The organism is Sphingomonas sp. TREG-RG-20F-R18-01, assembly GCF_022662475.1.
GTDB lineage: Bacteria > Pseudomonadota > Alphaproteobacteria > Sphingomonadales > Sphingomonadaceae > Sphingomonas.
Genome location: NZ_JAKNQQ010000002.1, coordinates 451,426 through 674,489 on the forward strand (window position 1 = coordinate 451,426; position 223,064 = coordinate 674,489).

The following is a 223,064-nucleotide window of genomic DNA, read 5'->3' on the forward strand; positions in this document are numbered from 1 at the left end:
CTGTTCGCCAGCGCGGACAGCCCGTTGCTCGTCGCGCAGGAAGGCGCGCGGCAGCTGCCGCTGATCCTGCGCAAGGCGCTTCGCGGCGGATACCGGGGCGCGGCGGCGTGAGCGGATCCACCGTCCCGCCCGAATTCTCGCCGTCGGGCGACGCCGGGACGCTCAAGCGCCAGTCCGCGATCGGTGCCGCGATGACGATGGGCGGACAGGGCAGCAAGTTCGCGCTCCAGTTCGGCAGCCAGGTCGTGCTCGCGCGGCTCCTGCTGCCGACCGACTTCGGCTTGCTCGCGATGGTCGGCCCGCTGGTGATGGCGGCGCTGCTGCTGACCGATCTCGGGCTGTCGGCGGCGACGATCCAGCGCCCGACGATCAGCCAGAGCGAGCTGTCGAGCCTGTTCTGGCTCAACGTCGTGATCGGCGGGTGTCTGGCCGGGCTGGCGGTGGCGGCGGCACCGCTGGTCGCGGTGTTCTATGCGACACCGGCGGTGACTCCGGTGATGCGGACGATGGCAATCGCGCTGTTGTTGTCGAGCCTTGCCGCGCAGCATCTGGCATTGCTCAACCGGCGCATGCGGTTCGGCGCGATCGCGCTGATCGAGGTAGGTGCCTTGTTCGCGAGCATCGTGGTCGGGGTTGGCGGGGCGCTCGCCGGGTTCGGATATTGGTCACTCGTCGCGATGCAGGTCACGCATGGCGCGACCACCTTCACGATGGCGTTGCTGTTCTCGCGCTGGCGCCCGTCGCGCCCGGGGATCTCGCGCGATGCGCTGCATTTGCTGCGCTTCGGGGGGACGGTGACCGGCTACAATCTGCTCGGCTATCTGATCACCAACCTCGACAATATCCTGATCGGCGCGCGGTTCGGTGCCGGGCCGCTCGGTATCTACGACCGCGCGTACAAGCTGATGTTCCAGCCGCTGTGGCAGATGACCGCCCCGGCCGCGCGCGTGGCGGTGCCGCTGCTCTCGCGTCTGTCGGGCGACGCGGCGCAATATCGCGGCGCGTATCTCGCGATGCTGGGGGGCGTGCTGACGCTGACCACGCCGGGCATCCTGTGCGCGATCGTCTTCGCCAAGCCGGTGATTTTCGTCCTGCTCGGCGAGCGCTGGGTCGGCGCGGCGCCGACCTTCGCGTGGCTCGGGGTGGCGGCGCTGAGCCTGCAATTGCGGCAGGCGGCATCGTGGCTGTTCGTCAGCCAGGGGCGCGCGGCGGAGCAGCTGCGCTGGGGCGGGCTGGGGTCCGCGGCGATCATCGCGGGCTATCTGGTCGGAATCTTCTGGGGGCCGAAGGGCGTCGCGATGTCGGCGGCGATTTCGAGCGCGCTGATCCAGATCCCGATGATGTGGTGGGCGGTGACCCGGTCCGGCCCGGTGACGCGGGCGGACATGCTGCGGATGGGCGTCCCGCTGGCGGCCGCGACGGCGATCAGCGCGGGTGTCCTCGCGCTGCTGGCGCAGCAGCCGGTGTGGGGCAACGTGCCGATGCTCGCACTGGCGGGCGTGCTCGCATACGCCGCGTTCATCGGCGCGCTGGCGCTGTTCCCCGGGGAGCGGATGCAGCTGGGGAAGGGCGTGGGGCTGGTCCGCAAGCTCGTCCGGCGCCGACCTTGACGTCCCCGCGCGGTTCGGCAGCAACCGCGACGGACCGGGCTAGCCGGCGCGGACCTGTGCGATCACGCGGTCGACCGCTTGTTCCAGCTGCCCCAGCCGATCGCCGAAAGTCGTGTCGTCGCTGAGGTAACTCTGCCCCTCGGCCACCGCGCGAAGCGCGCGGCTCGCCGCCGCCAGTCGGCGCCCGTCGAATCGTGTCAGCGCCGCCTTGAGCACGGCCTTCACCGCACCCGGCGCCGCGACCGAATCGATCACCGCGGGCTCCTCGCGGAAGCGGTTCCGGAAATCCGCGATCAGCGCGGCATCGTCGACCGTGGCAGCATCGGTGTGCGCGACGCTGCGGCCGCTCGCCTCGGTCAGCCGGCGGATGCGATCATACCGGAACGCCTCGAGCCGCGCGGTCGGCGGCAGCGCGACCGGGCGATACGCGACGCCGACCGACGCCGCCCAGTCACGCCATTTGAAGATGCTGACCTCGGTCGAAATCATCACCGGAACCCACGGAATGCGCAACGTGTCCGCGACGATCGCGCCGTGCATCGCCTCGGTCACGACCAGTCTGGCGCGACCATAAGCGGCGAGGATGCGATCGGGCCGCCACTGCGGATCGACGAAGTTCATCCCCGCGCGCTCGGCGGCGGCTTGCCAGCGGCTGTTCACCAGCGTTCGGTGATGCGGCATGAACAGGATCTCGTCGGGGCGCGCGGATCGTGGAACGAGGTCGGGCAACCGCGCGAGCAACGCCGCGCTGTCGGTCGCCGCGGCGGCGGGGTGGCCGACCACCTCGGCGGTGAGCGGCCCGCGCACGGCGGCATAGGTCCAGCGCGCATGATCGTCGGGCAACTGCCCATAGGCCGCGCCCGAGCCGAGCACGAACACCTGTTTTCCGGCGGTGGCGACAGTGCGAAAGCGCGCCTGGTCCAACAGGCTGCCGATGCCGACTAGCACCGTGTCGGGCGCGGCGCGGACGTCGTCCGGCAGGACGCGCGGCCAGATCAGCTCGTTGAGGTCGTCGCCGAAATTGCCGACGGGGTCCTTGTAATAGACGATCTGCATTGAAGTTCCTGTCCCACCCGGTGGCCTGCAGCGATGCGCGCCGGAACGCGCGTCGATCGGCCCGTTAGCGACGCAGGCACCGTTCCGGCATGCACTGACGTATCGTTATACCGCAGCGCAACATGTTTCAAAGAGCAAGCAAGATCTGCTAGCCGCAGGACGTTCCGTGTGATTTTCGCGTTCGTTTCAAGATGTTTCGTATTTGTGGCGGTTCGATTTGCGGAAAGCCATTCCAGTGTTCGGAGGGACTTACACGCGACCTGTGATCGTCTATGCTGCGCCGCAATGAAACGTTTGCCGGGAATTCAATATTTGCGGGGTGCCGCCGCATGCGCCGTCGTCCTGTACCATGCGGCGGATCGCGCGCAGGTTCCGCTGCGGATCGGCGAAGCCGGGGTCGACCTGTTTTTCGTGCTCAGCGGTTTTCTGATGTGGGCGATTACCGATGCCGCCAGCCGGCCCGGCCCGTTCCTGGTGGACCGCGCCAAGCGGATCGTGCCGAGCTACTGGATCGTGACCTCGGTGATGGTGGCCGGCGCGCTGTGCGGGCTGTTTCCCGCGGTACGGCTTACCGTTGGCCATGTGGTGTCGTCTTATGCGTTCCTGCCGGCGATCTCGCCCAGCAACGGGGCGGTCTGGCCGCTGCTCGTCCCCGGCTGGACGCTGAATTACGAGGCGGGGTTCTACGCGCTGTTCGCGCTCGCGCTTATGCTGCCGCGCGGGCTCCAGCTTGGCGCAATGACCGTCGCCTTGCTGGTCCTCGCCCTGGCGCATCCGCTGGTCGATCGGGAACAGGTCGCGCTGTATTTCTATACCGACCCCCATATCCTGGAGTTTCTCGGCGGGCTGTGGCTCGCACAGATCTGGCAGGGCAGGACGTTCGGCAGACCGGCGGCCGGCCCCGCGCTGATCGCGCTGACCGTGGGGCTGGTCGCGCTTGCATCCGTGCTGCCGACGGAATGGCCCAAGGCGCTCCGCTATGGCGCGCCCGCGCTGACGTGCGTCGCGGCGATGCTGGTCCATGAACGCCGTGGCGCCGGGGTGCCGGACGTGCCGTGGCTCAGGCTGCTGGGGGATGCCAGCTATTCCATCTATCTGTGGCATACGTTGATCATCTCGGTGACCGCGAAGGTTGCCGCCCGGCTGCAGCTCGGCGCGGGGCTCGCCATCACGCTCCATTGCGTCGCCGGGATCGCGATCGGACTGCTCGCCTATCGCTGCATCGAACGGCCGATCATCGGTTTTTTCCGACGGTCCGGTGGCCGGGCCGCGGGTCTTGCACCTACCGTCGGTCGAGGAGCGTCAGCCCGGCCAGACTGAGCAGGCCGGCGACGACGAGGTACAGGCCCACCAGCGGCAGCCCGCCGCGGATCGCCAGCATTTGCGCCGCGATCGGTGCCAGCGCGCCGCCCAGGATGCCCCCGAGATTGAAGGTGATCGAAACGCCGGTGTAGCGCACCCCGGAGTCGAACAGCGACGGCAGCCAGCCGCCGAGTGGTCCATAGGCGAAACCCATCGCGAACAACGACAGGGCAAGCCAGGCGAACACGATCCACAGCGAGGCCGAGCCCAGCATCGGCCCCATCAGCAGGCCCGATGCGACGCACCCGACGAAGCCCCAGCGGAGCATCCTGGGGGCGCCCGTCCGATCGGCCAGCGTGCAGGACACGATGACGCCCAGCGCCAGGAACAGGATCGCGCCGATCTCAAGCCCTAGGAACGCCTGCCGACCATGACCGAGCGTCGTGGTGCCATAGCTGAGCGCAAAGGCCGTGGTCAGGTAGAATAAGGCAAAACACGCGACCACGCCGACCGTACCCGCCGCGGTCGCGCGCAGGTGATGGCGGAACAGCTGGGCGATCGGAACCCGGGGCAGCGCGTCGCGGGCGGCAGCCTCGCGGAACGCCGGGGTCTCGGTGAGCTTCAGCCGGACCCACAGGCCCAGCCCGACCAGGACCGAACTGGCGAGAAACGGCAGCCGCCAGCCCCATTCGCGGAATTGCTGGTCGCTCAGCACCGCGCCGAGCAGCAGGAAGAAGCCGTTCGCCGCGATGAAGCCGATCGGCGCCCCCAGCGGCGGGAACATCCCCCACCGGTTTTCCTGCCCGGCCGGCGCGTTTTCGACCGCCAGCAGCGAAGCGCCGCCCCATTCGCCACCGAGCCCCAGCCCCTGCCCGAACCGCAACAGGCACAACAGCAGCGGGGCGACCCAGCCGATCTGGGCATGGCTGGGCAGGAACGCGATCGCCACGGTCGACCCGCCCATCAGCATCAGCGACGCCACCAGCGTCGACTTGCGCCCGAGTCGGTCGCCAAAGTGCCCGAACACCACCGCTCCCAGAGGCCGTGCGAAAAAGGCGAGGCCGAAGCTCGCGTAGGACGCAAGCAACTGCAAGGCCGGATCGTCCGCGGGGAAGAACAGCGGACCGAACACCAGCGCGGCGGCCGTGGCATAGATGTAGAAGTCGTAGAATTCGACCGACGTTCCGATCAGGCTGGCCAGCAGGATGCGGCGCGTGGATGCGGGCGTGGATGCGGGGGCGGGGGCAAGCGCAGGGGTCATCCAGGCGTTCCTATCGCGCCGCGCGCGCCGTGTCGAAGGGGCAGGCACCTCGGGGGGCACGCGATCCTTCCCGATCGTCACCCGGCGCCATGCCGGGTGACGATCGGGTCGATCAGGCGTGCGGGGCCGAGGGTGGGCGATCGGCGGTGCCCGCGCCGAAGCGGGATGGCTTTGCACCCATGGTGAATTCTAGGTCGCCACCCTGGACGACGTCCGCATGTGCGATCCAGTTCCTGGTCCATGGCTTCCCGTTCCAGCGGACCGACTGGACATAGGGCCGGTCCGGCGCGTTGCCGATCGCGCGGACGCGCAGCGTCCTGCCCGCGCCGACCTTTACGTCGGCGGTGTCGAACAGGGGCGATCCGAAGACATAGATGCCCGTGGTCGGATCGACCGGGTAGAAGCCGAGCGCCGACAGGATGAACCATGCGCTCATCTGGCCGCAATCGTCGTTGCCGATCACGCCGTCGGGGTCGTCCTTGTACATTTCGGTGCACAGGCGGCGGACCATCGCCTGGGTTTTCCACGGCGCGCCGGCATAGGCGTACAAATATGCCGCGTGGTGATCGGGTTCGTTGCCGTGCGCATATTGCCCGACCAGGCCGGCGATATCAGGCGGTGCGTTGGCCGGGAGGGTGGAAGGGGCGTTGAAGAAGGAATCGATCTTGGCCTCATAGGCCGTGTCGCCACCCAGGTGCGCGATCATGCCGTAGATGTCGTGCTGGTTGAGGAAGGTCGCCTGCCAGCCATTGGCCTCGGTATAATCGCGCCAGCGGGGTTCCGGCATGTGGCCGAGCTGGATCGGATCGTACGGCGTCCACCATGTGCCGTCGGCGAAGCGCGGCCGCGCAAAACCGATCGCGGGATCGATCACGTTGCGCCAATTGCCGCTGCGCTTGCGCAGCGCGGCGGCATCTTCGCGCGCGCCGATCGCGTCGGCGAGAGCGGCCATCGCATGGTCGTCATACGCATATTCCTGCGTCCGGCTGACCGCTTCGCGGATCTTGTCGGCGGGAATATAACCGAGCTTCATATAGTGATCGCGGCCGAGCGTCGCGAGACTGTCCTGATAGCCCGGGTCGAACGCGCGCTTTCGGATGTTGGGCCAGGCGGCGGCATAATCCGCCTTGATGCCCTTGGCATGCGCCTCGGCCAGCACGACGACCGAATGCCACCCGTTCATGCATCCGGTCTCGAACCCTTGGAGCGGCCAGGTCGGCGGGCCGTAGGGGCTTTGCTGCGTCTGGCGGATCAGGTCGTGGACGAAGCGTTCCGCCATGTCGGGGCGCACCAGCGTCAGCAACGGGTGCAGCGCGCGATAGGTGTCCCACAGCGAATAGGCGCTGTAGGCGCGTTGGTCCGCCGGCAGGGTGTGGACCTGCTGGTCCAGCCCGACGTAGCGCCCGTCGCGGTCGCTGAACAGGGTCGGACCCATCAGCGTATGGTACAGGGCGCTGGCCATGATGGTCCGCTGCGCCGGCGTTCCCCCCGCAACCCGCACGAGATCGAGCTCCCCCGCCCAGATGCGACGCGCGGCGGTGCAGGCCCGGTCGAACGCCCAGCCCGGCGCCTCGGCCAGGGCCGCGCGCGCGCCCGCGACGTCCACGGCCGAAATCCCCGTCTTGACCAGGATCGGCGCAGATCCGGCGTCGTCGAAGAACAGCGCGACCTTGAGCCTGTGCCCCGTTACCCCGCGCGCCCCGGCGGCGACGGGTCGGTCGTCGTCGCCATAGAATTGGACGCGGTCGGGGTTGCGGGAGAGCTGCAGCGCGAAGTGAATACGGCGTCCTTCCGCCCAGCGAAACACCTGCCGGCTTCCGGTCAGCACCCCGTCGTCCCCAAGCGCGAGCGCCGCGTCCTCGATCCGGATCAGTTCGGCTTCGCTCTCCTGCTTGCAGTGCGCGAAGTCGACCAGGATATGACCGGGGCCCTTGGCGAAGGTGTAGCGGTGGAGCCCGGTACGTTCGGTCGTGGTGAGTTCGGCCAGGACGCCGGATGCGAGCTTTACCCGGTAATACCCCGGCTCGGCATGTTCGTCGCCATAGCGCTGGCGATAGCCCGAGTCCGGGTTCTCGCGCGGCCCGGGCACGAGCTTCAGCGGTGCGCGGGTGGGGACGACCAGCACGTCGAGCATGTCACCGATCCCGGTGCCCGACAGGTGGGTGTGGCTGAACCCCATGATGGAGCGGTCGGACTGGTGATAGCCCGAGCACGCATCCCAGCCGAAATTGTTGGTGTCCGGCGACAGCTGGACCATCCCGAACGGCAAGGTCGCGCCGGGGAAGGTATGGCCATGCCCGCCGCTGCCGACGAACAGATCGGGCGTCGTCGCCTTCGGCGACTGGGCGAGGACCGCGGCGGGAGCGGCGGCGGGAACGGCGGCGGCGAAGGCGGCGAGGGCGGTGCCCCCGAGCAGCTCGCGACGATTGGCGCGGATCAAGCGACGATCTCCTGAAACGAGGGGGGTGGGTCGCCGAACACGCCGTTGGCCCGGGCGGACCACGGCCGTGAAAAACCTGTCGGATCGTCCTTGTCGAACGGCTCGTGGCTAAAACCGGTGCCGGCGTCGGTGGTCTCGCGCCAGCGCGGGCGCGGGCGGACTTCGCCGTCCTCCGGACCCGGCGCGCCTGGACAAATCGCTGTAGCCGCCGCCACCAACTCTCTCCCCGTTTCCCGTCATCGCCCGGGACCGCTTCGCGGCCGCCCGCTGGTCCTGTCGCGAGCCGTCGTCGTCTCGCCCAGGCCGGGGATGATCTTGCACCGAGGCTAGGACGGCATATCAGCGCGATCAAGCTAATTAATAAATTTGATTTTGTTTGCGAGGACGCCCGAAGCATTTGGTGACTTCGCTTCGCCGCACCGTGTAACGATGCGTCGGAAAGGGAGTTTGATGAGTGCAGAATCCGTCCGGGAAACGCGGGGCGCGCGGCTGGCCGTCTCGCTGTCCGGGACCAACCTGGCCCGTGCGAGCGATTATAACCAGCGCGTGGTGCTCCAGGCGATCCGGACCAGCCAGGAAACGACCCGGGTCGACCTGTGCCGGACGACCGGGCTTACCGCGCCGACGATCGCCAACATCACGCGCCGGCTGATCGATGCCGGGCTGGTCAAGGAGATCGGCCGCCTGCAGGGGCCGCGCGGGCAGCCTGCGATCCGGCTGACGATCGAGCCGCTCGGCTGCCTGGCGATCGGTCTCAACATCGACCGCGACCATCTGACGCTCGTGGCGCTCGATCTCGCCGGGGAGGTGCGGGGGCGGATCGGACGCGACGTCGCCTTCGCCTTGCCCGAGGATGTGGTCGCGTTCGTCAAGGGCGCGCTCGACCCGCTGTTGGCGATGGCGGGGGTGGGGCGGGATCGCGTGATCGGGGTCGGTGTTGCGGTGCCCGACGATCTGGGATCGATCGCGCTTCCCGGCCGGCCGCCCACCTATGAGGACTGGATCGGTCTCTCGATCCCGGCCCTGCTCGCGCCGGTGCTGCCCTGGCCGGTGCTGGTCGACAATGATGCGGCGGCGGCGGCGGTCGGGGAATCGCAGTCGGGCATGGGGCGTTCGGTCTCGAGCTTCTTCTACATCCTGATCAATTCGGGACTCGGCGGCGGGTTGATGATCGATCGGCATTATGTCGAAGGCGCGAACCGCCGCAGTGCGGAACTCGGCCTGCTCCCGGACATGACCAGCGGCGTCCCCGGCGCGGTCGTGCAGGATGTCGTCTCGCTGTCCGCGCTGCTGCACTATCTCGCGACCGCTGGCTTCGGGGTGGCCAGCCCGGACGACATCGATCATTCCGATCCGGGTGTGCAGGCGGTGCTGGACCGCTGGGTCGACGTGGCCGCCCGCGCGCTGGTCGCGCCGCTCGTCAACATCAACTGCCTGATCGATCCGCATGCGATCATCATCGGCGGGCGGCTGTCGGAACGTCTCGTCGACGCGCTGATCGCGCGCCTCCACGTGCAACTGGCCGAGATGGCCCTGCCCGCGATGGCGCCCGTCATCCGTGCCGGGCTGGCGGGCGATGCGCCCGTGATCGGCGCGGCGTTGCTGCCGTTCCTCGACCAGTTGCTGCCGTCGGACGCGACGTTGATGCAGGTCCGGCAGGGCGGCTGAACCCGCCTGGGGCTGCGCGCGATGCCCGCGCGCGGCATCCGCTGCGATCGCGCAGGGGCGGGAGGATGTCGGCGGCATCCCGGGCCATGCGGTCCCAGCGTTCCGAAACGGGCCGTCCTTCCGGCACGCCGTCGCGCGGTCGCGGCGCTGCCTCTGGCATGGGCGCGCAAGGCGTGCTCAACTCGGTTGCGAAGGGGGTGATCGTATCGCTTCGCCATCGCAACGCCCGTTCGGATTCTGGACCGCGACCGCGCTGGTGGTCGGCGGCATGATCGGCTCGGGCATCTTCGTCCTGCCCGGGCAGCTTGCGCCCTATGGCTGGACGAGCGTCGCGGCGTGGATCGCCGGGATCGCGGGCGCGATGCTGATCGCCTGGGTCCTTGCTCGACTGACGGTCGCGTTCCCGGGCGCGACCGGCGTCGTCGCGATCTGCGGCGAGGGGCTCGGTCCGGTGTGCGGGGTGCTCGTCGGCTGGAGCTACTGGGTCGGGATATGGTCGGCCAATGCGGTGATCGCGCTGACCGCGGTGCGATATCTCGCGCAGTTCGTGCCCGCTCTCGCCGCGACCACGCTGTCGCTGGCGGTATCGGCGACCGGGTTGATCTGGCTGCTGACGCTGCTCAATCTCGGTGGCGCACGGCTTGCGGGGCTGTTCCAGGTGACGACGACGGTGCTCAAGCTGCTGCCGCTCGTCGCGGTGTTGCTGATCCTGGCGGGAGTCGCCCTGACCGCCGGCGATGGCGCCCCCGCCGCGGCACGGCCGGGGTTCGCCTGGGCTGAACTGACGCCGGCGCTGACGCTCGCCTTTTTCGCGATCGTCGGGTTCGAGGCTGCCAGCGTCGCGGCCGAACGCGTCCGCGATCCCGCGCGCAACGTGGTCCGCGCGACGCTGTTCGGGCTCGCCCTGACCGGCGCGCTGTACATCATCGTGTGCAGCGGGATCATCTTCGTGCTGCCGACGGCGCCGCTGGCGGCGGCGCAGGCGCCGTTCGCGCTGTTCGTCGCGACCTATTGGGGTGGCGGGGCAGGCCTCGCCACCGCCGCCTTTGCAGCCATCGCGGCGATCGGCGCCCTCAACGGCTGGACGCTGGTGCAGGGTGAAGTGCCGCTCGGCATGGCGCGCGCCGGCCTGCTTCCGCGCTGGATCGGGCGGACGAGCGCGCGCGACGTGCCGATCGCGATGCTGCTGGTGTCGAGCGCGCTGGCGAGCCTGCTGGTCCTGTCCAACGCGACCCGTTCGCTCGGCGGGCTGCTCGACTTCATGCTGCGGCTGACCGCGGCGGCGACGATCTGGCTGTATGTCGGCGCGTGCCTGACCGCGTTGATCAAGCGGATCGTGCCCGCCGCCGCCGCCGCCGGGCTCGCCTTTGCGGGCTGGGCGCTGTGGGGCGCGGGCCTGGAAGCGGTCGGCCTCAGCCTGGGGCTGATGGTGACCGCGCTGCCGCTCTACCTGCTGCGCGTCGCGCCGGACTGACCGAACAGCCGCCCGACGAGGCTGCGGTCGCGCAGGATTTCGTGCGCGGCATTGTGCCCCGGCGCGCCCGTCACGCCGCCGCCCGGATGTGTTCCCGATCCGCACATGTACAGCCCCGCGATCGGCCCGCGATAGTCGCCGTGGCCAAGCATCGGGCGCGCAGCCCATAATTGGTCGAGCCCCATCGTGCCGTGAAAGATGTCGCCCCCGATCAGCCCGAACTTGCGTTCGAGATCGAGCGGGGAATGGATCTGCCGCGCGATCACGGATTTCCTGAAGTTCGGGGCATGCGCGGTGACGGTATCGATGATGAGATCGGCCACCTCCTCGCGCGCATCGTCCCACGACCGCGCGCTGCCGTCGGGACGGGGCGGCAGCGTCGGGGCGAACTGCTGGCAGAACAGGCTGGCGATATGTTGTCCCGGCGGGGCGAGGCTGTCGTCGACCGTGGTGGGCAGCTTCATCTCGACGATCGGCTGTTTCGACCAGCCATGCTGCTGCGCATCGAGAAACGCCTGGTCCATATAGTCCATCCCCGGCGCGATGATGATCCCGGCGGTGTGGTGTTCCGCCTTGTCCTTGCCGGGCAGCACGGTGAAATCGGGAAGCTCGGACAGCGCGACGTTCATCCGGAAGGTGCCGCTGCCGGTCTTGAAGCCGTCGATCCGCCGCTTGAAGTCGGCGGGCAGATCGGCCGGGTCGACCATCTGGCGGTACAGCAGTGCGGGGCCGACATTCGCCGCGACGATCCTGGCGGCGATCTCCTCGCCGCTATCGAGCCGCACGCCCGCGACCTTGCCGCCCTCGGTCAGCAGCGTGGCGACGGGCGCCTCGAGACTGATCTCGACCCCGGCCTCGACGCAGGCCTGCGCCATCGCCTGGGTGATCGCGCCCATTCCCCCGACCGAATGGCCCCAGGCGCCATATTTGCCGTTCACCTCGCCGAAGACATGGTGGAGCAGGACATAGGCGCTCCCCGGGGTCGACACCCCGGCGTAATTGCCGACGACGGCGTCGAAGGCGAACGCCGACTTCACGTGGTCGTCCTCGAACCAGCCGTCCAGGAAATCGCGCGCGGACTTGGTGAAGACGTCGAGCAGATCGCGTTGCTGTTCGATCCCCATCTTCGCGACCGGCCAGCCCTGCGCGGCACCGGCGAGCAGCGCGCGCAGCCCGCCGCCGACATTGGGCGGCGTCTTCAGCGCAAGGTCGCGCAACACCTGCGCGACCTTTTCGAGCGCGGCGTCATAGGCGGGATAGGCGTCGGCATCCTTCCGGCTGAAGCGGGCGAACTGCGCCTGCGTTCGCGCGGTCCCGCCACCGAGCGTGAGGTAGGTGTCGGGAAAGGGGAAGAAGTTGCTGATCGTCCGTTCGATGATGCGAAAGCCGCGATCGTGCAGCTTCATGTCCGCGATCACCTTGGGGCGCAGCAGGCTGACCGTGTAGCTGGCGGTGGAATTGCGGAAGCCGGGGTGGAATTCCTCGGTCACCGCCGCGCCGCCGACGACCGCGCGCCGCTCCAGGATCCGCACCTTGAGCCCCGCGCGCGCCAGATAGAAGGCGCAGACCAGCCCGTTATGTCCCCCACCGATGATCAGCGCATCATAGCTCTTGGTCATGTGTGGCCCATCCTTCTGTCGCCCATCGGTCTGTCACCTGCGCGACCAGCCGGGCGCGGGGGGGCGGTGCAGGCGCGCTTCCGGGATGCGCTCGCGGATCTTGCGCGCGAAGCTGCGCAGGCACACTTCACTCCGGCCGATCGGCCCGGCGGTGTAGCTGTGCGAGGCCATCCCCTGCTGGACGCGTTCGATCAGCCACGTGTCCTCGGCGTTGACGACGCGGTTGATCCGCCAGTTGGCATAGCGCACCAGCGTCATCGCGCGACGATCGTCGGGCAGGGCGAACGCCATCTCGCGCAGCACGCTGGTGGTGGGACTGAGCGGCAGCCACTGCATGAAATCGATCTGGTCCGCGTACAGGTCGAACGCCATGTTCGGCCACAGCTTGAAATAGAGCCACAGCCGCTGGTTCGCCGCGGGCAGATGGTCGACCGGCGGCAAGTACGTCTGATAGAAGCGCTCCCATGGATTGTCGGACGGGCGGTCGACGATCTGTCCCGACATCTTGTCGACATAGGGATGCGCCTCGATCGCATAGCTCTTGCCAAACAGGCGGGTCAGCCCGTCATGCGCGACCGGGATGTGGAAATTGTCCGAATAATTGTCCCCGACATTCTTCCAGTTGACCGCGCGCGCGCGCAGCCGGACCGGGGCGAGCGCGTGCATCTGCTCGATGCGATACGGCGCGATCTGCGCGTCATAGGGCGCCATCATCGCCGCCACCGACGGCCCGTCGCCCTCCAGCCGAACGAACACGAAGCCGTGCCACAGCTCGATCTCGACCGGGGCGAGGCCATGCTCCTCGAGCTGGAGCGCGGGGTAATCCCGCCGCATCGGCACGCCCGACAGGCGGCCGTCGGTCTCATAGGTCCAGGCATGATAGGGACAGACGAACTTCCGCGCGCACCCCCGTGGCCCCTCGACCAGCCGCATCGCCCGATGACGGCAGACGTTGGCGAACGCGCGGATCCGTCGGTCATCGCCGCGCACGACGATGACGCTCTCGCCGAGATAGTCGATCGTGTGGAAATCGCCCGGGTCGGCGACGTCGTTCTGGTGGCAGACGATCTGCCAGGACGGCCGCAGGACGCGCGCCAGTTCCACGGCATGATATTCGGGATCGGTATAGAGCCAGCCGGGCAGGCTCCAGTCGGCATCCGGATCGGGCGCTGCGATGTCGGCGAAACGGCGCGCCATGGCGGGCTCCAATTGCTTGTTGGACGATCGTATAATAAGCCCGCGCGATGAGCAAGCCCGCGTTCCTCCGCGCCGAACCGGACGCGCGCCGCCAGTCGCTGGTCGCCGCGACTGCGCGTGTTCTCGCGCGCGATGGCGCAACGGGCGCGTCGGTCCGCGCGATTGCGCTGGAGGCGGGGGTCTCGCCCGGGCTGGTCGGGCATTATTTCGCGGGCATCGACGCGCTGGTCGCCGAAACCTATGCCGCGACCGGACAGCAGGTGCGCGCCGCGCTGGCCGAGGCGGTCGCCGCGGCCGGCGCGAACCCGCGCAAACGCGTCGAAGCCTATGTGACCGCGAGCTTCGCCGCGCCGATCGCCGACCGCGCGTTATTCGCGACCTGGATCGCGTTCTGGAGCCTGTCGTCCAAGCCCGCGATCCGGATGCAGCACGATGCGATCTATCAGGGCTATCGCGACACGCTGGTCGCGCTGCTCGCGGCGTGCGGCATGGCCGCGGCCGAGCGTCGGCTCGCCGCGATCGCGATCACCGCGCTCGTCGACGGGTTGTGGCTCGAGCTTTGCCTGTCCCCCGGCAGCTTCACGCCCGCCGAAGCGTGCGCGATCGCGGTGCGGCAGCTGGCGGGTTATTTCGACAGGTCGGCAAACAGCAGCCGGTAATAGCGGACGCCGGGGGCGATCGTCGCGACCGGCGTGCGTTCGTTCAGGCCGTGGCTGAAATCCTCCGACGGCTTGATGAAGGTCGGGCTGGCGCCATAGCTTGCGACATGGTGATAGCGGAACCACATGCTGTCGCTCGCGCCCGAGGCCATGGCGGGAAACACCGGCACACCGGGATAGACCTGCCCCATCGCGCGGTTGATCGCGCTGATGAAATCGGGGCGCATCGGCGAGGCGTCGTTCGCGACCGAGCCCTCGCTGACGTCGCGCAGCGTGACGGCGGGATCGCCGATCGCGCGTGCCAGTTCGGCCATGATGTCGGCGGGCTTGTGGCCGGGGAAGATCCGGCAATTGATGTTCGCGGTCGCGCGCTGCGGCAGCGCGTTGAGCGCGTGGCCGCCGCTCACCAGCGTGGGCACGCAGGTCGTGCCGATCTTGCCGACGGTCGCGGGGTTGGCGGTGAGCGTCGCGATCGCCGCCGGGTCGGTCGGGTCGGCGACGAACGCTTTCAGCGCCGCGCCGATCGCGGGTTCCTCGAACGGTGCCGCCTTGCCCAGCGCCTCGCGCGTCAGGGCGCTCAGTTCGGGCTTGAAATGATAGCCACCGACCCTGGCCAGCGCTTGGGACAGCTCGACGATCGCATTGACCGGCCGCGGCATCGACGAATGGCCGCCGGGGTTGGTGACGGTCAGCTCGAAGTCGGCATAGGTCTTCTCGGCGCCGTTCCAGGTCCAGTATTTGGGCTTGCCGGTCGCCTCGTCGAGCACGCCGCCGCCGCCATCGATGTTGAGCACCAGCTCGGCATTCTTGAGCCGCTCGGCGATCAGCGCCGAGGTCTTCATCGTGGTTTCCTCGTCGCCGGAAAATTCGAGGACGATCGTCCGCCGGGGTTTGTAGCCTCCGCGCCGCAGATCGGTCAGCGCGGCGATCGCGATCGTCCCGTCGAGCTTCATGTCGGTTGCCCCGCGCCCGTAGAGATAGCCGTTCTCGACCACCGGCGTGAACGGGTCGCGCTGCCAGTCGGCGGGCTTCGCCTCGACCACGTCCATATGGCCCGAGATGACCAGCGGCTTCAGCCTGGGGTCGGATCCCGGCCAGGTCGCGATCAGATAGGCGGTGTCGGCAACCGGCACGATCTCGACGTCCGCGGCGGCAAACCCGCCCGCCACCAGCGCGGTCTTGTAGAGCGCGGCGACCTGCGGCGTCTGGTTGCCCGGGCCGCTTACCGAGCGTAGCGCGATCGCCTGTTTGGCGAGGTCCAGCGCCTGGTCGGCCGCCTTGGTCGGTGCGGGCAGCGCGGCTCGTGCGGTGGTGGTCAGGCCGGTGGCGGTCATGCCGGTGGCGGCGAGGAGGACGGCGAAAATCAGGCGCATGGCGGGGTCCTCCGGACGGTAGATCGGCCAAGCCTAGCGGGCGGCGCGATCAGCGCAAGCCGGACCGGTGATCGGGGCGGATCAGTGATCCGCCGCCGTGTGGACGCCGATCCCCGTCTCCGAGCGCAACCGCTGCTCGGGATAGGCCGCCCGGTCGATCGCCGAACGCGGCGATCGGTCGAGCGTCGAGATCAGCCAGATCGCGAGGAACCCGGCCGGAACCGAGAACAACGCGGGCGAGCTGTACGGGAAGACCGCGGCCTCGAAGTGGAACACCGCGACCCAGATCACCGGCGACAACACGGTCAGCACGAACGCACTGAGCAACCCGATCGCGCCGCCCCAGGCCGCGCCCCTGGTGGTGCAGCCCTTCCACAGCAGCGACATCACCAGCACCGGGAAATTGCCCGAGGCGGCGAGCGCGAAGGCGAGGCTGACCATGAAGGCGACATTCTGCTTCTGGAACACCACGCCGAGGATGATCGCGGCGATCCCGAGCAGGATCGTCGTGATCCGCGACACGCGCAATTCCTTGACCGGATCGGCGTCGCCTTTCCGGATCACGCTCGCATAGACGTCATGCGAGATTGCCGACGCCGCCGACAGCGTCAGCCCCGCGACCACCGCGAGGATCGTCGCAAAGGCGACCGCCGAGATGAAGCCGAGGAACAGGTTGCCGCCGATGGCGTGCGCCAGATGCATCACCGCCATGTTGTTGCCGCCGCGAAGCGCGCCCGCTGCGTCGACATAATCGGGATTGAACGAGATCATCACGATCGCGCCGAAACCGAGTACGAAGGTCAGCGCGTAGAAATAGCCGATCCACACCGTCGCCCACAGGATCGACTTGCGCGCCTCGCGTGCGTCGGGGACGGTGAAGAAGCGCATCAGGATATGCGGCAGCCCGGCGGTGCCGAGCATCAGCGCAAAGCCAAACGACAGCGCCGAGATCGGATCCTTGATGAACCCGCCCGGCCTCATGATCGCGCGGCCCTTGGCGGCGGCATCGCCCGGCGACAGGCCGCTTTCCAGCGCCAGCTTCGTCTTGACTGCGACGGCGCGCGCGAACAGCGCCTCGAACGAGAAGCCGACATGCGCCATCACGCCGAGCACGAGGAAGGTCGCGCCGCACAGCAGCATCACCGCCTTGATGATCTGCACCCACGACGTCGCGCGCATCCCGCCGAACAGGACGTAGACCATCATCAACCCGCCCACGACGATGATCGCGTAGAGATACGGCAGCCCGAACAGCAGCTGGATCAACTGCCCCGCGCCGACCATCTGCGCGATCAGGTAGAAGGACACGACGAGCAGCGTGCTGACCGCCGAGAAGCTCCGCACCGGCCCCTGCATGAAGCGATAGGAGGCGACGTCCGCGAAGGTGAAGCGCCCGAGGTTGCGGAGCTTTTCCGCGACCAGGAACAGCACGATCGGCCAGCCGACGAGGAAGCCGATCGCGTAGATCAGCCCGTCATAGCCATCGTTGAAGATCTGCGACGTGATGCCAAGGAACGACGCGGCGGAGCAATAATCCCCCGCCATCGCGAGGCCGTTCTGGAAGCCGGTGATCCCGCCGCCGGTGTAGAAATCCGATACGGTCCGCGTCCGCCGCGCCGCCGCGCCGGTGATCCACAGCGTGATCCCGACGAAGCCTGCGAACATCAGGATCGCGGTCCAGTTGGTCGGCTGGCGCGCGATCGCGCCGCCGATCGCGGCGTTCGCGCCGGTCGCCCAGCCGAGCAGGACCAGCAGTCCGGCGCTACGCCACAGGCCCGGCGTCACGCGCGGGCATCCGCGAGCAGGTCGGCGACGCGCGCGTCATAGGAGCCGTTGGCACGCCACACATAGACCGCGCAGATCGCGACCGTGCCGACCAGCATCGCCGCGCCGAGCACCACCGCCAGGCTGATCGTCCCGCCGCCGACCGGCTGCGCCATCAGCGGCTTGTCGAACGCGATCAGCGAGATGAAGCTGCTGTAGACGACCACGGTGATCGCGGTGAGAATCCACGAGAAGCGCTGCCGGTCGCGCACCAGCGCGGCGTAGCGGGGGTCGGCGGCGATCCGCGCTACGAGCGCGTCGTCGGTCTGGGTCGGGCTTGGCATGCCGCATCATCGGCGAGGGCGCGGCGGATGGCAACGCCTTCGCGCCGCGGGGGCGGTGATCGGCAGGCTATCGGCTGGGTATCGGCATTGCGCGCCAAACCTCCAGCCGCCGCTTGATCACGCCGCTGCATCATGGTCTGTAGCGCAGCGATGTCCACGACCGTCTCCGCCGTCTCCACGCCGCGCTGGCACCCCCGGCTGATGGAAGCGGCGCTCGCGCTGCACGACAACCGCCTGTCGGACGCCGAGCCCCTGCTGCGCGCGCATCTCAAGGAAGATCCGTTCGATGCCCCCGCGATGCGGATGCTGGCCGAGCTCGCTGGCCGGATCGGGCGGTACAAGGACGCCGAGACGCTGCTCCGGCGCGCGCTGGAAGTGTCCCCCGCCTTTCACGCCGCGCGCGCGAACCTGGCGATCGTGCTGTATCGGCTCAATCGCCCGATGGAGGCGATCGCCGAGCTCGACACGTTGCTCGAGGAAGAACCCGATCATGCCGGCCATGCCAACCTGAAGGCGGCCGCCCTCGGCCGGGTCGGCGGGTTCGACGATGCGATCATGCTTTATGAAACCGTGCTCAAGACCGCGCCGAACCAGCCGCGCGTCTGGATGAGCTATGGCCACATGCTCAAGACCGTCGGACGCCAGGCGGACGGGATCGCCGCTTATCGTCGCGCCGTGGCGATCACGCCGACGCTGGGCGAAGCCTGGTGGAGCCTTGCCAATCTCAAGACGCTGGTCTTCGCCAAGGCGGACATCGCCGCGATGGAAGCCGCGCTCGCGCACGACGGCCTCAGCGACGAGGACCATTTCCATCTCGATTTCGCGCTGGGCAAGGCGCTGGAAGATCGTGGTGCTGCGGATGCCGCCTTCGGCCATTATGCGGCGGGCAACGCGTTGCGGCGGAAGACGCTGGTCTACGCCGCGGATGAAACCAGCGCCTTCGTCGATCGCAGCATCGCGACGGTCGATGCGCCGTTCCTCGCCGCGCGCGCCGGCCAGGGCTGTCCGGCGCCCGATCCGATCTTCATCCTGGGTATGCCGCGCGCCGGGTCGACGCTCGTCGAGCAGATCCTGTCGAGCCATCCGCTGGTCGAAGGCACGTCCGAGCTGCCCGACATTCCGGCCCTCGCGCGGCGGGTGACGGATTATCCGGCGGGGATCGCGGCGCTCGACGCGGCGACGCTGCGGCGGATGGGCGAGGACTATCTGGAACGCGCCGCGGTGCAGCGGCGGACCGACCGCCCGTTCTTCATCGACAAGCTCCCCAACAACTGGGCACACGTCCCGCTGATCCTGCTGATGCTGCCCAATGCGAAGATCATCGATGCGCGCCGTCATCCGCTCGGCTGCTGCTTCTCCAACTTCAAGCAGCATTTCGCGCGCGGCCAGGCGTTCAGCTACGCGCTCGACGACATGGGGCGCTATTACCGCGATTACGTGCGGTTGATGGCGCATGTCGATCGTATCGCGCCGGGCCGGATCCACCGCGTCCTGTACGAGCGCATGGTGTCGGACACCGAGGCGGAAGTCCGCAGCCTGCTGGATGCGTGCGCCCTGACCTTCGATCCGGCCTGCCTCGCCTTCTACGAAACGCGCCGCTCGATCCGGACCGCGAGTTCGGAACAGGTCCGCCAGCCGATCTTCCAGGAGGGAACGCGCGCATGGCAGCCGTTCGAGCGGCATCTCGGCGGGCTCCGGTCAGCCCTGGGGGCCGTGCTCGACCATTATCCGGCGGCACCGCCCGCCGCCTGACCGGCCACGTGGCAAAACTGTCACGCTGCACATGCGAACGTCCTATCGCGGAAGTGTCATATTGACCCTTCGTGTCGGGGCGTGCAGCTTCGCAACATAGTTTCGGACTGGGGGGTCTTTATGTATCGTTCAACGCGTCGGGCAAGCATTGCGGCATTGATGGTGTCGTGCGCGGCGATCGGCGCGCCGGCCTCTCCGCAGACCGCGACGGCCTCCGTCCCAGCGGCTGCTCCGGCGCCCGAGGAGCAAGGCGACATCATCGTCACCGCGCAGAAGCGCGACGAGAACATCCAGAACGTGCCGATCAGCATCCAGGCGCTCGGCACGCGCAAGCTCGACCAGCTCAACGTCACCAGCTTCGCCGATTATTCGCAGCTGCTCCCCTCGGTCGCGTTCCAGAGCTCGCAGCCGGGCGTGACGACGATCTACATGCGCGGCGTCGCGAGCGGCGGGGACGGCAACCATTCGGGGTCGCTCCCCTCGGTCGGCGTCTATCTCGACGAGCAACCGGTGACGACGATCGGCGGCACCCCCGACATCCACATCTACGACGTCGCGCGGATCGAGAGCCTCGCCGGGCCGCAGGGCACGCTGTACGGTGCGTCGTCGGAAGCGGGCACGATCCGCATCATCACCAACAAGCCCGACGTGGGGAGCTTCTACGGCCGGGTCGATGCCGAGGCGAACACCGTCAAGTCCGGCGGGCAGGGCGGTCGGCTGGAGGGGATGCTCAACATCCCGCTGTCGACGCAAGCCGCGCTGCGCGTGGTCGGCTTCTATCAGCATGACGCCGGCTATATCGACAACGTCGCCGGCACGCGCAGCTTCATCGGTGGCATCACCGCGAACAACGCTGCCTATGTCAAAAAGGACTATAACGATTCCGATATTTGGGGCGGCCGTGCCGCGCTCAAGATCGACCTCGACGACAATTGGACCGTCACGCCGACCGTGCTGTATCAGGAACAGCGCAACCACGGCAGCTTCGGCTACGATCCCAAGGTCGGCGACCTGCAGGTCCAGCACTTCTTCCCCGAATATCGCCGCGATCGCTATGTCCAGGCGGCGCTGACGATCCAGGGCAAGGTCGGCAATTGGGACGTGACCTATGCCGGCGCCTATTTCGATCGGCGCGACACCCAGTCCTCCGACTATACCGATTATGCCGAGGCGTATGACTCGCTCTATTCCTCGGTCGGCGGGATCGCGGGCTATTTCTACTTCCAGAACAACGCCGGGCAACAGATCGACTCGCGCCAGCACATCGTCGCGACCGACCATTTCAAGAAGACCAGCCAGGAACTCCGTATCGCCTCGCCGCAGGACGAACGCTTTCGTGTCGTCGCGGGCGCCTTCTACCAGCGGCAGAGCAACGCGATCCACCAAGATTACCAGGTTCCCGGACTTGCCGACACGTTGTCGGTCAACGGGCATCCGGGCACACTCTGGCTCACGCAGCAGCACCGCGTCGACAAGGATTATGCAGTGTTCGGCGAGGCGAGTTTCGACCTGCTCCCACGCCTGACGCTGACCGCTGGCGGGCGCGCCTATATCTTCGACAATTCGCTGATCGGGTTCTTCGGGTTCGGGCGTGATTTCAACGGGCCGCCGTATAACGCCGCGGGCAGTTCGAAGACGGGAGTCGCCGGTTGCTACACCACCACCGGGCAGGTGCTGCGCGATAATCCGACCGGGACGCTGCTTCCCGCGACCGTCGCCGACAGCCCGTGTACCAACCTCGCGCAATATGCGAGCGGCGCGCTCTCGCCGCGCAAGATCGACGGACAGGGCGCGACCTATCGCTTCAACGCGACGTGGAAGCCGATCGACAAGGTGATGCTGTACGGCACCGTGTCCAAGGGCTTCCGCCCGGGCGGGATCAACCGCCGCGCGACCGTCGCGCCCTATGCCGCGGATACGCTGATCAACTATGAAGTCGGCTGGAAGACGACGCTGCTCCACGGGTTGCTGCGCTTCAACGGCGCGGTCTATCAGCAGGACTGGAAGGCGTTCCAGTTCGCCTTCCTCGGGCAGAACAGCTTCACCGAAATCCAGAATGGTCCGGATGCGCGGATCCGGGGGGTGGAATCGGACGTCACGCTGTCGCGCGGGGGCTTCGCGCTGACCGCGGCGGGATCCTATACCGATGCCAAGACGCGACGGAACCTGTGCTCGGCCGCTGACCCGACCTTCAGCTGCAGCGGGGCGGGCAACTTCATCAGCGCGCCCGCGGGCACGCGCCTGCCGGTGACGCCGCGGTTCAAGATCAGCGGGAATGCGCGCTACACCAAGCCGGTCGGGACGGCGAAGGCCTATGTCCAGGCGCTGGTGACGCACCAGAGCTCGGCCTCGTCCGACATCCGCACCGCGATCGTGCAGGCGGGCACGGGTGCGATCGTCAATCCGGCCGAACTGCAGGGCCGGCTCGCGCCCTATACGACCGCCAATTTCGCGATCGGTGCGGAATTCTCGCGCTACACGTTCGAGCTGTTCGCGCAGAATGCGTTCGACGAGCGCGCGCAGCTGTCGCGGTTCCAGGAATGCGGCAGTTGCGGGCAGCGGCCGTATATCGTGACCAACACGCCGCGCACGATCGGTCTTCGCGCGGGCGCGAAATTCTGATTTAAGGCTTTGGTTTCAATTTCTTCGTGAGAGTATCCTGCATGCGTTTCCGCTCCTGCCTGCCCATCGCGGCCGCGGCCCTGATGGCGGGTGCCGTGCCTGCATCCGCCAGGACCGTGGTCGTCACCGCCGCGCACATGATCGACGTGCTCGGGGGCAAGCGCGTCGACGATGCGCAGATCGTGATCGTCGACGGGCGGATCGCGACGGTCGGCAAGCGCGGCGACGCGGTTCCGGCGGGTGCCGAGCGGATCGACCTCGGCAATCGGACGGTGCTCCCGGGGCTGATCGACATGCACGTCCACCTGACCAGCGACCCGACGCTCAGCGGCTATCGCGGGCTCGAATTCACCGACAGTTACTGGACCGTGCTTGGCGTCGCCAATGCGCGCAAGACGTTGAATGCCGGCTTCACGACGGTGCGCAACGTCGGCTCGAGCGGCTATGCCGACGTCGGGATCAAGCAGGGGATCGAGCGCGGCGAGATCCCAGGCCCGCGGATCGTTCCCGCGACCTATGCGCTCGGCGTGACCGGCGGGCATTGCGACGCGACCGAATTCCCACCGTCGATCACGGTCCCCGCCCCGCAGATCGCCAATTCGCCCGAGGGGTTCCGCGCGGCGGTCCGCACGATCCGCAAATACGGTGCGCAGGTGGTCAAGGTGTGCATGACCGGTGGCGTGCTGTCCAAGACCGACTCGGTCGGCGCGCAGCAGTTGAGCTATGACGAGATCAAGGCGATCGTCGACGAGGCGCACATGCTCGGGATGCGCGTTGCGGTCCATGCGCACGGGACCGCGGGGATCAACGACGCGCTGCGCGCCGGGGTCGATACGGTCGAGCATGCGAGCCTTGCCGACGCGACCTCGTTCAAGCTCGCCAAGGAACATGGCGCGTGGTTCGACATGGATATCTATGACGACGACTATATCCTCGGTGAAGGCGCAAAGAACGGCGTGTTCCAGGAGAGCCTCGACAAGGAGCGCGCGATCGGCCTGAAGCAGCGCCAGACCTTTCGCGCGGCGCATGCAGCGGGGGTCAAGATGCTGTTCGGGACCGATGCGGGCGTCTATCCCAACGGCAACAACGCGCTCCAGTTCGCGAAGATGGTCGAATGGGGGATGACTCCGATGGAGGCGATCCAGGCCGCCACGAGCAGCGCGGCGCAGGCGCTGGATCGCACCGGGGACGTCGGCGCGATCGCGGTCGGGCGGTACGGCGATCTGGTCGCGGTCGACGGCGATCCGCTGGCGGATATCCGGACGCTCGAGCATCCGTCGTTCGTGATGAAGGGCGGGACGGTCGTGCGTGGAGGGAGTGCTTCTAGCGACGGCTGATCATCTTAAGCCCCTCCCCTTCAGGGGAGGGGTTGGGGGTGGGGCAGTCCAGTACGCCGACCTCTCTGCGAGGCACTGCCCCACCCCAACCCCTCCCCTGAAGGGGAGGGGCTAAGATTTCCCTTTCCGCCAAACCTCTACCACATCCCCGCACGCAGAAATCAAGCGCACCCTTGCCTTCAGCGGCACACCCCCCTGGAAGCCCCTCCCCTTCAGGGGAGGGGTTGGGGGTGGGGCAGTCCAGTACGCCAACCGCTCTGCGAGGCACTTCCCCACCCCAACCCCTCCCCTGAAGGGGAGGGGCTAAGTGCCTCCGTCCGCCAAACCTCCACCACTTCCCCGCACGCAGAACCAAGCGCACCCTCGCCTTCAGCGGCGCACCCGCCTGGAAGCCCCTCCCCTTCAGGGGAGGGGTTGGGGGTAGGGCAGTCCAGTACGCCATCCTCTCTGCGAGGCACTTCCCCACCCCAACCCCTCCCCTGAAGGGGAGGGGCCAAGAAGTCCCTTTCCGCAAAACCTTCACCACATCCCCGCACGCAGAAATCAAGCGCACCCTCGCCTTCAGCGGCGCACCCGCCTGAAAGCCCCTCCCCTTCAGGGGAGGGGCTAAGTCCGCAAAACTTCCACTACCTCCCCACACGCCGGGATGAACCGCACCATCGCCTCCAGCGGTGCACCCGCCCGCCACGCCCGTACCGCCGCGATCGGGCCCCCGTGCGCGATCACCAACGTCGTCCCCGCCATCGGCAATCGCTCCCACGCGGCACAGGCGCGCTCCGAGAGATCCCGCCCCGTCTCCCCCCCACCCGGGCCGAACCCCGCCGGATCGGTCATCATCCGGTCCATCAGATCGCCAGTCTCGCGCCAGATCGCCTGCCACGTCCGCCCTTCCCACGTGCCGAAATCGCGCTCCAGCCAGCCGGCATCGACGTGCGCCGGAACCCCGCTCCGCCGCGCGATCATCGCCGCCAGGCGCGCCGTCCGCCGCGCGCCCGAATGAACGATCGCATCGATCGGCCGTGCCGCAAGATCCTCCGCCAGGTGCCGTGCCATCGCCAGACCCGCGCGGCTCCACCCCATGTCCGCGCGGCCATAGCAGCGCTGGCGCCAAGCGAGCGCGACCGGCGGATGCCGTACGAGCAGCACCGTCCCGCTCACGCCGCCGCCGCGAGCAACACGACGAGCTGCCCGACATAGGCCGCAAACCCGAGGCAGTCGCCGGTACTTCCGCCGATCCGCCGCCGCAGGAACCCGGCCAGCCAGAGCAGGAACACCGCCCCGACCAGCAGGCACGCCAGCATCGCCACCGGGCGCAGCAGCAGCAGCGGCACGGAACCCGGCACCGCCAGGGCAACCGCGAGCAGCACCCGCCCGAGCGGCACCTTCCCCGCGCGCACCGCCATCCCGTCCCCCCGCACCGGCGCGACGATCCCCGCGAGCACCACCGCGCACAGCCGTCCCATCGTTGCGGCGGCGACGATCGCCGCGACCGCGAGTCCCGCCGGGAGCACGACGATCGCCGCAAGCCGCAGCGCGACCGCCAGCCCGAGCCCGAGTGTGCCGTAGCTGCCGATCCGGCTGTCCTTCATGATCCGCAGCGCGGTCTCGCCGTGGGCGGTGCCGCCGAACGCATCGCAGAAATCGGCGACCGCATCCTCATGGAACGCGCCGGTCAGCACGCCCTCGACCATCAACGCCAGCACCGCTGCGACGACCGGCGGCCACACCGTGCCGGCGCCCGCGAACACGCCCGCCGTCGCCAGCCCGACCAGCGACCCCACCGGCGGCAGCCACGCCATCGCGCGCGCAAGGCCATCGGCGGCCTGTTCCGCCGACAGCCGCGCGAGCATCGGCACCGGCACCCGCGTCAGAAACTGCAGCGCGAGCAACGGCGGTGCCCAGGACGGCGCGCGCGCCATCTCAGTCCGCCCGATCCGCGCCGATCGCATCGAGCCGCGCGACGTCGGTCAGCAGCGCGGCGGCCGCGTCGAGCAGCGGCAACGCCACGAGCGCACCGCTCGCCTCACCCAGACGCATGTCCCACGCCAGCACCGGCTCCAGGCCGAGCGAGTCCAGCGCGGCGGCATGCCCCGGCTCGGCCGACCGATGCCCCGCGATCATGCGCCGCCGCGTGCCCGGCCGGAGCCGTTCGGCCACCAGGGCGGCGGCGGTGGCGACATAGCCATCGAGCAGGAGCGTGCAGCCGAGCGCGCCCCCTCGCGCGTAGAAGCCCGCCATCGCCGCGATCTCATAGCCGCAGACCGAGGCGATCGCGGCCACCGCGTCGGCGTCCAGCAGCACGGCCGCGCGCGTCACGGCGCGGGTCACGACCTGCGTCTTGGTCGCGAGGATCGCATCGTCCGCACCCGCGCCGCGGCCGACGGCCGCATCGGGATCGATCCCCGTCAGCAGGGCGGTCAGGCACGCGGCGGGGGTGGTGTTGCCGATCCCCATCTCGCCGGCGATCAGCACCGCCGCGCCCTCCGCGACGGCCCGGTCGGCCTCCTCCACGCCGACGTGCCATGCCCCCTCGAACTGGTCGCGGGTCAGCGCCGGACCGTGCGCCAGGCTGGCGCTTCCGTCGCCGATGCGGGCATCCCGGAAGAAAGCAGGGGGATCGATCGCGCGCGGCCCGGCCACGCCGACATCGACCAGCCGCAGCGGACACTCGTGGGTTGCCGCCAGCGCGTTGCTGGTGGCGGTGCCCGACAGGATCGTGCCGACCATCATGCCGGTCACGGCCGAGGGCCATGCCGACACGCCATCGGCGACGCAGCCATGGTCGCCGGCGAACAGCACGACCCGCCGCGGTCGTGTCCGCGGATCGCGCCGGGCCTGCGTCAGCGCCAGCGTAACCGCGAGCTGTTCCAGCCGCCCGAGGCTGCGGCGTGGCTTGGCGAGCGCGTCGAGATGCGCCCATAGTGCCTGTTCGTCGATCATTCCGCTTCCTTTGCGATGGCGAGCAATGCGTCCACGTCGAGCACGCGTTCCAGCGTGGCGGCGATTGCATCGAGCGCGGTGTCGATCGTCTCCCGCCGGTCCAGTCCGTCCGAGGTCGCGCCGAGGCTGGCGATGAGATGCGCGCGGGCGTCCGCGCGGTCGAACAGGCCGTGGACGTAGCATCCGGCGATCTGCCCGTCGCGGGCGGTTGCGCCATCGTGCGTTCCGTCGCCGAACCGCAGCATCGCGGGCGCTCCCGGATCGATGGTCGTCACGCCAACATGGATTTCATAGCCCGCAAAGGGGACGTCACCCGCAAGGAACCGCCCCGCGATCGGTCGCGTCGACTTGTCGCCGCGGATCACGGTCGTCACCGGCAGCATGCCCAGCCCCTCGACCGCGCCCGCCGGTCCTTCGATCCCGTCCGGATCCGCGATCGTGCGGCCGAGCATCTGGTAGCCGCCGCAAATGCCGAGCACGCGCCCGCCCCGGCGGACGTGCGCCGCCAGGTCTCCGTCCCAGCCCTGCGCCCGCAGGAACGCCAGATCCGCGATGGTCGCCTTGGTCCCCGGCAGGATGACGAGTGCCGCATCGCCGGGCAGCGGCTGGCCCGGGGGAACCAGCGTCAGCCGGACGCCCGGTTCGTGCGCCAGCGCGTCGAAGTCGTCGAAATTGGCGATCCGTGACAGCATCGGCACCGCGATCAGCGGACCGTCGCCATCGCCCGGGTCGCGCCCGAGCGCGACCGCATCCTCGGCGGGCAGGCGGGCCGCATCCGCCAGCCACGGCACCACCCCGATGCTGCGCCACCCGGTCCGCGTGGTGATCGCGGCCAACCCGTCGTCGAACAACGCCACGTCGCCGCGAAACTTGTTGATCAGGAACCCGCGGATCATCGCGGCATCCTGGGGAGCGATCACCGCCTGCGTGCCGACCAGCGCCGCGATCACACCGCCGCGATCGATGTCGCCGACCAACACGACCGGCACGCCGGCGGCGCGCGCGAAGCCCATGTTGGCAATGTCGCTCGCGCGCAGGTTGATCTCAGCGGGCGAGCCAGCGCCCTCGACCACCACGATGTCCGCCTCGGCCCGGAGGCGATGATAGGCGGCAAGCACGTCGGGCAGCAGCATCGGCTTCCGGCGCCAGTAATCGCCCGCGCCCATCGTCCCGCGTGCCTTGCCGCCGACGACGAGCTGCGCGGTGCGGTCGCTCTGCGGTTTGAGCAGCACGGGGTTCATGTCGACGCTGGCAGCGACCCGGGCGGCGATCGCCTGCAACGCCTGCGCCCGTCCGATCTCGCCGCCATCGGCGGTGACCGCGGCGTTGTTGGACATGTTCTGCGGCTTGAACGGGCGCACGCGGAGCCCGCGATCGGAGAGCAGGCGGCACAGTCCCGCCACCAGGACCGACTTGCCGACATCCGATCCCGTTCCCTGCAGCATTATCGCAGCCATGCGATCCCCCCGACGACCAGCCATAACGATCCGCACGCCATCCGATAGACCCGCACCGCGCGCAGCAGGTCGCGGGCATCGGGCCGCGGCCCCTCACCGAGCGTCGCGCGCGGAGCCGGCTCCCCGTCATAGCGGACCGGCCCGCCCAGCCGGCATCCGAGCGCGCCGGCCATCGCCGCCTCGGGCCAGCCACCGTTGGGGGAGGCATGGTGTCGCGCGTCGCGCACCATCGTGCGCCACCCGCCGCGTCCGGCGAGACAGATCAACCCGCCGGACAGGCGCGCGGGAATCCAGTTCACGCCATCATCGGCACGCGCCGCCGCCCAGCCGAACCAGCGATACCGCGGCGTGCGGTGGCCGATCATCGAATCGGCGGTGTTGATCGCCTTCGCCGCGAACAGGCCGGGCAGGCCGCCGAGCAGGAACCAGAAAGCGGGCGCGACGACGCCGTCGCAGAAGCTTTCGGCAAGGCTTTCGATCGCGGCGGTGGCGATCCCGGCATCGTCGAGCGTGGCGGTATCGCGCCCGACGATCCGGCCCACGGCGGTCCGCGCGGCGGGCAGGTCGCCAACGGAAAGCGGCCGCCATACCGCGACGACATGCTCGTCCAGGCTGCGCTGCGCCAGACCGGTGGTGCCCGCCGCGACGACGATCACCAGCGTCCAGCCGTCCCCGGCGATCCGCTCGATCGCGCTGCCGACGGCCGTCGATGCGAGGACCAGCACCGCGAGCAGCGCGACCCCCGCGATGCGCTGGCGGCGGGCGTCGCCCCTGTTCCATCGTTGTTCGAGCGCGGCGATGAGCGCGCCCACCGCCACCACCGGATGCGGCCAGCCGCGCGGATAGCCCAGCGCCGCCTCCGCGATCAGCATGAGGAGGAGCAGGACGGCATGGCTCATCGCGCGATCGGCAGGATGAAGCGATATCCCGCCGGGGTCAGCCCGATCTCGACATCCACGCCGTACGCCGCGGCGATCAACGGTGCGGTCAGCACGTCGGCGGCCGGGCCGGCGGCAACCACCTTTCCGTCGCGCAGCAACACCGCATCGTCGGCGATGCGGGCGGCGAGATGAAGGTCGTGCAGCACGAGCACGACCCCGCTTCCTTGGGCCGCAATCAGCCGCAACCGCGCGAGCACGTCCAGCTGGTGCCCGGGATCGAGGCTGGCGAGCGGTTCGTCGGCGAGCAGCCAGTCGGGCTCGCCCGCCAGAACGCGCGCCAGCAACGCGCGGCCGCGTTCGCCGCCGGACAGATGCTCGATGCCGCTTCTGGCAAAGCCGGTCATGTCGGTCGCGGCAAGCGCGCGCGCGACCGCCGCCCGATCCGCCGCCGTCTCGCCCCAGCGTCCGCGATGCGGCAGGCGACCGAGCCCGACCAGCGTGGCCACGTCGATATTCCAGTGCACGTCCGCCGCCTGCGGCAGCAGCCCGATCGCGCGCGCGCGGACGCGACGGTCGATCCGCTGCACGTCGGTCCCGTCGAGCGTCGCCGCACCGTCGTCGGGCGTGCGCAGGGCGGCAAGGCACGCGAGCAGCGTGCTCTTCCCCGCGCCGTTCGGGCCCAGCAAGGCGGTCACGCGCCCGCGCCGGAACGCAAGACGGACATCGTCGAGCACGCGCTTGCCATCCAGCGACAGCCCGATGCCCTCGGCCGCGAGGCGGCTCATGCGAGCCGCCGGCGCATGCGGATCAGCAGGTACAGGAAGAACGGTCCGCCGAGCATCGACATGGCGATCCCCAGCCGCAATTCGCTCACCGTGGGCGCGAGCCTGACCAGGCTGTCCGCCACCGTCAGCAGCACCGCGCCGCCCAGCGCGGCGGGCAGCAGGATCGCCGACGGCCGGTTGCCCGCGAACGGGCGGACGAGGTGCGGCACGATCAGCCCGACGAACCCGATGATCCCCGCCGACGCCACCGCCGCGCCGACGCACAAGGCGGTCCCGGCGATCACCACCAGCTGCAACCGCCCGGGATCGACCCCGACCGACCGCGCCGCCTGCTCTCCCAGCGTCAGCGCATCGAGCGACCGCGCCGTCGTGGCGAGCAGCGCGCTGCCGACCAGGATCAACGGCAGGGCGACCGTAACGTCGTCCCAGCTGCGATCGGTCAGCGCGCCCATCAGCCAGGTCACGATCTGCGATGAAACGAACGGCGTCGGCGCAAGGCTGATCGCGAGCGCGGTCAGCGAACCGGTGATGCTGGTCAGGATCATCCCCGCCAGCGTGAACAGGATCAGGCTACCCGACCGCCCGGCAATCACCGCGAGCAAGGCCATCGTCGCGCCGGCACCGATCAACGCAAACCCCGGCAGCAACCACAGCCGCGCGGCAAAACCGAAATAGAGCGATACCACCGCTCCCAGCGCCGCCCCCGACGACACGCCGAACAGCCCGGGATCGGCGAGCGGATTGCGTAGATAGCCCTGCATCACCGCCCCCGACAGCCCGAGCGCGCCGCCCACGAGCAGCGCGAGCAGCGTCCGCGGGAGGCGCAGCTCGACGATGATGATCGAGCGCGGGTCGGCGGCGGTCCATGCGTCGAGCGGCACCCACACCTTGCCCGCCGCGACCGACAGGCCCGCCGCGCAGACCAGCGCCAGCAGCAGGCCGAGATTGAGCCGGGTCATGCGGCGAACCCGCCGCGCACCTGGTTCAGGCGCGCCATCGCATCGATGATCGTCGGCCCGCCGCAATTCATCAAGCGCGCCGGATAGGTCGCGACGACGATCCGCCGGGCGAGCCGCCTGACCGCGGGATGCGAGGTGAGCCGGTCTTCGCCCACCTCGGCGGCGGCGACCGACAGCAGCACGCGCGGCGGCCGCGCGACGAGATATTCGAGCGGCAGCACGTCCCATTTCTTGAGGCCGTAAGCCGCGCTCATGTTACGGAACCCCGCGCGGCGCAGCAGTTCGTCGGGAAGCGTCCCGCTGCCGGGCACGAGCCCGCCGGATTGCCAGATCAGCGCGGGCAGCGGGGCGGCGTGCGATGGCGCCGCCGCCGCCGCGATCCGTGCCGCGAGCGCAGCGCCCCGCGCCGGATGCCCGGTCTCGGCGGAAATGTCGCGGACCTGCACGATGCTTTCGGCGACCGACTCCGGCACCGCAAATTGGACGAGCCGGATATGCAGCCGCTTGAGCGCGGCGACCGTCGCGGGTTCGGTATGCGGCCCGGTCAGCACCACGTCGGGCCGCAGCGCGACGACTTCCTCGGCGGTCCCGGAAGTCGCGCGGAAGCGGTTGGCGACGGCGAGGGGGATCGAGGTCGCGCGCGGATCCTGCGAATAATGGCTGATCCCCGCGATCTGCGCGGGGTCGGCGACCCGCACCAGTACGGCATCGATACACGGGTTGATCGACACGATCCGCGGCGGGCGCACCGGCGCGGCCGACGCCAGCACCGCCGCTGCCAGCGGCAGGGCGACCGGACGGATCAAAACTCGACGCCCTTCTGCGCCGCGAACCCGGCATTATACGGGTGCTTCACCTCGGTGAAATCGGTGATGAGGTCGGCGATCTCGAGCAGCTCGGGCTTCGCGCCGCGCCCGGTGATGCAGATGTGCTTGGTGAGCGGGCGCTCCTTGAGGAATGCGACGATCTCGGCGATCGGCAGCGTGTCGTTGCGCAGCACGATGTTGAGTTCGTCGAGGATCACGAAGTCGATCGCGGGATCGAGGATCATCGCCTTCGACCGCTCCCACGCCGCACGCGCAGCGGCGATGTCGAGTGCGCGGTCCTGCGTGTCCCAGGTGAAGCCTTCGCCCATCACCTCGAACGTCGCGAGATCGGGATGCGCCTCGAAGAAATTGCGCTCGCCCGTCTCCCACTTGCCCTTCACATATTGCAGGATCGCGACCTTCATCCCCCAGCCGATGCTGCGGATCGCCATGCCGAAGGCGGACGAGGACTTGCCCTTGCCGTTGCCGGTGTGGACGATCAGCAACCCGCGCTCGAGCGTGCGGCGCGCCTGCATCCGCTCGCGCGCGGCGGCGATGCGTTTGCTGCGCGCGTTGTGGCGGGCGAAATCTTCCGGGGTTTCGGTCGTCATCGGGAGAACTCCTCGAGCGCGGTGGCAAGACGGACGAGGCCAGCCGCACCGCGCGGCAGGCCGATGCGGAGCCGGTCGGGCTGATCGGCGAAAGGGCGGGTCAGGATCGCATGGCGTGCAAGCGTCTCGAACAGGCGAGTTGCCGCGCTGCAGGCAATCAGCCGGAACAATGGCGCATGCCCGATCAGGTCGAGCCCGGCGCCGCGCAGCACGTCATCGAGCAGCGTGCCGGTCTCCGCGATCCGCGCGGCTTGCGCCTGGCGCCAGCCGTGGTCGCGATAGGCGGCCGTGCCGATCGCGACGGCGGCGGACGAGACCGGCCAGTCGCCGAGCATGGCGCGCAGGCGTATTGCAAGATCCTGGCCGGCAACGACGAAGCCGAGCCGCACGCCGGGGAGCCCGTAGAATTTCCCGAACGAGCGCAGCACGATCAGCCGGTCGCTCGCGCGGGGGGACAGGCCGGGGGCGGGGTCGGCATAGGCTTCGTCGACGACGACGGTCATCGTGGTCGAGAGATCGCGCAGCAGGGCAGGATCGGTGACGCGGCCGTCGGGGTTGGAGGGGGAGGCGAGCACCAGCAGGTCGCTGTCGAGCGAAAGACCCGTTTCCGCAGTGCCGTTTTCCCGCGCAGGCGGGAATCCAGGGTTGCCGGCGCAGCACCTGTTACCCTGGATTCCCGCCTGCGCGGGAAAACGGTCTTGGTCGAAGGTCTGGACACCCACCGCATCCGCCGAAACCGCCACCGCGTCCGGCCACGCTGCCAGATGCCCCGCATAGCCCGGTCGCACCACGCACGCCCGCTTCGCCCCCAGCAACGACGCGAGCACCCGCATCGCCAGGTCGGTCCCCGGCACCGCAACGACCTGTGCCGGATCGGCCACCCCGAACGCGTCCGCCGCCGCTGCCTCGAGTGCGGCGATCGCCCCCGGCTCGGGCAACCGCTCCCAGCCCGGATCGACCCCCGCCACCGGCCACGGCCAGGGTGCGATCCCGGTCGACAGGTCGATCCAGTCCGCCCGCCCGAACGCGGCCCGCGCAGCCTCGACCCGTCCGCCGTGGGCGTGAAACAGGGCGAGGTCGCGGGGTGTCATCGGGCGGTCAATAGGTCAGCCGGATGCCGCCAAAGGCGGCGCGGCCGGGCTGCCCATATTGGTAGATCGTCTGGTAGTGCGTATCGAGCACGTTCTCGATCCGACCGTACACCTCGACCCTCTTGGTGACCGGAAAGGACGCGCGCAGGTCCGCGAGCACATAGCCGTCGAGCCGCCGCGCGTTCGACGCATTGTCGAAGCTGTCGCCGACGGATGTCAGCGTCGCGCCGGTCGTCAGCCCGAAGCCCCAGCGATAGTCGGCATTGACCGTGATGCTCTGGTCCGGCCGCCGCGCGAGCTTGCGGCCGAACGTCGCGGAGCCCGCCGAGCGGTCGGTCGCGTCCAGATACGTATAGCTCGTGCTGACGCTCAATGCCTCCACCGGGCGGAGCAGCAGCGTCAGTTCGACGCCCTGCGCGCGTGTCCGCGCAACGTTGTCGTACGTGCCAAACGGCCGATCCGTACAAATCCCGGTCAGCGTCGTGTCACACGAGACGAAGGTGATGAGATCGGTCGAGGTGCGATGGAACCACGTCGCGCTCGCCTCGACCGCGCCGTTGAGCGCCTTCTGCGTGATCCCGGCATCCCAGCCATGCGACCGCTCCGGGGCCAGCCGGGCATTCCCGTACTCGCTTTGCAGCTGGTACAGGGTCGGCGCCTTGAACCCTTCGGAATAGCTCGCGCGGAACGTGGTCGCGCCTTCGTTCGGGGAATAGACCCCGCTGCCCGAGAAGGTCGTCGCGCCGCCGAAGATGGAGTGATCGTCATGCCGCACGCCGCCGGTCGCGGTCAGCCCGGCGATCGGGGTTACCGACAGCTGCCCGTAGACGCTGAACAGCCGGGCCCGTCCGCGCGTGACCGGCCCCTCGTAGCTGGAAGTCGCGAAGCGCGAGACTTCGCGTTCGGCGCCAAAGGTCGTGAACACCGCGGACGTGACGTCGAGCGTGCCCTGATATTCCATCCGGTCGTTGCGGCCGACTCCCCGGAAGGTCTCGGTCGGGGTCCCGTCGGGGTCGATGTTGCGGCGGTCGGTGTCGGTATGCGCATACCCGAAGCGGTTGCGGAAATGGCCATCGAACACCGCGGCGTTGAGCCCGGCATAGCCGAGCCACTGTGCGGACTCGCCATACTCGCGGGTGTCGCCGAAGCTGTAGTCGGGGGGCGGGAAGCCATCGATGTCGGTGCGGCCGTTGCTGTAGAACCCCCGCAGGTCGATCGAGACGGTGCTGGCGAGCGCGATGCCGAGGCTGCCGTTGGCGGCGTAGGTGCGGAAACCGTCGCGCTCCGGTCCCGGGGCGTAGGCCGAGACGCCGTCGGTGGTATAATAGCCGCCGCCGACACTCGCCGACACCGGCCCGACCTTGCCGGAGACGTTGGCGAAGCCCTGGCCGGTGCCATAGCCGCCACCCTCGGCGCGCGCGTTGATCGCGACATGCTCGGTCGGCTGGCGCGTGATGAGGTTGACCACGCCACCGATCGCCTGGCTGCCCCACAGCACCGATTGCGCGCCGCGCAGCACTTCGATCCGCGCGATATTGCCGATCATCAGCCCGCCGAAGTTGAACCCCCCGCCCGGCGAGGACGGATCGTTGAGCTTGATCCCGTCGATCAGCGCGACGGTCTGGTCGCTCTCGGCGCCACGGATGCTGACCGAGGTCGTGGTCCCGATGCCGCCATTGCGCACCACCGTGACGCCCGGGGTCTGGCGCAGCAGGTCGGAGACGACCACCGCCTGCCGCTGCGTGATCGTCGCGGTGTCGAGCACGGTGACCGACTGCCCGACCGTGTCGGAAGGGCGTGCCGCGCGATTGGCGGTGACGACGATGTCCTGCGCCGCGTCGGCCGCTTTCTCCAGGCCGCCGGTCGACTGCGCGCTTTGCGCAAGCGCGGGGGCCGCCATGCCGATGCACGGCAGCCAGATCAGATAGGCACAGGTCTTCACGTGTTTCCCCCTTCGCAACAGCTCCGGGATCACGCGCGCATCGGGGCGAAAGAGCTTCCGACCACGCACGACCCCAACCATGTCGTCACGCGAGGAAACCCTCGATCGCGCGGCACACCCCGGCCGGACGAAGGACAACCGCGACAGGCAGGTCTCCTGGCTCCCGGGTCTTCGTCTTGCCCGGCCTTCCCGGATCCTGGGATCCAGTGGCACACGATCGGGGCAAGACTCGCCGGTCACAGTTGCGGGGACAGCCCCGGGTGACGCGCCCTGGACGCGCTTCCGGGTTCCCTTTTCATCCCATCTCTGGGAACCTGTCGCATCGGCGCGTCTAGAGCGCGCTTCAGACAAGGGCAAGCCGTGGCACGAACGACACTATTCCTGGGGGGCGCGCGTTCCGGCAAGAGTGGCCTTGCGCAACGCTCGATCGAGCAGTGCGCGGGGCCGCTGACCTATCTCGCGACCGCCGAGGCGGGCGATGCCGAGATGATCGACCGGATCGCCCGCCATCGTGCCGATCGCGGGCCGCGCTGGCGGACCGTCGAGTGCCCGGTGCGGTTGCCCGAGGCGATCCGCGCGGTCGGCACTGGCGCGATCCTGGTCGACTGTCTGACCTTGTGGCTCTCCAACCTGATGCTGGCTGACCTGGATATCGCCCGGTACACCCGGGAACTGCTCACCGCGCTTGCCGATACGCCGCTGCCCGTCGCGATCGTGACGAACGAGGTCGGGCTTGGGATCGTGCCCGACCATCCGCTGGGTCGCGCGTTTCGGGATGCGGCCGGGCGCCTGAACCAGGCGGTCGCGGCGCAAGTGGACGTCGCCTATTTCGTCGCGGCGGGGCTGGTCCTTCCGTTGCAATCCTTTCCGACCTAGCATGACGGTCCCACGATCGTGCGCGACGGCGTACAGTCCCTGCCAAAGCCCCGGAGTTCGCCGATGAACCGTCCCGTCTTCACGCTGCTCGCCGCCGTCGGCGCGACGCTGTCCGCCGCCGCCGCCGCCCCGGTCGTCGCGCGCGATGGCACACCGACGGTCGTGACGATCGACAGCGGGCCGATCCGCGGCGCGTCGGCGGACGGCATTCTCAGCTGGAAGGGCGTTCCGTTCGCTGCCGCACCGACGGGAGCGCTGCGCTGGCGCGCACCGCAGCCGGTTGCCGCGTGGCGCGCGGTCCGAGATGCGACCGGCTATGCCCATGACTGCATGCAGTTGCCCTTCCCCAGCGACGCCGCCCCGCTCGGGACGCAACCCGCCGAGGACTGCCTCTACGCCAATGTCTGGAGAGCCGCCGGCGCGGCGCGCAAGCTGCCGGTGCTGGTGTGGATCTACGGTGGCGGGTTCGTCAACGGCGGGGCATCGCCCCCGACCTATGCCGGCGCGAACATGGCGAAGCAGGGGGTCCTGTTCGTCAGCTTCAACTACCGCCTCGGCCGGTTCGGCAGCTTCGCCCACCCGCAACTGACGCGGCAGGATCCCGACCACGGGTTGCTCGCCAATTACGGATTCCTCGATCAGATCGCCGCGCTGCAATGGGTCAGGCGCAACGTCGCGGCGTTTGGCGGCGACCCGGCCAATGTGACGATCATCGGCGAAAGCGCGGGCGGCATGTCGGTCCATGCGATGGTCACGTCCCCGCTGGCAAAGGGCTTGTTCGGCAAGGCGATCGTGATGTCTGGCGGGGCAGGCGCGAGCGACCCCGGGGCGACCCTGGCGGCGGCCGAGCGGACCGGCGTCGCCTTCGCCGCAGCGCACGGCATCGCGGCGGATGACCCGAACGCGATCGACAAGCTGCGCGGCCTGAGTGCGGAAACCGTCGTCGACGGGCTCAACCTGGCCCATCGCGGCGGAGCGTCGGGCGGACCCGAGACCTACAGCAGCCCGGTCGTCGACGGGAAGATCGCGGTCGATCTCGGCACGGCCTATGCCTCGGGCGCGTTCGCGCACGTGCCGATGATGATCGGCGCGACCAGCAACGACATTGGCGGGAAGACCGGCTTCATGATCGCCGGCGCGCGGCAGGCCGCACAGGTCATCGCGGAGGAGGGCGTGCCCGTTTACGCCTATCGTTTCTCCTATGTCGCCGCGTCGCTCCAGCACCCCGGCGCGGACCATGCGAGCGACATCCCGTTCTTCTTCGACAATGCCGCGATCAAATATGGCGCGCAGACGACCCCGCGGGACGTGGCCATGGGCAGGACGATCAGCGGCTATATCGCCCGCTTCGCGAAGACCGGCGATCCCAACGGCGCCGGGCTGGCCGAATGGCCACGCTACCGCCGCGCGAGCGACATGCTCCTGGACTTCGCGCCCGATGGCACTGCCAGGCCCGAGAAGGATCCCTGGGGTGCCGAGATCGAGGCGGTAACCAGGGCGAAATAGGGCGTCGTGCGGGCGGCCAGATCCTCGGCCGCCCGGACGTTGCGTCGACCGGCGTCGGTCAGACGCGCATCGGCATCAGCACGTACAGCGCCGCCGACTTGTCATTCTCGCGGATCAGCGTCGGCGCGGCGGCATCGGCGAGGTGAACCTCGATCGTGTCGCCATCCAGCTGCCCGAGGATGTCGAGCAGATAGCGGCTGTTGAACCCGATCTCGAAGCCGAGCGCGGTGTAGTCACCGGGGACTTCCTCCGCCGCGGTGCCGTTTTCGGGCGAGCTCACCGACAGGATGATCTTGTCGCGGTCGAGCGCCATCTTGACCGCGCGGGTCTTCTCGGTCGCGATCGTCGAGACGCGGTCGACGCCTTCCTCGAAGCTGCGCGGGTCGATCTTGAGGATCTTGTCGTTGCCGGTCGGGATCACGCGGCTGTAGTCCGGGAAGGTCCCGTCGATCAGCTTGGAGGTCAGCAAAGCCTGCCCCAGATCGAAGCGGATCTTGGTCGGCGACATCGACACGCCGACCGAGCCGTCGATCTCGTCGAGCAGCTTGCGCAGCTCGGCGATGCACTTCCGCGGAATGATGATGTCGGGCATCGACTCAGCACCGTCGGGCCGTGGCATGGTGACGCGCGCGAGCCGGTGACCGTCGGTCGCGGCGGCCTTGAGCACGGGGAGCGGATCCTCCGACACGTGCCAGAAGATGCCGTTCAGATAATAGCGCGTTTCCTCGGTCGAGATCGCGAAGCGCGTCTTGTCGATGATCTGCTTGAGCGTCTCGGCGGGCAGCTCGAAGCTGACCGGGAGCTCGCCCTCGGCGATCACCGGGAAATCGTCGCGCGGCAGCGTGCCGAGCTGGAACTTGGCGCGTCCCGCCATGATCGTCATCTTGCCTTCGGCCGCGCTCAGCGAGACCTGGCTACCCTCGGGCAGCTTGCGCGCGATGTCGAACAGCGTGTGCGCCGACACGGTGGTCGAGCCGGGCTGGTCGACCGCGGCCGCGATCGTCTCGTTGATCTGGAGATCCAGATCGGTCGCCATCAGCTTGAGGCCACCTTCGGCGGTCGCCTCGATCAGGACGTTGGAGAGGATTGGAATGGTATTGCGCCGCTCGACCACCGACTGGACGTGGCTGAGCCCCTTCAACAAGGTTGCGCGTTCGATCGTCGCCTTCATGCCGTTCCCCCGGGCCGCCGCCCCAATTTCAGCCCGTACCGGTGCGCACCGGGGGCAATTCGCCGTGTCCCTTTCCTTAAACATAAAAGGGGCCGGGGCAAGCGCCCCGACCCCTCTTTCCCATACCTAAATCAGGCCTGGGCCGTCTCTTTTCCGGTCGGAACGAACCGAATCAGAAGCGGAAACCAACGCCGGCCAGAACCTGGTGACGGTCCGTATCGACGCTGAAGTTGTTCGTGTTCGCGCCGTTTGCGAACTCGAGACGGGCGTTGCCGTAGTTCGAATAGCGATATTCGAGCTTGGCATAGGTGCGCGGCGTGATCGCCTGCTCGACACCGGCGCCGACGCGGTAGCCGTCCAGCGTGTAATGCTGCCCGGTGGTGACCGTGCCGTTGTTGGCGGTCAGGTCGAGGCGGGCGTTGGTGTAGCCGCCCTTGACGTACAGCAGCGTGGTCGGCTGGAGCTTGTAGCCGGCACGCGCGCCGGCGTAGAAGTCACGACCGGCCTTGACGCGACCATAGCCGAGCGCGGCGGCGTCGACCGGGTTGTTGGTGACCTTGCTGGTCGACCCGGTGACCTCGCCTTCGACGCCGAACACGAAGCGGCCGCCGGTGTCGATGTCATAGCCGATGTCGCCGCCATAGGTCAGGCCGTCGGCGCCGCGATCACCGCGGATGCTCGAGCCATCGGTGCTGCCGGGCTGCAGCTTGTCGTAGCCGAGCAGGACGCCGGCACGCGGGCCGTTGAACGCGCGGTCGGAAGAGGGCGGGGGCGGGCCGTCCTGGGCCAGTGCGGGGGCTGCCATGCCGAGGCCGAGAACGGCGGTGGCGGCGGTGAGGACGATCTTGCGCATTGGGGGTACTCCATGGTGTTCGCCCGCCGGTCCTAAATCCTTCGCGGCGGGGAATGCTCAAATAGGCGGCCCGGTACGGCGTTGCATGAACCTCAGATAAACACGGAAAACCGTTGCTATTGCGCCACACGGGGTTGAAGAGACGGCCATGAATTCCAACGCCACGATGCTGTCGCACCCTGCCGCCTTAACGCCACGGCGTGGCCGTGATTACATCGCGCGGCATGGCGAAACCGTCTTCAATGCGGCCGGACGCTTGCAGGGCGAGCATCCGCACACGCCGCTCACGCGCGCCGGTTTTGCGCAGGCGGACGAAATGGGGCGGGTGTTGCGGCAGAAATTGGGCAGCAAACCGGCGCTTACCCTGTGGGCATCGCCGACCGGACGCGCGTTGCAGACGCTCGCGGTGATCGCCGAGCATCTCGAGCTCGACTGGCACGCCGCAAAAACCGATTCGCGCCTGGTCGAGATCGGCACCGGCGACTGGGCCGGGCGCTATTATGCCGATCTCGCGGCGGAAGGGCAGAAGGTCGTCGATCGCGCGACCGGGCTGCTGCATCCCGCCCCGAACGGCGAACAGTATCCCGCGATCGCCGCGCGCGTGTCGGGCTGGCTCGCGGATACCGACGGGGATCCGGGCGATCGCCTCGTCATCATGCACGGCGTGTCGAGCCGCGTGCTGCGCGGGGTGATGACCGGGGGCGCGGACCTGCCCGGCTATGGCGCGCCCGCGCTCCCCGGGTTGCCGCAAGGGTCGATCGTGTCGATCGCGCGCGGCGTGGAGACGCTGGTCCATCGCGGCGCGGGGCATGCGCTCGCGTGATCCGGCCGGGGCTGGCGGTGCTGGCGCTGGTCGCCCTTCCCGCGGCCGCGGGCGCGCGCGAGACGCTCGGCGTGTTCGACCGCTGGGGCGCGTTCAGCGATCCCGCGCCGCGCCGCTGCTACGCGATCGCCGAGCCGGTGCGCGCGGGCGGCGCGTCGCGCTGGCGACCGTTCGCGAGCATCGCGAGCTGGCCGACGCCCGGATCGGGCGGCGGCGGGGTGCGCAACCAGCTCCACGTCCGCCTGAGCCGGGATCGCAACCCGCAGGCGCGCGTCACGCTGTCGGTCGGCGACCGGCGCTTCGACCTGACCGCGACCGCCGCCGACGCCTGGGCAAGCGATGCGCGGACCGACGCCGCGATCGTGTCGGCGATCCGATCGAGCCGGAGCATGAGCGTCGAAACGCTGGGCCGCACCGGGGGCCCGTTCGCGGACGTCTATGCGCTGAAGGGCGCGGCCACCGCGATCGACGCGGCGGCGCTGGCGTGTCTGACGCGGTAGGGGGCAGTCAGGCGCGGATCGCGGCGCTGCGCTTGGCCATCGCATCGCGGCGCAGCGCGAGCCCGGCCGCCAGCCACAACGCCGCCGCGGCCCCGAACCCCGCCAGGTCGCCGCCCGCCGGCGCGCCGACCAGGACTCCCGCTACCGCAGCGGCGATCAGCGCGCCGCCGAGGCCGTAGAACGGACGAAATCCGGATGCGAAGGCGATCGGCAGGAAATGCAGTCCGACGACCAGCGCCATCGCGGGCAGGAGCAAGTCGGGCCGGTGAAGATTGATGACGATGTTGGACGCGAGAAAGAGGCCGATCCCCTCTCCGACGGTGCTCCACACGATCACCCGTTCTTCCTGCGGCGAGGGTGTTATGCCCTTGCCCGGCGTGCGGAGTCCGTACCAGGCGGCGAGGGCGATCAGGACGAACACCCCGAACGGCGCGGCCAGCGCAACACCGGCCAGATGCCCCTGCCAATAGAGCGTCAGCGACGCGAACACCGCGCCGAAAAAGCCCATGATCAGTGCCCCCCATGCCCCCACGGCAGCCCCCCTTGCGACGATGATCGCGCACGCTACGCCGGGTTGGGCGCGCGGTCGAGCTGCCTGTTTGGAGGGGCGGGCCGCCAGCGTCCGGATCGGATCGTGTTATGGGAATGGACGGGATGGGTGCCTTGCCGACCGACCGCTTTTGAGCGACCACGGGGCGTTGGCAGAACGCTCGTCGAGAATCTTCCCGTGCGGAAGCATCGTAAGGGGGCATGGTGGTGACGCGCAAAAAGGTGTTGGTCGTCGGTGCTGCGGGCAATCTCGGCAGGCGCCTGATCCGGGCGGGGCAGCGACACGGCCATGAGATGACCGCGCTGGTTCGCGACGGCGGGGCCTTCACCTCCAGGCTGACAGGCGACGAGCCTAACGACGTTCGTATCGTCGAATGCGATATCTTTGATACTGACGGGCTGCATTCGGCCATCGAGGGGCAGCATGTCGTCATCAACGCGGCTGGCAACGTGAACGATGGAAAGCCGTTCAGCGCGCTATTCGATCACGTCGTCAGTGCGGTCGAGCGTCATGCCGCCGTCGAGAAGGCGTGGTTTCTGGGCGGTGCGGCTGTACTCGACATTCCGCATACGCGGCGGATCGGGGTCGGACTCCCGTTCGTGCCCGCCATCTACGAGCCGCACCGCGTCAATTGGCAGAGGCTCGCAAGATCGACGCTTGATTGGTCATTGATGTGCCCCGGTCCGATGACGGCCGCGCAAGACGGCGAAACGCACGACGCGCTGCGTGTTTCGATCGATGCCATGCCCTATGAAATCGGAGCATGGGCACGATTTGCGCCATCCATCGCGCTGTCGCTGGTCCTGAAGTTCAAGCTGCCGGAACTGATCGTATCGTATGAAGGCGTCGCGACGGTCATCATGACCAATCTCGACCCCGGAGGATCGCTGTCACGCCACCGGGTCGGCTTGGCGCTTCCCGCGGGTCAACGGGGTGTCAAGGAAGGATGGACGTTGGGGCAGCGCGGCCCCGATGTTTAGGCTGAACCACGCTGATGTCCGTCGTTCGGCCCGCGACAAGGTCGGTTGAAGCGCCAGATCGGAGCGAACGTCGACATCGCCGTGTCCTACAGGCGCCTTCTCTGCTATCTTGCGACACGCTCCTTGACAGGTCTGGCCCCGTTCCTGCGCCATCCGCAAGACGCGCGCCGTACCGCGCAATCTCCCTAACTTTTGCCTAACCTTCCGCCTGAACTTGCCATCGCCACCGGGGCGAAACCGGGGCGAAGCCACCCGGGCGTGCACCTCGACCAACGCCACGATACCCGCCTCCCGCACAGGGAGTAGAAAATCCCGTCATTTTCCCCTATGTGCGCCACCATGCAGACAGCACCAGCCTTCTCCATGCCCATCCCGGGGCATATCGACCCCGTACCCGTGCCGCGCGCTTTGGTGCCGCGCAGCGACGGGCGGATCGATTTGCTAGGCCTGTCCAAGCCCGATCTCAGGATGGCGCTCGAGACCTCGCAGCTCGACCCCAAGCAGGCGAAGCTGCGCGCCAAGCAATTGTGGCACTGGATCTACAATCGCGGCGTCACCGACTTTTCGCTGATGACCGACATCTCGAAGACGATGCAGCCGTGGCTCGAGCAGCGCTTCACGATCAGCCGCCCGCAAGTGGTCGAGGCGCAGGTGTCGACCGACGGGACGCGCAAGTGGCTGCTGCGCACCGACGACGGCAATGATTACGAGATGGTGTTCATCCCCGATGCCGACCGCGGCACGCTGTGCGTGTCGAGCCAGGTCGGCTGCACGCTCAACTGCCGCTTCTGCCACACCGGCACGATGCGGCTGGTGCGCAACCTCAGCCCGAGCGAAATCGTCGGGCAGGTGATGCTCGCGCGCGATGCTTTGGGCGAATGGCCGAGCCAGCCCGAGGGGCGAATGCTCACCAACATCGTGATGATGGGGATGGGCGAGCCGCTCTACAATTTCGACAATGTCCGCGACGGGTTGAAGATCGTGATGGACGGCGACGGGATCGGCCTGTCGCGACGGCGGATCACGCTGTCGACCTCAGGCGTGGTGCCGCTGATGGCGCGCGCGGGCGAGGAGATTTCGGTCAACCTCGCGGTGTCGCTCCATGCCGTCACCAACGAGATCCGTGACGAGATCGTGCCGATCAACCGCAAGTACAAGCTGGAGGAAGTGCTCCAGGCGTGCGCGGACTATCCGGGCGCGAACAACGCGCGGCGGATCACGTTCGAATATGTGATGCTCAAGGACAAGAACGACAGCGACGCGGATGCGCGCGAGCTGGTGCGGTTGCTCAAGCTGTATGACCTGCCGGCGAAGGTCAACCTGATCCCGTTCAACCCGTGGCCGGGCGCGCCCTATGAGTGCTCAACGCCGGAGCGGATCAAGGCGTTCTCGAACATCGTGTTCGATGCCGGGATCAGCGCGCCGGTGCGGACCCCGCGCGGGCGCGACATCGATGCGGCGTGCGGGCAGCTCAAGACCGCGAGCGAGAAGAAGACGCGCGCCGAGCTCGACCGGCTGGCGGAGGAGAAGCAGGCGGCGTTGGGGTGAAGCGGGGCTCCAGCAGCCCGTCACCGCGGCGGAGGCGAGACCGCTGCAAAAGTCGGTTTACGGACCCTTCGTTTGGTGTTTTCCCGCGAAGGCGGGAATTCAGAGTTAAGCAAAACAACGGCTTACAGTTATCGCGACTCCTGGACTCCCGCCTTCGCGGGAGAACACGTATGGTTTTGCAGATGTCTCGCGGAGGCCGGGGCCGTCGCGTTCGTAGCACCCGGGTGCCGGTTTCCCTGCGGCCCCGGCCTTCGCCGGGGTGACGGCGGGCGGTTCGCTTCGACGCCTCACGCGTCAGTCGGCCCGCGTAGCTTGCCTCAATCCGGCCCCTGCGCCACATGCCGTCCGACGCATCATTCAGCACGGCAGGACGGAGTAACAGTGACCCTGACGACAATCGGCCTGTCCGCGGGCGCGGGCATCCTCGGCGGCGCGATGAACGCGCTGGCGGGCGGGGGCACGTTCGCGACGCTGCCCGCGCTCATCGCGCTCGGGCTGCCCGCCAATACCGCCAATGCCACCTCGAACGTTGCGCTGTTGCCGGGCGCGGCGACGAGCAGCTGGGCGTTTCGCAAGGAGCTTCAGCCGGTCGGCGGGGTCGATGTCCGGTTGCTCGGCGCGATCACCTTCGTCGGCGGGCTGGCGGGGAGTGCGCTGCTCGTCGTCACGCCGACGCGCGCGTTCGACCTGATCATCCCGTGGCTGCTGCTGTTCGCGTTCGTCGTGATCGCGTTCGGCAAGCAGGCCGCGGACGCGCTCCACAGCCGCGTCGCGATCGGGCCGCGGACGCTGATCGCGGCGCAGACGTTGCTCGGCGTGTATGGCGGCTATTTCGGCGGCGGGGTCGGGTTGATGACGACCGCGATCTACGGGTTGCTTGCGGGGGTTTCCCCGCGCGCGCTGTTCGCGCCGCGTACGCTGATGCTCGCGCTCGCCAATGCCGCCGCCGCGATCGTGTTCATCGCGGCCGGGCTGGTCGCGTGGGCGGCGGCGGTGCCGATGCTGGTCGGCGCGGTCTTCGGCGGGTGGATCGGCGCGATCGTCGGCAAGCGGCTGTCCCCCGGGCTGGTGCGCGGGTGGACGCTGCTCGTCACCGCCGCGACGACGATCGTGTTCTTCGCGCGCGCCTATTTCTGATTGGGCAAAGTAAGCAGCGCGGCGAGGATCTTCGGGTCGTCCTTCGGGTCGATCGATGCCTTGTAGGCGGTGCGCATCTTGCCGATCTCGGTCGTCCAGGTCTTGGCGTCGAGCTTCGGCTGGGTGAGCAACTGCTCGGCCGAATGGCAGGCGGTGCAGTTGGTCGTCAGGATCTCCGCGCTGGCGGGGAGCGTCGCGGTCTCGGGCGGGAGCGTGATCGACTGCGAGGTCAGCGCGATCGCTGCGGGTGCGGGGGTTGCCTCGGGCGTACGCTGGCACGCGCCGAGCAGCAGCAGCGCGACGAGCGGCGCGCGCGTCATGCCACCACCACGCGCGCGGTTTCGATGCTGCTGCGCATATAGCCTCCGGGGTTCCAGATCGGCGTGGCCTTCTGGCCAGCGCCGCGCGTATTGACGGTGCGCACCGCGATCTCGTGTGATCCGCGCGGCAGGCCCGCCAGCGGCATCGCCCAGCGGCGGAAGCTGTAGGGGCCGTGGTCTGGACCGAGCTGCGCCGCCTTCCAGCTTTGCCCGCCGTCGACCGACACCTCGACCTTCGCGACACCCGCGTCGCCGCCCAGCGCGATCCCGCGCGCCTGCTGCGGCGTGGTGCGGGTGAAGAAGGCACGCGGCGGCATCCGGCCGATCGGGACGGTCGCGAAATCCTTCGCGCCGGGCTGCACGCCCGCGTCGGCGGTCGCGGGGATGCGATACGCCTTTTCCATCCAATAGCCGGTGTCGGGCGCGGTCAGCAGCTCGATCGAATCGAGCGCCTTGATCCAGTAGGTCGAATAATAGCCCGGGACGATCAGCCGCAGCGGGAAGCCGTTGAGCAGCGGAAGCGCCGCGCCGTTCATCCCGTAGGCGACGATCACCTCGTCGGTCCGCGCGTGATCGAGCGCGAGCGATTTGGCGAAATGCGGTGCCTCGCCCGGGGCCTGATCGAGCCCGGACAGCTTCACCTGCACCACGCCCGGTGCGACACCCGCGCGGTCGAGCAGGTCGCGCAGCCGCACGCCGGTCCAGCGCGCATTGCCCATCGCGCCATTGCCCCATTGCGCGCCCGGCACGCGCGGGGCGAACAGCCCGCGCGAATTGCCCGAACACTGGTTGACCGCAGCCACCTCGACCCTCGGCATCGCCTGGATGTCAGTCAGCGAGAGCGCGGTCGCGCGCTTGACCGCGCCGCCGATCCTGAGCCGGAACGCCGCCGCATCGACCGACAGCGGAATGTCGGCATAATGCCAGCGGACGTAGAACCGGTCGTTCGGGGTGAACGGATCGTCGCCGAGCGCGCCGTCGAACGCCGCCATCGGGGTTTCGAGTAGCGGCGCGCGGCTGCGTTGCAGGACCATCCCTTTCTTGCCGGGGAAGGCATCGCTCAGCGGGCGCTGGCCGGTACCGTCCGACAGGCCGAGATCGACCATCGCCTGCGCCCACAGCGGTGCGCTCGCCAGCGCGCCGACGCCGAGGCCCCCGAGCGCGAGCGCGGCGCGGCGATCGATGCGCTCAGCCATGCTGGATCGCCACCGGCACGAACCGCGCGACCTGCTTGCCGACCAGCGAGAGCTGCTCGATCACCGCGGCATCGCTCGCGCCGCCGTCCTCGTCGAACTTGGTCAGCTGCGTATTGACCGCGGCGGCGAACGGCGTCGGCCAGCCGCGCAAGGCGTGGACGATCGAGCGCAATGCCGCGATCGTGCTGCCGGTCGCCTGCCAGCCATAGGCGGTCGCGATCAGCCCGACCGGCATGTCCGCGAGATACGGGCGATGCGGGTCGCGCGCGGTCTCCTCGAGCAGGTCGAGCGCGTTCTTGACCACGCCCGAGATGCTGCCGTGATAGCCCGGCGAGGCGATGATGACGGCGGATGCCTGGCGGATCGTGTCGACGAATTCCGTCTCGTCTGGCGTGCGCGTCGTCGCCTTCGGGTCGTAGAGCGGGAGCCGCGCCATGTCCGCGCCGCCGAACATGCGCGTGCGGAAGCCCTCGCGCCCCGCCGCGTCGAGCGCGATCCGCAGCGCGCGTTCGGTCGAGGAAATGCCACCGATCGTCCCGCCGATCCCGACGACGAGGGGCTGATCGGATACGGGTTCGGCCATCGGGGCAAGGCTTTCGGCTGGGTCCGAGCGGACCGGGAGCGCGCTCATTAGCCCGGCAAGGGGTTTGCCTCAATGCCCCTGGCTGCCGTGGTGCAGGCAGGCACGCAACATTGCTCGCGTGAAACCGCGGGGCCTGCTAAAAGCGCGCGATGCTGTTCCCCTGCTTGCGCGATCTGTCATACGCAGATAACACACTCGTTCGTCCTGTCGGGATCTGCTGAGCATGCGCCCTTATCCGTTCGACGCCGATCCGGCTTCCTCGCGCGCTGGCCCGCTCGAACTGAAGAACGGCGTCCCCCCGCCCGAACGCTATCTGCGCGAGACGCCGTTCGAGCCGGACGAGGACGATTATCCGCGCCCGCCCCGCCAGCGGCGGCGGATCAACTGGCTGCGCTGGATCATGCGCGGGCTCGGCGTGGGAATCGTGCTGTTCGTGCTCGCGGTGGCATGGCTCGCGGTAACCGCGCCGCTGTCCAAGTCGCTCCAGCCGCCGACGCCGCCGAGCGTCACGCTGCTCGCGGACGACGGCACGCCGATCGCGCGGCGCGGGGCGATCGTCGGCGCGTCGGTCGATGCCGCCGAGCTGCCGAAGAACGTCACCAACGCCTTCCTCGCGATCGAGGACCGGCGTTTCCGATCGCATTGGGGGATCGACCCGCAGGGCATCGCGCGCGCGTTCGTGCATAATCTGACCTCGCGCGGGCGTGACCAGGGCGGCAGCACGATCACGCAGCAGCTCGCCAAGAACGCCTTCCTCGATTCGGACCGGACCGCCGCGCGGAAGATCCGCGAAGTGCTGATCGCCTTCTGGCTGGAGGCGTGGCTGACCAAGGACCAGATCCTGTCGCGCTATCTGTCGACGGTCTATTTCGGCGACAATACCTACGGCCTGCGCGCCGCCGCGAAACATTATTTCGGGCGAGCCCCGGAGAATCTGTCGATTGCGCAGAGTGCGATGCTCGCGGGGCTGGTGAAGGCGCCGTCCAAGCTCGCGCCGACGGTCAATCTGGCGGGTGCGCGTGCGCGCGGCGCGCTGGTGGTTCAGGCGATGGTCCAGGCGGGGTTCCTCGACAAGGCGACCGCGGCGGGCGTCCGTCCCGCGCGGCTCGCGGCCGACCGGATCGCGCCCTTGCCCAACGGCACCTATTTCGCGGACTGGGTCCTCCCCGCCGCGCGCGACCAGGCGGGCGAACTCACCGCCGAGAGCAAGGTCCGCACCACGCTCGACCGTCGGTTGCAGCGCGCCGCCGAACGCTCGGTCAAGCGCGCCGGACTGCGGCAGGCACAGGTCGCGCTGGTCGCGATGCGGCCGGATGGCCGCGTCGTCGCGATGGTCGGCGGCAAATCCTATGCCGACAGCCCGTTCAACCGCGCGACCCAGGCGCTGCGGCAGCCAGGATCGGCGTTCAAGCTGTTCGTCTATCTCGCGGCGATGCGCCACGGAATGACCCCGGATTCGATCATCGACGACAAGCCGATCACGATCGCCAACTGGAGCCCGAAGAATGCGGACGGGCGCTATCTTGGCCCGATCACGCTGCGGCAGGCGTTCGCGCGCTCGTCCAACGTCGCGGCGGCGCGAATCACGCAGGAAGTGGGGGTCGCCAACGTCATCAAGGCGGCGCGGGATCTCGGCGTGACGACCCCGATCCCGAACGAGGCGACGATCGCGCTCGGCACCGCGAGCATGTCGTTGCTCGAACTGACGCAGGCCTATGCCGCGATCGCCGCCGAGCAATATCCGGTGCGCGCGCGCGGGCTCGAAGATGCGCCGTCGCGCGGGGTGTTCGCGACGCTGACCGATCGCCCACATGCGCTGTCGGGGACGATCCGCGACGAGATGCTCGACCTGTTGTCGGCGTCGGCGGAGACGGGAACGGGGCGCGCGGCGGCGTTGTCGGTCAAGACCTATGGCAAGACCGGGACGACGCAGGACAGCCGCGATGCGCTGTTCGTCGGTTTCGCCAACGGGCTGGTCGTCGGCGTGTGGGTCGGCAATGACGACAATACGCCCAACGCCGGGTTGTCGGGCGGCGGCGTGCCCGCGCGGGTGTGGAGCGACTTCATGCAGCAGGCGCTCGGCGTCGGGCGCGCGGTGGTGCCCGAGGCGGTGACCGAGGATGTCGATCCCGATGCCAACGGCTTTGGCGAGACGATCGAGAACTTCCTCGACCCCGAGAACATCCCGCCGGTCGAGGGGGAAATTCCTGGCGTCGGGCGGGTCCGGCTGCGCGACGGGCGGCTCGATTTCGAACCGACCCGCGACGGGCGGCGCGACGACGAGCGCGACCGCCGCCGCCGCGACGACCCCGAGGATCGCGCACCGCAGCGCGACGGCTATGAGGACGAGCAATAGCGGGTGGCTGGCGCGGGGGTGCGGTTTTGGGTACACGCACCTCAAAATCAGGAGCGCTTCCCCGGCGAAGGCCGGGGCCCAGTAGCGAAGGTGGTTGCAACGAAGCACTGCGCTCGCGACCATTCGGCGCGCTACTGGGCCCCGGCCTTCGCCGGGGAAGCGCCGTGATGCGTGCATTCATTTTATCGGCGTGACGCCGCGTTGTTCCAAGGATACCCCATGACCGATCAGAAATGCGGCCTCGTCGCCGTCCTCGGCGCCCCCAATGCGGGCAAGTCGACGCTCGTCAACGCGCTCGTCGGGCAGAAGGTCGCGATCGTCAGCCCCAAGGCACAGACCACGCGCGTCCGGCTGATGGGCGTCGCGATCGAGGGCGACACGCAGCTGCTGCTGGTCGACACCCCCGGCATCTTCGAGCCCAAGCGCCGGCTCGACCGTGCGATGGTGCAGGCGGCATGGGGCGGCGCGGAAGGCGCGGACGTGCTCGCGCTGGTGGTCGACGCCAAGGGCGGGCTGCCGAGCAAGGTGATCGAGATCGCCGAGGCGATCAAGGATCGCGGCGAACCCAAGTACCTCATCCTCAACAAGGTCGATCTTGCGGACAAGACCAAGCTGCTGCTCCACGCCGAGCGATTGAACGCGCTGGTGCCGTTCGACGAGATCTTCTTTGTCAGCGCCTCGACCGGCGACGGCCTGCCCGAGCTCAAGGCGCATCTCGCGGCGCGGATGCCGGTCGAGCCGTGGCATTTCCCCGAGGACCAGGTCTCCGACGCGACCGAGCGTAGCCTCGCTTCCGAAGTGACGCGCGAGCAACTCTATCTCCAGCTTCACGCCGAGCTGCCCTACGCCTCGACGATCGAGACCGAGCAGTATCTCGAACGCGAGGACGGGTCGGTCGAGGTCCACCAGCAGATCCTGGTCGAGCGCCCGACCCAGCGCGCGATCGTGCTCGGCAAGGGCGGCGCGCGGATCAAGGAAATCGGTGCCCGCGCGCGCGCGGAACTGAGCGGGATCATGGGGCGGCCGGTGCATCTGTACCTGCACGTCAAGGTTCGTCCGGGCTGGGACGACGAGCGCGATATCTATCGCGACATGGGGCTCGACTGGGTGGAGTGAGCGCGGGCAGGCGCGCTTTGCCTCGCCACTTTACTTCCCCTCTACTTCCCCCCCCCTTTACTTCCCCCCCCCCTTTCACTTCCCCGGCGAAGGCCGGGGCCCAGTAGCGGAGCGGACGAAGGCCGGGCGATGCGCCTCGTTCCCCCGGACATCACGACTGGGCCCCGGCCTTCGCCGGGGAAGAAAAGGGGTTTGATACGACTGGGCCGGCCTTCGCCGGGGAAGCATCAGGGGTTTGATGCGTTGCCTCTAGCCCGTTCGTTTCGAGCGACGTCGAGAAACAACTACGCGCGCTGTGCCAGGTTTCTCGACGCCGCTCGAAACGAACGGGAGAGGGAAGTGTCGTCCTGTTTTAACCCAGCATCTCCTCGACCCATTCCGGCACCAGCACCCCCGCCGGCCCGAGCCGCGTCTCGTGGAAATACGCGCTTCCCGCCGAGCGCTCGAGATTGAGCTCGAGCGTCCGCGCGCCCGCATAGCGCGCGCCCTGGACGAACCCCGCGGCGGGGTAGACTGCGCCCGACGTACCGATCGAGACGAACAGGTCGGCCGCGCGCAAGGCCTGTTCGATCCGCTCCATCTCGTACGGCATCTCGCCAAAGAACACGATGTCGGGCCGCAGCTCCGGCGCGCCGCAGCGTCCGCACACCGACCCCGGCGGGAGCGCCCCGGTCCACCGCACGCGCGCGCCGCATGCCGCGCAAAGCGCCGACTGCAACTCGCCGTGCATGTGGAGCAACCGCGACGCCCCCGCACGCTCGTGCAGATCATCGACGTTCTGCGTCACGATCAGCAATTGCCCACGCCATTCGGCATCGAGCCGCGCGAGCGCGGCATGGGCCGGGTTGGGCGCGACGCCCGCCAGCGTGGCGCGCCGCGCATCGTAGAAACGGTGTACCAGCACCGGATCGGCGGCGAGCGCCTCGGGCGTGCACACGTCCTCGACTCGGTGGCCTTCCCACAGGCCACCTGGCCCGCGGAAGGTCGCAATACCGCTTTCGGCGGAAATCCCGGCGCCTGTCAGAACCACGATGTTTTCGGTGTCTTGCATGGTATCTCTGTACGCGAGGCCCTAGAGGCCCGGGAGGGGAATTTACGGAGTAGGCGCGATGACCGCGATCGGCATTATCGGCAGCGCGGGGCGCATGGGGCAGGCGCTGGCAGCGGCGGTGCCGGATCTGGGCGCCACGCTTGCTGGCGGGATCGACGCGGGCGGCGATCCTGCGGCCCTGGCCCATGATTCGGACGTGCTGGTGGACTTTTCGGTCCCCTCCGCGCTGGAGCGCAACCTTGCGGCCGCGCGGCTGACCGGGACGCCGATCCTGATCGGGACGACGGGCCTGAGCCCGACGCATCATGCCCTGGTCGATTCGGCGGCGGCCGAGATCGCGGTGCTCCAGACCGGTAACGTCTCGCTTGGCGTGACGTTGTTGTCCAAGCTGGTGCGCGAGGCGGCGGCGCGGCTCGGCACCGAATGGGATATCGAGATCGTCGAGATGCATCACCGGCACAAGGTCGATGCGCCTTCGGGCACCGCGCTGCTGCTGGGCGAGGCCGCGGCGGCGGGACGTGGCGCATCGCTTGCCGATTTGCGGGTATCGGATCGCGCTGGGCTGGTCGGGGCGCGCTCGGAGGGGACGATCGGTTTCGCCGCCTTGCGCGGTGGATCGGTCGCGGGCGATCATCAGGTCGTCTTCGCGGGCGATGGTGAGCGGATCGAGCTTGGCCATCGCGCCGAGAATCGCGCGATCTTCGCGCGCGGCGCGATCACCGCGGCGCTGTGGCTCGCGGGCAAGCCTGCCGGACGCTATCGGATGGAAGAGGTGCTCGGGGTTTGAAGAAGGCCGACGTCATCGACTTCTACGCGCGGCTCGCCGCCGACAACCCGCACCCCGAGACGGAACTCGCGGCAGGGAACGCGTTCCAGCTGGTCGTCGCGGTTGCGCTGTCGGCGCAATCGACCGATGTCGGGGTCAACAAGGCGACGCGGCTGCTGTTCGAGGAGGTCAAGACGCCCGAACAGATGGTCGCGCTCGGCGTGGACGGGCTCAAGACGCATATCCGGACGATCGGGCTGTTCAACACCAAGGCGAAGAACGTGATCGCCTTGTCGCAGCAGCTGATCGACGACCATGATGGCGTGGTGCCGAACGACCGCGCCGCGCTCGAACGGCTTCCCGGGGTCGGGCGCAAGACCGCCAATGTCGTGCTCAACGTCGCGTTCGGCGCGGAGAGGTTCGCGGTCGACACGCATATCTTCCGGGTCGGCAACCGCACCGGCCTCGCGCGCGGCAAGACCCCCCTCGCGGTCGAACTCAAGCTCGACAAGGCGACGCCGCAGCCGTTCCGGCTGCATGCTCATCACTGGTTAATTCTGCATGGCCGATATGTGTGCAAGGCGCGCACGCCCGAATGCTGGCGCTGCAGCGTTGCCGATCTTTGCGCGTTCAAGCCCAAGACGCCCGCGCCGCCGGTCCGCAGTGCGTCGCGTCCAGCGAAGGAATAGCATCATGCGCCGCCTGCTCGTCGTCATCGCCCTGCTCTCCGCCACCGCCGCCGCCGCCCGCGACACGATTCCGGTGGCGACTCAGGAGGGCAAGCCCGTCGATTGCATCCCGTTGACGCAGATCCGCGAAAGTCGCGTGCGCGACGACCGGACGATCGATTTCGTGATGAGCGGGCGCAAGGTCTATCGCAACACGCTGCCCTACGCGTGTCCGAGCCTCGGGTCGGAGCAGCGGTTCAGCTACGCGACGAGTCTGAGCCAGCTCTGTTCGAGCGACATCATCACGGTCTTGTACCAGACGCCCGACCTGATGCGCGGGCCGAGCTGCGGGCTCGGACAATTCCAGCCGGTCACACTGGCGGGTCGATGATTCATCGTGCATCGGGGCTGGCGTCGGCGCGCGGGCTTTGCTAGGCGATGGCTCAGGCACCCGTAGCTCAGCTGGATAGAGCGCTGCCCTCCGAAGGCAGAGGCCACTGGTTCGAATCCAGTCGGGTGCACCAACGACCCCCAATGCCATCCTTCCAGGCGATACCGTTGGCACCTGACACAGGTCGGTCAGCTGTATCGGGCTATCGCGGCCAGCCGGCCATCGCGGTGGTACCGATCCGCAACAGCTTGTCCCGCCCCGCGCCGTCCTTCGCCAGGGTAGACATGCCTTGCACTACCGCGAACACGTGCCCCGCCAGCGTGTCGGCATCGCAGTCAGCGGGCATGACCCCCGCGCGGATATCACGTTCGATCCGTTCGCGGAGCGCGCCTTCGATAGCGCGGCGGATCGCGGCGAGGTCCTCGCGAAGGGCCGCCGCATCGGCCGAACAACTCACCATCGCGCTGGCGAGCAGGCAACCCGCGGGCGTGTGCTCGCCGGTATCGCCGGTCGCCGCCGCGACGAGCAGATCGCGCGCCGCCGCGAACGCCGAAGCGGCCGTTGCGATCGTGCGGACGACCGCGTCGCGGCCGCCGAGGTAGCGATCGACTGCCTCGCGAAATAGCCGCTGCTTGTCGCCGAACGCGGCATACAGGCTGGGCGGGGTGATCCCCATCGCCCGGGTCAGGTCCGCGATCGACGTCGCCTCGAACCCGTGTTCCCAGAAGAGGTGCATCGCAGCGGTCAGTGCGGCGTCGCGGTCGAAGGCGCGCGGTCGCCCGGTGCGCCGGCGGATGGGGATCGGTTGCTCCATAGCGAGTGCTATATAAGAGTTGACCTGCCCGGACAATCCGGGGCACGACCTTCCGTATCGATCCCTATGGAAGTCCCGATCATGGCGCTCACCGATTATCGTACCCTTGGCCGTTCGGGCCTCGTGGTCAGCCCGCTGGCGCTCGGCACGATGACGTTCGGGGTCGCGCGCTGGGGAATGGAGCAGCCTGCGGCCGAAGCGGTGTTCGACGCCTATGTCGGGGCGGGTGGCAATATCGTCGATACCGCCGACGTCTATGCCAGCGGCCGCAGCGAGGAGATGCTCGGCGCGATGATCGCGGCGCGCGGTGTGCGGGACCGGATCGTGGTTGCGACCAAGGTGGGGTTCGCGGTGGGATCGGGGCCGCATGCGGGCGGCAATGGCGCACGGCACATCCATGCGGCGCTGGAGGGATCGCTGCGCCGGCTCAGGACCGATTACGTCGATCTCTACTGGATCCATGTGTGGGATTCGGTGACGCCGGCCGAGGAGCTGCTCCAGACGATGGCAAGCCTCGTCCGCGCGGGCAAGATCCGCTACTGGGGCATGTCGAACGCACCGGCCTGGTATGTCGCCAAGCTGACGACCCTTGCGGCCGTCCACGGGGTGCCCGGGCCGATCGCGCTGCAATATTTCTATTCGCTGGTCAGTCGCGAAGTGGAGGCCGAGCATCTGCCGCTCGCGCGCGACACGGGTATGGGAATGATGCCGTGGAGCCCGCTGGCCTACGGGCTGCTCACCGGAAAGTACGACCGCGCGCGCGTAGAAGCGGGAGCGCCACGCGCGGGTGGACTGCCGAGCGCTGCCGGCACCGGCGTGTCGCGCGCGGAGGGCGACCAGCGGCTGGATGGTGCGAACCCGTTTGGCGACACGCTGTTCACCGAGCGCAACTGGCGGATCGTCGATGCGCTGCGCGGGGTGGCGGAGGCGCTCGGGGAGACACCCGCGCGCGTTGCGCTGGCGTGGGTACTCGGGCGTGCGGGGGTCGATACCGCGCTGATGGGGGTGAGCCGGGTCGAACAGCTCCACGACAATATCGCGGCGACCGACCTGCGCTTGCCGCCCGAGCAGGTCGCGCTGCTCGATGCGGCGAGCAAGCCCGAGAGTGCGATGATCTATGGCCTGTTCACACCACAGGGGCGGCAGGGCGTGGTCTTTGGCGGAAGCGCGGTGGCGGCACGGCAGGATTGACATAGCGCGCTCGGGTTTTTACTAACATACTTGTCAGTAAGGAGCCGAGTCGATGGCCACGCTTCCCCCGTTCCCCGGTACCAGCGGACGGCGCGACTGGCGCACCGCGTTCGACGCGATACGCAAGCTGCTCGCGAACGGCGACGATACGACCCAGGTTTTCCGTATCATGCGCGCCCTCAACGTCGGCAATACGCCGATGAACTATGCGCGCCTGCTCTCGACCCAGCAGGGCGGCAGGCTGGCGAGCGAACAGGTCGAACTTGCCGAGCGGTTTTCGGACAGGGCGTTCGTCGCGTCGTTCGCGCCCGGCACGGTTGGCGCCGCCTATCGCGATTTCCTCGAGTCGACCGGCTATTCCGCCGACGGGCTGGTCCAGGTGAGCAAGGTGATCAGCGAGGATCAGGTCGCGCATCCCTATGCCTGGTTCGGGCGGCGGGTCCGCGACACGCACGACATCTGGCATGTGCTGACCGACTACAAGGCGAACGAATCGCTGGGCGAGGCGTGTCTCGTCGCGTTCAGCTACGCGCAGGTCGGTGGACTTGGCTGGGCCTTCATCGGCGGCGCGGCGGCACTCAAGAGCCTGAAGGTGACCCGCAACACGCTGTTCGCACGTGCGGTTTGGGAGGGGTATCGCAACGGGCGGCGTGCAAAATGGATTTCGGGCGAGGATTATCTCGCGCTGCTCGCCGAGCCTATCGATATGGCGCGCGCGCGGCTCGGAATCGCGACGCCGGTCGCCTATCTCAAGGCGCAACGCGAATTGGGGCCGGAATTGGCGTCCTATCTCAGCGAGCGGCGTGGGGAAGCGGCACAGCTTGCGGCATGATTGGCGACGGTAATCCCGGCCTCGGCCGGGATTACCGTCGCAATGCTGGACCGGCGATGACGTGGTCCAGTGGATTGCGCGACAATCCCGATATGGCACCCGGCGTCATTCTCGCTCGGGTACCGGCACGTTGAAGCCATTCAGTGTCATCGACACCAGGGCATAGAGCCCGACCAGATAGATCAGCTCGTTGGTGCCATGCTGCCCGAACGTCTCGAGCGCTAGGCGGTAGCAGGGCTCGGGCAGTACCCCGCCATTCACCAGCGCGAACGCGACGTCATAGGCGACGCCTTCTTCCGGCGACAGGTCGGTCGGCTTTATGTTGGCGCACAGTTCGGACAGTCGCTTGGCGGGCATCTGTTCCTGCTCGGCAACCGCGATATGCGCGTAGATCTCATACGCCGCGTCGAAATGCGCGCCGGTCACGAGGATCGCGATCTGGCGCGGCTCGTCCCTGAGCGTCGCCTGCGCGGTCATCGCTTTCGTCAGCGCCCACACCGCCTTGCCGATCACCGGCTCATGCAGCCACGGGTTCCATGGGCCGATCAGCGCGCCATCGGCATCCACCGTCTTGAATGCGGAGAAGCTCGACGCGATGCCTTGCTTCATGTCGTCGTACAACGGCTTCTGGTCTGGCGTCAGGTCGGCGGGGGCGATCGGTGGCAGGCGCATCGGGGTGTCCTTTGTCCGAAGGGGGTGACGGCGAAGCGGTCTGCGCGCCGTATCGTTCCTGCATCATCACGCAAATTGCGAAACGCGCGTGACAGGGTAGAGCGGTGGCAATGTTGACGCGTCTGGTCCTCACCAATTTCCGCAATCACGCCGCGCTGGCGATCGCGCCGGGCCCCGGGTTCGTGGTGCTCACCGGCGAGAATGGCGCGGGCAAGACCAACGTGCTCGAGGCGGTATCGTTGCTCGCGCCCGGGCGCGGGCTGCGGCGCGCGGGGCTGGGCGAGATGGCGCGGCAGGACGGGCCGGGCGGATTCGGGATCGCGAGCGACCTCAGCGGCGACGTCGCGCTCGCGACCGGCACGCAGGCGAGCGCGCCCGAGCGGCGGATCGTGCGGGTGCAGGGTTCTGCGGTCGCGGCGACGCAACTCGCGGAATGGCTGACCGTGCTGTGGCTCACCCCCGCGATGGACCGGCTGTTCGTCGAGCCTGCGGGCGAGCGGCGGCGGTTCCTCGACCGGCTGACGCTCGCGCTCAGCCCCGGCCATGCGGTCCACGCCAACCGCTACGAGGCCGCGATGCGCGCGCGCAACCGGCTGCTTGGCGAGGAGGGACGGCCCGACCGTGAGTGGTTGAGCGCGCTCGAGGCGCAGATGGCGGAGCATGGGAGCGCGATCGATCTCGCGCGGCGCGATACGGTCGCCGCGCTCGGCGCGCGGCTGGTCGAGCAGCCCGACGGGCCGTTCGCGCGCGCCGGGCTCGAGCTGACCGGCTGGACCGGGGCGGGAGAGACGCTCGCGGCGGACCTCGCGGCGGGCCGCGCGCGCGATGCCGCCGCGGGGCGCGCGCTGGTCGGCCCGCATCGCAGCGATCTGGCGGTGACGCATCTCGGCAAGGCGCAGGCGGCGGGGCTGTGTTCGACCGGCGAGCAGAAGGCGTTGCTGCTCGGGCTGATCCTCGCGCATGCCGATCTCGTCGCCGAGCGGACCGGGATGGCGCCGGTGCTGTTGCTCGACGAAGTCGCGGCACATCTCGATCCGGTCCGGCGCGCGGCGCTGTTCGCGCGACTTGCAGGGATCGGGCAGGTGTGGATGACCGGGACCGAGGATGCGCTGTTCGCGGACCTCGGGCGCGACGCGCTGCGTCTCACGCTGAGGCAGGTCGCCGCCTGAACCCCGGCTGTCGAGGGAACTCACCCCCGGTTCAAGCGCTCGCGCTCAAACCCCCGGCATCGGGCGGGGGCCTGGGAGTTTCACGATGACGATAATTCGCAAGTCGATCCTTACCGCCGCTGTCGCCGCCATTGCCATCGCGGGAAGCGCGATGCCCGCCGCCGCGCAGGAGCGGTGGGACTGGGGTGGTGGCCGCCCGGGCGACCGCGACTATCGCCTGATTGGCGCGGGCGTGCCGATCCTGTTCCCCGAACTGCGCGGGACCAACCGCGGGCGTGCGTTCGTCATGCGCAATTTCGACTTCAACCGCGATGGCCGGATCAATCCGCGCGAGGCGGATGCCGCCAACCGCGCGTTCGCGCAGGCCGCCGGCCCGCGCCGCGACCGGTTCGACTGGGCGTCGCGCGACCGCGTCGTCGTGGTCGAGGACCGCCGCGGACCGCCGCGCGGAGGCTGGGACCAGGGCGCGATGCGCGGCTACGGTTTCCGCCAGACCTCGCGCGGCGCGATGATGCGGCTCGACGAGGACGTGCTGTTCGCGACCGACAGCGCGGTGCTGCGCCCCGGCGCGATCGACAAGCTCAAGGGGCTGGCCGACTATCTGCGGTCGGAAGCGGGGGTGCGCGTCGCGATCGACGGCTACACCGATTCGCGCGGGACCGATGCGCACAACCAGGCGCTGTCCGAGCGCCGCGCGGATGCGGTGCGCACCGCGTTCGACCAGATGGGCGTGACTCGCGCGCGCTTCTCGGTGGTCGGGCATGGCGAGGCCAATCCGGTCGCGCCCAACGCCACGCCGCAGGGGATGCGCCAGAACCGCCGCGTCGAGGTGACGTTGCTGGGACAGCGCGCCGACCGGTTCGCGCGTTAACGCGCGCCGTCACCCCGGCGGAGGCGATGCCTCTGCCAAAGGCGCGGTCGCGGTGATATGCGACCGCGCCGCCCACAACCGCCGTCATGCTGAACTCGTTTCAGCATCCACCGTGCAGCCGGCACGGACCGGACTTGGTCCGCAGTGGACCCTGAAACAAGTTCAGGGTGACGCTGGATGGAGGTTTCGCGGAGGCCGCGGCTGCGGGGTGGCGGGGATGACGGTTGCTTCCTGGGGCTGTCCGTTGCGCGACCAACGTGGCGGCCCCGGCCGTCGGCGGGGTGATGGGGTTGCCGATGCCATTTCGCTTCCGTTTCCAGCCCTGAATCCCTATACGCTTGGCATGGCAGAAGACCCCAATACCAACGACTATGGCGCAGACTCGATCAAGGTGCTCAAGGGCCTCGACGCAGTGCGCAAACGCCCCGGCATGTATATCGGCGATACCGACGATGGCTCGGGCCTCCACCACATGGTGTTCGAAGTCTCCGACAATGCGATCGACGAGGCGCTCGCCGGGCATTGCGACCGGATCGACATCACGCTCAACGCCGACGGATCGGTCACGGTCGAGGATAACGGTCGCGGCATCCCGACCGGGATCCACACCGAGGAAGGCGTCAGCGCCGCCGAGGTGATCATGACCCAGCTCCACGCGGGGGGTAAGTTCGAGAACACTTCGAACGACAATGCGTACAAGGTCTCGGGCGGGCTCCACGGCGTCGGCGTCTCGGTCGTCAACGCATTGTCCGAGTGGCTGGATCTCACGATCTTCCGCGACGAGCAGGAGCATTACATGCGCTTCGCGTTCGGCGATGCGGTGGCCCCGCTCAAGATCGTCGGCCCCGCGCCGGGCAAGAAGGGGACGCGCGTCACCTTCTTCCCGTCGCCCGCCACGTTCAAGATCACCGAATTCGACTTCGACAAGCTCGAGCATCGCTATCGCGAGCTCGCGTTCCTCAATTCGGGCGTGCGGTTGTTCCTCAACGACGCACGGCACGAGGACGTGAAGACGATCGAGCTCTATTACGAGGGCGGGATCGCCGCGTTCGTGAAATATCTCGATCGCAACAAGGCCGCGCTGATGCCCGAGCCGGTCGCGATCAGCGGCACGCGCGACGACGTCACGATCGACGTCGCGCTCGAGTGGAACGATTCTTATTACGAGAACGTCCTCGCCTTCACCAACAACATCCCGCAGCGCGACGGCGGCACGCACATGGCGGCGTTCCGCGCGGCGATGACCCGCACCCTCAACAATTATGCCGAGAAATCCGGCATGTTGAAGAAGGAGAAGGTCAGCCTCACCGGCGACGACATGCGCGAGGGCCTCACCGCGATCGTCTCGGTCAAGCTGCCCGACCCCAAGTTCAGCAGCCAGACCAAGGACAAGCTCGTCTCGTCCGAGGTGCGCCAGCCGCTCGAATCGCTGATGGCGGACAAGCTTGCGGAATGGCTCGAGGAAAACCCGGCGCACGGCAAGGCGATCGTGCTCAAGATCATCGACGCCGCCGCGGCGCGCGAAGCCGCCAAGAAGGCGCGCGAGCTGACCCGGCGCAAGGGCGTGATGGACATCGCGTCGCTCCCGGGCAAGCTCGCGGATTGCCAGGAGCGCGATCCGGCGAAGTCCGAGCTGTTCCTGGTCGAGGGTGACTCGGCAGGCGGTTCGGCCAAGCAGGGGCGTGACCGGCATTTCCAGGCGATCTTGCCGTTGCGCGGCAAGATCCTCAACGTCGAGCGCGCACGGTTCGACCGGATGCTGTCGTCGAAGGAGATCGGCACGCTGATCCAGGCGATGGGCACCGGGATCGGACGCGACGACTTCAATGTCGAGAAGCTGCGCTACCACAAGATCGTGATCATGACCGACGCAGACGTCGATGGCGCGCATATCCGCACGCTGCTTTTGACGTTCTTCTACCGCCAGATGCCCGAGATCATCACCAAGGGGCACCTCTACATCGCGCAGCCGCCGCTGTACAAAGCGACGCGCGGGCGGTCCGAAGTGTATCTCAAGGACGACAGCGCGCTCGACGAATATCTGGTCGAGAATGGCGTCGCGAGCGTCGTGCTCGAGGGTGCGCAGGGGTCGCGATCGGGGGCGGACCTGCGGACGCTGGTCGATCATGCGCGGCGGATGCGGACGCTGATGCGCTTCGTGCCGCGGCGCTACGACCCGACGATCGTCGAGGCGCTTGCGATGGGCGGCGCGCTCGATCCGGCGCTCGACATGGACGCACGGCGCGAGCGCGTGGTGCAGGTCGTGCGCGGGCTCGACGCGGCGGATCAGGATGCACGCTGGTCGGCGACGCTTGCCGAGGACGGCGGCTTCCATGTCGAGCGCGTGTGGCGCGGCGTGACCGATCACCACATCATCGAGGCGGCGTTCCTCGGCTCGGCGGAGGCGCGCAAGCTCCACGCGCTCGCGGCGGAACAGGCCGAGGCGTTCGTCGATACAGCCCGTCTCGTGTCGAACAAGGCGGCGGCAGCGGCACAGGCGGAAGCCGATGCGGCGGCGGACGAAGCCGAGGCGACCGCGCCCGAGGGTGGCCGTGCCGGTGCGCCCGCGACGGTGAGCAAGGGCGCGACGATGGTCGCGCGCCCGTCGCAGCTGCTCGACGCGATCCTGACCGCTGGCCGCAAGGGTCTGGCGATCCAGCGCTACAAGGGGCTTGGCGAGATGAACGCGGATCAGTTGTGGGAAACCACGCTCGACCCGCAGAACCGCTCGATGCTCCGCGTCGAGGTCGACCAGGCCGATGTCGCGGACGAGATTTTCACCCGGCTGATGGGCGATGTGGTCGAACCGCGCCGCGAATTCATCCAGGAGAATGCGCTGAGCGTCGCCAATCTCGACGTCTGACGCCTCGGCGGTACGGGTCGCGCTGATCGGCGCTGCACTGCTCCTCGCGGGGTGCGGGCCGCAGCGCACCCCACCGCCGTCGCTTTTGTTCGAGGGGCTGCCGGTGCGCGGCAGCCTCGCCGATGCGCGCCGCGCGGGGTTCACCGACTGCGTCCAGCCCGATTGGGACAGCCTGCGCTGCCGACGACACGGTGTGACGGTGAAAGGCGCGGGGCCGTTCGAGGCGGCGGTCGATCTCGCAGGGCATGACGGCAGCGGCGGGTTCGACCAGCTGATCGTGTGGCACGAGGCGGACCAATATGCGGTCTACAAGATCACCGACGTGCTCGATGCGGAGCATTGGCGCAATTGCAGCACCGGCACGGGCGATCGTGGCGACCAGATCGTCTATACGCGCGCGGGTTTGCCGGTGCGGATGTCGATGGACCTGAGTTACTGGGGAAAGCGCCGGTTGCGGGTGATTCCCGATGCGGGGACGAAGCGGCCTTGCTGAGGGGGGCGGCGGAGGGATCGTCCAAGCTCTCTTCTATCTCTCCCTGCACTTCCCCGGCGAAGGCCGGGGCCCAGTAGCGAGGGCTCGAGTAAGGGAGCGCAGCGTCCGCCATGACCGGCCCGCTACTGGGCCCCGGCCTTCGCCGGGGAAGTAATTATGGGCATTGGCACTCCCCTCAATGCGCGGTCCCCTTGCCGAACAACGCCATGATCCGCGGGACGATCAGCGCGAGTATGCCCCCCGCGACCAGCCCGACCACCGCCGAAGCCAGCGCAAAGCCGAACCAATGGCCGATCCCCGGCGCGAACGACAGCAGCCCCGCGAACCACGCAGCGACCACCTCAGCGGTATGCGGGATCGTGGTGAAGTGGAACTCCTCGAGCCCGTGGACCAGGATGCCGCCGCCGACCCACAGCATCGCGACCGTCCCGATCTTCGCAATCGCGCCGAGCACGACGGGCATCGCGGCGACCATCCCGCGCCCGATCCGCTGCGTCACCGCGTTCTCGCGCTGCGCGAGATGCAGCCCGATATCGTCCATCTTCACGATCAGCCCGACGACCCCGTACACCCCCGCGGTGATCACTAACGATACCGCGATCAGCGCGGCGGCCTGGGTGACGATCGGCTGGTCGGACACTTCGGCGAGCGCGATCGCCATGATTTCGGCCGACAGGATCAGGTCGGTCCGCACCGCGCCCGCGACCTTGCTGGTCTCGAGCTGTTCGGGGCTTTGCTCGCCCGCTGCCGCCTCGTCCTCGGCAGCGTGATGCCCGAGCAGGCTCCCGAGAATCTTCTCCGCCCCCTCGAACGCGAGATAAAGCCCGCCGATCATCAGGATCGGAGTGATGATCCACGGCACGAACGCACTCAGCAGCAGCGCGGCGGGAAGCAGGAACAGCAGCTTGTTGCGGAGCGACCCCTTGGCGATCCGCCAGATGATCGGCAGTTCGCGCGCCGGGGTGAGGCCCGAGACGTATTTGGGGGTCACCGCCGCATCGTCGACCACGACACCGACCGCCTTGGACGACGCCTTCATCGATGCCGCCGCGACATCGTCGACCGAGGCCGCGGCAAGCTTTGCGATCGCCGCGACGTCGTCGAGCAGGGCGACCAGACCAGAGGGCATGCGGCGTGTCTCCGAAATTTATGAACGAAACGTCATGAACGAATGCCAGCGGGAACGGTGCGGCAGGCATATCGATCCATCTCGCTTCCGCAACGATCGCCGGGTCCGCGCGATAATTCGTCGCCAGACGGCTTGTTGGAACGCGTGCGTTATGGTGAACTGCGCAAAACCGTGACGGGCCGTTGCGGACGGGGGAGACGATGATGCGCACGATCCTGACAACCTTGGCGGCGACCGCCTTGATTTCTTCCGCTGCAGGTGCGGCGACGGTTGCGCCGGCCTCCCGGCACGCGGTCAAGGATACGCAGCGCGCGGTTGCCAAGGCGCTTGCCGATCCCGCCCGCGCCGATCAGCAAGGCGACGACGCGCGGCGCAAGGCCTCGGAGGTTCTTGCTTTCTCGGGTGTCGGGCCCGGAGACGAGGTCCTCGATTTCTTCCCGGGCTCGGGGTACTGGACGCGGATCTTCTCCGGCATCGTCGGCAAGGCCGGGCATGTCTATGCGATCTGGCCAGCCGCCGCCGCCAGATTCGCCGAGAAGGCCGTCCCCGCGCTGGAGGCTCGGCATCTCTCCAATACCTCGCTGACCGTGATGTCCGGCGCGGGCGTGCGCGCCTCGGAGCCGGTCGACCTGTTCTGGACCGTCCAGAATTATCACGACGTCAACAACGTGCCCGGTGGCGAGGCGACGCTCGATGCGTTCAACAGGCAGGTCTTCGCCGCGCTCAAGCCGGGGGGTACCTATATCGTGATCGATCATGCGGATGCGCCGGGCAGCGGATTGGCCGGCACCTCGACCAAGCACCGGATCGATCCCGCGGCGGTCAAGGCCGAAGTCGTCAAGGCCGGGTTCGTGTTCGATGGGGAAAGCGACGTGTTGCGCAATCCTGCCGACGACCACAGCGCCGCCGTCTTCGACTCGGCGATCCGCGGCAAGACCGACCAGTTCGTCTATCGCTTCCGCAAGCCGCGCTGAGCGGCGGCGATCCGCGACAGCAGGTCTGGCGGCTAGGCGGCAACCGCCTCTTCGGCTTGCAGGAACGAAACGAAGCGATCGGTCGAGCGGAGCAGGTCACGGGCGCTGACGGCCAGTTCGCCCGCGCTTCTGCTCACGTCGGCGGAGAGCGACGACGCCGTTCCCCCGGCACGCGCGACGTTGGCAATACGCCGTTCGACCTCGTCCGCGGTGGAGGCGGCCCGTGCGGCACCCGCGTCGACGTCCTGCGCGGTCAGCCGTTGCTCGGCGACCGCCGTCGCAATTCCCGACGCCGCGAGCGATACCTGCCCGATCGCGCCGTTGACGCTGCGCAGCTTTTCGCTGGTGTCGGCCACGCCCTCCCGGATGCCCGATATCAGGCTGCCGATCCGGTCGCTTGCCCGGGTGGTGTCTGCCGATAGCGTCTTGACCTCCCCCGCAACGACGGCAAAGCCGCGCCCGGCATCGCCGGCGCGTGCCGCCTCGATCGTCGCGTTGAGCGCGAGCAGGTTGGTCTGCGCGGCGATCTTCCGGATGTCGGCGAGGAAGCCTTCGATCTGAACGGCATGTTCCTCCAGCATGGCGACCGTCTGGACGCTCCGCTTGGCCTCGCTGCTCGCCGTTTCGGTCAGCGCCGATTGGCGGTCGGCGGCGATCGCAATCGTCTGGACCGATTCGGACAGCGTACGGATCGTCGCGGCGACCTGCGCGATATCCTGCGCGGCCTGCCCGGCCCCGACGGCGACCTCGTCCGCCTCGCGCGTCGTGCTGCCGGTAATGCGCTCCAGCTGGACCGCGCCCTGTTCGAGCCGTTCGGTCGCCTCGCCGATCGCCTTGATCACCGATGTGACCGAGCGCTCGAATTCGTTGGCGATCGCGATCAGCTCGCCCCGCCGCGATTGCGCGAGTCGATCCGCCTGGGTCTCCCGCTCGTGACGCTCGCGCGCTGCGTCCGCCTCGGCATGTCGCGCCTGCTGCATCGCCAGCTCGGTCTGCCGCTGCCCCGCCTCGGCAGCCTCGGTCAGGTCCTGCGACCGTCGCAGTGCCGCCTCCTGTTCCTTGAACAGGCGCTCCAGCTGTACCATCAACAGCACCAGCACGCTGCATTGCAGGCCGACCGCAACGACGTGGAACAGGATCCGCCCGATATTCCCGCTTCCCGAAAAGACCCATTCCGGCGCCAGGCCTTCCAGCGCGACATGATGCACCGCGGTCAGCCCCGTCGCCAGCACGATCGGACGCCAGTCGGCCAGCATGACGAGCGCGGCCATGCCGACGAAGAAATACATGTGGGCATCCATCTGCCAGGGATGCCCTTTCAGCAGAAACACGAGCATGGCGGGTACGATCGTGGCGGTCGTCCCCATGACCGTGCGCGCTTCGGCATCGTGGCGCCCCGACAGCGCCATGGCCGTCGGCGCGATATTGACCAAGGCTCCGATGCCGAGCAGCGCCCACCCCGCGCCGGCGTGAAGGAGCGCATTGCCCAACAGCAGCAGCCCGAGCGAAACCCAGCCGAGCAACGCCCAAAGCTGGACCCCGCGGCGGCGCAGCGTGTCCAGTGGTGGGAGATGCGATTGTGGCGCAAACAGAGGGGCGATCATCGGAACCAGGCGAGTCATGCCGACGCCCCGAACAGGCGATCGTCCCCGCACCCCGAGGATGGCGCCGCGATCAACAGGACGTTCCAGGCGCGGAGTTTGCGCGTGATGCGCGCCCGGTCTCCCAGCACCACGAGCGATCCCGGAAGCGGCCCCGTTCCCACAAGCATGGCCCCGCTGGAGCGCGCGAGCGTGACCAGCGTTCCGGCATTCCCCTGCATCAAGGGAACCAGCAACATCGCTCCCGAAACCGGGGGCCACAGTGCCATCGCCAGAAGCGCGAGCACGCCGAGCGTCACCTGGAGTGATACCGTTATCGAAAGGGAAGGGCGTCGCATGACGATCGGTCTAGGCAGGACCGGTTAACGGCCAGTAACTCATGGATCGACCGCGACTAAGCCTTTAGTAGCAAACCGCTGGACTAATCGAGCGCAGCCCTAAGGCTTGCGCGAACGCCCGTCCCGACGGAGTCGTACTCGACGATCGTCTGCAGGCTCTGCGCCATCGCGCGGATCAGCTTGGTCCCGACCCCGGTTCCCTGTGGAGAGGCGTCTGCCGCCATGCCGATGCCGTCATCCTCGACCGATAGCTTGAAATGCGCGTCGCCATCCCCGCTGAGGACCACGCGGACTTCGCCCCCGCCCATGGGATACGCATATTTGCACGCATTACTGACGAGCTCGGTGACGATCACGCCGAGCGACACCGCGCGATCGGTCGCAAGCCGGATCGGTTCGGCGAACAGCGAGAGCGTGCGCGGGGCGGTCGGGGTCGACCAGGTCTCGCCCAGTTCATCGACCAGCGCTTTGAGATATTCGCGCATGTCGACCTGCTCGACGTCGTTGCTGGTGTAGAGCCGGCGGTGGACCTGCGCGATCGCGGCGATGCGGCGCTGCGTATCCTCGAGCGCGAGGCGCGCGCCATCGTCCTGCAACGCGGCCGACTGCATCCGCACCATCGCGGAGACGATCTGCAGGCTGTTCGCGACACGGTGGTTGACCTCGCGCAGCAGCGCCTCGAGCCGGGCGTTGCTCGCGCGGAGCTGGTCCTCGGCGGCGGTCTTGTCGCGTTCGAGCGCGGCGCGTTCGAGCACCTGCGCGAAGGCGCTGGCGAGCAGGTCGAAGAAGTCGCTGCCGACCGTCTTGACGACATAGTCCGACGCGCCCGCCTTGAGCGCGGCGACCGCGATCCGGCCTTCCTCCGACCCCGTGACATAGACAACGGGCGGTGCGTCCGGGAGCTGGCGGATCGCGTCGAGCGTCTCGATCCCGTCCATCCCGGGCATGTAATGGTCGACCGCGATCAGGTCGAAGTGCCGCTCACGCGCAAGCGCGAGCCCCTCGGCGCCGCCCTCGGCGACGGTGACGGCAAACCCGAGCCGCGTCAGCGCGCGCGCCGCGAGCCGCCGCAGCCCCGCGTCGTCGTCGATATAGAGGACCGCTGGCCCGGTCGCCTGAACCGGCTGTTCGATCACCCGTGGCCCTCGGCGTCGGGGACCTGGATCACCGACAGGAAGAGGCCGAGCTGGCGGATCGCCTGCGCGAAGCTTTCGTAATTGACCGGCTTGGTGATGTAGACGTTGCAGCCGAGATCGTAGCAGCGCTGGATCTCGACCTTGTCGTCGGTGGTCGTCAGCACGACTACGGGCGTGCGCTTGAGCGGACCGTCCGAGCCCTTGATCTTCGCGAGAATGTCGGTGCCGCCCATGTCGGGCAGGTTGAGATCGAGCAGCACGAGCGCGGGGCCGCCTTGCGCCGGGCCCTTGTCGGCGTTGAAGAGATATTCGAGCGCGCTGGTGCCGTCGGTGAAATGCTGGATCTCGTTGAGGATTCCTGCGCGGCGGATGTTCTTCTCGATCAGCCGTGCGTGCCCCTCGTCATCCTCGATCATGATGATGCTGACGGTCTGGTGGTCGGTCATCGCTGGCTTCCTCGGGTATCGGTCTTGGGTTCGGCGTACAGTGCCGGAAGCGTCAAATGGAACGTCGCGCCGCGTCCGAGTTCGGACGTGACGTCGATCACCCCGCCAAGCCGATACGCCAAGGCGCGGACATGCGCGAGTCCGATCCCTTCGCCCGGCTGGTCCTGCGTGCCCGAACGGCGGAACAGGTCGAACACGCGCGCGTGATCGGCGGGCGCGATGCCGCGGCCATTGTCCTCGATCTCATAGCGGATCCGCTTCCCCTCCCGGCGCCCGCGCACGACGATCCGGCCGGGGCGCTTGGGATCTAGGTATTTGACCGCATTCTCGATCAGGTTGGAAAAGATCTGCTCGACCGCAACCCGGTCGCTGACGAGGTCGGGAAGCGGGCGCTCGACCGTCAGCGTCGCGCCGCGCTGCTCCATCTGCTGCGTCAGGCTCGCGCCGATCCCGTCGATCAGCGTCGCCAGATCGAGTGGCTCCGCGGAAATGACGCGGCGGCCCTGGCGCGACAGCTTGAGGATCGCGTTGATCAGCCGGTCCATCTTCTGCGTCGAGGTGCGGATGAAGCGGATCGCCTCGGGGAGGTCCTCGCGCGCGGCGAGACGTGCGTCCTCGCTGACGATCTCGGGGGCCTTCTCCTCGGCGCGGTCGATCAGGTCGGTGATCGCGCCGGTCGCTGCCTCGAGCTCGGCGGTGAAGCCCATCACGTTGACCAGCGGGCTGCGCAGGTCGTGGCTGACGATATAGGCGAAGCGCTGGATTTCCTCGTTCGCGCGGCTGAGGTCGGCGGTGCGTTCCTCGACCTGGTTCTCGAGCGTGTCGGCGAAGTCGCGCAGCGTATCGCGTGAGGTCGCGAGTTCGCGGGTGTAGCGCAGCACCGTCACCAGCGTGACGAGCGCGACCAGCGCCAGCAGCAGCCCGGCAAGCGCGAGCGTGATGTAGAAGAGCCGGACGCTGTTCTGTTGCGCGGCGTCGCGGATCTTGAGCAGCCGCTGTTCCTCGGCGACCATCCGGTCCGCCAGCGCGCGGACAGTGCGCATCCGTCGCGCGCTCGTCTCGGCCTCGAACTGCGCGACCGCCGCCTTGCGGTCGCCGCGCGCGGCGAGCGCGATTGTGCGTTCGCGCTGCGCGGCGAGATCGGCAGTCTGGACGCGCAACGCAGCGACATTGGCCTGTTGGCGGGGGTTGTCGGCGGTCAGCGTGGCGATCCGGTTGATCGCGCGGGGAAGCTCGGTCATCGCGGCGCGATAGGTCGCCAGATAGATCGAATCGTCGGTTAGCAGAAAGCCGCGCCGCGCGGTTTCCCCCTGCTCGATCGCAATCCGCGCGCGGTCGATCGACAGCTCGACCTCATAGGTGTGGTTGACGTCGCGGGTGTGACGCTCGTTCTGGTCGGTCGACCAGGCCGCAGCGATCCCGGCGGCGACCAGTAGCAGGAATCCAAGTGACATACAGGCCACCAGGAACCGGCCCATACGGCCTTCGCTGATGCCAAACCCCTGGACTAACCGCTTGTACATGCAGTGTCCTTACGCAGCAGCAACGACAAACGCCAGTGGCTCGGCGTTGATGACGATCAATCGATTTGCCACTGTACGCTCTGGGCGAAGTCGCAGATCGCCACCGTCCGCCCTGGGCGAAGTTGCCGATCGCCACCGTCCGCCCTGAGCGGAGTCGCAGATCGCCACCGTCCGCCCTGGGCGAAGTTGCCGATCGCCACCGTCCGCCCTGAGCGGAGTCGCAGATCGCTACCGTTCGCCCTGAGCGGAGTCCCAAATCCCCCTCCGTTCGCCCTGAGCGAAGTCGAAGGGCCAGCGCTGCGCAGAGGCTTCGACTTCGCTCAGCCCGAACGGAACTGGCGCGAGCGAACTGGCATGAGCGAACTGGTGCGAGCGAACTGGCGCAAGCGAACTGGCCCGGACGGAACTAGCGCAAGCGAACTGGCGGAAACGGAACTGGCGCGAGCGAACTGGCGCGGACGGAACTGGCCCAAACGGAACTGGCGCGAGCGAACTAGCTCGAACGGAACTAGCTCGAACGGAACTAGCTCGAACGGAACTAGCTCGAACGGAACTGGCGCGAGCGAACTAGCCCGAACGGAACTGGCCAGAACGAAACTGGCCCAAACGGAACTGGCGCGAGCGAACTAGCCCGAACGGAATTGGCGCGAACGGAACTGGGCGGTCCGCCAGGACGGACAGCGCCCTACAACAGCTTCCCCTGCGGCGACGGCCGCCCGACGACACCCCCGCCACGCCGCCGCGCGAGTTCGGTCTCGGCGGTGAAGCGGACGTCCATGTCGCGATCGCCGAGCATGATCGACAGCGAGTCGTCGCTGATCTCCTGCCAGCTCTTGCCGCGATCCGGTCCGGGGCGGATCACGCGCGGCAGCAGGCCGGGGACCGCGGACCAGGCGAGCAGCTGCTCGGGGCCGACTTCGTTCAACATGTCGCGCAAGTGGAACGCAGTGACATAGGCGTCGGGGAAGGCGCGGTGCGCGGGCAGGCCGAGCTCGTGGACCATCCCCTCGGGCTTGCGCCAATAGCGCAGCATCTGGTTGGAAAAGCTCGGCGTATCGGGCCATAGCCGCAGCGCGCATTTCCACGTGCAGATCCACGGCGCGCCGCGCGTCAGCGGGGTCGTGCAGAACTTCTGTTCGTAATCCGCACGATGCGCTGCGAGCGCGATCCGGCGAGGATAGGGGTCGAGCACCCCGCGCGCGACATCGTGCCAGAAGGGCGCGTCGGCGACCTGTTCGTCGAGGATATGGTGGATCGCCTGGGTCAGCGGCGGGATCGGGCGACCGGGGTTGACGAGCCGCGCGCCGCCTTCGCCCTCGATCTCCCAGCGGCCGTCCTTCTGGAGCGCGACGTCCTGCCAGCCGATCTCGCACACGCCGTGGATCGGCGGGCCTTCGCCGGTGGTCTCTAGGTCGATGACACGGATGATCTGGGGCGCGGGGGGAGGCATTGCGCCTAGGTGGCGTGTTTTACGCCGGATTGCGAGGGGGGCGATGGGTTCGCCCCCCTCACGGCGTCACCCCGGACGATGCCCGGCAAGACGGGTGTAACGGTGCTTAGTGCGCCGCCTGTGGGCCACGCTGCAGCCCGCTCTTCTCGAGCTGGTCGTCGATCATTGCGAGCAGGCGGTCGAGCGCGGGCTGGTCCTTTGCTTCAGCGCGCGCCACGAGCACGTCCTGCGTGTTCGATGCGCGGAGCAGCCACCAGCCGTCGGGGGTGTTGACGCGCGCGCCATCGGTACGGTCGACCTCGGCGCCATCCGCCTCGAGCCGCGCGAGCACTTCCTCGACCACCGCGAACTTGCGGCTCTCATCGACCTGGAAGCGCATCTCGGGCGTATTGACCAGCGCGGGCATATTGCCGCGCAGTTCGGTGACCGACTTGCCGATCATGTGCGCCGCACGAATGAAGCGGACGGCCGCATATTGCGCGTCGTCGAACCCGTAATATTCATGCGCGAAGAAGATGTGACCGCTCATCTCGCCCGCGAGCGGGCTGTCGGTTTCCTTCATCTTCATCTTGATCAGGCTGTGCCCGGTCTTCCACATCAGCGGCTTGCCGCCGAGTTCGGCGACCCGGTCGTACAGCATCTGCGACGCCTTCACGTCGGCGATGATCGTCGCGCCGGGAAGCTCCTTGAGAACAGGTTCGGCCAGAATGGAGAGAATCTGGTCGCCCCAGATTACGCGGCCTTCGCCGTCGATCGCGCCGATCCGGTCGCCGTCGCCATCGAACGCCAGACCGAAATCGAGGTTCTTCTCCGCGACGAGCCGCTTGAGATCGACCAGATTGGCTTCATCGGTAGGATCGGGATGATGGTTGGGAAATTTGCCGTCGACATCGGTGAACAGCAGGTGATGCTCACCCGGGAGGAGCTTGACCAGCTTCTCGATGATCGGGCCCGACACGCCGTTGCCCGCGTCCCAGCCGATCTTGTAGGTGCCGCCCGCGAACCCGGCCATCAGGCGGCCGACATATTCGTCCTCGACGTCGGCGGTCGAGACAGTGCCTTCGCCCGTCTCCCAATCGCCTTCCTCGGCCATCCGCCCGAGATCCTGGATGTCCGCGCCGAAAAACGGCTTGTGTTGCAGCACCATCTTGAAGCCATTGTAATCGGAGGGATTATGGCTGCCGGTTATCTCGATGCCGCCATCCACTTCTAGCGTGGCCTCGGCGTAATACAGCATCGGGGTCGGCCCCATGCCAATCCGTACGACGTCCACGCCGGCCGCGGTCAGCCCGCCGACGAGCGCGGCTTCGAGCTCGGGCGAGGACAGGCGGCCGTCATAGCCGACCGCGACGCGGGTGCCGCCGGCGCGGCGCACGCGCGTGCCGAAGCCGCGACCGATCGCGTCGGCGTCGGCGGTGCCCAGCGTCTTGCCGACGATGCCGCGGATGTCATATTCGCGGAGCGAAGTGGGGTCGAAGCGATGGGTCATGCGGTTCCTCCTGGGGTTTGATAGGGCCTAATCGACCAATCGTGAGAAAGTTCAGTGACTAAGGCTTAAGCAGCACGTCACGCGCCGCGTTAATCCGTCGGGTCAGCTCGGCGGAGCCGCCCTTGTCCGGGTGCAGCGCCGAGACGAGCCGGCGATGCGCCGCGCGGATCGCCGCGGCATCCGCCGCCGGGCCGACCCCGAGCACGGCGCGCGCCTCGGTCTCTTCAGGGCGTTGCGTCGGCGCGCGCCTGGGCTTGGGGCGCAGCAGCAGCCATGCCGCTACGAGCAGTGCGACGAGAAGCAGGACTTTGCTCATCAGGCGAACAGCGGCAGCACGGATTCGGGCAAGGCGAGCGCGCCCATCATCTCGCGTAGCTCCTGCCGCGCGGCGACATGCGCCAGCCCCATCGCACCGAATTCGCCCGAATCGAGCATCGTCAGCCCGGCAGGGAACAGCTCGCGATAGATCACGCGTTCGCCGAGCCCGGGGACGATGCGGAACCCGACCCGCTTGGCGAGCTGGTCGAGCGCGTCCGACACGCGGCGCATGTTGCGCGCCTCGATATGCTGGACGCGATTGCGCAGCACGACCCAGTCGATCGTCGAGCCGTCCGCCTTGGCGCGCGCCTTGCGGGCGTCCCATATCATCTCGGCGTAGAAGCTCGGGCGGGTGACCTTGTAGGTCTCGGGATGGACCTGCCCGATCAGGTCGAAATCGACGAAACTGTCGTTCATCGGCGTGACGAGCGTGTCCGCGCGCGCCGCCGACAACCGCCCGAAACGGTCGTCGCGGCCCGGCGTGTCGATCACGAGGAAATCGGTGTCGGTCGCGAGGTCGGCGAATAGCTCCTCGAAACGCTCGTCGGTCTCGCCGTCATGCGTCGCGTGGCGCGGGATCGGCAGCGCGCGACCGGTCCGCTGGACGGTTGCGGCGCGATTGTCGAAATAGCGCCCCATCGTGCGCTGGCGGTGGTCGAGATCGAACGCCGAGACCTTCGCCCCGCGCGCGGCGAGCGCGATCGCGACATGGACCGCGGTGGTCGACTTACCGGTGCCGCCCTTTTCGTTGGCGAAAACGATGATGTGTGGTTTTCGCGCAGCAGTGGCCAACGGGATGATGTCCTAGCGTCTTGTTCGGTTCGGCCTGCCCCCATAGAAGGCCTGCCCGTCCTTACCGAAGGCCCAACCCGCGTGCAAACCATCCGTACTCTCGACGCGCTTCGCTCCGCGATCGCCGACTTTCGCAGCGACGGGGCGGGCATCGCGCTCGTGCCGACGATGGGCGCGCTCCATAGCGGGCATATCGCGCTGATCGAGACCGCGCGGCGGCAGGGGCGCAAGGTCGTCGCGTCGATCTTCGTCAATCCCAGGCAGTTCGGCCCGAACGAGGATCTCGCGCGCTATCCGCGACGCGAGGCGGCGGATGCGCGGATGCTGACCGAGGCGGGGTGCGACCTGTTGTGGCTGCCGCCGGTGGACGTGATGTATCCGGCGGGCTTCGCGACCAATATTTCGGTGTCGGGGGTGAGCGAGGGGCTCGATGGCGCGGCGCGGCCGGGGCATTTCGACGGGGTCGCGACGGTCGTCGCCAAGCTGTTCAACCAGGTTCGGCCCGACGTGGCGCTGTTCGGCGAGAAGGATTTCCAGCAGCTCGCGGTGATCCGACGGATGGTCACGGACCTCGATTTCGGGATCGAGATTGAGGGCGTTCCGACCCAGCGCGACGACGACGGCCTCGCGCTGTCGTCGCGCAACGTCTATCTTGAGCCCGAGCAGCGTGCCGCCGCAGTGGCGCTGCCGCGCGCGCTGGGCGAGGCGGCGCGCGCGATCGCGCGGGGCGATTCGCCCGCGGATGCGCTGGCGGCGGCGCGGGAATCGCTGATCGCGGCTGGGTTCGTGGTCGATTACGTCGAGCTGGTCGATGCCGCGACGCTGACCGCGGAGATGGCGGAGGACCGGCCGCGGCGGCTGCTCGCGGCGGCGCGGCTGGGCGCGACCCGGCTGATCGACAATCTGGACGTGCCGGCACGGGGGTAGCCGGGACGGGGGCTGCGGAAATTCTTGAATGTGACTGCTCTCGCTCGCACCGCTTCCCCGGCGAAGGCCGGGGCCCAGCAGCGCAGCGGGAGAAGGCGAGCGCTGCCCTCCGTTCCCCTGGACATCGAAACTGGGCCCCGGCCTCCGCCGAGGAAGGGCTTGGAAGGCTCCCCGCTGCGACCTTTGCAGACCCCCGCTACGACCAAAGGCTAATCCCCCCGTTAACCTTTCTTTGACCGGGCCCCGCGCACTGTCGGGGCTAGGGCATGGTTAACCGGGAAGATTCGACATGGGCACGAGCCTCAAGAACGCGCAGTTTCTGATCGACAGCAAATTGGCCGAAGCGGCCTGCGGTGACGCGGATGCCTGCTACGAGCTCGGCATGGTCTATTCGAGCGGCGCGGCCGGAGTTTCGGTCGATCTGGTCGAAGCGCACAAATGGTTCAATCTCGCAGCCGTCGCGGGCAGCGAAGCGGGGATGGCGAGCCGCGGTGAAATCGCCGAGGACATGACCGCGCGCGAAATCGCGACCGCGCAGGCCGCAGCCCGCGCCTGGCTCCGCGCGACGCAGCGCCGCGCGGCCTGAGCTGCGGTGCTCCTGCGCTGGCAGGAGCCCAGAGTCTCAAGCGCCGCGCCCGTAACCCTGGGCTCCTGCCTGCGCAGGAGCACGGCGTGGCGACTCAGGCGGTCGCCTTCTTCGCGGCGGGTTTCTTCGCTGCCGGCTTCTTCGCAGCGGGCTTTTTCGCGGGAGCCTTCTTCGCCGGGGCCTCCGCTGCGGCATCCGCGGTTGCCGCCGTCTTGGCCTTCGCGGGCGCCTTCTTCGCTGCCGGCTTCTTGGCCGCCGGCTTCTTCTTCCCCTTGGTCGGCGGAGCCGCCGCTGCGCGCGCGTCGATCAGCTGCGCGGCTTCCTCGAGCGTCAGCGCATCCTTCTCGATCGACTTGGGCAACGTCGCGTTGGTCGTCCCGTCGGTGACGTACGCGCCGTAGCGACCCTCCATCAGCTTGATCTCGGCCTCGCTGCGCGGATGCAGGCCAAGCACCTTGAGCGGGGCCTGCGCGCCGCGTTGCGGCCGCCCGCCGCCCGCCGCGGCTTCGGCGAGTTTCACCACCGCCGCGTTCATCCCCGTCTCGAACACGTCGTCGGTCGAGGTCAGCCGGGCATATTTGCCCGCGTGCTTCAGATACGGGCCATAGCGGCCGATCGCCGCCGTGATCGGTTCGCCGGTTTCGGGATGCGTGCCGATGGTCCGCGGCAGCGACAGCAATTTGAGCGCCCATTGCAGATCGAGCTCGCCGATATCCTTCGGGATCGACGCCATCTTGCGCGTCTCGCCCTCGCCGATCTGGATATAGGGCCCGAACCGTCCCGATTTGCGCTCGACCGGCAAGCCGGTTTCGGGATCGTTGCCGAGCGTCTCCGGACCCGTATCCACCCCAGCACCGTCAGCACCCGGCTGGCCGAAGCGGCGGGTGTATTTGCATTCGGGGTAATTGGAGCACGCCACGAACGCGCCGAACTTGCCGCCGCGCAGCGCAAGCTGCCCCTGACCGCAATTCGGACACAGCCGCGGGTCGCTACCATCCGCCATCGGCGGGAAAAGATAGGGCGCGAGGAACTTGTCGAGTTCGGCGGTCACTTCGGACGGCTTCTGCTCCATCACCTCGGTGGTGCGCGGCTTGAAGTCCTTCCAGAAGGCCTCCAGCACCGCCTGCCATTCGGCACGCCCGCCCGAGACTTCGTCGAGCTCGTCCTCGAGCCCCGAGGTGAAGTCGTAACTCACGTATTTCTCGAAGAACCGTTCGAGGAAAGCCGTCACCAGACGCCCCGATTCCTCCGCGAAGAAGCGGTTCTTCTCGACCCGGACATATTCGCGGTCCTTCAAGGTCTTGATGATCGACGCATAGGTCGACGGACGCCCGATCCCGAGCTCCTCCAGACGCTTGACCAGCGACGCTTCCGAGAAGCGCGGCGGCGGCTGGGTGAAATGCTGTTCCGCGGTGACGCCCTTCTTAGCAGGCGCATCGCCTTCGCGCAGCCGCGGCAGGCGCTTGGCGTCCTCGTCCTGAGTGTCGTCCGAGCCTTCCTCGTACAAGGCGAGATAGCCGGGGAACAGCATGACCTGACCGGTCGCGCGCAAGGCGGTGTGGCCGGTGCCGTCCGCCATCTCGACCGTGGTGCGTTCCATCCGCGCCGAAGCCATCTGGCTCGCGAGCGCACGCTTCCAGATCAGGTCGTACAAGCGCGCGTGATCCCCACCGCCAGCCTTGTCCTTGCCGAAATCGGTCGGGCGGATCGCCTCGTGCGCTTCCTGCGCGTTCTTCGCCTTGGTCTGATAGACACGCGGCTTGTCGGGGACATAGCTCGCATCATAGCGGTTCGCGACCGCATGGCGCGCGGCCGAGATCGCGCTCGAATCCATCTGCACGCCGTCGGTACGCATGTAGGTGATCGCGCCGTCCTCATAGAGGCCCTGCGCGATCCGCATCGTGTGATCCGCCGAGAAACCGAGCTTGCGCGAGGCTTCCTGCTGAAGCGTCGAGGTGGTGAACGGCGGCGGCGGGTTGCGCGTCGCGGGCTTCACCTCGACCGACTGGACGGTGAAATGCCCGCTTTCGACCGCGGCCTTGGCACGGTTGGCGACGCCTTCCTCGCCGATTGACAGGCGATCGAGCTTCTTGCCCTCGAACGTGACGAGCCGCGCCTGGAACGGCGTGCCGTCCTGCTCCATGTCGGCGATGACCGACCAATATTCCTGCGCGCGGAAGGCCTCGATCTCGCGCTCGCGGCTGACGATCAGCCGCAGCGCGACCGACTGCACGCGCCCCGCCGACTTGGCGCCGGGCAGCTTGCGCCACAGCACCGGCGAGAGCGTGAAGCCGACCAGATAATCGAGCGCGCGGCGCGCACGATAGGCGTCGATCAGATCGGTATCGAGCTCGCGCGGATGCTTCATCGCATCGGTGACGGTCGCCTTGGTGATCGCGTTGAAGGTGACGCGCTGGACGTCCTTGGGGAGCGCCTTGCGGTTGCGCAGCACTTCCTGGACGTGCCACGAAATCGCCTCGCCTTCGCGATCAGGATCGGTCGCGAGGATCAGGCGGTCGGCGGTCTTGGCGAGATCGGTGATCGCCTTGAGCTGCTTGGTCTTGTCCGCGTAATTTTCCCATTCCATTGCGAACCCCTCGTCGGGGTTCACCGATCCGTCCTTGGGCGGCAGATCGCGGACGTGGCCGTAGCTCGCGAGCACGCGGTAATCCGAACCGAGGTATTTCTCGATGGTCTTCGCCTTGGCGGGCGATTCGACGATGACAAGCTGCATGGGGGTCTATTGCGTCCTTACGTGTACGCGCGAGGATGGAGAGCGGGATCGTTAGGCGTCAAGCGACGTATGATGCCGATGGAGACTTGCCAAGGGCGGGCGGGATCATGACAGCGCCACCCGCCCACCGGCATGACGCTCCAATCGTCCGGCCAGTTCGAGTTCGAGCAGTACCGTCTGGACGATCGCAGGCGATGCTTGCGATTGACGAATCAGTTCGTCGATCGCGACCGGCACGGGGCCGAGCAGGTCGACGATGGCGCGTCGGTCGCTGTCGCTCGCATCCTCGGGCGTGGCCGTGCGGAAACCACTGCGGGGGCTCTCGACCATCCGCGAATCGATCGGGCGGATCGTTTCGAGCACGTCGGCGGCCGACTGGATCAACGTGGCGCCGTCCCGGATCAGCCCGTTGCACCCTTGCGCGCGGGGATCGAGCGGGCTGCCCGGCACCGCCATGACCTCGCGGCCCAGTTCGGCGGCGAGCCGCGCGGTGATCAGCGATCCCGACTTGGGCGCCGCCTCGACCACCACCGTGCCGAGCGCAAGGCCCGCGATGATCCGGTTGCGATAGGGAAAATGCCGCGCGCGCGGTTCCGTGCCGGGGGGTTGTTCCGCGATCAGCAAGCCTTCGCGAGCGATCCGCTCCTGCAACTCGGCATTTTCGGGGGGGTAGGATATGTCGATCCCTCCCGCGATCACCGCAATCGTCCCGGTCTCGATCGCGCCGACATGCGCCGCGGTATCGACTCCGCGCGCCAGCCCCGAAACGACGACGACCTGTTCGCGGCCCAACTCGACGGCAAGCTGGCGCGCGAAGCGGCATGCCGCGGCGGACGCGTTGCGGGCCCCCACCATCGCAATGGGCGTCCGCGACAGCAGTGTCGCATCCCCGCGCAGGATGAGCGCTGGCGGGGCATCGTCGAGCTGGGCGAGCAGGGGCGGATAGGTCGGATCGCCCTTGAAGAAGTGTCGCGCGCCCAGACGGCGCACGCTGGCCAGTTCGCGCTCGGCGACGGCAGGCGCTGCAACCGCGGGCGGAATGCCGCCGCCGCGCGCTGCGAGTTGCGGAAGGGCAAGGATGGCAGCTTCGGGAGAACCGAAGCGCGCGAGCAGATGGGCATAGGTAACAGGCCCGATTCGCGGCGTCCGGATCAGGCGGAGCCGCGCGACCGCGTCGCCGCCGAGCCCCTCCGCATCAGCCACTTTTCTGCCCGATCCGCGGCTCGGTGCCGTTCATGAGCCGGTCGATGTTGCCCCGATGCTTCCAGAGCACCAGCAGCGCGAGCGCCATCAGCAGCAGCACGATATCGAACTTGTAGAAATAGGCCGCACACAATGGCGCGCTGACCGCCGCGGTCATCCCCGCAAGCGACGAAATTCGCCCGAACGCCAGAAGCGCGATCCACACCGCGGCGTAGAGGACCCCGATCGGCCAGTGCAGGGCGAGGACGATCCCGAGCAGGGTCGCCACGCCCTTGCCCCCCTTGAAGCCGAGCCACACCGGATAGAGATGACCAATGAACACCGCTGCGGCGGCAACCACGCCATTGCCGCCGAGGTACGCATCCGCGACCCATACCGCGACGAACCCCTTTGCCGCATCCAGGATCAGGGTGGCCGCTGCAAGGCCCTTGCGGCCGGTACGCAGCACGTTGGTCGCACCGATGTTGCCGGACCCGACCTGACGCAGGTCGCCGGCACCCGCCATGCGCGTCAGCAGCACGCCGAACGGAATCGATCCCAGCAGGTAGCCGAGGACCAGCGCCGTCACCGGGGCAATCCACAGATATTCGGTCGGCACTGTTCGCAACCCCCCCCTTGGCGGTCGATGATAGCAGGATGCGTGCCATGGCCCAACACCGTCGTGCAGGCCACGATTTTGTGATCTGCAGCGCTTCGGCTAGGGTCCGCCCGATGGATGAAAGACCCGTTTTGTTCTTCGACTCCGGGATCGGCGGATTGTCGGTGCTGTGCGCGGCACGGGCACAGCTGCCGTGCATGCCGCTGGTCTATGTCGCCGATTCGGGCGGTTTCCCGTATGGCACGAAGAGCGAGGCCGAGATCGGCGCACGCGTCCCGGCGCTGCTGGGGCGACTGGTCGAGCGCTATCATCCGCGCCTGATCGTGATTGCCTGCAACACCGCTTCCACGATCGCGCTTGCAGCGGTGCGCGGCGCGCTCGATCTTCCGGTGGTCGGGACGGTGCCGGCGATCAAGGTCGCCGCGCTGCACAGCACGACTCGAGTCATCGGCGTGCTCGGCACCGACGCGACCGTGCGACAACCCTATGTCGACGATCTTGCCGCGCGCTTTGCGAGCGATTGCGTCGTGTTGCGCCATGGATCGGCCGAACTGGTGACGCTGGCCGAGGCAAAGCTGCGCGGCGAGCCGACCGACCCGGCCCGCTATGCCGCGATCCTTGCAGGATTGTTCGGGCAGAAGGGCGGCGAGCGGATCGATACGATCGTTAACGCCTGCACGCATTTCCCCCTGGTCGAGGCGGAGCTGCTCGCGGCCGCGCCGCGTCCGGTGCGGTTCGTCGACGGGTCGGACGGGATCGCGCGGCGGATCGCATTCCTCACCCAGGGTCAGGCATGGCCGGACGTGCCGAAGCCGGGACTTGCGGTGTTCACCGCGCGCACCCCGGGAATGGCGGCGCTGGATCAGGCACTTTCCGCCCATGGGCTCGGCGCGATCGAGATGCTGTGACACGGTCGCTCGATCAGAGTGATCGCGCAAAGGCGCTGGAATTCACCGGGGACGCGGTCTATTTGAGCACCATGGACATGGAAACATCCGCGCGCGGAGTCGATTATTCGCGCATCTTCGCGCAGGCGATCGACCGCCTCCATGTCGAAGGTCGCTATCGCGTCTTCATCGACATCCTCCGCAACAAGGGCGCGTTTCCGAACGCCCGGTGTTTTGCGGGGCATAACGGCCCCAAGCCGATCACGGTATGGTGTTCGAACGACTATCTCGCGATGGGGCAGCATCCCGCGGTGATCGGCGCGATGGAAGAAGCGCTGCACGACGTCGGCGCAGGGTCAGGCGGCACGCGCAACATCGGCGGCAACACGCATTATCACGTTGACCTCGAATATGAGCTCGCCGATCTGCACGGCAAGCAGGGCGCCTTGCTGTTCACCAGCGGCTACGTCTCGAACGAGGCGACGCTGGCGACGCTCGCCAAGATCCTGCCGGGGTGCATCATCTTCTCGGACGAGCTCAACCATGCCTCGATGATCGCGGGGATCCGCAATTCGGGGTGCGAGAAGCACGTCTTCCGCCACAACGACCTGGCGCATCTGGAAGAGCTGCTCGCGTCGGTCGATCCGGCGACGCCCAAGCTGATCGCGTTCGAAAGCGTCTATTCGATGGAAGGCGACATCGCGCCGATCGCCGAGATCTGCGATCTCGCCGACAAGTACAGCGCGCTGACCTATCTCGACGAAGTCCATGCGGTCGGCATGTACGGCCTGCGTGGCGGGGGCATCTCGGACCGCGAGGGACTCGCGGATCGGTTGACGATCATCGAGGGGACGCTCGGCAAGGCGTTCGGCGTGATGGGCGGCTATATCGCCGCGGACCAGACGATCGTCGACGTGATCCGCTCCTATGCGCCCGGGTTCATCTTCACGACGTCGCTGTCGCCGGTGCTGGTCGCCGGTGCGCTGGCCAGCGTGCGGCATCTCAAGGCATCGAGTGCGGAACGCGACGGACAGCAGCGCGCAGCGTCGTCGCTGAAGGCGATGTTCGCCGGGGCTGGCCTGCCGGTCATGAACTCGACCACGCACATCGTTCCGCTGATGGTGGGCGATCCGGTCAAGGCCAAGAAGATCAGCGATATCCTGCTCGCCGAATACGGTGTGTACGTTCAGCCGATCAACTACCCGACCGTTCCGCGCGGGACGGAACGGCTGCGATTCACGCCGGGTCCGGCGCATGACGAGGCGATGATGCGCGACCTCACGGATGCTCTGGTCGAAATCTGGAGCCGGTTGGAGTTGCGCAAGGCAGCCTGAGGCTTGTCCCGCTACGGAACCGCCGCGCAATCAATCCGTTACGCCTCCGACATCAAGAGGAGGCACTATGGGCAAGGGTTGTATTCTGTGGTTGCTGGGCGTCCCGATCCCGGTGATCGTCGTGCTGTACCTGCTGTTCCACCACTGAAACCAGCGACTAGATCAGGCAAACGCCAGCAACAGGGTGAGCCCGCCCAATCCCAGCGATAACGGGATACGCAGGCTCATCCACCAGCGGGGGGTCAGTCCGCCGCGCGCCAGTTGCACGTCGATGCCCAGGGCGCCGATCAGCGCGATGCCCAGCAGAGCGAGCGACGGCGCAGGCCACGGTTCGCCGATCGCCCAGGGCACCGCACTGCCAAGCGCCAGCAGGGATGGCGCAATGGCGGCGACCCACAGCCATTCCGGCGGCTTCTCGGCGGCGGCGCCGATCCCCCACCACAAGCCCCCCAGGAAACTGAGGATCAAGGCGGCATAAGCATAGCCGAGCGCGAGTGCTGAAAAGCGCAAGGCGCCGTCGCCGCTGAAGACGATCGCCACGGCAGCGATCTGCGGCAGCAGCCCGGCAAGGCCGAGCCAGCGTGGCAGGAGTGGCGGGTTCATGGCAGCCTTCCGATCATCATCATCCCGCCAAAGTCATGCGCGAGTGAGCGAGGCGCTCCAGGCATAGCCCCGGCGCAAGGAAGCGAAACGCCCGATCAGCCCGTGTTCGCGCGCGGTAGCCCGGACCGCCTCGGGCAAGGCGGCGCGCGGCATCACGTCGAACTTTGCAAGCCATGCGAACAGCATGACCTGAAAAGGGCGTGGCAAGCCCTCCTGCTGGCCGAAGTCCACAATGTCGAGCCGTCCCCCGGGGGCAAGCTTGCCGGCAGCCTCGCGAAGTGCCCCCTGCCAATCGGGGATCATCGACAGCGTATAGCTCTGGAATATCCGATCGAATGCGCCAATCCCGAACAGCGCGGTGGAATCGAACGCGGTCGCATCGCCCTGCGCAAGGGCTATGCGATGCGAAAGCCCCGCCGCGGCGATCTTGGCGCGGGCGGTTTCGAGCATCGCCGACGAGATATCGATCCCAAAATAGCGTGCATTGGGAAAGGCCCGCGCCGCCGCGATCAGGTTGCGTCCGGTCCCGCACCCGATTTCCAGGACGAGGCCCCCCGGCGGCGGGGCGATCCCGCCGATCAGCGCATCGCGACCCAGCAGATAATATTTGCGGGTCAGATCGTAGATATGGCGCTGCGATCGATAGATCGCATCCATATGCCCCGCATGGCCGGCAGGGTTCGTCACGCCAGAACGTAAAGGTGAACGCCGCCGTAGATCGAGGAGCGATCGCGCTTGGTGTAATCGCGCGATTCCTCGGTGCGATAGTCCCACCGTGCGAGGGTCGCGTCAGGGACACGTCCCGGCAGGATCGTCGGGATGCCGGCGGTGCGGAACAGCACGCGCGCGCCGGGCTTGGCGGTGCGGGTGATCTCGGTCCACAGGTCGGTCAACTGCTCGTCGGTCATCCAGTCCTGCGCGTCGAGCAGGATATAGCGGTCGAGCGTCGCATCGCCCTTGGTCCGCAGATATTCGGTGAAGTTGATGTGGCGCACTTCGATCCGCTCAGCGCGATCGACGATCTCGGCATGGTGGTCGCGCTGCAGATACGGCGGCAGGGGAGCGGCCTCGTCCTTGCCATAGCCACGGCCGAACGCCTGCCAGGCAAAATAATTGTCCTTGATGTCGAAGTCGCAGGCAAGCTTCTCTAGCCGCGCGCGCAAGACGACCGCCATCTTCTCGTTGCCCGCCAGCGCATCATATTGCGCAGGCGGGATACCGAGGCCGAACAGCGACGCCGGCTGGTCGGTGATCCATTTCACGACCGCCTTGTCGAAGAAGGGGGCGAAGTCGCGGTCGAAAATCTCACGCTGCTCCTCGATCGACTTGGCCTCCAGCAGGACCCGCGGGTTCACGCCGTTCAGGCGCGCGAGCAGATGCGCCACGCCGATGAAGTTGCCGAGCAACCCGCGCTTGTAGACGTTTTTCGAAAAGCCGCCGATCCGGCGCCGCCCGATCATGTCGCGCCCTTCCCAATAGGCGAGCGTGGCTTCGTCGAGATGCGGGCGGATGTAGGTGCGATACGCCATCACGTTGGCCCGCGAATTGGCGGTCGCGAAGAAACGATGGAATGCCTCGTAGCTCGGCAGGTGACGCGCCGCGACGAGCTTCAGCTTGTTGAGCGCGATATGGGCGGTGTTGAGGTCGACCGCGGTGATCGCCCGCGGGTTGGCCGTCAGGTACGACAGTACGTTGCACCCGCCCGATGCGATCGTCACGACGTGCGAGTCAGGCGTGATCGCCAGCGCTTCCATGTCGACCGCGGGATCTTCCCAGATCTGCGCATAGACCAACCCGCGAAACGCGAAGGTAAAGGCGCGCTCCAGCAATCCCTGCCTGGACAGATGTTCGTGCCGATGCACCGCGCTTTGCACCGCGGTGTTCTTGGAGGTCGCATTCTTGGGGGACCGAAGCGCGATGGCCATCTCAACACTCTCCTGCCGGATCGCGCGTCGTCCTGGGGCGCGGGCGGCAAGGATGCCGCTACGACGATCTGGTGACGCTTCCATGACGATTTTGTGCGGGGATGAAAAGGACCTGCCGACTAAAGGGGGGCCGGCAGGTCCCTTACAATCATCCGTTCGCCGCAAAGGAGGGGATCCAGCGAACGGGTACGCGCATCGGCTTGGGGCCGAAGCATAGCAAGATACGAACGATTCCGGCTCGGGATGCGTCCAGGCCGAACTTTTTTACGGGAGCATCACCGCGTCGATCACATGGATCACGCCGTTCGACTGCATCACGTTGGCAATCGTGATCTTTCCGCTGTGGCCCTTGGCGTCGGCGATCGTATAGCCCTTGCCCGACTTCATGAAGGTCAGCGTGCCGCCCTGTACGGTGGTGTAGGTTGCCTTGCCCATGTTCGCCTTGATCTTGGCAGCGATGTCGGCGGCGGTAATCGTGCCGGGCACGACATGATAGGTCAGCACCGACGTGAGCATCGCCTTATTCTCTGGCTTGAGCAGCGTGTCGACCGTGCCGGCCGGCAGCTTGGCAAAGGCCGCGTTGGTCGGCGCGAAAACCGTGAAGGGGCCCGGACCCGACAGGGTGTCGACCAGGCCGGCTGCCTTGACCGCTGCGACCAGGGTGGTGTGATGCTTCGAATTGACGGCGTTCTCGACGATGGTCTTGTTGGCGTACATCGCCGCCCCGCCGACCATCGGGTTTGTCGCGGCGCCGGCGAACGATGCGCCGCCGACAGCGATGGCTGCCGCGATGAGCGCGGTTGGAATGATGCGGTTCATGACTGCTCTCCTGTTGCTGCGTCCTTGGCTGGACGCGGCGGGAGATACGGCGGTCGGGGCAGCGTGGATGCGGCGCGCGTCATTGACGTCGCGCGGATCAGACCGGTGCCAGCGCACCCTTGGCGACGACCGGCCCGGTCGGCAGTCCGGTCTTCGACCCGCCGAGCGGTTCGATCGAGACGGCCAGCGTCGCGCCGACCGCGAGATGCCGGCGCACTGCCGGGCTCAGCGTCAAGGCGGTCCCGCCCCGATCCTGCAACAGGCCCAGCGGACGCGGCGTTCCGTCTGCCGGGATCACCCACAATTCCGCGCTGCGATCGGCGCGTGCCAGCGTCGATTCGGTCAGCCGGATCGTGCCGCTGCCCTGATCATAGACGACGGTCATCGGCCCGACCTTGGCGTCCGGTTCGAGCGAAGCGACCAGCGTTGGCTGCGGGGCGGCGACCGGCGCGCTGACGCGCGGCTGCGGAACGGTCGGCAGCGGGACCGGACGGAGCAGCAGGATCGCCAGCAGGCCCACGGCGGCAACGCTGGAGAGCACCGCCAGCGACGGCCAGATCCGGCTGCCGCGCGGCTGGGCGGAAACGACCGTCGGCACGCCGGACACGCGGTCGATCGACCGCTCGATCCGCGGAAGAATGTCGGGAGCCGGGATCTCCGGCCAGAGATCGAACAGCTGTGCGAGATAGCCGCGCCACTGGTCCACGGCGCGGGCGAAACCCGGCTCGGACAGGACACGGCGCGTCGCGGACGCGCGCTCCTCGCCCTCGAGCACACCGAGCGCGAGCTCGGCGGCCATCGTGTCGGGACCTTCGTCGCCCGGCATTTCGGGATGCCGCGAGTCGGTCATCGTTCGAGGCACTCGCGCAGTCGGGCGAGGCCGCGACGCACCCAGCTCTTCATCGTTCCCAGCGGAACGCTCTGGCGCTCGGCGAGCTCGGCGTAAGTGACGCCGTCGAAGAATGCGGTGTGGATTGCGCCGCGCTGGCGCTCCTCGAGTGTTTCGAGGCATTCGCGCAGCAGATGATGCTGCTCGTCATCGAGCATCGTGGCGCTGGCGAGCGGCGCGGTGTCGATGATCGGTGGAGCGTCCTCGATCGGGGTTGCGCGACGAACCTTCTGGGCGCGTTGCCAGTCGATCGCGCGATTGCGCGCGATCGTGGCAAGCCATGTGATCGGGCTGGCGCGTGCGGGCTCATAGGCCCCGGCGCGCTTCCAGATCGTGAGGTATACGTCGTGCAACACGTCTTCCGCTGCCTGCCTTTCGCCGCAGATACGGTAGCAGATCCCGAAAAGCTTCGCCGAGGTCAGCGAATACAGGTCACGGAACGCCGCCCGGTCTTCCTCTCCGGTACGGAGCAGGACCTCGACCAGTCGCGCCCGCGCCGCCGCTTCAGGGGAGACGCCACCCGGCACCGGGGCCGAATAGGGGGCTGCTGCAGCATCGGGCGGGAAATCCGTCACAGCTCAGATGCCTACCCCGGCAGCGGGCGGCCCGCAATCGTTCGTCGCGGCGGAGCGGCGATTTGTGTCGGTATCTGCGGTTCGCTGTGGCATTTTGGCAGGCGCATCGGTATGGCGCAGCCAACGACCTGCCCCGCCGCGGGGGCCTTTTTGAGGGAGCGCGCCCAGCTTGCGCATTGCCATCGCCTCCGATCACGCCGCCTTCGCGCTCAAGCGCGGGTTGTCCATTTGGCTTGCCGAGCAGGGCCACGATGTGCTCGACCTTGGCCCGGATAGTGATGCGCGGGTCGATTATCCCGATTATGGCTATGCGCTCGCGGACGCGGTCGCATCCGGCGATGCGGAGCGCGGGGTCGCCTTGTGCGGCTCGGGCATCGGCATCTCGATCGCGGTCAACCGCAACCCGGCAGTGCGCTGCGCTTTGGTGTCCGAGCCTTTGTCCGCTGCGCTTGCGCGCGAGCATAACGATGCCGATGTTCTGGCAATGGGCGCGCGGCTCGTCGGCGAGGACATGGCGCGCGCGTGCATCTCCGCCTTTCTTGCCACCGATTTCGCCGGTGGCCGTCATCAACCGCGCGTCGACAAGCTCGGCGCCCCCGCCTTCGTGAGAGAACCGGCATGAGCACCAACCCCACCCAGCTGCACGACGTCCAGCCCGACGGCTTCTTCACGCAATGCCTCGCCGACGCCGATGCCGCCGTCTTCGGCGCGATCGCGCACGAGTTGACGCGCGAGCAGACCCAGATCGAGCTGATCGCGAGCGAGAACATCGTCTCCAAGGCGGTGTTGCAGGCGCAGGGCTCGGTCTTCACCAACAAGTACGCCGAGGGCTATCCGGGCAAGCGCTACTATCAGGGCTGCGCGCCGTCCGACGAAGTCGAGCAGCTTGCGATCGACCGCGCCAAGGCGCTGTTCGATTGCGCCTATGTCAACGTCCAGCCGCATTCGGGCGCGCAGGCGAACGGCGCGGTGATGCTGGCGCTGGTCAAGCCGGGCGAGACGATCCTCGGCATGAGCCTCGATGCAGGCGGGCATCTGACGCACGGCGCGCGCGCGGCGATGTCGGGCAAGTGGTTCAATGCCGTGCAGTACGGCGTCGATCCGGTCAGCCATCTGATCGACTTCGACGAGGTCGCGGCCTTGGCGCGCGAGCACAAGCCCAAGCTGATCATCGCGGGCGGCTCGGCCTATCCGCGCCAGATTGATTTCGCCAAGTTCCGCGCGATTGCGGATGAGATCGGCGCGTATTTCCTCGTCGACATGGCGCATTTCTCGGGGCTGGTCGCCGCCGGGCTGCATCCGTCGCCGCTGCCGCACGCGCATGTCGTCACCACGACCACGCACAAGACGCTGCGCGGCCCGCGCGGCGGGATGATCCTCAGCAATGACGAGGCGCTCGGCAAGAAATTCAACTCGGCGGTGTTCCCGGGGCTCCAGGGTGGCCCGCTGATGCACGTCATCGCAGCGAAGGCGGTCGCGTTCGGCGAGGCGCTCCAGCCCGGCTACAAGAGCTACATCGCCGCGGTGATCGAGAACGCCAAGATCCTCGCCGCGACGCTGAAGGAGCGCGGCGCGGAGGTCGTCTCGGGCGGCACCGACACACATCTCGCGCTGATCGACCTGACGCCGCTGGGCGTGACCGGCAAGGACGCCGACGAGGCGCTCGAGCGCGCCGGAATTACCTGTAACAAGAACGGCATCCCCAACGATCCGCTCCCGCCGACCAAGACCAGCGGGATCCGTGTCGGCTCGCCCGCCGGCACGACGCGCGGGTTCGGCCCCGCCGAGTTCCGCGAGATCGGCAACATGGTCGCCGACGTGCTCGGCGGGCTTCGTACCCACGGCGAGCATGGCGACCGGCAGGTCGAGGCGAATGTCCGTGAACGCGTCCGCACCTTGTGCGCGCGCTTCCCGATCTATCCCGAGGGCATGTGATTGCGCTGTCCGTTCTGCGGCCATGAAGACAGCCAGGTAAAGGATTCGCGCCCGACCGAAGATGCGGGCGCGATCCGGCGGCGGCGGCAATGCGAGGGCTGCGGCGCGCGCTTCACCACGTTCGAGCGGATCCAGCTGCGCGAACTGACCGTGGTGAAGAGCGAAGGGGCGGGCCTGAAGCGCGAGCCGTTCGACCGCGAGAAGCTGCTGCGCTCGGTCTCGATCGCGGCGCGCAAGCGGCCGATCGAGGCGGTGCAGCTCGAGAAACTGGTGTCGGGAATCCAGCGCCAGCTCGAGACGCTCGGCGAGAACGAAGTGCGTTCGGGACGGATCGGCGAGATGGTGATGGAGGGGCTGAAGGGCCTCGACTCGGTCGCCTACATCCGGTTCGCGAGCGTCTACAAGGACTTCCGCGAGGCGCGCGACTTCGAGGAATTTGCGGGGAATGTGAGCGAGGTGGGGAAGGGGTAGGGGACGGAGCGTTTGCCTCTGCTTTCATCCCCGGTTTCGCCCACTTCCGTTCGTCCCGAGTAGCGGCTGAGCGAAGGCGAAGACGCGTATCGAAGGACAGGGCCGCACGATGAGCTTCTGGGTCTACATTCTACGCTGTGGCGACGGCAGCTATTATACCGGGCACACCGACAACCTCGAGGGCCGCATCGGGCAACATCAGTCCGGTACAATTGAAGGCTATACGCAGATGCGCCGACCCGTTGTACTGGCGTGGTCGCAGGATTTTCCCTCGCGGATCGAGGCGCTTGAGGCTGAGCGCCAGATCAAAGGGTGGACACGGGTAAAGAAGGAAGCGTTGATGCGTTCGGACTGGCAGGCGCTGCATGAGGCCGCGATACCGCCCGCGGAGAGGGCCCTTCGACTTCGCTCAGGGCGAACGGAAGAAGGGGAGAGCGCGACAAAAACGGATGAGCAGGTGAGTGCCGTTCCGATGGACACTTCTTCTTCCGTTCATGCTGAGCGAAGTCGAAGCACCGCCCCAAGCGAAACGCCCGAAACCGCGCTCGCCCCACCCCCCGTCCTGATCCTCGTCCGTCCCCAGCTCGGCGAGAACATCGGGAAGGCCGCGCGCGCGATGCTCAATTTCGGGCTGACCGAGCTGCGCCTCGTCGCCCCGCGCGACGGCTGGCCCAATCCCGGCGCGGGCCCCGCCGCCTCGGGTGCGGATATCGTGCTCGAACAGGCGCAGGTGTTCGAAACCGTCGCCGACGCGATCGCCGATTGCGCGCATGTCTATGCCACCACCGTGCGCAAGCGCGGCATCACCAAGCCCGTGCTCACCCCCGAAGCCGCCGCGCAGGCGATCCACGCCACCTCGGGCCGCTCGGCGATCCTGTTCGGGCCTGAACGCTCGGGGCTCGAGACCGACGACGTCGCGGTCGCGCGCACGATCATCACCGTGCCGATCAACCCCGAGTTCGGCTCGCTCAACCTCGCGCAGGCGGTGATCCTGGTCGCGTACGAATGGTCCAAGGGCGTCGCGCTCGCGAGCCCGCCCGAAGTCGACATGCCGCTCCCCGCGCCGCAGGAGGAGCTCGACGGGATGATCGCGCAGCTCGATGCGATGCTCGAGGACAGCGACTTCTTCTTCCCACCCGCGCGGACGCCGGTGACCAGGCGGACCTTGCGGACGTTGCTGACAAAACCGGGTTGGTCGACGCAGGAGGTGCGGACGATGCGCGGGGTGTTGAGTTCTCTGGCAGGAAAGAAGCCACGCGGAACTTGAAGCAATACGCCCGGTCCGGTATTGCGGCGCAGCACCAACGGCAAAGTACGGTGCTGAGCATCCGGGGGGAATGATGAAGACGCTACTTGCCACTTTACTTTTGTGTGCGCCGATCACGGCACAGGCGACGGAGCCTCAGTCTTCCGACAAGACCGCCGAAGGTGACAAGAAGATCTGCCGCTCGGAAGAGGTTACGGGCTCGCTGTTCCCGAAGCGCGTGTGCCGTAGCAAAGCGGAATGGGCGACGATCAGTGCTCAGCGGCAGGTTTTGACCGATCGGCTGCGCGATCAGAAATATGTCGGGGCGGCAGACGTCGCGCGCTGATCCTCGGCATGGGCGTTAGCGGCGCCGGCGCGTAAGCGTCCCGCGCGCGACGACCCTGAGGCGAACGCGCGGGCTAGCGCTGGTCGAAGGCGCGCAATTCATAGGCGATCGACGCTTCGACCAGCTGCTCCCACAGATCGGCGACGATCTGCTCGGGGACGCCCGACGCGCGCGCTTCGGCGCAGGCGTTGGCGATCACCTGCGTCTTGCGCGCTTCGTCCCGCACTGCGCCACGCTCGGGTTTGATGCGGGCGGCGGCATCCATATAGGCGAAGCGCCGCGCCAGCAGCGCGACCAGCTCGCGGTCGAGCGCGTCCACGCCGGCGCGAACGTCGGCCATGGTGATGCAGTCGGCGCCGGGAAGGATCGGATCGGTCATGCCAAGCCCTTGGCGCGGCATCGCGACGCTGTCCAGCTTGACTCACGCCGCATCCCCCGCTACCCGCCCGCCTTCGCAAAAGGCCCCGCACCCCGGTGAAGCGGTGGCCCCGACCAGACCCTTGGGTCAGGCGGAGCGATGACCGGGTATCGATCAGCAAAGCGTACTCCGCGGCGCTGGTCTTGTTATTGGCACTTGCAAGGAATTCATCATGTCGAAGCGTAGCAGCGCAAAGTACAAGCTCGATCGCCGGATGGGCGAGAACATCTGGGGTCGTCCCAAGTCGCCCGTCAACAAGCGCGAATACGGCCCCGGCCAGCACGGCCAGCGCCGCAAGGGCAAGGTCTCGGACTTCGGCATCCAGCTCCGCGCCAAGCAGAAGCTCAAGGGCTATTATGGCGACGTGACCGAGAAGCAGTTCCGCGCCTGCTACACCGAGGCAGCGCGCATGAAGGGCGACACCGGCCAGAACCTGATCGGCCTGCTCGAGCAGCGTCTCGACATGATCGTGTATCGCGCGAAGTTCGCCCCGACCGTCTGGGCAGCACGTCAGCTCGTTTCGCACGGCCACGTCCGCGTCAACGGCGTGAAGTGCAACATCGCATCGCGTCGCTGCTTCGTCGGTGACGAGATCACGCTGGGCGATAAGGCCAAGGAAATGGCGCTGGTGCTCGAAGCGCAGCAGCTCGCCGAGCGCGACATCCCCGATTACGTCGCTCCGGACGGCGCGGCCAAGGTCACCTTCACGCGGGTTCCGTCGCTCGACGAAGTGCCGTATCCGGTGAAGATGGAACCGAACCTCGTGGTCGAGTTCTACTCGCGCTGATGACGCGGATTAGCCTTGGCTAATCCGGACATCCCGCGCGAGCGGCCGGCGGGGCACCGCCCCGTCCGACGACGTGGCTTTGCCACGGCGCGGTTCGAGACAAAAAAGGGCGGTCCCACTGGGGCCGCCCTTTTTTGTTGATGTCCACCCCAGCCCGTTCGCCCTGAGCGCAGTCGAAGGGCCGCGCGCGCACAGGCCAAGGCGCGTGGGGAGAGGGGGCTTCGACTACGCTCAGCCCGAACGGATTCGAGTTCGTTCAGCTCAAACGGCTTCGACGTCGCTGGGCCCGGACGGATGGGGGTGGGGGCAGCCTGAAACTCGCCCCTACTGGATCCCCATTTTCTCCCGCAGGAACAGGTCGCTCCGGTCGAGCATCGCGGTTCGCGCCTCGCTGTCGTCGAGCTGGTGGCTGAGACCCTTGAACTCGATCAGTTCGACCGACTTGCCCGCGCTGCGCAGCCGACTTGCCATCATCCGCGATTCGCTGATGCCGACATTCTGGTCCATGTCGCCGTGGAACATCAAAACGGGCGCGGTGATCTTCGCGGCGTTTTGCGCAGGCGATCCCTCACGCACGTGCGGTCCCTTGCCGATGAACGCATCGACCAGATAATAGTCCTGGAAGTCGTCGTGCTCGTGGCGGAGCGTATCCAGGTCGGTGACCGGTGCGATGGCGATGATCGCCTTGAACAGGGCCGGATCGAGCACGGCGGATTGCAGGGCTGCATAACCACCATAGGACCAGCCGACGATCGCCAGCGTGCTCGGCGCGGCAATCCCCTGCTTGACCAACCAGCGCCCGCCATCGTTCACGTCGCCGATCGCGGTACGCCACGACTTGAAGCCGTTTTCCTTGAACCACCCCTCGCCGTAACCGGTCGAGCCACGGTAATTGGGCTGGAGCACGACGTAGCCGCGCGCAGCGAAGAATTGCGCCAGCCAGTCGAACCCCCATTCGTCGCGCGCGCCGGGTCCACCATGTGGCATGACGATCGCCGGAAGGTTGCTGCCGGGTTTGCCGACTGGCATCGTAAGGTACGCCGGGATCGGCGTGCCATCGGCAGCGGGGAAGGTGATCGCCTTGACCGGAGCGAGCGTCATGCCGTCGAGCGGCGGGCGCGCGCGCAGCAAGCCGTCGAGGTGCCGAGTCTTTTTGTCGAACAGCATATATTCGCCCGGGTCGACGTCGCTGCCAGTCCACAGCAGCAGCTTCGATTCATCGGCGCTGGCATCGACGAATTGCACCAGAGGCCGTTCTGGCATCGCCTTGGCGAGGCTGATGCCGAGCTTTTTCAATTCCGGATCGAAGAATTCGACCTGCCGTCGATCGGTGACGTAGCTGACGCCGACGACGCGGTGGCGGCGGCCGATCCGGATCAGTCCGGCCAGATCGACATCGGGTCGTGCAAACACGAGCTCGCGCTTCAGACTGCCATCGAGGGCGACCTTGAACAGGGCGTTGCGTCCATCCTGGGCATCGAAGCCATAAGCGACATCCAGCGTGGGATCGACGGCATAGGGATCGAAGCCATGTTCGGTCTGGGAATCGCCGCTCACCGTACTGAGCGGCAGCCAGCCCGTCTGGCCCTGCTTGCGATACTGATAGACGGTGCGGCCGTCGCTATACCCGTTGCCCCGGGTTGGCCGCAAACCCATGATGCGAACCGTCCCCAGCCCGTCGGCAATGTACTCTTTGGCGGTCTCGCGTGGCTTTTCGATGGTTTGACGGCGTAGCGTGACAGGGTCGACGCGTTCTACCCCCATGCCTTCGGCGGCCCCCGAGATATGTGTGCCCGTATCGGCGGTCGGCACGAATTGACGGGTCATCAGGACCGAATTGCCCGTCGGGTCCCCCTGCCAGTCGATCACATGACCGCCATTTTGCATGATTCCGAGCGCCTGGAACGAATCGTGGACACTCAGCATCTTCATGTCCTTGCCGTCGGCACCGACCGTGACGAGGCGATCGAAGCCGATCATATCGCGAATCCGGCCGGTCGTGACGCTGACCCCGCAGATCAGCCGATTGCTGTTGGCCCATTCGCAATAATCGACCTGTTCCTTCTCCCCGCTCGACGCCAGGAGGGCCGCTGGAGGCGCCGAGCCGTCGATCGTGAAGACCAGCGCGCGCACCCCGCGTTTTGCATCCGACAGTAACGCAACGAAGCGCTTTCCGTCCGGGGACAGGCTGACCTGTTGTACTTCCTCGCGCGCACCGAATTTCCGCGCGGCGTCGCTCGCAGCATAGCCCGGCGTGGCGGTGCAGCAGACACACGCGGCCAAGATGAATTGCTTCAACATCCCCTATTCTCCCCCTGCCGGACGATAATCACGGGTTTCAAATCTGCCAAGGGACTTGACGCGGTCCAGTTGCGTGGTTTGCCGGGGGATGCCAGAACGGTGGTTCGCAACGGGGGCACCGGATTGATGAACAGTTTCAAAACACTGGGCTATGGTCTCGCACTGAGCACCATGCCAGGGCTCGCGCAGCCAGTTGCGGCGCAGTCCGCCAGGCCAGTGCCTGCCATCTCGGTCGAAACGCTGAAGGACGTAACCAAGACACTGTCGTCCGATGCGTTCGAAGGCCGCAAGCCGACCACGCCGGGCGAGACCAAGGCGACCGAGTACATCGTCGAACGCTTCAAGGCGGCGGGGCTCAAGCCCGGCAACGACGGCAAGTGGTTCCAGGACGTGCCCCTGGTCGAGCTGACCGCGACCAACGTCACCCCGATGACGTTCAAGGGCGGCAAGACCCCGGTCAGCTTCGCCTATCGGAGCGACATGGTGCTCGCGACCTACCGCGTGACCCCGAAGATCGACCTGAAGGACAGCCCGGTTGTGTTCGTCGGCTACGGCATCACCGCGCCAGAGCGTGGGTGGGATGATTATGCGGGCGTCGACGTGCGCGGCAAGACGGTCGTCATCCTGGTCAACGATCCCGACTGGCAGACCCCGACCAACACCGGCCTCTTCGAAGGCCGTGCGATGACCTATTACGGCCGCTGGACCTACAAGTTCGAGGAAGCCGCCCGCCACGGGGCCGCTGCCGCGCTGATCGTCCACGAGACCGCGCCCGCCGCTTATGGCTGGGGCGTCGTCCAGTCGAGCTGGACCGGGCCGCAGCTCGAGCTCGACGAGAAGGGCGACCATGCCGACCAGAGCCAGGCGATCGGCTGGATCCAGCTCGACAAGGCGCGCGCCCTGTTCGCGAGCGCGGGGCAGGACTTCGATGCGCTCAACACGGCCGCGAAGGGCAAGGGGTTCAAGGCGGTGCCGCTAGGCGTGACCGCGTCGGCGTCGTTCGACACCACGATCAAGCGGCAGGCGTCGAAGAACGTCGTCGGCATCCTGCCCGGCAAGCCCGCCGCGCAGGGCGGGGCGCCGGGCGAGTACGTCTTCTACACCGCGCATTGGGATCATCTCGGGCGCTGCGACCCGGTCGATGGCGACAATATCTGCAATGGCGCGCTGGACAATGCCAGCGGGGTCGCCGGGCTGGTCGCGCTTGCCGAGGCGAGCACCAAGGCGGGGCCGACGCGGCGCTCGACCGTGTTCCTCGCGGTGACCTGCGAGGAGTGCGGGCTGCTCGGTTCGCGCTATTATGCCGAGCATCCGATCTACCCGATGGCGCAGACCGTCGGCGGCGTGAACATGGACGGGCTCAACGTCGTCGGTCGCGCGAAGGATTTCGTCGTGGCGGGCGCGGGCAAGTCCGAGCTCGAGGACATGATGAAGACGCTCGTGATCGAGCAAGGCCGGGTGGTGAAGCCCGACCCCAATCCCGAGCGCGGGAGCTACTTCCGCTCCGACCATTTCGCTTTCGCGCGGCAAGGCGTGCCGATGTTCGACGGCAAATCGGGGGAGGATCTGCGCGTCGGCGGCACCGCGGCTGGCCATGCCGCGACCGAGGACTATATCGTGCATCGCTATCACAAGCCGCAGGACGAATATAATGCGGCGTGGGACTGGTCGGGGGCGGTCGAGGACCTGACGCTCTATTACGGTCTCGGCCGTGAATTGGCGGATGGGACGCGCTGGCCGAACTGGTACAGCACCGCCGAATTCCGCGCGATTCGCGACAAGAGCCGCGCGGGCAAGTAAACACAGGAACGTTTGAAGCATGACACGCGCCGTCCCGCCCGCCGAATGGGCCCCGCACTCCGCAGTCTGGATCGGCTTCCCGAGCCATCCCGAATTGTGGGTCGAAGACCTCGAGCCCGCGCGGACCGAAGTGGTCGCGTTCGCGCGCGCGGTCCATGCCGAGGGGCGGGGCGAGCGCGTCCTGCTCGTCGCGGCGGATGACGAGGCGGCGACCGCCGCGCGCGCGATGGCGGGCGATTTCGCCGAGATCGTGGTCGAATCGTTCGGCGACATCTGGTTGCGCGACACCGCGCCGATCCTGTTGTCGGACGGCAGCGCGCGGGATTTCGCCTTCAATGGCTGGGGCGGGAAATACGATTTGCCGGGGGATAGCGACATCGGGCGGCGGCTCGCCGAGGACAGGCAGATCGCGGTCGAAAGTTGCGACTGGGTGCTCGAGGGCGGCGCGGTCGATGGCGACGGGACCGGGTTGCTCGTCACCACCCGGCAATGCCTGTTCAACCCGAACCGCAACCCGGCGCTGGACCAGGCACAGATCGAGCAGCGGCTCCACGACGATCTCGGCTTCTCGCAAATCCTGTGGCTCGGCGACGGGCTCATGCACGACCATACCGACGGGCATGTCGACAATCTCGCGCGCTTCGTCGCGCCAGGGGTGCTCGCGATTCCGGAGGCCGCGGACAACGACCCCAACTGGCTGGTCTATCAACACGCCGCTGCCGCCGCCGCCGAGATGCCGGGGATCGAACTGGTGCGCATTCCCTCGCCGGGCCGGGTTCTTCGCGACGAGGAGATCGTGCCCGCGAGCTACATGAACTTCTACATCGGCAATGCCGCGGTGGTCGTGCCCTTGTACGGCGCGCCCAATGATGCGGCGGCGGTCGCGGCGCTCGAAAAGCTGTTCCCGGGGCGCGACGTGGTCGGCCTGCGCGCGGATGCGATACTCACCGGCGGCGGCAGCTTCCACTGCATCTCGCAGCAGATTCCGGGGTAGGGGGGCTTCCCCCCAACCTCCCGTTCGTTTCGAGCGCAGTCGAGAAACCTGCGCTGTGCCGGGTTTCTCGACTACGCTCGAAACGAACGGGGTGGTGGGGCAGCCATTTGCGCTAGGAGCTGCTCAAACCCACGCCCCACCGAAGGAACGCGCGATCTTCCACCTGTTTTTCAGCCTGCCATGGCTGTTCGTCACGCTGCGCTTCATCCTGCCGCTCCCGTGGCATTCGGCGGCGAAGGTGATCCTCGCGCTGGTGCTGCTGGTCGGGTCGCAATTCCTGCTGTGGAGCCGGCTGTCCTCGGGGTCGCCGTTCGCGCCCGAGATGCCGCGCGCCGTCGTGCTCGCGTTCAACGTTGTCTATGGCGCGATCCTGCTGCTCGCGGTGTTCCAATTGGTGGTCGATCTCGCGCGCCTGCCTGCGCTACTGATCGGGCAGGGTGGCTTCTTGGTGCCGGTCGGTGTGCGTTACGTCATGGGCGGGGTGGCGCTTGTGCTCGCAGGACTAGGCGTGGCGCAGGCGCAGCGGGTGCCTCCGGTGCGCGATATCGACGTCGTCATCCCAGGGCTCCCCAAGGCATTCGACGGCTATACGCTGGTCCAGCTGACCGACCTCCACATCAGCCGCCTGTTCCCCGCGCGATGGACGCAGGCGGTGGTCGATCGCATCAATGCGCTCCACCCCGACCTGATCGTGGTGACCGGTGACTTCATCGACGGATCGCTCGCGATGCGCCGCGCCGATGTCGAGCCGTTGCGTGGGCTTCGCGCCGCCGACGGAATCTACGCGATCCCGGGCAACCACGAATATTTCTTCGAATATGATGCGTGGATGGCGCATTTCGCGGCGATGGGGATGCACCTGCTCCCCAACGCGCATGCGGTGCTGACGCGCGGCGACGGGCGGCTGGTGCTCGCGGGCGTCACCGATCTGTCGGCGCGGGCGACCGGCCATCCCGCGCCCGATCTCGGCAAGGCGCTTGCGGGGGCCCCGGCGGGCGCGCCGATCATCCTGCTCGACCACCAGCCCCGCATGGCGCGGGCGGCGGCGGCGCGCGGCGTGGCGTTGCAGCTGTCGGGGCATACGCATGGCGGGATGATCGTCGGTCTCGACCGGCTGGTGGCGCGCGCCAATGCCGGGTTCGTCTCGGGGCGCTACGACGTCGATGGGATGACGCTGTACGTCAACAACGGTACGGGCCTGTGGCCGGGCTTTGCGCTGCGGCTCGGCGTGCCGTCAGAGCTGACGCGGATCACGCTGCGCGCGGGGGCGCACTAGACTCACCCCTTCCGTTCGCCCTGAGCGCAGTCGAAGGGCCGCTTGCCGAGTAGAGCGGAGCCTGTGGCGCGCGGGGCTTCGACTTCGCTCAGCCCGAACGGATGGGGGGATTGCGCCAAACCAACGCGGTGTCTGCAACTCCAGGTTCCTGCCTGCACAGGAACACGCAGCGGTGGGACCCTACAGCCGCCCGAGCAACCGCTCGATCGATTCATGATGCGTCGTGTTGTCACCGCATTCGCGCTCGAGCACGCGCTTGATCCGCTCGAGTTCGTCCTGCGTCATATGCTCGATCCCGATGAACTCGTTGCGCGCCGTGTTCGTTGCGCGGATGATCTCGTCGAGCTTGGCCTGGATCGCCGAGGCATCGCGATTCTGTGCATTCTGGATCAGGAATACCATCAGGAACGTGATGATCGTCGTCGAGGTGTTGATGACGAGCTGCCACGTGTCGGAATAATGAAAGACCGGTCCGGTCAGGCCCCAAAGCAGCACGACCATGAAGGCGATGACGAACGCGACCGGTCGGCCCGCCCAGTTCGCAACCCGTTGCGCGATCGTTTCGAACAAGCGTTCCATCAGCGATATCCCATTTGAATCTGGCGCGCGAAGCACGATATGGCGGCGCATGACCGAAATCACCGTCGCCGCGCTGCAACTCGCCTTCTCCAACGATATGGACGCGAATATCGAGCATGTCTCGGAACTCGTGCGCGAGGCCGCGAGCCGGGGGGCGCAGGTGATCCTGCCGCCCGAACTGTTCGAGGGAGAATATTTCTGCCGGGTCGAGGACGAGGGGCTGTTCTCCAACGCCAAACCCGTCGGCGAGCATAAGGCGGTGCTCGCGATGCAGGCGCTCGCCGAGGCGCTCAAGGTGACGATCCCGACGAGCTTCTTCGAGGCGGACGGGCCGCATCACTATAACAGCCTCGCCATGATCGGCCCCGACGGCGAAGTGCAGGGCGTCTATCGCAAGAGCCATATCCCGGACGGCCCGGGCTATGAGGAGAAATTCTATTTCCGCCCCGGCAACACCGGCTTCAAGGTTTGGCCGGGCCCGGAGAAGACGACGCTCGGCGTCGGCGTGTGCTGGGATCAATGGTATCCCGAGACCGCGCGGGCGATGATGCTGATGGGCGCGCAAGTGCTGTTCTATCCCACCGCGATCGGCAGCGAGCCGCATGACACGTCGCTCGATACCGCGCGGCTGTGGCGGCGCGCGATGGTCGGCCATGCGGTCTCCAACGTCGTGCCGATCGTCGCGGCGAACCGCGTCGGCGTCGAGCATGACCAGACGTTCTATGGCACCAGCTTCATCGCGGACGAGCGCGGCGACATTCTCGCCGAGCTGGGGCGCGAAGACGAGGGCGTGATCACCGCGACGATCGACCTCGACCGGGTAAAGCGCCACCGCGCCGCCTTCGGTTTCTTCCGGGATCGCCGGCCCGAGCTGTACGGTCGCCTGGTCCAGGATATCTGACACCGGCATGCGACAGCAATGGTTCGGGGGAGATCCGCGGGGGTAACCGGGCGGGGGGGAGAACGGTTCGACCCGTTCAAATGCCTCGATCACTCCCGCGCATCAGTACGCTACGCGCCACGACCGTTGCAATACTCCGCACCGGCCGAGACCCGTATAGCCAATGCGGGTAACAATATCTCTCATCCATTAGACCGAAAATATTCGGTTAACGTGCGGATTCATCGCGTAATTCCGCTGCACGTGCGAAGACGGCCTCGAACATCTCGGTGGTCAGTCTTCCGGTGTTCTGATTGTAGCGCGAACAGTGATAGCTATCGATCAGGATCCGGCCATCGGGCATGCGATGTTCGGCGAGATGACCGAACTTGCACTTGGGCAGCCGGCCGCCCAGCGCCTTGACCGCGGACTGATGCGCGATCTGGCCCAATGCGACGAATACGCGCGCCCGCGGGAGCGCCGCGATCTGTCCTTCGAGAAACGGGCGGCACGTGCGGATTTCTTCCGGCGTGGGCTTGTTCTGGGGCGGCAGGCATTTGACCGCGTTGATGATCATCGCCCCCTGCAGCTGCAGCGTATCATCCGGCTTTGCCTCATAGACGCCGGTGGCAAAGCCGTATTTGGCAAGCGTCTCGAACAGGAGCACCCCGGCGAAATCACCCGTGAACGGGCGCCCGGTGCGGTTGGCGCCATGCTTGCCGGGCGCGAGGCCGATGATGCCGAGCCACGCCGCCGGATCGCCAAAGGCGTTGACCGGGGCGTTCCACCACGTCGGAAATTCCTGCCGCAATTCCTCGCGAAAGCCGACGAGTCGGGGGCAGAGGGGGCAATCGTGGGGCGGCTCGGAGTCCGCGATCGGGCTGGGTGCGAAGTTCATCGAAAAGCGATAGGCGTGTTTGGGTGTCGATCTCAACCACCTACCCGATCTATGCGATCGCAATCGGCTCGAACCGGCGCGGGCGGCATGGCAGCCCGCGCGCCGAGGTGCTGGCAGCGATTGCGGCTTTGCCGCGCGTCACGGCGGTATCGCGGCTGATCGAGACAGCACCGATCGGGCCATCGATCCGGCGCTTCACCAATGCCGTCATCTTGCTGGAAAGCGCGGATCCGCCGCCGATGCTGCTGCTGCGGCTGAAGGCGATCGAACGGCAGTTCGGGCGTCGCCGTGGCCAGCGCTGGGCGGCGCGCGTGATCGATCTCGACATCGTGCTGTGGTCGGGCGGGGCATGGCGCGAACCGGGCCTGATCGTTCCGCACGTCGCGTTTCGGTCGCGGGATTTCGTGCTTGCGCCGCTCGCGGACATTGCGCCGCAGTGGCGCGATCCGCAGTCGGGCCGAACGATGCGCCAACTCGCCACGCGCTTGCACATGGTTGACCGCAAGCCCGTCCGCTCCTAACGCGCATCGGCGTGTGGGCTCGTAGCTCAGTCGGTAGAGCAACGGACTTTTAATCTGTAGGTCCCGGGTTCGAATCCCGGCGAGCCCACCACGCATCCCTGGAAAGCGCCCGTGCCAGCCCATGCCGCCTGTCGTGGCGCGCGCAGGCCGATCCGGTCAGCCGGGATGCGGCTTGGCCAGGGTCGTTCGCATCCGTCCCGATGACTGGGTCTGCCGGACGCGCGGGGTAATCAGCGGGCTTGCCGCTTCGATCCGCGCGACGATGCCTTCGGTCAATTTGGCGAGCGCCTCTTCTGAGAAGAAACCACCCGGGACCAGGCACCGATCGATCAGAACGCGCCGGAATGCAGCGAAGGTTTCGGCATCCGGCTTTCCGGGATTGCGCCAGAAGTCGTCGAGCCGTCCCTGGAAGGTGATGTCCTCGATGTCATAGACGGCTTGCCCCAACGCGATCACCGGAATGCCCTGCGCCAGCGCCAGCGTCCCGCTCGTGCTGTTGATCGTCACCATGCCTTGCGATCGTTCCGACAGGGGGACGATGTCGCCGCCTTCGAGATAATCGATCCGGTCGGTCACGCCGTGCAGCGCCGCGAGCGTCATCGTCTCAAGCCGCCAATCGCGCACGCCATTGTCGAGTGGATGTTCCTTGATCACCAGCCGCAGCGCAGGGGGCGCATGGCTGGCGAAGGACGTGATCACCATGCGCAGGGCGTCAGCGATGCCGGCAAAGGACGAATGCAACCGAATCTGCGCGTCCGAATCGAGCTGGAGCGGGAACAGGACATACGGGTCCTCGCGCGCTGCCAGCGCGCTCTGTACGGACTGCGCGCGTTCCGCGGCTGCCTTGCGCCGCATCAGCCGCCGGACCCATCCCATGCCCTCGACCAGCGGGTGCCACGGCCGGTGATTTTCCCAATGGGGATACTGCGAACGACTGAGCACGTCCGCGGTATTGTAGATCAGCGCTTCGGTCGCCCGGCGTCGGAAGGAGGACGAGACGGGCTCGTGCTGCGGGGCCGGGGGCAGCGCGGCCGCCTGGGCACGATACCATAGCGGGTCGCGCGGCAGCGTCGAATGACCGTTAACCCCGCCGAGTTCGAGCGTTACCCAATCGGGGCGGATATAGCCCTCTTCAAAGACATGAACGGGAATATGCAGTTCGCGGCAGACCGCGATGGCGGCCATGTGGATCGGACGACAGTCTCCGAACAGCAGAACGTCGGTAATCGCGCGATCAGCAATCAGTTGACGCAACGCCGCCGGCCAGTCTTCCAGACGGCCGCGATAGTCGATGGCATTTGGAAGCCGCCAGAACAGGCGATCGCCGCCGTTGAAGTTGACCTTGTGCACGGTATATCCGTCGCGTCGCAGCACCTGTCCGAGGCGACGGAAGAGTGGCCCCATCAATCCCTGCAACAAGAGAATGTTGCGCGTTGCTAGCGGTTGAGGATCCCCCAACCCCGCGGTCGGTGCGCGCAGACCGGACTGGTCGGAAAGCTGATCCGGCATCCGTAAGTTCCTCGTCATTTCTGATGGCGTTTCATTGAGTGCAACGCCGCCTCGGCCTGGCCATAGAGATCGTGCGGCGTATTTCCAAGGCATTGCGCGGCGGAGCGGGGCCGTGACAGCCAGACGGCCCGTCGCTATAGCCGGACCGGATTCTTCTCTTCTCCAAGCCGCGGGTCGACAACGACACGGCGGGGACGCGACCTTTTCTGTGGCGGACGGTGTGATCCCTTTCCTGGCAATGCTGATACTGTCCCTGGCCCTCGATACGGCCGCACGGCCGCGGGCGGCCCGAGTGCGCGACGGGCGTGGCGTGATCCTGCTGTGGCTGGTGGTTACGGGGGCGTTCGGCTTCTTCCTCGCGGCTTCGGGCAACGTCTGGGTCGCGGCCGTCGTGTCGGTAGCGCTCGTCGGTCTTTTCATGGTTGCCTCCAACGCCAAGCGAATGCTGTTGGGGGAGCCGCTGGTCTTTTCGGATCTCGCCTTGCTGGTCGGGGTCGTCCGGCATCCCCGGTTCTACTTTACCGCGATATCCGCGAGCCAGCGCTGGATGCTCGCGCTCGGGGCGGCGGGGGCGGTGATCGCGCTCGCCCTGTTGTTTTCGTGGCACTGGCGCCCGCATCTCATCGGTGCCGGGCTGGCGCTGCTGGCGATCGGTGTCTTGGCGGGGCTGCTGCGCGGGGGATCGTATGACGGCATTGCGGCGACGCCGGAGCTCGCCCGCGATTTCGAGCGCTATGGCATGGTCGCTACGCTTTTATTGTATTGGTGGCGGTGGCGTGAGACGCCCGATCCGCAGCCTTGCATCGCGCTGAGCCCCCCGCTCGTCGGAAGGACGCCCGTTCCGCCCGAGGTGATCGTCATCGTCCAGTGCGAGTCTTTCTGCGATCCGGTGGAGATCACCGACGATCCCGGGAATACGCTTGAAGGATTGGCGGCTGCACGGGCGGCTGCATGGCAGTGGGGCACGCTGGATGTCAGCGGGTTCGGGGCTTATACGATGCGGACCGAATATGGCGTGCTGTTTGGCCGCACCGAGCAGGAACTGGGCTTCCGACGCTACGATCCGTTTCTGACGGCGGCGGGCGAGGCGTCCTTTGCCCTGTCCGCACGCCTTGGCAGTGCAGGGTGTCGCAGCCTGTTCGTCCATCCGCACGACTTGCGCTTCTACAGCCGGGATCGGTTGATGCCGGCGGTCGGGTTCGATGCGTTGATCGGCGAGGAGGGGTTCGCCCCGCGGTCTCCGGACGCTGGACGCTATGTCGATGACCGGACGCTCGGGGCGTCCTTGGCCGCGCTGATCGACCAGGCTGCACAGCCGACGCTGCTTTACGCAGTCACCATGGAGAATCACGGGCCGTGGGACAGCGCCACCGCCCGCGATGCGGCCGGGCGGCGTGATGCCTATCTGCGGCATCTGCAAAGCAGCGACGCGATGCTCAGCAATTTGATCGCACATCTTTCGCGTGATGGTCGGCCTGCCCTGTTGGTCTTCTTCGGCGACCATCGGCCGAGTATTCCGGGGGTAACCGCGCCAGGCGGCGCACGACATACCCCCTATGTCATGATGCGCTTCGGCGAGAATGGCGAAACGATGCGCGGCAGCGGAGCTCCGGTGAGCCTGACCCCCGCCGATCTGCACCAAGCGATTCTGGGCTGCGCGGTACCGCAACGGGACCGAGCCGCGGTCAATCCTGCGGCGGCGTAAGCGCACGTAACAGCCGGTCGCGAGCCATCGCCGGCAACAGGCGATCAATCCAGCGCAGGACCGCGAACGGCCACGGGAAAATCGAATGGGCGCGGCCACGTTCTGCCGCCCGCGCAATCCGAGCAGCGGCGTCGGCCGGCTGCAGCAGGAACGGCCGTGGGCCCGGGCTCTTCCGCCCGGCGGCCGTATCGATAAAGCCGGGCGAAACGACCGTGACGCGGACCCCCCGGTCGATGACGCTCAATCGCAGCGCGTCGGCAAAGCGCAGCAGTCCCGCCTTGGATCCGGCATAGCCGGCCGCGAAGGGGAGGGCATGAAACGCCGCCGCCGATCCGACCAGGACGATGGTGCCGGTGCGGCGTTGCACCATCCGTCTTGCTAGCGCGGCCGCCATCGAGCTGGGCGCGACAAAATTGACAAGCCCGAGGTGGGCGATCTGGGCCGCATCCTCGACGATGTCTCCCGGCGCGCGAACGTCGCCCGCACCGGCCACCAGCAGCGCAACGCCGATCGCAGCGGCTGCGTCATCCGCCTCGACCGCGGCGACCGCAGCGGCGATATCGGAGAGGTCGAGGCGGCGGACCACGACCGTCGCGCCCGCCGCACGGCAGGCGGCAGCGACTCGCTCGAGCCGGTCGTGATCCCTGCCCCACAGGAGGAGGGAGCGCCCCGGCGCGGCATAATGGCTTGCCAATGCCGCGCCGAGACCGCCCGAGGCGCCCGTGATCAAGATTCGATCTAGTAACGAAACGTTCATGGCAGGCTTCTCTCGGTTCGGTCGCCAAAAGCGACAATAAACCCCCCCATCGGCCGATGCGGGGCCGCAGTTTGCCGCTTTGCGGGTTGACAGAAGGTGCCCCGTTCTGAGCATACCGCGAGCCACATCTGCGCATTGGATCCAGAATTGCGAGGCCTGCCTATGACGAATTACAGGTCCGCTGCACCGCGCATCCGGCTGTTTCGTAATGATTTGCTCGAACGGTTTACACTTATTTCACCACCGGCATTTGCTGTAACATGGACGATCTTTCTGTCCTGTGCAGTCTATGCCAGCTGGAGGGTGGTCAGCTTCGGGATGGCGATCGTGCTCGTTGCGCTCGGTCTGCTGATCTGGACGTTGTTCGAATATGCGATGCATCGGTTTATCTTTCATCTCAAACTGCGCTCGGAATGGTGGCGCAAGCTGATCTTCATCACCCATGGCAACCACCATACGATGCCCGGCGATCGGTATCGCAACATCATGCCACCGGTGGTCAGCGTGGGTATCTCGGGAATGATCTGGATCCTGTTCTATGCGCTGTTCGGCGCTCCGGGGTCCGTGTTGTTTCTGGGTTTCGGGATCGGATATGTCGTGTACGACGTGATCCATTATGCGTGCCATCAGCTTCCCATGCGCGGGCCGCTGCTGCGCAAATTGCGCCAGCATCATATCCGGCATCATTATGCCAAGCAGGAAGGCAATTTCGCGATCACCGCGATCGTGTGGGACCACGTGTTCGGCACCTACATTCCAACCAAGAAGAAGTGATCGACCGAGACGGCGTCCCGGTCAGCGCTGGAGCGCGGTGATCGCCGTCTCCACGATCGCGATATGATCGGCCCATGTTGGCGGGCGATAGGCCGGAAGCCGCAGTAGCTGGGCAGCGCGGAGCGGACCATCGTCGTAATGATCGAGGATTGCGGCGCGCCACGCTGGCCCGTCGAGCGGATCGCGATAGTCCGGGACATCGCCGCCGGCCTCGCGCAAGGCAGGCAAGTCGCTGCAAATAACCGGGGTACCAACCGCGAGCGCTTCCGCCACGGGCATGCCATACCCTTCCGCAAAGGATGGCAACAGCAGCGCGCGCGCACCGCGCAGTAGCGCATCGAGGTCCTGGTCTGAACAGCCGTTGCGCTCCTCGACATGGCCACGCAGCGCCGGGCAGCGCTCGAGCATGTCGAGGACCTGTTCGTTTTCCCACCCGCGACGCCCCACGATGATCAGCTTCGGAATGGCGTGCTGCGGCAAGGTCTCGGCAAGGGTGCGCCACAGGTGCAGCAGCAACAGGTGGTTCTTGCGCGGCTCGATCGTCCCGACGCACAGGAAGTAGCGCCCATCGGGGACGTCCATCGCCCGCGTTGGCATCGATTGCGTCCCGAGCAGGGCCACGTGCATGGCGACCGTCCGCCCCGTCTTCTCGATCCATGGGCGCATCGATTCGCCCGTCGCTGCCGAATTGACGATCACACCATCCGCCAGCGACGCGATCGTCTCGATCCGGCGGCGATGCAGGAGTGCGCCGTCGGGCCGCGCATATTCGGGATATTCGATCGGAATAAGGTCGTGGACCAGGCACAGGAACCGCGCCTGTTCCTGATCGAGAATGCGCCTGACCAGCGCAGGGCGGGTCAAATGGTGTGGCGAGGCCTGCACATAGACGGTCCCGGGCGACGCGCGGCCACGTTTCGGGAGCAGCGAGAGCAGCAGCGGGAGTGTCTCGGCGACCGAGCGTTGCGCAACGCCGCCGCCCTCGCTGTCCCAGCGGCGCTCCAGCAGGTCGAGATACCGCAGCGCGCTACGGTGCGACAGCCGGCCGTAGCCCGCCAGCGGGTGGACGGCGGCAAAATCCAGGCGGTCGCCCAGGCGCGCGACAAGGCCGCGGGCGTACGCCATTTCGACCCGATCGACGCCGGATGGCGTATGATGTCGCGCGCGGGAAACCAGCCGCGAGAGATCCAGAATCACGCGTTTCGTCACGATTTGCGTGCCCCGGTGATGCGCCCCTGGAGTCGACGGAGCCGCGTGATCCATCCGAGGCGATTGCGCGCGGCCCCTTGCCCCATGCGCGCGATCAGCACTTCGGGCGTACAGGGCAGGCCCGTGACCGGATCGAGATAGCGGGGATATTGGATCAACACCCCGGCGATCAGGTCCAGCACGGTCCGTACGCGACCGCGGCGTTCGGGCATCATTCCAAGATCGCGCGTGACACCCCAGCCGGCGTAGAACGGCGTGCCGTGGCAAGTGACGTCACGACCCCGGAGCAGGGCTTCGAATCCGGTCAGCGACGTCAATACATGGACGCCATCGACCAGGTCGAGCAGCGGCGCCATCCCGCCGCCCTCGACCACCCGGTCGGCGTAGCGCAGCGCATCGCTCTCCGACACCGCGCCCCTGCGATGACCGGCGGTCACATCGGGGTGCGGACGAAACCAGATTTCAGCAGCGGGTTCGAGCTGCCGCGCGCGGCGCAGCAGGTCGAGGTTACTGGCAAGGCCCCCGCCGCCGAGCCGCACCGACATGTCGTCCTCGACCTGCCCGGGCACGAGGACGAGGCGACGTCCCGCCTGTCGCGGCGGAAAGGCGTGGGGCATGTCACTGCCGTATTTGCTAATTCCCGCTTGCAGGATCGTTTCGCGCAGCCGCGCTGCCCGCGCCAGCAGGGCCGGCGCAAAATCGGCGTTTGCGAGCAAGGTTTCCAGATCGCTCGGCTTGCCTGGGTCGTAATGGATGCCGCGCCAATCGACCGCGACGGAGGACGGGGGCACCAGATTGCTGCCGAGCCCGACCGACCGGACGAACCCGTCCTCGACGCGAACGAGCGGAATGGCGCGGACGGCCGCGGCCTCGATCATCGCGCTTGAGACGCGGGACGGCCATATCGCAACCGCCCCGCCCAGCCGGGCCGCATGATCCAGCGCCCGGCGCTCCGACCGGAAGAAGCGAAGCGGATGTTCCGGCGTGTACAGAAAGCGCCCGATCTCCTGGCGCTTCCACCAGCTGAAGCCGCAACCGGCGACGATATTGCGGTTGTCCGCGAACATCCGTCGCCAATCGCCCAGGACCGCGATGGTCGCGAACAGGTCGGCGGGCTGTCCGGTGAACGGATCGCGGTACAGCTTCTGGAATAGCTGCCGGGCAACCCGCTCGCGAAGGGTCGCCGCGTCGTCCCCAGGCGTGCCGTAGCGCCCTGCCGTCATTAGGCGGACCGGCACCCCCGCGATCACGGCAAGCGCCACCCACTCGTCGTCGCCATGCGCGACGAGGGCGGTCATCCTCGGTTGCATCGACCAGAAATCGACCGGGGACGCTTGCTCGTCGATCGTGGCCATGGCTTGCGCGGTAGGCCGATCGCCTTCCGGCACCAGCGCAAGGGCAACGGCGCTTTCGGCGTCCGATCGGGGCCGGTACACGGCGCACGACCTTGCCGGCGGCCGTTGCCGTCCCCAGAAACCGCCCCCCACGCGGGCCTCGCGGATCGCCGAGAACAGTCGTTCGATGCGGTCGGGCGTGACATCCGGGGCGGGGCAGTCGCCCGGGCGGGTAACAGCGGCGTCGATCCCCGGGAAAGGAGGCGCGCGGAGCAGCGGCAATGCAACGCCCGTCATGGTCTGCGATCCCATACGGCAAGGCGGAGGATGCCGGCCCGGCGTTCGATCACGGCATAGGCTCCGGTGCGCAGCTTGAGCGAGGCAAGTTGCGAGGCGTCGCGCTGCAAGGCCGGGTCGGCGTGCAACGCAAAGCGCGCCGCACCGTTGCTCGTCACGACCAGCACGCATCCCCCCACCGTGGTCATCAGGGTGCGCCAGCCCTCGATCCGTTGATCGACATCGACGACCCATCCCGGGGGTACCTGCGCTGCGGTATCCCAGCGCGCGAGCGCCGCCATGCCGAGCCGTGCGACAACGTCCTGCTCGAGCCGCCCCTCGTCCGGGCCATGATCGATCTCGGTCAGCCAATCGGCGGCTTCGATCCGCGGCGCGTCCGGCTGATCGGCGAGGATCCCTGCGATCGTGGCGCGCGTACGCAACAGCGGTGCCGCAAGGGCGCGATCGAAGCGCAGGCCCTGCCGCGCGAAGGCCAGGCCCAGCGCCTGTGCTTGCGCCACGCCGCTTTCGACGAGCGGCAGGTCCGTCGCCGCGCCGATCCTGCGTGCGGGCTCGCCCACGGCAAAGGTGTTACCGTGCCGAACGATCACGAGCGTCAGATCCATGAGAGTCGGGGTTCGCCGTGTTCGGTGATCAAGCGTTCGGCCATGGCCACGTCGGCGGCCGTATCGATCCCCGACATGCTGTGCGGCGACGGATCGGCGGCGACCGTCAGTATGTCGTCACCCGCCTCCAGGAAGCGCAACTGTTCAAGGCCTTCAAGCCGTTCATAGCACGTCGGCGTCGTCGCCTCGAACCGTTGCAAGGCAGCGAATGTGTAGGCGTAAAGTCCGATGTGGCGGAACACCGGCGACAGGAGATCGCGCTCGCGCACCTGCGCTTCGTCGCGGATCGCGGGGATGATGGCCTTGGAAAACCACAGCGCGCGGCCATCGGGACGACGCGTACAGGTCGTTCCACTGAACGGCGAAACCGCCTTGTGCGCGCGCAACGCATCGAGCGCGGGCCAGGCCAGCTGGATCACCGGGGTCGCGACACCGCACGACGATGCCCGCAGCGCGGCGATCAGCGTCGCGATCGTCGCCGGCTGAACGAACGGCGCGTCCCCCTGGAGATTGACGACGATGGGTGGCGCATCGCGGCGACTCCGCGCGGCTGCCCAGGCGCGGCCCGATCCGGATGCGATGGCAGGATCGGTCATCACCGCGTCGCAGCCGAGGCTGTGGGCATGGTCGCGGATCCGCCGGTCGTCCGTCGCGACGACCACGTCGACATTCCCCGCACGCCGCGCGCCTTCGCGCGCGATCGCCACGACGCGCGCGAGCAGCGTCTGTCCCGCGATCGGGATCAGGGGTTTGCCGGGCAGACGTTGGGACCCGAAGCGGGCCGGAACCACGATCAGGTCGGGCGCGGCTACCTCAGGCAACGCCTGCCCGCAGAATGTCATGGAGATGGATGACGCCGACCAGCCGGTCCTTTTCGCACACGAACAAGACCGAGACGGCATTGTCGTTGATGATCCGCAACGCGTCCGAGGTCAGCGTATCGGGCGCGACCGTGATCGGTGTCGCGGTCATATGCTCGCCGATGGCGTCTCCGAGCCGCTCGCTGGCAAAGCTGCGCCGGAGGTCGCCGTCGGTGAAGACGCCGACGAGCCTGTCCTGCAGGTCGACGACCGCGGTGCAGCCATAGCGCTTGCGACTCATCTCGATCGTCGCGTCGAGCAGGGTTGCGCCCATCCGCACCATCGGTACGTCGGCCTCGCTCGCCATCAGTTGCGCGACGGTCGTGAGCTGGGCGCCCAACCGGCCGCCCGGGTGGAAGGTCAAAAAGTCCGACCGCGAGAAACCGCGCTGTTCGGTCAATGCGACCGCAATGGCATCGCCCAGCACCGCCTGCACGGTGCTCGACGAGGTCGGCGCGAGTTCGTTGGGGCATGCCTCGCGAACCGTCGGCAACGCGAGGCAGATATCGGCGGCGCGTCCCGCGGTGCTTTCCGGATTGGCGGTTGCGACGATCAGCCGGACGCCGAAGCGGCGACAATAAGTGATGATCGCGCCGAGTTCGGTCGTCTCGCCGGACCAGCTCAGGGCGAAGACGATGTCACCGACGCTGATCATCCCCAGGTCGCCGTGGCTCGCCTCGCTGGAGTGCAGAAACAGCGCGGGCGTGCCGGTCGAGGCCAAAGTGGCGGCGATCTTGCGACCGACCAGGCCGCTTTTCCCCATGCCGGTCACGATCAGGCGCCCGGACAGCGCGCCGATCTCGGCCACCGTCTGCAGGAAACTCTGCCGCAGGGGCGATGTGCGCAGCGCTTCCGACAGGGCGTGCAACGCATCGATCTCGATCCGCGTCGTCCGCAAGGCGGAGAGCAATCCCTTCTCGTCTGATACTTTCGCGGCGATCGCGTGCATGGATTCTCTCAACGTTGCTCTGACCCCCCAGTCGGTTTGCAACTAAAGTGTTATCGCGTTGACTTCCAGCGAAACGACGGCAGAAGTCGCGGCGTCACCAACCGCCGCCATTTAGGCGTGTTTTGGCGCCGGCACGATGAGGGAAAACGGATAATGCGTCTGTGTGGGCGAGACATCGGTCCAGCCGAGCCGATCTTCTTCATCGTCGGTCCGTGCGTGATCGAAAGCGAGGCGTTCGCTCTGTCCACCGCGACGCAGTTGCGCGCGATCGCCGACCGGCTTGGCGTGCTGCTGATCTACAAGAGCTCGTTCGACAAGGCCAATCGCAGCTCCGGGAAATCCTTCCGTGGCCCCGGGATCGAAGAAGGGCTGCGCATTCTCGAAAAGGTCCGCGCCGAAACCGGGTTGCCGGTGCTGACCGACGTGCATGGCGACGACCAGGTCAAGATGGTGGCCGAGGTCGTCGACGTGTTGCAGACACCCGCCTTCCTCGCGCGGCAGACCGATTTCATTGCGGCGGTCGCGGCGTCCGGCAAGCCCGTCAACATCAAGAAGGGCCAGTTCCTGGCGCCCGGCGACATGATCCACGTCGCCGACAAGGCTCGCGCCGCCGCCGCCGCGGCAGGGGTGGAAACCGACAATTTCATGATGTGCGAACGCGGCGCGAGCTTCGGCTACAACAATCTGGTGTCCGACATGCGCAGCCTTGCGATCATGCGGGACACCCATTGCCCGGTCGTGTTCGACGCGACGCATTCGGTCCAGTTGCCGGGCGGGCAGGGGGACCGTTCGGGCGGACAGCGGGAATTCGTTCCCGTGCTGGCGCGTGCTGCCGTCGCCGCAGGGATTTCTGGCTTGTTCGTGGAATCGCATCCCGATCCCGACCAGGCGATGTCGGATGGACCCAATAGCTGGCCGCTCGACCGCCTTGAACCGCTGCTGGAGCAGCTGATCGCGATCGACTCGCTCGTCAAGCAGGGTGGTCTCGACCCGCGCTTCTGAAGCATCCCCCGATCAGGGAACACGTCTTCCGCCATGTTCGCCCATGTTCCCGTATCGATCGGCCTACAGCTGGCATGCTGGGGAATCGGACGTCTGTTCGGCGTCCGCAATACGCCATGCGTGTGGATGGGATGCTTTGCTGGCAGCGCGGCGTGCATCATGCGCGAAATCACCCAGCGCGAATATCAGTGGATCGAGCAATTTGGCGCGGGGCGTCGCGCGAACATGCCCGGCTATGCCGGGCTCGAGATCTGGCAATGGAACAGCCATTCGATCAGCGAGACGGTCGTCGCGATCGCGGCATCCCTCGCACTGGCCACGATCGTCACCCTGCGCGGCACGCAGCGCTGACCCGCCAGGCGCGCGGCGGGCGCGCCCATCATTCCCGGAACGCTGTCGTTCATCTCCGCGAAAGCTTGCGAGCCCCACGTCAGCGCGGCGTGGCGGAAAGGTCATGGCCGAATCGTTCCGGGAGACGATGAGACGGCCTTGATACTTTATCTCATCACATGTACGGAACCGCCGTCGCACCGAACTAAGTTGCTCGAAAAGGCTGTCTCCCCATGCTTCGATCCCTTCTTCTGTCGAGTGTTGCCGTGTCGCTCCTGATGCCCGTGACGGCCGTCGCACAGCAGACGCAGACGATCGAAACGGCCGTGGACTCCACGCCGGCACCAACGGCGATCGCATCGCCCGGCACCCCTGCAGGCCCCGACATCGTCATCACCGGTCGCCTCGACGCGGCGCGCGCCTCGATCCAGCCGAGCCTTGGCGCGACGACCTATTCGATCACCAACGCCCAGATCCAGGCGCTGCCCGGCGGCGACAACCTCCAGCTCAACCAGATCCTGCTGCAATTGCCGGGCGTGGTGCAGGATGGCGGGGGCCAGTTCCACGTGCGCGATGATCACAACAATCTGCAATATCGCATCAACGGCACGATCCTGCCCGAAGGCGTATCGGTGTTCGGCCAGACGCTCAGCCCGCGCATCGTCGAGCGGTTCGACCTGCGCACCGGCGCGCTCCCCGCGCAATATGGCCTGCGCACGGCGGGGATCATCGACGTCACGACCAAGAGCCATTTCGACAATAGCGGCGTCGCCTCGCTGTACGGCGGTACCAACGACACGATCCAGCCGAGCGTCGAATATGGCGGGTCGACGGGACAGACCAACTACTTCGTCACCGGCAGCTACAAGCACAGCAACATCGGGATCGAGGCGGTCGATCCCGGGCGCACGCCGATCCATGACAATACCGACCAATATCAGGGCTTCGTCTATCTCGACCATACGCTGGATTCGAACAACCGCATTTCGCTGATCGGGGGCTATGCGGACCAGAGCTTCCAGATCCCCAACCCGCGCGGTCTGCATCCCAACAGCGGCTATACCGTTGGTGGACAGACGGATTTCCTCAGCAACGATCTCGACGAGCGCCAGCACGAGCAGACTGCCTTCGCGCTCGCCAGCCTGCTGCACGATGCCGGGCCGCTGACGCTCCAGGCGTCCCTGTTCGCGCGCTATTCCGCGCTGCGCTATACGCCGGACGTGGTCGGCGAACTGCTGTTCAACGGTCTCGCGCAGAACGCCTATAAGCGCGACTTCACCTTCGGCGGACAGGTCGAGGGCGCGTATCGCCTGAGTTCCGCCCATACGCTGCGCGGCGGCGTGATCGTGTCGCGCGATCGCAACAACAGCCAGACCGCGACCCAGGTGTTGCCGGGCACGTATGATGCCGATCGCGCCTTCACCCAGACCGGACAGCCGGTCACCGTCGTGGACAATGGCGCCAAGACCGAAATGACGTACAGTGTCTATCTCCAGGACGAATGGAAGATCGCCGAGCCGCTGGTCGTCAATTTCGGCGGACGCTTCGACCATTATGACGGCTATCGTTCGGAAAGCGCCTTCTCGCCGCGCGTCAATGCCGTGCTGACGCCAGTCGAAGGGCTTGCGCTCCATGCCGGCTATTCGCGCTATTTCTCGCCGCCGCCATTTGCCAATGTCGCGACGACCAGCGTGCTCAAGTTCCGTGGCACGAGTGCACAGGCGCCGGGCGACGATGGCGCAAATACGCCACTCGCGGATGCGCCTTATGCCGAGAAGCAGGATTATTTCGATATTGGCGGGCAGTGGAAGCTTTCGCCGACGGTGACGGTCGGACTCGATGGCTATTATCGCAAATCGTACGACCTGCTCGACGAAGGGCAGTTCGGCGCGCCGATCATCCTGACGCCGTTCAATTACGGGCGCGGGACGATCAAGGGGGCCGAGGCAAACGTCAGCTATGCCGCGCACGGCCTGTCGCTGTACGGCAACCTTGCCTATGCCAAGGCGCAAGGGACCAACATCGTCTCGTCACAGTTCAATTTTGCGCCCGCCGACTTGGCGACGATCGCGCGCCAGTCGATCTATCTCGACCACGACCAGACATGGACCGCCTCGGCGGGTGCGTCCTATCGCATCGAGCAGGGCGGGTTGCGGAACACGCGGATCGGCGGGTCGATGCTATACGGGTCAGGCCTGCGCCGCGACGGCGATGTTCCCAACGGCGGCAAGCTGCCTGCCTATGCGGTCTTCAACCTGACCACGAGCCACACTTTCACCGGCCCGGGGATCGAGATCCGTGCGGACATCATCAACGTAGCGGACCATGTGTACGAGATCCGCGACGGTTCCGGGGTCGGGGTCGGTGCGCCACAATTCGGCGCGCGGCGCGGCTTCCTGTTCGGGATCAGCAAGACGATCTGACCGGCTGGGGGACCGATCGTCGCTCGAACAGGACTGGATTGCGCCAGCCGCCGTCAGCCCGAGCGCCCTTGCGCGGGGAATGTCACGATGAACTGCCCGCCGCCGTCCGACTGTGCCTCGACGGTTCCGTCGAGGCTGCGCGCCAGCGTACGGATCAATTGCAGGCCGAGGCTTGTCGATGATCCTGCGCGGACGTCGAACGTTTCCGGCAGCCCCGCGCCGTAATCGCGAACGGACAACGTCACCAACGCGTCGTTCGCGATGGCGGTGACGGACACCTTGCCGCCCTCCTCGCCATATGCGTGCTTTGCCGCATTGGTGACGAGCTCGGTGATCAACAGCCCGACCGCGACCGCTTGATCCGCATCGATCGAGATCGCATCCGAGGTGCACTCAAGCGTCAGGCTGGGCAATTGTCCCGCCAGGCTCGCGCAGAGATCGTCGAGCAACGCCCGCATGTCGACCCGCCCGGTACCCTGCCGCCACAATTGGTCGTGCGTCCGCGCGATCGCGATGACGTGCCCCGACGCTTCGTTGAGCGCGTTCGATACCTCGGGGAGCGCGTTGCTGCGCGATTGCAGGTGGAGGATGCTCGACAGCATCGTCAGGCTGTTCTTGACGCGGTGGCTCGCCTCCTGGACGAGCACCTTCTGGTAGTCGAGCGCCGCTGCCAGCCGCCGCTCGCCCTCCTGCCGGTCCATCGCCACCCCGAGCAGATTGGCGAAGCCCTGCAGGAACGCGATGTCGGCGGCCTCGAACTGGCCCGCGCTCGGGCTGTCGACCTCGAGCACGCCCCAGGCGCCCGCCGTGGTCGAGATCAGCACGTTGATCGCGCGGCGCACGCCGTGTTCGACCATGATCTGCGGCGTGCGGAAGCGCTCCTCGCCCTCGAGATGGTTGGAGATGACTGGGGTACCGTTGCGAAACGCAAAGCCGGCGGGTGATTCCTCGTCCGCGCCGAGCGTCGCGTTGCCGATCACCCCGGCCTTCCAGCCAACGCCAGCGCGGAACAGCAGGTCGTCTTGCGCGGGCCGATATTCCAGCACCTTGCACAGTCCGGTCTGCATGCCGTCAGCCGCCATTTCGGCCGCCTTCGTCAAAAGCGCGGCGTTATCGCGGCATTGCAACGCGAACAGTCCGAAATCCGAAAGGATCGCCTGCTGCTGAAGCCGATAGCCGAGCAGCGATCCGGCGCCGACCTGTTCGATCGCCTCGGCAAAGGAGGTCGGTTCATTCGACGTGCCCTCCGCAGTCTCGACGACGTCGTCCGAGGGACCGTCCAGCAAGGCGGTCTGGGTCGTGGCGGGCGGGGTGGCGTCGTCGGTCACTGGGCAAGGTCCTGTGGCGGGGGAGTAAGTTCCCCCCGTTCGTTTCGAGCGTAGTCGAGAAACCGGCGCTGTGCCGGGTTTCTCGACGTCGTTCGCAACGAACGAGAAAGGGTGTCCTTATCGTGCGGGGCCAATGGTCCGGCTCATCAATAAGAATGGTATCGCCTCGCCTTCTGCCCCAAACGAAAAAGGCGGCCCGTTGCCGGACCGCCCTTTCGCAAGCATCGAAGGTCTGGAAGCTTAGCGCTTCGAGAACTGGAAGCTACGACGTGCCTTCGCACGGCCGTACTTCTTGCGCTCGACGGTACGGCTGTCGCGCGTCAGGAAGCCTGCCGCCTTGACGGGCGCGCGCAGGATCGGCTCGAACTTGGTCAGTGCCTGGCTGATGCCATGCTTGACCGCGCCGGCCTGGCCCGAAAGGCCACCACCCTTGACGGTGCAGACGACGTCATACGCACCCTCGCGCTCGGTCACACCGAACACCTGGTTGATGACGAGACGCAGCGTCGGACGTGCGAAATACACTTCCTGGTCACGACCGTTGATCGTGATCTTGCCCGAGCCGGGCTTGATCCAGACGCGTGCGACGGCGTCCTTACGACGACCGGTCGCATAGGCGCGGCCGTACTGGTCGAGGATCTGCTCGCGCAGCGGCATCGTCGGAGCGGCGGGCTCCTCGATCTTGCCGGCCATGTAGTCCTCGGCCTGCGCGTCGGACTGGGCTGCTGCAGCCGGAGCGGCGGCAGGGGCGGGGGTGTTGGTCAGAGCGGCGAGATCAGCCAGCGACTGGCGGTTGTCGGACATTATGCGCCCACCTTGTTCTTGCGGTTCATGCTGGCGATGTCGAGAACCTCGGGGTTCTGCGCCTCATGCGGATGCTCCGTGCCGGCGAAGACGCGCAGGTTGCGCATCTGCTGACGGCCGAGCGGGCCGCGCGGAATCATCCGCTCGATGGCCTTTTCGATCACGCGCTCGGGGAAACGCCCTTCGAGCACCTTGCCCGCGGTGATTCCCTTGATGCCGCCGGCATAACCGGTGTGCTTGTAATAGACCTTGTCCTTGAGCTTGTTGCCCGTGAACCGCACCTTGTCCGCGTTGATGATGATGACATTGTCACCGCAATCGACGTGGGGCGTGAAGCTCGGCTTGTGCTTGCCGCGCAGGATGTTCGCGATGATCGAGGCCATGCGGCCAACGACCAGACCATCGGCATCGACGATGATCCATTTCTTCTCCACCTCATACGGCAATGCCGGCTTGGTGGTCTTCATCAGCGCCTTCATGGGGCTTGTGACCTTACATAGCTAAAATGACGGATGCCGCCCCGGGGGACGGCATCGTTGGAGCGGCTATTGCTGCGCGCGGGCCTGAAAGTCAAGGTTTCGGCGGGTTTCCCGACAGGTATCGGGATACCGTCAGCAAGCCCGCCTTAGATCGTGCGGCGTCCGACTGCGTGCGCGGCGGCGATCGCTGCGATCAGCAGCAAGGCGGCATTCGCCTGATGCGCGACCGCAACGACGATCTCGACGCCGGTTAGCAACGTGGCGATCCCGAGCAGGATCTGGCCCGCGACCAGCGCGATCGCGATTCCGCCGATTCGCGGCGCGCCCGCACGGATCGCGCGCCAGCCGAGTGCGACGATTCCCGCCGCCGCGACAAAGGCGAGCCAGCGGTGGATGAACTGGACGACGATCGGATTGTCGATCGCGTTGCGCCACATCGGATCCGTCATCGGCGTGGCGGCTGGGAAGATCTCGTCCCCCATCAGCGGCCAGCTCGAGAAGGCATAGCCCGCGTCCAGCCCCGCGGTGAACGCGCCGAACAGGATCTGCGTGAACAGCAGGACCAGCGCCGCCGCCGCGAAGGCGCGCAGCCGCGCCGGTCGGGCGAGGCGAGTCGCGGCGAGATCGCGCAGGTCGAGCGCGGTCCACACCGTTCCCGCCAGCAGCGTCAGCGCGGTGACGAGATGGATCGCGAGCCGGATATGGCTGACGTCGGTGCGCTTGGTCAGCCCCGACGACACCATCCACCAGCCGATCGCGCCCTGCAGTACGATCAGCGCGACCAGCGCGCCGATCCGCGGCGCATACCCGCGCGGCAAGCGTCCGCGCGCCCAGAAATAGAGGAACGGCAGCAGGTACACCATGCCGACCACGCGCCCGAGCAGCCGGTGGACATATTCCCAGAAGAAGATCGCCTGGAACCCGGCAAGCGTCATCCCGCGGTTGAGCTGCTGATATTCCGGAATGCGTTTGTAATTGTCGAACTCAGCCTGCCACTGCGCGGCATTGAGCGGCGGGATGATCCCGGTGAGCGGTTTCCACTGGGTGATCGACAGCCCCGATTCGGTCAGGCGGGTGATCCCGCCGATGATCACCATGGCGACGACGAGCGCCGCCGCCACGAACAGCCAGACCGACAGCGTGGCGGGCCGGACGCGAGCGGGAAGCGAGGAAGCTTGAAGCATCTTCAAGCCTTACGCCTCGGCCAGGCACACGTCGATTGTTGAATGCTGCAGCCGGCGTGCAAAAAAGAGTACCATGATATGTTGTAACTTGGCGTGGGTCATGCCACATGCCGCTCAGCATGACGACGCTCGCTTCTTTTCCTGTCTATCGTTGGATCGAGCAGCGATTCGACAATATGGCGATCGGGCTCTCCGGGCTGTGCGTGGTGCATTGCATCGCGAGTTCGGTGTTCCTGGCGCTCGCGGCATCGGCGGGAGGGCTGCTGCTCAACCCTTTGTTCCACGAGATCGGGCTGACGATCGCGATCGGTTTCGGCGTGCTCGCGCTGGGGCGCGGGATCTTTACGCATGGCTATATGATGCCCGCCGTGGTCGGATCGGCTGGACTCGGGATGATGGCGGGCGCCATCTCGCTGCCGCACGATGGCGATGGCCTGGAAACGATCTGGACGCTGATCGGCGTGGCGACGCTCGCACTCGGGCACGACCTCAACCGTCGCGCCGCCTGCTGAGCGAATTCCGGCCGGACATTGCGGCCGGGCCGGGCAGGGGCTATCTCCCGTCCATGGCGACGCATCGACATTATCACCCGCAGGACGCCGATCTGGCCGTGGCGGCGCAGGCGACGCTCGAGCGATCGGGCGAGCAATGGACCGTCATGCGGGCCAACATCTTCCGCGCGCTGGCGGGGTTCGACAAGCCGGCCTCGGCCTATGACATCGCCGAGGCGGTTTCCAAGACCGAAGGGCGCAGGGTTGCGGCCAACAGCGTGTACCGCATCCTCGACCTGTTCGTGGCGTCGAACCTCGCCCGCCGGGTCGAAAGCGCGAATGCCTATATCGCCAATGCCCACCCAGACTGTCTGCACGACTGCATTTTCCTGGTGTGCGATTCCTGCGGGCAGATCGTCCATCTGGATGACGACCGGCTGACCAAGGGGGTGCGGACTGCCGCGGAAGCTGCGGGTTTCACGCCCGAACGCCCGGTGATCGAAGTGCGCGGCACATGTGCCGCATGTACGGCGACCGCGAAGGCTGCGTAGCGGGGGGCGTCATCCTGCCGCTTCCCCGGCGAAGGCCGGGGCCCAGTAGCGAAGGTGGTCGTCAGAGAGCGCAGCGCCAGAGCATCGACGGCCCGCTCCTGGGCCCCGGCCTTCGCCGGGGAAGTGATTGGTATTAAAAGTGATCGCTGCTTAAATTGTGAATCACCCCAGCGCTTTCCCCATCCGCACCCCCGGCACCGGCGGCCCCGCCGGCGCCATCCGCGCGACCCGCTCGATCTCGGTATAGCCGCATGCGCGGTATAACGGCTCGCCCGCGAGCGTCGCCATCAGTTCGGCGCGCCTGAAGCCGGCGGCTCGCGCCGCATCTTCGCACAAGGCCAGTACCAAGCGGCCGACGCCGCTCCGGATGAAATCGGGGTTGGTGTACATCGCCCGAATCCGTGCGGGATCTTTCGCCGGATCGAGCGTTCGAACGTCGCGTGCGACCGCGCTCGTATCCCCGCCATACAGCGTCGCGCGAAAGCTCCAGCCGCCACAGCCCGCCAGGGCACCCGCCTCCTCGACAAGGAAGTAGGTCCGGTCGGCGATCAGTTGCGTGTCGAGCCCCATGCTCAGCCGACTCGCCGCGATCGCATCGGGCTCGAGAAAGGCGGTCTGCAGCGATAGGATGGCGCGTTCCATCAGGTCGGCGATCGCGGGAATGTCGGCTTCGGTCGCCGTGCGGTAGGAAAAGTCGCGCATGGCATCCTTGTCGTGCGCGATTGCAACGCGCGTCAAGAAAATGTCGCGATATGACAGAAGCGATCTGGAGCAATCGACAGCGTGCGGCAGCGGCGCTAAACAGGTCCGATGGTTGACTCTCATAAGACACCGTTGCTCGATACGGTCAATGTTCCCGCGGATCTGCGGACCCTCCCTGCCACAGAGTTGCGTGCGCTTGCCGACGAGCTGCGGCAGGAAACGATTGCCGCCGTTGGCGTGACCGGGGGGCACCTCGGTTCGGGGCTCGGCGTGGTCGAGCTGACCGTGGCGATTCACTATGTCTTCGATACGCCGCGCGACCGCCTCGTGTGGGACGTCGGGCATCAATGCTACCCGCACAAGATCCTCACCGGGCGTCGCGACCGGATCCGCACGCTGCGCATGGGCGGTGGCCTGTCCGGCTTCACCAAGCGCTCCGAGAGCGAATATGACCCGTTCGGCGCGGCGCATAGCTCGACCTCGATCTCGGCGTCGCTCGGTTTCGCGATCGCCAACAAGATCGCGGACAAGCCCGGCAAGGCGATCGCGGTGATCGGCGACGGCGCGATGTCCGCGGGCATGGCGTATGAAGCGATGAACAATGCGGCGCAGGCGGGCAACCGGCTGGTCGTGATCCTCAACGACAACGACATGTCGATCGCGCCGCCGGTCGGCGGGCTTTCGGCCTACCTTTCGCGCATCGTGTCGAGCCGCGAGTTCCTGGGTTTTCGCGAACTCGCCAAGCGGCTCGCCAAGAAGCTGCCGCGGCCGTTCGCGTCGAGCCTCAGCAAGGCGGACGAATTCGCGCGCGGGCTCGCCATGGGCGGCACGCTGTTCGAGGAACTCGGCTTCTATTACGTCGGCCCGATCGACGGGCATAATCTCGAGCAGCTGATCCCGGTGCTCGAGAATGTCCGCGATGCGGAAGAAGGCCCGATCCTCGTCCATGTCGTGACCAAGAAGGGCAAGGGCTATGCCCCAGCCGAGGCAGCGGCGGACAAGTATCACGGCGTCCAGAAGTTCGACGTCATCTCAGGCGTCCAGACCAAGGCCCCCCCGGGGCCGCCGCAGTACCAGAACGTGTTCGGCGCGCAGCTCCTCAAGGAAGCCGAGAGCGACCCGACGATCTGCGCGATCACCGCGGCGATGCCGTCGGGGACCGGGCTCGACGGTTTCTCCAAGGCCTATCCCGACCGGTTCTTCGACGTCGGCATCGCCGAGCAGCATGCGGTCACCTTTGCGGCGGGCCTCGCCGCGCAGGGGATGCGGCCGTTCTGTGCGATCTATTCGACCTTCCTCCAGCGCGCCTACGATCAGGTCGTCCACGACGTCTGCATCCAGAACCTGCCCGTCCGCTTCGCGATCGACCGCGCCGGGCTGGTCGGCGCGGATGGCGCGACGCATGCCGGGTCGTTCGACGTGACCTATCTCGCGACGCTCCCCAACATGGTGGTGATGGCACCGTCGGACGAAGCCGAGCTGGTCCACATGACGCACACCGCGGCGTTGCACGACAGCGGGCCGATCGCAGTGCGCTATCCGCGCGGCAACGGCACGGGCGTGGCGATGCCCGAGGTCGCCGAGCGGCTCGAGATCGGCAAGGGGCGGATCGTCCGGCAGGGGCACAAGGTTGCGATCATGGCGCTGGGGACTCGGCTCGGCGAGGCGTTGAAGGCGGCGGATGCTTTGGAAGCCAAGGGGTTGTCGACCACGGTCGCCGATCTGCGCTTCGCCAAGCCGCTCGACGAGGAACTGATCCGCAAGTTGCTGACCACGCATGAGGTCGCGGTAACGATTGAGGAATCCGCGGTCGGGGGCCTGGGCGCGCATGTGCTGACCTTCGCGAGCGACACCGGGCTGATCGACGCGGGGCTCAAGCTGCGCACGCTGCGCTTGCCGGATGTGTTCCAGGACCAGGACAAGCCCGAGGCGCAATATGCCGAGGCGGGTCTGGATGCGGATGCGATCGTCGAGACGGTGCTGAAGGCGCTGCGGCATAATTCGGGCGGCGTGGTCGAGGGCGCGCGGGCGTAGGGTTACACGTAAGCCCCTCCCCTTCAGGGGAGGGGTTGGGGGTGGGGAAGTGCCTCGCAGAGAGCAGGGTTCTGCTGGACTGCCCCACCCCAACCCCTCCCCCGAGGGGGAGGGGCTATAAGGTCGCCCTTCCCACCCACCCCAAATCCCCCCACACAGGCCCCGGCGGCTCCGCGCCCGAGGGACCGACCATGTGCTTCTCCGCCACCGCCAGCTTCACCGCTTCGGCCGTGCTCGCCACGATCGGCGTCGCCACGTTGCGCCACGTCCGCGAACCGCGCGCGCTGCTGTTCGCGAGCGTGCCCTTGCTGTTCGCGTTCCATCAGTTTTCGGAAGGGCTGGTGTGGCTGTCGCTCGAGGGGCGGCTCGGGCGCTACGCGGTCGATCACAGCGTGTTCCTGTTCTCGCTCTACGCGATCGGTATCCTCCCGCTGCTGATGCCGATCGCGGTCGCGCTGATGGAGCCGCCGGGATGGCGTCGGCGTGCGATCCTCGTGCTGACCGGCGTGGGCGCAGTGGTGTTCGCGTGGGACATGGCGGGGCTGGTGATCGCGCCGACCTGCGCGGTGATCGACCAGCATTCGATCGCCTATAGCAACCCGGTGACGAGCCGACTGTGGGTGTCGCTGCTGTACATCGCGTCGACCTGCGGCGCGCTGCTGCTGTCGTCGCACCGTGTCGTGCGCGGCTATGGCGTGCTCAACGTGGTCGGGTTGACGATCGTGCATCTGGTGAAGGGCTATGCCTTCGCCTCGGTGTGGTGCTTCTATGCCGCGGTGCTGAGCGTGGTGCTGTACCGGCAGTTCCACCGGCAGGACATCGATGTCGCAGTGCCCAACGGGACGAGCGGGGTGCGGCGGCCGTTTGTTCTGGCGTGGTTGCGGTGAGGGACGACTAACAAGGGCTCAAGAGGCTATTCACTAGGGAAGTTTGCTCCTTTGCGATAACCAGTCTTTGCCTGTGACCGATTTGGTATGCGCTCAATGATGTCTGCTGCCATCATTTTTCGGAAAACATTTTTTACCTTGTTTTCAGATCCAATAAACGTGATCGCTCTGGCCCGAGCATTATTGATTTCGTCATGGTCTTGCAGGTAGCTAATGATGGCTTGCTCTGGTTCCGCCAACTTCTCATGCTTCAACGTCACCAAGACACCATTGTTAATTTGAATGACAACTGGATCTTTAAGCTGTAGTTCGCGCATTGCCTCAAATGCAGTGTTGAGGCCCTCTCCGACATCCTTATTTGGCGCGTCGGGAAACTTATTTGCAAGTCTTACAATCTTTTGATTGCGAGCAAATCGTTCGTCGAGAATATTGTCTACAGTTATATGTGCCGGAAGAGGGCCTGGGCTGTATATTTCAATTCTGTTATCAAATATGCGAACGTGGACGTCATCGTTTATACTATAATCACGGTGGATTACTGCGTTTGTTATGATTTCGTGAATAGCATTTCTTGGATATACGACAGCCTTTAGCCCCGTATCCTTCATAACAGGGATACGTTCCACGGTCTCGACGATTTTATCGACAGCGTCTTTGATTAGAGCCACAGCGCAGCCCTCTATGGTCGCAGGCTGCCCCTCAAGCGTAGCACGCGTCGGTTCGTCCGATGTCTTATAGCGCGATATCTTAATTGCCGCTTTCGGAAGGACAACTTGCGGTTCTTCCAAAAAAAGCATTGCTCCTGCAACCGTCGCTTGGTCGTCCCGAATAACTTTCTGTTTTCGGAGCCAAACTTCCGGGTCTGCTTTTGGTATTATAGACTCTAAAAAGCTTGAGAACGGGTATGATGCAGCAAGTTCAGTCGCAGAGATATCAACCTTCGAATCCTCATACGAGGAGATACCTTTATTAAGCCGTAGTCGCTCCTGTTTTTCAAAAGTTTCTTGCTTTAAGCTTTGCGCTCCTTTTCGAAGATAAATATCTCCTTGGGTATCTTTCCAGATATACTGGTTTTTAAATATCTCGCATGCCAAAACCAATCCGGGATAAGCCTCGCACTTTAAAAACCGATATGAAAACGTCTCTCCCTCGGGAAAGAGGTTTTGTAAAACGGCAATAGTCGAGTTAGCGTCTTCTTGGTTTGGGAAGCCATCCCAACGGCCGCTTGTAACTTGCGGGTCCTCGATACCAACGTAAACCTCTCCGCCCTCGGCGTTTCCGAGAGCGCTCAATGCTTTCGATAACTTTGCCGGCTGAATTCTTTTCGATTTAAAGTCAAAGAAATGACTTTCTTGTCGAGCTAGAATTTCGTCAGCTTCTTTCTTAGTTATGTCAGCACTTTTCATTATTCAGCTGCCACGCCAGCCCGCGAGAACATATCCCCCGCGTCCGAATCCTCGTTCGCCGAGAACAGCTCGACCGGCCCGGCCTTCGCCTTCTGGCGCTTGTCGAACCCGTCCCACACCTCGTTCCAGTTGCCGCGCGTCGCTGCCTTCGAATATTCGGTCGCGCGCTGTTCGAAGAAGTTGGCGTGCTCGACGCCGTTGAGCATCGGCGCGAGCCACGGCAGCGGGTGTTCGTCGATCATGTAGATCGGCTTCATGCCGAGCTGCCCCAGCCGCCAGTCGGCGATGTAGCGGATGTACTTCTTGATTTCCTTGGGCGTCATCCCGTTGACCGGGCCCATCTCGAACGCGAGGTCGATGAAATTGTCCTCGAGCCGGACAGTGTGCTGGCACATGTCGGCAATGTCGTCGCGCACCGACTTGGTCATGCAGTCGCGTTCCGCGCAGAAGGCGTGGAACAGCTTGATGATCCCCTCGCAATGCAGCGATTCGTCCCGGATCGACCAGGTGACGATCTGCCCCATGCCCTTCATCTTGTTGAAGCGCGGGAAGTTCATCAGCATCGCGAACGACGCGAACAGCTGCAGCCCCTCGGTAAAGCCACCGAACATCGCGAGCGTCTTGGCGATGTCCTCGTCCGAATCGACGCCGAACGTCTGCAGGTAATCGTGCTTGTCCTTCATCTCGCTATATTCGAGGAAGGCGCCATACTCGCTCTCGGGCATGCCGATCGTGTCGAGCAGATGGCTGTAGGCGGCGATGTGCACCGTCTCCATATTGCTGAACGCCGCCAGCATCATCTTGATCTCGGTCGGCTTGAAGATGCGGCCGTATTTCTCGTGATAGCAATCCTGCACCTCGACGTCCGCCTGGGTGAAGAAGCGAAAGATCTGCGTCAGCAGGTTGCGCTCATGGTCGCTGAGCTTCTGCGCCCAGTCGCGGCAATCCTCGCCCAAGGGCACTTCCTCGGGCATCCAGTGGATCTGCTGCTGGCGCTTCCAGAAGTCGAACGCCCAGGGGTATTCGAACGGCTTATACTGCTTGCGGGCTTCGGTGAGGGACATGGGGGCTACTCCGGAACAAAAAGGGAAAACAAGGGTGGCATGGGGCAACGCAGAAAGGAAGCGGTGACGGGGTCACGGAGCCAGAAGGGGCGGACCGTCACGCCGCAACGCTCCAGCGCCACATCGCGCTTGCCGACATGATCAGCACGATGCCCAGCGCAAGCGCCATGATCCCGACCATCCGGAACGCATAGACCTTGCCCTCGCCAGCCGGGCGCAGCAGCGCGAGCAGCAGGCCTGCGCCGATCACGGTGAACACCGCCGCTACCACATACATGATCGCGATCGCCATGGTCATCGCCTCACCACTCGCGTGACATAGACCGTGCGCGTGCGGTGCGAGCCGACGCCGAGGAAGACGATCCCGACGAAATAGCCGAAATCATACCAGCCGCCGTCGTTGGGGACGGCGTAGACCGCCACGTCGGGAACGAACAGCGACACCACCCAGGCGACCGGGAAGATGAAGCCGTGCCACACGCCGAGCAAGAAGCCAGGGGCCGCCGGCGCGATCGCGCCCGCTGCCTGGTGCGCGCATCCGCCGAGCAGGAGCGCCGCCGCGATCGCCAGGCCGGCGACGCCGGATCGCGTCATCTTCATGCGATGGCCCTTGCATCGAATCGGTCGGGCGCGCGTTGGGGATCCGCAACCGTAACGAAGGAGCTACCATCATGGTCGACGCATCGCAGATTCAAGAACATGCCGAAGTCATCGGCGCAGACGGCGTCCATGTCGGCACGGTCGACCACGTCGAGGGTGGCCGCATCAAGCTGACCAAGAAGGACTCGGGCGCGCAAGTCAACGAGGGTACCGGCAGCCATGAAGGCCATCATCACTTCATCTCGCTCGGCCTGGTCGCCGATGTCGAGGACGGCAAGGTCCGCCTCAGCGCGAATGCCGACGTCGCCGTGACGTTCGAAGAAGAAAAGTAACGGCGGCTGGCCCGCGCACGCCGCACGGGTCCGCACGAAAAGGGCATCGCTCATGCGGTGCCCTTTTTCTTGCCAGACACGCCGCCCGACACGATCGACGCACGGATGCTCTCGTTCTTGCAGGCGTCGTATCCGTGGGAAGCGGCAGCAGCAGTCACCCCAATATCCTTCGATCTCGGCCGCCTGCCAGATGCCACAAGGGCAGGGGCATCAGCGCGCACGTTTGATGTGCCATCGACAGCAGCAGACACCCGTCCCACAAAACCCGCATCGCATAGCCGGTACGCCGATGCCCGATGCACTTGTCTTCTCCGAATACCGCGCCGTCCGGGCATTACCCGGCGGTTTCCCGCACGCGGGACTCCCCCGGATCGACCGTGTCCCAGACGTATCGGATCGTACCGTGCTGCGCCACCGCTAACTTATCGAACTGTTCATAAAAGCGCGGTGGATGCGCAACGGGTAGTGTTACCCCGGCACGCGAGATACAAGATCGGCTACCGTCCGATGGGCCGCCGTTCGCGCGCGTCGTGGCCATGCGGCATTGCCGGGCCGGTTGCGGGCGAGGCAGGGCGCGGGCATGCGACCGCCTTCGGCCGTGCCCGGCCGTACCTGGTCTGGGTCATCGACGGATGACGCGCTTCAGTGCGACTGTCGCGTAGCGTCCTCGACCGTCACACCGCCGCCGACCGCCTGATATAGCGCGACCGTATCCGCCAGCCGGGCGGCGCGCGCCTGGAGCAGCAATGCGGTCGATTGTGCGCTCGCGGTCGTCGCGTTGAAGACGGTCAGCGTGCCAACCCCGCCCAGCGACAGCTGGCGACGGGTGAAGACGAGGTTCTGCGTCGCCGCGTCGTTCGCGCGAGTCGCCGCATCGAGCGCGGCGGCATCGGTGCGCAGCCCGGACAGGCTGTCCGCGACGTCCGCGAATGCCTGCAGCGCGGCACTGCGATATTGCGCCTTGGCGCCGTCCAGCGCCGCCTCGGCCGCGCGCTGTTGCCCGCGCAGCGCGCCGGCGTGGAAGATCGGCTGCGTCACCCCGCCGATCAACGCCCAGAACGGATTGCCGCTGGCGAACAACCCGCCGAAATCCACCGCGTTGCTACCCCCGGTCGCGGTCAGCAAGATATTGGGCAGCCGTGCCGCGATCGCGACGCCGAGATCGGCGCCGGCGCCGCGCATCTGCGCTTCGGCTGCGCGAACGTCGGGGCGCGCGGCGACGATCTGCGCGGGCAGGCCGACCGGCAGCGTCGCTGGAAGCGCCAGCGCGTCCAGCCGTGGCAGTTCAGGCAAAGGCGCGCCGGGCGCGACTCCGAGCAGCAGCGCGATCAGGGTCCGCTGATGATCGCGCTGGCGAATCAGCGGGGGCAACGCGGCCTCGGCGGTCGACAGCACGGTCTGTTGCGCGGCGACGTCCGCCGCGCCGATATCCCCCAGCGCCTGGCGGCGTTGCAACAGTTGCAGGATGTCGCGGTTGCCGGAGACGCTGCTGGCGGCGGCGTCGATCTGCGCGGCGAGCGAGGCCTGCTGGATCACCGCGAGGACGAGATTGCTGACCACCGTCGTCCGCGCCGCCAGCAGGCGGTTGGCGGCGACCTCCGCCGCGGCGCGGGCGGAGCGGCTGCGGTTGCGCTGCAGCCCGAACAGGTCGAGCGGATAGGTGACCGAGACCTGCGCGGTATGGAGCGTGTAGAGGTTCTGGTTCTGGTCCGCGAGCGGGCTTTGCAGCGCGTTCGACACGCGTGCGCGCTCGACCTGATAGGAGGCATCGACCTGCGGCTTGCCAGCCGCGGCGGTCACGACCAGCTGCGCGCGGGCCTGCCGGAGCGTGGCGTCGGCGACCGCCAGATCGTTGTTGGCCGCCAGCGCGCGCGCGACCAACGCGTCGAGCGCCGGGTTCCGGAAGGCATGCCACCAGGCTGCGTCGAGGCTTGCCCCCGGCGCGATCGTCTGCGCCGGGCCATGTGTCGGCGCGATCTGCTCGGGCGCTACGGCGGGGGCCATCGACAGCGCGGTGGTCGGATGCTGCGGACCGACCGTGCAGCCGATCAGCAACAACGGCGCAGCGAGCGTGACACGCTTCATGCCGGTTCTCCCTGCGGGATGGCGGGATGCGGGCGGTGCCCGACGTCGCGCCCGTGCGCGCCGCGATCCTCCGGGCCGACGTGGCGCGAGAAACGCCCGATCAGCACCGGCAGCACCAGCAGGATCAGGATCGGCGCGAGCCCCATCCCGCCGACCACGACGAGCGCGAGCGGCTTCTGCACCTGGCTTCCGATGCCCGACGAGACGGCGGCGGGAAGCAGCCCGATCGCAGCCGCAAGGCACGTCATCACGACCGGACGCAGGCTCGTCTGGACGGTGCCCGCGATCGCGGCGTCGCGGTCGAACCCCTGGTCGATATGCTGGTTGAAGGTCGTTACCACCAGAATACCGTCCATCACCGCGATCCCGAACAGCGCGACGAAACCGATCGCCGCCGAGATGCTGAACGCGGTCCCGGTCAGCGCGAGCGCGAGCACACCGCCGATGATCGCCATAGGGATCACGCTGAAGCTGAGCAGCGTGTCACGCACCGAGGAGAAGTTGGCGTAGAGCAGCACCAGGATCAGCGCGAGGCTGATCGGAACGACCACCTCGAGCCGGTTGACCGCGCTCGTCAGGCTGCCGAGCTCGCCCGCCCATTCGAGGCTGTAGCCGGGCGGAAGCGTGACGTTCCTGGCGATCCGCGCCTGCACCTCGTCCACCGTGCCGCCGAGATCGCGCCCGCGGACGCTGAACTTGATCGGGACGTAGCGTTCCTGATGCTCGCGGTAGATGAACGACGCGCCGGTGGTCAGGCGGACCTTGGCGACTTCGGACAGCGGCACCTGGATCGACGCGGTCCCGGTCGGCGACGGCGCGCCGATCGTGATCCGGCGCAGCGCCTCGAGGCTGTCGCGTTGCGCGTCCTTCAATCGCACGACGATCGGGAAGTGCCGGTCGGTCCCCCGCTCGTACAGGTCGCCGCTGCTCTGCCCGCCGATCGACGCCGCGACCGCGGTGTTGATGTCGTCGGGCGTCAGGCCATAGCGTGCCGCCGCGCCGCGATCGATGTCGATCTGGACGGTCGGCTGACCGAGCGAGTTGGAGATGCCGAGATCGGCGACGCCGCGGACCTTGGCCATCTGGTCGCGGATCTGCTCGGCGATATGCTGGAGCGTCGCGAGGTCGGGGCCGAACACCTTGACCGAATTGGCACCCTTCACACCCGACGAGGCTTCCTCGACATTGTCCTGGATATATTGCGAGAATTCAAAGTCGACGCCGGGGAAACGCGCCTGCAACCGGTATTGCAGCTCGGCGGTCAGCGTTTCCTTGGTCACGCCCGCGGGCCATTGGTCGGCGGGCTTGAGCGGCGTGTAGAATTCGGCGTTGAAGAAGCCGGTCGCGTCGGTCCCGTCATCGGGGCGGCCATGCGTCGAGATGACGCGCTGGACCTCGGGATAGGCGGCGATCATGTCGCGGATCGCGTTGACCGACGGCTGCCCCGCCTCGAGCGAGATCGACCCGGGCAGCGACGCGCGGATGTAGAGATTGCCTTCCTCGAGATGCGGAAGGAATTCGATCCCGAGCGAGCGCATCCCCACCAGTGCGGTGACGAGCAACAGCGCCGCACCCCCGAGCGTGACGATCCGGTTCGACAAGGCGAAGGCGGCGGCGGGTTCGTAGATCGCGCGCAGCTTGCGCACGACCCAGGTCTCGACCTCGTCGAGCGAGTCGGGGAGGAGCAAGGCGGACAGCACCGGCGACACGGTGAAGGTCGCGATCAGCCCGCCCGCGATCGCATAGGCATAGGTCTTCGCCATCGGGCCGAAGATGTGCCCCTCGACCCCGGTCAGCGTGAACAAAGGGATGAAGCTCGCGATAATGATCGCGGCGGCGAAGAAGATCCCGCGGCTGACTTCGCTCGATCCGTGCAGGATCGCGGAGAAGCGGCTTGCCGGGGTGGCGTGGCCATGCCCGCTTTCGATCGCGGCGGAACGTTCGACCATGTGGCGGAAGATGTTCTCGACCATGATGACGCTGGCATCCACCACCAGCCCGAAATCGAGCGCGCCGAGCGACAGCAGGTTGGCGGATTCGCCCTGCACCGTCAGGATCAGCACCGCGAACGCCAGCGCGAACGGGATGGTCAGCGCGACGATCACCGCGCTGCGCAGGTTGCCGAGGAACAGCCACTGGAGCACGAAGATCAGCAGGATCCCCTCGACCAGATTGTGCATCACGGTGTGCGTGGTGACACCGATCAGCTCGGAGCGGTCATAGATCCGCTCGAGCTTGACCCCCGGCGGCAGGATGCCGGATGCGTTGATCGTCTCGACCTCTTTCTGGACCGCGTTGATCGTCGGCATCGATTGCGCGCCGCGCTGCATCAGCACGATGCCCATGACGATGTCGTCGTCCGCGCCTTCACCCGCGATGCCGAGCCGCGGGGCATTGCCGATCCGCAGCGTTGCGACGTCCTTGACCAGCACCGGGTTGCCCGCATTGGTCGTGACGAGCGCGTTGCGGATCGCGTCGGTCGACTGGATCAGCCCGACCCCGCGGACGATCGCCGCCTGCGACCCGAAGTTGATCGTCTGCGCGCCGACGTTGCTGTCGCCCTTGCTGATCGCGGCGAGCACCTGCGAGACGGTCACGCCGTGCGCGACCATCCGGTCGTTGTCGACCACCACCTCATAGGTGCGCAACTTGCCGCCCCAGCCGGTCACGTCCGCGACGCCCGGGATGCGCTTGAACCGGCGTTGCAGCACCCAGTCCTGCAACGTCTTGAGGTCCATCACCGAATAGCCCTTGGGCGCGGAGATGCGGTAGCGGTAGATTTCGCCGATCGGGCTGGTGGGGGAGATCTGCGGCTGCGCGCCGCCGGGCAGGTTGCCGAGCTGCGACAGACGCCCGAGCACGCGCTGCTCGGCTTCGGCGAAGGTGTAATCGTAGCTGAACTGGATCCGCACGTCGGACAGGCCGAACAGCGAGATCGAGCGGACCGAGGTGATGTGCGGCACGCCCGCCATCGCGACCTCGACCGGGATCGTGACGTTGCGCTCCATCTCCTCCGCCGAGACGCCGTTGCTCTGCGTCAGCACCTCGACCATCGGCGGGACCGGGTCGGGATAGGCCTCGATGTTGAGATTGTAGAAGGCGATCCCGCCGGCCAGGATCAGCCCGACCAGCATCATGAGCACGAGGATGCGCTGGCGCAGCGCAAAGCCGACGATGCCGTTCACGTCAGAGCCCCGCTTCGTTGACGAATAACGCGCCCGAGGTGACGATCCGGTCGCCCGCCTTCAGGCCAGCGACGATATGGTCGACGCCGTCGGTGCTGTCCGCGACCTGGACCGGGCGTGCGTAGAGATAGCCCTTGGGGCCGGCGACCCAGACGACCGCCTTGTCGCCTTCATGGATCACCGCGTCCGACGGGACGTAGATTCCGGTCGGCGCGCCGCTGCGCCGCTCGATCGTGAAGCTCGCGAACATCTGCGGTTTCAGCGCGCCGTCGTCGTTGCGCACGGTGGCGCGGACGGGGAGGCGGTGCGTCGCGGGGTCGAGTGCTGCGCCGACATTGTCGATCACCGCGTCGAACACCCGGCCCGGATAGGCGGGTGTGGTGACGCGCGCACGGTCGCCGAGATGGACGCTCGCGGCATCGCCTTCGGCAAGCTGCGCGATCAGCCAGACGCGGCTGGCATCCGCGATCGTCATGATCGGCTTGTCGCCGCCCGCGGTGACATATTGGCCCGGCGCGACGTCGCGGGTCGCGACCACGCCCGACGCCGGCGCGCGGTAAACGGTCTGCGCCGAGATCGAATCGCCGCCCGTTTGCAGCCCGCGGATTTCGGTCGCGCCCTTGCCGAGCAGCGACAATTTGTCGCGAGTCGCGGCGAGCGCGGCGTCGGCCGAGCGCAGCGCGGACTGCGCCGTTACCAGGTCGCTTTGCGCCTGGCGGTAATCCTTCAGCGCGCCGCCTGCGGTCTGGTAGATCGCGGCCTGGCGGGTCGCGGTGTCCTGCGCGATGCGGACCTGCGCGGCGGCGGTCGCGCGCTGCGCGCTGGCGGTCAGGAACTGGTCGCGCGCCTCGACGAAATCGGGCGATGCGATGCGCAGCAGCGGCTGGCCTCGCGTGACTTTCTGCCCGGCCTGAACGAACACCGCGGCGACCTGACCCGAGAAGGGGAGCAGGATGGGCGTGCTGCTGTCGCCATTGACCGCGATCGTGCCGGTTGCCTGAATCCCGCCCATCGTCGACCCGTCGCGCACGACCGTCAGCTTCATTCCGGCAAGCTGCTCCTTCGTCGGGGCAAAGGCGCCCGGCGGCGTCTTCTCGGTCACCGGTTCGGCCGGCTTGGTCGCCGCGCCGATGATCGCGATGACGATGAAGATCGCTACGATAAGCGCTGCGGCGATCGCCAGCAGCCGGAGTTGGGCACGTCGGTCCAGCCGCTTGGTCTGTGGCAAGGCGATAGTGTGGTCGGTCGTCGCCGTCATCTCGGTCTCGAACTCGCTTGCGGGGCTGATGGAGCCGGCGCACTAGGCGGCTAGGCTTACAGCAGGCTTACAGACCTATTTCTGGCCCGAGGGTTTTGCCAAGAGGGTTTTCGCTCAAGCAGGTTCGGACGGGTCGATGCGGTTGTTGTTGGTGGAGGATGACCGGGAACTGGCCGAGGCGCTGGCGGCGGCACTCGCGCGGCGCGGCATGTCGAGCGATCACGCCGCGACCGCCGACGACGCGCTGCTGATGCTGGGGGCCGCACGCTACAGTGCGGTGGTGCTCGATCTCGGCCTGCCGGATGCCGACGGGCTGGACGTGCTGCGCACCCTGCGATCGCGGCAGGACCCGGTGCCGGTCGTCATCCTGACCGCGCGCGGCGATACGGCGGCGCGGATCGGCGGTCTCGACCATGGCGCCGACGACTATCTCGCCAAGCCGTTCGACGTCGAGGAACTGGTCGCGCGGTTGCGCGCGGTGTTGCGGCGACAGGGTGGCTTCGCGGGCGCCGAGCTGACGGTCGGCAACGTGCGATTCGACTCCGTCGCACGCGAACTGACGGTCGAGGGGCGCGGGGTCACGCTGTCCGCGCGCGAGCTCGAACTGGTCGACCTGTTGCTCAAGCGGCCCGGCCGCGTCGTGGTCAAGGCGCTGATCGAGGACCAGCTGTTCGGCTTGTCCGAAACGCTCGGGTCGAATGCGGTCGAAGTCTATGTCCATCGGCTGCGGCGCAAGTTGGAACAGGCGGGGGCGAGCGTGGTGATCGAGACGATTCGGGGCGTAGGCTATATGCTGCGCGCGGCGGCATGAGGTTCGGCTGGCCGCGCTCGCTGATCGCGCGGATCCTGTTGCTGGAAGGGGTGGCGATCCTGTGCGCGGCGATCCTCATCCCGCTGCTGACCGGGTCGGTGCTGCAACGGACCAAGGCGATCTACCAGGAGAAACTGCTGGTCGCGCAGGCGCAGAGCATCGCCGCCGAACTGACCCAGGCGCGGTCCGACGCCGGGCACCTGCTGCTCCCCCCCGCGCTCGAGGCCTTGTATGCGAGCACCTATGACGGCCGCGCCTTCGCGATCGTGGCGGCGACCGGACGAGCGGTCGCGTTCAGCCGCCACGCGGGCGGCGTTCCCTGGCAAGCGGTCCCGCGCGGCCGGACGGCGCGATCGCTGTGGCGGGCGGGCTATGTAATCGTCAGCGTGCCCGTGCGCCTGTCCGGCGCAACGCTGTGGATCCTGGTGTCGCAGGACGAGACGCGCCCGGGCGCCATCACCGACGACATCACCCGCGCGTTCCTGACGCGCTACCTGGCGCTGCTCCTGCCGATCCTGCTGCTGCTGCCGGTGGTCAACAGCGTGCTGATCGCCCGGCTGGTGCGGTCCGTCCGGCAGGTATCGGATCGCGCGGCGGCGATCGGGCCGCGCAGCCTGCACGTCCGCCTGGCCGATACGGGCCTGCCGACCGAGGTCCGCCCGCTGGTCGATGCGACCAACGGGCTGGTCGAGCGGCTCGAGCAAAGCTTCGCCGCGCAGGCCGAGTTCGTCGGCAACGTCGTCCACGAACTGCGCACGCCGCTCGCCACGCTGCGGGTGCGGCTTGACGCCGTCGCGGACGACACGCTGCGGGCGGCGTTGCTGGCGCAGGCGGATCGCATGTCGCACGTCGTGTCGCAGTTGCGCGACTTGGCGCGGCTCGATTCGATTGCGGACGAGGATCTGGTCGCGGTCGACCTGGTCGCGCTGGCTCGCGACACGCTGGCCCAGGCCGCGCCGATGGCACTGGCCAGCGGGCATCCGGTCGCGTTCGTGGCCCCCGACGCGCCGGTCCGGGTTCGCGGTAATCGCGTGCTGCTCGACATTGCGCTGACCAACCTGCTGTCCAATGCGGTGCGGCACACCGCCGCCGGAACGGCGATCGAGGTTGCGGTGTGCGCGAATGGCGCGCTCGTCGTGACCGATCGAGGCCCGGGGATCACGGTATCTGATCGCAGCTTGCTGACGCAGCGCTTCTGGCGGGCCGATCACCTGCGCTCGGACAGTGCCGGGATCGGGCTATCGATCGTCCAGCGGATCGTCGACCTGCATGACGGGCGGATCGAGATCGGCGACGGCGCGGATGGCGGCGCACGCTTTGCGTTGCTGCTGCCGCTGATGCCGGCCGGCGTATGACGGCATAGCAGCGCTAGGGGATCCCGGGAACGGTTGCGACCGTCCCCGGGACCCGTGCGGGTTCAGGCGCTGGCCGCCTGCTCGGCATGCTTGCCCTCGGCGAATTCCTCGACGAGCTTGGCGCAGAAAGCGGGCAGATCGTCCGGGGTGCGGCTGGTGATCAGCCCCTTGTCGACGACGACCTCCTGATCGACCCATGTCCCGCCGGCGTTGCGAATGTCGGTCTGCAGCGTCGGGAAGGAGGTTACCGTCCGGCCTTTCAGCACGTCCGCCTCGACCAGCGTCCAGGGGGCGTGGCAGATGGCAGCAACCGGCTTCGCCTGCGCGAAGAAGGCGTGGACGAACGCGACCACCGCCTTCGATCCGCGCAACGTGTCGGCGCCGACGCTCCCACCCGGGATGATCAGGCCGTCGAACGAGTCCGCCGAAACATCCTCGATCGCCTTGTCGACGCTGAAGGTCGCGCCCGGATCGAGATCATTGTTGACGGACTGCGCGTCGTCGGTCGCCAGGCTGATGACGGTCACGGTGCCGCCGGCCTGCTCTACCGCAGCCTTGGGCTTGGCGAATTCGGGCTCCTCGGTGCCACGCGGCGCGATCAGGATCGCGATGTTCTTGCCTTCCAACGTCATGGTCGTCTCCATTTGCCTGGTCTTGAATGCTATGTTCGGGTTTCGATCAGCCGTCCTGCCCGGTCGGCTCGTGATAGGGGCAGCCGTTGGTGCGCGCGCGGAAGTCGGCGGAATGGCGATAGGTATCGCGCCGCGCCCGGTTGATGTTGCCGAGCGGTTGGTGCGCGGTGATCCCCGTCCACACGCTGAAGCGGGTTTCCTCGTTGATCTTCCGGACGTGCGCATCGCTCCAGCTGTCCTGTGGTGCTGCGCGGACCGTGCCGACGCGAATGAACGGCGTGTCCGCCTCGTCCCACAGCACGGTCGCATCCTCGACCGGTTGCGCATCGAGATCGCGGCAGAGCTGCACGCGGAATTCCCATTCCGCGCTGATGTCGCGCATTTCCTTCTGCACTTCCTCGCGGATCGCATTCTCACGCCCGTCGATGGTGATTTCCTTGCCGGTCAGCATGGTCATCGCCGGCGCGACGGGGGCCAAGCTGAACTTGGCGACATAGTCACCGAAGCGGAAGGCGGTCGCGCTGTAATAGGTCTCGCCGAGCGGCTCGACATTGGGCGCGCCGCCCATGGAATTGACCGCTGCCGGCGCCTCCGCACCGACCGCCTCGAACGCGTGACGAACGCCGCGCAACGCCGCTGAAACCACCTTCTTGGTGCCCTCCAGCCGATCGGTCGTCTTGGCGAGCAGCTGGAGGTTGCCGAGGAATTTCTTGGCGGTCTTGGCGGCGAAGACCGGACCGTTGACCATCACGAAATCCTGCGCGGTCCCTTCGGATCCCGGCAGCCGTTCGCCCGCGACGTCGAACACCTTCATCGCCATGCCGCGCGGCAGGCTGATCACGTCGGGCAGGATATCGCCCGCGTTGGTCGACATGCGCAACAGCACCTTGTGCTTGCCCGGCGATGCGAACAGGCCCTGCGCCAGTTCGGGCGGAAGGTTCCCGTCGATCTCCAGCTCGCCCTCCAGCAGGCCGTGCGACTTGGCGTGGACCGAGCGAACGGCATGGCCATAATCCTCGGCGGTCCGCTCCAGGATGATGTCGAACGCTTCGTTCAGGCCGGCGACCGTCTCGGTCTCGTCGGGCTGCACGGTTTCCACGGCGGGGCTGTAGCGGATCGGGGACATTGCAAATACTCCTTGCAGGGCAGACAAATCGGCAGGGGTGGAGCGTGCCACCCCTGCCTGAACGCGCTCAACGCGCGCGTGGGGCCATGGCGAACGCCGTTTTCAGGCGCGCGACCGCCAGGTCATTGGCATCCCTGGCACCGTGGACGACCGCCGCCATGCCGAAGAACTCATGCGTCACGCCCGGGAAGGTGCGCTGCTCGACCGTGTCGCCAGCCGCGCGCATCGCGGACGCCAGCGTCTCACCGTCCGAACGAAGCGGGTCGATCTGCGCGTTGATGATCGTCGTCGGCGGCAAGCCCCGCAAATTGGCCTTGACCAGATTGAGCCGCGGATCCTGCGCATCCGCCGGGGTCGCCTGATAGTAATGGCCGAACCACTTGAGCATCGCTGCGTTGAGCGGCTTGGCGTTCGCCGAATCGCGCCGCGACGGCAGCGTCATGCTGCTGTTCGCGATCGGATAGACCGAGACGATGTGGAGCGGCGCGGTGAGGTGGTTGTCGCGGGCATAGATGGCGGTCGCGACCGCAAGGTTGCCGCCCGCGCTTTCGCCGGCGACCGCGATCTTCCTAGGGTCACCGCCCCACGATGCCGCGTTCTGCAACGTCCAGCGATAGGCGGCCGCGGCGTCGTCATGCTGCGCGGGGAATTTGAATTCGGGCGCGTGGCGATATTCGACCGACACGACGATCGCGTTGAGCGCCTTGGCCATCGCACGCGGGGCGGCATCGTAGGTCGCGACATCGGCGATCACCCAGCCACCGCCGTGATAATAGACCACGACCGGCAACGGGCGACCGGCCGGTGCGGCGGCGGGCTTGTAGATCCGCGCGAACTGCATCGCATCCGCGCCATAAGGCACATCCTGCGTCGACACGCTTGCGTCCGGCGTGGTAGGCATGCCGCGCTTCGCCATCACTGCCTTCGCGCCGTCCGCGGCGGACGGTTGCTGCCGCGCCTCGGCGGGCGTCAGCGTCTCGATCGGCTTTCCGCCAAGCGACGCGAGCGCATCGAGCACGGTCTGCATGTCCGGCGCGGCCTTGGGTGGCTGGACCCGGGTCGGTGCGGGCGGCGGGGGCGGCGGCGCGGTGATCGCGCGGGGCGACTGGGCCGACAGCGGGCTCAATGCAATCGCCAGGGTGCTCGCGACCGCCCCGTGGGACAGGGCGCGCTTCAACGAATAGGTCATGGGTTCTCCTGTATCTTCGGAGGCAGCAACCCCTACGCACCCGTGGTTGTTTCTGTACGGAACCGAACAGAGAGCGGATTGGCGGTATGGCGGGAAGCCTTTTATGGAATGGCATGGATGTGAACACCGCCACCCCAGATCCGATCGAGCGCGTCGTACCGATTACGCGGGCGCAAACCCGCAACCGGCTGCTGAGCCGCCTGGACGATGCGGATTTCGCGCTGCTCCAGCCACATCTCGTGCGCGTGCCGTTCGCGGTCGGCGAGGTGATCCTGCGCGCGGGCGACGCCGTCGAGAGCTTCTGCTTTCTCGAGGCGGGCATCGCGGGGGTGCTCGACGCGCTGGAAGGGGAGCGGTGTTATGCGGTCGGGCTGGTCGGCGCGGAGGGGTTCGTCGGCTGGCCGCCGCTGCTGGGCGACGATCGCTCGCCGTATGACGTCGTGATGCGCGCCGAACACGGCGAGGCACTGCGGATTCCGGCGGACGTGCTGCTGGCGGCGGCCGCGCGGAGCGAAACGCTGCGGGTGACGCTGTTACGCTTCGTCCAGGTCTTCATGATCCAGATGGGCCGGACGATCGTCTCGGCGCTGGCGCATCCGGTCGAGCGGCGGCTGGCCCGCTGGATCCTGCTCTATCACGACCGCGTCTGCGAGGACGATATCAGCATGACGCACGAGGAGTTTCGGCTGATGCTCGGCGTGCGCCGCAGCAGCGTCACCGACGCGCTCCACCGGCTGGAGGAACAACAGGCGATCCGCGCGGTGCGCGGGCGGGTGATCGTGCGCGACCGCGCCACGCTGATCGCGCTGGCCGGGGACACCTATGGCGGCCCCGAGCACCACTATCGTCGGTTGCTCGGTGAGGAACGGTCGCGCTGACCCTGGAGGGCGACCGCGCTCAGGCCGCAAAATGGGGGGCACGCCGTCGCCGTCGACGGTCGTGCCCGGCATGGTTTACTGGCAGGCGAGACACTCGTCGTAATCGGTCGTCTCGAACTCGTATTGCGGCTTCTCGATCGTGTTGTCGTTCTCGACCCCGCCGGCGAACCCGGCGCGCTGCACCGACTTGGAGCGGAGGTAATAGAGCGACTTGATCCCCAATTCCCACGCGCGGAAGTGGAGCATCAGCAGGTCCCACTTCTCGACGTCGGCCGGGATGAACAGGTTGAGCGAGGTCGACTGGTCGATATAGGGCGTGCGGTCCGCCTGGAGCTCGAGCAGCCAGCGCTGATCGATCTCGAAGCTGGTCTTGAAGCAGTCCTTTTCCTCGACGTCGAGGAAGTCGAGATGCTGGACCGACCCGCCCTGCTCGAGGATCGAGTTCCAGATCGCGTCGCTGTTCTTCGACTTGGCGATCAGCAGCTTCTCGAGATACGGATTCTTGATCGAGAACGAGCCGCTGAGCGTCTTGTGGGTGTAGATGTTCGCCGGGATCGGCTCGATACACGCCGAGGTGCCGCCGCAGATGATGCTGATCGACGCGGTCGGCGCGATCGCCATCTTGCAGCTGAACCGCTCCATCACGCCGCGGTCCGCGGCGTCGGGGCAGGGCCCGCGCTCGACCGCGAGGTGCATCGACGCTTCGTCGACCTGCGCCTTGATGTGCTTGAACATGCGGAGATTCCACGACTTGGCCATCGCGCCCTCGAACGCCAACCCACGCGCCTGGAGGAAGGAGTGATAGCCCATCACGCCCAGGCCGACCGACCGCTCGCGCATCGCCGAATAGGCGGCGCGCTCCATGCCGGGTTCGGCGCGGTCGATGAAGTCCTGCAGGACATTGTCGAGGAAGCGCATGACGTCCTCGATGAACCCCTTGTCGTCCTTCCACTGGTCCCACGTCTCGAGGTTGAGCGACGACAGGCAGCACACCGCGGTGCGCTCGTTACCGAGATGGTCGGTGCCGGTCGGCAGCGTGATCTCGCTGCACAGGTTGGACGTCGACACCTTGAGCCCGAGCTCGCGGTGGTGGCGCGGCATGCCCTTGTTCACGTGATCCGCGAAGACGATGTACGGCTCGCCGGTGGCAAGGCGCGTCTCGACCAGCTTCTGGAACAGCGAGCGCGCATCGACCGTCGCGCGCGCCGAGCCGTCCTTGGGGCTGACCAAAGTCCATTCGCTGCCCTCGCGGACCGCTTCCATGAACGCGTCGGTGATCAGCACGCCGTGGTGGAGGTTGAGCGCCTTGCGGTTGAAATCGCCCGAGGGTTTGCGGATCTCGAGGAATTCCTCGATCTCGGGGTGCGACACGTCGAGATAGCAGGCGGCCGAACCACGGCGCAGCGAGCCCTGGCTGATCGCGAGCGTGAGCGAATCCATCACGCGGACGAACGGGATGATGCCCGAGGTCTTGCCGTTGAGGCCGACCGGCTCGCCGATCCCGCGGACGTTGCCCCAATAGGTGCCGATCCCGCCGCCGCGCGAGGCGAGCCAGACGTTCTCGTTCCACGTATCGACGATCCCGCCGAGGCTGTCGGGGACCGAGTTGAGGAAGCACGAGATCGGCAGGCCGCGCCCGGTCCCGCCGTTCGACAGAACGGGGGTCGCAGGCATGAACCACAGCCGCGAGATATAGCCATACAACCGCTGCGCATGCGCTTCGTTGTCGGCATAGGCCGAGGCCACGCGGACGAACAGGTCCTGGAACGTCTCGCCCGGGAGCAGGTAGCGGTCGCGCAGCGTCTCCTTGCCGAAATCGGTCAGCAGCGCGTCACGCGAGTGATCGACCTCGACCGGATACAGCTGCACGTGGACTTCCTTAGAATCCCCACGCGCTTCGAGCTTGCGGTCGGCACCGTTGCGGTCGGCCGCATTCGGTGCCTGGGCGCTCGTCGCGAGCGCTTCGATCGTGTCGGTTGCCATATCCGTCTTCACTTCCTCGGTATCCCGAAAATCCATTGTCCCGCCCCTGGTTACGTCTCAAAGTCACAGGATCGGACACGACATTCGTTCCCGATCCGTTCGATCTTCGTTCGACTCGGGGGACGAGCCCCCTTGCTAGCATTTCAGGGGCGATCGGCGAGACCAAAAAGCAGCCCTGCAAGCATCTACGATGCCGGTCCGGCCGTCTGTACGATATAGGGTCGTACGCTTCGCTCTACCAGTTCTTGGGTTCGCCCCCGAACCTTACCCCTACAGATTGTGCCGATCGCGTCCACGACGCAATATCCTAAATGACAGTTCGGGGACTCGGTTCGTCGCTATTTTCCAGCGGTTGGCGAGCGTCGAATGTGACCGATGGCCAGCGACGCGCGGTCAAAGCTGGCGTTGCGGAAAGGCAAGAGGCCGAACAGGGAACGTGACATTTATTTCATGCCGGATCGGCGAAGCCGACCGGGAGCGTGACGTGGACCGCGAGCCCCCCGATCGTCGCGGTATCGAGCGTCAACGTGCCGCCATACAGATTCGCCAGTTCGGTCGCGATCGACAACCCGAAGCCGTGCCCGTCGCCGCGTTCGTCGAGCCGCTGTCCCGCCGAAAGCGCGGCGGTACGGGTAGCCTCGGGGATGCCCGGGCCGTCATCCTCGATCGTCAGCACGACGAACCGGTCGTCCGCGCCCTGCGTGGCGTGGACGACGATTCGGGCGGCGGCCCAGCGCCAGCCATTGTCGAGCAGGTTGCCGATCAGTTCGTCGAGGTCCTGCCGGTCGACCGCGACCGCGAGCTCCGGATTGATCGCGACGTCGGCGGTAATGCCGCGCTCGGCGTGGATCCGCGCGAGCGCAGCGGCGAGATCCGCGACGACGTCGCTGAGCGAGGTAGCGACGCGCGACGCGACCCCCGGGGTGGCGGCGCGCGCGCGCCCGAGATGATGGCGCACCGCCTGGTCGATCCGCGCGATCTGCGCGCCGAGCGTCCCGTCCGGATCGAGCGGGCGGACCGACAGGGCAAGCGTCGCGAGCGGAGTCTTGAGGCCGTGCGCGAGATTGGCGACATGCCCGCGCGCATTGGCGAGCGCGGCGGCATTCTCGCCGAGCAGCGCGTTGATCTCGCTGGCAAGCGGGGCGAGCTCGCGCGGCTGGTCTTCGGGAATGGCGGTGGCGCGGCCGGTTCGTACCGCCGCGAGGCCCGCGCGCATCCGCCCAAGCGGGGCGAGCCCAACGCGCAGCTGCACCAGCGTCGCCGCGCCCAGTGCGAGCCCCAGCAGCAGCAGCGATCCGAGCAGCGGCGCCATAGCGGCACGCAGCGGCCGGTCGACGATCGCGCGCGGGGCGGAGGCGGTGATGCGCACCTCGCCCGCCGGCGTCGCGAGCGTCAGGCTGCGCGCATGGCGACGGCCGTTGCCGTCGCGCCAGTCCAGCGCGCGGGCGCGGTCCGGATGGCGGTCGGCGGGTCGCAGCGCGTCTGGATTCTCGCCCGGCGGCGGCGGCGGGGGCAACGCGGTCCAGGGCGCGTGCATCGCATCGATATTGGGCGGCGCGGGGGAAGCGATCGTCTTGCCGCCGGCGTCGACCCGCCAGCCCCAGCCGTTCGCGGGATCGTCATAGGGAGCCGCAAGGATCAGGCGGCTGCGATCGATGCGCCCGTCCGGGCCAACCGCCTGCGCCAGGATCGCGATCTGCGAATCCAGCCGGTCGTCAAGGCCCTGCATCACGAACCGGTCGAGCACCGCGCCGATCGTCAGCGCAGCGAAGGCGAGCGCCGCGAGCGTCGCGACGAGCGCGGTGACGAGCAGGCGTCCGTAGAGCGAGCGCGGGAGGAGGGTCACGCGGTTGCTCGGCAGGGGTAGGCGGGTAGGCTTCCCCTCTTCCCGGCGTCACCCTGAACTCGTTTCAGGGTCCACCGTCCAACACCGGCTGTCCGCCATTGTAGCGCGGTGGATGCTGAAACGAGTTCAGCATGACGGCAGAAGGGGGGACTGGGCGCGCTCACGCTGCCACGATCCGATAGCCGCGCCCGCGCACCGTTTCGATCAGGTCCGCGCCGATCTTCTTGCGCAGACGCCCCACGATCACCTCGAGCGAGTTCGAATCGGGATCGGCATCGCCCTCATAGATATGCTCCATCAGGTCGAGCCGCTCGACCACCACGCCCTTGCGCAGCATCAGCGTCGACAGCACCCGCCATTCGAGCGCGGTAAGCCGTAGCGGCAGCCCGTCGCGCTCGACCTGCCCGGTCTGCGCGTCGAAGGTGATCGGCCCGCACACGATTCGCGCCGACGCATGCCCGGCCGAGCGGCGCACCAGCGCGCGCAACCGCATCACCAGTTCCTCGATCCGGAACGGCTTGGTCAGATAATCGTCCGCGCCGGCGCGAAACCCGGCGACCTTTTCGGACCAGCCATCGCGCGCGGTAAGGATCAGCACCGGGAGCACGCGCCCGGCCGCACGCCATTCCTCGAGCACGGCGATGCCCGACTTGAGCGGCAAGCCAAGGTCGAGCACCGCCGCGTCATAGCTTTCGGTATCGCCGAGATGTGCGCCATCCTCGCCATTGGCCGCGACGTCGACCGCGAAATGCTCGGCGCGCAGCGCCTTGGCGGTCGCGTCGGCGAGCGCGCTGTCGTCCTCGACCAGCAGGATACGCATTGTGCAGCTCTCTCTCTCGTGCGGTCGGGACCGGATGCCGCAGCAACATTGCGGCTATCTCCCTGCGCTAAACCCAATCTGAACCACAAGGTTCAGTGGGCCGGGGGGACGACTCGGTAGAAGGCTGCATACCAACCGAAGGAGCATGACCATGACCGAAGAAACACACACCGCACCGCGCCGCACGATCTCGACCCGCGGCGCGCTGATCGCCGCCGCGCTGGTCGCGGTCGGCGTCGGCGGCGGCGCGACCGTCGCGCAGATGACCGCACCATCGGTCGAGATGGCGCCGATCAAGCCCGTCGCGATCCGCAGCCTCAGCGATACCGGCAGCGTCGTCACGGTACGCGGCAAGATCGCGGAGACCTATGGCCCGATGTTCATCCTTGCCGATGGCACCGGGCGGACGCTGGTCGAGGGCGGGCGGCAGGTCGACGGAACCGGCCTCGTCGCGGTCGGGCAGACCGTCAGCGTGCAGGGCCGCTACGGCCGCAGCATGCTGCACGCCTCGTTCCTGGTCGGTGCCGATGGCAAGGTCACCGCGCTCCGGCCGATGCCGCCGCGCGGTGGACCGGGTGGGCCGCGTGGCCCGCACGGGCGCGGTGGTCCTGATGGCCCCGGCGGCCCGGGTGGACCGGACGGCCCCGATGGCCCCGGCGCGCAAGATGCCGCACCGCCGCCACCGCCGGCCGCTGCGCCCGGCGCAACCCCGGGGGCGACGCCCGCCGTGGCGCCGGCTGCGCCCGCGGCTGCGCGGACGACCGCAACCGTGACGGCAAGCAAGTAAACGACCGGGCCGCGCGATACCCGCGCGCGGCCCGCCCTTCCCGCGCAGCCTTATCCCGCCTTGCGCGCTGACGCCGGCACGCTCGGCGCGGCGAGCCGTTCCAGATTGAAGGTCTCGGCGAATTCCAGACCCGCGCGGCCATCCGCGGCCCAGCGCAGCTTGGCAGGGAACATCTGGTCCTCGAGCAATTCGATCAGCACATCGAGATCGGTCGATCCCGCATCGACCTCGATCCCCTCGACCATCACGCCGGTCGACGAGATGTTGCGGATCCGTACCTCGCCCGAAACGGCGCCTGCCTGGATCCGCGCGTGGCGCAGCATCGCGGTGCGCGGGTTGCGGGTGATCTGGAAGCCGCTCGCGGTCGCCATCCCGCCGCCCACCGCCAACTGCTGCAGCACGTCCGCCGCGCGCGCGGGCTTGCCATAGACATAGCCCTGGATGTGGCTGCACCCGAGCGCGCGGATCAGCGTGATCTCGTCGCGATTCTCGACCCCCTCGGCCGTGGTGTCCATCCCAAGCGCCTCGGCCAGCGACACGATCGCGCGGATGATCGCGGCGTTGCGATTGCCCGCGATGGTCGCACCCTTGACGAAGCTCTGGTCGATCTTGATCTTGTCGAACGGCGCCTTTTTCAGATAGCCGAGCGACGAATAGCCGGTCCCGAAGTCATCCAGGGCAAGCCGCACGCCACACCCTTTCAGCGTCTTGAACATCTGTTCCGACGCGGCGCTCTCATTGAGGAAGACGCCTTCGGTGATTTCGAGTTCGAGCCGATGCGGCGCGATCCCCGATTTGGCGAGCGCCGAGGTGACGAGCGATGGCAAGGAAGTATTGGCGAACTGGATCGGCGAGACGTTGACCGCGACGCGGACGTCCCCCGGCCATCCCGCCGCCTCGATGCACGCGGTGCGCAATACCCATTCGCCGATCGATTCGATCAGCCCGCAATCCTCGGCGACGGGAACGAACTCGGACGGACTGACCAGTCCGCGCGTCGGATGTTCCCAGCGCAGCAGCGCCTCGTACCCGACGATCCGCTCGGACCGCGTATCGACCACGGGCTGATAGGCGAGGTAGAACTGGTCGCCGACGAGCGCCTGCCGCAGGTCATCCTCGAGCTGCTTGCGGCTCTGCGCGCCCACCAGCAATTCGTCGCGGAAGAAGCGGTGGATGCCACGACCGTCCCCCTTGGCGGCGTAAAGCGCGAGATCGGCGTTGCGGACCAGCGTTTCGGAATCCGCGCCGTCCTGCGGCGCGATCGCAACACCGATCGAGCAGCCGATACTGATCGCCGATCCCTCGATCGAATAGGGTTGCGACAGGTCGAAGATAACGCGGCGGGCAAGGTCGGTCAGATCCTCGCGCGCGGCGTGACCCGGCAGGATCACCTGAAACTCGTCGCCGCCGAGCCGACCGACGAGGCCTGCTTCGCCGATCGTCCGCTGCAGCCGCTGCGCAACCTGCTTGAGCAGGGCGTCGCCCATCTGGTGCCCCAACGTGTCGTTTACTGCCTTGAAACGATCGAGGTCGAGCAGGAACAGGCTGGTCATCCGTTGCGCCGCCGCCGGATGCGCCAGCATCTGGTCGAGCGACAGGCGCAATCGCTGACGGTTCGCAAGCCCGGTCAGACTGTCGAACAGCGCGAGCCGGGTGATTTCGGCATCCGCGCGGCGCCGTTCGGTCAGGTCGCTGCCGCTGCCGACGAATCCCAGGAAGATGCCGTCCTCGTCGAAAATCGGGCGCCCCGACATCGACCACCATCGCTCCAGCTTGGCGCGGCTCGCCGGGCGGACCGAATAATTGGAAAAGGCGGTGCGCGACGACAGGTGAAAGGCGAGTGTCCGCTCGGTCTCGGGTAGCGCGCTGTCCATCCGGAACAGGCGCGACAAGGGCGCACCGATCGCGGGGGCGTCGGGCACGTCGAGTTCCTGGGCGACCTTGGCGGTAAGATAGGTCACCTCGCCCTCGCTGTTGGTCTGCCAGAACCAGCCGCTCGAATGCGTCTCGAATTCGGCGACGAGGCGGGTCGCCATGCGACCCTGCGCCTGGTCGAGGTCCCGCAGCGCGACCGCGCTTCGCTCGAACAGCGCGAGTCGATAGGTCGCGCCGGTCAGCGTCAGCAGCACCAGCAGGCCGATCCACCAGGCAATCCCGAAAAAGTCCTGCACCGCCAGCGTCGCCAGCAGGCCCACGCCGAACCCGATCGTTGCGGCGCGCACCGGATACAGTGCGATGACCATCACGATCATCGCGGCAATGGTGGTGGCGGAACTGGCCATGCGCAATGGCCCGGGCGGCAGCAGGTCGGTCGCAAACAGCAGGGCGAGCACCGCGGCCGCGCCGATTGCGCCAAGCAGCGTCGCGAGCCGGACCTTCACGTGCGGCGGCCAGCGACGCGCCGCATCGTGGCGCAACGTCGCGAGCAGTACCGTCCCCGATGCGGTTATGGCGATTCCGCTGGCGATGGCGACGATCAGTACGCCGGTCGCACCCCTGTCCCACGCGGTCCACGCGACCAGTAGCGGTGCTGCAACCGCGACGGTCACCGCGAACGGCCAGGTGGCGCAGAGCTGCCGCAATTGTTGGCGCAAGGCGTCGCGGTGCCCCTCGGACTCGGTCGTGCTGGGCGACAGGTCGGTCCACAGCGCCGCAAATGCGACGCCGAGTGCGCGAAAGGGGGTTATACTGATACGCATCAAGGTGTCTCTACCCGACGATCCTTGCATTTTGCCTTGCAGGAGGTGGTTAACGAAGTCGGTCGCGCGGCGCGGGCGGCTTGGCGACGGGCTTTTCGCGGCATAAGGCAGGGCAAACGCCAGTACGGGAAGCGCTTATGTCCACGATTATCCGCGAAGCCGACATGATCGAAAGCGTCGCCGACGCGCTGCAATTCATCAGTTTCTATCACCCGATGGATTATATCCGCGCGCTCGGCGCGGCGTATGAGGCGGAGCAGGGCCCCGCCGCAAAGGACGCGATCGCACAGATCCTGACCAACTCGCGGATGTGTGCGGAGGGGCATCGCCCGATCTGCCAGGACACCGGGATCGTCAACGTCTTCATTAAATGGGGGATGGACTGCCGGCTCGACGACACCAGCCGCTCGCTCCAGCAGGTCGTCGACGAGGGCGTCCGGCTTGCGTACCTCAACCCCGAGAACAAGCTGCGTGCATCGATCCTCGCGGACCCCGCCTTCACGCGCCGCAACACCAAGGACAACACGCCGTCGGTGCTCCACGTCGAGCTGGTCCCGGGGTCGCGCGTCTCGGTGGACGTCGCGGCGAAGGGCGGCGGTAGCGAGAACAAGTCCAAGTTCAAGATGATGAACCCGAGCGACTCGATCGTCGACTGGGTGCTCGAGATGCTCCCGCAGATGGGCGCGGGCTGGTGCCCGCCGGGGATGCTCGGGATCGGTATCGGCGGGACTGCTGAGCATTGCATGTTGCTCGCCAAGCAGGCGCTGATGGAGCCGATCGACATGGGGCCGCTCAAGGCACGCGGACCGAAGACTGACATCGAGGCGCTGCGGATCGAGATCTTCGACAAGGTCAACGCGCTCGGCATCGGCGCGCAGGGGCTGGGCGGGCTTTCGACCATCCTCGACGTCAAGATCATGGACGCGCCGTGCCACGCCGCGGGCAAGCCGGTCGCGATGATCCCCAATTGCGCCGCGACGCGCCACGCGCATTTCACGCTCGACGGCAGCGGGCCGGCGTATCTCGAGACGCCGAAGCTCGACGAGTGGCCCGACGTCCACTGGGTGCCCGACCAGGCCGCGATCCGGGTCGATCTCGACACGCTGACGCCGGCCGACGTGCAGGGCTGGAAGCAGGGCGACCGGCTGCTGCTCAACGGCAAGATGCTCACCGGCCGCGATGCCGCGCACAAGCGGATCAAGGACATGCTTGACGCGGGCGAACCGCTGCCGGTCGAGTTCAAGGGCCGCGTGATCTATTATGTCGGGCCGGTCGATCCGGTCGGAGAGGAAGTGGTCGGCCCGGCTGGCCCCACCACCGCGACGCGGATGGACAAGTTCACGCGGATGATGCTCGACCAGGGGCTGCTCGCCATGGTCGGCAAGGCCGAGCGCGGGCCGGATGCGACCAAGGCGATCGCCGAGCGCAAATCGGCCTATCTGATGGCGGTCGGCGGCGCGGCGTATCTCGTCGCGCGCGCGATCAAGGGCTCGAAGGTCGTCGGGTTCGAGGACCTCGGGATGGAAGCGATCTACGAGTTCGAGGTGGTCGATTTCCCGGTGACGGTCGCGGTCGATTCGTCAGGCGCAAACGTCCACCAGCTCGCGCCGCTGGTGTGGAAGGAGAAGATCGCGCGGGAGGGGTTGTTGCCGGCGTGATGCCTTGGCTGGGCAGGGACGGTTTCCGGTAATCTCGTCACCCCGGCGAAGGCCGGGGCCGCCACGTTATGGTTTGGCTCCCTCGATCACATGTCATCCGCGACAACCTCGCGGCCCCGGCCTTCGCCGGGGTGACGGGGATAGGGAGAAGCGGTAAAACCCGACCATGGCATCGCGGGGGCGGGGCGTGGGGGGCTATACCTATATCATGACCAATCGGCCGTTCGGTGTGCTGTACATCGGCGTCACGGCAGACCTGTTGCGGATTCGGGCGCATCGGGAGGGGCGGGGGGCTGCATTCGCCATGAAGTGGGACTGTAAACGGCTCGTGCTGGTCGAGCTGCATGACCGGATCGAGGACGCAATCCTGCGCGAGAAGCGGCTGAAGAACTGGAACCGTGCCTGGAAGTGCCGACTGATCGCCGAGGCGAACCCGAACTGGGATGATCTGTGGGATACGCTGCACAAATGACCGTCACCCCGGCGAAGGCCGGGGCCGCCATGTTGACTCGGACGACGTGTGATCGAGGTCGCGAACCATAACGTGGCGGCCCCGGCCTTCGCCGGGGTGACGGATCGACCAAGCCTGGCGATAGTTAAGGACTGCACTTCATCATCCCGCCCCTCCCTTTGCAAAGGCCTGCCCTTGACCCTTCGAAGCGCCGCGAAAAGCATCGGCACGGCCCTTCTGTGGATCGTCATCCTGCTGTGCCTCGCGCTGACGATCGTACCGCGCTTTCTCGACGCGCGTTATTATCGCGGCGCGGCGGGCGGGCATTTCGACGGGCAGCGTTTCTATAATCCGGACGGCGAGCAGGACGAGATGGCCGGCAACCGCGCCGGCTTCCTGTGGCGTTACCTGACGGGCAGCGACGGACGCCCGAAATGGCCCGACCACGTCGCGATCCATCCGGTCGCACCGCCGCAGCATGTCGCGGGGCAGGCGATGGTCGCGACCTGGGTCGGGCATGCCACGGTGCTGGTCCAGACGCAGGGGCTCAACATTCTGACCGATCCGGTGTGGAGCAAGACCGCGGGGCCGCTCGGCATCGGGCCGGCGCGGGTCGTCAAACCGGGGATCGCGTTCGGAAAGCTGCCGAAGATCGATGTCGTGCTGATCAGTCACGATCATTACGACCATCTCGATCTCGCGACGCTTAAACGGCTGTGGACGCGCGATCATCCGCTGATCGTCACCAGCCTGGGTAATGACAGCGTGATCCGGCAAGCGGGCGTTCCGTCGCATGCGCTCGACTGGGGCGGGCGGATTGCGGTCAAGCCCGGGGTCGACGTGATCGTGACGCGCAACCATCACTGGGGCAGCCGCTGGTTCGCGGATCGCAACCGCGCCTTGTGGTCGGCGTTCGTGGTGCGGTTGGCGGGCGGCAACGTGTTTTTCGCGGGCGATACCGGGCCGGGTGACCTGACCTGGGCGAATGCGGCGGCAAGCTATGGGCCGGTGCGGCTCGCGCTGCTCCCGATCGGCGCGTTCCGCTTCGCGCCGGGGCAGATGGTGTCGGGGAGCCATATCGGGCCGATCGACGCTGCCGAAGTCTATCGCCGGTTGGGCGCGTCGACGGGGATCGGGATCCACTGGGGGACGTTCCATCTGTCGTCCGAAGCGTATGATACGCCGCCGCGGTTGCTCGCGGGGGTGACACGGGCGGCGGGGGTGCTGGGGTTCGGGACGGTGCCGCTTGGGGAACCTCGGGTGATTGCGCCGTATGTTGGGCGTGTGCCTGTTGCTCCGATCGACCGAATCGAGATTGTCGAGCGTCTGCCGGCGGCGGTGCGGACGTTGCCCTGACGTCTTGTTTTCTAGCGAAGGCGAGCCCCCTCCCGTCCCCCCGGCGAAGGCCGGGGCCACCATGTTGCGTGGCGTGCCCGGCGATACAGCATTCCGTCGTCCCGCCGCGCCAGGCTAACCGGACGGCCCCGGCCTTCGCCGGGGTGACGGAGGGGGGGCGCCGTTCGTGTCCGTGTCAGTTCTTCACCGCCGGGGTCGCCGGCGGCGTAATGTCACCGGCCTTGCACGGTCCGCTGCGGACGGCGTGGACGCGCATTTCCATCACGCCTTCCGCCACGCCCTTGGCGTCGAAGCCTTCCGACTTCATCGTCATGTCGCGGTCGCCGGTCGCGTTGGTGCCGGTGACGCTGAGCTTGACCGTCCCGCCGCCCTCCTGCGGGCAGACCGCGCTGAGCCCGACCGTCGCGCCGGTCTCGTCGCGTTTGCCGATCTTGCAGTTCTTCCCGCGCGGCCCGATCTGCTCCATCGTCTGTGCGAGATCCTCCTTGGCGGCCGCCTCGGGGGTCAGGCAGATCGCCATGCCCGCCATCGCGTCGAACATCGCTTGCATCTGCGCCTTGACCTGCGGGGTCGCGCCCTTGCCCTCGAGACGGAGGATCTGGACCTTTTGCGTCCAGCTGCCGGGTTCACGCTTGATCACCTGCTCGGGCGAGCACGCCGCGACCGCGAGGATCGGGAGCGCGAGCGTCGCTATACGATGAAACGCCATGATATTTCCCCCGGGAAAGCCGCACGCGACCGACCGGCCGGGCACGATTGTCTGTTGCCGCATCCCTTCCCATATTGCTGCGTGATGGCAATCCAGATTCGCACCACGCTCGATGAACCCGAAACCGGGGTCAGCTTCGTCCCCCACCGCCCGGCGCGTCCGCCCAAGGCGGAAGGGGGCAAAAAGTTCAAGCTCGTCTCGGACTATACCGCGGCGGGCGACCAGCCAACCGCGATCGCCGAGCTCGTCGCGCAGACCGAGGCGGGCGAGCGCGACCAGGTGCTGTTGGGCGTCACCGGCTCGGGCAAGACCTTCACCATGGCGAAGGTGATCGAGGCGGTGCAGCGTCCGGCGCTCATTCTGGCGCCAAACAAGATCCTCGCAGCGCAGCTTTACGGCGAAATGAAGTCGTTTTTCCCCGAAAATGCGGTGGAATACTTCGTTAGTTACTACGATTACTACCAGCCCGAAGCGTATGTCGCGCGGTCTGACACGTATATCGAGAAAGAGAGCTCGACCAACGAGGCGATCGACCGGATGCGCCATGCCGCGACCCGCTCGCTGCTCGAGCGTGACGACGTGATCATCGTCGCGTCGGTGTCGTGCCTGTACGGCATCGGTTCGGTCGAGACCTATTCGGCGATGATCTTCGATCTCAAGAAGGGCCAGACCGTCGACCAGCGCGAGATCGTCCGCAAGCTCGTCGCGCTCCAGTACAAGCGCAACGACGCGGCGTTCCAGCGCGGCAATTTCCGCGTGCGCGGCGATGCGCTCGAGATCTTCCCGTCGCATTATGACGACACCGCGTGGCGCGTGTCGTTCTTCGGCGACGAGATCGAGGATATCGTCGAATTCGATCCGCTGACCGGCAAGAAGGTCGCGAGCCTCGGCTACATCCGGATCTACGCCAATTCGCATTATGTGACGCCGGGGCCGACGCTCAAGCAGGCGATGGAAGCGATCAAGTTCGAGCTTTCGGAGCGGCTCAAGGAGCTGGTGCCCGAGGGCAAGTTGCTCGAGGCGCAGCGGCTCGAGCAGCGCACCAACTTCGATCTCGAGATGATCGCGGCGACCGGGTCCTGCGCCGGAATCGAGAATTACTCGCGCTTCCTCACCGGGCGGATGCCGGGCGAGCCGCCCCCCACGCTGTTCGAATATCTGCCTGAGAATTCGCTGCTGTTCGTCGACGAGAGCCACCAGACGATCGGCCAGATCAACGGCATGTCGCGCGGCGATCACCGTCGCAAGCTGACGCTCGCCGAATATGGCTTTCGTCTGCCGTCGGCGATCGACAACCGGCCGCTGCGCTTCAACGAATGGGAGGCGATGCGCCCGCAGACGACCTATGTCTCGGCGACGCCGGGGGCTTGGGAAATGGAGCAGACCGGCGGCGTGTTCGCCGAGCAGGTCATTCGCCCGACCGGGCTGATCGATCCGCCCATCGAGATCAAGCCGGTCGAGGAGCAGGTGCAGGACCTGATCGTCGAGGCGCGCAAGACCGCCGAGCTCGGCTATCGTACCCTTGTGACGACGCTGACCAAGCGGATGGCGGAGGATCTGACCGAATTCATGCACGAGGCGGGCTTGAAGGTCCGATACATGCACAGCGACGTCGAGACGCTGGAGCGTATCGAGCTGATCCGCGACTTGCGGCTTGGGGTGTATGACGTGCTGATCGGGATCAACCTGTTGCGCGAGGGGCTCGATATCCCCGAATGCGGGCTGGTCGCGATCCTCGATGCGGACAAGGAAGGCTTCCTGCGCTCCGAAACCTCGCTGATCCAGACGATCGGTCGCGCGGCGCGCAACGTCGACGGGCGCGTGATCCTGTATGCCGACCGCATCACCGGCTCGATGGAGCGCGCGATGAACGAGACCGAGCGCCGTCGCGAAAAGCAGCGCGCGTATAACGAGGAACACGGTATCACGCCGACGACGATCAAGCGCAACATCGGCGACATCATCCAGGACGTGTCGAGCCGCGATCAGGTCACCGTGGAAATCGACGAGGACCGGCCGCACATGGTCGGCCACAACCTGCGCGCGTATATCGAGGATCTCGAGAAGAAGATGCGCGCGGCGGCGGCGGATCTGGAGTTCGAGACCGCCGGGCGGCTGCGCGACGAGATCCGGCAGCTCGAGCAGGAAGAGCTCGGGCTTCCGGTCGAGCAGCAGAAGTTGCCGATCATGGGGCGCTCGAACGAGGGCAAGCCGGGGACGCGCAAGACGCGCTATGGCAAGAGCCAGAAGATGCGGGCTGGAATGGCGGGGAGTTCGCGACGGGCGCGGTGATTAGAGGGTTCGAAGTTCGCGCGAAGTCGACGGTTGCCACGGATGACGCGGCGTAAGATCGCTTGCGAGGCTATCGAACGGACCCTTATAAACGAAATCTTGGCGTGAGTTTTGCCGTGTCCGACGGAGACGACGCCATGATAAGAACTTTCGCTTCAGCTGATGCCGAGCGTATATGGAACCGGGAATTCAGCCGCCGACTGCCGCCCGAGATTCAGCTACGAGCCATGCGCCGTTTGACGCTGCTAGATTCTGCAAATTCGTTGGAAGAACTTGGAAATCTACGCGGAAACCGGCTGCATCGCCTTACCGGCGATCGCGCCGGGCAGCATTCCATTTCCATCAATGACCAATGGCGTATATGCTTCGTCTGGAAGAACGGAGACGCATATGACGTCGCAATCGTTGACTATCACTGATCCGGACTGGCTTGAAAACGAACACGCCGGGCAATTGCTGGTAAGCGAATTTTTGGAGCCCGAAGCGCTCAGCGTTGAAAGGCTGGCCACTGCTATCGAGGTAAGCCCGGAGCGGATCACCGCCGTGATAGACGGTACGTGCCCGATGGACGCAGAATTGGATCTGCGTCTCGCGCGCTATTTCAGGATGTCCGAAGGATTCTTCCTGCGATTGCAAGATCGCTACGAAATCGTCGAGGCCAAGCGCGCCCTCAATGGCGCGCTTGACCGGATCGTCCCCCGCGCGGCTTAACCGACCGAAAGGTCCTCGCTCGCCACGTCGTAATATTTCGACACGCGATCGGCATAGGCCTGGTCGAATGCCGGTGCGTTGCTGGCCCAGCTCGGGCCGCCTTCAAGGACGCGGCGGTCGATCGTCACGATATAGGTGTCGTTGACCGGGTCGAACTGGAGCAGCGAGAAGGGCAGCGGGTAGAACGCCTTGCCCATGCCCAAGAAGCCGCCGATCGTCAGCACCGCGTAGATCGTCTGGCCGCTGCGCTTGTTGACCATCAACGAGAAGACCGAACCGATCTTGTCGCCGTCGCGGCTGCGCACCTGCATGGTGTCGCTCTTGTTGGACTGGAGCAGCAGCTGGGTCGGTTCGGTTTGTGACATGGATCAATCCCTACAGTTCGCGGGCGTAACGGCGCTAGGGTGCTCCCGGTTCCGCGTGGCTTTGAGGTTGGACGGGTTGAAAACGCGGGGCGGCGCGGGCGTTGCGGTTGAGCGGGCGGCGCGCATCGCGCATAGACCGCGGATGCGTAACACTATCCCCTTGGTTGCACTGGTGGTTCTCGCGGGGTGCGTGGCCAAGCCCGTCGCGCCACGCCCGGCGCCGGCACCCGTCGCCCGACCCGCCGTGGTTCCCCGTCCCGTGCCGCCAGCCAGCACCGACTGGCGCGACTGGCCGGTCACGACGGGCGATTGGGTGTATCGCCAGGAGCAGGGCGGATCGACTGCGCTGTTCGGGGCGACCGGCGCCAACGCCGTGCTGACCCTGCACTGCGACGCGGCGAGCGGAACACTCTATCTGTCGCGGCAAGGGGCGGGCGGTACGCCGCTCACCGTGCGGACGTCGTCGATCGCGCGAAGCTTGCCGGTCCAGCCGACCAGCGCTGGCCCGCTTGGCGCGCCCACTTATGTCGCCGCCCGCTTGACTGCGCGGGATCCGTTGCTCGACGCGATGGTGTTCAGTCGTGGGCGTTTTATCGTGGAACAGGCGGGCGCTGCGACGCTGGTCGTGCCCGCCTGGGCCGAAATCGCACGGGTCACGGAGGATTGCCGTCGCTGATCGGATGCCGCTGCCGGCATGCTTCGGGCAGGCGGAGGAGAATCGGTGATTCTCGCGAACATTACAAGACTTGTTTCGCAAAAATATATGATTCAAACACGAGTCGTGACCACCGCAGGTCACGCCGTTTCAACTAGCGAAAGGAGGTGATCCGATGTCTCATGGTTCAGCAAAGGGGTCGGTTCAGTTCGTTCGGGGGACGCACCGCTAGGCCTTTGGGGGAAACCCCTTCGATCGTGGGCACGGGGGGTATCTTCCCCCATACAACGTAGCCGCCGCATCGAGGTACTAGTGGTTCGCATGGTCTCCCAAGCTGGAGCTTCCGGCCGCTGACCATGTCAGGAGGTTGCCGGGGTGTCGTGAAGACCCCCGGCAGCCTCTTTTCATTTCTGGCGCGGCACTGCGCGACAGCCGCTTGTTGTGCGGCAGACAATCCAGCATGATCAGCCTCTTCGAAGATCAAGAGGGGATGACGGGCAATGAGGATGCGGGCGGTAGTCGCGGCGTTGGTGATGAGTCCGGCGGCGCTGCCGGCGCAGCAGCCGGGCCCCATCATCGAGGAACAGTCGATCGACGCGCTGCGGGCGCAGATGGCGCAGGGGGCGAGCAGCGTCGCCATTACCCAGGCCTATCTCGCCAGGATCGCCGCGATCGACCGGACCGGCCCGACGCTGCGCGCGGTCATCGCGACCAACCCCGATGCGCTCGCCCAGGCGAAGGCAAGCGACGCCCGCCGCAGGGCCGGCAAGCCGCTCGGCCCGCTCGATGGTATCCCGGTCCTGATCAAGGACAATATCGAAACCAAGGATCCGATCGCGACGACCGCGGGCAGCCTTGCGCTCAAGGACAATGTCACCGGCCGGGATGCGCCGGTGGTGGCCGCCCTGCGCCGGCAGGGCGCAGTAATCCTCGGCAAGACCAACCTCAGCGAATGGGCCAACATTCGCTCGACTCATTCGATCAGCGGGTGGAGCGCGGTCGGAGGGCTGGTGCGCAACCCCTATGCGCTCGACCGGACGTCGTGCGGCTCGTCGAGCGGATCGGGCGCGGCGGTCGCGGCGAGCCTCGCGGCCGTCGCGATCGGGACCGAGACCGACGGATCGGTCGTCTGCCCATCGTCGATGAACGGGCTGGTCGGCCTGAAGCCGACGCTCGGCATGGTCAGCCGGACGCATGTCGTCCCGATCAGCCATAGCCAGGATACGCCCGGGCCGATGGCCCGGAGGGTGCGCGACGCGGCGCTGCTGTTCAACGCGATGGTCGGGGTCGATCCGGACGACGCGGCGACCCGCGAGAGCAAGGCGCACATCCACGATTTCGTCGCCCCGCTCGCCACCGCGTCCTTGTCGGGCGTCCGCGTTGCCGTGCTCCGCCCCGACATGCCCGAGATGCTGAAGACGCGCTATGAAGCCTCGCTGGCGGTGCTGAAGGCACAGGGCGCGGTGCTGGTCGATGTCGACAGCCCGAAGCTCGATGGGCTGGGCGATGCCGAATCGCTGGTGCTGCAGACCGAACTCAAGGCGGATCTCGACGCCTATCTCACGACGACGCCGAAAACGGTCCAGACCCGGACGCTGGACCAGGTGATCGCGTTCGACTCCGCCAATGCCGCCACCGAAATGCCGTTCTTCCTGCAGGAGACGTTCCTTGCGGCCGCCAAGACGCGGGGGTTGGCCGACGCCGAATATCTCGGCGCGCGAGCCAAGTCGCTGCGACTGTCGCGGACCGAGGGGATCGACGCGCTGCTCGCCAAGGCGCAGGCCACGCTGATCGTCGCCCCGACTTACGGCATGCCGTGGCTGTCCGACACGGTCTATGGCGACACATTCAACGGACCGAGCGCAAGCGAACTACCGGCGATCTCGGGCTATCCGCATCTGACCGTGCCGATGGGCCTGGTGCGTGGGGTTCCGGTCGGGTTGTCGTTCATTGCGACGCGCTGGGGCGACCAGACCGTGCTCAACGCGGGCTATGTGTTCGAACAGGCGGCCAAGGCGCGCGTCGCGCCGCGCTATCTTGCGACGACCGATGCCGGGCCGGGGCTGGCCGGCACGCGGTAGGGCGCTGCGGGGGGACCGCGCCGACCGGTGTGCGGCCAAGCGGCGGCCAACCCGATCCGTCCGTTCGTCCGCTTCCAACGGGCAACGGTGCGGTCCTTACTTCTCCAGCAGTTCCGGCCGGATGTGGATCGCGATCAGCGACATCCGCACTTCGAACAGAAACGAGATGAGCGACGCGATCAGCAAGCCCATCGCAAGGATGAACGACACCGCGACCATCGTCCCGATATGCAGCTTCACCAGTTCGGCCACGAACAGCAGCGCCACCACCAGGCACGTCATCACCGCGCTCGACACCGCGAGCACCAAGGCTGCGTTGATGACGATCATCCGTCGGTCGAGCAACCGCAACTCCCACACGTGACGGTCGTGCTCGGGGCCCTGCGAGGCAGGGTGCAGCGCCTCCAGCGCGCGCGCGCGATCGACGACGCGCGACAGGCGCCCGGCCAGCACGTTGAGCAACGCACCGATACCGGCGAGCATGAACACGGGGGAGAGCGAGAGCTGGATCGTCTGGGCGATCGTGGTGACGGCGGGATAGGGATTCATCCGGGCCGTTGTGCGCAATGCGGTGCGCCGACGCAACCCGGGGAGCGGATGCGGGCGTCCGGCGTTGAAGCGGGATGAGCGAGCTCGAAGACCTTCAGGAACAAATGGAAGCGGCGGCCGCCGCACTTGATTTCGAAGAGGCGCGGCGGTTGCGCGACCGGATCAGCCTGGTGCGCGGCGGGGCGGATACGCAGGACGCGGCAGACGCGGATACGGCGGGGCTGGTGCGGCAACAACCCGGCGCGATGGGGCTAGGGTCGAGCCAGCAGCGGATGACCCCGCCCGAGGGGTGGACACCACCGCCCAAGCCGGACTTGATGACGAAGGGGCGGTCGCGCAAGCGGTAGCGGGCGTTCTGCAGGAACGTGGCTGGGGCCGCCCGATTGGGATCAGACCCGCAGATACCGGAAGTACCAGACCTCACGCCCCTGCCGCCGCGCCTTGCGTTCGTAGCGCGTCTCGGGCCAGTCCTCGGGGCGGGTGAGGAAATCGGCGGGACCCTGCGCGGTCCATACGAAATCGCGGCGTTGCCCCATCACCATCATCGCCCAGCGGCAATAGGTCGGGTCGTCGGTGCCGAGCCGGAACTCGCACCCGGGCTTGAGCTTCGCCGCGATCAGGTCGAGCGGGCCGTGGTTGACCATCCGACGCTTGGCATGGCGCGCCTTGCGCCACGGATCGGGGTGCAGCAGATACAGGCGCGACAGCGATGCATCGGGGAGCCGCTCCACCACGTCGAGCGCGTCGCCCATGTGGAGCCGGACGTTGTCGAGGCCATCGTCGCGGATATGCGCGAGCGCGCCGACCACGCCGTTGAGGAACGGTTCACAGCCGATGAACCCGGTATCCGGTCGCATCCCCGCCTGCCCGGCGAGATGCTCGCCCGCGCCAAAGCCGATCTCGACCTCGAGCGGGCGGTCTGCGCCGAACAGCGTCGTCGCGTCGAGCGGGCCATCGGTCGGCACGCTGATCTGCGGAAGCAGCGTTTCGACGAGGTCGGCCTGGCCCAGCCGCAGTTTGTGGCCCTGGCGCCGGCCATAGAGGCGGCGTGTCGTCATCGGATCGGTCATCGGGCGGGCGTGTAGCGCGGGATGCGACGGGAGCAAAGTCCCGAGCCTGTCGTTACCCTGCGGCAACGAGGAAACGGACTATCATGGCGGACGCGAACCAGCAGGACGAAACGCAGGAGCAGGATGCCGGAAGCGTCGAGGAACTGAAGGCCGCCAATGCGCAGGAACTGCACCGTGCAGTGCGCGAGGAAGGGCAGGAGGAGCTCGAACGCCCGGTCAGTGCCCTGTTCTGGTCCGGGGTCGCGGCCGGGCTTGCGGTGACGGCGTCGCTGATCGCGGAGGGCGCGATCGCGTCGCACGTTCCACCAGGGCCGACGCGCCCGCTGCTGATCGCGCTTGGCTATCCGATCGGGTTCGTGATGGTGATTCTTGGGCGTATGCAGCTCTTTACCGAGAGTACCGTGACAGCGATGCTGCCGCTCGTCACGACACCGTCGTGGGATGCGCTGGGGCGCACGCTGCGGCTGTGGGCGGTGGTGCTGCTCGCCAATTGCATCGGTACGGCGCTGTCGACCGGCGCATTTGCGGGGCTCGGCCTGGGCGATGCGTCGCTCGACGCCGGGATGATCGAGGTGTCGATGAAGATCACCGAACATGGTGTGCTCGAGACGTTCTTCAACGCCGTGCCCGCGGGGTTCCTGATCGCGATCGTCGCCTGGTCGCTACCCAACGCGCGCGAGCAGGCGTTCCTGGTGATCTTCGGGATCGTCTATGTCGTGGCAATCGGCGGCTTCAGCCATTCGGTCGTCGGATCGAGCGAGGCGTTCCTGTTGCTATGGACCGGCAAGATCGGGGTCGGCGGGGTGCTGTCGTTCCTCGTTCCCGCGGTGCTCGGCAATTTGTTCGGCGGGGCCGGGTTGTTCGCGGTGCTGGCGCATGCGCAGGTGCGCGAGCAAGGCGCGTGAGCGCGGCGATGGACCGAACCACGGGCTCGCCCGTTCGGTTTGGCACAGTCGGAGACGCAGGACGATGAGCACAATGAGCAAGGCCGCGAAGAAGCTGGCGAAAGCCGATCGCAAGGCGACGCACGAGGCGGCGCAACACCGTGACCAGCCCGCGGTCAAGGCCCTCGGCAAGCTCAGCGAAGGCGCGGACCAGCCGCCGTTGCTGCTGCTCGGCGTGGGAACGATGGTGGTCGGCGCGGCGCTGCGCCAGCCGGTGATGCTGCGCACGGGCGCGCGCATGCTGGCGAGCGAGGTGGTGGCGACCGGCATCAAGTCGATCATCAAGCGCTCGGTCGATCGCACACGGCCCGCGAAGGCGATCGCCACGGGCAAGCACGACTTCAAGCCTGGCGACAGCAAGGATCACGACGAGAGCTCGTTCCCCTCGGGGCACACTGCGGGTGCCGTGGCGGTCGCGGGCGCGCTGGCGAAGGATGTGCCGGTGCTGGGCGCGCCGGCCTATGCGCTGGCCAGCGGGGTGGCAGCGGTGCAGATGCCGCGCGGGAAACATTATATCCTCGATACCGTCGCGGGGGCCGCCGTGGGCTTCGTCGCGCAGCGCGCGGCGAGCGCCGCCGTGCGGGTCGCGGAGGCGGCGCTGCTGGGAGCGCTCAAGCGACGGCGGCGGTAAGCGCGGCGTGCTGCCGCCTGCCGGATGGCTGGAGCCATGATCCTAAAGCCGGGATTTACCATCTGCGCTAAGCCGGGTGCAACACCACCGCGCTAGCTTCCCCCTGAAGATGAAGGGGAATGTGATGAAAGCCAGTGTCTGGACGTGCGTCGTGCTCGCTGCTGTATCCCCGGTCGGTGCGGTGGCGCAGGACGTCGTGCAATGGTCCGCGCCAGTTGCCGCAACCGGGCGCACGGCTTACTTCCCGATGGGCACCGCGCTTCACCTGAAGACGCGGACCGAGCTGAATACCAAGGACAATCAGGCAGGCGACCGCTTCTACCTCGAAGTCGCGGAACCCGTGGTCTACCGAGGACAGGTGGTCGTTCCGGCGGGATCCCTCGCGGTCGGCGAAGTCATGCGGTCCGAAAAGAACGGGTATTTTGGCAAGCGCGGCCAGTTGGACGTCCGCCTGAACTACGTTCAGACACCGAGCGGGCCGGTGCGGCTCTCCGGCCGGGCCGCACGAAAGGGTCTCGACCAGGCCTTGCTCGCGATCGGCGGCGGCGTTGTGGTGGCGTGGCCGATGCTGTTCATTCACGGCACCAGCGGTCGCCTGCCGGCTGATACGCCGGTCGTCGCCTATCTGGCGGACGACATGCGGTTCACGCTGCAACCCGACAGCGAACAGGCGGTCGCGGCAATGGAAGATCGCTCCGGGCAAGCCGAACGGGTCTTGCCCGCGCGATTCGATCCGTCGGTGTTTTCCGGCAGTCCACGCTAGGCCGCGATCCGGCCTCGCAAGGTCTCGGGCGCGGCATGTGCCGCGCCCGATAGCGATCAGGCGACGGCGGCCTTGAGCGCGTCGACCAGATCGGTCTTTTCCCAGGTGAAGCCATCCGCATCGGGCTCGCGCCCGAAGTGGCCGTAGGCGGCAGTGCGCTTGTAGATCGGCGCGTTGAGCTTGAGGTGCTCGCGGATGCCCTTGGGCGTCAGGCGGACGAGCTGCGGGAGCACTTCCTCGATCTTCGACTCAGGCACCGTGCCCGTGCCGTGGAGATCGACGTAGAGCGACAGCGGCTCGGCGATGCCGATCGCATAGCTCAGCTGGATCGTGCAGCGACGCGCGAGGCCCGCCGCAACGACGTTCTTCGCGAGATAGCGCGAGACATAGGCCGCGGAGCGATCGACCTTGGTCGGATCCTTGCCCGAGAACGCGCCGCCGCCGTGCGGGGCCGCACCGCCGTAGGTGTCGACGATGATCTTGCGGCCGGTAACGCCAGCATCGCCATCCGGACCGCCGATTTCGAACGCGCCGGTCGGGTTGATGTAGATCTTGGTCGCGTCGGTCACGAAGCCCTCGGGCAGCGTGTCCTTCATCACGCCGGCGACGTAGCTGCGGAGTTCTTCGTACAGCGCCGGGTTGGCGTTGTCGCCCTGGAGGCAATAGCCCGCCTTGTGCTGGGTCGAGACGACCAGCGCGGTCGCGCGGACCGGCTTCTCGTCCTTGTACTCGAGCGTGACCTGGCTTTTGGCGTCGGGCTCGAGGAACGGGGCCGCGCCCGAGTGACGGTCGGCCGCCATCTGCTGGAGGATCTTGTGGCTGTAATAGAGGGTCGCGGGCATCAGGCCCGGGGTCTCGTCGGTCGCGTAGCCGAACATGATGCCCTGGTCGCCGGCACCCTCGTCCTTGTTCGCGCCCTCGTCGACGCCCATCGCGATTTCAGCGGACTGGCCGTGGAGGTTGTTCTCGAAGCGGAAGTTTTCCCAGTGGAAGCCCGACTGCTCATAACCGATCTCGCGCACGGTGTTACGCACCGCCGCCTCGATCTCCTCGAGCGCGCCATCGGCCCATGCGCCGTTCTCGTACACGCCCTTGCAGCGGATCTCGCCCGCGAGGACGACGAGGTTGGTCGTGGTCAGCGTCTCGCACGCGATGCGCGCCTGCGGGTCCTTGCTGAGGAACAGGTCGACGATGGTGTCCGAAATCTGGTCGGCGACCTTGTCGGGATGACCTTCCGAGACCGACTCGGAAGTGAAAAGAAACGATGCGCGCATTTAGTGAAACCCTCGTCTGGGCGCGGACCGGGGCGACCGGAACACGCATATAAAGCTTTCCTTATATGTGCTCCTATCGCGCCCGTCGGCGGATGGCAATTGCCGTTAGCGCCAGCAGGACCCCGCACAGGAGCGCCATCAGGTTGCCCATACGCGCGAACAGGGTGGGTGGTGCCGCCGCCGGGATCGGCAGTTCGATCGCGCCCTTCGTCTCCCACGGGATCGACGCGAGGATATGACCTCGCGCGTCGATGATCGCGGAAATGCCGGTCGGGGTCGCGCGGATGATCGGCAAGCCCTCCTCGATCGCGCGCATTCGCGCCTGCGCGAGATGCTGGGCGGGGCCCCAGCTGCCGTACCAGCTGTCGTTCGAGGGGTTGAAGATCAGCGCCGGACGATGCTTGCGATCGACGATCGAACCCGAGAAGATCATCTCGTAACAGATCGCGAAACCGACCCGGCCGATGCCGGGAATGTCGAGCCCGTCCGGCCCCTTGCCCGGTGCGAAATCGAGGTCGCCGGGGACGAGCCGCGACAGGCCGATCGCGGACATCAGCGGGCGCGCGGGGAGATATTCGCCCCACGGCACGAGATGCGCCTTGTCGTAGCGGCCGATGATTTTGGCTTGCGCATCGATCGCGAAGATCGCGTTGGTCGCGGCGTTGACCTCGCCAGCCTTGTCGAAGGTCAGTGCGTTACCGCCGGTCAGCACGACATCGCGCGGGCCGAGCAGCGCGGCGATCCGCGAGCGCGTGACGAACGGCGCGCCGCGGAAGTAATATTGCGGGGGATAGCCATCCTCGGGGAGATAGCGCAGCGCGCCCTCGGGCCAGACGATCAGGCGCGGCGCGGCGTGCGGGGTGCCGCTGAGCCCCGCGAGCGCACGGAGGTTGGTCTCGGCATAATCCTCGCGCGGGCGCTGTTCCTGGTCGAGATCGGGCTGGACGACGCGGATGCGCGGTGCGTTGGCGATCGGCGCGGGCGAGGTCGTCGGGTCGAACGCAGCCAGCGACAGCACGACGAGCACCCCACCGACCGCGACCGGAAAGCGCCACATCCGCCGGACCGCGAGCAGGATCGCGCCTGCGGCCAGCACCGCGATACCCGACAGCGCATAGGTCCCGAGCCAGGCGCCGCTCGCCGCGACCGGGGTCGGGAGCCAGAGTTCGGAGAGCGGGTTCCACGGATAGCCCGTCAACAGCGTACCGCGCAGATATTCGGTCGCGATCCAGGCGGTCGCGAAGATCAGCACGTAGGACGCGTCGAGCATTGGCTTGCGCAGCCGCCACGCGACCCCCGCCGCCGCCATCGGGAAGATCGCGAGATACAGCGACAGCAGGATCGGCGCGAAGAAACCGAGCGCATGCGGCATCGCGTCCTGGAAGCTGAAGGCCTTGGCGATCCAGTTGTTGCCGATCGAGAAATGCGCGACCCCGAACAGCCACCCGCGCCACAGCGCCGCACGCCGGGTGGGGGCCTGATGCACCAGCAGCATCCAAGCGGCGAAACAGCCGAGCGTGACCGGCCAGAGCGCAAGCGGCGCAAAGCCGACCGCGGCGATCCCGCCGAGGAGGAAGGAGAAGAGGGCGGGGCGCTGGGTCATGCGGTGGCTATCGCGTGATCGGGGAGGGGACGCAACGGGCGAGCGCGCGCCCTCGCAGTTTCCCTACTTGCGCTTCCCCTCTCTCCCTTTCCCCGGCGAAGGCCGGGGCCCAGGAGCGATGGCCGAGGTAACGAAGCGCAGCGGCCAGCAATCCTCCGCTCCTCTCCTGGGCCCCGGCCTTCGCCGGGGAAGTGGCATGATGTTGGCGGCTCGGGGTCAGCAGCCAGTCTGAACGTGACGCCCCCAACCCCCGCCGCTATCGTCCGCGCATGATCCGCCCCTTCCACCTCGCCTTTCCCGTCCACGATCTCGCCGCCGCGCGCGCCTTCTATGGCGGGACGCTCGGGTGCACAGAGGGGCGCAGTTCGGATCAGTGGATCGATTTCGATCTCTACGGCCACCAGATCGTCGCGCATCTCGACCCCGCCGCGAAACCGGTCGCGGTGTCGAACGCGGTCGACGGGCACGCCGTCCCCGTGCCGCATTTCGGCGTCGTGCTGACGATGCCCGACTGGCACGCGCTTGCCGAGCGGCTGACCGCGGCGGGGACTCGCTTCGGGATCGAACCGCACACGCGCTTCGTCGGGCAGCCGGGCGAGCAGGCGACGATGTTCTTTTATGACCCGAGCGGCAACGCGCTCGAGTTCAAGGCGTTTGCCGACGACGCGATGATCTTCGCGCAATGATACGCCGTCGCGTGAAGGACAGACCATGAGCGAACCGATTGTCGTCGATATCCCCCACAAGCTCGGCCTCGCCGCCGCGCGCGCGCGCGTTGATGGCGGGATCGGCAAGCTCGCGGGGATGTTCCCGGGCGGTGCCGCGGTCGATCATCGCTGGGAGGGGGACACGATGTTCTTCACCGTCGCGGCGATGGGGCAGCGCGTCGCGAGCCGGCTGACCGTCGCGGAGACGTCGGTCCGTGCCGAGGTCGACCTGCCGCCGTTCCTCGCGCTGTTTGCGGACAAGATCCGCGCGAAGCTGGCGAAGGAAGCGCCGAAGATGCTGGAGTAATGCCTCTTATTTGCGAGCGTCATGCTGAACTTGTTTCAGCATCCACCGGTGAGCGCGTCCAGCGGCCGGCTGGGCAGGACCACGGTGGATGCTGAAACGAGTTCAGCATGACGGCGCGGTGGGGTGGGCGCGCGTTACTTCGCGCTGACCCGCCACACCGTGTTGCCGACGTCATCCGCGACCAGCAGCGCGCCGCCGCGATCGAACGTCACCCCGACCGGACGTCCCTGCGCCTCGCCCTTGGCGTTGAGGAACCCCGTCAGCACGTCGACCGGCTTCACGCCCTTCCTGGGAAAGCCGAGCTCGCCGAACGGCACGAACGCGACCTTGTAGCCCGACACCGGCACGCGGTTCCACGAGCCATGCTCGCCGACGAACGCACCGTTGCTGTAGGCCGCGCCGAGCTTCGCGTCGCTCGCGAACGTCAGCCCGAGCGCCGCCACATGCGGCCCCATCGCGAAATTGGGGCGCTTGGAATATTCCTGCAACGCCGGGTTCTCGGGCTTCACCCGCGCATCCGGATAGCCGCCCCAATAATACCACGGCCAGCCGAAGTTGTCCCCGAGGCCGACCCGCGTGATGTAATCGGGGACGATGTCGGAGCCCAGCATGTCGCGCTCGTTGACCGCGACCCACAGCCCGCCCGACTTGGGCTCGAACGCCATCCCCTGCGGGTTGCGCAAGCCAGCGCCGAACACGCGGAACGTCATCGCCTGCGGGTCGACCTGGAGGATGTTGGCGCGGTATTTTTCCTTATCCATGCCGTTTTCGGCGATGTTCGACGACGAGCCGACGCCGACGTAGAGATATTTGCCGTTCGGGTCCGCGAGCAGCGTGCGCGCCCAGTGGTTGCCGCCGCCGTTGAGCGCGATCACCTTCTCGGGGGTCGCGGTGATCTTCGTCTCACCGGGCTTGAACGGCACGCGGACCAGCGCGTCGGTGTTCGCGATGTAGAGATAGCCGCCGAGCAGCGCCATGCCGGTGGGCGAGTTCAGCCCGCCGATCAGCACGGTCTTCTGTTCCGCGACGCCGTCACCGTTTGCGTCGCGCAGCAGCGTGATGCGGTTGGCCGAGGGAACGCCCGCGCCGGCGCGTCCGAGCAGGTAGCGCATCACGGTGTCGGTGATGCTGCGGCCCTTGCGCGGCGGCGAATTGGTCTCGGCGACCAGCACGTCGCCATTGGGCAGCCGATAGAGCCAGCGCGGGTGCTCCAACCCTCGCGCAAACGCGGCCACCTTGAGCCCGGCGGCGGGGACCGGAGTCGTGCCCGCGGGCCAGCCGACCGCCTTGGCGACCTTGGTCGTCGGGATCGTCTGTTCGCGCGGTGCGGAGATGGTCGGGCGCTCGCCTTCGACCTGGGCGATCGGGAGCTGGGCGGGTTCGGGCTGGAACATCCACCAGAGGACCGCCGCCCCGACGACCGCGAAAATGCCGAGGAGGATGAGAATATGTTTGCGCATAGCCGCTTGATAGGGTGCGCCGCCGCCCGGTGGAAGGGCTAGAGTTGGGGGGGGCGCGTCATCCCCGCAGTCGGGTCAGCGGAAATCTTCGGGCCTACAGAAACGGCGGCGGCTGCAGCGCCACCGCCACCTCGTACTCAGCGGGTTCTCCCGCGAGAGCATGGCTTCTGCGAAACCATATCTGTTCTCCCGCGAAGGCGGGAGTCCAGGGGTCGCGAGAGCTGTAACCCGTTGTTGTTCTTGGCCCTGGATTCCCGCCTTCGCGGAGAAAACAAAAAACGAACGGCTCGTATACCGACTTTCGCAAAGGCCTCGCGAAAGCGGGACCCCAGGGTTACAGGCGTGGCGCCCGTAACCCTGGGCTCCTGCCTGCGCAGGAGCACGGTCGACTTTAGGCGACCGCAGGCTCGCCTTCGACATGGCCCGACGCGACGTCGAACCGGTCCGCGTTCATCACCTTGACCCACGCGTCGACGAAGTCCTTGACGAACTTGTCGCCGGCATCCGCAGAGGCATAGACCTCCGCGACGGTCCGCAGCTGCGAGTTCGCACCGAACACTAGATCGGTGCGCGAGGCGGTCCACTTCTGCTCGCCGGTCGCGCGCAGCGTGCCGAGATATTCCTCGTCGCTCTCGTCGCTGATCTGCTTCCACGCAGTCTGCATGTCGAGCAGGTTGACGAAGAAGTCGTTGGTCAGCTGACCCTTGCGGTCGGTGAACACGCCGTGCTTCTCCGCCTTGGGATGGTTCGCGCCGATCACGCGAAGCCCGCCCAGCAGCACCGCCATCTGCGGGCCGCTCAGCCCCAGCAACTGCGCGCGATCGACCAGCAGTTCCTCGGTCGGAACGCTGAACTTGACCGACAGATAGTTGCGGAAGCCGTCCGCCTTGGGCTCGAGCACGTCGAAGCTCGCGGCATCGGTCTGCTCGGCCGATGCATCGGTCCGACCCGGCAGGAACGGAACTTCGATCGTCTTGCCGGCCGCCTTCGCCGCCGCCTCGACCCCGACCGAACCACCGAGCACGATCAGATCCGCGATCGAGACCTTCTTGCTACCCTGACCGTCGAAGTCGGCCTTGATGCCCTCATAGATGCCAAGCACCTTGGCGAGCTGCTCGGGCTGGTTGACTTCCCAGTCCTTCTGCGGCGCGAGCCGGATCCGCCCGCCATTCGCGCCGCCACGGTGGTCCGACTGGCGATAGGTCGATGCCGACGCCCAGGCGGTCGTCACCAGCTCGGCGACCGAAAGCCCCGAATTGGCGATCGCCTGCTTGAGGCCACCGACATCCCCCGCGTCGATCTGCGGGTAATCCGCCTTGGGGATCGGGTCCTGCCAGATCAGGTCCTCGACCGGAACGTCGGGACCGAGATAGCGGACCTTCGGCCCCATGTCGCGGTGGGTCAGCTTGAACCAGGCGCGTGCGAAGGCATCGGCGAACGCCGCCGGGTCCTTCTGGAAACGCTTGCTGATCTCGAGGTAGGCCGGGTCCTTCTTGAGCGCCATGTCGGCGGTCGTCATCATCGTCGGGACCTTGACGCCGGGGGTGTGCGCCTTGGGGGCGAGCGTTTCCTCGGGGTTGCCGACCGGCTGCCACTGGTGCGCGCCTGCCGGGCTCTTGACGAGTTCATACTCGTGGTCGAGCAGCATGTCCCAATAGGTCTGGTCCCAGGTGATCGGCGTCGGGGTCCATGCGCCTTCGATCCCCGAGGTGATCGTGTCGTCGCCCATCCCGGTGCCGTGCGTCGAGGTCCAGCCAAGACCCTGCGTCGCGATATCCGCACCCTCGGGCTCGACGCCGACGAGCGAGGCGTCTCCCGCGCCGTGCGCCTTGCCGAAGGTGTGGCCGCCGGCGGTCAGCGCGACGGTTTCCTCGTCGTTCATCCCCATGCGCGCGAACGTCTCGCGCATGTCGCGCGCCGAGCCCATCGGGTTGGGGCAGCCGCCCGGGCCTTCCGGATTGACGTAGATGAGGCCCATCTGGATCGCGGCGAGCGGGCTCTCGAGCGCACGGCCCTCTTCCTCCTCGATCCGCGTATCGCCGAGCCATTCCTCTTCGGTGCCCCAGTAAATGTCCTTCATCGGCTCGAACACGTCCTCGCGTCCGCCACCGAAGCCGAACACCGGGCCGCCCATCGATTCGATCGCGACGTTGCCCGCCATGATGAACAGATCGGCCCAGCTCAGCTGCTTGCCGTACTTCGACTTGATCGGCCACAACAGGCGACGCGCCTTGTCGAGGTTGCCGTTGTCCGGCCAGGAGTTCAGCGGCGCAAACCGCTGCGAGCCCGACGACGATCCGCCGCGACCGTCACCGGTGCGATAGGTACCGGCGGAATGCCACGCCATGCGGATGAAGAACGGGCCGTAATGCCCGTAATCGGCCGGCCACCACGGCTGGCTGTCGGTCATCAGCGCAGTCAGATCGCGCTTTACCGCGGCGTAGTCGAGCGCGTTGAACGCTTCGGCATAATCGAAGTCGTCGCCCATCGGGTTTGCCGACAAGCCGTTCTGCTGCAGGATTTCGAGGCTGAGCTGGTTGGGCCACCAATCGCGGTTGGTGCGGCCGAGCAACGAGCGGAGCGCAGCCGGCTCCTTGCTCGGATCGCTCAGCGGGCTGCCTGTGGTGATTGCGTCCATGGGTCTCTCCAATCGACTCTTGTAAACTCAGGCTGGAGACTGCCACGTCCGGCGCAATTGAGGAAATGCATTAATCCGAAGAGAGTGATCGGCTGGGTGATATTTGGGAAGCTGTGTTTCACTCTGAAACCGTTCGCTTCCCCGGCGAAGGCCGGGGCCCAGTCGAGATGGCCGAGGTAACGGAGCGCAGTCCTCACCTTTCGGCGTTCCGCTCCTGGGCCCCGGCCTTCGCCGGGGAAGCGTGAATGGTAAGCGCAACCTTACCTAGTCGTCGCGCCCTTCAGGCTCCGGCCGTGGCGGATGCAGGCGCAGGCTCAGCACGCGGCGCGGATCCGCCGCGACGATCTCGAGCGTCCAGCCGCTGTCGTGGACGATGCAATCGCCGACCTTGGGCATGTGCCCCGCAAGCACCGCGGCAAGCCCGCCGATCGTGTCGATGTCGCCATCGACCTCCGCGAGCCGCTCGTCGATTGTCTCGCCGACATCCTCGAGCTCAGCGCGCGCATCGACATCCCAGGCGCCACCGTCCAGCGGCACGAGCAACGCGGTCGGCGCGTCGTCATGCTCGTCCTCGATGTCGCCGACGATCTCCTCGATCAGGTCCTCGATCGTGACGAGCCCCTCGGTCCCGAAATATTCGTCGAGCACGATCGCGAGATGCACCCGCTTCTGCCGCATGTCCGCAAGCAGATCGAGCGCGCCGCGCGACATCGGCACGTAGAGCGGCTCGCGGATCAGCGGCGCGATGCTGTCGGGATGCTCGGCGCCGGTCGCGAGGATCTGGAACACGTCCTTGATGTGGACCATCCCGATGATCGTATCGAGCTTCTCGCGGTACACCGGCAGGCGGCTGTGCCCGGCCTCGGCGAACAGAGCGACGAGATTGGCGAAGCTGGTGCTTTCCTCGACCGCGACGATATCCGCGCGCGGCACGCCGACGTCGCCCGCATCGCGCTCGCCGAAGTGGAGCAGGTTGCGGACCATCGTCCGCTCGAGCGGCGAAAGGTCGCCCTTGGCGTCGGGCGCGGGGTCGTCCTCATGCGCGTCGATCGCTTCCTCGAGCGTCGCGCGGAGCGATTCGTCGCCCGAATGGCCCGAGATCCAGCTGCGGAACGACCGCCAGATGCTGGTTTCATGCCCGGGGGAGGCATGGGTGACACCGCCGTTTGGATTGGCGGTGCCGGTCGTACTTTGGCCGTCGGGCATGAGCTTGGGTTAGTCCTCGTCGATCAGATACGGGTCGGCGATGCCCAGCGCGGAGAGGGCCGCGACCTCGATCGCTTCCATCGCCCCCGCCTCGTCATCGTCCAGGTGATCATACCCTAGCAAATGCAGCGTGCCATGCACGATCAAATGCGTTGCATGCGTTTCGATCGCGATATCTTTTTCCGCCGCCTCGCGGGCGCATGTCTCGTAGGCGAGTACGATATCGCCGAGCAGCACCTCACCATCGTCAGAATTCTGCGCGATCGTGTCGAGCAGATCGGCCTGGACCATCGGGAAGGACAGCACGTTGGTCGGCTTGTCCTTGTGGCGATATTGCGCGTTGAGCGTCTGCACTTCGGCGTCGTCGGTCAGTCGCACCGAAATCTCGACCGTTGCGGCACCGGTGGCGAGTTCGGCATGCGGCGTGCGTTCCAGAGCGGCGGTGGCAGCCCGCGTTGCGAGCGCCTCCCAGTCATATTGGGGCCAGATGTCTTCCTGCTGCAGTTCGACGAGGATCATGAAACTATCGCGTCCTTGAGACCGGAGTGCGCAAGATCACTGCCTTCTGATACCCGCTTGCCTGCGAAGCGCGCGCGAAGCTTTCGCCGATGGACGGGGCCGATGGAGTGAACGCTCCTGCATAACCGCGCGCGTGGAGCGAGGGCAAGGTCGGTCTCTATCGCTTCAGCCAGCGGCAGCGTTGCACGCGGAAGGATTCATCCCAGTTGCAGGGTGGCGACGGCGGATTTGATCGTCGCGATCTCGGCGAGCGTACCCGGTGGCAAGGCGGCATAGGCTTCGAAGCTGCCGTCGATCATCTGCTCCAGCGTCAATCCCTGTGCGCCGGGATGGCCGGTGACGAACAGCATGTCCCCGGCAAGGCCGATCCGACGCGCGATCTCGGGATAGATCGGCCATTTGCATCCCGCCATCGGATCGTCGGTAATTGCGGGCACGTCTTCGCGGATCTCCAATCCAGCCTGCGTCAGCGCATGCCGCGCAATGTCGGCGACGACCCGGATCGCGGGATGGTTGACCGTATGCATGAAAGAACCTCCGCCGAGCCATTCCGTAAACAGTCGCTCGGCTTCCAATCCATGCTCGCCGAGCCACAGCGTGGCCGCTGCCCGCGCTTTTGGAAAGGCGTCGAAATAGCCGAGACGGGCGTAGCTGAGGCTGTTGAACAGGCGACGCGTTTGCGCCGGGGTGCGATTGGCGACGAAGGCGGCCGCGATGATCCGCGAATTGTAATCCCCCATCACCGACCGGACCACTCCGCCCGCCGAGTCGAGCAAATAGGCGCTGTCGGGGTGGAAGCCGTCGAAACCGAAGCCTGGCCAATGCGTGGTCTTGGGCCGCGCGGCGATGGCCGCGGCACGAACGGGCCCGTGGTGCGGCCATTCGACCCCTTGCGACAAGACGATGTCGGCGGTCTCCAACTCGGCTACGACCAACTGTTCGTAGTCCGGATGATACACACACGTCAGGTGCACGGTCGTGACCTCTGCATCCGGGATCGCCCGTCGCGCCCACGCGGCAAAACTCTCGCACTGGCAATTGCCGACGACGGCGATCTTCATTGCGCGCTCCGTTCCGGATCGAGCAATTCCTCGTCGCAGATAATTCGCCCGAGCGCCTGCAAGCGCTGGAGTGATCCGGCGACGTCCGCCTCGTCGATTGCTCGGCAGGGCTGCTCGTCCGGCGGTCTGCGATCGTCGTCGTCCGTGGTGAGATAATGACGCGAAAACACCCGCATCACGTGCGCCACGCCGTCGGCGGTGATCGATCGCAGATCCGCCTCGAAATACCGTCCGCGCGCTTGTGGCCCTGTGATGATCTCATATGACGGGAAATAGGCCAGGTCGGGCTCGGACTCGGACAGCATGTCCGCTGCAACGCGCAGGATCGCCTTGCTCGCGATCGTCGAAACCAGCACGTGGCGGGAAACATAGGTCGCGATCAGCGGAACGGGCGACACGGTCAGCAGCACGCGCACGCGCGGATTGACCTCGCGCAGCATCGCGAGAAGCCGGCGCATGTCGTCGACCACCTCCTCTACCGTCATGTTGTGGAACCGATAGGCGCCGGATCCCGGATCGGCTTCCACGCCGGGCGTGATCGGGAAGACCGCGCCATCCGCGTCCGCGATCCAGCATTCGGTCAGCCCGAGCGTGAAGATGAAGACGTCGCACGTCTCGAACATCCGGCACACCGCGTCGAGATGCCCGACGCGCGCCGTCGCGACCGCCTCGGGCGAATCGAAGCCAGCGGTGTACATCGTCGGCCGGAACGGATCGACATAACGGCCGTCGGCGCGGCGCCAGGCCGTGTCGTGCGGATCGCGCAGTCCGAACGCACGCTCGAACAGCTGGAGCAGCTGGCGCGCGGTGTAGATGTTGCCGTAAGCCGCCGAGAACGCTGCGTGCGCCGCCACGTCGCGGGGATCAGGGGGATTTCCCTCCGCAACGATGGGTGCGAAGCCGGCGGCGCGCAGTTCCCGGGACAGATGTTGCGCGAAGCAGCTGCCCGCGGTCGCGATGCGGTCCCTGCGAAACAGGCGGAAGGGGATGTCGACGACCGGGTCGACGCTGTCTCCCGGGCATGCCGCAACGGAACGGCGCCAGAAAGCGGCATCAGGAAGCGACCTGTACGGATTTTCCATCGGATCCTCGCGCGCATCGAGACAAGACGGCTCCTGCGAACGGGGACGCCTTCCTCCTCCAATAGCGGTACGCGGGCACTCCCGGCCTAGGGGATTCCCCAGCCTCGATCCACGCCGGTCTGGACCGAGGCCAGGGTTCAGCGGGCGCCGGCGATCGAGCAAATGCACCTGGAGCGTAGCACGCGCGGCATCCTGTCTGCGCTCTCGTCACCCCGGCGAAGGCCGGGGCCGTGTCGTTATCGCGGATGACGCCCGGGTAACGCAGCGGCCCCGGCCTTTGCCGGGTGACGGCTTCGTCAGCTCGCCCCCTCATAGGCTTCGACGATCCGCCCGACGATCGGATGGCGCACCACGTCGCCCGACCCGAACCGGCAGATCGACAGACCCTCGACTCCCTCGAGCCGCCCGACCGCGTCGTTCAACCCCGACGCGTTCATGCCGCCGGGAAGATCGGTCTGCTTGGGATCGCCGCACACCACCATCCGGCTGTTCTCGCCGAAGCGCGTCAGGAACATCTTCATCTGCGCGGGCGTCGTGTTCTGCGCTTCGTCGAGGATGATGAACGCATCCGCCAGCGTCCGCCCGCGCATGAACGCGATCGGCGCGATCTCGATCTCCCCGCTCGCGATGCGGCGCTCGACCTGTTCTGCGGGCAAGCAGTCGTTGAGCGCGTCGTAGAGCGGGCGGAGATAGGGATCGACCTTCTCCTTCATGTCACCGGGCAGGAAGCCCAGTTTCTCGCCCGCTTCCACCGCCGGGCGGGACAGGATCAGCCGCTGGACGCTGCCGGTGATCAGCTGCGCCACCGCCTGCGCGACCGCAATGTAGGTCTTGCCGGTGCCCGCTGGCCCGAGCGCGAAGATGATGTCGTTGTTGAGCAACTGCCGCATGTAATGCGCCTGGGCGATCGTGCGCGGGACGATCGTCTTCTTGCGCGTGCGGATCATGATCTGCGGAACCGCGCCGCCGCTGGCATCGGCCTGGATGATTCCGGCCAGGGTCGGCTCGCTCGACATCGCGATGACCGCGTCGATCAGGCCCGGGTCGACGACTTCGCCCCGTGCGATCCGGTTGTACAGGCCGTGGAGCACGTCGCGGGCCTGCGCGACCGATTCCGCAGTGCCTTCCAGTCCGACCTTGTTGCCGCGCGCGGTGATATAGACGCCCAGTTTGTTCTCCAGGGCGAGCAGGTTCTGGTCGAACTCTCCGAACAGTTGCGCCATCAACTGGGGGCGATCGAACACGACCTCGGTGCGGCTACGGTCGCCGGATTGCGCGGGGACTGGCTTGCGGCTCATGCAATTCCTTTGCTGGGAAAAGGCGGACGATAGGCATCACGACTGGTGACGCTGAACGGAACGCGAACATGGGGAGCGATGGGCAGCCGGGCAAGGATGGGGGGCGGGATCGTTCGGGGCTGCATCCGAGAGACGGTGTGGCACGCCGTCGTGACCGGTGACAGACAAAAACGCGCAGGCGTTCAATCGACGTCGCGGTGTCAGCGCCGGACGCCGATGCGCGTCAGCGCCACCTCGACCCCCGACACGATGATGCGCGCCGCGCCGATGAAAATGTACACCCATAATGCGGGCGGATTTGGCTTCCACTGGCCGGGTGCGAGGTCGGACGAGGAGCGATCGGGAAGCATGGACACCATGGTGCGCCAAAGCGGATTGCTTGTCGAGAGCATGTGCGGCGAGCGGCCGGCGCGACACGTCAGGTTGCCGCTGGCCAAAGCTGCTTGGGAAGCGTATCATCAATTCAGGTTAAACTACCGACCAAGAAGGAAAGAGGGTTACGAAATCTTAGTATTCTTGTGTCAGCCGTGTGTCCTCTCGGAGAACGGTACATGGTTTTGACTGCACAACTCTTTCTTCAGGAAGATGGTGCCCTGCAGGAGCCGGGCCCCAGCGGTCGTCAGGCGCCGCGTCGCCCGATCCATGCCGGCGCCACTGTCCGCGACGACCGCGCGCGACCGATCGATGCCGAGGTTGTCGATCTTTCCACCACCGGATGCCTGATCGTCGTCGATGGCGTGGTTGCGGTGCCGTCCGACATCAGCATCGGCATCGCTGGAATCGGGCGCGTTTCCGCGCGAATCGTGCGGCGCAACGGGCAGCGATATGGCTGTGCCTTCGACCAGCCGCTGTCCGAGGGAGCCGTGCTGGCCGCGCGTGCGGTCCAGACCGTGGTTCCGTTCGCAACGGGCGCCGATCCCCTGCCGACCGGCGCAAGCGATGCGAACGCGGACCCCGAATTCCGTCGTCTGCCGATGCGTACGCGCCTGGTCGTCATCGTCGGTGCGTCGCTGGCGTTGTGGGGCGTGGTGGTGACCGGCGTGGTCGCCGCGGTGGCCGTCCTCAGCTGATCGGGAGACCGGCCGACTCGGTGCCCGATACGGAATTCGGCCCGGCCTGCGTGATCTCGACCGTCACCAGATCGCCGACCTTCGCGTCGGTGACGAGATGGACCGATTGCAGCCATGGCGATTTGCCGAGCATCTGCCCGGGCAGCTTGCCCTTGCGCTCGACCAGCAACTGGCACCGCCGTCCGACACTGGCGGCGTTGAACGCCGCCTGATCCCGATTGAGCGCGGCCTGGAGCCGCTGGAGCCGCTCGTCCATGACGTCGGCGGGAACCTGCTCCCCCATCGTTGCTGCGGGCGTGCCCGGGCGTGGCGAATATTTGAAGCTGAACGCCTGCGCATAGCCGACGGCATCGACCAGGCTCAGCGTATCGGCAAAATCCGCCTCGGTCTCGCCGGGGAACCCCACGATGAAATCACCGGAGAGCGCGATGTCCGGCCGGACCGCGCGCACCCGGTCGAGGATGCGGAGGTACGAGTCCCGGCTGTGGCTACGGTTCATCGCTTTCAGAATGCGGTCGCTGCCGGACTGCACCGGCAGATGGAGGAACGGCATGAGCTTCGCGATATCGCGGTGGGCCTCGATCAGCCCCTGTGTCATGTCGTTCGGATGGCTGGTGGTGTAGCGGATCCGGGCCAACGCATCGATTCCGGACAGCGTCGCGATCAGATCGTGCAGGCCCTGGCCGCCATCGGTCCAGGCGTTGACGTTCTGCCCCAGCAGCGTGATCTCCCGCGCGCCGGCTTCGACCAGCGCCTTCGCCTCGTCGACGATCTGGCCGAAGGTGCGGCTCACCTCTGCCCCGCGGGTATAGGGGACGACGCAATACGTGCAGAATTTGTCGCACCCTTCCTGCACCGTCAGGAACGCGCTGGGCGGGACCCGGCGGCGCGCGGGGAGATGCCCGAATTTCATGTCGACCGGCATGTCCGTGTCGAGCGCGGCTTCGCCCCGCGCCGCCCGTGCGACCAGGTCGGGAAGATTGTGATAGGCCTGCGGGCCAACGACCACGTCCACCTTGGCGCGACGCACGATTTCCGCACCCTCGGCTTGCGCGACGCAGCCGGCCACTGCGATCATCGGGTCCTTGCCGTGTTTGCGCAACCGTCCGATGTCCGAATAGACCTTCTCGGTCGCGCGCTCGCGAATATGGCAGGTGTTGAGGACGACGAGATCGGCATCCGCCGGGTCCGCCTGCGTCAGTCCTTGTGCGGCCATCAGTTCGGCCATGCGATCGCCGTCATAGACGTTCATCTGGCAGCCGAACGATTTGACCGCGAAGGTCTTTGGGGCTTTGTGCGGAATCTTGGGGGCAGGGGTCATGTCGCGGTCGCTATAGGCGAGAACGGACAGGGGATGAACCCCTCGGTTGCTGCCGGATCTTGCAACGGGGCGGGGGCGACCGTTTCCTTTTTGCCGCCCCGGATTCGCGCGGCGGTGGCGCGGATTTACACCCGGGGCGCCCGCGTCACCCCGTCCGCTTCACGCCGTTGGCCTCGCCGGCGCGCGCGGCGGGATGGTCCTTGATCTCCAGCGCCGCGGGCAGGGTCTCGCCCTTGCCAGCCCAGACGTCGTGGCCGATGAACGGCGGTACCGGCCCGCACATCACGACCGACAGCGCTGCCTCGATGCGCCGCTTGCTCTCCGCCGCGATCGCCTTTCGACCCGGATAGTCCCGCGGATAGAAGGGTTCGAGGAAGTGCACCGCGACGCGAAACCGCTCGGCCCGCGCGAGCAGGCGAACCGCATTGGCCTTGCCGCTTTCCTCGCCGATCCAGGCGATGTCCGCACCGACCGGCCCGTAATCGAGCAGCACCGGCTGGACCATCACGCCGGGGGGCGGGGGTTCGAGCACCTTGAGCATCGAGGTCTTGAAGGGCAGCAGCGAGCGACCGTCGGTCGTCGTGCCTTCGGGAAATACGGTGACCGACCAGTTCTCGGCAAGCGTCTCGCGCAGCGCGTTGATCTGTTCGGCGACTCCCAGGCGATCCTCGCGTGCGACGAACACGGTGCGGTTGAGCGTCGCCAGCCAGCCGACGACCGGGGCTTCCCGGATTTCCGCCTTGGCGACGAACGCGGTCCCGCTGGCCCCGGCGATCGCGCAGATGTCCACCCAGCTGACATGGTTGGAAATATAGAAGACGTCGCGCTTCAACGGTACGCCGACGACCCGCACGCGCGCGCCGCAGATCCGCGCGGCCGTCCCGAGGAACAGCCGCGGCCAGGGCGACGACAGGCGTACGAAGCGCCAGAGATAATGCAGCGGAATGGTGACCAGCAGGGACAAGGCGAGCAGCGTCACCCGCGTCCACAGGCGGACCCAGCCGAGCCAGCTGATCGGGGGCGGCCGTCCGGCCGCCGCATCGGCCCGCGCAGCCGCGCGGGCGGCGGCGGCTTCAGCCCTTGCGGTCAAGCGCGACGCCGTACAATTCCATGCGGTGGTCGACCAGTCGGAAGCCCAGCCGCTCGGCGATCGCCTTTTGCAATTGTTCCAGCTCCGGGTCGACGAATTCGATCACCTTGCCGGTTTCGACGTCGATCAGATGGTCATGATGCGCCTCGGGCGCGGGTTCGTAGCGCGCGCGGCCGTCCCCGAAATCGTGCCGATCCAGAATGCCGGCTTCTTCGAACAAGCGGACGGTACGATAGACTGTCGCGATCGAAATGCCGGGATCGATTGCAGAGGCGCGTTCATACACCTTCTCCACATCGGGATGGTCTTCGGCATCGGACAGGACGCGGGCGATCACGCGACGCTGGTCGGTGATGCGCAGGCCTTTTTCGGCGCACAAGGCTTCAAGGTCGATATGGCGGGGCATGGGCCCGATGTAGGCGTCTTCGCTTTATTGCGAAAGAGGATAGTGAGTCGCAACAAGCCCTTCCCGCACCGGGAAGGGCTTGTGCGGGACGATCAGCGACCGACCGGCTTGCGACGCTTGGTGCCCAGGCCGATCTTCTTGGCCAAGGTCCGGCGCTGTTCCGCATAGTTGGGTGCAACCATCGGATAGTCGGCCGGAAGATTCCACTTCGCGCGATATTGCTCGGGCGTCATCTGATAATGCGTCATGAGGTGACGCTTCAGCATCTTCAGCTTCTTGCCGTCCTCCAGGCACACGATGAAATCGGGCTTGATCGAAGAGCGTACCGAAACCGCCGGCTCCTGGCGAACTTCGGCGACGGGGGCAGGGCCACCGAGCGACGTCAAAGCACCATGCACATTGGAAATGAGCACTGGAAGGTCGGAGACCGCGACGCTGTTGTTGCTGACGTGGGCCGCGACGATGTCGGCGGTAAGCGTGATCAGGGTGTCCTGAAGCTCGCTGTTGATGTCCATTGGAATCCTTTCACACTATAGTGCGCACGATTACAGTCCGTGGCACATGCGGGCTATCGCCCTGCACTGATTCGAATGCAAGGATCAATTACGAAGATGACCGATACGTCATTATAGATCGCGTCGATATGTCAGCGCATCGAATGCCTGACCAGCCGGTCCTCGATAGTATTGATGACGTTCGCCGACTTTCTCGAATCCTGCCGACCGGTACAGTTTGATCGCGTCGTTACCACTACGCACTTCGAGGTGGACGGTTCGCGCGCCCTGACTTGTCGCATCGGCGACCACCGATCGTAACAACGCAGCCGCGACACCACGCCGCCGAAACGCCGGAACCGTCGCCAGCAACAACAGTTCCGCTTCGTCTAAGACACGACGGGACAGGGCAAATCCGGAAGGTTCGCCGCCCAGCGTGGCGATCGTCAACCAGACGCCGGGCATGGCGAGCAGCCCCAGGACCTGGTTGTGCGTCCAGGCTTCGCCGAAGCGCGGATCGAACGCTGCCTGCATCATACGATCGACGATCGGCAGGTCCGCGACAACGCCGCCGCGCAGGTCGACGCGCAGCATCGTACTCATGTCGATCGTCCCGCTAGGTCGATCTTGCGTGCCGCCGGCTTGGCATCGGGCGCGCGTCCATAGATCGGTACCGGCGACAATGTTGCGAATTGGGACGGCAACAGCGTGGCGTGGGCCGCGTCGGGCAGCATGTCGGTCGACATACGGCTGGCATCGAGCGCGGTCATGAAGCGGACGCCGTTCCCGAAGAGCGGCAGGTCGGCGGACACTGCCGCCAGCGCCGCTTCGGGACGAAGCGAAGTAAAGGGGGCGGTCGCGCGAAGAGGGGCGGCGAAGCCTTGCATGAAGACTTCGCCATGCCCGCCTTCCAGCACCACCGCAAGATCGGAACACCCCGTTGTGCTGTCAAACGCCGCCGCAGCGATCAGCGCCAGCGACGAATAGCCATGCAGCGATGCGCCCCACCCGAGCGCAAGACCGCGGGCAGCGGCGATGCCGACGCGGATGCCGGTGAAGCTGCCCGGACCGCAATCGACCAGAATGCACGGTGCCCGACCACCGTCGGGCAGTTCCGCGATCATGGCGATCAGGCGTTCGGCGTGGCCGCGCCCGACCACTTCGTGGCGGCGCGCGATCACGCGCTGCTGAGCGATCAACGCGACCGAGCAGGCAGCGGTCGCGGTCTCGATGACAAGCGTGCGCATGCGATCAGACGATCGTGTTGAACGTCTCGAAGTCCGGCCGGGGCGAGCGATCGAAGATCGTCGCGGGGTCGCCATGGCCGAGCGTGGAAATGAAGTTGACCGTCACGCTAGGCGTTTCGGCGAAGAACGCGGTGTCGATCTTGCCGCCGTCAAACCCCGACATCGGCCCCATATCGAGCCCGAGCGCGCGTGCCGCGATGATGAAATAGGCGCCCTGCAGCGACGAGTTGCGAAATGCCGAAGCCGCACGCAATTCGGCGTTCCCGTCGAACCAAGCCTTGGCATCGACATGCGGGAACAGCGTCGGGAGATGTTCGTGGAAGTCGCGATCCATCCCGATGATGACGCTGACCGGTGCCTTCAGGATCTTGGGCGCATTTTGCGCGGAAACGCAGTCGGCGAGCTTCGCCTTGGCGGCATCGGTCGTACACCATATCATGCGCGCCGGCATCTGGTTCGCCGAGGTCGGCGCCCATTTCATCAGGTCCCAGATCGCGCGGACATCGTCGCGGCTGACCGTGGCGTCGGTGTAACCGTTGTAGGTGCGGGCGGTACGGAAGATCTGGTCGAGCGCCGCGTCGTCGAGCATTGGCATCAGATTGCGCGCACTTCGGTGACTTCGGGGACATAATAGCGCAGCAATTGCTCGATCCCGTTCTTGAGCGTGGCGCTCGACGACGGACAGCCGGCGCAAGCGCCCTGCATCGCGAGATAGACCTTCCCCTTTTCGAAGCCGCGATAGACGATGTCGCCGCCGTCATTGGCGACCGCCGGGCGGATCCGCGTCTCGATCAGGTCCTTGATCTGCGCGACGATGTCGGCGTCTTCGGGATCGTCGGCAAAGCCGCTGTCGCTGGCGACCGCGATCCCGGCTGCCGACCCAGCCCGGAACAGCGGCATGTCGGCACTGAAATGGTCGAGTATCAGACCGAGCACGTCAGGCTTGAGCACACTCCAGTCCGTACCCGCTGCGGCGGTGACGGAGATGAAGTCGCTGCCGAAAAACACGCCGGTCACATCCCCGAGCCCGAAAAGGGCTTCGGCAAGCGGCGACGCTTCTGCCTCTTCGGGAGCGGCAAAGTCGCGCGTGCCCGCCGCCATCACCGTCCGGTTGGGCAGGAATTTGAGCGTGGCCGGGTTGGGCGTGGTTTCGGTTTCGATCAACATGCTTGTCATGTGGCGCGCTGCTGCACGGATCGCAAGGGATGATCGCGGCCGATCTGGCCGTTTGCGCGATCCGCCTGAATGCTGGCGGTGGCGGGATTCCGCCGCTATCGTCGAACCATGACTTCGCTTCAGCGCAAGATGCGCCTCGCCCTTCTGTCGTCCCTCATCATCGGTGCAGCACCCCAGCAGAGCGGTCCTGCCGCGACCGCGCCGGCGCCCTCGACGACGCCGTCGTCCGTGCACCCCGCAAGCGCCGCCGCCATCGCAGAGGCGGGCGAGGCTGCGATCGCGAACCGCGATGCGTGGCTCTACAAGGGCAGTGACATCACGCCGGATGCGGCGTGGCGGTTCGGAACGCTCAAGAACGGTCTGCGCTATGCCGTGCGCAAGAACGGCGTGCCGCCCGGGCAGATCGCCGTGCGCGTGCGGATGGACGTCGGTTCGCTGTACGAGACCGATCCCGAGCGCGGCTTTGCCCACATGATCGAGCACCTGTCGTTCCGCGGCTCGCAATATGTGCCGGACGGCGAGGCGAAGCGGATCTGGCAGCGGATGGGAACGACCTTCGGGTCGGATACCAACGCGCAGACGACCACGACGCAGACCGTCTACAAGCTCGACCTGCCCAGCGCGACTGCGGGCGGGATCGACGAGAGTCTCAAGATCCTGGCCGGCATGGTCTCGCGTCCCAACATCACGACGCTGGCGCTCGGCGCGGAACGGCCCGCCGTGCTTGCCGAGCAGCGGGAGGCGCCCGGACCGCAGGTGCGCTTCGTCAACGCGCTGAACGCCACCTTCTTCGCCGGGCAGCCACTCGCCGACCGTTCGCCGATCGGGCATGTCAAGGAACTGGAGGCGGCGACCGCGGACAGCGTCAAGGCGTTCCACGATCGCTGGTATCGCCCCGAACGCGCGGTCGTCGTCGTCGCGGGGGATTTCGACCCGGCCCAGCTCGAAGCGATGGTCGCGAAGAATTTCGGTGACTGGCGCGGCATCGGTCCGGCCCCGGCGGATCCCGATTTCGGCAAGCCCGATCCCAAGCAATCGACGACCAAGGCGGTGGTCGAGCCAGGGATTGCCGCGCGGATCGAGATGGCGATCCTGCGGCCTTGGCATTACAATGACGATACGGTGATCTTCAACCAGAAGCGGCTGGTCGACTTCCTGGGCCTCGCGATCATCAACCGTCGGCTGGAGACACGCGCACGCTCGGGTGGCAGCTTTATCGCGGCCGCGGTGCGGCTGGACGATCCGTCGCGCTCCGCCAACGGGACGTTCGTCACGATCCTGCCGGTGGGCAACGCGTGGGCGCCCGCGGTCAAGGACGTGCGGGCGGTGATTGCCGATGCGCAAACCTCCCCGCCGACCAAGGCCGAGGTCGAGCGCGAACTCGCCGAGCAGCGCGTCCAGTTCCGCACGCAGGTCGACACCTATCGTGCCGAAGCCGGGGCGAAGGAAGCCGACGACATGGTGCAGGCGGTCGACATCCGCGAGACGACGACCTCCCCCGACGTGATCCAGAAGGTGTTCGAGGATGCCGTGGCCAAGGGTTTCTTCGCGCCCGCCAAGATCCTGGAATCGACGCGCCGCCTGTTCCAGGGCACGCCACCGCGCGCGCTGATCTCGACCCCGACCGCCGAGCAGGGGATCGAGGCGTCGCTCGCCAATGCGCTGAAGGCCGACGTCAAGGGGCTGGCGGGCAAGCGACTGCGCCAGGGGAACGTCTCGTTCGATCAGCTTCCCAAGCTCGGCGCGCCCGCCACGATCACGTCGACGACGCCGATCAAGCCGTTCGACATGCAGGAATATACGCTGTCGAACGGCGTCCGCGTGCTGGTCTATCCCACCACGTCGGAGGACAGTCGCGTCTATGTCCGCGTCCGCTTCGGCGGGGGATATAACGCGCTGCCGGCCGACAAGGAGTCGCCCGCTTGGGCGGCCGACCTCGCCCTCACTGCGGGCGGCATCGGCAAGCTCAAGCAAGGCGATCTCGACGCTTTGACCTCGGGGCGCCGGATCGGGCTGGATTTCGGCATCGATGAAGACGCGTTCACCTATAATGCGCTGACATCGCCGGCCGACCTGTCCGATCAGCTGCGCCTGATGGCGGCGGCGCTGTCCGCACCGGGTTGGGATCCCGCCCCGCTGGCGCGCGCGCGCAGCGTCGCGATTTCGGCGTTCCCGGGTTACAATTCGTCGCCGGACGGCGTGTTGCAGCGTGATCTCGAGCGGCTGCTGCACGATGGTGACCCGCGCTGGGGCACCCCGAGCCAGGCGGCGATCGAGGCGACGTCGCCCGCGAGCTTCCGCGGTCTTTGGGAGCCGCTGCTGAAGACGGGGCCGGTCGAGGTCATGGTGTTCGGTGACATCAAGGCCGACGCCGCCATCGCAGCGGTCCAGAAGACGCTCGGCGCCCTGCCGCCGCGTGCGGCACCGGTCAATGTCGCCCCGCCCCCGGTTCGGTTCCCGGCGCATAACCTGACGCCGGTCGTGCGCACGCACGATGGCCCCGAGAACCAGGCGGCGGCGGTCATCGCCTGGCCGACGGGGAGCGGTGTCGCGGGTCTGACCGACGCGCGGCGTCTGGACGTGCTGGCGGCGATCTTCAGCGATCGCCTGTTCGATCGGCTGCGGTCGCAGGCGGGTGCGAGCTACAGCCCGAACGTGTCGAGCAACTGGCCGGTGGGGCAGCCCGGCGGCGGGCGGATCGTCGCGATCGGGCAGGTCGCGCCGGCGAACGTGCCGCTGTTCTTCAAGCTGTCGCGCGAGATTGCGGCCGAGCTGGTGTCCAAGCCGATCGACGAGGACGAACTGAAGCGCACGATCGGCCCGATGCAGCAGGCGATCATGCGCCAGTCGACCGGCAACCAGTTCTGGATGAACCAGCTGGACGGCGCAGTCTATGATCCGGCGAGGATCGTCGCGCTGATGCATCTGTACAGCGACATCTCCTCGATGACCGCGGCGCAGTTGCAGGAAACGGCGGTCAAGTATCTGCGGCCGGACAAGGACTGGACGATGCAGGTGGTGCCAAAGGCGAAGTGACGGCTTCTTCTGCCTTCCGTCATGCTGAACTCGTTTCAGCATCCATCGCGCAACGGGCACGGACAGGACTTGTAGCACGGTGGACCCTGAAACGAGTTCAGGGTGACGGTGGTTTTGAGCGACGTCTTCCCCCCCCCCTGCCGTCATGCTGAACTTGTTTCAGCATCCACCGCGCGACAGAGGCTGACCGGACTTGCTGCGCGGTGGACCCTGAAACGCGTTCAGGGTGACGGCGGCTAGAAGAAAACCGCTCCCCACTTCGGTCGAACCGTCGTCACGCTACCCCCGCGTGGTCGCCGACCGTGCCAGCGGGACCCGCAGCACGCGGTCGTTCGCGGTCAGGAACAGCGTCCGTCCCCCCTCGCCGAAGGCGCCGTTCGCGATCGGGCCGCCATTGGCGATCCGCGCGATCGGTTCGGCCTCGGGAGTCATCAGGTAGAAGCCCCCCGGCGCGCTGCAGAACAGCGTCCCGTCCGCGGCGACCTTCATGCCGTCGGGAAGGCCGGGACCGTGCATCGTGCCCGCATCGAGGAACACCCGCCGCGCGGTCGGCAATCCGCGCGCGTCGAGATCGTAGACCATGATCCGCGGCGCCTTGTCGTCCGACACCGAGACGTACAGCTTGCGCTCGTCGGGCGACAAGGCGACCCCGTTGGGGCGGGTGAGCGTCCCGTCGATCAGCACCGTCTCCCCACCGCGCGTCCAGCGATAGACGCCGTTATGCGGAAGTTCGCGCAGCGGCGAGGTGTCGCCGTCGACGAGGCCATAGGGCGGATCGGTGAAATAGACCGCGCCCGAGCGCGCGATGTGGAGGTCGTTCGGGCTGTTGAACCGCTTGCCACGATAGCGATCGACCAGCACGGTGCGCTTCCGGCTCGCGAAATCATAGCGCATCAGTGCGCGGCTGCCGCTGTCCGCGATCAGCAGCGCGCCATCCGCCGCGAGCGCGAGGCCGTTCGATCCCGCCTCGCGGATCGTCTTCGGGTCGGCATCGGCGGCACCCGACGGCGTCAGGAACGGCGCAACACCCCCCGATCGCGTCCACCGCCGCATCAGATTGGCGGGCGGGTCCGAGAACAGCAGCGCGGTGAGCGCGGGAACCCACACCGGCCCTTCCGCCCAGCGGATCCCGGTGGCGATCGTCTCGATCGTCGTGCCGGGCGCGAGATAACGGTCGGCGGCGGGGGACAGGCGCTCGATCCCGGGCGCGGCGTCCACAGCCAGCGCCGCCACCGGGAAGGCGGGCGCCACCACAAGCGCGGTCATCCCTGCGATGAGCGTGCGGCGCGTCGGCTCGCCCGCGCAATGCGTATCGGCGAAGGCTAGGGTGTGGTGCGACACGATCGGCGGTTCCCGGAGCTGGCGGATGGTATCGCTATCGTCGCACCACCGCGCCGTCCCGTCCAGCGATCGTGGCGATGGCGCAACCGCGCGGCGCGGTTACGCCTTGTACAGTCCCTCCAGCCGCGCGCCGTACACCTGTTTCAGCACATGCCGCCGGATCTTGAGCGACGGGGTCAGCTGCTCATTCTCGATGGCGAACGGTTCGTCCGCCAGCACGAAGCGCCGGATCCGCTCGGTCAGCGACAGTTCGGCATTCACGCGCTCCACCGCATGGCCGAGCGCGGTGCGATATTCGCTGTTCTCCGCGAGCCGCTTGAAGTTGCACGCATCGCCATTCCGCGCGCACCATTGCTGCGTCCATTCGGGATCGGGGACGATCACCGCGACCATGTACGGCCGCCGGTCGCCGAACAGCATCGCCTGCGAGATCTCGGGTTGCAGCGTCAGCATCCCCTCGACCTTCTGCGGCGCGACATTCTCGCCCTTGTCGTTGACGATGATGTCCTTCTTGCGATCGGTGATCTGGATCCGCCCCTTGGCGTCGATCACCCCGATGTCGCCGGTGTGCAACCAACCGTCTTTCAACACCCGCGCCGTCTCGGCGTCGTTGCGCCAATAGCCCTTCATCACGAGCTCGCCGCGCACCAGGATCTCGCCATCTTCCGCGATCCGCACTTCGGTATTGGCGAGCGGCGGGCCGACCGTGTCCATCTTGATCCCGACCTTGGGGCGGTTGCACGAGATGACCGGCGCGGACTCGGTCTGGCCATAGCCCTGCAGCACGGTGATCCCGATCGCGTCGAAGAAGGTGCCGACCTCGGGCGTCAGCGGCGCCCCGCCCGAAACCATCGCCTTGATCCGCCCGCCGAAGCGCTTCTGGATCTTGGGCCTGAGCGTCGCCGCCAGCAGCAAGTCCATCGGCTTGTCGAGCAGCCCGGCCTTGCCCGCCGCCCGCTTGCTCCCGAGCGCCTCGGCCCGCCCGAGCAGATAGGTCGAGAGCTTGCCCTGTTTCTCGACCGCCTTGGAAATGCGCGCACGGAGCAATTCGAACAGCCGCGGCACGACCACCATCATCGTCGGGCGGACTTCCTCGATATTCGCGGCGAGCTTGTCGAGGCCTTCGGAATAATAGATCTGCGCGCCCAGCGCGATCGGGAGGAACTGCCCGCCGCTATGTTCATAGGCGTGGCTGAGCGGCAGGAACGACAGGAAGATCTCGTCGTCCCAGCCGAAATCCTCCGAGATGATCGTGCAGCAACCGAACACATTGTGGAGGATCGCGCCGTGATGTTGCATCACCCCGCGCGGCGCGCCACCGGTGCCGCTGGTGTAGATGATGCACGCGGTATCGTCGCGGGTCGCGGTGGTGTGGATCGTCGACGGTTCGGCGGCATGGTCCGCGAGCAATTTGTCCCAATGATGGAACTCGAGCGCGCCCTGCTGGCCGCTGCGGAAATCTTCGATGCTGATCACGATCTTCGCGGTCGACGCGCGGATCGCGGCGGGGAGCAAAGTCTTCGCAAGCTTCGCGGTCGAGACGATCACCGCCTTGGCGCCGGAATTTTCGATGATATGCGTGTGGTCGCGCTCGGTATTGGTCGTGTAGGTCGGCACGGTGATGCACCCCGCCGCCATGATCGCGAGATCGGCGATGCACCATTCGGGGCGGTTCTCGCTCACCAGCATGACGCGGTCGCCGGGCACCAGCCCGATCGCCTTCAGCGCCGCCGCCAGGCTCGCGATCTCGCGCGCGGTCTGCGTCCAGCTGCGCGAGCGCCACGCCCCGCCCGCCTTGTGCCACAGGAACGGCGCATCGGCTTGCTCGGTCACGCGCGCGAGGAACATCGCGACGAGGTTGGGGAAGGTTTCAAGAGTACGCATCGGTCTCTCCCTTTGGCGCGTCGTGTTCGACTGCGCGTGATACTTCGGGCGGCTTATTCGGGCGGGCGGTTGGCGAGCGCGCCGACCCGGACGATCTCGGTCCTGCGGCCGTCCTCACCGATCGCGACGCCTTCGCTGCGCGGATCGGCCGCACCGACCCAGCGGCCATCCACGCGTTCGATCGCATTCGCCTTCAGCCCGAGCGGCGTGCTCACCACGCGTTCGCCGAGCGCGCGGAGCGCCGGGATCATCGCGTCGAGTTGCGTGCCCTTTTCCGCCGCCGCGGTCTGGCCCGGAGCATATAGCAAACCGAGCCCGATCGCATCCTGCGCGCTCATCTTCCAGTCGAGCACCGCGATCAGCGCCTTGGATACTTGCGCGATGATCGTCGAGCCACCCGCCGCGCCGATCGCAATGCGGACCGAACCGTCGGGGTTATAGACGATCGTCGGCGACATCGAGCTGCGCGGGCGCTTGCCCCCGGCGACGCGGTTGGCGACGAGGTTGCCGTTCTTCTCGGGGACGAAATCGAAGTCGGTCAGCTCGTTGTTGAGCTGCACGCCATCGACCGAGAGGCCTGAGCCGAAATAGCTTTCGATCGTGGTGGTGACTTCGGCGACATTGCCGCGCCGGTCGACCGTGACGAGATCGCTCGTGCCGGGGACGTCGGCGTTGGGGGCGAGCTGACGCGGCGGCGCGCCGGGGGGCGTGCCCGCGCTGATGCTCGGCATCGTGCGGTCGGTCGCGATCAGCGCGGAGCGCTGCGCGAGATAGGCGGGGTCGAGCAGGCCCTTGGCGGGGACGTCGACCTTCTCGGGATCGCCGAGGTACATGTCGCGATCGGCGTAGGCGAGGCGTTCGGACTCGGCCAGCAGATGCCACGCGACCGGACTGGTCTTGCCGAGGCCTGCCATGTCGAAGCGTTCGAGCTGTTTGAGGATCATCAGCACCGCGACCCCGCCCGATCCCGGCGGGCCCATGCCGCAGATCCTGTAGACGCGGTACGTGCCGCAGATCGGCGCGCGTTCCTTCGCGCGGTAACCGGCGAGGTCGGCGAGCGTCATTTTCGAGGGGTTGCGCGGCGAGGTGTTGACCGCCTTCACGATCCGCTGCGCGACCGGCCCCTTGTAGAAGGCATCCGGACCCTGCTTGGCGATCTTCGCGAACAGCGCGGCTTGCGCGGGGTTGCGGAAGATCGTGCCGACCGCGACGGGTTCGTTGCCGACGGGGAAGAAGCGCGCGTGCGCGGCGGGATCGAGCCGGTCGCCGAAATTGGCGAGCCCGTTGTGGAGCCGCGGCGTGACCGTGAAGCCGAGCTGCGCGAGCTTGATCGCGGGCGCGAACAGCCGCGCCCAGGGAAGCACGCCGTAGCGCTTGTGCGCGAGCGCCATCATCCGCAGGTTGCCCGGCACGCCGACGCTGCGCCCGCCGGGGACCGCTTGCGTGAAGGGGAGGGGCTGGCCGTCCTTGCCATAGAACCAGCGCGCATCGGCGGCGGCAGGGGCGGCTTCGCGGCCGTCGAAGCTGGTCGTCGCGTTGGCGGCGGCATCGTGATGAATCATGAAGCTGCCGCCGCCGATCCCCGAATTTTGCGGCTCGACCACGTTGAGCGCGAGCATCGTCGCGATCGCGGCATCGGTCGCGCTGCCGCCGGCTTTGAGGATCTCGACGCCAGCGGCGGCGGCGCGCGGGTCGGCGGCGCTGACCATGCCGGTTCCGGCCTGGGTCGCGGCAGGTTTGGGATCGGTCCGCCGCGCGTCGGCGACGGTGGGAGCGAGCAGCAGGAGGGCGAGGGTTACGAACGGCTTGTACATCCGCGGGACCGTAGCGCGCTTTGATGGTCAGGCAAGGTTGGGGTTTCGGTACGGCGCGCTTCCCCATCCCCCGTCATGCTGAACTCGTTTCAGCATCCACCGGGGTGCGCGTTCGACGGCCGCAGGTTCGCGCGGGTGCAGCGCGGGGCGGGGCCGGGAAGAAGGAAGGATTGATCGCGCAAAGCCGCAAAGCCGCAAAGAGAAGCCGCTAGAGGTGCGCGCTTCCGCTCAATCTTGTTTGGTTTTCCTGCGAAAGCAGGAATCCAGAGTTGCGAACGCTACGCCCTTTACCCTGGGCTCCTGCCTGTTCAGGAGCACGGCGAACCTCAGCCGTCGGCCCCCACCGCCGCCGCCACGCTCGCCAACCTGTCCCGCTGCACCGCGCCGATAGGGCCTGGAAGAAGCAAAGCTGGATCACACGAAGCCGCAAAGACGCAAAGAGAAGCCGCTACGAGGTGCGCGCTTCCGCTCAATCGTGTTCGGTTTTCCTGCGAAAGCAGGAATCCAGAGTTGCGAACGCTACGCCCCTAACCCTGGGCTCCTGCCTGCGCAGGAGCACCGCGCCCCTCAGCCGTCGGCCCCCACTGCCGCCGTAACACTCGCGAACCCGTCCCGCTGCAACGCGTCTACCAGCCCGCGCAGAATGCGTTGCGCCAGCCCCGGCCCATGGAAAACCAGCGCACTATACAATTGCACCAGGCTCGCCCCCGCGCGGATGCGGGCATAGGCTTCGTCCGCGCTGTCGATCCCGCCCGCCGAGATGAGCGGCATCGCGCTCCCGGTCGCCGTGCGGAAATCGCGCAACCGCTGGCGGGCGAGCGGCGCAAGCGGTGCACCCGACAGACCGCCCGTTTCGCCGGCATTGGCCGAGCGCAAATCGGGGCGCGAGATCGTCGTGTTGCTGACGATCAGCGCATCGACATGATGCTCGATCGCCGCGCGCGCGATCGCGTCGATCGCGGACGGGTCGAGGTCTGGCGCGACTTTCAGAAACAGACGGGGTGTCTTGCCGATCCGGCGTGCTTCGTCGGCGGCGGCGAGCAGGTCGGTCAGTTCACGGCCATGCTGGAGATCGCGCAGGCCCGGCGTGTTGGGGGACGAGATGTTGACCGTGATATAGTCCGCGATCGGTGCCGCCGCCGCGACGCCGTGGGCGTAATCCGCGATCCGGTCGGGCGCATCCTTGTTCGCGCCGACGTTGATGCCGAGCACGCCGCGCCGCCTCGCCGCTGCTGCGCGGGGGAGGGCGGCGTGGATCCCGCCGTTGTTGAAGCCCATGCGGTTGATGACGGCCTTGTCCTCGACCAGCCGGAACAGCCGCGGGCGCGGGTTGCCTGCTTGCGGGAGCGGAGTCAGCGTGCCGATCTCGACGCTGCCGAAGCCAAGCCCGAAGAAGCCGTCGATCGCCTCGCCATTCTTGTCGACCCCGGCGGCGAGGCCGAGCGGGTTGGCGAAATCGAGCCCGGCGATGGTGGTCCGCAGGATCGCGGCGCTTTTCGGGGCGGTGCGCGGGAAGCGGGCCAGCAGCGTGATCGTCAGGCCGTGCGCCTGTTCGGCATCGAGCGCGAACAGCGCGGGGCGGAGGAGGGGGAACAGCATGAGCGCCTGATGACACTGGTGCCGGCCTGCGTCAAAGCGCTGCGTACCCCTTCGTCATGCTGAACTCGTTTCAGCATCCACCGCACTACGGGCACGGACCGGAATAGTGGCGCGGTGGACCCTGAAACAAGTTCAGGGTGACGGCCGCAAGCGTGTCGCGACTCATAGACAGAGGGCTTGACCGACTCACCCAGCACCCCCATTTGCAATCCTACCAATATTGTCCGATTGGAGCTCATGCGTCTTTCCAGCCTTGCCGACTATGCCGTCGTGATGATGTCCGCCGCCGCGCGACATTGCGGCTCGTCGTGCCGGCTCAACGCGACGCTGCTCGCGGAGGAGACCGGGCTTCCGCTGCCGACGGTGCAGAAGCTCGTCAGCCGCTTGTCCTCCGGCGGGCTGATCGAGAGCACGCGCGGCACGGGCGGCGGCTTCCGCCTCGCGCGCCCCGCCGCGGCGATCTCGCTCGCCGAGATCATCGAGGCGGTCGAGGGGCCGATCGCGATGACGACCTGTGTCGACGAGGGCCGGCACGATTGCGCACTGGAAGGCGATTGCCGGGTCAAGCCGCACTGGAACGTCGTCAACGGCGCCGTCCGTGGCGCGCTCGATGGTGTTTCGTTGGCCAGCCTGTCGAGGGCACCGGCATGATCAACACCACCCCCTTCTTCCTTCGTGGCTTAGTGCCTTTGTGCGAGGCAGACTTTCTCGCACAAAGCCACAAAGACACGAAGAATTTTAGATTAGCTGAACGCCGCCGCGCGGCAGGGATTGCATGATGGCTACCAAGAATGCGCAGGCCTATGAGGCCGTCAACAAGACCTATGAGTGGGGCTTCCACTCCGACATCGAACAGGACTTCGCGCCCAAGGGGCTGAGCGAAGACACCGTCCGGTTCATCTCCGCCAAGAAAGGCGAGCCGCAGTGGATGCTCGACTGGCGGCTCAAGGCGTTCCGCCTGTGGCAGACGCTCGAATCGCCCGATTGGGCGAAGCTCAATCTCGAGCCGATCGATTACCAGGACGCGTTCTACTACGCCGAGCCCAAGCCGAAACCAAAGCTCGGCTCGCTCGACGAGGTCGATCCCGAGATCCTGCGCGTCTACGAGAAGCTCGGCATCCCGATCGCCGAGCAGAAGATGCTCGCGGGCGTCGAGGAGCTTGGCGAGGACGGCCAGCCCAAGCGTCGGGTCGCAGTGGATGCCGTGTTCGACTCGGTCTCGGTCGCGACCACGTTCCGCAAAGAGCTCGAGGCCGCGGGCGTCATCTTCCGCAGCATTTCCGAGGCGATCAAGGAATATCCCGAGCTCGTCCGCAAGTGGCTCGGCCGCGTCGTGCCGATGACCGACAATTACTTCGCGACGCTCAACGCCGCGGTGTTCAGTGACGGGACCTTTGTCTACATCCCCGAGGGCGTCCGCTGCCCGATGGAATTGTCGACCTATTTCCGCATCAACGCCGAGAATACCGGCCAGTTCGAGCGCACGCTGATCGTCGCGGACAAGGGTTCGTACGTCTCCTATCTCGAGGGCTGCACCGCCCCGATGCGCGACGAGAACCAGCTCCACGCTGCGGTGGTCGAGCTGGTCGCTTTGGACGATGCCGAGATCAAATATTCGACCGTCCAGAACTGGTATCCGGGCGACGAGAACGGCAAGGGCGGAATCTATAATTTCGTCACCAAGCGCGCACTGTGCCAGGGCAAGAATTCCAAGGTGTCGTGGACGCAGGTCGAGACCGGCAGCGCGATCACGTGGAAATATCCGTCGTGCGTGCTCAACGGCGAGAATTCGGTCGGCGAATTCTATTCGGTCGCGGTTACCAACAACCGCCAGCAGGCGGATACCGGCACCAAGATGATCCACAACGGCAAGGGATCGCGCTCGACGATCGTGTCGAAGGGGATTTCTGCGGGGCGTTCGGACAACACCTATCGCGGGTTGGTGCGGGTCGCGCCGGGCGCGGAGGGCGTGCGAAACTTCACCCAGTGTGACTCGCTGCTGCTCGGCGACCAGTGCGGCGCGCATACCGTGCCGTATATCGAGGTGCGCAACCCGTCGGCACAGATCGAGCATGAGGCGACCACCTCGAAGATCTCCGACGACCAGATGTTCTACGCGATGCAGCGCGGTCTAGATTCGGAGAGCGCGGTGGCGTTGATCGTCAACGGGTTCGCCAAGGAAGTGCTGCAGCAGCTGCCGATGGAATTCGCGGTGGAAGCGCAGAAATTGCTGGGGATCAGCCTTGAGGGTTCTGTGGGGTAAGTGCCGCCTCATACTGCCGTCATGCTGAACGCGTTTCAGCATCCACCGTGCAACTGGCACGGACCGGACGTGTGGCGCGGTGGACCCTGAAACACGTTCAGGGTGACGGACGGACTATAGTTCAAACGAATTTGCGGAAGACAGATGCTTAAAATCACCGACCTCCACGCCGAAATCGACGGCAAGGAAATCCTCAAGGGGCTCAGCCTCGAAGTGAACGCGGGCGAAGTCCATGCGATCATGGGCCCGAACGGCGCTGGCAAGTCGACGCTCGGCTACGTCCTCGGCGGGCGGCCGGGTTACGAAGTGACGTCCGGCGCGGTCGAGTTCGACGGGCAGGACCTGCTCGAGATGGAACCGCATCAGCGCGCCGCTGCCGGCCTGTTCCTCGGGTTCCAGTATCCGGTCGAGATCCCCGGCGTTTCCAACGTCCAGTTTCTGCGCGAGGCGCTCAACGCGCAGCGCCGGGTGCGCGACGAGAAGCCGCTGTCGGGTGCCGAGTTCCTGAAACTCGCGCGCGAACAGGCGGCCGCGCTGTCGATGGATGCCGAGATGCTCAAGCGCCCGGTCAACGTCGGTTTTTCCGGAGGCGAGAAGAAGCGCAACGAGATGGTGCAGATGGGGATCGTCGATCCCAAGCTCGCGATCCTCGACGAGACCGACAGCGGGCTCGACATCGATGCGCTGCGGATTGTCGGCGACGGCATCAACCGGATCATGCGCAAGCCGGACAAAGCGGTGATCCTCATCACGCATTACGAGCGGCTTTTGAGCTATGTTGCGCCCGATTTCGTGCATGTCCTGTCAGCCGGGCGGATCATCCGCTCGGGCGGACCGGAACTCGCGGCGGAGCTGGAGCGCGAAGGGTATGCGGGGGTGGTTGCGTGAGCCGCTTGCGCATCATCAAGCCCCTCCCCCTCGGGGGAGGGGTTGGGGTGGGGCAGTTCAGCAGAACTGCGCTGTCTGCGAGACACTTCCCCACCCCCAGCCCCTCCCCTGAAGGGGAGGGGAGATGACTGCTTTGGCCGTCCCGACCCGTCGCGATGAGACGTGGCATTATAGCAACCTCGAGGCCGTCGCTTCGGTGTGGCCCGTCGAGACCGAGGTCATCGACGTGCCCGCCGGCACATCGATCGCGCGTGTCATCGTTCAGGACGCCGCGACCGACACCGTCGCGATCCGCGACTACCGCGTGATTCTGCGCGAGGGCGCTACCGCGACGTTTCATGTGCTCAACACCGGCGGGAGCTTCGGGCGGGTTGCGATCGATGTGACGTGTCACTCGGGCTCGCACTTCGAGCTTGGCGGCGCGATGCTGGGGACGGGCGCGCAGACGCTCGAGATCGTCACCACGCTCAACCATATCGAGCCTAACGCCACCTCGAACCAGGTGGTGCGTACGGTGCTCGGCGGCCGCGCGACGGGGTCGTATCTCGGCAAGGTCGCGGTCGCGCGGCATGCGCAGAAGACCGATGCGTCGCAGAGCGTCAAGGCGATGCTGCTCAGCCGCACCGCGACCGCGAATGCGAAGCCCGAGCTCGAAATCTATGCCGACGACGTGAAGTGCGCGCATGGCGCGACCGTGGGCGAGCTGGATGCCAATGCGCTGTTCTATCTCGCGTCACGTGGGATTGCGCCGGGGCAGGGCAAGGTGATGCTGCTCGGCGCGTTCATCGGATCGGTGTTCGACGGGATCGATGATCCGGCCGAGCGTGCGCAGGTCGAGGCGGCAGCGCAGGCTGCGCTGGAGCGGATGTTGTGAGCGCGTGCAACCTGCTCCCCTCCCTGCAAGGGAGGGGCCGGGGGTGGGTTGGCCCGTTGGACGGGCCGCGTTTATCCCTCATGCCGACCCACCCCCGCCCCCTCCCTTCCAGGGAGGGGAGGAGATGAACGTGATGACCGCATCGACAACCGCCGCGCTGGACCATGTCGCGGATTTCCCTGCCATCCCAACTGGCTGGGCGTATCTCGACACCGCAGCGACCGCGCAAAAACCGCAGGTCGTGATCGACGCGATCACCCGCGGCTATGACTCGTCCTACGCAACCGTCCACCGCGGCGTGTACCAGCGTTCTGCCGACATGACGCTCGCCTACGAGGCCGCGCGCCGCAAGGTTGCAAGTTTCCTCGGCGCGGGCAGCGCGGACGAGATCGTCTACGTCCGTGGCGCGACCGAGGGGATCAACCTCGTCGCGCATAGCTGGGCGGGGACGCAGCTCAAGGCCGGCGACCGCATCCTGTTGTCGCAGCTCGAGCATCACAGCAACATCGTGCCGTGGCAGATGGTCGCCGAGCGGGTCGGTGCGCATATCGACGTGCTTCCGCTGACCGCCGATCACCGGATCGATCTCGACGCGATGGCGGCAATGATCACGCCGCAGCACAAGCTCGTCGCGCTCGCGCACGTCTCGAACGTGCTCGGCTCGGTGCTCGACAGCAAGCGCGCGGCGGAGATCGCGCATTCGGTCGGCGCGAAGATCCTGCTCGACGGATGCCAGTCGGTGCCGCGGATGCGCGTCGACGTCGCCGCGCTCGATTGCGACTTCTACGTCTTTTCGGGCCACAAGCTCTACGGCCCGACCGGGATCGGCGTGCTCTGGGCCAAGCCCGAACTGCTCGAGGCGATGCCGCCGTATCAGGGTGGCGGGGCGATGATCGATACGGTCAGTTTCGAGCGCACCACTTATGCGCCGCCCCCCGGGCGGTTCGAGGCGGGCACGCCGCATATCGTCGGCGCGCTCGGGCTGCACGCCGCGATCGACTATGTCGAATCGATCGGGCTCGACCGGATTCACGCGCACGAAACCGCGCTGGTCACGATGACGCGCGAGGCGTTGTCGCAGATCAACTCGCTGACGCTGTTCGGCCCCGAGGATTCCGCCGGAATCGTCAGTTTCAGCATTCAGGGGGTGCATCCGCACGACATCGGCACCATCTTGGACGAAGCGAAGGTGGCGGTCCGTGCCGGCCATCACTGCGCGCAGCCGCTGATGGCATCGCTAGGCGTCGATGCGACGGCGCGCGCGAGCTTCGGTGTCTACAACACCGCCGCAGACGTCGAGGCGCTGGTCCGCGGGATCGAGCGCGTGACGCGAATTTTTGGGTAGGACTTTCACATGAGTGACCGGATCGAGATCGAAGAGGTGACGGGCGTCGAGCAGCCCCCGCGTGCCCGCGTCGAAGCCGCAACCGAGACGTTCGAGCGCAAGCGCGACTATCTCGAGGGCTTCCTTACGCAAAAGCCGCAGGCCGATGCAGCGGGTGCGCCCGGTGGCGCGGTCTATGAGGGCGTGATCGAGGCGCTCAAAGACATTTACGACCCAGAAATTCCGGTCAACATTTACGACCTGGGCCTGATCTACGGCGTCGAAGTGACCGAGGCGGGACACGCCGTCGTGATGATGACGCTGACCACGCCGCATTGCCCGGTCGCGGAATCGATGCCGGGCGAGGTCGAGCTTCGGGTCGGGTCGGTCCCCGGGGTCGGTTCGGCCGAGGTCAACCTCGTGTGGGATCCGCCATGGGATCCCGCCAAGATGTCGGACGACGCGAAACTCGAACTGGGGATGCTGTAATGGCGACGATCGCCCGTCCGCGGCCCGCCGCGCTGATCCTCACCCCTTCGGCCGAGGCACGGATCGCCGCGCTGATGGGGAGGGCGCCCGCCGGGGCAATTGGCGTCAAGCTTTCGACGCCAAAGCGTGGTTGTTCGGGCCTCGCCTATTCGGTCGACTATGTATCCGAGGCGAAGCCGTTCGATGAACGCATCGAGACGTCGGGCGGTATTCTGTTCGTCGACGGGGCTTCGATTTTGTATCTTATTGGGTCGACCATGAACTGGGTTGAGGACGATTTTGCCGCCGGGTTCGTGTTCAACAATCCGAACGCCAAAGGCGCCTGTGGTTGCGGCGAGAGTTTCACCGTATAGGCGGCTCGTCTGGCGCGTTTGTTACAGGTAACGCCCTTTAATTCTCTGCTGCAGCGCGGTAACGCGAGCTCGCGAATCGGAACGAGCTAGAAGGAATATTGCCATGGCTATCAAACCCCTGCGCAAAGCTGTTTTTCCGGTCGGTGGACTGGGAACGCGCTTCCTTCCGGCTACCAAGGCCATCCCCAAGGAAATGCTGCCGGTGGTCGATCGCCCGCTGATCCAATATGCGGTCGACGAGGCGATCGAGGCGGGGATCGAGCAGATGATCTTCGTCACCGGTCGCGGCAAGTCCGCGATCGAGGATCATTTCGACATCGCCTATGAGCTCGAGGCGACGATGTCCGCACGCGGCAAGTCGTTGCAGTTGCTCGAACAGACCCGGCTGACCCCGGGCGCGGTCGCCTATGTGCGCCAGCAGGAGCCGTCGGGCCTCGGTCACGCGGTGTGGTGCGCGCGCGATATCGTCGGCGACGAGCCGTTCGCGGTGCTGCTCGCGGACGATTTCATGGTCGGTGAGCCGGGCTGCCTCAAGCAGATGGTCGACGCCTATATGCAGACCGGCGGCAACATCATCTGCGCGCAGGAAGTCCCCGACAACCAGACGCACATGTACGGCGTGATCACGCCGGGCACGCGCGACGGCACGCTGACCGAGGTCAAGGGGCTGGTCGAAAAGCCGGCGGCCGGCACGTCGCCGTCGAACCTCGCGGTGATCGGGCGCTACATCCTTCAGCCCGAGGTGATGCGCATCCTCGAGACGCAGGGCAAGGGTGCCGGCGGCGAGATCCAGCTGACCGACGCGATGGCGCGGATGATCGGCGACCAGCCGTTCCACGGCCTAACCTTCCAGGGCAAGCGCTACGATTGCGGCGACAAGGCGGGGTATATGACCGCCAACCTCGCGGTTGCGCTGACGCGGCCGGAGATTGCCGAGACGGTGCGCGTGTTTGCGGTGGATTTGCTGAAGTAACCCGTACCGTCACCCCGGCGCAGGCCGGGGCCGTTTTGTTAGCTGGGCGCGGCGGGACAGCTGGGTGCGGTAACGCCGGTTTTACCCCCTGACATGGCGGCCCCGGCCTTCGCCGGGGTGACGGCGGTTTTCCAGGCGTTGTCCCGGCGCACCCTGCCGCCGCCCTGTGATTTTTGCGGCGGCGTGCCCCGAACCGTAGTCCCGACCCACGCGCAGGCGTCAGAGGTAGAACGTCCCCTCGAGCACCGTCACGCAGCCCCCGCCGAGCACCACGCGATCGCCATCCAGCCGGCACGTCAGATGCCCCCCGCGCGCGCTTGCCTGAAACGCGGTGAAGCGGTCGCGGCCGAGCCGCTGCGTCCAATAGGGCGTCATCACCGCATGTGCCGAGCCAGTGACCGGGTCCTCGTCGATCCCCGCACCCGGCGCGAAGACGCGGCTGACGACGTCGGTGCCGTCGCCCGGCGCAGTGACGATCGTCAGCACATCGGGTTCGGCGCTCCCCGCAACTTCGGGGTCCGCCGCGGACGGGCGACCCAAGGCGCGGAAATCAGGGTCGAGCGCATGGATCTGGTCGGCATGTTCCAGCACGATCAGTGCGTAGCGATGCGGATGCCACAAAGTCTCGACCGCGGATTCGAGCCCCAGCGCCGCGACGATATGCGCGAGCGGCTTGGGTTCGGGCTTCCACGCCGGAAGCGCGAGTTCATAGCCCTCGCCCGCGCGCGTCACCGACAGGGTTCCCGCCTTGCGCGTGCGGAACCGCACGGCAGCGCGCGCCGGGTCGCCCGACAGCACGTAATGCCCGCTTGCGAGCGTCGCATGGCCGCACAGCACGACTTCGGACGTGGGCGTGAACCAGCGCAGCTCGTAATCGCTCGCGTCGGTCGTGTCGGGGACGATGAACGCGGTTTCGCTGAGGTTATTCTCGGCGGCGATCGCCTGGAGCGTCGCGTCGTCGAGCCATTCGGTCAGCGGCATCACCGCCGCAGGGTTGCCCTCGAACGGCCGGCTTGCAAACGCGTCGATCTGCGTGATGGGGAGCTTCATATGCGTTTTCCGAACCAGTGCGGCGTCACGTCCGCTTCGACCAGAGGATTGTCGGTGTCGACATGGCCTTCGGGGTCGAGATGGATCAGCACCTCGACCTTGGGGAAGGCGCGGCGCAGCGCGACCTCGACGTTCTCGACGACTTCGTGCGCTTGCGCGACGGTGATGTCGCGCGCTACTTCCATGTGGAATTGCGCGAAATCATGCGCGCCTGAATGCCGCGTGCGGAAATCGTGGATGCCCTTGATGCCCGGTTGCCGCGCGGCGACCTCGATGAAGTCGCGGCGCATGTCCTCAGGCCATTCCTTGTCCATCAGCTGGTCGATCGCGTTGGACGAGGCACGGAACGCGCCATACGCCAGCCATAGTGCGATCACGATGCCGAAGATCGGGTCCGCACTGCGCCAGCCGAGATACTGGTCGAGCACCAATGCGATGATGACCGAGCCGTTCAGCAGCACGTCCGACTGGTAATGGACGTTGTCCGCGACGATCGCGACCGACCCGGTCTGGCGGATCACGGCGCGCTGATAGGCAAGCAGCACCATCGTCGCGAGGATCGCGACGATCGATACGCCGATGCCGAATTCCGCGCCCTTGGTCGGTTCGTTGCTGCCAAGCGCCATCACCGCGCGCCAGCCGATCCCGGCGGCGGACGCGGTGATCAGCATCACCTGGAACAAGGCGGCGAGCGCCTCCGCCTTGCCGTGGCCGAAGCGGTGGTCGTGGTCGGCAGGCTGCGCCGCCAGCCGCACGCCGTACAAAGTGACGAGGCTGGCGAGCAGGTCGAGCCCTGAGTCCGCAAGGCTGCCGAGCATCGCGATCGAGCCGGTGGTCCAGGCGGCATAGGATTTAAGCGCAATCAGGCCGCAGGCCATCGCGACGCTCGCGATGGCGGCACGGACGGTGTGCGGGATCGCGAGGCGTTGTTCCTCGGTCATGGGTAGAGCAACCCCTCGGTCCACTGTCCGTTCCCGTCCGGCAGGAAGAGGCGGCGTTCATGCAACCGGTGCGCGCGGTCCTGCCAGAATTCGAGTCTGTCGGGCACGACCCGGTAGCCGCCCCAATGCGGCGGACGCGGGACGTCGCCGCCCGCGAACCGCTCGGTCATCGCGGTGAAGGCGGCCTCGAACGTGTCGCGCGTGTCGAGCGGGCGCGATTGCTCGCTCGCCCAGGCACCGAGCTGCGAATCACGCCCGCGGGTCGCGAAATAGGCGTCCGACTCGGCGTCGCTGACTTCGCTCAAAGCACCTTCGATGCGGACTTGGCGGCGGAGCGACTTCCAGTGAAACAGCAGCGCGACATACGGGTTCTCCGCGATCGCGCGTGCCTTGCGGCTCTCGCGGTTGGTGTAGAAGACGAAGCCGTCGCGGCCGTGCCCCTTGAGCAGCACCATCCGCGACGACGGCCGCCCCGCCGCATCGGCGGTGGACAGCGCCATGGCGTTGGAGTCGTTGATCTCGCTCGCGCGCGCTTCGGCGTACCAGGCGTCGAACAGGGGGAAGGGGTCGGTGGACATGGGTGCGCTTTAGGACAAAGTCGCTTCAATCGCCACCGCTTCGCGCGTATGATCGGTGCGGAGGTTGGCCCATGACGATATCGGTGGTGATCAGCGCGGCGGCCAAGGCACACGCCGAGGCATTGGTATCGAGCGGGCGCTATGAGTCGCTTGAGGAGGCGGTCGAGGCGGCGATCTGGCAGCTGGAGGCGTGGGAGGACGAAGAGGTCGATCTCGACACCTTGTCCCCGGAACACCGTGCCGCCGTGGAAGAAGGGCTTGCCGATATCGAAGCGGGACGGGTGATTCCTGCCGACGCGGTGTTTGACCGGTTGATCGCGAAATATACGGCGATGGCCGAAAAGCGTTGATCGTCGTCTTCTCGCAACGTGCCGATGCCGATCTGGAAGCGATCGGCGACTGGATAGCACGCGACAATCCGGGTCGCGCGATCAGTTTTGTGGCCGCATTGCGTCGTGCCTGTGAAGAGCTTGGCGCTAACCCGCGAATGTATCCCCTCCTGCCCGGCAACCGCACCCTGCGGAAGCGGACTTTCGAGCAATATCTCATCCTGTATCGCGTTCGTGCCAAGGTCTTCATCGTTTCGATATGGCATGGCGCGCGAGATCGTCGACGCTTTCGTTAAAGCGGACGGAACGTCTGCGCTTGCCGCGGATTGAATCGGTTTCGCAACGAAGGGACCGATCGCAATGGCCGCACGCGCCTATTGGCAAGGACAGATAAGGCTCGCCTTGGTGTCGATTCCGGTCGAGATCTACAGCGCGACCAAGTCTGGCGCGCAGGTCAGCTTCAAGCAGATCCACGAGCCGAGCGGCAAGCCGATTCACTACGACAAGGTCGTTACCGGGGTCGGTCCGGTCGATACCGACGAGATCATGAAGGGCTTCGAGTATGAAAAAGGCTCCTACGTCCTCCTCGAACAGGACGAGATCGACGCGGTAAAGCTCGAATCGAAGAAGACGCTCGAGCTGACGCAGTTCGTCGACGCGAGCGAGATCGACGTGCTCTATTACGAGAAGCCGTATTTCGTCGTGCCCGCCGACGACCTCGCGGAGGAAGCGTTCATCGTGCTGCGCGAGGCGCTGCGGCGGACCAAGAAGGTCGGGCTTGGGCAGCTTGCGATGCGCGGGCGGGAGGATGTCGTCAGCTTGAAGCCGTGCGGGCGCGGGATGGTGCTCGAGACGTTGCGCTATGCCGATGAGGTCAACAAGGCGCAGGGCTATTTCCGCGACATTCCCGATGACGAGCCGGATGCCGACCTGATGGATCTGGCCGAGGCGCTGATCGAGAAGAAGAGCGGGGCGTTTCACCCGCAGGATTTCCATGACCGCTATGTCGATGCGTTGCGCGATCTGATCGAGCGCAAACGCAAGTCGAAGGGTGGCAAGATCATCGAGGACAAGGACGGGGATGCGCCCGCCAAGAGCTCGAACGTGGTCGATCTGATGGCGGCGCTGAAGAAGTCGATGGGGGGAAGTGCCGCCAAGGCCGAGGACAAGCCTGCGGCGAAGAAGGCGCCCGCCAAGCGCGCACCGGCTAAAAAGCGTGCGTAACGTGTGTCATCCTCCCCTCCCTGGAAGGGAGGGGGCAGGGGGTGGGTTGGTCCGAGGTGGAGCCGGTCGCCCGTTGCAGAGCGCCCCACCCCCGACCCCTCCCTTCCAGGGAGGGGAGAAGGCAGGTGTCCTGCTCTTCCACTCAGGGGAGCAAAAATGACCCTTGATCCGCTCGAAAAGTACAATTCCAAGCGCGACTTCGCCAAGACCGCGGAGCCGGCTGGTACGCTTGCGCCGGGTCATGGCAACCGCTTCATCGTGCAGAAGCACGACGCCAGCCGGCTCCACTGGGACTTCCGGATCGAAGTCGATGGCGTGCTCAAGAGCTGGGCGGTGACGCGCGGCCCCAGCATCGACCCCGACCAGAAGCGGCTCGCGGTGCGGACCGAGGATCATCCGATGTCCTATGCCGACTTCGAGGGGACGATCCCCAAGGGCGAATATGGCGGGGGCACGGTGATGCTGTGGGACAGCGGCACCTGGTCGCCGATCGCGGGCAAGAGCGCGAAGGACCTCGAGCACGGCCATCTCCACTTCGTCCTCGATGGCGAGCGGATGAAGGGTGAGTGGATGCTGATCCGGCTGAAACCGCGCGGCAAGGAGAAGAGCGAGAACTGGTTGCTGCGCAAGGTCGGTGACGCGGAAGCGGGCGGGACCGATGTGCTGGTCGAGACCGGGCTGACGAGTGTTTCGACCGGGCGGACGATGGTGGAGATCGCTGAGGGGGCGAAGCCTGCCGTTCCCCGGCGAAAGCCGGGGCCCAGGGTTACGAAGGCTGCGCCCGTTGCTCTGGATTCCGGCCTTCGCCGGAAAACGGGGAAGCCAGTGTTCCAGGAGCCGCAGCTCTGCACGCTGGTCGACTCGGTGCCGTCCGGGAACCAGTGGCTGCACGAGGTCAAATATGACGGCTATCGCGCCCTAATCGCGGTCGCCAAAGGCAAGGCGAAGGTCTTCACGCGCTCGGGTCTCGACTGGACCGACAAGTTCCAGGCCATCGCGGACGCGGTCGCCAAACTCCCGGTCGACACCGCGCTGTTCGACGGCGAGATCGTCGCGTTCAAGGACGGGCGGCCCGATTTCTCGACGCTCAAGAACGCGATCTCGGCGGGCGGCGACATGACCTTCTTCGCGTTCGATCTGCTCAGCGTAGACGGCGAGGACCTCACCGCGCTCGCCAACAGCGCGCGCAAGGACCGGCTCCAGCCGCTGATCGACGGCAAGGACGCGCGGGTCCAATATTCGGAGCATGTCGTCGGGCAGGGCGAGGCGCTGTTCGAGACGATGTGCCGAGAGGGCTATGAAGGCGTCGTCTCCAAGCGCGCCGACGCGCCGTATCGCGGCAAGCGCACGCAGGCGTGGCTCAAGATCAAATGCACCCGGCGGCAGGAATTCGTCATCGTCGGCTGGACCGCGAGCAGCAAGGCGCGCGGGTTCGCGTCGCTGTTGCTCGGGGTCAACGGACCCGAAGGGCTGATCTATGCGGGCAAGGTCGGGACCGGGTTCGACACCGCGACGATGCTGGACCTGCTCGAGCGGCTCGAGAAGATCGAGCGCAAGACCCCGACGGTCGAGGCCCCCCGCGCGGCGGTGAAGGGCGCGCATTGGGTCAGCCCCAAGCTTGTCGCCGAAGTCGCCTTCGCCGAGACGACCCCCGATGGCGTGCTGCGCCATTCGAGCTTCCTCGGCCTGCGCGAGGACAAGAAGGCGTCCGACGTCGTCGCCGAAACCCCGGCGGCAGCACCGGTCGCGGCGGGCGGAGTCCCGGAGACTAACGTAAAGGTCAGCAACCGCGACCGCGTGATCTTCCCCGAATCGAACGTCACCAAGGGGCAGCTCGCGGATTATTACGCGAAGGTCGCGGGCATCATGCTCCCCTTCGCGGGCAACCGGCCGATCAGCCTCGTCCGCTGTCCGCAGGGGCGCGCGAAACAATGCTTCTTCCAGAAGCATGACGCGGGCAGCTTCAAGGAGGATCAGGTCCATAAGGTCCCGATCCTCGAAAAGGACGGGTCGACCGAGGAGTATCTCTACGTCGACGATGTCGACGGGCTGGTCGCCTGCGTCCAGATGGGGACGATCGAGTTCCACGGCTGGGGCTCGTCGGTCGGCACGCTCGAACAACCCGACCGACTGGTGTTCGATCTCGACCCGGACGAGGACCTCGGGTTCGACGTGGTCAAGAAGGCGGCGGAGGATCTCAAGGAGCATCTTGCCGAACTCGGGCTGGTGAGCTTCGCGCTGCTGTCCGGCGGCAAGGGCGTCCACGTCGTCGTGCCGCTGACGCCGCAGGCGGAATGGCCCGCGGTCAAGGACTTCGCGGACCGCTTCGCGCGGGCGCTCGGGGAGGCGGAACCCGAGCGGTTCGTCGCGACCATGTCCAAGGCGAAGCGCAAGGGCCGGATCTTCATCGACTGGCTGCGCAACCAGCGCGGCGCGACCGCGGTGCTGCCGTACGTCGCGCGCGCGCGTGCCGGGGCGCCGGTCGCGGCACCGGTGTCGTGGACCGAACTCCGCGCGCTCGACGCCGCGAACCGCTGGAGCGTCAACGACGCCGACGAACTGATCGCGCGGGCGGCGTCGCCCGGCCTCGCCGGGTGGGGCGTGGCGGATCAGGTTCTGCCCGATCTTTGATTGCGATGTTGCGCTAGCGAAGGGATTGTGGCCAAGTCGGCCGGGGATCAAAGGGGCCCGAGTGATCGTCACGCCATCCATTTGCCGTAGCCGCGCGACGGCCGGCGTATTGCGCCGGACAGCGACCCTCGTCGCGTGCGCACCGCCCGCCCCGTGTTCCTGCGAAGGCAGGAACTCAGAGCCAAGCCGGACAACGAAGGCAGGCGCGCGATACCCCTGGGCTCCTGCCTTCGCAGGAGTACGACGGTCGTTGTTCGGTGGTCTCGCCCAAGACCGAGGAATCTGATGGCCGCCGCTCCCACCCCCTCGCTGCCCGACGCGGGAACGCCCGCCGCGCGCCGGATCGCGGATTATCGCGCGGGCGCAGAGCCCCGAGCAGCGGACCGCACGCGAACGTCCGGATCACCGCTTGCCCCGTGTTCCTGCGAAGGCAGGAACCCAGAGCCAAGCCGGACAACGCCGGTTGGCGCGCGGTACCCCTGGGCTCCTGCCTTCGCAGGAGCACGGCAAGGGTCCGGGCGTGGTATCGCCCAATGGCGAGCGACCTGATGGCGACCGCCCCCGCCCCCTCGCTGCTCGACGCCGGAACCCACGCCGCGCGCTGGATCGCGGACTATCGCGCGCGCGCCGGCGCGGGGGACGTGCTCGGCGCGCAGCCCGATCCCGCCTGGGCCGCGATGTTCGAGGAACTCGCGGCGGGCGCGGGCGACGATCTCGCCATCGCGCGCGACCGGGTGCAGCGGCACGCCGAGGATATCGGCACCGGCTTCCGCATCATCGGCGAAAGCGAGGAACGGCCGTGGCCGCTCTCGCCCGTCCCGCTGCTGATCGCCAGCGACGAATGGCGGCATATCGAGGCGGGGATCGTCCAGCGCGCTGATTTGCTCGAAACGATCATCGCGGATCTGTACGGGAGCGCGTCGCTGGTCACGCGCGGGCTGCTCCCCGCGGCGCTGGTCGGCGGGTCGCCGCATTTCCTGCGCCCGATGGCGGGGCTGGTCCCGCCCGGCGGGCATCATCTGCATTTCGTCGCGATCGACCTCGGGCGTGGGCCGACCGGCGAGTGGCGCGTGCTCGCGGATCACCTGCGCGCGCCGGCGGGGGCGGGCTATGCGCTCGAGAACCGGCTCGCGATAGCGCGGACGCTCGGGGGGTTGCAGGCGCGGCTCAATGTCGAACGCCACGCGCCGTTCTTCGCCGCCTTCCGTGACGGTCTCGCGGCGGCGTGTCGCCGGGTCGAGCCGCGGATCGGGTTGCTGACGCCGGGGCGGTACAGCGCGAGCTATGCCGAACAGGCGCATCTCGCGCGCTATCTAGGGTTCCTGCTGGTCGAAGGACCCGATCTCGCCGCGCTCGAGGACAAATTATACGTCCGCACGATCGGCGGGCTCAAGCGCGTCGATGCCTTGTGGCACCGGATCGACCCGCGCCTGCTCGATCCGCTCGCGTTCGATTCGCATTCGCGGATCGGGGTCGCCGGGCTGATCGACGCGGTGGCGGCGGGGAATCTGGTGATCGCCAATGCGCCGGGCGCAGGTGTGCTCGAATCGCCCGCGTTCGGCGCGTTCCTGCCGCGGATCGCGGCGCGCGAGACCGGGCGGGACCTGATCCTCCCCAATATCGCGACCTGGTGGTGCGGGCAGGATGCCGCGCGCGCCAGCGTGATCGAGGATCTCGACACGATGCTGATCGGCCCCGCCTTCGGGGTGGCGCCGCTGGGCTTGCCCGACGGCATCGCGCGGCCCGGGATCGAAATCACCGGGGAGGCACGCGCCGCGTTGCTCGCCGACCTCGAGCGCCGCCCGCAGGATTATGTCGGGCAGGAGATCGTCCGGCTTTCGACCATGCCGGTGGTGACCGATGCGGGGCTTGCGGCGCGCCCGTTCACGCTGCGCGTCTTCGCCGCGCGCGGCGGCGATGGCCGCTGGACCGTGCTCCCCGGCGGGTTCGCGCGGATCGGCGAGCATCCCGACCCGCGCGCGTCGGTGATGGGGCAGGGGACGTGGTCCGCCGATGTCGTCGTCCACGGCAGTGGGGAATCGGTCGCGCCGGTGTCGCTGCTCCAGCCCGCCGACACGATCCACGTCCGCCGCAATCCCGGCACGCTGCCGAGCCGCGTCGCGGACAATTTCTTCTGGCTCGGGCGCTATCTCGAACGCGGCGAGGCGTTGCTCGGCGTCATCCGCGTGATGCTGGGCAATTCGATCGATGCCGACGCGGGCGCGGCGCTTGCGGCGGAGACGGTCGGCAAGCTCGTCGGGCTGGTCGTCAATGGCGGCGGCGCGCCGCATCCGGCGACGCTGCGCCGCGCCGATCTCGCCGCGTTTGCGCGCACCGCGCTCGAGGATGGCGACTGGCACAGCGTGCGGACGATCAACCGGCTCGCGCGCGGTATCGGGCAGGGCTCGCGCGACCGGCTTGCTGCAGACGTGATCCGCCTGCTCGATGCGCCCTTCCCGAGCCGGGGCGGGATGCTCGACCGGGCGGGGTCGCTCCAGCGGCGCTATGCGGCTTTGTCGGGATTGTCGGCGGAGCATATGGGGCGGACCGCGTCGTGGCGATTCCATGATCTCGGGCGACGGCTCGAGCGCGCGACGACGATGACGCGCGCGATCCGCGCGTTCGGGCTGGCGCGCGCGAGCGGGGACGATCTGTCGACGCTGCTCGATCTCGCCGACAGCCAGATCAGCTATCGCCAGCGCTATCTGACCGGGATGGCGCGCGTGCCCGTCGTCGACCTCGTTGCGCTCGACCCCAACAACCCGCGTTCGCTCGCCTATCAGATCGTGCGGATCTGCGAGCATCTGAAGGATTTGCCCGTGCTCGAGGACGACGGGATGGAGGAGCCGCAGCAGGCGCAGGGGACCGTGCTCCACGCGATCGTCTCGACCGCGACCGCCGCGGCGCTCGATGCGGATATCCTCGGCGACGTCGAACGGCGGCTGTTCCAATTGTCCGAGGCGATCGCGCGGCGCTATTTTCTACAGGGCGCGGAGCCGCTCCGCGCGGCGGGGATGGTGCTCGCGTGAGCCGACAATTTCGATCCATCGCTTGTGTTCCTGCGAAGGCAGGAACCCAGAGTTGGGCAAAGCAACCGCGGATCGTGTCCGGGACTCCTGGACTCCTGCTTTCGCAGGAGAACAGTTCGGTATTGGCAAAGGTATCGCCGATCCCGGGAGGGACGATGCGATGATCTACGACATCCGCCACGTCACGCGGTTCGATTATGGCGGCAACGTCAAGTTCGCGCGCTGCAACCTGCGGCTGAAGCCGATCCACTGGTCGGGGCAACGGCTGCTCGACTATGACCTGCGCATCTCCCCCGCCGGGCGCGTGTCCCCGGCGCGCGCGGAGGCGGGGCTGGCCAATGTCGTGCGGCTGGTGGTCGACGAACCCGTCCGCCATCTCGTGATCGAAAGCATCTCGCGGATCGATATCGACCGGCCTGTGCCGATGCCGTCGGACGGATCGCCGCGGCTCCATGATATCGCGATCGCCGCGCGCGCGAGCCGCGATCCGTCCCCGGCGGGGCCGGCGAGCTATCTCTTCCCCTCGCCGCTGATCCCGCTCGACCGTGACATTGCGGACTATTGCGCGCTCGATCTCGATCCGGATCGCCCCGCGCTCGACGCCGCGATCGCGCTGGCGCAGCGGATCCAGCACGATTTCGCGTTCGATCCCCATGCGACGCTGGTCGACACGCCCCCGCACGAGGCGTTCCTCAAGCGCGGCGGGGTCTGCCAGGATTTCGCGCAGATCATGATCACGGGCCTGCGCGCCGCCGGGCTGCCCGCGGCCTATGCTTCGGGCTATATCCGCACGATCCCGCCGCCCGGACAGGCGCGGCTCGTCGGGGCGGATGCGACGCATGCCTGGGTGCTTTTGTGGTGCGGGCCGGAGCTCGGCTGGGTCGGGGTCGATCCGACCAACGGGATCTGGATGGCGGGCGACCATATCGTGATGGCGATCGGGCGCGATTACGGCGAGATCGCGCCGATCGACGGCGTCGTGCTCGGGTCGAGCGCGCAGAAGATGGATGTCAGCGTTGACGTCGCGCCTGTGCTAGAGCCGGTCGCCTGAGATTTGCGCCCAGTATTTGCGCTAGCCGTAATGACTCCCCAAATACGGGGAAAGACCAGCACCGGGGATAGAAGTGGCCGATCCGTACACGACATTGGGCGTCGAACGCACCGCCAGCGAAGCGGACATCAAGAAGGCGTATCGCAAGCTCGCCAAGGAACTCCATCCCGATCGCAACAAGGACAACCCCAAGGCCAGCGACCGCTTCGGCAAGGTGACGCAAGCCTATGATATCCTGAACGACAAGGACAAGCGCGCACGTTTCGACCGTGGCGAGATCGACGGCGACGGCAACCCCGCGTCGCCGTTCGGCTTCGGTGGGCAGGCCGGTGGCGGCGGCGGGTTCCGTCCCGGGCCGGGCGGGCAGGGGTTCCAGGCGGACGGCCCCGACCTCAGCGACATCTTCGAGGGCATGTTCTCGGGCGGCGGTCGCGGCGGCGGCGGTTTCTCGGGCGGGTTCGGGGGGTTCGGGCGCAATCGCGAACAGCCCAAGGGCGCGAACGTGCTCTACAAGCTCGACGTCCCGTTCACCGACGCCGCCGCCGCCAAACCGCAGCGGATCACGCTCGCCGACGGCAAGACGATCGACCTCAAGCTCCCCGCAGGACTCGAGAGCGGCGCGCAGATGCGGCTCGCGGGCAAGGGCCAGCCGGGGCCGGGGGGCAATGGCGACGGGATCGTCACGCTCGAGATCGAACCGCACCGCTTCTTCTCGCGCGACGGCGACAACGTCCTGCTCGACCTGCCGATCAGCCTGTCGGAAGCCGTACTCGGCGCGAGCGTGCGCGTGCCGACGGTCGAGGGCGCGGTGATGCTGACGGTGCCCAAGGGCTCGTCCTCGGGCAAAGTGCTGCGGCTGCGCGGGCGCGGGTTCCACCGCAAGGACGGCACGCGGGGCGACCAGATGGTGACGCTCATGGTCGATCTCCCGGTCGATGACGATGCGCTGATCGAATTCGTACAAGGCTGGAAAGACCGCGACTTAGGGAACCCCAGGGGCGACATGGGCGTCTGACTCCGGATGAGTGATGTATCCCCCGCTTCGCCCGAAGAACGTGCCGTCCGTGGCGAGGCGGGGATCCACCCCGATAATGTGGCGCCCAATGCCCGGCTGCTGGCGCGGGCCTGGCAGGTCACCCGGCGCGCGTTGATCGGCGTCTTCTCCGATGGTTTCATCCATGCGGGTAACCTCGCCTATCTGGCGTTGGTCACCGTTTTCCCGTTCTTCATTCTGGCGGCGGCGATCGCTTCGCTGCTCGGCCAGAGCGCCGAGACCCAGCGTGCGGTCGCATCCTTCCTGCACGTCCTGCCCGGGAACGTCGCGGAACTGCTCGAAAAGCCGATCCACGACGTGCTGCTGGCCAGGACCGGATCGCTGCTGTGGATCGGTGCGCTGGTGGCCTTGTGGTCCGTCGGCAGTTTCGTCGAAACGATCCGGGATATTTTCCGTCGGGCCTATGGCGTCAAGTCGAGCAAGCCGTTCTGGCATTACCGGATCAGCTCGATGCTCGTGATCGTCGCGTCGGTGGTGCTCGCGCTGTTGTCCTTCCTGGTACAGGGGATGCTGACCGCGGCGGAGCGGTTCATCTATGCGCTGCTGCCGTTTGCGGAGAATGTCGCGGGCTGGATCGGCCTGTCGCGCGCGGTGCCGGGCGTGGTCATGTTCGGCGCGCTGTACATGCTGTTCCTCTCGGTCACCCCATCGAAGTACCGCGTCAGCAAATGCCCCAAATGGCCTGGTGCCCTGTTCACCACGGTCTGGTGGATCACCATCACCGCCTTGCTGCCGCTGGTACTGTCGCAACTTGGCAGCTATGACCTGACCTATGGCAGCCTGGCGGGCGTGATCGTCGCGCTGTTGTTCTTCTTCCTGGTCGGTTTGGGGATCGTGTTCGGGGCGCATCTCAATGCAGCACTGGCGGAACCGCCCGAACAAGGGGTAGAGAGCGCAACAGACCAACAGGAGGCGGTAGCGGCGTGACGGAATTGATGGCGGGCAAGCGCGGGTTGATCATGGGTTTGGCCAATGATCGCTCGCTCGCCTGGGGGATTGCCAAGAAGCTGAGCGAAGCGGGGGCGGAACTCGCGTTCAGCTACCAGGGCGAGGCGATGGAAAAGCGCGTACGCCCGCTGGCGGAACAGCTGGGCGTTGCTCGACTGTTCGATTGCGACGTGTCGGACATGGGGGCGCTCGACGCGACCTTCGCGGATCTCGCGAAGGAATGGCCGACGATCGATTTCGTCGTCCATGCGATCGGCTTCTCCGACAAGAACGAGCTGCGTGGCGGCTATGTCGACACCAGCCTCGACAATTTCCTGATGACGATGAACATCTCGGTCTATTCGTTCGTCGCGGTGTGCAAGCGCGCGGCGGCGATGATGCCGAACGGCGGCGCGCTGCTGACGCTCAGCTATTATGGCGCGGAGAAGGTCATCCCGCATTACAACGTCATGGGCGTCGCCAAGGCCGCGCTCGAGACGAGCGTGCAATATCTCGCGGTCGACCTCGGGCGCGACAACATCCGCGTCAACGCGATCTCGGCGGGGCCGATCAAGACGCTTGCCGCCTCGGGAATCGGCGATTTCCGCCTGATCCTCAAGTGGAACGAGCTCAACTCGCCGCTCAAGCGCAACGTGACGATCGAGGACGTCGGCGGGGCGGGGCTGTATTTGCTGAGCGACCTCGCGAGCGGCGTGACCGGCGAGACGCACCATGTGGATGCAGGCTATCACGTGATCGGCATGAAGGCCGAGGACGCGCCGGACATCGCGCTGGCGTAATGGCGTTCGCGCTGGACCACGTGCAGATCGCCATCCCGCCGGGTAGCGAGACCGAAGCGCCTGGCTTTTACGGCACGCGGCTGGGCTTGCGCGAACTCGACCGTCCCGCAATTCTGGCGGGCGGAGCGGGTGCTGGTACGATCTCGGTCTCCACCAGCTCCATCTCGGCGCGGACGCGGATTTCCATCCCGCACGCAAGGCGCACGTCGCGCTGACGACCGACGACCTTGCCGCGCTGCGCATCGGCTTCAGGATGCCGGCTGTCCGATCGGCGAGGACGTGCCGCTCCCCGGGCGCACGCGGTTCTTTACCGAGGATCCGTTCGGTAACCGCCTGGAACTGATCCAGCTGGGGTGAGCCGCAGCTGGGTGCGTTTGGCGCTGTCGTATGTCCGGCCGGCGGAAGCGGCCGGTCCCCAATCGACCAATTTGCGCTGTTTCAACCAAATGCGTCGGGGGCCGCCATGAAAGGGTCACACCCCCCCCGGTCACCCCGGCGCAGGCCGGGGCCGGCCTGTTGTTCAGACGCAACCGGCGATACAGGGCCCGATCGCACCGGCACGCCCGGGTAACCAGACGGCCCCGGCCTTCGCCGGGATGACGGTCGGGCGCCGAGCGACTTTCGCAAGGGAGCTCGCCTACGCCGGAATGACGGACAGGTTGCAAGGAATTTCGTCCCCCCACCGTCATCTCCGCCAGGTCAGCTGCCCCACCAGATCGTGACGTTCAGCCGCTAATGCAGGCCGCCACCATTCCGGAAGCGGACATGCAGCTTTCGGGGATGGAAGCGGACGGACCGCAATCGACCACACCCGGTCGTTCAGGCTGGCGACCCGAGCTCCCGAAAGCAGCCATTCGTTAAGCGCGATCTTTCCCGTTTTTCCGTCACCGCCATGCCATTTTGGGAAAAAGCAATTGGGAACAGATTTTAGAAAAGCAGGTGCCCCAGGCGACCACTACAGCGGTCTCCTAGGCGACTGTCCCGGCTATGGGTTCCCAACCGGGAATGGCGAGAGAGAAGCGGCGCACGCTTAAGGCGCTGACGCCTTGTTCCAAAGCGGTCCCCGTTGCATCGTCGTTGCATGATGACGTTCGGCTTCTCCACACTGCTCGACCTTTTGAGTTGGGTGGTCGCTATCACGCTGGGTTTGAAAGTCGTGGCAACGCTCATACTGCTAAACCTCAGTAAGGAAATTTGGGATCGGCCAGGATGGGGTGCCGTCCTATGGTGGTCCACTAAGATTACACCCGTAATCGCAGTGCCGTGCGTCATATGCATCGCTTGGCTGCAAGGTATGACGGATCAGATTTGGATATTCGTCGGATTGATGGTGTTCGTCATGGTCGCAGTGCCATGGAAAATTCGCCAGCGCCGGGCGCGTATAGCCGATCGAGCAACTGCTAAGTCCATCTCGTAACGTCAAGCTATCGGACGTTCCTCACCAACCCCAAGCCATATAAAGGGGCGTTAGTGATCCGCAGAATTTTGGTACCATCGTTGGCCGGGACGACTCTGGTGTTCCTGTGTAGCCCTGCGCTCGCCTCCAATAGGCCTGGTGATGGGTTCGAAGTGACGAGCTACAGGCTGGCGCTTACCCCTGACATCCAGAACAGGACCGTTGCAGGGCGTGAGGCGATCACGCTGCGCGCAACGGTGGATGGCGTTCGTCGCCTGAACTTCTCCGCCAATGCTCTTGGCATCGACAGTGCGGTCCTTGATGGCGTGGCGCTCGCCCACACCGTGGAAGGCGACGTGCTCAGCTTCCACCTGCCTCGGCAGCTTCGGCGCGGACGTACCGTGAAGCTCGAATTATCCTATCATGGCCGCCCCGCGCGTGGGTTCGCCGGCTCGGCAGAAACGCTCTACACCAGCTATTTCGCGTGCGACTGGATGGTCTGTTCTCAGAACAAGTTCGGCGAGAAGGCCGTCTTCTCGCTCGATCTGCGTGTCCCGGCCGGAATGACCAGCCTGTCGGTAGGCAGCATGATCGCGCGGAGACCGACACCGGACGGCAGCGAAGTCCAAAGCTGGAAAGCGCCCCGACCCTACTCGGCCTATCTTTATGGCTTCGCAGTGGGTCGATTCACGCAGGTCCGCGAGTGGGTCGGATCAAAAATGCTCACCTATCTGAGCGACACTGCCGACGCGGACCAGCTGAAACGACGCTTGGCAGGGACAAGAGGGATGGTCGCTTTCCTCTCCGCAAAGGCCGGAGTGCCGCTTCCCGTCGCCGACTACAGCCAGCTTCTGGTCGATGGCGGTGAGGCGCAGGAGGCGGCGACATATTCGGTCCTCGGCACCAATGCGTTGCCGATGAAGCCAGATGATGCGTCAGAGGATTGGGCGATCGTGCACGAACTTACCCATCAGTGGTGGGGCAATCTCATCACGTGCGAGACCCTCAAGGACTTCTGGCTGAATGAGGGTATCACCACCTTCATGACGGCCGCGTGGAAAGAGCACCGCTACGGCCGCGGCGCCTATGATGCCGAACTCGATGTAGCGAAGGGCCGGCTTGAAAAGGCGCGTGTGACGGGCTTCGACAAGCCGCTGGCCTGGAATGGGAGCTACCCGACATTGGGCGTCCGGCGCGCGATCCAATACAGCAAGGGCGCGCTGTTCATGGCGCAGCTGCGTGTCACGCTCGGCGATGCCGCGTTCTGGGCAGGCCTGCGTCGCTACACCCGTGACCATGCGGGCGGCACGGTCACCAGCATCGACCTGGAGCGGGCGATGGAGGAATCGAGTGGCCGGGACTTGCGACCGCTGTTCGCCGAATGGGTGTTCGGTGACAGCCTTTCGGATCGGCAGCGGCAATAGCCTGGTCCGTGATGTTTCCGGAAATCGGATCCCTTTTGGTGAAAGCTGGAGCCCCGCAATGTCGGCTATTGCCACCCGCCTCCCGAAAGTTGCCGTTCCGCTTCCCACCACCGACTGCGTTCCGCGTTCAAGTGCCAGCGCGCATCGCCCTAAAAGCGACCGGCAGCTCTCAATCAACAGCTACTCCGGGCATAGCGGGTGTGCCCGAATGGGGTCGTGGCTTCGGGTACCAGAGGAGTACCAGACGGCCGAGGTTGGTACGGACGTATAAAGCGCTACGTTGGGCGACATGAGCATGGACGTGATAGACCGAAGCACGCGAGCAGCGATCCTGCGCCTGACGTTAGCGGAGCGGGAATGCCTGAAACGCTGCCTGAACCACCAGACTGCCAAGCAAATGGCGCTCGATCTTGGTATCTCGCCTCATGCCGTGGAGAAGCGGTTGAAGATGGCCCGCGCCAAGCTGGGTCTTTCCTCATCACTTGAAGCGGCGAAGCTCGTGGAGTCGGTAGATCGTTCCGGTCGACTGGTACCCGCTGTGTCGGACCTTCCGCAGGGAAGTGCCAGGCCGGAAGAAGGCAGCCCTATTGCCGCCCCGCGAAACGAGACCGCGTGGATCACACGGCGGCACCTTGTCTATCTGGTCTCAGGAGCAATGCTAATGAGCGTTTTTGCTGCAGCAGCTATAATGATGTGGGTTCAGTCTTCTGGCGCCATCGCGGGACAGGCCGGGCCGCCGGCAAGGGTTCCGTCGGTACCGTCCGTCGCTCCCAGCTCGGTTCCGACTGCCGGCACCGAAGCTGCGTTGCGACGCCTTGTCGCCGGTCTAGCGAGCGGCGCGCCCGACTATGACAAACTCTCTCCGCGGTTTGCCGACGTCGTCCGTGGGGATCTGCCCATGACACATCCCATGTTCCAAAAGCTGGGCGCGCTTAAGTCGGTCACGTATCGCGGGCGAGGTATGATGGGCGACGACGCCTACAATCTGGTGTTTGCCAACGGCGAGGTATTCATGTCGGTCGCGCTGGATCCAGAAGGCAGGATGGCCGGCGGCATTCTCCGACCGGAGGGTGATGTTCCTTACCGCTGAATGCGGACGCCGACTGCTTTACCGGGCAAGGAATGTCTGCTGTCCACCAAGGTGGGACGTTCACCTGCGCGGGTCGACGATCGAACGGAACGCCGACAACGCCCGACGGCTTGACCCACGCGCGCAGGCGGATGACAGGGAGGGCATGAGCTTCAACACCTTTGGCCACGTCTTCCGCTTCACCACCTGGGGCGAATCGCACGGTCCCGCGATCGGCGCGGTGGTCGACGGGTGCCCGCCGGGCATCCCGCTGACCGAGGCCGACATCCAGCCGTGGCTCGACCAGCGTCGCCCCGGCACCTCGCGCTTCACGACGCAGCGGCAAGAGCCCGATCAGGTCCGCATCCTCTCGGGCGTGTTCGAGGGGCGGACCACGGGCACGCCGATCAGCCTGATGATCGAGAATGTCGACCAGCGTTCGAAGGACTATTCGGAAGTCGCCAAGGCGTATCGCCCGGGCCATGCCGATTATGCCTATGACGCCAAATACGGCTTTCGCGATTATCGCGGCGGCGGGCGCTCCTCGGCGCGCGAAACCGCGTCGCGGGTGGCGGCAGGGGCGGTCGCGCGGCTGGTCGTCAGCGAGGTGACGATCACCGCCTGGGTCGAGGCGATCGGCGGCGACGCGATCGACCCGGCCAATTTCGACGTGGACGAGATCGGCCGCAACCCGTTCTTCTGCCCCGATGCGGTGGCGGCGGCGCGGTGGGAGACGCTGGTCGACGCCGCGCGCAAGTCGGGCTCGTCGCTCGGCGCGGTGGTCGCTTGTGCTGCCACGGGCGTGCCGGCAGGCTGGGGCGCGCCGCTCTATGCCAAGCTCGACGCCGAGCTGGCGGCGGCATGCATGGGGATCAACGCGGTCAAGGGCGTCGAGATCGGCGACGGCTTTGCCGCCGCCACGCTACGCGGCGAGGACAATGCCGATCCGATGCGCCCCGGCGTGGACGGCCCCGAATTCCTCGCCAATCACGCGGGCGGGATCGCGGGCGGGATCGCGACGGGGCAGCCGGTCACGCTGCGCGTCGCGTTCAAGCCGACCAGCTCGATCCTCACCCCGGTCGCGACGATTGCGCCCGATGGCGCGGCGACGGAAATCGCCACCAAGGGGCGCCACGACCCCTGCGTCGGCATCCGCGGCGTCCCCGTGGTGGCTGCGATGGTCGCGCTGGTGCTCGCCGACCAGAAGCTGCTCCATCGCGCGCAATGTGGCACAACAATCGGGTAACAAACCGATAAGGTGGTTAATTTTGGCGATAGAGGGAGCGACCAAACGCCAAGTCGGTCGTTATTACCCCGACCCATTTGAAGGTCACGTCACAGAAGAGGACCAGACCCCATGCGTATCGCAACTTTGGCAACCATTGCCGCCCTCGGCCTTTCGACCGCAGCCATCGCCCAGACCGCCCCAGCCGGTGGTGCAGGCGCAGGCGGCATGCCGTCGACCGGTTCGACCACCGGAACCACGACCGGTTCACCCTCGACGATGCCGGGCGCGCCGATGGGCTCGACCGCAACCGATCCGTCGATGTCGTCCAGCACGCAGTCGAGCACCTCGACGACCGCAGGCAGCCCAGCAACCTCGACCGACTCGGCGATGAGCACCGGTTCGACGACCGACACGACCGCGACGACGACCAAGTCGAAGCGCAGCAAGAAGCGCCCGATGTAATCATCCTGCGCTGACAGGTTAAAAAAAAGGCCCCGGCCGCGCGAGCGGTCGGGGCCTTTTTCGTGTCAGTCGGCGAACGGATCGCGCACGAGGATCGTATCCTCGCGCTCGGGGCTGGTCGAGACCAAGGCGACCGGGCATTTGATCAGTTCCTCGATCCGGCGAATGTACTTGATCGCCTGCGCGGGGAGGTCGGCCCAGCTGCGCGCGCCTGCCGTCGTTTCCTGCCAGCCGGGCATGCTCTCATAGACCGGCTCGACCTCGGCCTGGTCCGCGGCATGCGCGGGGAAATAGTCGAGCGTCTCGCCGCGCAGGCGGTAGCCGGTGCAGATCTTCACCTCGTCGAACCCGTCGAGCACGTCGATCTTGGTGAGCGCGATCCCGGTGATGCCACCGACGGCGGCGGACTGGCGGACCAGCACCGAGTCGAACCAGCCGCACCGACGCTTGCGCCCGGTGACGGTACCGAACTCATGGCCGCGCATCCCGAGCTGCTCGCCGGTCGCGTCCTCGAGCTCGGTCGGGAACGGGCCCGAACCGACGCGCGTGGTATAGGCCTTGGCGATCCCCAGCACGAAACCGACCGCGCTCGGGCCCAGGCCGGAGCCGCCCGCCGCGGTGCCCGAGATCGTGTTCGACGAGGTGACGAACGGATAAGTGCCGTGGTCGACGTCGAGCAACACGCCCTGCGCGCCCTCGAACAGGATCCGCTTGCCGCGCGACCGTGCATCGTTGAGCACGCGCCACGTGGGCTTGGCGAAGGACAGGACGAAATCGGCGATCTCGCGGAGCTCCTGCACCAGCGCGTCGCGGTCGATCGGCGGCTCGCCGAAACCTGCGCGCAGCGCGTCGTGATGCGCGGTCAGCCGGTCGAGCTGTGCCCCCAGCGAATCGAGATGCGCGAGGTCGCATACGCGGATCGCGCGGCGGCCGACCTTGTCCTCATAGGCCGGGCCGATCCCGCGCCGCGTCGTGCCGATCTTGCCCGCCCCGCTCGCATCCTCACGCAGCGCGTCGAGATCGCGGTGGAACGGCAGGATCAGCGCGCAGGTGTCGGCGAGCATCAGCGTGTCCGGCGTGATCGTCACGCCCTGGCCGCGGAGCTTCTCGACTTCGGCCTTGAGCGCCCACGGATCGAGCACCACGCCATTGCCGATCACCGACGGCGTGCCGCGCACGATCCCCGAGGGAAGCAGCGACAGCTTGTAGACGCTCTCGCCCACGACGAGCGTATGCCCCGCATTGTGCCCGCCCTGGAAGCGCACGACGACATCGGCGCGCTCGGCGAGCCAGTCGACGATCTTGCCCTTGCCTTCATCGCCCCATTGGGCGCCGATCACTGCTACGTTTCCCACGGTCTGTTCCACACATCGTCTGTGACAAAGCGTGCAGCCCTAATGCGCGGGGGGCGGGGGGTCCATGCCTATTGCGTCTGCGCCGTCTCCCCGGCGAAGGGCCGGAGCCGCCCGGTTGCACGCGGACCGGCGGTCAAGACAGAAACCGGGCCGACCCCCGGCCTTCGCCGGGGGGACGGGGGAGGCATTCCGGATAGACTGGACGGGGGGAGGGCGATCAACATGCTGCTTGCGATACTCTTGGCTGCCGCGCGGGTGGAGACGGGCGAGGTTTATGGCGATCTCGGGCGAGAAATCCCGCGCGAGCTCGCCGCCACGCTGGACGGCATCGACGCCCCTCTGGACGCGGTGGGCGAATGCCTCGACCGGTATCCACGCCTTGATGCTGACGCAGCGCTTGCGGCGCGCACGCAACGCTCGATGAAACTGCATCGCGCGATCAGCGAGATCTGGGCGCGATCCAAAGAGGACGTGCTCGGTGACCCGCCGCCGCGGCGCCGCCGGGCGTGTACCATGGCGAACGTAACCGCTGCCCTGCAGGAGGCCGACGTCGCGTTGCAGCGGGCCGAACAGGCGTTCGCGCGCGCGACCGTCGCCCTTCGTGCCGGTGCGTGGTTCGGTCCCTTGCAGCTCTGTCGGGCGAGCGTGCTTCGCGCCGAAGTGGTTCGCCGCGAGGAGGAAGACGACTGGTACCTGTCGATCGCCTTGCGGCCCACTGCCGCCGCCGCGTTTGAGGGGATCACGCGCCGCCGGACCGGAGACCTGCTCGCACTCCGCGTGGCCGGGACGGTCGTTTCGCGGCCCAGGGTCCATGGACCAATTCTGGAGGGGCGGTTCTATGTGTCCGCGGGGGACGCCGGCCCGCTCGAGCATGCCGCCATGCTGGCGCTGGGGCCGTGTTAGCGACGGGATTGTCGTCAGGCTCGGAGTGGCAAGCGTTCCGTCATTCCCGCCGAGGCATGGCCTCTGCAAGACCATAGGTGTTCTCCCGCGGAAGCGGGAGCCCAGGAGTCGCGAGAATTGTAAGCCGTGATTTTGCCTGGCCCTGGATTCCCGCCTTCGCGGGAAAACAGCAAATCAAGGGGCCGTAGAACGACTTTCGCAGAGGTCCGGCCTTCGCGGGTATGACGGTTGTCGAGAGGACGTCCTGCTTCACCCCAGCCGACTAGACCGCGCGCGCTTCACCCTCCGCGAGCACGTGCGTGCAAAGCTGCGCCTCGGGCGTATCCCCCGCCTCGAGCGCCGCGACCGTGACCCAGCCCGCCGCGCGCATTGCTGCCGCGGTTACGGGCGCGGTGCCGACGGGCACGAACAGCCGCAGCCGGTCGACCTCGGCGAGCCCCGCCGCGACGATCGCATCGGCGTAGAGCGAGAAGCCGACCGCGGATTCCTCCGCGCCGCCTTCGTGCATGATCGTATAGGTGCCGCCACGCCCGATCTCGCCGCGCACGCCGCCTGCGAAGATCGAGAAGCCGAGCCAGCTCTGATATTCGAACCCGTGCCGCTCAGTCGGGTCGAGCGTCAGCGCGACGCGGCCCTTGAGGCCGTCCGCGATCTTCCACAGGGCGTCGAGCCGCGAGGTCAGCGCCCCGCGCGCGTCGAACGCGCACAGCCGGTCGTGCGCGGTCTCGAACGGGCCGGCGGCCTCGATTAGCGGGAGATAGGCGGGCGCAATTGCCGCGACCCCGCCCGCGTCCTTGGCATCGAGCCGGTCGCGCAAGGCGTCGATCTGCGCCGCGTCGATCGGGAACGGCCCGCCTGCGAGCACGTCGATCAGGTCGGGGAGCGTGAAATCGATTGAGATGTCGGTGACGCCAGCCGCCTCGAGCGCCGCGACCGCGACCTCGACCACTTCGCGTGCCGCCGCGACGGTATCCAGCCCGATCAACTCGCACCCGATCTGGCGGAGTTCGCGCTCGGGCGCGAGTTGCGAGGCGCGCAGCTTGAGCACCGGGCCGGCATAGGAGAGCCGCACCGGGCGCGGGTGATGCGCCATCCGGGTGGCGGCGATCCGGCCGATCTGCGCGGTCATGTCGGGGCGGATCGCGAGCGTCGCCTGGCTGACCGGATCGACGAACCGCACCGCATCCTGCGCGCGCGCGGACTTGAGGCGGCCGGCGAGGCCCGCCTCGAACTCGGCGAGCGCGGGGTCGGCGCGTTCGTAGCCATAGGCGTAGGCAGCGGCAAGCGCGGCAGCCTCGAGCCGCGCGGCGGCGTCGGCGAAGGGAGGGAGCCGGTCACGAAAGCCGGTCGGGAGGAGAGCGGTGGTCATCAAATGTCCTTCTCCCTCTCCCCTGCGGGGAGAGGGCCGGGGAGAGGGGCAGCCGCAAGCGCAGCGCCGATCGTCCCGAGCACGCCGTCGAGATTTCCCATCACGTCGGCATTGTCGAAGCGGATCACGCGATACCCTTGTCGTTCGAGCCACGCGGTGCGGCGGGCGTCGGCGCTCTCGTCGTCGGCGTGGGTGTCGCCGTCAAGCTCGATCACGAATTTTCGGGAACGCGCCACGAAGTCGGCAATGAACGGGCCGATCACGACCTGGTGGGTGAACTTGACTGCCGCGAATCGTTTGGCGCGGAGGTTGTACCAGAGGCGTGCCTCTGCGGGGGTGGGGTTGCTGCGCATGTGTTTGGCACGCGCCAGCAACAGCTTGTCGGTTTGTGGCACGGCCCCTCTCCCCGGCCCTCTCCCCGGAGGGGAGAGGGAGAAGAGGAACGTACCTTTTCTGTTCTAGAACGCCAGGCCCATCGCCGTCACCACGCCCGGCAGCGCGCGCACCTGCGCGAGCAACTCCGGCGTCAGCGCCTCGTCGATCGACAGCAGCAGCACCGCCTCGCCGCCCGCCGAGCGGCGACCAAGGTGGAACGTCCCGATGTTGACCCCACCCGTGCCAAGCAACGTCCCCAGCCGACCGATGAACCCAGGCGCATCCTCGTTGACGACATACAGCATGTGGCCCGCCAGATCGGCCTCGACCTTGATCCCGAACAGTTCGACCAGCCGCGGCGCGGCGTCGCCGAACAGCGTGCCCGCGACCGAGCGCTCGCCCGCATCGGTCTTGACCGAGACGCGCAGCAGCGTGTGGTAATCGCCCTCGCGCTCGGTGCGGACTTCGCGGACTTCCATGCCGCGCTCCTTGGCGAGCAATGGCGCGTTGACCATGTTGACCGTGTCGGTCTGCGTCCGCAGGAACCCGGCGAGCACCGCCGACACCATCGGCTTCTGGTTGAGTTCGGCCGCGGCCCCCTCGGCGTGGATCGAGATCCGCGCGATCGCGCCGTGCGTCAGCTGACCCACCAGTGACCCGAACTTCTCGGCGAGCGCCATGTACGGCTTCAGGCGCGGCGCTTCCTCGGCGGAGAGCGACGGCACGTTGAGCGCGTTGGTGATCCCGCCCGACATCAGATAATCCGACATCTGCTCGGCGACCTGGATCGCGACATTGACCTGCGCTTCGTCGGTCGAGGCCCCCAGATGCGGCGTCGAGACGAAGTTGGGCGTGCCGAACAGCGGCGAGTCCTTGGCGGGCTCGGTCACGAACACGTCGAGCGCCGCGCCGCCGATGTGGCCCGAATCGAGCCCGGCCTTGAGCGCCGCCTCGTCGATCAGGCCGCCACGCGCGCAGTTGATGATGCGCACGCCCTTCTTCGTCTTGGCGAGATTCTCCGCCGACAGGATGTTGCGCGTCTGGTCGGTGAGCGGGGTGTGGAGCGTGATGAAGTCCGCGCGCGCGAGCAGCTCGTCGAGCTCGACCTTCTCGACGCCGAGTTCGACCGCGCGTTCGGGCGAGAGGAACGGGTCATAGGCGACGACCTTCATCCGCAGGCCGAGCGCACGATCCGCGACGATCCCGCCGATGTTGCCCGCGCCGATCAGGCCGAGCGTCTTGGCGGTCAGCTCGACCCCCATGAAGCGGTTCTTCTCCCACTTGCCCGCCTGCGTGCTGGCGTCGGCCTCGGGAAGCTGGCGCGCGAGCGCGAACATCAGCGCGATGGCATGCTCGGCGGTGGTGATCGAGTTGCCGAACGGGGTGTTCATCACGACGACGCCCTGCGCCGACGCCGCGGGGATATCGACATTGTCGACGCCGATCCCGGCGCGGCCGATGACCTTGAGGTTGGTCGCGGCGGCGAGGATCGCCTTGGTCACCTTGGTAGAGCTGCGGATCGCCAGGCCGTCATACTGGCCGATGATCGCGATGACTTCTTCCGGGGTCTTGCCGGTGATCTCGTCGACCTCG

At 66.9% G+C, this 223,064-nt stretch carries 208 protein-coding genes, 2 tRNA genes and 1 riboswitch (2 of these 211 only partly in view); of the genes, 98 read left to right on the forward strand and 112 right to left on the reverse strand.

The features are described 5' to 3' along the window. Both L8K25_RS07650 and L8K25_RS07655 read left to right on the forward strand, forming a co-directional pair. Positions 1-111: the 3' portion of a glycosyltransferase family 2 protein gene (locus L8K25_RS07650; protein ID WP_242138293.1), read on the forward strand. 867 nt of this gene lie to the left of the window's left edge; the window shows 111 of its 978 coding nt (coding positions 868-978); the start codon falls outside the window, past its left edge; it ends in the stop codon at positions 109-111. Then, positions 108-1,610, forward strand: coding sequence for a lipopolysaccharide biosynthesis protein (locus L8K25_RS07655; RefSeq protein ID WP_242138294.1), 1,503 nt, complete (start codon positions 108-110; stop codon positions 1,608-1,610). The genes L8K25_RS07650 and L8K25_RS07655 overlap by 4 nt, the downstream gene beginning before the upstream one ends. Before the next feature lie 39 nt (positions 1,611-1,649). Here the strand turns inward: L8K25_RS07655 and L8K25_RS07660 are convergent, their stop codons facing one another. Continuing rightward, a complete protein-coding gene (locus L8K25_RS07660; RefSeq protein WP_242138295.1) occupies positions 1,650-2,666 on the reverse strand; it encodes a polysaccharide pyruvyl transferase family protein in 1,017 nt (338 codons plus the stop codon). A 285-nt stretch (positions 2,667-2,951) separates the two neighbouring features. Between L8K25_RS07660 and L8K25_RS07665 the strand changes: the two genes are divergently transcribed. Further along, positions 2,952-3,986 carry an acyltransferase gene (locus L8K25_RS07665; RefSeq protein ID WP_242138296.1) on the forward strand — a complete coding sequence of 345 codons (1,035 nt, stop codon included), beginning with the start codon at positions 2,952-2,954 and terminating at the stop codon, positions 3,984-3,986. Here the strand turns inward: L8K25_RS07665 and L8K25_RS07670 are convergent. The 3 genes from L8K25_RS07670 to L8K25_RS07680 all read right to left on the reverse strand — a co-directional run bounded on the left by L8K25_RS07670 (position 3,949) and on the right by L8K25_RS07680 (position 7,884). Beyond that, on the reverse strand, positions 3,949-5,229 hold the full coding sequence (locus L8K25_RS07670; protein WP_242138297.1) for an MFS transporter: 1,281 nt from the start codon (positions 5,227-5,229) through the stop codon (positions 3,949-3,951). The genes L8K25_RS07665 and L8K25_RS07670 overlap by 38 nt on opposite strands. 112 nt (positions 5,230-5,341) lie before the next feature. Beyond that, positions 5,342-7,669 (reverse strand): GH92 family glycosyl hydrolase, encoded by a 2,328-nt coding sequence (locus tag L8K25_RS07675; RefSeq protein ID WP_242138298.1) that lies wholly within the window; start codon positions 7,667-7,669, stop codon positions 5,342-5,344. Then, positions 7,666-7,884 (reverse strand): glycoside hydrolase family 125 protein, encoded by a 219-nt coding sequence (locus L8K25_RS07680; protein ID WP_242138299.1) that lies wholly within the window; start codon positions 7,882-7,884, stop codon positions 7,666-7,668. Before L8K25_RS07680 ends, L8K25_RS07675 begins: the two co-directional genes overlap by 4 nt. Before the next feature lie 235 nt (positions 7,885-8,119). On the opposite strand from L8K25_RS07680, the gene L8K25_RS07685 reads away from it, so the two are divergent. Both L8K25_RS07685 and L8K25_RS07690 read left to right on the forward strand, forming a co-directional pair. Then, positions 8,120-9,337 (forward strand): ROK family transcriptional regulator, encoded by a 1,218-nt coding sequence (locus L8K25_RS07685; RefSeq protein ID WP_242138300.1) that lies wholly within the window; start codon positions 8,120-8,122, stop codon positions 9,335-9,337. A gap of 205 nt (positions 9,338-9,542) precedes the next feature. Then, positions 9,543-10,811 carry an amino acid permease gene (locus L8K25_RS07690; protein ID WP_347341146.1) on the forward strand — a complete coding sequence of 423 codons (1,269 nt, stop codon included), beginning with the start codon at positions 9,543-9,545 and terminating at the stop codon, positions 10,809-10,811. Here L8K25_RS07690 and L8K25_RS07695 read toward each other — a convergent pair. Then, positions 10,784-12,430: an NAD(P)/FAD-dependent oxidoreductase gene (locus L8K25_RS07695; protein ID WP_242138302.1), complete on the reverse strand. Its 1,647-nt coding sequence runs from the start codon at positions 12,428-12,430 to the stop codon at positions 10,784-10,786. The two genes, L8K25_RS07690 and L8K25_RS07695, sit on opposite strands and share 28 nt — an antisense overlap. 33 nt (positions 12,431-12,463) lie before the next feature. Continuing rightward, positions 12,464-13,627, reverse strand: a complete 1,164-nt coding sequence (locus L8K25_RS07700; protein ID WP_242138303.1) for an aromatic ring-hydroxylating dioxygenase subunit alpha — start codon at positions 13,625-13,627, stop codon at positions 12,464-12,466. Between the two features lie 47 nt (positions 13,628-13,674). On the opposite strand from L8K25_RS07700, the gene L8K25_RS07705 reads away from it, so the two are divergent. Then, positions 13,675-14,286 (forward strand): TetR family transcriptional regulator C-terminal domain-containing protein, encoded by a 612-nt coding sequence (locus L8K25_RS07705; protein WP_242138304.1) that lies wholly within the window; start codon positions 13,675-13,677, stop codon positions 14,284-14,286. On the opposite strand, the gene L8K25_RS07710 is transcribed toward L8K25_RS07705, so the two are convergent. The 3 genes from L8K25_RS07710 to L8K25_RS07720 all read right to left on the reverse strand — a co-directional run bounded on the left by L8K25_RS07710 (position 14,253) and on the right by L8K25_RS07720 (position 17,767). Next, positions 14,253-15,659 (reverse strand): M20/M25/M40 family metallo-hydrolase, encoded by a 1,407-nt coding sequence (locus tag L8K25_RS07710; protein ID WP_242138305.1) that lies wholly within the window; start codon positions 15,657-15,659, stop codon positions 14,253-14,255. The two genes, L8K25_RS07705 and L8K25_RS07710, sit on opposite strands and share 34 nt — an antisense overlap. A gap of 81 nt (positions 15,660-15,740) precedes the next feature. Beyond that, positions 15,741-17,414 (reverse strand): cation acetate symporter, encoded by a 1,674-nt coding sequence (locus L8K25_RS07715; protein WP_347341147.1) that lies wholly within the window; start codon positions 17,412-17,414, stop codon positions 15,741-15,743. A gap of 26 nt (positions 17,415-17,440) precedes the next feature. Continuing rightward, on the reverse strand, positions 17,441-17,767 hold the full coding sequence (locus L8K25_RS07720; protein WP_242138307.1) for a DUF485 domain-containing protein: 327 nt from the start codon (positions 17,765-17,767) through the stop codon (positions 17,441-17,443). 201 nt (positions 17,768-17,968) lie between these two features. Here L8K25_RS07720 and L8K25_RS07725 point away from each other — a divergent pair, with 201 nt between their 5' ends. The 3 genes from L8K25_RS07725 (at position 17,969) to L8K25_RS07735 (ending at position 23,478) form a co-directional block, all read left to right on the forward strand. Continuing rightward, positions 17,969-19,519 (forward strand): sulfotransferase, encoded by a 1,551-nt coding sequence (locus tag L8K25_RS07725; protein ID WP_242138737.1) that lies wholly within the window; start codon positions 17,969-17,971, stop codon positions 19,517-19,519. Between the two features lie 120 nt (positions 19,520-19,639). Continuing rightward, entirely contained in the window at positions 19,640-22,141 is a 2,502-nt protein-coding gene (locus L8K25_RS07730; RefSeq protein WP_242138308.1) for a TonB-dependent receptor, read from the forward strand. 41 nt (positions 22,142-22,182) lie between these two features. Next, positions 22,183-23,478, forward strand: a complete 1,296-nt coding sequence (locus L8K25_RS07735; RefSeq protein ID WP_242138309.1) for an amidohydrolase family protein — start codon at positions 22,183-22,185, stop codon at positions 23,476-23,478. A 606-nt stretch (positions 23,479-24,084) separates the two neighbouring features. Here L8K25_RS07735 and L8K25_RS07740 read toward each other — a convergent pair. The 11 genes from L8K25_RS07740 to L8K25_RS07790 are packed head-to-tail and all read right to left on the reverse strand — an operon-like array spanning position 24,085 to position 34,950. After that, positions 24,085-24,636, reverse strand: a complete 552-nt coding sequence (locus tag L8K25_RS07740; protein WP_242138310.1) for a histidine phosphatase family protein — start codon at positions 24,634-24,636, stop codon at positions 24,085-24,087. Beyond that, on the reverse strand, positions 24,633-25,397 hold the full coding sequence (locus tag L8K25_RS07745; RefSeq protein ID WP_242138311.1) for an adenosylcobinamide-GDP ribazoletransferase: 765 nt from the start codon (positions 25,395-25,397) through the stop codon (positions 24,633-24,635). The genes L8K25_RS07740 and L8K25_RS07745 overlap by 4 nt, the downstream gene beginning before the upstream one ends. A 1-nt stretch (position 25,398) precedes the next feature. Further along, on the reverse strand, positions 25,399-26,418 hold the full coding sequence (cobT, locus tag L8K25_RS07750; RefSeq protein WP_242138312.1) for a nicotinate-nucleotide--dimethylbenzimidazole phosphoribosyltransferase: 1,020 nt from the start codon (positions 26,416-26,418) through the stop codon (positions 25,399-25,401). Then, a complete protein-coding gene (locus L8K25_RS07755; protein ID WP_242138313.1) occupies positions 26,415-27,875 on the reverse strand; it encodes a cobyric acid synthase in 1,461 nt (486 codons plus the stop codon). The genes cobT and L8K25_RS07755 overlap by 4 nt, the downstream gene beginning before the upstream one ends. Next, a complete protein-coding gene (cbiB, locus tag L8K25_RS07760) occupies positions 27,863-28,774 on the reverse strand; it encodes an adenosylcobinamide-phosphate synthase CbiB (RefSeq protein WP_242138314.1) in 912 nt (303 codons plus the stop codon). The genes L8K25_RS07755 and cbiB overlap by 13 nt, the downstream gene beginning before the upstream one ends. Beyond that, entirely contained in the window at positions 28,771-29,541 is a 771-nt protein-coding gene (locus tag L8K25_RS07765) for an ABC transporter ATP-binding protein (RefSeq protein ID WP_242138315.1), read from the reverse strand. The genes cbiB and L8K25_RS07765 overlap by 4 nt, the downstream gene beginning before the upstream one ends. Continuing rightward, positions 29,538-30,500, reverse strand: a complete 963-nt coding sequence (locus L8K25_RS07770) for an iron ABC transporter permease (RefSeq protein ID WP_242138316.1) — start codon at positions 30,498-30,500, stop codon at positions 29,538-29,540. The genes L8K25_RS07765 and L8K25_RS07770 overlap by 4 nt, the downstream gene beginning before the upstream one ends. Next, complete coding sequence (locus tag L8K25_RS07775) at positions 30,497-31,306, reverse strand: ABC transporter substrate-binding protein (protein ID WP_242138317.1); 810 nt, start codon at positions 31,304-31,306, stop codon at positions 30,497-30,499. Before L8K25_RS07775 ends, L8K25_RS07770 begins: the two co-directional genes overlap by 4 nt. After that, positions 31,303-31,917 (reverse strand): cob(I)yrinic acid a,c-diamide adenosyltransferase, encoded by a 615-nt coding sequence (gene cobO, locus L8K25_RS07780; protein ID WP_242138318.1) that lies wholly within the window; start codon positions 31,915-31,917, stop codon positions 31,303-31,305. The genes L8K25_RS07775 and cobO overlap by 4 nt, the downstream gene beginning before the upstream one ends. Beyond that, on the reverse strand, positions 31,914-33,008 hold the full coding sequence (locus tag L8K25_RS07785) for an aminotransferase class I/II-fold pyridoxal phosphate-dependent enzyme (RefSeq protein ID WP_242138319.1): 1,095 nt from the start codon (positions 33,006-33,008) through the stop codon (positions 31,914-31,916). The genes cobO and L8K25_RS07785 overlap by 4 nt, the downstream gene beginning before the upstream one ends. Before the next feature lie 7 nt (positions 33,009-33,015). Next, positions 33,016-34,950: a TonB-dependent receptor gene (locus L8K25_RS07790; protein ID WP_242138320.1), complete on the reverse strand. Its 1,935-nt coding sequence runs from the start codon at positions 34,948-34,950 to the stop codon at positions 33,016-33,018. Positions 34,951-35,078: 128 nt separating this feature from the next. After that, a riboswitch (cobalamin riboswitch) is annotated at positions 35,079-35,283 on the reverse strand. 27 nt (positions 35,284-35,310) lie between these two features. Between L8K25_RS07790 and cobU the strand changes: the two genes are divergently transcribed. Both cobU and L8K25_RS07800 read left to right on the forward strand, forming a co-directional pair. Further along, entirely contained in the window at positions 35,311-35,826 is a 516-nt protein-coding gene (cobU, locus tag L8K25_RS07795; RefSeq protein WP_242138321.1) for a bifunctional adenosylcobinamide kinase/adenosylcobinamide-phosphate guanylyltransferase, read from the forward strand. 63 nt (positions 35,827-35,889) lie between these two features. Next, positions 35,890-37,332, forward strand: a complete 1,443-nt coding sequence (locus tag L8K25_RS07800; protein WP_242138322.1) for a carboxylesterase family protein — start codon at positions 35,890-35,892, stop codon at positions 37,330-37,332. Between the two features lie 58 nt (positions 37,333-37,390). Here L8K25_RS07800 and dnaN read toward each other — a convergent pair whose 3' ends face one another. After that, complete coding sequence (gene dnaN, locus L8K25_RS07805) at positions 37,391-38,503, reverse strand: DNA polymerase III subunit beta (protein ID WP_131530146.1); 1,113 nt, start codon at positions 38,501-38,503, stop codon at positions 37,391-37,393. Positions 38,504-38,675: 172 nt separating this feature from the next. Beyond that, on the reverse strand, positions 38,676-39,356 hold the full coding sequence (locus L8K25_RS07810) for an outer membrane beta-barrel protein (RefSeq protein ID WP_242138323.1): 681 nt from the start codon (positions 39,354-39,356) through the stop codon (positions 38,676-38,678). Positions 39,357-39,504: 148 nt separating this feature from the next. Between L8K25_RS07810 and L8K25_RS07815 the strand changes: the two genes are divergently transcribed. Beyond that, positions 39,505-40,179 (forward strand): histidine phosphatase family protein, encoded by a 675-nt coding sequence (locus L8K25_RS07815; RefSeq protein ID WP_242138324.1) that lies wholly within the window; start codon positions 39,505-39,507, stop codon positions 40,177-40,179. Continuing rightward, a complete protein-coding gene (locus L8K25_RS07820; protein WP_242138325.1) occupies positions 40,176-40,679 on the forward strand; it encodes a hypothetical protein in 504 nt (167 codons plus the stop codon). Before L8K25_RS07815 ends, L8K25_RS07820 begins: the two co-directional genes overlap by 4 nt. Positions 40,680-40,686: 7 nt before the next feature. On the opposite strand, the gene L8K25_RS07825 is transcribed toward L8K25_RS07820, so the two are convergent. Beyond that, entirely contained in the window at positions 40,687-41,187 is a 501-nt protein-coding gene (locus L8K25_RS07825) for a hypothetical protein (protein WP_242138326.1), read from the reverse strand. Positions 41,188-41,435: 248 nt separating this feature from the next. Here L8K25_RS07825 and L8K25_RS07830 point away from each other — a divergent pair, with 248 nt between their 5' ends. From L8K25_RS07830 to L8K25_RS07840, 3 genes are all read left to right on the forward strand, one after another. Further along, positions 41,436-42,209, forward strand: coding sequence for an NAD(P)H-binding protein (locus L8K25_RS07830; RefSeq protein ID WP_242138327.1), 774 nt, complete (start codon positions 41,436-41,438; stop codon positions 42,207-42,209). A 339-nt stretch (positions 42,210-42,548) separates the two neighbouring features. After that, complete coding sequence (gene rlmN, locus L8K25_RS07835; RefSeq protein ID WP_242138328.1) at positions 42,549-43,757, forward strand: 23S rRNA (adenine(2503)-C(2))-methyltransferase RlmN; 1,209 nt, start codon at positions 42,549-42,551, stop codon at positions 43,755-43,757. 381 nt (positions 43,758-44,138) lie between these two features. Then, entirely contained in the window at positions 44,139-44,894 is a 756-nt protein-coding gene (locus tag L8K25_RS07840; protein WP_242138329.1) for a sulfite exporter TauE/SafE family protein, read from the forward strand. On the opposite strand, the gene L8K25_RS07845 is transcribed toward L8K25_RS07840, so the two are convergent. Genes L8K25_RS07845 through L8K25_RS07855 form a run of 3 tightly spaced genes read right to left on the reverse strand, consistent with a single transcriptional unit; the run spans position 44,885 to position 46,993 of the window. Next, the gene (locus L8K25_RS07845) at positions 44,885-45,214 is read right to left on the reverse strand and encodes a cytochrome C nitrite reductase (RefSeq protein WP_242138330.1); all 330 of its coding nucleotides are present in this window, start codon (positions 45,212-45,214) and stop codon (positions 44,885-44,887) included. The two genes, L8K25_RS07840 and L8K25_RS07845, sit on opposite strands and share 10 nt — an antisense overlap. Beyond that, complete coding sequence (locus tag L8K25_RS07850) at positions 45,211-46,410, reverse strand: molybdopterin-dependent oxidoreductase (RefSeq protein ID WP_242138331.1); 1,200 nt, start codon at positions 46,408-46,410, stop codon at positions 45,211-45,213. Before L8K25_RS07850 ends, L8K25_RS07845 begins: the two co-directional genes overlap by 4 nt. After that, positions 46,403-46,993, reverse strand: a complete 591-nt coding sequence (locus L8K25_RS07855; protein ID WP_242138332.1) for an NADPH-dependent FMN reductase — start codon at positions 46,991-46,993, stop codon at positions 46,403-46,405. Before L8K25_RS07855 ends, L8K25_RS07850 begins: the two co-directional genes overlap by 8 nt. Before the next feature lie 223 nt (positions 46,994-47,216). Here L8K25_RS07855 and L8K25_RS07860 point away from each other — a divergent pair, with 223 nt between their 5' ends. Both L8K25_RS07860 and era read left to right on the forward strand, forming a co-directional pair. After that, complete coding sequence (locus tag L8K25_RS07860; RefSeq protein ID WP_242138333.1) at positions 47,217-49,349, forward strand: PBP1A family penicillin-binding protein; 2,133 nt, start codon at positions 47,217-47,219, stop codon at positions 49,347-49,349. Positions 49,350-49,568: 219 nt separating this feature from the next. After that, positions 49,569-50,465: a GTPase Era gene (era, locus tag L8K25_RS07865; protein WP_242138334.1), complete on the forward strand. Its 897-nt coding sequence runs from the start codon at positions 49,569-49,571 to the stop codon at positions 50,463-50,465. Positions 50,466-50,817: 352 nt separating this feature from the next. On the opposite strand, the gene L8K25_RS07870 is transcribed toward era, so the two are convergent. Further along, positions 50,818-51,516 carry an NAD-dependent deacylase gene (locus tag L8K25_RS07870; RefSeq protein ID WP_242138335.1) on the reverse strand — a complete coding sequence of 233 codons (699 nt, stop codon included), beginning with the start codon at positions 51,514-51,516 and terminating at the stop codon, positions 50,818-50,820. A 58-nt stretch (positions 51,517-51,574) separates the two neighbouring features. On the opposite strand from L8K25_RS07870, the gene dapB reads away from it, so the two are divergent. The 4 genes from dapB (at position 51,575) to L8K25_RS07890 (ending at position 53,474) form a co-directional block, all read left to right on the forward strand. Then, positions 51,575-52,303, forward strand: a complete 729-nt coding sequence (dapB, locus tag L8K25_RS07875; RefSeq protein WP_242138336.1) for a 4-hydroxy-tetrahydrodipicolinate reductase — start codon at positions 51,575-51,577, stop codon at positions 52,301-52,303. Beyond that, a complete protein-coding gene (nth, locus tag L8K25_RS07880; RefSeq protein WP_242138337.1) occupies positions 52,300-52,971 on the forward strand; it encodes an endonuclease III in 672 nt (223 codons plus the stop codon). The genes dapB and nth overlap by 4 nt, the downstream gene beginning before the upstream one ends. 4 nt (positions 52,972-52,975) lie before the next feature. Then, positions 52,976-53,341 carry a hypothetical protein gene (locus L8K25_RS07885; protein WP_242138338.1) on the forward strand — a complete coding sequence of 122 codons (366 nt, stop codon included), beginning with the start codon at positions 52,976-52,978 and terminating at the stop codon, positions 53,339-53,341. Positions 53,342-53,397: 56 nt separating this feature from the next. Next, positions 53,398-53,474, forward strand: a tRNA-Arg gene (locus L8K25_RS07890). Between the two features lie 69 nt (positions 53,475-53,543). On the opposite strand, the gene L8K25_RS07895 is transcribed toward L8K25_RS07890, so the two are convergent. Then, a complete protein-coding gene (locus L8K25_RS07895; RefSeq protein ID WP_242138339.1) occupies positions 53,544-54,155 on the reverse strand; it encodes a TetR/AcrR family transcriptional regulator in 612 nt (203 codons plus the stop codon). An 81-nt stretch (positions 54,156-54,236) separates the two neighbouring features. Here L8K25_RS07895 and L8K25_RS07900 point away from each other — a divergent pair, with 81 nt between their 5' ends. Continuing rightward, complete coding sequence (locus L8K25_RS07900) at positions 54,237-55,346, forward strand: aldo/keto reductase (protein ID WP_242138340.1); 1,110 nt, start codon at positions 54,237-54,239, stop codon at positions 55,344-55,346. Positions 55,347-55,398: 52 nt separating this feature from the next. Further along, a complete protein-coding gene (locus tag L8K25_RS07905; protein ID WP_242138341.1) occupies positions 55,399-56,178 on the forward strand; it encodes a Coq4 family protein in 780 nt (259 codons plus the stop codon). A gap of 105 nt (positions 56,179-56,283) precedes the next feature. On the opposite strand, the gene L8K25_RS07910 is transcribed toward L8K25_RS07905, so the two are convergent. Then, on the reverse strand, positions 56,284-56,850 hold the full coding sequence (locus L8K25_RS07910; protein ID WP_242138342.1) for a carboxymuconolactone decarboxylase family protein: 567 nt from the start codon (positions 56,848-56,850) through the stop codon (positions 56,284-56,286). Positions 56,851-56,960: 110 nt separating this feature from the next. Here L8K25_RS07910 and recF point away from each other — a divergent pair, with 110 nt between their 5' ends. From recF to L8K25_RS07930, 4 genes are all read left to right on the forward strand, one after another. Next, positions 56,961-58,019, forward strand: a complete 1,059-nt coding sequence (gene recF, locus L8K25_RS07915) for a DNA replication/repair protein RecF (RefSeq protein WP_242138343.1) — start codon at positions 56,961-56,963, stop codon at positions 58,017-58,019. An 85-nt stretch (positions 58,020-58,104) separates the two neighbouring features. Further along, positions 58,105-58,890, forward strand: coding sequence for an OmpA family protein (locus L8K25_RS07920; RefSeq protein WP_242138344.1), 786 nt, complete (start codon positions 58,105-58,107; stop codon positions 58,888-58,890). A 343-nt stretch (positions 58,891-59,233) separates the two neighbouring features. After that, on the forward strand, positions 59,234-61,753 hold the full coding sequence (gene gyrB, locus L8K25_RS07925; protein WP_242138345.1) for a DNA topoisomerase (ATP-hydrolyzing) subunit B: 2,520 nt from the start codon (positions 59,234-59,236) through the stop codon (positions 61,751-61,753). A 103-nt stretch (positions 61,754-61,856) separates the two neighbouring features. Then, positions 61,857-62,246: a hypothetical protein gene (locus tag L8K25_RS07930; protein WP_242138346.1), complete on the forward strand. Its 390-nt coding sequence runs from the start codon at positions 61,857-61,859 to the stop codon at positions 62,244-62,246. Positions 62,247-62,421: 175 nt separating this feature from the next. Here L8K25_RS07930 and L8K25_RS07935 read toward each other — a convergent pair whose 3' ends face one another. Further along, the gene (locus L8K25_RS07935; protein WP_242138347.1) at positions 62,422-63,375 is read right to left on the reverse strand and encodes a DUF808 domain-containing protein; all 954 of its coding nucleotides are present in this window, start codon (positions 63,373-63,375) and stop codon (positions 62,422-62,424) included. Between the two features lie 200 nt (positions 63,376-63,575). Here L8K25_RS07935 and L8K25_RS07940 point away from each other — a divergent pair, with 200 nt between their 5' ends. After that, positions 63,576-64,349: a methyltransferase gene (locus tag L8K25_RS07940; protein WP_242138348.1), complete on the forward strand. Its 774-nt coding sequence runs from the start codon at positions 63,576-63,578 to the stop codon at positions 64,347-64,349. 32 nt (positions 64,350-64,381) lie between these two features. On the opposite strand, the gene L8K25_RS07945 is transcribed toward L8K25_RS07940, so the two are convergent. From L8K25_RS07945 to L8K25_RS07985, 9 genes are all read right to left on the reverse strand, one after another. After that, a complete protein-coding gene (locus L8K25_RS07945) occupies positions 64,382-65,971 on the reverse strand; it encodes a methyl-accepting chemotaxis protein (protein WP_242138349.1) in 1,590 nt (529 codons plus the stop codon). Continuing rightward, a complete protein-coding gene (locus L8K25_RS07950) occupies positions 65,968-66,288 on the reverse strand; it encodes a hypothetical protein (RefSeq protein ID WP_242138350.1) in 321 nt (106 codons plus the stop codon). The genes L8K25_RS07945 and L8K25_RS07950 overlap by 4 nt, the downstream gene beginning before the upstream one ends. An 83-nt stretch (positions 66,289-66,371) precedes the next feature. Continuing rightward, positions 66,372-67,424 (reverse strand): response regulator, encoded by a 1,053-nt coding sequence (locus L8K25_RS07955; protein WP_242138351.1) that lies wholly within the window; start codon positions 67,422-67,424, stop codon positions 66,372-66,374. Next, positions 67,421-67,870 (reverse strand): response regulator, encoded by a 450-nt coding sequence (locus tag L8K25_RS07960; RefSeq protein WP_242138352.1) that lies wholly within the window; start codon positions 67,868-67,870, stop codon positions 67,421-67,423. The genes L8K25_RS07955 and L8K25_RS07960 overlap by 4 nt, the downstream gene beginning before the upstream one ends. Beyond that, positions 67,867-69,393, reverse strand: a complete 1,527-nt coding sequence (locus tag L8K25_RS07965; RefSeq protein ID WP_242138353.1) for a sensor histidine kinase — start codon at positions 69,391-69,393, stop codon at positions 67,867-67,869. Before L8K25_RS07965 ends, L8K25_RS07960 begins: the two co-directional genes overlap by 4 nt. A 685-nt stretch (positions 69,394-70,078) precedes the next feature. Then, positions 70,079-70,843 (reverse strand): 3'-5' exonuclease, encoded by a 765-nt coding sequence (locus L8K25_RS07970; protein ID WP_242138354.1) that lies wholly within the window; start codon positions 70,841-70,843, stop codon positions 70,079-70,081. Between the two features lie 106 nt (positions 70,844-70,949). Further along, positions 70,950-72,332, reverse strand: a complete 1,383-nt coding sequence (locus tag L8K25_RS07975) for a phosphomannomutase/phosphoglucomutase (RefSeq protein ID WP_242138355.1) — start codon at positions 72,330-72,332, stop codon at positions 70,950-70,952. Between the two features lie 58 nt (positions 72,333-72,390). After that, complete coding sequence (locus L8K25_RS07980; protein ID WP_242138356.1) at positions 72,391-72,648, reverse strand: DnaJ domain-containing protein; 258 nt, start codon at positions 72,646-72,648, stop codon at positions 72,391-72,393. Further along, a complete protein-coding gene (locus tag L8K25_RS07985; protein ID WP_242138357.1) occupies positions 72,648-73,442 on the reverse strand; it encodes a division plane positioning ATPase MipZ in 795 nt (264 codons plus the stop codon). Before L8K25_RS07985 ends, L8K25_RS07980 begins: the two co-directional genes overlap by 1 nt. 81 nt (positions 73,443-73,523) lie before the next feature. On the opposite strand from L8K25_RS07985, the gene panC reads away from it, so the two are divergent. Together panC and L8K25_RS07995 are read left to right on the forward strand one after the other, a co-directional pair. Further along, positions 73,524-74,369: a pantoate--beta-alanine ligase gene (gene panC, locus L8K25_RS07990; protein ID WP_242138358.1), complete on the forward strand. Its 846-nt coding sequence runs from the start codon at positions 73,524-73,526 to the stop codon at positions 74,367-74,369. 289 nt (positions 74,370-74,658) lie between these two features. Then, positions 74,659-74,955, forward strand: coding sequence for a hypothetical protein (locus tag L8K25_RS07995; protein ID WP_242138359.1), 297 nt, complete (start codon positions 74,659-74,661; stop codon positions 74,953-74,955). A 94-nt stretch (positions 74,956-75,049) separates the two neighbouring features. Here L8K25_RS07995 and topA read toward each other — a convergent pair whose 3' ends face one another. The 3 genes from topA to plsY all read right to left on the reverse strand — a co-directional run bounded on the left by topA (position 75,050) and on the right by plsY (position 79,490). Continuing rightward, positions 75,050-77,689: a type I DNA topoisomerase gene (gene topA, locus L8K25_RS08000; protein ID WP_242138360.1), complete on the reverse strand. Its 2,640-nt coding sequence runs from the start codon at positions 77,687-77,689 to the stop codon at positions 75,050-75,052. Between the two features lie 105 nt (positions 77,690-77,794). Then, positions 77,795-78,892, reverse strand: coding sequence for a DNA-processing protein DprA (dprA, locus tag L8K25_RS08005; RefSeq protein ID WP_242138361.1), 1,098 nt, complete (start codon positions 78,890-78,892; stop codon positions 77,795-77,797). After that, positions 78,885-79,490: a glycerol-3-phosphate 1-O-acyltransferase PlsY gene (gene plsY / locus L8K25_RS08010; protein WP_242138362.1), complete on the reverse strand. Its 606-nt coding sequence runs from the start codon at positions 79,488-79,490 to the stop codon at positions 78,885-78,887. The genes dprA and plsY overlap by 8 nt, the downstream gene beginning before the upstream one ends. A 113-nt stretch (positions 79,491-79,603) precedes the next feature. Between plsY and murI the strand changes: the two genes are divergently transcribed. Further along, on the forward strand, positions 79,604-80,398 hold the full coding sequence (gene murI, locus L8K25_RS08015; RefSeq protein ID WP_242138363.1) for a glutamate racemase: 795 nt from the start codon (positions 79,604-79,606) through the stop codon (positions 80,396-80,398). Between the two features lie 71 nt (positions 80,399-80,469). Next, positions 80,470-81,711 carry a 5-aminolevulinate synthase gene (hemA, locus tag L8K25_RS08020; RefSeq protein ID WP_242138738.1) on the forward strand — a complete coding sequence of 414 codons (1,242 nt, stop codon included), beginning with the start codon at positions 80,470-80,472 and terminating at the stop codon, positions 81,709-81,711. Between the two features lie 162 nt (positions 81,712-81,873). On the opposite strand, the gene L8K25_RS08025 is transcribed toward hemA, so the two are convergent. From L8K25_RS08025 to L8K25_RS08050, 6 genes are all read right to left on the reverse strand, one after another. Next, positions 81,874-82,314: a DUF3429 domain-containing protein gene (locus tag L8K25_RS08025; RefSeq protein ID WP_242138364.1), complete on the reverse strand. Its 441-nt coding sequence runs from the start codon at positions 82,312-82,314 to the stop codon at positions 81,874-81,876. Between the two features lie 33 nt (positions 82,315-82,347). Further along, the gene (locus L8K25_RS08030) at positions 82,348-82,971 is read right to left on the reverse strand and encodes a class I SAM-dependent methyltransferase (protein ID WP_242138739.1); all 624 of its coding nucleotides are present in this window, start codon (positions 82,969-82,971) and stop codon (positions 82,348-82,350) included. Positions 82,972-82,997: 26 nt separating this feature from the next. Next, positions 82,998-84,239 (reverse strand): DUF3419 family protein, encoded by a 1,242-nt coding sequence (locus tag L8K25_RS08035; RefSeq protein ID WP_242138365.1) that lies wholly within the window; start codon positions 84,237-84,239, stop codon positions 82,998-83,000. A gap of 264 nt (positions 84,240-84,503) precedes the next feature. Beyond that, entirely contained in the window at positions 84,504-85,058 is a 555-nt protein-coding gene (locus tag L8K25_RS08040) for a fasciclin domain-containing protein (protein WP_242138366.1), read from the reverse strand. A gap of 97 nt (positions 85,059-85,155) precedes the next feature. Then, positions 85,156-85,908 (reverse strand): anti-sigma factor, encoded by a 753-nt coding sequence (locus tag L8K25_RS08045; RefSeq protein WP_242138367.1) that lies wholly within the window; start codon positions 85,906-85,908, stop codon positions 85,156-85,158. Next, positions 85,905-86,474, reverse strand: a complete 570-nt coding sequence (locus tag L8K25_RS08050) for a sigma-70 family RNA polymerase sigma factor (RefSeq protein ID WP_242138740.1) — start codon at positions 86,472-86,474, stop codon at positions 85,905-85,907. The genes L8K25_RS08045 and L8K25_RS08050 overlap by 4 nt, the downstream gene beginning before the upstream one ends. Before the next feature lie 217 nt (positions 86,475-86,691). On the opposite strand from L8K25_RS08050, the gene rpiB reads away from it, so the two are divergent. From rpiB to L8K25_RS08075, 5 genes are all read left to right on the forward strand, one after another. Then, positions 86,692-87,144 carry a ribose 5-phosphate isomerase B gene (gene rpiB / locus L8K25_RS08055; RefSeq protein WP_242138368.1) on the forward strand — a complete coding sequence of 151 codons (453 nt, stop codon included), beginning with the start codon at positions 86,692-86,694 and terminating at the stop codon, positions 87,142-87,144. Continuing rightward, entirely contained in the window at positions 87,141-88,457 is a 1,317-nt protein-coding gene (glyA, locus tag L8K25_RS08060) for a serine hydroxymethyltransferase (protein WP_242138369.1), read from the forward strand. Before rpiB ends, glyA begins: the two co-directional genes overlap by 4 nt. Continuing rightward, complete coding sequence (gene nrdR, locus L8K25_RS08065) at positions 88,458-88,928, forward strand: transcriptional regulator NrdR (RefSeq protein ID WP_010219069.1); 471 nt, start codon at positions 88,458-88,460, stop codon at positions 88,926-88,928. It abuts the gene before it with no gap. A 109-nt stretch (positions 88,929-89,037) separates the two neighbouring features. Further along, complete coding sequence (locus L8K25_RS08070; RefSeq protein ID WP_242138370.1) at positions 89,038-90,195, forward strand: TrmH family RNA methyltransferase; 1,158 nt, start codon at positions 89,038-89,040, stop codon at positions 90,193-90,195. Positions 90,196-90,265: 70 nt separating this feature from the next. Then, positions 90,266-90,520, forward strand: coding sequence for a hypothetical protein (locus L8K25_RS08075; protein ID WP_242138371.1), 255 nt, complete (start codon positions 90,266-90,268; stop codon positions 90,518-90,520). 73 nt (positions 90,521-90,593) lie between these two features. On the opposite strand, the gene L8K25_RS08080 is transcribed toward L8K25_RS08075, so the two are convergent. Continuing rightward, positions 90,594-90,899, reverse strand: a complete 306-nt coding sequence (locus L8K25_RS08080; protein ID WP_242138372.1) for a chorismate mutase — start codon at positions 90,897-90,899, stop codon at positions 90,594-90,596. A gap of 211 nt (positions 90,900-91,110) precedes the next feature. Between L8K25_RS08080 and rpsD the strand changes: the two genes are divergently transcribed. After that, positions 91,111-91,725: a 30S ribosomal protein S4 gene (rpsD, locus tag L8K25_RS08085; RefSeq protein ID WP_010161826.1), complete on the forward strand. Its 615-nt coding sequence runs from the start codon at positions 91,111-91,113 to the stop codon at positions 91,723-91,725. Positions 91,726-92,049: 324 nt separating this feature from the next. On the opposite strand, the gene L8K25_RS08090 is transcribed toward rpsD, so the two are convergent. Next, positions 92,050-94,026: a S9 family peptidase gene (locus L8K25_RS08090; RefSeq protein WP_242138373.1), complete on the reverse strand. Its 1,977-nt coding sequence runs from the start codon at positions 94,024-94,026 to the stop codon at positions 92,050-92,052. Between the two features lie 171 nt (positions 94,027-94,197). On the opposite strand from L8K25_RS08090, the gene L8K25_RS08095 reads away from it, so the two are divergent. From L8K25_RS08095 to L8K25_RS08105, 3 genes are all read left to right on the forward strand, one after another. Continuing rightward, complete coding sequence (locus L8K25_RS08095; protein ID WP_242138741.1) at positions 94,198-95,826, forward strand: M28 family metallopeptidase; 1,629 nt, start codon at positions 94,198-94,200, stop codon at positions 95,824-95,826. 19 nt (positions 95,827-95,845) lie between these two features. Beyond that, positions 95,846-96,820, forward strand: a complete 975-nt coding sequence (locus tag L8K25_RS08100; protein ID WP_242138374.1) for an agmatine deiminase family protein — start codon at positions 95,846-95,848, stop codon at positions 96,818-96,820. Between the two features lie 94 nt (positions 96,821-96,914). Beyond that, positions 96,915-98,096: a metallophosphoesterase gene (locus L8K25_RS08105; RefSeq protein ID WP_242138375.1), complete on the forward strand. Its 1,182-nt coding sequence runs from the start codon at positions 96,915-96,917 to the stop codon at positions 98,094-98,096. A 180-nt stretch (positions 98,097-98,276) separates the two neighbouring features. On the opposite strand, the gene L8K25_RS08110 is transcribed toward L8K25_RS08105, so the two are convergent. Beyond that, on the reverse strand, positions 98,277-98,675 hold the full coding sequence (locus L8K25_RS08110) for a low affinity iron permease family protein (RefSeq protein ID WP_242138376.1): 399 nt from the start codon (positions 98,673-98,675) through the stop codon (positions 98,277-98,279). A gap of 49 nt (positions 98,676-98,724) precedes the next feature. Between L8K25_RS08110 and aguB the strand changes: the two genes are divergently transcribed. After that, positions 98,725-99,576, forward strand: a complete 852-nt coding sequence (gene aguB / locus L8K25_RS08115; RefSeq protein ID WP_242138377.1) for an N-carbamoylputrescine amidase — start codon at positions 98,725-98,727, stop codon at positions 99,574-99,576. Between the two features lie 208 nt (positions 99,577-99,784). Here the strand turns inward: aguB and L8K25_RS08120 are convergent, their stop codons facing one another. Further along, entirely contained in the window at positions 99,785-100,453 is a 669-nt protein-coding gene (locus L8K25_RS08120; protein ID WP_242138378.1) for a uracil-DNA glycosylase, read from the reverse strand. A 23-nt stretch (positions 100,454-100,476) separates the two neighbouring features. Here L8K25_RS08120 and folK point away from each other — a divergent pair, with 23 nt between their 5' ends. Next, entirely contained in the window at positions 100,477-100,974 is a 498-nt protein-coding gene (gene folK, locus L8K25_RS08125) for a 2-amino-4-hydroxy-6-hydroxymethyldihydropteridine diphosphokinase (RefSeq protein ID WP_242138379.1), read from the forward strand. A 15-nt stretch (positions 100,975-100,989) separates the two neighbouring features. Beyond that, positions 100,990-101,065: transfer RNA gene (locus L8K25_RS08130), tRNA-Lys, on the forward strand. Positions 101,066-101,130: 65 nt separating this feature from the next. Here the strand turns inward: L8K25_RS08130 and L8K25_RS08135 are convergent. Beyond that, entirely contained in the window at positions 101,131-102,378 is a 1,248-nt protein-coding gene (locus L8K25_RS08135) for a capsular biosynthesis protein (RefSeq protein ID WP_242138742.1), read from the reverse strand. A gap of 397 nt (positions 102,379-102,775) precedes the next feature. On the opposite strand from L8K25_RS08135, the gene L8K25_RS08140 reads away from it, so the two are divergent. After that, entirely contained in the window at positions 102,776-104,188 is a 1,413-nt protein-coding gene (locus tag L8K25_RS08140) for an LTA synthase family protein (RefSeq protein WP_242138380.1), read from the forward strand. Here the strand turns inward: L8K25_RS08140 and L8K25_RS08145 are convergent. Continuing rightward, positions 104,169-104,918 carry an SDR family NAD(P)-dependent oxidoreductase gene (locus L8K25_RS08145; protein WP_242138381.1) on the reverse strand — a complete coding sequence of 250 codons (750 nt, stop codon included), beginning with the start codon at positions 104,916-104,918 and terminating at the stop codon, positions 104,169-104,171. The two genes, L8K25_RS08140 and L8K25_RS08145, sit on opposite strands and share 20 nt — an antisense overlap. A gap of 189 nt (positions 104,919-105,107) precedes the next feature. Between L8K25_RS08145 and L8K25_RS08150 the strand changes: the two genes are divergently transcribed. Continuing rightward, on the forward strand, positions 105,108-105,719 hold the full coding sequence (locus L8K25_RS08150) for a sterol desaturase family protein (protein ID WP_242138382.1): 612 nt from the start codon (positions 105,108-105,110) through the stop codon (positions 105,717-105,719). Positions 105,720-105,740: 21 nt separating this feature from the next. Here the strand turns inward: L8K25_RS08150 and L8K25_RS08155 are convergent, their stop codons facing one another. The 5 genes from L8K25_RS08155 to L8K25_RS08175 form a co-directional block, all read right to left on the reverse strand. Further along, complete coding sequence (locus L8K25_RS08155) at positions 105,741-106,844, reverse strand: glycosyltransferase family 1 protein (RefSeq protein WP_242138383.1); 1,104 nt, start codon at positions 106,842-106,844, stop codon at positions 105,741-105,743. An 80-nt stretch (positions 106,845-106,924) separates the two neighbouring features. Then, positions 106,925-108,559 (reverse strand): beta-3-deoxy-D-manno-oct-2-ulosonic acid transferase, encoded by a 1,635-nt coding sequence (locus L8K25_RS08160; RefSeq protein WP_242138384.1) that lies wholly within the window; start codon positions 108,557-108,559, stop codon positions 106,925-106,927. Further along, positions 108,556-109,164: a histidine phosphatase family protein gene (locus L8K25_RS08165; protein ID WP_242138385.1), complete on the reverse strand. Its 609-nt coding sequence runs from the start codon at positions 109,162-109,164 to the stop codon at positions 108,556-108,558. The genes L8K25_RS08160 and L8K25_RS08165 overlap by 4 nt, the downstream gene beginning before the upstream one ends. Further along, a complete protein-coding gene (kdsB, locus tag L8K25_RS08170; protein WP_242138386.1) occupies positions 109,155-110,006 on the reverse strand; it encodes a 3-deoxy-manno-octulosonate cytidylyltransferase in 852 nt (283 codons plus the stop codon). Before kdsB ends, L8K25_RS08165 begins: the two co-directional genes overlap by 10 nt. Beyond that, a complete protein-coding gene (locus L8K25_RS08175; protein WP_242138387.1) occupies positions 109,978-110,973 on the reverse strand; it encodes a KpsF/GutQ family sugar-phosphate isomerase in 996 nt (331 codons plus the stop codon). The genes kdsB and L8K25_RS08175 overlap by 29 nt, the downstream gene beginning before the upstream one ends. A 153-nt stretch (positions 110,974-111,126) precedes the next feature. Between L8K25_RS08175 and kdsA the strand changes: the two genes are divergently transcribed. From kdsA to L8K25_RS08190, 3 genes are all read left to right on the forward strand, one after another. Further along, positions 111,127-111,975 (forward strand): 3-deoxy-8-phosphooctulonate synthase, encoded by an 849-nt coding sequence (gene kdsA, locus L8K25_RS08180; RefSeq protein WP_242138388.1) that lies wholly within the window; start codon positions 111,127-111,129, stop codon positions 111,973-111,975. Positions 111,976-112,134: 159 nt separating this feature from the next. Continuing rightward, positions 112,135-112,326, forward strand: a complete 192-nt coding sequence (locus L8K25_RS08185) for a hypothetical protein (protein ID WP_242138389.1) — start codon at positions 112,135-112,137, stop codon at positions 112,324-112,326. Positions 112,327-112,538: 212 nt separating this feature from the next. After that, a complete protein-coding gene (locus L8K25_RS08190; RefSeq protein WP_242138390.1) occupies positions 112,539-114,728 on the forward strand; it encodes a TonB-dependent receptor in 2,190 nt (729 codons plus the stop codon). A 53-nt stretch (positions 114,729-114,781) separates the two neighbouring features. On the opposite strand, the gene L8K25_RS08195 is transcribed toward L8K25_RS08190, so the two are convergent. The 4 genes from L8K25_RS08195 to L8K25_RS08210 all read right to left on the reverse strand — a co-directional run bounded on the left by L8K25_RS08195 (position 114,782) and on the right by L8K25_RS08210 (position 118,523). Further along, entirely contained in the window at positions 114,782-116,056 is a 1,275-nt protein-coding gene (locus tag L8K25_RS08195; RefSeq protein WP_242138391.1) for a histidine kinase dimerization/phosphoacceptor domain -containing protein, read from the reverse strand. A 240-nt stretch (positions 116,057-116,296) separates the two neighbouring features. Continuing rightward, positions 116,297-116,860 (reverse strand): 30S ribosomal protein S9, encoded by a 564-nt coding sequence (gene rpsI / locus L8K25_RS08200; protein WP_242138392.1) that lies wholly within the window; start codon positions 116,858-116,860, stop codon positions 116,297-116,299. Continuing rightward, positions 116,860-117,339: a 50S ribosomal protein L13 gene (rplM, locus tag L8K25_RS08205; RefSeq protein ID WP_010162051.1), complete on the reverse strand. Its 480-nt coding sequence runs from the start codon at positions 117,337-117,339 to the stop codon at positions 116,860-116,862. Before rplM ends, rpsI begins: the two co-directional genes overlap by 1 nt. A gap of 146 nt (positions 117,340-117,485) precedes the next feature. Beyond that, positions 117,486-118,523 carry a COX15/CtaA family protein gene (locus L8K25_RS08210; protein ID WP_242138393.1) on the reverse strand — a complete coding sequence of 346 codons (1,038 nt, stop codon included), beginning with the start codon at positions 118,521-118,523 and terminating at the stop codon, positions 117,486-117,488. Positions 118,524-118,642: 119 nt separating this feature from the next. Here L8K25_RS08210 and L8K25_RS08215 point away from each other — a divergent pair, with 119 nt between their 5' ends. Then, complete coding sequence (locus tag L8K25_RS08215; RefSeq protein ID WP_242138394.1) at positions 118,643-119,035, forward strand: MerC domain-containing protein; 393 nt, start codon at positions 118,643-118,645, stop codon at positions 119,033-119,035. Between the two features lie 53 nt (positions 119,036-119,088). Then, entirely contained in the window at positions 119,089-119,565 is a 477-nt protein-coding gene (locus L8K25_RS08220; protein WP_242138395.1) for a transcriptional repressor, read from the forward strand. Positions 119,566-119,727: 162 nt separating this feature from the next. Here L8K25_RS08220 and L8K25_RS08225 read toward each other — a convergent pair whose 3' ends face one another. Further along, positions 119,728-120,267 (reverse strand): GNAT family N-acetyltransferase, encoded by a 540-nt coding sequence (locus L8K25_RS08225; RefSeq protein ID WP_242138743.1) that lies wholly within the window; start codon positions 120,265-120,267, stop codon positions 119,728-119,730. Positions 120,268-120,375: 108 nt separating this feature from the next. On the opposite strand from L8K25_RS08225, the gene dxs reads away from it, so the two are divergent. Both dxs and L8K25_RS08235 read left to right on the forward strand, forming a co-directional pair. Beyond that, a complete protein-coding gene (dxs, locus tag L8K25_RS08230) occupies positions 120,376-122,301 on the forward strand; it encodes a 1-deoxy-D-xylulose-5-phosphate synthase (protein WP_242138396.1) in 1,926 nt (641 codons plus the stop codon). Between the two features lie 191 nt (positions 122,302-122,492). Continuing rightward, on the forward strand, positions 122,493-123,188 hold the full coding sequence (locus tag L8K25_RS08235; protein WP_242138397.1) for a DUF6629 family protein: 696 nt from the start codon (positions 122,493-122,495) through the stop codon (positions 123,186-123,188). A gap of 26 nt (positions 123,189-123,214) precedes the next feature. Here L8K25_RS08235 and L8K25_RS08240 read toward each other — a convergent pair whose 3' ends face one another. The 4 genes from L8K25_RS08240 to L8K25_RS08255 all read right to left on the reverse strand — a co-directional run bounded on the left by L8K25_RS08240 (position 123,215) and on the right by L8K25_RS08255 (position 126,252). Next, a complete protein-coding gene (locus L8K25_RS08240; RefSeq protein WP_242138398.1) occupies positions 123,215-124,594 on the reverse strand; it encodes an ATP-binding protein in 1,380 nt (459 codons plus the stop codon). After that, on the reverse strand, positions 124,594-125,658 hold the full coding sequence (locus L8K25_RS08245) for a ribonucleotide-diphosphate reductase subunit beta (protein WP_010218746.1): 1,065 nt from the start codon (positions 125,656-125,658) through the stop codon (positions 124,594-124,596). The genes L8K25_RS08240 and L8K25_RS08245 overlap by 1 nt, the downstream gene beginning before the upstream one ends. 97 nt (positions 125,659-125,755) lie before the next feature. Further along, positions 125,756-125,950: a hypothetical protein gene (locus L8K25_RS08250; RefSeq protein ID WP_242138399.1), complete on the reverse strand. Its 195-nt coding sequence runs from the start codon at positions 125,948-125,950 to the stop codon at positions 125,756-125,758. Between the two features lie 2 nt (positions 125,951-125,952). Next, entirely contained in the window at positions 125,953-126,252 is a 300-nt protein-coding gene (locus tag L8K25_RS08255) for a hypothetical protein (RefSeq protein WP_242138744.1), read from the reverse strand. A 77-nt stretch (positions 126,253-126,329) separates the two neighbouring features. Between L8K25_RS08255 and L8K25_RS08260 the strand changes: the two genes are divergently transcribed. Further along, on the forward strand, positions 126,330-126,590 hold the full coding sequence (locus L8K25_RS08260) for a DUF2171 domain-containing protein (RefSeq protein WP_010162063.1): 261 nt from the start codon (positions 126,330-126,332) through the stop codon (positions 126,588-126,590). A 642-nt stretch (positions 126,591-127,232) separates the two neighbouring features. Here L8K25_RS08260 and L8K25_RS08265 read toward each other — a convergent pair. Genes L8K25_RS08265 through L8K25_RS08275 form a run of 3 tightly spaced genes read right to left on the reverse strand, consistent with a single transcriptional unit; the run spans position 127,233 to position 133,118 of the window. Further along, positions 127,233-128,675, reverse strand: coding sequence for an efflux transporter outer membrane subunit (locus tag L8K25_RS08265; RefSeq protein ID WP_242138400.1), 1,443 nt, complete (start codon positions 128,673-128,675; stop codon positions 127,233-127,235). Then, complete coding sequence (locus tag L8K25_RS08270; RefSeq protein WP_242138401.1) at positions 128,672-131,860, reverse strand: CusA/CzcA family heavy metal efflux RND transporter; 3,189 nt, start codon at positions 131,858-131,860, stop codon at positions 128,672-128,674. The genes L8K25_RS08265 and L8K25_RS08270 overlap by 4 nt, the downstream gene beginning before the upstream one ends. 1 nt (position 131,861) lies before the next feature. After that, entirely contained in the window at positions 131,862-133,118 is a 1,257-nt protein-coding gene (locus L8K25_RS08275; RefSeq protein WP_242138402.1) for an efflux RND transporter periplasmic adaptor subunit, read from the reverse strand. A 136-nt stretch (positions 133,119-133,254) separates the two neighbouring features. Between L8K25_RS08275 and L8K25_RS08280 the strand changes: the two genes are divergently transcribed. Then, positions 133,255-133,929 (forward strand): response regulator transcription factor, encoded by a 675-nt coding sequence (locus tag L8K25_RS08280; RefSeq protein WP_242138403.1) that lies wholly within the window; start codon positions 133,255-133,257, stop codon positions 133,927-133,929. Then, the gene (locus L8K25_RS08285; RefSeq protein ID WP_242138404.1) at positions 133,926-135,284 is read left to right on the forward strand and encodes a HAMP domain-containing sensor histidine kinase; all 1,359 of its coding nucleotides are present in this window, start codon (positions 133,926-133,928) and stop codon (positions 135,282-135,284) included. Before L8K25_RS08280 ends, L8K25_RS08285 begins: the two co-directional genes overlap by 4 nt. A gap of 62 nt (positions 135,285-135,346) precedes the next feature. Here L8K25_RS08285 and L8K25_RS08290 read toward each other — a convergent pair whose 3' ends face one another. The 3 genes from L8K25_RS08290 to L8K25_RS08300 form a co-directional block, all read right to left on the reverse strand. Further along, complete coding sequence (locus tag L8K25_RS08290; protein WP_242138405.1) at positions 135,347-135,916, reverse strand: type 1 glutamine amidotransferase domain-containing protein; 570 nt, start codon at positions 135,914-135,916, stop codon at positions 135,347-135,349. Between the two features lie 46 nt (positions 135,917-135,962). Beyond that, on the reverse strand, positions 135,963-137,042 hold the full coding sequence (locus L8K25_RS08295) for a catalase family protein (protein ID WP_242138406.1): 1,080 nt from the start codon (positions 137,040-137,042) through the stop codon (positions 135,963-135,965). 67 nt (positions 137,043-137,109) lie between these two features. After that, positions 137,110-138,231 carry an alpha/beta hydrolase gene (locus L8K25_RS08300; protein WP_242138407.1) on the reverse strand — a complete coding sequence of 374 codons (1,122 nt, stop codon included), beginning with the start codon at positions 138,229-138,231 and terminating at the stop codon, positions 137,110-137,112. Positions 138,232-138,350: 119 nt separating this feature from the next. Here L8K25_RS08300 and L8K25_RS08305 point away from each other — a divergent pair, with 119 nt between their 5' ends. Continuing rightward, positions 138,351-139,109 carry a Crp/Fnr family transcriptional regulator gene (locus L8K25_RS08305; protein ID WP_242138408.1) on the forward strand — a complete coding sequence of 253 codons (759 nt, stop codon included), beginning with the start codon at positions 138,351-138,353 and terminating at the stop codon, positions 139,107-139,109. A gap of 75 nt (positions 139,110-139,184) precedes the next feature. Here L8K25_RS08305 and L8K25_RS08310 read toward each other — a convergent pair whose 3' ends face one another. From L8K25_RS08310 to L8K25_RS08320, 3 genes are all read right to left on the reverse strand, one after another. Then, on the reverse strand, positions 139,185-141,128 hold the full coding sequence (locus L8K25_RS08310; protein WP_242138409.1) for a ribonucleoside-diphosphate reductase subunit alpha: 1,944 nt from the start codon (positions 141,126-141,128) through the stop codon (positions 139,185-139,187). Between the two features lie 412 nt (positions 141,129-141,540). Further along, positions 141,541-142,938: a HAMP domain-containing sensor histidine kinase gene (locus L8K25_RS08315; protein ID WP_242138410.1), complete on the reverse strand. Its 1,398-nt coding sequence runs from the start codon at positions 142,936-142,938 to the stop codon at positions 141,541-141,543. 160 nt (positions 142,939-143,098) lie between these two features. Then, positions 143,099-143,758: a response regulator transcription factor gene (locus L8K25_RS08320; protein ID WP_242138411.1), complete on the reverse strand. Its 660-nt coding sequence runs from the start codon at positions 143,756-143,758 to the stop codon at positions 143,099-143,101. Between the two features lie 151 nt (positions 143,759-143,909). Here L8K25_RS08320 and L8K25_RS08325 point away from each other — a divergent pair, with 151 nt between their 5' ends. Further along, positions 143,910-144,545, forward strand: coding sequence for a hypothetical protein (locus tag L8K25_RS08325; protein ID WP_242138412.1), 636 nt, complete (start codon positions 143,910-143,912; stop codon positions 144,543-144,545). A 50-nt stretch (positions 144,546-144,595) separates the two neighbouring features. Here L8K25_RS08325 and L8K25_RS08330 read toward each other — a convergent pair whose 3' ends face one another. Next, positions 144,596-147,244, reverse strand: coding sequence for an EAL domain-containing protein (locus tag L8K25_RS08330; protein ID WP_242138413.1), 2,649 nt, complete (start codon positions 147,242-147,244; stop codon positions 144,596-144,598). Positions 147,245-147,381: 137 nt separating this feature from the next. Between L8K25_RS08330 and L8K25_RS08335 the strand changes: the two genes are divergently transcribed. The 3 genes from L8K25_RS08335 (at position 147,382) to L8K25_RS08345 (ending at position 150,709) form a co-directional block, all read left to right on the forward strand. Beyond that, complete coding sequence (locus tag L8K25_RS08335; RefSeq protein ID WP_242138414.1) at positions 147,382-148,902, forward strand: fumarate hydratase; 1,521 nt, start codon at positions 147,382-147,384, stop codon at positions 148,900-148,902. A gap of 166 nt (positions 148,903-149,068) precedes the next feature. Beyond that, positions 149,069-149,374, forward strand: coding sequence for a GIY-YIG nuclease family protein (locus L8K25_RS08340; RefSeq protein ID WP_242138415.1), 306 nt, complete (start codon positions 149,069-149,071; stop codon positions 149,372-149,374). 174 nt (positions 149,375-149,548) lie between these two features. Then, a complete protein-coding gene (locus tag L8K25_RS08345; RefSeq protein ID WP_242138416.1) occupies positions 149,549-150,709 on the forward strand; it encodes an MBL fold metallo-hydrolase in 1,161 nt (386 codons plus the stop codon). 175 nt (positions 150,710-150,884) lie between these two features. Here L8K25_RS08345 and L8K25_RS08350 read toward each other — a convergent pair whose 3' ends face one another. Beyond that, a complete protein-coding gene (locus L8K25_RS08350; RefSeq protein WP_242138417.1) occupies positions 150,885-151,418 on the reverse strand; it encodes a DUF3617 family protein in 534 nt (177 codons plus the stop codon). Between the two features lie 84 nt (positions 151,419-151,502). On the opposite strand from L8K25_RS08350, the gene uvrB reads away from it, so the two are divergent. The 3 genes from uvrB (at position 151,503) to L8K25_RS08365 (ending at position 154,421) form a co-directional block, all read left to right on the forward strand. Then, the gene (gene uvrB / locus L8K25_RS08355; RefSeq protein WP_242138418.1) at positions 151,503-153,710 is read left to right on the forward strand and encodes an excinuclease ABC subunit UvrB; all 2,208 of its coding nucleotides are present in this window, start codon (positions 151,503-151,505) and stop codon (positions 153,708-153,710) included. A 137-nt stretch (positions 153,711-153,847) separates the two neighbouring features. Beyond that, positions 153,848-154,129 (forward strand): type II toxin-antitoxin system RelE/ParE family toxin, encoded by a 282-nt coding sequence (locus L8K25_RS08360; protein ID WP_242138745.1) that lies wholly within the window; start codon positions 153,848-153,850, stop codon positions 154,127-154,129. Then, entirely contained in the window at positions 154,101-154,421 is a 321-nt protein-coding gene (locus tag L8K25_RS08365) for a HigA family addiction module antitoxin (RefSeq protein WP_347272076.1), read from the forward strand. Before L8K25_RS08360 ends, L8K25_RS08365 begins: the two co-directional genes overlap by 29 nt. Here the strand turns inward: L8K25_RS08365 and L8K25_RS08370 are convergent. Next, positions 154,418-154,786, reverse strand: coding sequence for a PRC-barrel domain-containing protein (locus tag L8K25_RS08370; protein ID WP_242138419.1), 369 nt, complete (start codon positions 154,784-154,786; stop codon positions 154,418-154,420). The genes L8K25_RS08365 and L8K25_RS08370 overlap by 4 nt on opposite strands. A gap of 142 nt (positions 154,787-154,928) precedes the next feature. Between L8K25_RS08370 and L8K25_RS08375 the strand changes: the two genes are divergently transcribed. Together L8K25_RS08375 and L8K25_RS08380 are read left to right on the forward strand one after the other, a co-directional pair. Beyond that, positions 154,929-155,462 (forward strand): hypothetical protein, encoded by a 534-nt coding sequence (locus L8K25_RS08375; RefSeq protein WP_242138420.1) that lies wholly within the window; start codon positions 154,929-154,931, stop codon positions 155,460-155,462. Positions 155,463-155,947: 485 nt separating this feature from the next. Beyond that, positions 155,948-157,522 carry an amidase gene (locus L8K25_RS08380; protein WP_242138747.1) on the forward strand — a complete coding sequence of 525 codons (1,575 nt, stop codon included), beginning with the start codon at positions 155,948-155,950 and terminating at the stop codon, positions 157,520-157,522. Between the two features lie 96 nt (positions 157,523-157,618). On the opposite strand, the gene L8K25_RS08385 is transcribed toward L8K25_RS08380, so the two are convergent. Continuing rightward, positions 157,619-158,071, reverse strand: coding sequence for a DUF2721 domain-containing protein (locus tag L8K25_RS08385; RefSeq protein ID WP_242138421.1), 453 nt, complete (start codon positions 158,069-158,071; stop codon positions 157,619-157,621). Positions 158,072-158,145: 74 nt separating this feature from the next. On the opposite strand from L8K25_RS08385, the gene L8K25_RS08390 reads away from it, so the two are divergent. Next, positions 158,146-158,418: a UvrB/UvrC motif-containing protein gene (locus tag L8K25_RS08390; RefSeq protein ID WP_242138422.1), complete on the forward strand. Its 273-nt coding sequence runs from the start codon at positions 158,146-158,148 to the stop codon at positions 158,416-158,418. A gap of 42 nt (positions 158,419-158,460) precedes the next feature. On the opposite strand, the gene L8K25_RS08395 is transcribed toward L8K25_RS08390, so the two are convergent. Continuing rightward, a complete protein-coding gene (locus L8K25_RS08395; RefSeq protein ID WP_242138423.1) occupies positions 158,461-159,141 on the reverse strand; it encodes a tRNA (guanine(46)-N(7))-methyltransferase TrmB in 681 nt (226 codons plus the stop codon). Positions 159,142-159,224: 83 nt separating this feature from the next. Between L8K25_RS08395 and L8K25_RS08400 the strand changes: the two genes are divergently transcribed. From L8K25_RS08400 to L8K25_RS08410, 3 genes are all read left to right on the forward strand, one after another. Further along, complete coding sequence (locus L8K25_RS08400) at positions 159,225-160,046, forward strand: formate/nitrite transporter family protein (RefSeq protein ID WP_242138424.1); 822 nt, start codon at positions 159,225-159,227, stop codon at positions 160,044-160,046. Positions 160,047-160,119: 73 nt separating this feature from the next. Continuing rightward, complete coding sequence (locus L8K25_RS08405; RefSeq protein WP_242138425.1) at positions 160,120-160,716, forward strand: phosphatase PAP2 family protein; 597 nt, start codon at positions 160,120-160,122, stop codon at positions 160,714-160,716. Positions 160,717-160,840: 124 nt separating this feature from the next. After that, positions 160,841-161,479: a hypothetical protein gene (locus L8K25_RS08410; protein WP_242138426.1), complete on the forward strand. Its 639-nt coding sequence runs from the start codon at positions 160,841-160,843 to the stop codon at positions 161,477-161,479. A gap of 56 nt (positions 161,480-161,535) precedes the next feature. On the opposite strand, the gene metK is transcribed toward L8K25_RS08410, so the two are convergent. Together metK and lnt are read right to left on the reverse strand one after the other, a co-directional pair. Further along, positions 161,536-162,753: a methionine adenosyltransferase gene (metK, locus tag L8K25_RS08415; RefSeq protein WP_242138427.1), complete on the reverse strand. Its 1,218-nt coding sequence runs from the start codon at positions 162,751-162,753 to the stop codon at positions 161,536-161,538. A 73-nt stretch (positions 162,754-162,826) separates the two neighbouring features. Next, positions 162,827-164,356 carry an apolipoprotein N-acyltransferase gene (gene lnt / locus L8K25_RS08420; RefSeq protein ID WP_242138428.1) on the reverse strand — a complete coding sequence of 510 codons (1,530 nt, stop codon included), beginning with the start codon at positions 164,354-164,356 and terminating at the stop codon, positions 162,827-162,829. A 269-nt stretch (positions 164,357-164,625) separates the two neighbouring features. On the opposite strand from lnt, the gene L8K25_RS08425 reads away from it, so the two are divergent. Both L8K25_RS08425 and L8K25_RS08430 read left to right on the forward strand, forming a co-directional pair. Continuing rightward, positions 164,626-165,042, forward strand: coding sequence for a VOC family protein (locus L8K25_RS08425; protein ID WP_242138429.1), 417 nt, complete (start codon positions 164,626-164,628; stop codon positions 165,040-165,042). Positions 165,043-165,067: 25 nt separating this feature from the next. Then, entirely contained in the window at positions 165,068-165,370 is a 303-nt protein-coding gene (locus tag L8K25_RS08430) for a polyhydroxyalkanoic acid system family protein (RefSeq protein WP_010218730.1), read from the forward strand. A gap of 134 nt (positions 165,371-165,504) precedes the next feature. Here L8K25_RS08430 and L8K25_RS08435 read toward each other — a convergent pair whose 3' ends face one another. The 8 genes from L8K25_RS08435 to L8K25_RS08470 all read right to left on the reverse strand — a co-directional run bounded on the left by L8K25_RS08435 (position 165,505) and on the right by L8K25_RS08470 (position 174,984). Beyond that, a complete protein-coding gene (locus tag L8K25_RS08435) occupies positions 165,505-166,830 on the reverse strand; it encodes a sorbosone dehydrogenase family protein (protein WP_242138430.1) in 1,326 nt (441 codons plus the stop codon). A 391-nt stretch (positions 166,831-167,221) separates the two neighbouring features. Continuing rightward, positions 167,222-169,468: a catalase/peroxidase HPI gene (katG, locus tag L8K25_RS08440; protein ID WP_242138431.1), complete on the reverse strand. Its 2,247-nt coding sequence runs from the start codon at positions 169,466-169,468 to the stop codon at positions 167,222-167,224. Between the two features lie 264 nt (positions 169,469-169,732). Continuing rightward, positions 169,733-170,674, reverse strand: coding sequence for a hemolysin family protein (locus L8K25_RS08445; RefSeq protein WP_242138432.1), 942 nt, complete (start codon positions 170,672-170,674; stop codon positions 169,733-169,735). Positions 170,675-170,683: 9 nt separating this feature from the next. Next, positions 170,684-171,193, reverse strand: a complete 510-nt coding sequence (gene ybeY, locus L8K25_RS08450) for an rRNA maturation RNase YbeY (protein WP_242138433.1) — start codon at positions 171,191-171,193, stop codon at positions 170,684-170,686. A 197-nt stretch (positions 171,194-171,390) separates the two neighbouring features. Further along, the gene (locus L8K25_RS08455) at positions 171,391-172,254 is read right to left on the reverse strand and encodes a WcbI family polysaccharide biosynthesis putative acetyltransferase (RefSeq protein WP_242138434.1); all 864 of its coding nucleotides are present in this window, start codon (positions 172,252-172,254) and stop codon (positions 171,391-171,393) included. Continuing rightward, a complete protein-coding gene (locus tag L8K25_RS08460; RefSeq protein WP_242138435.1) occupies positions 172,251-173,336 on the reverse strand; it encodes a GSCFA domain-containing protein in 1,086 nt (361 codons plus the stop codon). Before L8K25_RS08460 ends, L8K25_RS08455 begins: the two co-directional genes overlap by 4 nt. Before the next feature lie 296 nt (positions 173,337-173,632). Continuing rightward, on the reverse strand, positions 173,633-174,634 hold the full coding sequence (locus L8K25_RS08465) for a PhoH family protein (protein WP_242138436.1): 1,002 nt from the start codon (positions 174,632-174,634) through the stop codon (positions 173,633-173,635). 200 nt (positions 174,635-174,834) lie between these two features. Further along, on the reverse strand, positions 174,835-174,984 hold the full coding sequence (locus L8K25_RS08470) for a hypothetical protein (RefSeq protein ID WP_242138437.1): 150 nt from the start codon (positions 174,982-174,984) through the stop codon (positions 174,835-174,837). A gap of 201 nt (positions 174,985-175,185) precedes the next feature. Between L8K25_RS08470 and L8K25_RS08475 the strand changes: the two genes are divergently transcribed. Next, the gene (locus L8K25_RS08475) at positions 175,186-175,704 is read left to right on the forward strand and encodes a PilZ domain-containing protein (protein WP_242138438.1); all 519 of its coding nucleotides are present in this window, start codon (positions 175,186-175,188) and stop codon (positions 175,702-175,704) included. On the opposite strand, the gene miaB is transcribed toward L8K25_RS08475, so the two are convergent. From miaB to L8K25_RS08515, 8 genes are all read right to left on the reverse strand, one after another. Next, complete coding sequence (miaB, locus tag L8K25_RS08480) at positions 175,697-177,025, reverse strand: tRNA (N6-isopentenyl adenosine(37)-C2)-methylthiotransferase MiaB (RefSeq protein WP_277923320.1); 1,329 nt, start codon at positions 177,023-177,025, stop codon at positions 175,697-175,699. The two genes, L8K25_RS08475 and miaB, sit on opposite strands and share 8 nt — an antisense overlap. Positions 177,026-177,170: 145 nt before the next feature. Next, on the reverse strand, positions 177,171-178,115 hold the full coding sequence (locus L8K25_RS08485; protein ID WP_242138439.1) for a lysophospholipid acyltransferase family protein: 945 nt from the start codon (positions 178,113-178,115) through the stop codon (positions 177,171-177,173). Then, complete coding sequence (locus tag L8K25_RS08490) at positions 178,099-178,521, reverse strand: Fur family transcriptional regulator (RefSeq protein ID WP_242138440.1); 423 nt, start codon at positions 178,519-178,521, stop codon at positions 178,099-178,101. Before L8K25_RS08490 ends, L8K25_RS08485 begins: the two co-directional genes overlap by 17 nt. Positions 178,522-178,613: 92 nt before the next feature. Further along, positions 178,614-179,036 (reverse strand): MucR family transcriptional regulator, encoded by a 423-nt coding sequence (locus L8K25_RS08495; protein ID WP_242138441.1) that lies wholly within the window; start codon positions 179,034-179,036, stop codon positions 178,614-178,616. Positions 179,037-179,147: 111 nt separating this feature from the next. Next, the gene (locus L8K25_RS08500) at positions 179,148-179,618 is read right to left on the reverse strand and encodes a GNAT family N-acetyltransferase (RefSeq protein ID WP_242138442.1); all 471 of its coding nucleotides are present in this window, start codon (positions 179,616-179,618) and stop codon (positions 179,148-179,150) included. Then, complete coding sequence (gene tsaB / locus L8K25_RS08505) at positions 179,615-180,262, reverse strand: tRNA (adenosine(37)-N6)-threonylcarbamoyltransferase complex dimerization subunit type 1 TsaB (protein WP_242138443.1); 648 nt, start codon at positions 180,260-180,262, stop codon at positions 179,615-179,617. The genes L8K25_RS08500 and tsaB overlap by 4 nt, the downstream gene beginning before the upstream one ends. A gap of 4 nt (positions 180,263-180,266) precedes the next feature. Beyond that, a complete protein-coding gene (locus L8K25_RS08510; RefSeq protein ID WP_242138444.1) occupies positions 180,267-180,857 on the reverse strand; it encodes a malonic semialdehyde reductase in 591 nt (196 codons plus the stop codon). Next, complete coding sequence (locus L8K25_RS08515) at positions 180,857-181,429, reverse strand: NifU family protein (RefSeq protein WP_242138749.1); 573 nt, start codon at positions 181,427-181,429, stop codon at positions 180,857-180,859. The genes L8K25_RS08510 and L8K25_RS08515 overlap by 1 nt, the downstream gene beginning before the upstream one ends. Before the next feature lie 138 nt (positions 181,430-181,567). On the opposite strand from L8K25_RS08515, the gene L8K25_RS08520 reads away from it, so the two are divergent. Then, positions 181,568-184,474, forward strand: a complete 2,907-nt coding sequence (locus L8K25_RS08520; protein WP_242138445.1) for a M16 family metallopeptidase — start codon at positions 181,568-181,570, stop codon at positions 184,472-184,474. Positions 184,475-184,753: 279 nt separating this feature from the next. Here the strand turns inward: L8K25_RS08520 and L8K25_RS08525 are convergent, their stop codons facing one another. The 4 genes from L8K25_RS08525 to L8K25_RS08540 all read right to left on the reverse strand — a co-directional run bounded on the left by L8K25_RS08525 (position 184,754) and on the right by L8K25_RS08540 (position 191,112). Then, positions 184,754-185,815: an SMP-30/gluconolactonase/LRE family protein gene (locus L8K25_RS08525; protein ID WP_242138446.1), complete on the reverse strand. Its 1,062-nt coding sequence runs from the start codon at positions 185,813-185,815 to the stop codon at positions 184,754-184,756. Between the two features lie 99 nt (positions 185,816-185,914). After that, positions 185,915-187,699 (reverse strand): AMP-dependent synthetase/ligase, encoded by a 1,785-nt coding sequence (locus tag L8K25_RS08530; protein WP_242138447.1) that lies wholly within the window; start codon positions 187,697-187,699, stop codon positions 185,915-185,917. 53 nt (positions 187,700-187,752) lie between these two features. Continuing rightward, positions 187,753-189,513 carry a gamma-glutamyltransferase gene (gene ggt, locus L8K25_RS08535; RefSeq protein WP_242138448.1) on the reverse strand — a complete coding sequence of 587 codons (1,761 nt, stop codon included), beginning with the start codon at positions 189,511-189,513 and terminating at the stop codon, positions 187,753-187,755. 567 nt (positions 189,514-190,080) lie between these two features. Beyond that, the gene (locus L8K25_RS08540; RefSeq protein ID WP_242138449.1) at positions 190,081-191,112 is read right to left on the reverse strand and encodes a quinone-dependent dihydroorotate dehydrogenase; all 1,032 of its coding nucleotides are present in this window, start codon (positions 191,110-191,112) and stop codon (positions 190,081-190,083) included. A gap of 237 nt (positions 191,113-191,349) precedes the next feature. Between L8K25_RS08540 and L8K25_RS08545 the strand changes: the two genes are divergently transcribed. The 9 genes from L8K25_RS08545 to galU all read left to right on the forward strand — a co-directional run bounded on the left by L8K25_RS08545 (position 191,350) and on the right by galU (position 198,276). Continuing rightward, positions 191,350-191,763, forward strand: coding sequence for an SUF system Fe-S cluster assembly regulator (locus tag L8K25_RS08545; RefSeq protein WP_010162117.1), 414 nt, complete (start codon positions 191,350-191,352; stop codon positions 191,761-191,763). Then, positions 191,760-191,891, forward strand: a complete 132-nt coding sequence (locus L8K25_RS22685) for a hypothetical protein (RefSeq protein WP_277923528.1) — start codon at positions 191,760-191,762, stop codon at positions 191,889-191,891. Before L8K25_RS08545 ends, L8K25_RS22685 begins: the two co-directional genes overlap by 4 nt. Continuing rightward, a complete protein-coding gene (gene sufB, locus L8K25_RS08550) occupies positions 191,891-193,375 on the forward strand; it encodes a Fe-S cluster assembly protein SufB (protein ID WP_131530406.1) in 1,485 nt (494 codons plus the stop codon). Before L8K25_RS22685 ends, sufB begins: the two co-directional genes overlap by 1 nt. 144 nt (positions 193,376-193,519) lie before the next feature. Further along, positions 193,520-194,263, forward strand: a complete 744-nt coding sequence (gene sufC, locus L8K25_RS08555; RefSeq protein WP_242138450.1) for a Fe-S cluster assembly ATPase SufC — start codon at positions 193,520-193,522, stop codon at positions 194,261-194,263. Positions 194,264-194,387: 124 nt separating this feature from the next. Continuing rightward, positions 194,388-195,137, forward strand: coding sequence for a SufD family Fe-S cluster assembly protein (locus L8K25_RS08560; RefSeq protein ID WP_242138451.1), 750 nt, complete (start codon positions 194,388-194,390; stop codon positions 195,135-195,137). Positions 195,138-195,261: 124 nt separating this feature from the next. Then, positions 195,262-196,482, forward strand: a complete 1,221-nt coding sequence (locus L8K25_RS08565; protein WP_242138452.1) for a cysteine desulfurase — start codon at positions 195,262-195,264, stop codon at positions 196,480-196,482. Positions 196,483-196,491: 9 nt separating this feature from the next. Beyond that, positions 196,492-196,950, forward strand: coding sequence for an SUF system Fe-S cluster assembly protein (locus L8K25_RS08570; RefSeq protein WP_010162122.1), 459 nt, complete (start codon positions 196,492-196,494; stop codon positions 196,948-196,950). Next, positions 196,950-197,303: an iron-sulfur cluster assembly accessory protein gene (locus L8K25_RS08575; protein ID WP_242138453.1), complete on the forward strand. Its 354-nt coding sequence runs from the start codon at positions 196,950-196,952 to the stop codon at positions 197,301-197,303. Before L8K25_RS08570 ends, L8K25_RS08575 begins: the two co-directional genes overlap by 1 nt. Positions 197,304-197,406: 103 nt before the next feature. Beyond that, complete coding sequence (galU, locus tag L8K25_RS08580) at positions 197,407-198,276, forward strand: UTP--glucose-1-phosphate uridylyltransferase GalU (RefSeq protein WP_242138454.1); 870 nt, start codon at positions 197,407-197,409, stop codon at positions 198,274-198,276. Between the two features lie 219 nt (positions 198,277-198,495). Here galU and L8K25_RS08585 read toward each other — a convergent pair whose 3' ends face one another. From L8K25_RS08585 to pdxH, 3 genes are read right to left on the reverse strand one after another with little or no spacing between them, the layout of a single operon-like run. Beyond that, positions 198,496-199,326, reverse strand: a complete 831-nt coding sequence (locus L8K25_RS08585; RefSeq protein ID WP_242138455.1) for a PhzF family phenazine biosynthesis protein — start codon at positions 199,324-199,326, stop codon at positions 198,496-198,498. Then, entirely contained in the window at positions 199,323-200,267 is a 945-nt protein-coding gene (locus L8K25_RS08590) for a cation diffusion facilitator family transporter (protein WP_242138456.1), read from the reverse strand. The genes L8K25_RS08585 and L8K25_RS08590 overlap by 4 nt, the downstream gene beginning before the upstream one ends. Then, on the reverse strand, positions 200,264-200,845 hold the full coding sequence (pdxH, locus tag L8K25_RS08595) for a pyridoxamine 5'-phosphate oxidase (RefSeq protein WP_242138457.1): 582 nt from the start codon (positions 200,843-200,845) through the stop codon (positions 200,264-200,266). The genes L8K25_RS08590 and pdxH overlap by 4 nt, the downstream gene beginning before the upstream one ends. A gap of 71 nt (positions 200,846-200,916) precedes the next feature. Between pdxH and L8K25_RS08600 the strand changes: the two genes are divergently transcribed. The 13 genes from L8K25_RS08600 to aroC all read left to right on the forward strand — a co-directional run bounded on the left by L8K25_RS08600 (position 200,917) and on the right by aroC (position 217,025). Then, positions 200,917-201,195 carry a hypothetical protein gene (locus L8K25_RS08600; RefSeq protein ID WP_242138458.1) on the forward strand — a complete coding sequence of 93 codons (279 nt, stop codon included), beginning with the start codon at positions 200,917-200,919 and terminating at the stop codon, positions 201,193-201,195. Beyond that, a complete protein-coding gene (locus L8K25_RS08605; RefSeq protein ID WP_242138459.1) occupies positions 201,192-201,470 on the forward strand; it encodes a type II toxin-antitoxin system RelE/ParE family toxin in 279 nt (92 codons plus the stop codon). The genes L8K25_RS08600 and L8K25_RS08605 overlap by 4 nt, the downstream gene beginning before the upstream one ends. Positions 201,471-201,534: 64 nt before the next feature. Then, positions 201,535-202,398 carry a Ku protein gene (locus tag L8K25_RS08610; RefSeq protein WP_242138460.1) on the forward strand — a complete coding sequence of 288 codons (864 nt, stop codon included), beginning with the start codon at positions 201,535-201,537 and terminating at the stop codon, positions 202,396-202,398. 156 nt (positions 202,399-202,554) lie between these two features. Beyond that, on the forward strand, positions 202,555-205,029 hold the full coding sequence (gene ligD, locus L8K25_RS08615) for a DNA ligase D (protein WP_242138461.1): 2,475 nt from the start codon (positions 202,555-202,557) through the stop codon (positions 205,027-205,029). A 548-nt stretch (positions 205,030-205,577) separates the two neighbouring features. Beyond that, the gene (locus L8K25_RS08620; protein ID WP_242138462.1) at positions 205,578-208,058 is read left to right on the forward strand and encodes a circularly permuted type 2 ATP-grasp protein; all 2,481 of its coding nucleotides are present in this window, start codon (positions 205,578-205,580) and stop codon (positions 208,056-208,058) included. A gap of 160 nt (positions 208,059-208,218) precedes the next feature. After that, positions 208,219-209,109 carry a transglutaminase family protein gene (locus L8K25_RS08625; RefSeq protein ID WP_242138463.1) on the forward strand — a complete coding sequence of 297 codons (891 nt, stop codon included), beginning with the start codon at positions 208,219-208,221 and terminating at the stop codon, positions 209,107-209,109. Between the two features lie 73 nt (positions 209,110-209,182). Further along, entirely contained in the window at positions 209,183-210,124 is a 942-nt protein-coding gene (locus L8K25_RS08630; RefSeq protein ID WP_242138464.1) for a DnaJ C-terminal domain-containing protein, read from the forward strand. Between the two features lie 6 nt (positions 210,125-210,130). Next, on the forward strand, positions 210,131-211,090 hold the full coding sequence (locus L8K25_RS08635; protein ID WP_242138465.1) for a YihY/virulence factor BrkB family protein: 960 nt from the start codon (positions 210,131-210,133) through the stop codon (positions 211,088-211,090). Then, the gene (fabI, locus tag L8K25_RS08640; RefSeq protein ID WP_347272077.1) at positions 211,087-211,890 is read left to right on the forward strand and encodes an enoyl-ACP reductase FabI; all 804 of its coding nucleotides are present in this window, start codon (positions 211,087-211,089) and stop codon (positions 211,888-211,890) included. Before L8K25_RS08635 ends, fabI begins: the two co-directional genes overlap by 4 nt. Beyond that, on the forward strand, positions 211,890-212,105 hold the full coding sequence (locus tag L8K25_RS08645) for a hypothetical protein (protein WP_242138466.1): 216 nt from the start codon (positions 211,890-211,892) through the stop codon (positions 212,103-212,105). Before fabI ends, L8K25_RS08645 begins: the two co-directional genes overlap by 1 nt. A gap of 1,255 nt (positions 212,106-213,360) precedes the next feature. After that, entirely contained in the window at positions 213,361-214,710 is a 1,350-nt protein-coding gene (locus tag L8K25_RS08650) for a M1 family aminopeptidase (RefSeq protein WP_242138467.1), read from the forward strand. A gap of 295 nt (positions 214,711-215,005) precedes the next feature. Continuing rightward, positions 215,006-215,800: a helix-turn-helix transcriptional regulator gene (locus L8K25_RS08655; protein ID WP_242138468.1), complete on the forward strand. Its 795-nt coding sequence runs from the start codon at positions 215,006-215,008 to the stop codon at positions 215,798-215,800. Between the two features lie 145 nt (positions 215,801-215,945). Continuing rightward, positions 215,946-217,025 carry a chorismate synthase gene (gene aroC / locus L8K25_RS08660; RefSeq protein ID WP_242138469.1) on the forward strand — a complete coding sequence of 360 codons (1,080 nt, stop codon included), beginning with the start codon at positions 215,946-215,948 and terminating at the stop codon, positions 217,023-217,025. Positions 217,026-217,114: 89 nt separating this feature from the next. Here aroC and L8K25_RS08665 read toward each other — a convergent pair whose 3' ends face one another. Together L8K25_RS08665 and L8K25_RS08670 are read right to left on the reverse strand one after the other, a co-directional pair. Continuing rightward, positions 217,115-217,453, reverse strand: a complete 339-nt coding sequence (locus L8K25_RS08665) for a hypothetical protein (protein WP_242138470.1) — start codon at positions 217,451-217,453, stop codon at positions 217,115-217,117. Positions 217,454-217,534: 81 nt separating this feature from the next. Further along, positions 217,535-218,824: an adenylosuccinate synthase gene (locus L8K25_RS08670; RefSeq protein WP_242138471.1), complete on the reverse strand. Its 1,290-nt coding sequence runs from the start codon at positions 218,822-218,824 to the stop codon at positions 217,535-217,537. 222 nt (positions 218,825-219,046) lie between these two features. Here L8K25_RS08670 and L8K25_RS08675 point away from each other — a divergent pair, with 222 nt between their 5' ends. Continuing rightward, entirely contained in the window at positions 219,047-219,727 is a 681-nt protein-coding gene (locus tag L8K25_RS08675; protein ID WP_242138472.1) for a hypothetical protein, read from the forward strand. 262 nt (positions 219,728-219,989) lie between these two features. Here L8K25_RS08675 and L8K25_RS08680 read toward each other — a convergent pair whose 3' ends face one another. The 3 genes from L8K25_RS08680 to serA form a co-directional block, all read right to left on the reverse strand. Continuing rightward, the gene (locus L8K25_RS08680; RefSeq protein WP_242138473.1) at positions 219,990-221,099 is read right to left on the reverse strand and encodes an ATP phosphoribosyltransferase regulatory subunit; all 1,110 of its coding nucleotides are present in this window, start codon (positions 221,097-221,099) and stop codon (positions 219,990-219,992) included. Then, complete coding sequence (locus L8K25_RS08685) at positions 221,096-221,491, reverse strand: DUF559 domain-containing protein (protein ID WP_242138474.1); 396 nt, start codon at positions 221,489-221,491, stop codon at positions 221,096-221,098. Before L8K25_RS08685 ends, L8K25_RS08680 begins: the two co-directional genes overlap by 4 nt. 63 nt (positions 221,492-221,554) lie before the next feature. Continuing rightward, positions 221,555-223,064: the 3' portion of a phosphoglycerate dehydrogenase gene (gene serA, locus L8K25_RS08690; RefSeq protein ID WP_242138475.1), read on the reverse strand. 68 nt of this gene lie beyond the right edge of the window; the window shows 1,510 of its 1,578 coding nt (coding positions 69-1,578); the start codon falls outside the window, past its right edge; it ends in the stop codon at positions 221,555-221,557.

What these genes read in the sequence shown, in the direction of transcription:
- L8K25_RS07660 (WP_242138295.1), bottom strand. Translation starts at nt 2,666, where the DNA reads ATGCAGATCGTCTATTACAAGGACCCCGTCGGCAATTTCGGCGACGAC.
- L8K25_RS07665 (WP_242138296.1), top strand. Translation starts at nt 2,952, where the DNA reads ATGAAACGTTTGCCGGGAATTCAATATTTGCGGGGTGCCGCCGCATGC.
- L8K25_RS07670 (WP_242138297.1), bottom strand. Translation starts at nt 5,229, where the DNA reads ATGACCCCTGCGCTTGCCCCCGCCCCCGCATCCACGCCCGCATCCACG.
- L8K25_RS07685 (WP_242138300.1), top strand. Translation starts at nt 8,120, where the DNA reads ATGAGTGCAGAATCCGTCCGGGAAACGCGGGGCGCGCGGCTGGCCGTC.
- L8K25_RS07695 (WP_242138302.1), bottom strand. Translation starts at nt 12,430, where the DNA reads ATGACCAAGAGCTATGATGCGCTGATCATCGGTGGGGGACATAACGGG.
- L8K25_RS07700 (WP_242138303.1), bottom strand. Translation starts at nt 13,627, where the DNA reads ATGGCGCGCCGTTTCGCCGACATCGCAGCGCCCGATCCGGATGCCGAC.
- L8K25_RS07705 (WP_242138304.1), top strand. Translation starts at nt 13,675, where the DNA reads ATGAGCAAGCCCGCGTTCCTCCGCGCCGAACCGGACGCGCGCCGCCAG.
- L8K25_RS07710 (WP_242138305.1), bottom strand. Translation starts at nt 15,659, where the DNA reads ATGCGCCTGATTTTCGCCGTCCTCCTCGCCGCCACCGGCATGACCGCC.
- L8K25_RS07720 (WP_242138307.1), bottom strand. Translation starts at nt 17,767, where the DNA reads ATGCCAAGCCCGACCCAGACCGACGACGCGCTCGTAGCGCGGATCGCC.
- L8K25_RS07725 (WP_242138737.1), top strand. Translation starts at nt 17,969, where the DNA reads ATGGAAGCGGCGCTCGCGCTGCACGACAACCGCCTGTCGGACGCCGAG.
- L8K25_RS07730 (WP_242138308.1), top strand. Translation starts at nt 19,640, where the DNA reads ATGTATCGTTCAACGCGTCGGGCAAGCATTGCGGCATTGATGGTGTCG.
- L8K25_RS07735 (WP_242138309.1), top strand. Translation starts at nt 22,183, where the DNA reads ATGCGTTTCCGCTCCTGCCTGCCCATCGCGGCCGCGGCCCTGATGGCG.
- L8K25_RS07745 (WP_242138311.1), bottom strand. Translation starts at nt 25,397, where the DNA reads ATGGCGCGCGCGCCGTCCTGGGCACCGCCGTTGCTCGCGCTGCAGTTT.
- cobT (WP_242138312.1), bottom strand. Translation starts at nt 26,418, where the DNA reads ATGATCGACGAACAGGCACTATGGGCGCATCTCGACGCGCTCGCCAAG.
- L8K25_RS07755 (WP_242138313.1), bottom strand. Translation starts at nt 27,875, where the DNA reads ATGGCTGCGATAATGCTGCAGGGAACGGGATCGGATGTCGGCAAGTCG.
- cbiB (WP_242138314.1), bottom strand. Translation starts at nt 28,774, where the DNA reads ATGAGCCATGCCGTCCTGCTCCTCCTCATGCTGATCGCGGAGGCGGCG.
- L8K25_RS07765 (WP_242138315.1), bottom strand. Translation starts at nt 29,541, where the DNA reads ATGAGCCGCCTCGCGGCCGAGGGCATCGGGCTGTCGCTGGATGGCAAG.
- L8K25_RS07770 (WP_242138316.1), bottom strand. Translation starts at nt 30,500, where the DNA reads ATGACCCGGCTCAATCTCGGCCTGCTGCTGGCGCTGGTCTGCGCGGCG.
- cobO (WP_242138318.1), bottom strand. Translation starts at nt 31,917, where the DNA reads ATGACGACCGAAACCCCGGAAGATTTCGCCCGCCACAACGCGCGCAGC.
- L8K25_RS07785 (WP_242138319.1), bottom strand. Translation starts at nt 33,008, where the DNA reads ATGACACCCCGCGACCTCGCCCTGTTTCACGCCCACGGCGGACGGGTC.
- L8K25_RS07800 (WP_242138322.1), top strand. Translation starts at nt 35,890, where the DNA reads ATGAACCGTCCCGTCTTCACGCTGCTCGCCGCCGTCGGCGCGACGCTG.
- dnaN (WP_131530146.1), bottom strand. Translation starts at nt 38,503, where the DNA reads ATGAAGGCGACGATCGAACGCGCAACCTTGTTGAAGGGGCTCAGCCAC.
- L8K25_RS07810 (WP_242138323.1), bottom strand. Translation starts at nt 39,356, where the DNA reads ATGCGCAAGATCGTCCTCACCGCCGCCACCGCCGTTCTCGGCCTCGGC.
- L8K25_RS07815 (WP_242138324.1), top strand. Translation starts at nt 39,505, where the DNA reads ATGAATTCCAACGCCACGATGCTGTCGCACCCTGCCGCCTTAACGCCA.
- L8K25_RS07825 (WP_242138326.1), bottom strand. Translation starts at nt 41,187, where the DNA reads ATGGGCTTTTTCGGCGCGGTGTTCGCGTCGCTGACGCTCTATTGGCAG.
- rlmN (WP_242138328.1), top strand. Translation starts at nt 42,549, where the DNA reads ATGCAGACAGCACCAGCCTTCTCCATGCCCATCCCGGGGCATATCGAC.
- L8K25_RS07845 (WP_242138330.1), bottom strand. Translation starts at nt 45,214, where the DNA reads ATGACGCGCGCGCCGCTCGTCGCGCTGCTGCTGCTCGGCGCGTGCCAG.
- L8K25_RS07850 (WP_242138331.1), bottom strand. Translation starts at nt 46,410, where the DNA reads ATGGCTGAGCGCATCGATCGCCGCGCCGCGCTCGCGCTCGGGGGCCTC.
- L8K25_RS07855 (WP_242138332.1), bottom strand. Translation starts at nt 46,993, where the DNA reads ATGGCCGAACCCGTATCCGATCAGCCCCTCGTCGTCGGGATCGGCGGG.
- L8K25_RS07860 (WP_242138333.1), top strand. Translation starts at nt 47,217, where the DNA reads ATGCGCCCTTATCCGTTCGACGCCGATCCGGCTTCCTCGCGCGCTGGC.
- era (WP_242138334.1), top strand. Translation starts at nt 49,569, where the DNA reads ATGACCGATCAGAAATGCGGCCTCGTCGCCGTCCTCGGCGCCCCCAAT.
- L8K25_RS07870 (WP_242138335.1), bottom strand. Translation starts at nt 51,516, where the DNA reads ATGCAAGACACCGAAAACATCGTGGTTCTGACAGGCGCCGGGATTTCC.
- dapB (WP_242138336.1), top strand. Translation starts at nt 51,575, where the DNA reads ATGACCGCGATCGGCATTATCGGCAGCGCGGGGCGCATGGGGCAGGCG.
- L8K25_RS07885 (WP_242138338.1), top strand. Translation starts at nt 52,976, where the DNA reads ATGCGCCGCCTGCTCGTCGTCATCGCCCTGCTCTCCGCCACCGCCGCC.
- L8K25_RS07895 (WP_242138339.1), bottom strand. Translation starts at nt 54,155, where the DNA reads ATGGAGCAACCGATCCCCATCCGCCGGCGCACCGGGCGACCGCGCGCC.
- L8K25_RS07900 (WP_242138340.1), top strand. Translation starts at nt 54,237, where the DNA reads ATGGCGCTCACCGATTATCGTACCCTTGGCCGTTCGGGCCTCGTGGTC.
- L8K25_RS07905 (WP_242138341.1), top strand. Translation starts at nt 55,399, where the DNA reads ATGGCCACGCTTCCCCCGTTCCCCGGTACCAGCGGACGGCGCGACTGG.
- L8K25_RS07910 (WP_242138342.1), bottom strand. Translation starts at nt 56,850, where the DNA reads ATGCGCCTGCCACCGATCGCCCCCGCCGACCTGACGCCAGACCAGAAG.
- recF (WP_242138343.1), top strand. Translation starts at nt 56,961, where the DNA reads ATGTTGACGCGTCTGGTCCTCACCAATTTCCGCAATCACGCCGCGCTG.
- L8K25_RS07920 (WP_242138344.1), top strand. Translation starts at nt 58,105, where the DNA reads ATGACGATAATTCGCAAGTCGATCCTTACCGCCGCTGTCGCCGCCATT.
- gyrB (WP_242138345.1), top strand. Translation starts at nt 59,234, where the DNA reads ATGGCAGAAGACCCCAATACCAACGACTATGGCGCAGACTCGATCAAG.
- L8K25_RS07935 (WP_242138347.1), bottom strand. Translation starts at nt 63,375, where the DNA reads ATGCCCTCTGGTCTGGTCGCCCTGCTCGACGACGTCGCGGCGATCGCA.
- L8K25_RS07940 (WP_242138348.1), top strand. Translation starts at nt 63,576, where the DNA reads ATGATGCGCACGATCCTGACAACCTTGGCGGCGACCGCCTTGATTTCT.
- L8K25_RS07945 (WP_242138349.1), bottom strand. Translation starts at nt 65,971, where the DNA reads ATGACTCGCCTGGTTCCGATGATCGCCCCTCTGTTTGCGCCACAATCG.
- L8K25_RS07950 (WP_242138350.1), bottom strand. Translation starts at nt 66,288, where the DNA reads ATGCGACGCCCTTCCCTTTCGATAACGGTATCACTCCAGGTGACGCTC.
- L8K25_RS07960 (WP_242138352.1), bottom strand. Translation starts at nt 67,870, where the DNA reads ATGACCGACCACCAGACCGTCAGCATCATCATGATCGAGGATGACGAG.
- L8K25_RS07965 (WP_242138353.1), bottom strand. Translation starts at nt 69,393, where the DNA reads ATGTACAAGCGGTTAGTCCAGGGGTTTGGCATCAGCGAAGGCCGTATG.
- L8K25_RS07970 (WP_242138354.1), bottom strand. Translation starts at nt 70,843, where the DNA reads ATGCCTCCCCCCGCGCCCCAGATCATCCGTGTCATCGACCTAGAGACC.
- L8K25_RS07975 (WP_242138355.1), bottom strand. Translation starts at nt 72,332, where the DNA reads ATGACCCATCGCTTCGACCCCACTTCGCTCCGCGAATATGACATCCGC.
- L8K25_RS07980 (WP_242138356.1), bottom strand. Translation starts at nt 72,648, where the DNA reads ATGAGCAAAGTCCTGCTTCTCGTCGCACTGCTCGTAGCGGCATGGCTG.
- L8K25_RS07995 (WP_242138359.1), top strand. Translation starts at nt 74,659, where the DNA reads ATGGGCACGAGCCTCAAGAACGCGCAGTTTCTGATCGACAGCAAATTG.
- topA (WP_242138360.1), bottom strand. Translation starts at nt 77,689, where the DNA reads ATGCAGCTTGTCATCGTCGAATCGCCCGCCAAGGCGAAGACCATCGAG.
- murI (WP_242138363.1), top strand. Translation starts at nt 79,604, where the DNA reads ATGGATGAAAGACCCGTTTTGTTCTTCGACTCCGGGATCGGCGGATTG.
- hemA (WP_242138738.1), top strand. Translation starts at nt 80,470, where the DNA reads ATGGACATGGAAACATCCGCGCGCGGAGTCGATTATTCGCGCATCTTC.
- L8K25_RS08025 (WP_242138364.1), bottom strand. Translation starts at nt 82,314, where the DNA reads ATGAACCCGCCACTCCTGCCACGCTGGCTCGGCCTTGCCGGGCTGCTG.
- L8K25_RS08030 (WP_242138739.1), bottom strand. Translation starts at nt 82,971, where the DNA reads ATGGATGCGATCTATCGATCGCAGCGCCATATCTACGATCTGACCCGC.
- L8K25_RS08035 (WP_242138365.1), bottom strand. Translation starts at nt 84,239, where the DNA reads ATGGCCATCGCGCTTCGGTCCCCCAAGAATGCGACCTCCAAGAACACC.
- L8K25_RS08040 (WP_242138366.1), bottom strand. Translation starts at nt 85,058, where the DNA reads ATGAACCGCATCATTCCAACCGCGCTCATCGCGGCAGCCATCGCTGTC.
- L8K25_RS08045 (WP_242138367.1), bottom strand. Translation starts at nt 85,908, where the DNA reads ATGACCGACTCGCGGCATCCCGAAATGCCGGGCGACGAAGGTCCCGAC.
- glyA (WP_242138369.1), top strand. Translation starts at nt 87,141, where the DNA reads ATGAGCACCAACCCCACCCAGCTGCACGACGTCCAGCCCGACGGCTTC.
- L8K25_RS08070 (WP_242138370.1), top strand. Translation starts at nt 89,038, where the DNA reads ATGAGCTTCTGGGTCTACATTCTACGCTGTGGCGACGGCAGCTATTAT.
- L8K25_RS08075 (WP_242138371.1), top strand. Translation starts at nt 90,266, where the DNA reads ATGATGAAGACGCTACTTGCCACTTTACTTTTGTGTGCGCCGATCACG.
- L8K25_RS08080 (WP_242138372.1), bottom strand. Translation starts at nt 90,899, where the DNA reads ATGACCGATCCGATCCTTCCCGGCGCCGACTGCATCACCATGGCCGAC.
- rpsD (WP_010161826.1), top strand. Translation starts at nt 91,111, where the DNA reads ATGTCGAAGCGTAGCAGCGCAAAGTACAAGCTCGATCGCCGGATGGGC.
- L8K25_RS08090 (WP_242138373.1), bottom strand. Translation starts at nt 94,026, where the DNA reads ATGTTGAAGCAATTCATCTTGGCCGCGTGTGTCTGCTGCACCGCCACG.
- L8K25_RS08095 (WP_242138741.1), top strand. Translation starts at nt 94,198, where the DNA reads ATGCCAGGGCTCGCGCAGCCAGTTGCGGCGCAGTCCGCCAGGCCAGTG.
- L8K25_RS08100 (WP_242138374.1), top strand. Translation starts at nt 95,846, where the DNA reads ATGACACGCGCCGTCCCGCCCGCCGAATGGGCCCCGCACTCCGCAGTC.
- L8K25_RS08110 (WP_242138376.1), bottom strand. Translation starts at nt 98,675, where the DNA reads ATGGAACGCTTGTTCGAAACGATCGCGCAACGGGTTGCGAACTGGGCG.
- aguB (WP_242138377.1), top strand. Translation starts at nt 98,725, where the DNA reads ATGACCGAAATCACCGTCGCCGCGCTGCAACTCGCCTTCTCCAACGAT.
- L8K25_RS08120 (WP_242138378.1), bottom strand. Translation starts at nt 100,453, where the DNA reads ATGAACTTCGCACCCAGCCCGATCGCGGACTCCGAGCCGCCCCACGAT.
- L8K25_RS08135 (WP_242138742.1), bottom strand. Translation starts at nt 102,378, where the DNA reads ATGGGGCCACTCTTCCGTCGCCTCGGACAGGTGCTGCGACGCGACGGA.
- L8K25_RS08150 (WP_242138382.1), top strand. Translation starts at nt 105,108, where the DNA reads ATGACGAATTACAGGTCCGCTGCACCGCGCATCCGGCTGTTTCGTAAT.
- L8K25_RS08155 (WP_242138383.1), bottom strand. Translation starts at nt 106,844, where the DNA reads ATGGCGTACGCCCGCGGCCTTGTCGCGCGCCTGGGCGACCGCCTGGAT.
- L8K25_RS08160 (WP_242138384.1), bottom strand. Translation starts at nt 108,559, where the DNA reads ATGACGGGCGTTGCATTGCCGCTGCTCCGCGCGCCTCCTTTCCCGGGG.
- L8K25_RS08165 (WP_242138385.1), bottom strand. Translation starts at nt 109,164, where the DNA reads ATGGATCTGACGCTCGTGATCGTTCGGCACGGTAACACCTTTGCCGTG.
- kdsB (WP_242138386.1), bottom strand. Translation starts at nt 110,006, where the DNA reads ATGACATTCTGCGGGCAGGCGTTGCCTGAGGTAGCCGCGCCCGACCTG.
- L8K25_RS08175 (WP_242138387.1), bottom strand. Translation starts at nt 110,973, where the DNA reads ATGCACGCGATCGCCGCGAAAGTATCAGACGAGAAGGGATTGCTCTCC.
- kdsA (WP_242138388.1), top strand. Translation starts at nt 111,127, where the DNA reads ATGCGTCTGTGTGGGCGAGACATCGGTCCAGCCGAGCCGATCTTCTTC.
- L8K25_RS08185 (WP_242138389.1), top strand. Translation starts at nt 112,135, where the DNA reads ATGCGCGAAATCACCCAGCGCGAATATCAGTGGATCGAGCAATTTGGC.
- L8K25_RS08190 (WP_242138390.1), top strand. Translation starts at nt 112,539, where the DNA reads ATGCTTCGATCCCTTCTTCTGTCGAGTGTTGCCGTGTCGCTCCTGATG.
- rpsI (WP_242138392.1), bottom strand. Translation starts at nt 116,860, where the DNA reads ATGTCCGACAACCGCCAGTCGCTGGCTGATCTCGCCGCTCTGACCAAC.
- rplM (WP_010162051.1), bottom strand. Translation starts at nt 117,339, where the DNA reads ATGAAGGCGCTGATGAAGACCACCAAGCCGGCATTGCCGTATGAGGTG.
- L8K25_RS08210 (WP_242138393.1), bottom strand. Translation starts at nt 118,523, where the DNA reads ATGCTTCAAGCTTCCTCGCTTCCCGCTCGCGTCCGGCCCGCCACGCTG.
- L8K25_RS08215 (WP_242138394.1), top strand. Translation starts at nt 118,643, where the DNA reads ATGACGACGCTCGCTTCTTTTCCTGTCTATCGTTGGATCGAGCAGCGA.
- L8K25_RS08220 (WP_242138395.1), top strand. Translation starts at nt 119,089, where the DNA reads ATGGCGACGCATCGACATTATCACCCGCAGGACGCCGATCTGGCCGTG.
- L8K25_RS08225 (WP_242138743.1), bottom strand. Translation starts at nt 120,267, where the DNA reads ATGCGCGACTTTTCCTACCGCACGGCGACCGAAGCCGACATTCCCGCG.
- dxs (WP_242138396.1), top strand. Translation starts at nt 120,376, where the DNA reads ATGGTTGACTCTCATAAGACACCGTTGCTCGATACGGTCAATGTTCCC.
- L8K25_RS08235 (WP_242138397.1), top strand. Translation starts at nt 122,493, where the DNA reads ATGTGCTTCTCCGCCACCGCCAGCTTCACCGCTTCGGCCGTGCTCGCC.
- L8K25_RS08240 (WP_242138398.1), bottom strand. Translation starts at nt 124,594, where the DNA reads ATGAAAAGTGCTGACATAACTAAGAAAGAAGCTGACGAAATTCTAGCT.
- L8K25_RS08245 (WP_010218746.1), bottom strand. Translation starts at nt 125,658, where the DNA reads ATGTCCCTCACCGAAGCCCGCAAGCAGTATAAGCCGTTCGAATACCCC.
- L8K25_RS08250 (WP_242138399.1), bottom strand. Translation starts at nt 125,950, where the DNA reads ATGGCGATCGCGATCATGTATGTGGTAGCGGCGGTGTTCACCGTGATC.
- L8K25_RS08255 (WP_242138744.1), bottom strand. Translation starts at nt 126,252, where the DNA reads ATGACGCGATCCGGCGTCGCCGGCCTGGCGATCGCGGCGGCGCTCCTG.
- L8K25_RS08260 (WP_010162063.1), top strand. Translation starts at nt 126,330, where the DNA reads ATGGTCGACGCATCGCAGATTCAAGAACATGCCGAAGTCATCGGCGCA.
- L8K25_RS08265 (WP_242138400.1), bottom strand. Translation starts at nt 128,675, where the DNA reads ATGAAGCGTGTCACGCTCGCTGCGCCGTTGTTGCTGATCGGCTGCACG.
- L8K25_RS08275 (WP_242138402.1), bottom strand. Translation starts at nt 133,118, where the DNA reads ATGACGGCGACGACCGACCACACTATCGCCTTGCCACAGACCAAGCGG.
- L8K25_RS08280 (WP_242138403.1), top strand. Translation starts at nt 133,255, where the DNA reads ATGCGGTTGTTGTTGGTGGAGGATGACCGGGAACTGGCCGAGGCGCTG.
- L8K25_RS08285 (WP_242138404.1), top strand. Translation starts at nt 133,926, where the DNA reads ATGAGGTTCGGCTGGCCGCGCTCGCTGATCGCGCGGATCCTGTTGCTG.
- L8K25_RS08290 (WP_242138405.1), bottom strand. Translation starts at nt 135,916, where the DNA reads ATGACGTTGGAAGGCAAGAACATCGCGATCCTGATCGCGCCGCGTGGC.
- L8K25_RS08295 (WP_242138406.1), bottom strand. Translation starts at nt 137,042, where the DNA reads ATGTCCCCGATCCGCTACAGCCCCGCCGTGGAAACCGTGCAGCCCGAC.
- L8K25_RS08300 (WP_242138407.1), bottom strand. Translation starts at nt 138,231, where the DNA reads ATGACCTATTCGTTGAAGCGCGCCCTGTCCCACGGGGCGGTCGCGAGC.
- L8K25_RS08310 (WP_242138409.1), bottom strand. Translation starts at nt 141,128, where the DNA reads ATGGATTTTCGGGATACCGAGGAAGTGAAGACGGATATGGCAACCGAC.
- L8K25_RS08320 (WP_242138411.1), bottom strand. Translation starts at nt 143,758, where the DNA reads ATGCGTATCCTGCTGGTCGAGGACGACAGCGCGCTCGCCGACGCGACC.
- L8K25_RS08325 (WP_242138412.1), top strand. Translation starts at nt 143,910, where the DNA reads ATGACCGAAGAAACACACACCGCACCGCGCCGCACGATCTCGACCCGC.
- L8K25_RS08330 (WP_242138413.1), bottom strand. Translation starts at nt 147,244, where the DNA reads ATGCGTATCAGTATAACCCCCTTTCGCGCACTCGGCGTCGCATTTGCG.
- L8K25_RS08335 (WP_242138414.1), top strand. Translation starts at nt 147,382, where the DNA reads ATGTCCACGATTATCCGCGAAGCCGACATGATCGAAAGCGTCGCCGAC.
- L8K25_RS08340 (WP_242138415.1), top strand. Translation starts at nt 149,069, where the DNA reads ATGGCATCGCGGGGGCGGGGCGTGGGGGGCTATACCTATATCATGACC.
- L8K25_RS08350 (WP_242138417.1), bottom strand. Translation starts at nt 151,418, where the DNA reads ATGGCGTTTCATCGTATAGCGACGCTCGCGCTCCCGATCCTCGCGGTC.
- uvrB (WP_242138418.1), top strand. Translation starts at nt 151,503, where the DNA reads ATGGCAATCCAGATTCGCACCACGCTCGATGAACCCGAAACCGGGGTC.
- L8K25_RS08360 (WP_242138745.1), top strand. Translation starts at nt 153,848, where the DNA reads ATGATAAGAACTTTCGCTTCAGCTGATGCCGAGCGTATATGGAACCGG.
- L8K25_RS08365 (WP_347272076.1), top strand. Translation starts at nt 154,101, where the DNA reads ATGACGTCGCAATCGTTGACTATCACTGATCCGGACTGGCTTGAAAAC.
- L8K25_RS08370 (WP_242138419.1), bottom strand. Translation starts at nt 154,786, where the DNA reads ATGTCACAAACCGAACCGACCCAGCTGCTGCTCCAGTCCAACAAGAGC.
- L8K25_RS08375 (WP_242138420.1), top strand. Translation starts at nt 154,929, where the DNA reads ATGCGTAACACTATCCCCTTGGTTGCACTGGTGGTTCTCGCGGGGTGC.
- L8K25_RS08380 (WP_242138747.1), top strand. Translation starts at nt 155,948, where the DNA reads ATGCGGGCGGTAGTCGCGGCGTTGGTGATGAGTCCGGCGGCGCTGCCG.
- L8K25_RS08385 (WP_242138421.1), bottom strand. Translation starts at nt 158,071, where the DNA reads ATGAATCCCTATCCCGCCGTCACCACGATCGCCCAGACGATCCAGCTC.
- L8K25_RS08390 (WP_242138422.1), top strand. Translation starts at nt 158,146, where the DNA reads ATGAGCGAGCTCGAAGACCTTCAGGAACAAATGGAAGCGGCGGCCGCC.
- L8K25_RS08395 (WP_242138423.1), bottom strand. Translation starts at nt 159,141, where the DNA reads ATGACCGATCCGATGACGACACGCCGCCTCTATGGCCGGCGCCAGGGC.
- L8K25_RS08400 (WP_242138424.1), top strand. Translation starts at nt 159,225, where the DNA reads ATGGCGGACGCGAACCAGCAGGACGAAACGCAGGAGCAGGATGCCGGA.
- L8K25_RS08405 (WP_242138425.1), top strand. Translation starts at nt 160,120, where the DNA reads ATGAGCAAGGCCGCGAAGAAGCTGGCGAAAGCCGATCGCAAGGCGACG.
- L8K25_RS08410 (WP_242138426.1), top strand. Translation starts at nt 160,841, where the DNA reads ATGAAAGCCAGTGTCTGGACGTGCGTCGTGCTCGCTGCTGTATCCCCG.
- metK (WP_242138427.1), bottom strand. Translation starts at nt 162,753, where the DNA reads ATGCGCGCATCGTTTCTTTTCACTTCCGAGTCGGTCTCGGAAGGTCAT.
- lnt (WP_242138428.1), bottom strand. Translation starts at nt 164,356, where the DNA reads ATGACCCAGCGCCCCGCCCTCTTCTCCTTCCTCCTCGGCGGGATCGCC.
- L8K25_RS08425 (WP_242138429.1), top strand. Translation starts at nt 164,626, where the DNA reads ATGATCCGCCCCTTCCACCTCGCCTTTCCCGTCCACGATCTCGCCGCC.
- L8K25_RS08430 (WP_010218730.1), top strand. Translation starts at nt 165,068, where the DNA reads ATGAGCGAACCGATTGTCGTCGATATCCCCCACAAGCTCGGCCTCGCC.
- L8K25_RS08435 (WP_242138430.1), bottom strand. Translation starts at nt 166,830, where the DNA reads ATGCGCAAACATATTCTCATCCTCCTCGGCATTTTCGCGGTCGTCGGG.
- katG (WP_242138431.1), bottom strand. Translation starts at nt 169,468, where the DNA reads ATGGACGCAATCACCACAGGCAGCCCGCTGAGCGATCCGAGCAAGGAG.
- L8K25_RS08445 (WP_242138432.1), bottom strand. Translation starts at nt 170,674, where the DNA reads ATGCCCGACGGCCAAAGTACGACCGGCACCGCCAATCCAAACGGCGGT.
- ybeY (WP_242138433.1), bottom strand. Translation starts at nt 171,193, where the DNA reads ATGATCCTCGTCGAACTGCAGCAGGAAGACATCTGGCCCCAATATGAC.
- L8K25_RS08455 (WP_242138434.1), bottom strand. Translation starts at nt 172,254, where the DNA reads ATGAAGATCGCCGTCGTCGGCAATTGCCAGTGCGAGAGTTTTGCCGCG.
- L8K25_RS08460 (WP_242138435.1), bottom strand. Translation starts at nt 173,336, where the DNA reads ATGGAAAATCCGTACAGGTCGCTTCCTGATGCCGCTTTCTGGCGCCGT.
- L8K25_RS08465 (WP_242138436.1), bottom strand. Translation starts at nt 174,634, where the DNA reads ATGAGCCGCAAGCCAGTCCCCGCGCAATCCGGCGACCGTAGCCGCACC.
- L8K25_RS08470 (WP_242138437.1), bottom strand. Translation starts at nt 174,984, where the DNA reads ATGCTTCCCGATCGCTCCTCGTCCGACCTCGCACCCGGCCAGTGGAAG.
- L8K25_RS08475 (WP_242138438.1), top strand. Translation starts at nt 175,186, where the DNA reads ATGGTTTTGACTGCACAACTCTTTCTTCAGGAAGATGGTGCCCTGCAG.
- miaB (WP_277923320.1), bottom strand. Translation starts at nt 177,025, where the DNA reads ATGACCCCTGCCCCCAAGATTCCGCACAAAGCCCCAAAGACCTTCGCG.
- L8K25_RS08490 (WP_242138440.1), bottom strand. Translation starts at nt 178,521, where the DNA reads ATGCCCCGCCATATCGACCTTGAAGCCTTGTGCGCCGAAAAAGGCCTG.
- L8K25_RS08495 (WP_242138441.1), bottom strand. Translation starts at nt 179,036, where the DNA reads ATGGACATCAACAGCGAGCTTCAGGACACCCTGATCACGCTTACCGCC.
- L8K25_RS08500 (WP_242138442.1), bottom strand. Translation starts at nt 179,618, where the DNA reads ATGAGTACGATGCTGCGCGTCGACCTGCGCGGCGGCGTTGTCGCGGAC.
- tsaB (WP_242138443.1), bottom strand. Translation starts at nt 180,262, where the DNA reads ATGCGCACGCTTGTCATCGAGACCGCGACCGCTGCCTGCTCGGTCGCG.
- L8K25_RS08510 (WP_242138444.1), bottom strand. Translation starts at nt 180,857, where the DNA reads ATGCCAATGCTCGACGACGCGGCGCTCGACCAGATCTTCCGTACCGCC.
- L8K25_RS08515 (WP_242138749.1), bottom strand. Translation starts at nt 181,429, where the DNA reads ATGTTGATCGAAACCGAAACCACGCCCAACCCGGCCACGCTCAAATTC.
- L8K25_RS08520 (WP_242138445.1), top strand. Translation starts at nt 181,568, where the DNA reads ATGCGCCTCGCCCTTCTGTCGTCCCTCATCATCGGTGCAGCACCCCAG.
- L8K25_RS08530 (WP_242138447.1), bottom strand. Translation starts at nt 187,699, where the DNA reads ATGCGTACTCTTGAAACCTTCCCCAACCTCGTCGCGATGTTCCTCGCG.
- ggt (WP_242138448.1), bottom strand. Translation starts at nt 189,513, where the DNA reads ATGTACAAGCCGTTCGTAACCCTCGCCCTCCTGCTGCTCGCTCCCACC.
- L8K25_RS08540 (WP_242138449.1), bottom strand. Translation starts at nt 191,112, where the DNA reads ATGCTGTTCCCCCTCCTCCGCCCCGCGCTGTTCGCGCTCGATGCCGAA.
- L8K25_RS08545 (WP_010162117.1), top strand. Translation starts at nt 191,350, where the DNA reads ATGCGTCTTTCCAGCCTTGCCGACTATGCCGTCGTGATGATGTCCGCC.
- L8K25_RS22685 (WP_277923528.1), top strand. Translation starts at nt 191,760, where the DNA reads ATGATCAACACCACCCCCTTCTTCCTTCGTGGCTTAGTGCCTTTGTGC.
- sufB (WP_131530406.1), top strand. Translation starts at nt 191,891, where the DNA reads ATGGCTACCAAGAATGCGCAGGCCTATGAGGCCGTCAACAAGACCTAT.
- sufC (WP_242138450.1), top strand. Translation starts at nt 193,520, where the DNA reads ATGCTTAAAATCACCGACCTCCACGCCGAAATCGACGGCAAGGAAATC.
- L8K25_RS08560 (WP_242138451.1), top strand. Translation starts at nt 194,388, where the DNA reads ATGACTGCTTTGGCCGTCCCGACCCGTCGCGATGAGACGTGGCATTAT.
- L8K25_RS08565 (WP_242138452.1), top strand. Translation starts at nt 195,262, where the DNA reads ATGAACGTGATGACCGCATCGACAACCGCCGCGCTGGACCATGTCGCG.
- L8K25_RS08570 (WP_010162122.1), top strand. Translation starts at nt 196,492, where the DNA reads ATGAGTGACCGGATCGAGATCGAAGAGGTGACGGGCGTCGAGCAGCCC.
- L8K25_RS08575 (WP_242138453.1), top strand. Translation starts at nt 196,950, where the DNA reads ATGGCGACGATCGCCCGTCCGCGGCCCGCCGCGCTGATCCTCACCCCT.
- galU (WP_242138454.1), top strand. Translation starts at nt 197,407, where the DNA reads ATGGCTATCAAACCCCTGCGCAAAGCTGTTTTTCCGGTCGGTGGACTG.
- L8K25_RS08585 (WP_242138455.1), bottom strand. Translation starts at nt 199,326, where the DNA reads ATGAAGCTCCCCATCACGCAGATCGACGCGTTTGCAAGCCGGCCGTTC.
- L8K25_RS08590 (WP_242138456.1), bottom strand. Translation starts at nt 200,267, where the DNA reads ATGACCGAGGAACAACGCCTCGCGATCCCGCACACCGTCCGTGCCGCC.
- pdxH (WP_242138457.1), bottom strand. Translation starts at nt 200,845, where the DNA reads ATGTCCACCGACCCCTTCCCCCTGTTCGACGCCTGGTACGCCGAAGCG.
- L8K25_RS08600 (WP_242138458.1), top strand. Translation starts at nt 200,917, where the DNA reads ATGACGATATCGGTGGTGATCAGCGCGGCGGCCAAGGCACACGCCGAG.
- L8K25_RS08610 (WP_242138460.1), top strand. Translation starts at nt 201,535, where the DNA reads ATGGCCGCACGCGCCTATTGGCAAGGACAGATAAGGCTCGCCTTGGTG.
- ligD (WP_242138461.1), top strand. Translation starts at nt 202,555, where the DNA reads ATGACCCTTGATCCGCTCGAAAAGTACAATTCCAAGCGCGACTTCGCC.
- L8K25_RS08620 (WP_242138462.1), top strand. Translation starts at nt 205,578, where the DNA reads ATGGCGACCGCCCCCGCCCCCTCGCTGCTCGACGCCGGAACCCACGCC.
- L8K25_RS08625 (WP_242138463.1), top strand. Translation starts at nt 208,219, where the DNA reads ATGATCTACGACATCCGCCACGTCACGCGGTTCGATTATGGCGGCAAC.
- L8K25_RS08635 (WP_242138465.1), top strand. Translation starts at nt 210,131, where the DNA reads ATGAGTGATGTATCCCCCGCTTCGCCCGAAGAACGTGCCGTCCGTGGC.
- L8K25_RS08645 (WP_242138466.1), top strand. Translation starts at nt 211,890, where the DNA reads ATGGCGTTCGCGCTGGACCACGTGCAGATCGCCATCCCGCCGGGTAGC.
- L8K25_RS08655 (WP_242138468.1), top strand. Translation starts at nt 215,006, where the DNA reads ATGGACGTGATAGACCGAAGCACGCGAGCAGCGATCCTGCGCCTGACG.
- aroC (WP_242138469.1), top strand. Translation starts at nt 215,946, where the DNA reads ATGAGCTTCAACACCTTTGGCCACGTCTTCCGCTTCACCACCTGGGGC.
- L8K25_RS08675 (WP_242138472.1), top strand. Translation starts at nt 219,047, where the DNA reads ATGCTGCTTGCGATACTCTTGGCTGCCGCGCGGGTGGAGACGGGCGAG.